Raw genomic sequence first — 230,686 nt, forward strand, 5'->3', positions numbered from 1 at the left:
ATCGGATGGCGATCGCAACTTCTTCGCGGTCAGCGGCTTGGCCGGCTCCCACAGGCCCTTGACCTTGGAGTCGTCGGCATCGAGACCGGGGAAGAATTCATCCCAGCTCTGCACCAGCGCCACCTGGCCCGAGTGCATCATCTCGAATTGGCCGTCCCAGGTCGATGCCGTCGAGTTCGGCGGCGAGACCTTCAAGAGCTCCTGGTACCATTTCAATCCGGCAATGCCCTGCTCGTCATTGCCCGAGAATTTCTTGTTCTTGTTGAAGATCGAGCCGCCATGGCCCCACACCGCCTGGCTCCAGTCGCATTCCAACGAATAGTGCCCGGACTTCGCCTGCAAGCCGGTGCCGAACACGCCGTTGCCCTTCTCGGCCTCGGAGATCTGCCTGGCCGCCGCGAGGAAGTCTTCGTAGGTGGTCGGCACCGCGATCTTGTGCTTCTCGAGGATGTCCTTGCGGTACATCAGCGTAAAGATCGGGATGTCGAACGGAATGCCCATCCATTGCCCCTCGACCTGGGCGACATTCTTGACGAGCGGCTTCGAGAAATCGTCCCAATCGAAATCGGGCATCGCGAGTTCAGGCTTGTCCTTGTAGTAGGCTACCGGGTCGACGCAATCGGGCTGGAACATCGAGATCCACGACTGGTCAAGGTAGTAGAGGTCGTAAGAGCCGAGTTGGCCCTGCACGTCCTGTGTCGCCTTGGCGAGCACCTGCTCGAGCGGCACGATCTCGACCTCGACCTCGATGCCGGTCGGATCGGTAAACTCCTTCTTGATCTGGTTCAGCACCACGGACGGCGGCGTCGATTCGGTCGAGTAGCGGATCTTGGCGCCCTTGAACTTGCTGCCGACTTCCTTCAGCCATTTGGCTTGGTTGTCGGGCAGGCCTTCGGCAAACGCCTCGGTGCCGAGCATGCTTCCTCTGCGCAGCCCGCGCGGATTGCCAAGCATGCCCAAGCTGAAGGCTGAAAAGCCGACGCCGGCCAATCCCATCTTGCGCAGGAATTCGCGCTTGGAGATTTGCCGGTTGGTATAGGCGTTCGCCGTGTCGATGATGAAGGTCTGCTGATCGAACTTTTTGAAACTCATTGCTACTCCTCCCGATGTTTTGTTGACTTGTAGTCCCGGTTCGTATGCCTACTCCTTGAGAGATCCGAGGGTCAGGCCGCGCACAAGCTGCTTCTGGACGAGCAAGATGAATATGAAGCTCGGGATCACGGCCGTCGTGCCAAGGGCAGCGATGAAGCCCCATTCCGATCCTGTCGAGGTGACAAAGGTCGTGATCTTGACCGGCAGCGTTCGGATCGAATTGGTCAGGAACAGCGACAACAAGAATTCCGTCCACGAAAAGATGAAACAAAGCACGGCGGTGGCCGCGACGCCGCCCTTCACCATCGGCAGAACGACGCGCCAGAAGATCTGCAACCGCGAGGCGCCGTCGATCATAGCGGCCTCGTCGACGTCGACGGGAACGTCATCGTAGAACGATTTCATCAAGAGCACGGCGATCGGCAGGTTGATCAGCGTATCCACGAGGATCAGGCCGAGCCGCGTATCGAGCAGCGACATGTAGTGAAACATGAAGACGACAGGCACGATGATCGCGATCGGCGGCATGAAACGCTGCGACAGAATCCAGTTCAGATAGGCCTGCCGCCAGCGGAACCGCATCCGGGACAATGCATAAGACGCGATCACCGCCAGCAGCACCGTCAACGCGGTGGCTCCCACCGCGATGATCAGCGAGTCGATGATGGTTTGGCGGCTGTCATAGGAACTCGCGCCTCCGACGCCGAACGTATTGCCGGATTCGATCGCAAGCTCCGCCCGCGACTTACCGAGCATCGTCACGGCATAATTCACCAACGTCGGTTTGAAGTTGAACCAGACGATTTCGTCCTTGTTGAAGATCGCGGACGTGGGCTTGAACGATGTCAGCGCCCACCAGAACAGCGGAAACATGAATATGCCGACCACGAGCACCGCGGCCACGTCACGCAATCGCTTCTGCCAAAACGTTTCTTGCATCAGAACCGCACCTTGAACAGCTTGATGAAGATGCTTGAGGTGATGATCACCAGCAGCAGCGTGAACAGCGAAATGGTCGAGGCGTAGGGAAAGTCCGCGTTCTTGAAATAGATCGTTCCGGCGTAGGAGGTCAGCGTCTCGGTGGCGGTGCCCGGTCCGCTGTCCGTCATGACCTTCACGTAATCATAGATACGGAACAGATCGACTCCGCGGATCAAAACGGCGAGCGCGATGATCCTGGAGAGCATCGGCAAGGTCAGGCGGAAAAAGGCCTGGCTCGGGGTTGCTCCATCGATCGCCGCAGCCTCGAAGGGCTCCTTCGGCAAGGCGCGCAACCCGGCGAGCATGATCAGCACCATGAAGGGCGTCCACTGCCAGATGTCGGCCAGCAGAATGCCGGCCAGCGCCGAACCGCTGGAGGCGAGGATCGGATACTGCGGCGGCCAAAGTCCGAGCGATACCAGGCCCATGCTCAACACGCCGAAGGACCCGTCCAGCATCAGCAAGAACATCATGCCGGTGACCGCGGGCGGCACCACCAGCGGCAGCGTCATCAGCGCCCGGAGCAATCCGTAACCCTTCCGATCGCTGTCGAGCAGCAGCGCGATGGCGAGACCAAGGCAAAGTTCGATCAGCAGAGCTGTGATCGTGTAAAGATACGTGTGGCCGATCGCACCCCATACCCGTTCATCGGCAATCAACTTCCCCCAATTCCAGCTTGGGTTGAAGACGTTCATGCGGGTGATGGGATTGCGCTTGAAGAACGAAAGCCACAGCGCATACAGAAGCGGATAGACACCGAACGCCAGCAGCAGCGCGGTGATCGGCGCCAGCCACGGGAACGGATGTTCCGAGGTCAGAAACCGCGGCCAGACACTGCGCCGCGGCGTGCCCGGTAACGACACATCGACAGCCAGACTCTGCACATGCTGCGCAACAATTGACGTTTCCTCGCGCATCGCTCTCTCTCGGCGCCGGGCTCTGTCGGCCCGGTTCGCTGTCTCGATTTCAGGGCCGGCGTGATACTCCGGATCGGTGAGACCGGGCCGCGCGCGGCACCAGCGCTTTCGCTGTTGCCACGTCCGTCACCAGTATCGTTGCATAATTATTGTTGAGCGCAGCATAAACCGCATCGATCTTGTCGCTGCCGCCGGCGATGCAGATGCGTTCCGGCACCTTGGCGATCTCGTCGAGGGTGAGGCCGATCATCTGGTTGTCGAGCGCACCCAGGATCGGCTTTCCCTCCCTGTCGATGAAGCGTCCGCTCACCACACCGACGGCGCCGCGCGCCAGATACGGCGCGATCTTCTCCGGCGTCATGTAGCCGCTGCGCATCGCGGTGCCGGCATCGTCGACGCTACCGACACCGAACAGCACCTTGTTGCTCGACTGGATAATCTTGAAGGTCTCAACGAGCGCCGGCTCCTGCATGAACAGACGCTTGATCTGGGCGGTGGAGACGATGCCGGGTGCATGCAGGTTGACGCAGCGCGCGCCAAGCCGGTTGGCAATGTTGGAGGTGCACAGCTCGGGCGAAAACTCCGTGGTTCCGATCGAGCAGCCGGTGATCTGAGCAACGGTCACGCCGGGAAGCTTCATTTCAGGCAACGACGCCGACAACGCCTGCACCGTGCGGCCCCAGGAAACGCCCAAGACATCATCGGGCTGCAGCCGCTCGATCAGGAGCCGCGCGCCCGCCATGCCGATCCGTTCGTGCACCGGCAAACGACCGCCGTCATCAGGCACAACGAGGCAGCTCGTGAGCCCGTACGCATCGGCCAGCTCGCGCGCAAGACCAATGGACTGCAGGTGCCGCGACGAGACCGCAATCGTGACGATGTTGCGGTCGCGCGCCTCTTGCAGGAAGTTCACCACCGAGGCGCGGGAGACGCCGAGCTGATCGGCGACCTCTTCCTGCGTCATGCCCTCTTCGTAATAGAGCCACGCCGCCCACACGACTGGATCGCTGTCGAACTCCGCCGGAATCGACAGCGCCCTGCGCTTGATCCGCGACGGCGTCACTTGGCGTTGCAGCGTTCTGGTCATCAGCGATCCGGCCTCAGCCACGACTTCACAAAATGCATGCCGTGTTGACAATTGTCAATCAGCTCGGCAAATTGTTAATACGATTTGTCAAATGTCACCATCTGGGCGCGACGCCGATGACGCAGCGCGGGATTTGCCGATGCCAAAACACAATTGGACCGCGCTGATCGATGATCTGGTGGCAGGGCGCTGGATCAATCCGCTCACCGGCGCGCCGGTCAAGGTGCCCTACGATTCCATCGTGATCGAAGACAGCCTCGACGGCCGTGAGGCCGAGTTGGTCGCGTCCTTGAAGCTGGGACATCGACCTGCCGTCGTCGCCGACCAGGCAACCTATGAAGCGATGGGCGCTCGCATCGCCAAGGCCCTGCGCGAACTCGGTCCGATCGAAACCATTGTGTTGGATCATCCTCACGCCGACATGGCCGAGGTTCGCAGCCTTGCGGAAAGGCTGCGCGGATTCGACGCCGTCGTCGCCGTCGGATCTGGCACTGTCAACGATCTCTGCAAGTATGTCACGGGTTTGGACGGCCGGCGCTATTGCGTCTTTGCCACCGCAGCCTCGATGAACGGCTACACCTCATCCACGGCTTCGCTGACACTCGACAGCGGCTTGAAGGTGTCCCTGCCCTCGCACACGCCAGCCGGCTTCTTCGTGGACCTCAAGGTGTCCGCCGCGGCGCCGCCCCACCTCGCCGCCTCCGGTTTCGCGGACTGCCTGGCCCGTTCGGTCGCGCAGACCGATTGGTGGATGTCGCATCGGTTGTTGGGAACGGCTTATTTCCAGGAGCCGTACACGATCCAAGCCGCCGATGAGGTGGAGCTCAACAAGCGTGCCGGGAATCTGCCCAAAGGCGACATCGAGGCGATGGGGTATCTCTATCGCGTGCTCACCCTGTGCGGGCTCGGCATTTCCTTCACCGGGGTTTCGCACCATGGCTCGATGGGCGAGCACCAGATTTCGCACTACATCGATTGCTTTGCAGGCGAACGGCATCCGGGCAGCCTGCACGGCCAGCAGGTGGGCATCGCGTCATTGACCATGGCACGGCTGCAGCAGCAGATGCTCGCCGCCGACCGGCCGCTCTCGGTTCGCGCGACGAACATTGATGTCGCCGACATGAAGCGCCGTTTCGGCGACGAGGTCGCTTCCCAATGCGTGGCTGAGTTGAAGCAGAAGGCTTTCGACCATGAGGGAGCCGGCGCATTCAACCACAAGCTCGAGACTACGTGGTCGGAGCTTCGCCGCGAGCTCGCCGCCTTCACGATTCCGGTCGACGAGATGAAGCGGCTGTTGTCGGCCGCGGGCGGCCCCACGACCGCCGCCGAGCTTGGCGTGCCCGTGGATTTCTATCGCGAAGCCATCGTGCATTGTCGGGAGATGCGCAACCGCTTTTCGTTCCTCGACATTGCGGCGGACGCCGGAACGCTGGAGGCATTTGCGCAAGGCGAACTTTGATAGGAGGGCTGTGACATGACTGCGAAACCGTTGGTGGCCGTGACGGGTGCCAGCTCGGGTATTGGAGAAGCGACCGCCCGCGCCTTCTCGGCGGCCGGCCACCCAGTTCTGCTAATGGCTCGCCGGATCGAACGGCTCAATGCCATGCGGCTACCCAATTCGATTTCCCGCCAAGTGGATGTGCGTGATCGCGCTGCGCTAGCCGCGGCCGTGCGGGACGCCGAAGCACAATTCGGCCCGGTCGACATGATGTTCGCCAATGCCGGCGTTGCCCGGCTGGCAGATATCGGCAAGCAGGACCCGGCCGACTGGGATGAAATGATCGCTATCAACATCAATGGCGTCATGAACAGCGTCCATGCCGTGATGTCCGGCATGATGGAGCGTCGTCACGGTACGCTCGTGATGATGAGCTCGATCGCGGGACGCAAGGTCTATCCCGACCACACCGTCTACTGCGGCACCAAATTCTTCGTGCACGGCGTCTCCGAGAGCCTGCGCGAGTACCTCTCCAGTTACGACGTCCGCGTCCTCGTCATCTCGCCCGGCATCATCGAAACCGAAGTACTCGACGGCGTGAAGGATCCCGGCACCCTCGCCAACTACAAGGCAAACAAGGCGGCCATCGGCGGCGGCATCGGGGCCGAGCATGTCGCCAAGCTGATTCTCGATGCCTACAACCTTCCGCAAAATGCGCTGGTGCAGGAGATCTGCATCACGCCGACCCGACAGAAATATTGAGCGCGGCCGACGCCGATTTCCAGGAGCCCATCATGACCGACACCGAACTTCAGTTGCGCGAGGCCATCATTGCGAAATGCCGCTGGATGAATGCCACCGGGCTGAACCAGGGAACGTCCGGCAACATCTCGGCGCGCCATGGCAACACAATGCTGATTTCGCCATCCGCAACGCCTTACGAGTCGCTCACTCCCGACATGATCGCGGCAATGCCGATCGACGGAGAATACGGATCATGGAAGGGCCCGCTCAAGCCCTCCACCGAATGGCGGTTCCATCTCGACATCATGAAGGCACGGCCGGATGTCGGGGGGATCGTCCACACCCACTCGACCTACGCCACCGTGCTGGCGATCGCGCGTAAGGAAATCCCGGCCTGCCACTACATGATGGCGGCGTTCGGCGGCATGAACGTCCGTGTCGCCGGCTATGCGAGGTTTGGCACCAAGGAGCTGTCCGAGTACGCGCTCACCGCACTCGAGGGTCGAACCGCCTGCCTGCTCGCCAATCACGGCATGATCGCCACGGGCGCATCGCTGGACAAGGCGATGTGGCTGGCGGTCGAACTCGAGACGATTGCCCGGCAGTACTATCTCTCGCTGGCGATCGGTGGGCCGGTGCTGCTGAACGAGGCAGAAATCAGCGAGACCGCCGCGGCATTCGGCAGCTACGGCGTGCAGGATCCGCCCGCCGGGAATTCGCGGGCCTAGTACCGATGGGAGCATGACGCGATCGGCTGGATCGGCGCCTCATTGAGATGAGCGGGTAACCGCTTATTTCTTCAATTCGGCATACAGTTGCATCACCCGGTGCGGCAGCACCTCGATCCGCGGTACATGCAGCGCGTAGCGCTCTCCGAAGATCCGATCGAGCTGAGCAAGCCTGCCGCCGCCCATGCCGAACGCGAAGATGTCGATGCCACGCCGCCGCAACTGCTGGGCGGCACGACGGGCGTCTTCTGCAAGATATCGCGGGTCCGGCGCATCGACGTCAGAAGGTTCGCCATCGGTCAGCACCAGCAACACCCTTCGGAATGCGCGGCGCCCCGTAAGATAGCTGCCTGCATGGCGCAGCGCTGGACCGAGTCGCGTTGAATGGCTGCTGCCAAGTCCCGCGAGCCGTGAACGCACTACCGTGTCCATCGGCTCGTCGAAGTCCTTGATATGCAGGTAGCGTACACGTTCACGGCCATCGGAATTAAATCCGTGGACAGCGATCGCGTCATTGGCGGCCTCCACCGCCGCCGTCATGATCGCGGCCGTCTTGCACTCGACGTCGAGAACGGTTCGGCCCGAACGGTCGCGATCGGCGGTGGACTGCGACAGATCCATCAGCAGCAGAACGGCGAGATCGCGCGGGCCCGGTGCATCGCGCTGGTAGACCCTCGGCTCGCTGAGGTAACCGGACCGCCGCTCGACGGTCAGCGCGATCGCGGCATCGATGTCGAGCGCGTCGCCGTCGCGTTGAGCTTTGTGGCGGAGGCGGCGGCCGATCGACGCATCGCGGGTCAACCTCGTGACCCTGCGCATCGCGTCCGTATCCGCAGGGAGATCGAAGGGTTTTGCGGACGCGCCGGCATCCGCTTCGAGAATGGTGGTCCAGTCCGCCCGCTCGATGCCGGCCGCGTAGTCCCACTCCGGATAGGTTGCAACCGGAAGACCGTCGAGTAGCGTCACGGCGCTTGCCCGCGCACGCAGCGTCTCTTCGGGCTTCGCGCTGTCGTCCGCGGAACGGCCACCCGCGTCTTCGCGTCGTTCGATTCGCACGGAATCGACGGCGAGCTCGATCGTCTCGGTCTCGGCATCGGGCAGGTCGCCGAAATCCCACAGGGCCAGATTGTCGTCGCGATAGGCGGGCTCGACGACATAGCTCTTGGGGTTGAACTGCAGCCGCATCTGTCCGATGTCGTTGCCCAGCAGTCCGCCGATCTCGCGGCTGATCGAGGGATCGGTCCAGCGCTCCGACGCCGTGGCAAACAGCGTTCGTCCCTTGACCACCCAGGCGTCGGAATCCTGGTAATCTGGATCGATCAGTGCCCGCGACAGCCGCGTCATCAGGCCCACCGCGGTTGCCTGGTCAGATCGCGCGGCGACGTGAAATGGCAGCCACAGCCGGCGCAAACCAGGCATTTCCCGTAATGCCAGGGCCTCGACCCTGGCATCCTCGATCAGCGAGACCAGCGCGAGTTGCAGCGCCTTCAGCCGCCCGACCGGAAATCGGACCGTGGAATGAACCAGATGGGCGCCGGCATGCGCGACCGCCGCGAGATAGATCGCATCGGCGCGCTCACCCTCGAAGCCGGCAAAGCTTTCCGGCAGCCCGATCAAGCCTGCGGCGAGCGAGGTTCGCTGCGGCGCCGACGTTGTCGCCATCGGCAGCTTGCGGAAACGCGGCCGTCTGCCCCACAGCGCTACCGTCGTTGCCGCGAGGCGCTTTTCCAGCCGCGCAAGATCGTCGCTTGTTCGGCCGAGCGCAAACAGCCGCTTTGACAGCGCATCGTCGAGCGCGAAATAGGCACGCCGCCGCGCGGCGCGACCGCCGCTCGCGCGCAAGCCGGCGGAAACCCAAGCCGCGAAATCCTCGGCACTAGCATGTGCGAGCAATTGCTCCAGCCGGTTGACAGCGAGGCCCACCGATTCCGGCCCCTCCTCGGAAAGTCGGCGGAGAGCATCAAGAACGACCGTCAGCTCTCCAGCGCCTGCGAGCCGCGGCAGAACCTTTGAAAGCTCGACCAACAAGGCGTGAGCGACACGGCTTCCGGTGTTGCAGCCGATGTCACGGACAGCACGTCCGATCGCAATCAGATCTTCGACCGATGGTTGCGCCGGCCATTGCTCCGACAGACGAAGAAAGACGAGGACTACGGCCTCACCGAGATTGGCCTCAAACAGACCATGCACGGTCTCATCCCAGAGCGCGAGACGATTGGGCGGTTCGGAACGGCTCTGCAACGCCATCCGCGCCGCCTGCACGGCTGAGCCCACATCGTCGTGGCCGCGCAACAGCGACGCTAGCCTGCGGCCGGACCGGAAACTCTCAAGCGAACTGATGTGCGCGACCGCCACCCGCCAACTTCCATTCTACGCGCAGGCCGAAATCACGTCCCGCAACGTGTTCCTGGTATCCGTATCATCGGTCAAGGGAACGACGATTGTGGTCTCGCAGGCCTTTTCGAGGCTGATGCCATATCCGATCAGGCGTCCCGCGTTGACCAGCATCCGGGTCGACGCACCCTCGTCGAGGCCTTGGCCTTTCAGGTTGCGGCTGTGCAGCGCGATCTTCACCAGCAGGTCGGCAATCTTCGGATCGATGTCGGCTTCCCGCGAAACCACCTCGACCTCGGCCGAGCGACCCGGATAGCCGAAATCAAGCGCCGCGAAGCGTTGCTTGGTGGATTCCTTGAGGTCCTTGATCGCGCTTTGGTAGCCGGGATTGTAGGAAATCACGAGTTGGAAATCGGAATGGGCGTGGATCAGTTCGCCGCGCTTCTCCAGCGGCAGGACGCGACGATCATCGGTCAGGGGATGGATGACGACTGTCGTGTCCTGGCGCGCCTCGACGATCTCATCCAGATAGCAGATCGCGCCCAACCGCACCGCGGTTGTCAGCGGTCCATCGCTCCACACGGTACCCTGGGCATCAAGCAGCCAACGCCCAACCAGATCAGCCGCGGTCATGTCCTCGTGGCAGGCCACCGTGATGAGCGGACGGCCAAGCCGCCATGCCATGTACTCGATGAAGCGCGTCTTGCCGCAGCCGGTGGGCCCTTTCAGCATCACCGGCATGCGGCTCGCATAGGCCGCGCCGAACAATTCGACCTCGTCCCGGAGGGGCCGGTAATACGGCTCATCCGGAATGCGGTACTGGTCAAGCAGCAAGGCGGGATTGGACAACCTCACGTCCCCCATGTTAGCGCAGCAATCCTTGGCGAGCGATCGACCTCAAGATGCGAGCAGTTCCCTCAGCTTGCCATCGATGAAGGCCACATCGACCGGATTCGTCCCCGGCCCGCCTGCGAAATGCCCCCAGATCGACGGCACCGGCACGAGCTCGGCGTTCGGCATGTTGGCAACCTCGAACTTGCTGTCCTCCGGCGGGAAATAGAGATCGGTCTGCCCCGGCATGACAAAGGCCTTGGCCTTGATCGCGCCAAGCGCCGCCTTGAAATCGCGGTTGTAGATCTCGTTGTCGCTGATGTCGCCATTCTGCCAGGTCCACAGCATGGTCAGCAGGTTGTTGGCATCCTTCGGCAGGAAGAAGCCCTCCCAAAAGGCCACCAGAAAATCCTCCAGCGAGGAATAGCCCAGCGTCTTGATGTCCAGTTGCTCGCGATAGAAGGCCTGCGAGAAACCCCAGCCGGCATAGACGCGCGCGGCAGCGCGCAGGCCGCGAGCCGGCTTGTCGGTGTACCAGCCTTCCTTCCAGGCCGCATCCGCGGTCAGCGCCGCTTTGACGCCTTCAAGAAACACGAAATTGTGGCGCGAGCACTTGGCCGAGCCGCAGAACGGCGCAAGCAGGTCCATCATGTCAGGATAGAGTGCGCCCCAATGGAAGGTCTGCAGCGCCCCCATCGACCACCCGACCACCAGGCGGATGTGCTTGATACCGAACTTCTCGGTCATCAGCCGATGCTGAGCACGCACGTTGTCGTACGCCGTCACTTGCGGAAAGCGCGGGCCGTTATATGGCTCCGGCGTATTGCTCGGCGACGACGACAGGCCGTTGCCGAACATGTTGGGGATGATGATGAAGTATTTTGCGGGATCGAGCGCCCTGCCCGGACCGATCAGCCATTCGTTGTCGTAGTGCTGGCCGGAATACCAGGTCGGGTAGACGATCACGTTATCTTTGGCCGCATTGAGCTGACCGAAGGTCTTGTAGGCAAGCTTGCAATCGCGAATGGTCGCGCCCCGCTGCAAGGTCACGTTTCCGAGGTCGTAGATCTGATAGTCGATGCTCATGGATGCACCTCTTGCTGTTCTTGTTTCGCCACCGGCGGGTGGTCCACCCGTTCGGCGGGGCGTCGGCGCGAAACGCCGCGCCGACGCCGATCGCCAATATCGATCAGCGATGCGCGACCTTCTGGTTCGGAATGCCCTCGATCGGACATTCATCGGTGCCGACGGTCGGACGGGTCATGGCTTCGACCATTTCCCGCGTGCCTTCGGGGTCGGTGATCCAGTTCTTGTAGAAGGTGTAGGGACACACGGCGTGGCCGCGATTGCCGTCCCCGGAGTTGATGAGACCAGTATACCCGCGGTGCATCAGCTTGAAGAGATGGTTCTGCGACTGCATGTTGCGGCGTGCGTCACGGATCAGCGATACCGAGAGCTGCGCATACTGGATGCCATTCTCCTCGGTGCCGCACTCGCCCAGCGTCCGGCCGTCGAAGCCGATGATCGCCGAATGACCGAAATAGGAGTAGACGCCATCGAAACCTGAGGCGTTGGCGACCGCCACGTAGCAGTTGTTCGCCCACGCCATCGACTTCGAAATCTGGATCTGCTGCTCCTTGGCCGGATACATGTAGCCTTGGCAGCGAACGATCAGTTCGGCGCCGCGCATCGCGCAATCCCGCCAGATCTCCGGATAGTTGCCGTCGTCGCAAATGATCAGACTGATCTTCAGACCTTTCGGCCCTTCCGAGACATAAGTGCAATCGCCGGGATACCAACCCTCGATCGGCACCCATGGCATGATCTTGCGATACTTTTGGACGATCTCGCCCTTGTCGTTCATCAAGATCAGCGTGTTATACGGCGCCTTGTTGGGGTGTTCCTCGTGCCGCTCGCCGGTCAGTGAAAATATGCCCCAGACCCGCGCCTTGCGGCAGGCGTCGGCGAAGATCCGCGTCTCCTCTCCCGGCACCGCCGACGCCGTCTCGTACATCTCCTTGGAGTCGTACATGATGCCGTGCGTCGAGTATTCCGGGAAGATCACGAGGTCCATGCCCGGCAGACCGAGCTTCATGCCCTCAACCATCTTGGCGATGTTGCGCGCATTATCCAGCACCTCGGCCTTGGTGTGCAGGCGCGGCATTTTATAGTTGACCACGGCAACGCCGACCGTGTCCTTGCTGCTCGATATGTCTCCATGCAACATGTGCTCGACTCCCTTTCAAGTGGACGATGGTGCCCGCTACACCGCCATGTGTAGCTGGATGAGATCTTCGGTCAGTTCCTCGATCGCGCCTTTGGCAACGACGCGTCCTTTTTCCAGCAGCGCGAAGCGATGGGATGCGCGCCGCGCGAATGCGACGTTCTGCTCGACCAGTACAACGGTGATTCCACGCTCGCGATTGAGCTTGACAATGACGTCCTCGATCTGCTCGACGATGTTCGGCTGGATGCCTTCGGTAGGCTCGTCCAGCAGGATGACCTTGGGCTGAGCGAGCAGCGCACGGGCGATTGCGAGCTGCTGCTGCTGGCCGCCTGAGAGATTGCCGCCGTAGCGACCTAGAAACTCCTTCAGCACCGGAAACAGCTCGAGCACCCACTCCTCGATGCCGTTCGCCGACTTCGCAGCAAACGTGCCGAGCGTCAGATTCTCCCGCACGGTGAAGCGCGGCAGGATACCGCGCCCTTGCGGCACATAGGCGATACCGGCTTTGGCGCGCTGGTGGGTTCGCAAGCTTGAAATGTCGGCGCCGTCGAGCGAAAGCCGTCCGGTCACGCGATCCATGAGGCCGAGGATGCTCCGCATCAGGGTGGTCTTGCCGACGCCGTTGCGGCCAAGCACCGACAGGAATTCGCCGGAGCCGACCATCAGATTGATGCCCTGCAAGGCCCGGCTGTTTCCATAGAAGGCGTCGACGTCGGTCAGCTCAAGCATTGCTGATGCCTCCCGATCCGAGATAGGCCCGCCGCACGTCCGGATGCGCCTCGACTTCCGCCGCGGTCCCTTCCGCCAACATCTGCCCCATATGCATCACCGAAATGATGTCCCCGATGGCCTTCACGAAGCCCATATCGTGCTCGACCACGATCAGCGTGTGCTTGCCCTTCAATCGCGCGAACATCTCCGCGGTCTTGCGGGTTTCCTGGGCGGTCATGCCGGCCGTGGGCTCGTCCATCAGGATCAGCTCGGCATCCTGCGCGACCAGCATCCCGATTTCCAACCATTGGGTCTGACCATGCGACAGATAGGCGGCTGGCCGGTCGAGCCGCTCGGTGAGCCCGACCAGCTCCGCGAGACGTTCGACGTGCTCGCGCCCCGTGTTGCGGACGTCCCACCGCAGATTGTCAAACACGCCGGTGCGCCTGGCCCGCGCCACCTCAAGGTTCTCTCTGACCGTGAGATCGCGGAATACGCTCGGAACCTGGAACTTGCGGCCGACACCGGCGCGGGCGATCTCGTATTCCTCGAGATCCTGCAGCGCAGTGCCGGCAAACGTCACCGTGCCGGCGCTCGGCTTGATCTTGCCGCAGATGATATCCAGCGCCGTGGTCTTGCCCGCGCCGTTGGGTCCGATCAGACAGCGCAGCTCACCCTTGCGCACGCTCATGTTGAGCGCATTGAGCGCCTTGAAGCCGTTGAAGCTGACGGAGACGTCGCGAAGATCGAGATGGGAGGTCATGTGCTGCCCTCCGTCTGGCTGACGCCCTGTGGCACGTCCCGCTCCGCGACTTGCCGACGCTGAACGATCCAGCGCCAGACGTTCTGGGCGAGACCAGCGAGTCCCTTCGGCAGGAACAACACCACCAGCACGAACAGCGCGCCCATCACCAGCGTCCAGGTTTCCAGGAACGCTGCGGATTCCGAAAGCGCTCCCTGCATGCCCGCCACCAGTACGGCACCGAGAAACGCGCCAACCAGACTTTGCCGCCCACCGACCGCGCACCACACGACAACCGACAGCGAGAGCTGCACGCCGAGGAACGTCGGCGAAGCAAATTCCATCACCACCGTGTAGAGCATGCCCGCGAGCCCGGCGATCGCCGCCGACAGCGCGAACACGAAAATCTGGTAGAGCGCAACGTCGTAGCCGAAATAACGCACCCTGCTCTCGTGGTCGCGGATCGCCTGCACGATCAGGCCAGCCCTCGACTTCGTGAAGGCAAAGGCCACTAGCAAACTGAGCATCACGCTTCCCGCGACGAGATAGTAAGTCGCACGGCCATAGGCATCGAAGGCGACGCCGAAGATTTCGAGCTGGGCCAGATCGGTGATGCCGTTGAAGCCACCGGTGTAGCTCTGCTGATCGATGATCACGAGATTGATGACCACCATTGTCGCAAGCGTGACGATCGAGACATAGACGCCGGTCACGCGGCCTCGGAACATGAACCAGCCGAGCGCCGCCGCCACCAGCGCTGGCACGATCAGACCCGCGGCGATCGCGAAGGTCAGCGATCGAAACGGCTCCCAGAACCAGGGCAACTGCTGGACGTTGTTCCAGACCATGAAGTCCGGCAGGCCGCCCGCGCCCGTGTGCACCGGGACGGTCTTGAGCTTCAAGGCCATTGCCATGGCGTACGAGCCGAGGCCAAAGCTCATGGCCTGGCCGAGGTTGAGTATCCCGCCGAATCCCCAGGACAATCCCAGCGACACCGTGAGGATGCCGAGCACCAGGTAGCGCGCGACCTTGTTGAGCAGGAAATCATTGTTGAGCAGCACCGGCAGCGCGAACACCAGCGCGCAGACGACAAGCAGCGGCGCAAGTTGCACCGTGAGGCGCTGCAATCCGTTGGACGTGGAAGGGTTCAATGACATCGATAGGCAATCTGTCTCAAGTTCGCACACGCGCGGTGAAAAGCCCTTCGGGGCGGAAGCGGATCAGCACGACGATCGCGAGCAGCACCATCGCTTTGGCAACCGTATCGTTCTGAAGGAAGGCGATGGCGCCGGAGAGCTCACCGAGGATGAAGGCGCTCGCCACGGTCCCAGCAAGGCTCTGCACGCCGCCGAGCACGACCACCATGAAGGCGTCGACCACGTAACCGGTGCCCATGTCGGGCGACACGCTCTTGAGCGGTGACACCAGCGCGCCGGCGAGCCCCGCCAGCCCTGCGCCATAGGCGAAAGTCAGGGCATAGACGCGCTTGGCGTTGATGCCGAACGAGGCCGCGACCGAACGGTCCTGGATGATGGCGCGCAGCTTCATACCGACAGGAGTCCGGTTCATGAGCAACCAGGTCGCCGCGAACAGCGCGATCGCCACCACGAACAGGAAGACCCGATAGGACGACACCGACAGGCCAAACACATTCATGCTGTCGGACAACGCCGGCGGAAGCTGCACGTAGCGCAACTCGCTGCCCACCGTCAGCCGCACCGCCTGCTGCAACATGATGCCGACGCCCCACGTCGCGAGGATCGTATCGAGCGGACGGTTGTTGAGCAGGCTCAGGATGTAGCGTTCGATGACCCAGCCGAACGCCGCGACCACGAGGAAGATCGGAACGAGGCTCGCCAGCAGGCCGAGCCCGAGATAGGTGTGCAATACCCAGGCCGCGTAAGCACCGAGCATCACGAACTCGCCGTGCGCAAGGTTGATGATGCCCATCGAGCCGTAGATGATCGATAGGCCCATCGCGACGAGCAGCAGGATCGATCCGATGCTGAGGCCTGTGATGATCTGTTCGATTAGTTGGTCCACGCCAGGATCCGCTTTTCTAAAGTTCATTTCTCGCCGCAACGTCCGCGCAGCGCCGCCCGGGAGCCGCGCTCGTTTGCTCGAGGCTGGAGGCCAGCCGCCGGCGCGAACGCCGACGGCCAGCAGCAGCCCCCGTGGTGTCAACTCTTCTCGACCAGGCCCTTGTCGGTGCAGACCTGACCGGGATAGGCGGCGTAAGGCAGCGGCTTCAGCCACTCCTTCGCTTCGACAAGAATCTCGAACTGACCGTTGGACCTCGCCTGAGCGATCTTTGGCCACAGCCAGGTATGCAAGTTCTCCGGCTCGATCTGCACCTTGCCCTGCGGTGCGATCGTTTCCTGCCCCTTGACTGCATCGCGGATGTTCGGTGGCGTGAGATCGCTGGTCGCCAGCTTCTCCACCGCTTGCCTGAACAGGTGGACCTGGAAGTAGCAGGCCTCCGACACGAAATGCGTGACCTTGTCGGCGCCCCATCGCTTCTTGTAGGCCTCGACGAACTTCTCGTTCTCCGGCGACTTGTGGACCATGAAGTATGGTGCCGAGGTGAAGTGACCAGCGGCGGCATCGCCGCCCATCGCCGCCACCTCGTTCTCCGAGGTCGTCAAACTCGCCATCGGCATCTTCTCCGGATCGAGCCCGGCAGCGCGATACTGGCGATGCAGCGCGACCACGGAATCCCCGACCACGGTCGAGAAGATCACGTTTGGCTGCGTCGAGCGGATCTTGTTGATGACGGAGGAGAACTCGGAATGGCCGAGGGGAACGTATTCTTCAGCGACGACCTCGCCGCCGTGCTTCTCCAACAGCTTCTTGCAGTAGTTATTCTCTTCCTTCGGATAGATGTAGTTGGAGCCGATCAGGTAGAACTTCTTGCCGAACTTCTTGATCAGCCAGGGCACGAATTCGTCCTGCTGCTGGTTCGGCACCGCGCCGGTGTAGATCACGTTCTTGGAGCACTCGCGGCCCTCATAGAGGGTCGGATACCAGTAGAGATTGTTCTGCCGCTCGAAGACCGGCAGAACCGCCTTGCGGCTCGCGGACGTATAGGAGCCGAATACGCTGACGCACTTGTCGCCGACGACGAGCTTGCGCGCCTTTTCGGAGAAGGTGGCTGGATCGGAGGCAGGGTCCTCGACGATCGGCACGACCTTGCTGCCCTTGATGCCGCCGGTGGCGTTGATCTCCTCGATTGCAAGCAGTGTCGCCTTATTGAGCGATTCCTCGATGATCGCAGTCGTTCCCGTCAGCGAGAACAGCACGCCGACCTTGATCTCGCCACCAGCGGCATTGGCGAGATCGGCGTTCTTGATCCAGATGTGCGGAAATCCGGCGCCGGCGAAAGCGCCCAAAGCCGCAGTATTCCTCAGCAAAGTCCGCCTTGAAATGCTCATCCCTAGCTCCCTTCAGGACACTGAAAAAACAAAAAGCCCTCCCGATGCGCGCTCACGCGAGCATTGGGAGGGCTTTGTTGCCGGTTGTGTCGATGGCGGCGCTGTCGCCGCCGGCCCCGCTATTGGGGCTTACTGTTGATGATCGTAGCCAAGCAGTTCGAACGAGTCAACAATCGCCGCGGCGACGGCGCTCGCTGACACCCGACGATCCATCGCCTGCCGCCGGATGAAGCCATAAGCTTCGGTTTCCGGCATCTGCCGCGTCGCCATCAGGATCGCCTTGGCGCGCTCGACCGTGCGCATCGAGCGCAGATTATCATCAAGCTTCTCGATCTTGCTGCGTAGGCGCCGTTCGTAGCCGAACTGGCTACGGGCGAGCACAAGGCTGGACAACACTGCGTTCGGCGTGAATGGCCGGGGCAGGATCGCGTTGGGGGTCGCATGACAGAGCGCGTCGGCGTGAATGGCTTCCGTCGCCGGTAGGATGACGACCAGCGCCGACCGTGCATCGCCGGGAATCCACGGCAAGCGACGCGCCAGATCCGGCGCGTATTCGCAGTACACGACGTCGGCGTCCGCCGGAACGCTCTCCGGCATCGGCCACACCTGTCGGACTCGCATCCTGAAGCGCTGCAATTCGCGCAGCAGCATACCGACCTGATCATCGACCGGGGCGACCACCACCGCCGACAAATCCGCAAGCTCCTGCACCATGGTCCTGCGGCCGGCCATGTCCCGGCTGACCGACGGCTTACGCGACATTTCGTTCATTGGACGCTTCCTGTTTGCGTTGCGCGACCGTATCCGATCAGGAACGGATCCGCATGCACCGGCTCTTTTGACTGAGTGAGAACGTCGAACTGGCCCTGGCGGTTGGCCCGCCCGATGCGAGTCCACAGATCGGTATGCCCCGACATCGGGTTGACGGTGACCGCGCCTTGCGGCGCGTCGAAGCTGGTGCCGAACACCATCGAGCGGAGCACTTCGGTATCCAGCGTGTTCACCTGCTCGAGTGCCTTCGCAAACAGATGGAGCTGAAAGTAGGACGCTTCGGCACACATGTTGGTCGAGATATCCCCACCGAAACGCTTCTTGAAGCGCTGCACAAACACATTGTTGGCGCTGCCCTCGACGCCCTGAAAGTAGGATGCCGCCGTGATGTGCCCCTGGCCGACGTCGAATCCCATCGCCGCGATCTCGGCTTCCGTGGTGGTCAGGCTGGCGATCGGCATCTGCTTCGGATCAAGCCCGACATTCGCGTAGGCTTGATAGAGGAACACCGTGCCCTCGCCCACGACGGTCGAAAAGATCACATCGGGCCGGACCCGCTTGATATCCTGAATGATCGGCAGGAAATCCTGCCAGCGCGCGCGAACATTGACGTAGCGTTCCCCGACCACCGAGCCGCCATTGGCCTTGAGCAATTCGCGCATCACACGGTTGGACTCGCGCGGATAGATGTAATCCGAGCCGACGAAGTAGAACCGCGTCCCGAACGTATCCATTAGGTAACGGCACAGCGCGAGGCTGTTCTGGTTGGGCGACGCGCCGGTGTAAATGACGTTGGGCGAGGCCTCGAAGCCTTCGTAGAGCGTCGGGTACCACAGCAAGCCGTTCAACCGTTCGACGACCGGCAGCACGGCCTTGCGGCTTGACGAAGTGTAGCAGCCGAAGATCGTGCTGACCTGGTCCTCGACCATCAGCCGCTTCGCGTAGTGACCATAGGCCGCCGAATCCGAACCGGGGTCATAGGCGACCGGCACCAGCTCTCGGCCGCAGACCCCGCCAGCGTCATTCACCTCCTCGATCGCGAGCTGCGTCCCCTGGAATTGGGTCTCCTCGATCACCGACATGAAGCCGGTTCGCGAGAACAACACACCAATCCGCCACGGAGCGGACGTCGTTTGCGAAAGGTTCGACATGATCAAGCCCTCGACTTAGCGGGAGGGACGAGAGTGATTGTTGTTCTTGTTGCTCTCGAACAGGATTGCCGGCCGCGGACAATTGCATGTCATCTTCCGCCAGACAAGGACCCAAACAACTAATGTTGCCAACGAAACCGACGCGCAATGGGGACCGAACGAAAAATAGGCAACGACAACATTGTTGCCGCATCGCGTGACGAACGAACTATCGCAAGTAGACGCGCGAGTGATTACCCGCGCCGATAGCATATCGCGACCGCAAAACAGACTTTATACGGCAAGCCGCAGATGCCGCTCGCCTTCGGCGCTGCGGGCTGCACGACCTCTTGCGCGGTGCGTCCGGCGCGAGCGGAAGCCTGCCCAAGTGCAAGTCATGCGAGCAGCCCATTTGCTGCAATACTGTTCATTTCCGAACCTGCTGCCAGGCTTCCTTCAACGGGCCGCGCGCGAGCCGGCCAGTGCCCAGCCGCGCCTCAGGCAGACTTCGCCTTCGCGAGCACGGCGTTCAGGATCGGACTTCCCGCCTCCGTGAATTCGTTCAGGATATCGAAATGCCCCCATCGCGGCAGGGTGTGGACCTCGGGCGTCAGACCGCTTCGATGAAGATGGTGCGAGTAGCGGTAGGTCTGCTCGATCCAATGCCATGGCTCGAGACCGCCGACGAAGAGCGTTGACGGGCATTTGACAAAGACCTGCCGACGTTCGACATCGCGCCGCACCGCGATCTCCTCGGTCAAACGAACCTCGGCATTGACGCTGGTCCCCATCACTGGACGCGGATCGTAGATGCCGCTGATCATGACGGCGCCGATCAGGAAGGCTGGATCCGCGTCAGCCTCCACCCAATTATGGGCCAGGCACTCGGCGACGAGATGGGCGCCGGCCGAGTGCCCGGACAGGCTGATCCGGCGCGGGTCACCGCCGAAATGACCTGCTTCACGCCGGGTCCAGTCGACGGCCGCGATAGCCGACTCCGCCACGCCGTCGAGGGTCGAGGCTGGGCAGAGCTCGTAGTTGACGATGACCGTGGTGATGCCGGCCGCCACCAGCGGCGCGGCGACAAACGCAAAGTTCTCCTTGTCCTGGGTACGCCAATAGCCGCCATGGATGAAGACGTGAACAGGAGCAGGTTTGCCACTGCGCGCGGCTGGATAGACATCCACCTTGCGCAACGGGTGATCGCCATAGGCCTGATCCGCGAGGCGCACCAGGCCCGTCAATGCCTTGGTATTGATTGCCGTCCGGCCCGCCTGAGCATCCCCAAAATTGGGAAATGCGGCCTGCGGATTGTACTGAAATTCGTGCTCGGCCGGCGTGAGTGACGACCAGAATGGCTGTCTAGCGGACATAGGACCCTTTGCTGCTCGGTAGCGATATCGCCCCTTCAATTCAATCGGAACACCGATCTGCGGTGTCAGCGACACCTGCTCGCCGTCTACGTCGTGCCCTCACACATTTGCAAGGGCAATTCCAGTCTGGACGCGCTGGCCCCTCCCCGCAAAATCTTCAGAAGCGGCGGACGCCCATGCGGCACCTGTCCGCAATGATCATCGTCGGCGCCGGCGATCGACAGGCGAATGCGGCTTCCGGCAGAAAAGCGCCACGCGACAGGCAACAGCGGAATACGGATGCGTTCGATGACGCCGGGATCAAGCGGCGCGGCATCGGCGCGCGTGAAGCTCCGGAACGGCCAAGTGGTGCGATAGGTCTCGGGCGCGCCCCGCTCCTTCCGATGCAGCGCTCGTAGCAAGCCCTCGGTGACGTAGCGCTCGCTGCCGTCGGCCTCGACTTCGGTCAGATAGACGAACAACGCGGCGTCGCGCTCGCTTGAGGAGAGCCAGAGATCGACGAGACCATGACCGGCAAGTTCGCCAGCCGTCTCAAGCGGCTCCGACGTGTAGCTCAGCATCTTCTCGGTACGGCCCTGCCAATCCGCGTAATACTGGCGGCTGTCAATGCCGGCGATGCGCTCATAACGGGTTTCGGTGCCGGTGCCCAGGGTGAAGTCGACCTGGTAGCGATCCTCGCCTGCCGAGGATGCGATCTTTGCAAGGCGACCGTCGGACGCAAGGAAGAAACTCTGCTGTGCCGTGATCGGCGGCCAACTCTCCGCCACGCGCCATTGTTCTGCGTGAACTGCGAAGTAGTGGATAGGAGCTTCTTCGTGTAGTCCGGTGTCGAGCCCCATCAGATAGGTATCGAAGAAGCGCAGCAGCTCTCCGAGCAACGGAAAGTCCGGTTCGATAGCCCGCCGCCACGGTGAGACGTCGATGCGCGCGCCGTGGTCCCACGGACCGAGCAGGAGATGGCGAGGATTGTCCTTCTTGGTCAGGTAGCGCGAGATCGCGCCGTTCATGTAGCCCGCGCCATCGAGCCAGCCGGACACCGAGAGAATGGCAACATCGGGATGCATCTCATGCGCGACGGAATAGGGGCTGATCGAGGCCGAGGTGAATTCGGGGTCGTATGGCAGCCCCTCCTCGCGAAATCGAAATTCCGCCATGAAGTCGGTTTGCCTGAAATTGTTGAGGTGCTCCTTGATCGCCGCGGTCACGAGCGCGCCTTCCGGGTCTCCGTCGACGGGTTGCGGACCTTCGAAATCCGGATTGCTGAAGTACGAGAACTGCTTGAGGATATCGCGCCGGTCGTGGTCGAGCCCGATCATCAGTTCGTCATAGATCCTGGTCAGCGACTTGAGCTGAATGCCGCCGGGAAAGTAATTGTCGGCATAGGTATCCCAGACCGAGGAAATCGGCGCGATCGCCTTCACGGCGCGATGGCCGGTGGAGGCCAGAAAGTCGGCCGCCGCGCCGAGATAGGAAATGCCGGTCGCGCCGATCGTCCCGTCGGACCAGGGCTGCGCCACGATCCAGTCGGCGATCTCGCGGCTGTCGTCGCGCTCCCGCGGCGAACGGAAAGCATCGCGCGTGCCGAAACTGGCGCCGGTGCCGCGCACGTCAACGACTACGACCGCGTAGCCGCGCGGCACGAAGAAGTCGCGAAATTTTCCAGTGTTCGGGTTCGCCTCGCCTACGCCACCCGGCCGCAGCTTGAATCGCCGATAGTAGGGCGTGAAGAAGACAAGGGTCGGAAAGGTGTTCTCGACCGCTGTGGTGGCAGACTGCGGGATATAGACATCGACCGCCAGCCGACAACCGCCGCGCATCGTGACATATTGCGAGTACGGCGCTGCGAGTTGAAAGCTCACCTGGCGTTGCGCCAAATAGGTTGCGGGCGACACATGCCAGGCGCGATCACGATTTGCGCCGACACTCATGGACTACGCGACCCACTCGGCCTTGAGCATACGGCGCCCGGAAGGGCCGTTCCGCTCCGGCGCCTTCCAGGATGAAAATTCAAAGAGCCCGACCGGCGCGACCTGGTGCAGGTCGGCCTCGTCCACGTCGCGCGCGATGATGACGAGCCCGGAAAACGGCGCAGCATCCATCTGGAATACGCGCGGCGGCGAGAACGTCGTACCCACGCACTCGATCAGGAGCGGTCGTTGGCTTTCGACGACCTGCACCAGCCCCTTGATCCGCAACAGGCGTTCACCAAGCGCGCCGGCAAGGTTGTCGAGCCAGGCTGCGACATCAGGATAAGCCACCTCGCCCGTCGGATTGGCGAGGCAGACAGCGACCCGTGGATGCGCGTTGCCCTTGACCGGCGCGATCTCGAGTCGGGGCGGCGCGGTCAATGGAGCAAACGCCGTCAGCACCGAACTCCCTCGGTCTGCCGTCGCAATGACCTCCGCGAGCGGGTTGAACTCGGCGATGATCGATGGCGCGTCGGCGAGATCGGCGGGCGCGACGAGGTCGGCCTTGGTCGCCACAATGCGATGCGACGCCGCCCATTGTGCTACAGCTTCTTCATACGTCGCCACGTCGCTGCCGCACGTAAGATCGAAGGTGCCGATCACGGCCACCCGCATCCGATGTTCGGCCAGCGTCGCGAGCGTGCGCAGCACAGGCCCCGGCATCGAAAGTCCGCTGGTCTCCAGGACAATGCGCCGCAGCGGACCGGCCCCGGCTGGCCGCGGTGCCATGATGAGGCGATCGATCGTGAAGGCGAGATCGCTGCCAACCTGGCAGCAGACACAGCCGTTAGCCAGCGTCGCGATCGGAAGGTCACCGCTGCTCTCGCGCAGCACGATGCCATCGAGCCCGATCTCTCCCGCCTCATTGACAATCACAGCGGTATCGGCCGCTTCGGGACGCCCGAGGAAGTCACGCAGCAGCGTGGTCTTTCCTGATCCCAGGAATCCCGTCAGCACGAAGAAATCAAGCGCGCCGTTGCTCATTCGGCGGCGACCCGCGATGCGTATTTCTCCGGGATATCGCTCTCCCAGCTCGCCTTCACGAGCTCGCGGACGTCAGCCAGCAGTTCCTCGGTATCGTAGATGATGCCGTCCTTGATGGTATATTTCAGGCCGTGATGCCATTCGACGGCGTTGGTCGCATCGTTGAACCGCATCGCACCGGTGCCGTAGAGCAGCTTGAAGTCTGTGAGCGGGTTGTGATCGTGGACCAGCATGTCGGCGCGCATGCCGATGTCGATGGTGCCGACCTCATCCTGAATGCCGCATAGCGCGGCGCCTTGCGAGGTCGCGGCGCGGATCACCTCGAGCGGATGGAAGCCGGCTTCCTGCAGCAACTCCAGCTCGCGGATGTAGCCGAACCCGAAGATCTGATAGATGAAGCCGGAGTCGCTGCCGGCGCAGACCCGCCCTCCTCGGTTCTTGTATTCGTTGATGAACGCCATCCAGAGCCGGTAGTTTTCCTTCCATTCGATCTCGTTCTGCGTCGACCAGCGATACCAGTAGGAGCCGTGGCCGCCACGCTGTGGCGTGAAGTAGTCCCACATCGACTTCCAGGTGTAGTCCTTGTGCCAATAGGCCTGGCGGGCGCGCATCAGGTCGCGATTGGCATCGTAGATGGTGAAGGTCGGAACGAAGGTGAAGCCGATCTCGAGAAACTTCTCCAGCGTCTCCTCCCATTTGGGCGTGCCGGGCCTGGCGGCTTGGCCGAACATCTGTCCCGAGACCGAGAAGCGGAAGTATTCGTCGGTGTAATTGTAATCGAGTGGGAAGTTCTGCACGAGGCGATCCTCGTACAGCGCTTCGGGCAATCCATAGTAGTGCTCGGCGCTCGTGAGACCCCAGCCGGCCGTGGTCAGCGCATTCATGCGCGTCACCGCCATCTGCGCGTGATGACAGCCGGACCGCAGACTGAGCTTCCTGCACTCATCGAGTGCCGCTTCCATGATGGCCGGCGGCGCGCCGAAGAACTTGATGCCATCGGCTCCGCGCTCCTTGACCTTGCGCAGCCACTCCCGGCCCTGCTCCGGTGTGTAGATGGTCTTGACCATGTCATTGACCGCCGGGAAATAGGCATAAGCGAGCAGCCTGGGCGCCGCGATGGTGTTCTGCCTGGACCGCTCGCGCTGATCGATTACCCAGCCGAGGCCGTTCATCGAGCCCATTTCGCGCACGGTGGTCACGCCGTGGGCGAGCCAGAGCTTGTAGACGTAATCGACCGGAGGCACCCAACCATTGGCAGAGTGAAAGGCAACGCCGGCATGGGCGTGGCAGTCGACAAAGCCCGGCGTGACCCATTTGCCGCGGCAATCGATCTCGTGGTCCGCCGGCTCGCTCGGCCCCGCGCCATAGCCCGTGACCTTCTTCAGGCTGACGATACGTCCGTCTTCCACAACGACGTCGACCGGCCCGATCGGCGGCGCGCCGGTCCCGTCGATCACGGTTGCGCTGCGCAGGGCGAGGCGCTTGAACGGCCCGATGCCGCGATCGCGCGAGGTCGCCTTCGCGACGACCGGAACCTCACCCTTGTTGCGGATACGCGCAAGCTCATCGCCCGGGGATATCTCCGACTTCGCCTGATCAGCCATGAGCGCATTTCCTTCTCGTTGAGCGGGTCTTTTTGTTCGTTATGCGGCTATCTCACTCGGTAGTGCCGTGCAAAGGCGATGCTGCCGAAAATCGTGAAGCTCATCGTGACCGCGAGCAGCATGAAGGCCAGCGTGGCGCCCATCGGCCAGTTGTTGCCGCGCACAAACTGGTCAAAGATCGCCGGTGCCATCATCTTGAAACGAGGGCCGCCGAGAAGCACCGCGGTTGCATAGGTGTTCATGCACAAAACGAAGACCAGGATCGAGCCCGCGGCGACGCCTGGCGCGGACAGCGGCAGGATCACCCGCCAGAATTGCTGGAATGCCGAGGCTCCGAGATTGGCGGCCGCTTCCTCCAGATTGCGCGGGATGCTCTCGATCACCGCGGCAATGGTCAGGATCATGTAGGGCAGCACCACAGCGATGATGCCGAACACCACCGCCTTCGGCGTGTACATCAATGTCAGCGGCTCGCCGATCGCGTGCGCCTTCAGGAGCACCGTGTTGATCAAGCCCTCGCGTGTGAACAGCGCCATCCAGCCCGCCGATCGGACCACGTTGCCGACCAGGAGCGGAAACAATGTCGCGATGACCACGAGACTTTTCCAGCGGCTCTCCAGACGCCCGAGCCAGTAGGCTGCCGGAAAGGCAATGACGAGAGTAAGCGCCGTGCAGAGCAGCGCCATCCCCAGCGTTGTCAGGATGACCTCCTGATAATAAGGGTCCGCGGCAGCCTGCACATAGTTGTTGAAAGTGAAGGCCTCGATCATCAACTGCGTCGGGCTGAACTTGTTGAGCGAGATCCTGAACATCAGGGCCATCGGGCTGATCAGTAGCCCCAGCACCAGGAGACAGGCGGGCACGACCAGCAACGCCATCCTGGGAGAAGCCAGTCTCACATTCTCCCCGACTTTCCCGCGATGCCGGTCACCGAACGTCAATCCACCGCTCCCACAGGTCGCAACAATCTACCTCCGGCCTCTCAACTCCAACGCATGCGACAACGGGTCGATAGCGTTGCGAAGGAGGAAGCCGGATCCATCAACCCTTGAACTGCTTGTTCCAGAAATCGAGCGTGCGTTGCGAGCGCTCGGTTTGATACTTGTAGTCCGGCTTGAGGAGCTTGGCACGGTCGGCCTCGCTCAGGCTGACGTGCTTGGCGAGATCCTCCGGCAAAACGGCGTCCGAGACCGTTGGCACGTATCCCATCTTGTCGGCGAAGGCGATCTGCGCCTTGGGATCGAGCATCGCATCGAGATAGGCAAAGCCGCCTTCCTTGTTGCGCGCATTGCGCGGCACACTGGCTTCGAACACGATCGACACCGCACCTTCCTTCGGCACGACGTGGGACAGCGGGATGCCCGCCTTCTTCCACATGAAACCCCGCGCCAGCCACATGCTCGTGAGCCAGACCTCCTCGGATTTGAGCCCTGCCGCGAGCGCCTCGTTGGACGGATAGATCTTCACATCGAGCGACCGCAACTCCATCAGCTTCTTTTCGGCGGGATCGTAGTTCGAGACACTGCCGCCGCCGGCGAGCGCCGCAGCGAGAGTATTCGCGGGATAAAGGATATCGGCGAGACCGACACGGCCGCGCCATTTGGGGTCCCAGAGGTCGGCCCAGGACGTCGGCGGCGTCTTCACAAGGTTCTCGTTGTAGAGGATCACCTGCGCCGAATAGATGTGAGGAATGGCGGTATCGGTGCGAAGCTCGGGAAACACCTTGTCGAGCCGCGAGACCTTGCTGGCATCGACGGTATCGAACACGTTGGTGGTGGCGACGATATAGTGGTCGCTATCGGACAGACAGGCCACGTCCATCGATCCGCGCCGGCTCTGTCGCTCCGCCAGCAGCTTGGTCTTTCTCGGATCGGCGTTGGCGACATCCTGCAGCACCTCGATGCCCTTCGGCGCCAGCAGCGGTTTGTCGATCAGGTCGCTGAGCAACTGGCCATAGTCGCCGCCCCACGTGCCGACTACAACCTGGCCTGATGCCGCGTGCGCAACGCGCGCTCCGGAAGCCAGCACGGTCGCGGCTCCGGCGCCCGCAGACAGAAAATGACGTCGCGATATCATGACGATCCTTCCTCAGACGGATGTTTGCGGCACCAGCCGCGGAGCCCTGCTGTCCCATTGCAGGGAAACCTGGTCATCGGGCTTGAGCGCGGCGAGCGGCTCGCTTGCATCAGGGGTTTGCCGTATCACCACGAAGACCTCCTTGCCGATGCGCACATGGTATTCGGTCTGCGATCCCAGATACGTCACGGCCTGAACCGAACCCTGGAGATCGCCCTTCGCGCCCGGATGGATCGAAATCCGTTCCGGTCGCAGCGCAAAGGCGTTCGCATTCTTGCTCTCGCTAGGCGCGATGTCGACCGATAAGACGAGCCCATTCGCGGTCCGGAATTGGGTCTCGTTCTCGCGCTGGCCGAGGAGGATGTTGCAGCGGCCGACGAAATCCGCGACGAACGCGTCTTGCGGTGCGTCATAGAGGTCGCGTGGTGAGCCGACCTGGCGCACCCGCCCGCTTTCCATCACGACTAGGCGATCGGCCATCGTCAGCGCCTCCTCGCGATCATGGGTCACCAAGAGCGTGGTCAGGCCGAGCCGTTGCTGCAGCGCCCGGATCTCGATCCGCACCTCGGCGCGCAGCTTGGCGTCGAGATTTGAGAGCGGCTCATCGAGCAAGAAGAGCTTCGGATTGATCACCAGCGCACGAGCCAGCGCGACGCGCTGCTGTTGTCCACCGGACAACTCCCGGGGGAAGCGAGTGGCAAGATGCGACAGCCGGACCAGCTTCAACGCCTCTTCGACCTTGGTCTCTCGCTCCACCCGGCCGAGCCCGCGCATCTCCAGCCCGAAGCCGACATTCTGCGCGGCGGTCATGTGCGGAAACAGCGCATAGGACTGGAACACCATGCCGGTTGAGCGCCTGTGCGCGGGCAAACGGGTCACATCCTCCTTGTCGAACAGCACGCGTCCGCCGGTCGGCGGCAGAAATCCTGCAACCATGCGTAAGGTCGTGGTCTTTCCGCAACCGGAAGGTCCCAGCAGCGCCACCAGCTCGCCTTCCTGCACCGTGAGATCGAGGCCGTCGACCGCGACTGAGGCACCGAACCGCTTGCTAAGATTTTCGATCGACAGACTTGCCATCAGACGACCCGCGACAACTTGACGAAGCGATCGGTCACGACCATCAGCACTCCGACGATCAGGATTTGCACCGTAGCGACCGCGGCCAGCGTCGGGTCGATCCGAAACTCCAGATAATTGAGCATCGCGACGGGCAGCGTGATGCGGCCGGGTCCGACCAGCAGCAACGACAGGTCGAGATTTTCGAAGCTCTGGATGAAGGAGAACATCGCAGCGGCCACGATCCCTGGCCGCATCATCGGCAACGTGATGCGGCGAAACACCGTGAAGGGATTCGCACCGAGATTGGCCGCGGCCTCCTCGGCCGCGCGATCAAGGCCCTGCAAGCTTGCGACCACCAGCCGCACCGTCCACGGAATGGTGAGGAGCACGTGAGCGGCGACCAGGCCCTCCGTCGTCGCCTTGATATCGCGGTCGAGCGCGTTCTCCGCGAGCACATAGAACATATAGAGTCCCGAGCCTGCCACGACCCCGGGCACCGCCAGGGGCGCGAGCAGGAGCGCGCTGATCGCCTGCTTGCCCCAAAACTGGCCGCGCACGATGGCGAGCGCGGCTGCGGTGCCGATCGGCACGCCGATGGTGGCGGCGAGCAATGCGACCTGAAGGCTGGCAATCAGGCCGCGCAGGAATTCGGGCTTGTCCCAAGCGTTGACGTACCAGTGCCAGGTCAGTGCCGGCGGCGGGAAGCTGACGATCTCCTGGGCAAAGAAGCTGGTCGCGACAATCATCGCGACCGGCGCGAAGATGATGACATAAGCAATCACCACCAACGTCCGCATCAGGGCGCGGCTGAAGGACGGCCGTTCCGTCAAGTTGGCAAGCAGTGACGCCGGCATCCTTCGCGATTTGTCCCCGGAAGCGATCAGTCTGCGCCTATCGTAAGCCGATTGCGCTCCGGTCGCCAAGCCCGCATGTGGCGAGAAGATACGCCCGCGCCGCCAGCGTCGCGTCAGGCTGGCTTGGCCCAGTTCTGATACATCGCCAGCAATGCGACGATGTCCTGGCCGCGGAACCCCTCAGCCAGCGCGAGCGCGTAGAGCTCGCGAGTAGCCGACGCCGACGGCGTCGGCATCCGGGTCATCCGTCCCAGTTCGACGCCGAGCGCCAGATCCTTCTCGCCGAGCTCCATCTTGAAGCCCGGCGAAAAATCACCCTTCAGTGCGTTCGGGAAGCGCTTGGTGAAATGGTGCGAGCGGCCGCCGCTCACCGACAGCACGTCGTAGAGCTTCTCCGGCTCAACGCCGGCGGCGACACCGAGCGCGAAGGCTTCCGCGGCAACCAGCACGTTGCCCATCGACATCATGTTGTTGACGATCTTGACCACCTTTGCCGTGCCGACGGCACCGGTGTACTTCCAGTCGGTGCCGAGCAGCTTGAGGATCGGTTCGGCCCGCTTCACGTCGGCCTCTTCGCCGCCCGCGATCAGGATCAGCTTGCCGGCGCGCGCCTCCTTGGGGCTGCCGCTAACAGGACAATCGACGACAGCGATGCCCCGCGCGGCGGCGGCGCCGGCGGCCTGGCGCATCGTCTGCGGATCGATGGTGCTGAGCTCGATGCACAGCGTGCCTTTGGCGGCGTGAGCGACGATCCCGTCGGCGCCGAGCCAGGCCTCGGTCACGGCCTTGGGATCGGGCAGGCTCGTCAACACCAGCGCCCGGCCCTCCAGCGCTTCCGCAACGCTTGACGCCATCCGGAAGCCATCCTTGGCGAGGCGAGCGCGCTGGTCGGCACTGATGTCGTAGCCTACGACGTCGAAGCCGGATTCTTTCAGGCGTCCTGCCATCCCGGATCCCATCTGTCCCATTCCGATAACAGCGACCTTCTCCGACATGGGCATTTCCTGCTTTTGTTTGCTGAGTTGGGTTACCATTGGCACGCCAATTAGTCGCCATCGGACTTGCGGGCGGGCCAACACCCATCGCGGGCCATCTGGCACAATCTCATCGCCCGCAGCCAGTCCCGGGGCGCAAGGGCGGCCGCTTCAACCGCATACCGCAGGGAACACCGATACGGCGCCAGAGCGCTTTTTCGAGACAGCACACATTCTTGTGCCATGAATCCTGTTGCAACCCGTACCGCATTGCGGCACGAAGCGCCGACACGCCGATCAGCAAGATCGGGTTTCACATCGAGCGCTCCGGTGTCAAAGGCGCAGCATGACGATCACGTCGCCGGTCAACACGCCCAAGAACCCAGCCGCAGCGGTTTATCTGTTGCCCGCCGCGTTGCGCAATTATGTCCGCAACCGGGAAACTGGACTGGTCGCGGTCGCCATCGTGATCGGGCTGCTGTCCGGACTGCTCGTCGCAACGATCTCCTATCTGAGCCAAGCCACACATTCCTTCCTGTTCGACATTCCGCTGGACGCACATCTCAGCGCAACCGGCGTCATATCCTGGCAGCGCACACTGCTGATTCCGACCATCGGCGGCGTCGTGCTGGCCGTGATTGCCGTCTTCTTTGCCAAGCGCGTCAAGGGGCAGCAGCTCGCCGACGCGATCGAGGCCAATGCCCTATATGGTGGACGCCTCTCGTTCAGGGGCAGCCTGCTGATCTCCCTGCAAACCCTGCTGTCGAACGGATTTGGCGGCTCGGTCGGCCTGGAGGCCGGCTATACCCAGATCTGCTCGATGTTCGGCTCGCACATCGGGCAACGGTTGGCGGCCCGCCGCAACGACATGCGACTGCTGGTGGCCTGCGGCGCGTCCGGTGCGATCAGCGCCGCGTTCTCGGCTCCACTCGCTGGCGCATTCTACGCGTTCGAGGTCGTGCTGGGCGCCTATACTTCCGCGGGGCTCGTCCCGGTCATCGCCAGCGCGGTCACGTCCTGGCTCGTCGCGCGCCATCTGACCCATCAATCCTTCCTGATGGTCCCGGGCTTTCCGTCACCGGTGTCAGTCGAGATGGTCGGGCAAAGCGTCATCATCGGCATCCTTTGCGCCTTCGCCAGCATTCTGATGATGCTGGGGGTCGCCTCCTCCGAGCGCTGTTTCCAGCGTCTCTCGATTTTCCGGGGCGCATTGCGGCCGGTGCTTGGTGGCGCGCTGCTCGGCAGCCTCGCTTTGCTCACACCGACCGTGCTTGGCGCTGGCCACGGCGCCATGCAGATCCTGCTCGTCAGCAACCCCACATGGCTGCTGTTGACGACGACGATCCTGTTCAAGATGGCGGCTTCCGCGGTCTCGCTCGGCTCCGGATTTCGCGGCGGACTGTTCTTCGCATCGCTTTTGCTGGGCGCGCTGCTGGGCCAGCTTTACAGCATCGTAGCCACCGGCTTCCTGCCGGGAATCGCCCTGCAGCCGGGAACCGCGGCCATCGCCGCGCTCGCCGCATTCGGGACCGGCGTTCTCGGCGCCCCCTTCAGCATGGTCTGTCTCGCGCTCGAGATCACCGGCGACTTCTCGGTCACGGTCGGTGCCGTGGTCGCTTCGTCGGTTTGCGCGCTGATCGTCCGCGAGCTGTTCGGCTACAGCTTCGCGACCTGGCGCTTCCATCTGCGCGGCGAAGTGATCCGCGGGCCGCAGGACGTCGGCTGGGTTCGGCAACTCAGCGCGGCATCGCTGATGCGCACTGATTTCGAAAGCGCGCTCACCACGATGCCGATCGCGGAAGCGCAAAAGACCTTCTCGCCGGCGCAAGTCCGGCAGATCGTGCTGCGCGATCCCAAGGGTTCCTATGCCGGCATCGTCACCTCGGCCGACCTCTATTCGACCGCAGCGCAGGACGAGACACTCGCGGACCTGGCGCGTCAGACCGACGAATTCCTGCTGCCCGGCGCCTCGATCCGCGACATCATGAAGATGTTCGCACGCAGCGAAGCCGATGCGCTCGCGGTGATCGACCGCAGCGATCACCGCGCCGCAATCGGGATCGTCAGCGAGTCGCACGTGCTGCGCACCTATGGCGAAGAGCTCGAGCGCCGTAACGAGGAGCTGTTCTTCCGCTAGACCGGAGCGGATGCTGCGTCACACTCAGCGAAACACCGGCGCTATGGCCGCAGGTCCATATCGATCCGCACGAAGTCGCCTCGATACGTCACCTCACCGAGATAGATCACGGTCTGGTCCGCGCTCGAGAACACCCGGCGGACCTCAGCGACGGGCGAATTCAGCGGCACCTTGAGCAGACGCGCGACCTCGAGATCGGCTGTTCCAATTGTCAGCGTCTGTCGCGCACGTGCGATCTCGGGATCGCGGAGGTCGCTCAGGATCGGGATCACCGTCTCGTTGCGGAAACGCCTCGGATGGCGACGAAAGATCCTCTCGTCCAGGTAGATCGAGATGACGCAATACGGCTCCTTCTGACGCGAATGGACGCGTCGCATGAAGACGTATTTCGAGGCCGGCTTGCCGTCCTCCGGTAGCAGCGGCGCATCGGTGCGGCTCTCGGAGATATTGATGATCTCGGGTGACGTATCGCGATACATCTCGGCGAGATCCGAGAGCGTCGTCTCGACCCTCAGCCAGCGGTCCTGCTTCACCGTGCCCGTGACGAAGGTGCCGCGCCCCTGCTGGGCTTCGATGACTCCCTCGCGCGACAGCAGTTCAACGGCCTGGCGAATGGTCACCCGCGAGACACCGAATTCGGCGGCGAGCTCCTCGTTGGCCGGCAACCGCAAGCCCTTGGCCCAGATGCCGCGCGCGACGCGCTGCCGGAAGATGTCGGCGATCTGCGCGTATTTTGGAACGTGACTCTCGGAATTCAATTCCATCGCGCGCTCCCGCGTCAGGATGTCTGTTCAGGACAGAACGAGGGCCGCGCCCCGTTCGCCGATCATCAGGCTCGTCGCATTGGTATTGGCGGAGGTGATCTGCGGCATGACAGACGCATCGATGACGCGCAGCCCTTCGACGCCGCGCACCCGCAACTGCGGATCGACCACGGACCGATCGTCGCTCCCCATCCGGCACGTGCCGACGCAATGGAACACCGTGCCGCCGGTGTTGCGCGCAAACTCCCAAAGCCCGGCGTCATCCCGCGCCGCTTCGCCTGGGACCATCTCGGTATCCCACAGCGGACGAAAGGCCTTCTGCCGGTAGATGTCGCGCAGGATCCTGAGCCCGGCAACGATGGTCTTGCGGTCGATCTCTTCCGCGAAGTAGTTGGGCTCGATGCGCGGCTGATCGAACGGATCGGCCGATCGGATCGCAAGCCGTCCTCGCGACCGACCGTGGCATTGCCAGACCGAGGCCGTGAAGCCGGAGTAGTTGTGGAGGGGATCGCCGGGCTTGTCGACCGACAGCGGCATGACGTTGAACTGCACATCGGGTCGCCCGCCGACAGCATGTTCGGTGCAGGCCGCACCGCCGACCTGCCCGGCCCCGACCGTGAGCGGGCCGCGACCTGCAAACAGCCATTGCAATCCCATTGATGCGAGCGCGATGGGGTTGCGGACCTGATCATTCAGCGAGATAGGGTCCTTCAGCCGCACAATCAGCCGCGCTTGATAATGATCCTGCAGGTTGTCGCCGACGCTGGCGAGATCGGCCACGACAGGGATGCCGTGCCGACGAAGCAGATCGGCTGGACCGACACCGGATAGTTGCAGGAGCTGCGGCGACTGCAACGCACCAGCGGACAGGATCACCTCGCGATCGGCGGATGCGGCAGCAATCTGCTTGTCCTTGATCCACTGCACGCCGATTGCCTTCTGGCCACGAAAAAGAACCTTACTGACCTGTGCTGCTGTCACGACCGTAAGATTGGAACGCGCGGAGATCGGGTGCAGGAATGCCGATGCCGAGCTGCTGCGCCAGTGCCGACCGATGCCGAGCTGGTAGCTACCGACGCCAAATGTCGTCTCGCCGTTGAAGTCGGGATTGCGCGGCAGGCCGTATTCGACGCCCGCCTCCACCCACGCCGCCGAGGCCGGATTGTCGTTGCGCAGCTCCGACACCTCGAACTCGCCGAAGCCGCCGTGATATTGGCTGTCGCCGCCGCGATAGCGCTCGTGGCGCCGGAAGTAGGGCAGCAGTTCGCGATAACTCCATCCGGTCGCGCCAAGGCGCTCCCAATCGTCGAAATCCTCATGCTGGCCGCGGATGAAGATCAAGCCGTTGATCGAGGAGGACCCGCCGATCACGCGACCGCGCGGCCACGTGATCGACCGGCCGCCGCTGCCTTCGCTCGGCTCCGTCTTGAACAGGCGCGAGAAGCGCTCATTGTAGATCGTGCGATAGTACCCGACCGGAAGCTTCAGCCAGAAATTCCGGTCAGATCCTCCGGCTTCCAGGAGCAGCACGCGGCACGACGGGTCGGCCGACAGGCGATTTGCGACGATGCAGCCTGCCGAACCGGCGCCGACGATGATGTAGTCGTAACCTTGCGTGCTCATGCTAGGCGGTCCGATACTGTTCGATCGCGGCCAGATCTGGCTCGACGCCAAGGCCCGGTTCATCGCCCAGCATGATCATGCCGTCGCGCACATCCCTGACCGGACCGCACAGTCGGTCGCGCAGCGGATTGTCGTTGGCATCGACTTCCAGAAGTCCATCGCCGCCCACGCCGGCCAAAAGATGCGCCGAGGCCAGCAGGCCGATGCCGGCGCCGAGATAATGCGGGCAGAACGTCTTGCCGGCCTTGATGATGTCGCGCGCGATGCCCGCGCAAGCAGATAGCCCGCCCCACTTTGCAATATCCGGCTGCACGACGGACAGCACATCGCCCGTGAGCGCCTGTTCGAAACCGGCACGGCTCGCGATGTTCTCTCCTGCCGCAAGCGGAATACCTGCGCTGGCGGCAAGCGTCATCCACTCCCGCCAGGGCCGATCGGCGCGGATCGGCTCCTCCAGCCAGGCGAGATCGAACTCCCGCAAGCGCGTCGCCGTCGCCAGCGCCTGCTCGATCGACCATGCCTGGTTGGCGTCAGCAGCCAGCAATCCGTCACCGACCAGGTCGCGCAATGCGGACAGATTGGCGCGGTCGGTTTCGGGCGCAAAACCGATCTTCAGCTTCAGCGCACGATGTCCCCGCGCCAACGCCGCCTCCGCCATCGCGCGTGAGCCCGTGGGATTGATCCCGCTCGCATACACCTTGATTCTGCTTCGCGCGCCGCCGAGCACCTTCCACAAGGCGGTCTTGCGGCGCCGCGCGTAGAGATCCCAGATCGCAAGGTCGATGCCTGCAATCGATTGTGCGAACGGGCCGGCCTCGCCGGATTGCAGCGCAAGAACGGATGTACCCGACGTCAATCTCTCGAACAGTTCTGCCGGCTGATCGATAGTGACGCCGATTGCAGCAGGCGCCAGCACCTCGTTGACGAGGCGCACGCGATGCTCGGCTCCTGGCGAGGGAAAGTTGCACCAGACCTCACCCCATCCGACCATACCGTCCGCGTCCTCGACGCGCACAAGCACCGCGGGCCTACTCAACATTCTGCCGAATGACGTGACGACAGGTGTCGACAGCGGATGGCGGTAGCAAAGCGCCTGGATGGTTTTGATCGTGAAGGCCTGTGACGTCATGCCTGAAACCCGCGCATCGTGCGCGGCGAGAATACTCTTGTATGGTCATCCTATTTATAATATGAGTTCGCCGACATCAACCAGAATTGTACGGTGGGAAGCGCTGAATGAATGGACAGGTCGTGAGACGCCTGTTGCTCGGACTCGCGCCTTGGGTCGGCGCCATCCTGCTGTGGTACGGCGTCCGGTGGAGCGGGTTCGTCAACGCTTCGCTGATCCCGGCGCCGCATCAGGTCGCAGCCAAGTTCTATGAACTTCTGACGCGCGAGAATCTGCTGCTCGACATCTACGTGTCCTCGCGTCGCGTGCTGCTCGGCGTGATCCTCGGAATCCTGGCCGCCGTTCCAGTCGGCTTCCTGCTCGGCTGGTATCGTCCGGCACGCACCTTCGCCGATCCCATGATCAACTTCTTCCGCGCGCTGCCGCCGATCGCGCTGATCCCGCTCGTGATCGTCTATTTCGGGGTGGACGAACTCGCCAAACTTGTCATCCTGTTCTACGCCGCGTTCTTCTCCGGCGTGATCGTCATGTATGAGGGCGTCTCGCAGATCACGCCGCTCTACATCAGGGTCGCGAAGACGCTCGGCGCCAACGAATTCGAAATCTTCCGCAAGGTCATCATTCCCCTCACGGTGCCGCACATTCTGACCGCGCTGCGCGTGGCGCTCGGCGTCGCCTGGGCGACCCTGGTCGCTTCTGAGCTGATCGCCGCCCAGCGCGGACTTGGCGCCATGATCCAGAACGCATCGACCTACTTCCTGCTCGACGTCATCTATGTCGGCATCATCTGCATCGGCATCATCGCCCTCATCATGGACCTGATCCTGCGCAAGATCAGCGCCCGCCTTTTGGTCTGGCAGGAACGGGCGATATCATGAAGAAGCGCGCGCAGTTCGATCACGTCTCGCTTGCCTTCGAGACGCCCAAAGGCCGGCTCAATGTCGTCGAGGATGTCTCGTACGACATCAACGACGGCGACTTCATTGCCGTGATCGGCCCGTCCGGATGCGGCAAGACCACGATGATGAGCATGCTTGCGGGCTTCCAGAAGCCGACGACCGGAAAGGTCCTGTTTGACGGCGCCCCGGTGACCGGTCCCGGTCCCGAGCGTGGCGTCATCTTTCAGGAGTATGGCGTCTTCCCATGGTTGACTGTGAAGCAGAACATCGCCTTCGGGCTGAAGCTCAAGGCCAACCGCGTTCCGGATGCGGAGCGCGACGCGATCTGCGACCATTACCTCAGCCTGATGGGCCTGGCCGATTTCGCCAACTCCTACCCGAAGCATCTCTCGGGCGGCATGCGCCAGCGCCTCGCCATCGCCCGCGCCTACGCGGTCAAGCCTCAGTTCCTCCTGATGGATGAGCCGTTCGGCGCGCTCGATGCCCAAACCCGCGCCAACATGCAGAATCTGCTGCTTAAGGTGCTTGCCGCCGAAGGCAAGACCGTCATGTTGATCACCCACTCCGTCGAGGAGGCGATTTACCTGGCTTCGCGCATCGTCGTCGTGACCGCGCGGCCGGCGAAGATCAAGGAGATCATCGAGGTGCCCTTCCCCTACCCGCGCGACGAGTCGATCCAGGAGCGTCCCGAGTTCGGCGAGCTCCGTAGCTACATCAGGCAACTCGTGATGGACGAGTATCGCGCGCAGCAGGCGCAGATGCGCCCGGTATCGTTCTCGGAATAGTTAAGGACATTGAGGAGGAACACCATGGATCGCCGACAATTCCTGACCACCACCGCCGCATTTGCCCTCGGCACATTCACGGCGGCGGCACCCGCGATCGCGCAGGCCCGCACTAAGCTTCGCGTCGGCTATCTGCACACAGTCGCGGTCGATGGCCAGATCTGGACCGGCATGGACCGGGGCAGTTTCGAGAAGCAAGGCCTCGATCTGGAGCTGCGCCAATTCAACACCGGGCTCGAAATCTTCCAGGCGCTGATCGGCGGCAGCCTCGACGTTCTCGCAACCGGCGCCGTGCTCTCGAACTTCCCGGCCCGAGGACAGGGCAAGGTGTTCCTGATCAACGACATCGAGGTCGCGACCGCCCAATTGTGGGTGCGCTCCGATCAAGGGATCAAATCCTTTGCCGACCTCAAGGGCAAGCGCATCGCGACCGCGACCGGCACCACCGCTCATGTCTTCCTCGACAAAGCGCTGCGCGCCAACAAGATCGACCCGAAGGACGTCGAGCTCGTGAACCAGACCATGCCGGCGGCCGTGACGGCCTTCGTCTCGGGCGCGGTGCCGGCCGTCGCGCTCTGGGTCCCGTTCAACGTGACGGTTCGCGACAAGGTGCCGGGCGCCGTCAAGCTTGCCGACGCTTCGGCCTATTACCCCCAGGCTGCCATCATCGGCGGCTGGGCCGCGGCCAATGACTATTACGAGCCGAACAAGGAGACTCTCGCCAAGCTGATCCGAGGTTGGGCCGACGCCAACGACTACATCGTCGCGAACAGCACCGAAGCCATGGAGAAGCTGCAGAAGGGCCATTACAGCCAGACCCCGCTCAGCGACATCAACGAGTCCTTCAAGGCCCAGAAGATGTTTACGTCGCGGGACTGGAAGCGCCTCTATTCGGACGGCACCGTCACGAACTGGCTGCAGCAGTCGACCGACTTCTTCATGGCCAATGCGGGCGTCAAGGATTTCACTCCGGCAAGCAAATATTTCGACCCCAGCCTGTATCTGAAGACGATCGCGTAACCGCCTCGACCTGCTCCCTTGGGACAGCGAGCGATTCGCTCGCTGTCCCGGCACGGGAACGCCGCGGTTGACCCAATCAACAAACATCGCCAATAATCGACTGGATCACATCGCCAACGTGGAAGAGACGGCGGTTTCTATTGGAGTCCAGCAGCCGCCAGCGCAACGCGTCAAAGGGCAACGCGCCTTCGAGGTCGCGTGCGCTGAAGACCGATGCCGCAAAGCAGGCCCCAGGTCTTGTCTCGAAGCCCCTTGCCTCGAAGCCTCTTCCGACGAAGTCTGAGAAATCCCGCAACCTGATTCTGCAATCGGCGGCCAGGCTGTTTCACGAACAGGGCTTCTCTGCGACGACGCTCCGCCAGATCGCGGCCGCCGCCCGGATCGAGGCCGGCAGCATCTATTATTATTTCGGTTCCAAGGAAGCCATCCTGGACGAAGTGCTCGATCGTGGCCTGCGCCACGTCTTCGAGTCGGTGAAGGTTGCGGTGAACGGCGCTGCTCGGGCGTCGCACCGCAAGCGCATCGAACTGGCGATCGAAGCCCACCTTGTTGCGCTGTTGGAATCCAGCGACTTCACATCAGCCAATATCCGAATCTACGGCCAGTTGCCGGAGCATCTGAAGAAACCTCATCGGCCGCTGCGGCGCGCTTACGCGCGCTACTGGGACAAGCTGTTTCTCGATGCACGCAAGGCCGGCGAGATCCGCGCCGATATCGAGATCGTGCCACTGCGCATCTTCGTGATCGGCGCGCTGAACTGGACCGTCGAGTGGTTCAGGCTGAACAGCAAGGACGATGTCCTCAAGCTTGCGCGGCGAACCCAGATGATGGTGTTCGACGGCATCAAAAAATAGCGGCCTGCGTCCGGGGGAGCCGCGCCCTCGCCCTTCGGATCCTACCCTAGCGCCCCTGCCAGTTCGGCTTCCGCTTCTCGGCGAATGCCCGCGGCCCCTCGATCGCATCCTGGCTCGCGTAAACCTCGACATGCAGGCGATCGCCTTCGATGGCGCCTCGTTCGTAGCCGAGATCCATCGCCGCCAGCACGGTTGCCTTGGCGGCCTTCACAGACAGCGGCGCGCCCTCGGCGATCGCGCGCGCCAATTGCAAGGCGCGGTCGCGCACCGCATCCGGCGTCGGTTCGAGATAGTTGAGAAAGCCATGCGCGGCCAGGCGCTCGATCGGCATCGTCTCGCCGGTGAGCACCAGCTCCATCATCAATGGTTGCGGCAGCATCCAGAGCATCGGCACCGACCACGGCGTTCCCCGTCCCATCTTGACCTCGGTGATCCCGGCACGGCTGCCGCTCAAGCCGACCCGAAGATCGGATTTGAGCGCAAGCATCATGCCCCCGGCCATCAACGATCCCGTCATGGCCGCGATGATCGGCTTCGTCACCTTGCGCATCGCGGTCTGCATGGGGTCCCGCATCAGCGTCAGGATGTCGACACCGTCCCGTGCCCTGATCTCAGCCGCCTGCTTGAGGTCGAGGCCGGCGCAGAACACGCCGCAATCGGCGGAGGTCAAGATGATCGCGCGCACCGCGGCATCGGCCTCCGCGCGTGCCCAAGCCTCGGTCAGGCCATTCATCGCTTCGACTGATAGCGCGTTCTTGCGCTCCGGCCGATTGATCGTCACGGTCGCGATGCCTTCGGTGATGTCGTAGCGCACGGGTTCCTGGTCGGACATTGTTCGCTTCCGTCTTTTCTAACATCTGTTAGAATACATCGACGCCGGTCAAACACAACGGACACGTTGTCGACGATGCCATATCTCTGGACGCCACCGCCGGAACTGGTGGAACAAAGCAACCTCACCGCCTTCCTGCGCGCGACCGGACAACCGGACTACGACGCCTTGGCGGCCAAGGCGGACAGGGACCCGGCGTGGCTGATGGCGGAGGTGTTCCGGTTCTGTAATATCAGGCTCTACCAACAATACGATGAGATGCTCGACGTGTCGCGCGGCCAGCCCTGGGCGCGCTGGTGCGTCGGCGGCACCACCAATATTGTGTTGAACTGCCTCGACAAGCACCGTGACACGCCGGTCTGGGATCAGACGTTCCTGGTGTGGGAAGGCGAAGACAGTAACGAGCAACGGACCCTGACCTACGCGGCATTTGCAGCCGAGGTCGACCGTCTGGCAAGCGCGCTGCGCGAGCTCGGCTTCGGCCGCGGCGACGTGGTGGCGATCTATATGCCCAACCTGCCGGAGACCTTCATCGCGTTCTTCGCCATCCTTAAGATCGGCGCGATCGTGATGCCGCTGTTCTCCGGCTTCGGCCCGAGCCCGATCCAGGCGCGCTTGAACCACGGCGAAGCCAGGGCGGTGATATCTGCGAGCGGGACCTGGCGCAGGGGCGCCGCCGCTCCGCTCAAATCGGTGCTTGATGATGCGCTGCAAGGCGTTTCCAGCGTCCGCCACGTGATCGTGGTCGAACACCAGGGGCTGAATATCGAAACACCGATGCAGCCCGGCCGCGATCTCTGGTGGCACGAGATCGTGCCTGCGGCCGAGGGCGATATCGCAACTGTAGAGATGCAGGCCGAGGATCCCGCGATCCTGCTCTATACCTCGGGCACCACGGGCGAGCCGAAGGGCTGCGTGTGGACCCATATCGGATTCATCGGCACGATGGTGATGCGCGACATCATCATCTGCGGAGACTTCAAGGCATCCGACCGTTTTTTCTTCCTCAGCGATATGGGATGGATGGTCGGCGCGATGTGCGCCTGCATTCCGAGCTTTGCCGGCGGCAGCCTGCTGATCGCGGAGGGTACGCCCGACTATCCCGACACCGGGCGCTTCTGGCGCCTGATCGCTGATCACCGGGTGACTTATCTCGGCGTATCGCCCACGATTGTGCGCAGCCTGATGCGCTACGGCGACGAGGTCGACACATATGATCTCTCCAGCCTGCGGATCACGGCCTCGGGCGGCGAGGCGTGGACAGAAACGCCGTGGATTTGGTTCTTCGAGCACGTCTGCAAGAAGGCCATTCCGATCATCAATATTTCCGGAGGCACCGAGATCGGCGGCTGCATTTTCACCGGCACGACCAATCATCCGATGAACCCGTGCTCATTTTCGCGGCCGGCGCTCGGCATGGGCGCCGACATCGTCGACATCTCGGGAAAGCGCGTGGCTGACGGCGAAGTCGGCGAACTGGTGCTCCGCCACGCCTCGATCGGACTGACCAAGAGCCTGTGGAAGGCCGACGCGCGCTACATCGAAAGCTATTGGAGCACGATTCCGGGCCTCTGGGTGCATGGCGACTTCGCCATGCGCGGCCATGATGGCCTCTATTACATCCTCGGCCGGTCCGACGACACCATCAAGATCTCAGGCAAGCGCACCGGTCCTGCGGAGCTCGAAGGCATCCTGATCGGGACTGGCAAACTCGCGGAGGCGGCGGTGTTCGGTATTCCGCACTCCGTCAAGGGCTCGGCCATCGTCTGCGCCTGCGTGCCGATGCCGACGATTGGCAGCACAAATGGATTAGCCGAAGAGCTGTCGGCCGCGCTGGTGCGCGGCATGGGCGCATCCTATCGCCCCGAAAAGATCATCCTGGTCGACGATCTGCCGCGCACCCGCAACATGAAGATCATGCGCCGGGTGCTGCGCGCCATGTTCGAGAACAAGGATCCCGGCGACCTGTCGGCACTCGCCAATCCCGAGGCGATCGCACATATCCGCGAGCGGCTGGCGACCGGATAGACGTCAGATCGGGCAGTCCGGCGGGAACGACGGCTTGCGCTTCTCGAGATGCGAGGCCAGCCCTTCCCGCGCTTCCGCGCCGCTGAAGCCGAGGATTTCGAGCGCGGTCGAGGTATCGAACAATGGGCCGTTGACACGAAGCCAGTTGTTGAGCGCGTATTTGGTCCAGCGGATCGCGCTCTGCGCGCCGCTCGCCAGATCCAGCGCGGTTTCGAGCGCAATCTTCTGCAGCTCGGCGTCCTCGACGCAGAGCGACACCAGCCCGATGCGTTCGGCCTCCTCTCCCGACAACGGCTTGCAAGTCAAAAGATAATATTTGGCCTTGGCGAGGCCGCACAGCAGCGGCCAGATGATGCAGGCGACGTCGCCGGCCGCCACGCCCAGCCGGGTGTGACCATCGACGATCCGAGCCGATTTTCCGCAAATCGACACGTCGGCGAGAATGCCGACCACGAGACCAGCGCCGACCGCGACGCCGTTGATCGCCGAAATAATCGGCTTGTTGCAGTTGATGACGTTGTAGACGAGATCCTTCGCTTCGCGCCAGGTCGCCATCCGCGCGACCGGATTGTCGAGCAGGCTCTTGATCAGCTCGAAGTCGCCGCCGGCCGAGAACGCCTTACCCGCACCCGTGACGATGACAGCGTTGATGCCGGGATCGTCGTTGATGTCGCGCCAGATGTTGGTGAGCTGGGTGTGGGTCTCGGCATCGACCGAGTTATAGGTCTCGGGCCGGTCGAAGGTCAGCCGCAGGATCCGATCGGCGGGATAATCGATCTTGAGGCGGGTGTAGGCTTTGTAACGATTCGACATCGGCATTTCCTCGTGGTTCCCTCACCGCGCGAGGCGCGTTCGGCCTATCAATTCTTTCTAACAGATGTTAGAATTTAAGACCGATCGACGGGCGTCGCAAGCTCGGAGTTTGGACCAAGATTGTCGACAAAGACAGCGCGTCCTTTGAGGAAACATGATGACCGGCCAGGATAGCCTTCCCGCTCAGGCGGGCTCGATTGCAACCGTCGGCGCGCTGTTCAGTGCGTGCGCTGCGCTGAATGGAGCATCGATCGCCATCGAATACCGCGATCGGCGCATTAACTACGGCGAACTGCTCGACCGCGTCCGGCGCGCCAGCGCCATGCTGGCGGCACACGGGTTACGGCGCGGCGATCGGGTTGCCCTGCTCTCCCGCAACCGCCCGGAATATTTCGAGATCGAGCTCGCCGCCGCCCATCTCGGCGTCATCACCGCATGCCTGAACTGGCGCCTGTCGCCGCGCGAGCTCGCCTACTGCGTCGAGCTAGTCTCGCCCAAATTGCTGATCGTCGAGCCCGACCTGGCTGCTTCGCTGGGATCCGGCCCCTCCTGTCCGCAGATCGAGCTGGGCACGCAATATGATCGCCTTCTCGCGCAGCAGGACGGTCGCGGCGTGCCCGTGACGGCGCGGCCCGAGGACGGTCTCGTCATCCTCTACACCAGCGGGACCACCGGCCTGCCCAAGGGAGCGGTGATCTCGCATCGTGCGATGATCATGCGCGCCCTGGTCTTCACGTCCGAACTCGGGATCACGACATCCGAGAGCTTCGTTTCCTGGGCGCCGCTGTTCCACATGGCCTCCACCGACCACGGCCTCGCAACGCTGCTGCGCGGCGGAACGGTCGTGATCATCGACGGCTTCCAGACCGAGCCGCTGCTGAACGCGATCAGTTCACATCGCATCGGTTGGCTCGTGCTGATCCCGGGCATGGTGGAGGCGCTGGTCGAAGGCATGCGTGCGGAGCGGACGATCGCCAAGGGCGTGCGCGTCTGTGGTGCAATGGCCGACCTTGTCCCGCCGCATGCGATCGCGGCTGCGACCGAGTTGATCAAGGCGCCGTATCTCAACAGTTTTGGTTCGACCGAGACCGGCCTGCCGCCCGCCTCCCGCGATCTGATCCCGATCGGCGTCGCGCCGACCCGGCTGTCGAAGCGCCAGAACGCCTTCTGCGAGGTCAAGCTGGTCGATCCCGACGACAACGAGGTGCCGCTCGGCAGCCCCGGCGAGCTTGCCATTCGCGGCGGCACAGTGTTCTCGGGTTACTGGCAAGCGGATGAAGTCAATGCGCGCGATTTCCGCGGCGGCTGGTTCCACATGGGCGACGTATTCCGCCGCAACGACGACGGCATGCTCGATTTCGTCGACCGCGCCAAATACATGATCAAGTCGGGCGGCGAGAACGTCTACCCCGCCGAGATCGAGCGCGTCCTGTTGACCGACAAGCGCATCACTGAAGTTGCCGTGGTGCGGGCGCGCGATGCCAAATGGGGCGAGGTGCCCGTCGCATTCGTCGCATGCCGGGACGATAGCCTGACGGAGGCCGAGCTCGTCGCGCTCTGCCGGCGTGACCTGGCCGGCTACAAGCGCCCCCGGCAGTTTCACTTCATCGATTTTGCCGATTTCCCGCGCTCGACCAGCGGCAAGGTGCAACGCCACGAGCTCGAAAGCCGCATCAGCAAGGTCGCGCCATGAGCCGCGACAATCTCCGCGGCAAGGTCGCCATTATCGGGATCGGGCAGTCGCCGGTCGGCAAGGTTCCCGGCCGCAGTCCGCTGTGGCTCGCGGCCGATGCGGCAAGGAAGGCGGTCGCCGACGCCGGCATCGACAAAAGCCAAATCGACGGCGTGCTGTCGAGCCACGCCATGGCTTCGCCCTTCCATCGCTTCAGTGTGGCGTTCAGCGAGTATTTCGGCATCCAGCCGACCTTTTCCAACAATCTCCAGGTTTCGGGCGCGACAGCCGCCACGATGTTCAACATCGGCGCTGCGGCGATCTGCGGCGGACTGGCGGAGGTCGTGCTCGTGGTGGCCGCGGACAGCCTGATGACCGGGCTCACGCCGGACCTTGCGCTGCGCTCGCTGACGGAAAGCCGCGACCAGCAATACGAGATGCCGTTCGGCATTCCCGTCGCCAACACCTTCGCCATGACGGCGCACAGGCACATGAAGGAATTCGGCACCACGCCCGAACAGCTCGCCAAGGTCGCGGTCACCCAGCGCCACCACGCCTCGCGCACCCCGGGCGCGCAGCAGACCGCACCGATCACGGTCGACGACGTCCTCAACTCCGGCATGGTGACGACGCCGTATCACAAGCTCGATTGCTCGTTGATCTCGGACGGCGGCGCCGCGTTCATCCTGACCTCGGCCGAACGCGCCAAGGCACTTGGCGTCAAAAAGCCCGTCTATATCCTCGGCGGCGGCGAGTGCTACACGCATGAGCACATCTTTCTGATGCCGTCGCTGACCGTCACGGGTGCGGTCGAATCCAGCCGGCGCGCCTATAAGATGGCAGGCTATGGCCCGGACGACATGCACGTCGCCGGCGTCTACGACTGCTTCACTGGCACCGTCATCATGATGCTGGAAGACCTTGGCTTCTGCCCGAAGGGCGAAGGCGGACGCTTCGTCGCCGACGGCCAGATGACCTACGGCGGCAAAATCCCATCCAACACCCATGGCGGTCTGCTCTCGTTCGCCCATTCCGGCATCCCTGGATCGTTGTTTCACTTCCACGAAGTCGTTGCGCAGTTGCGGGGCGATTGCGGTCCGCGTCAGGTCGCGGACGCAAAGCTTGGCCTGGTCCACAGCCTTGGCGCCGGATTTGCCACCAACGCCACCACGGTGCTCGGAACGGAGGACACGCTGTGATCTCAGCCGAAGACGCCGCGCGCAAGCCGCTGCCGACCCCGGACGCCGATACGGCCGCCTTCTGGCGCGGCCTGCGCGACGGCCAATTGCTCCTCCAGCACTGCTTGGCCTGCGGACATGTCCAGTATTATCAGCAGGCGACGTGCCGGGCCTGCGGACACGAGGAGCTCGAGCATCGTCCCGCCAGCGGGCGCGGCAAGGTACACTCCTTCAGCGTCGTTCACCGCGCGCCGGGACCGGCGTTCAAGGCCGACGTGCCCTACGCCGTCTTGCTGGTCGAGCTGGAGGAAGGCCCCCGAATGATCAGCACCTATACCGGCGGCCCGCCGGACGACGTCACCTTCGACATGCCAGTTATGCTCGCCTTCGAAAAGATCACGGACGAGGTGACCTTGCCGCGGTTCCGCAAGGCCTGATCGGCAAGCGCGCGTTTTCTAACAAACGTTAGATTTAGCCGTTGAACTCGACGGCGCTCCCGCCTAAGAATGGTCGTGCCGATCAGCCTATCGACGTGCCGTCTAGGGAGGACGCATGGATTTCGATCTCACGCAGGAGCAGCGGCAGATCCTCGAATATGGCGACACCATCGCCCGGAGATTCGATCGCAAATACTGGATGGACTGCGCCGACAAGCGCGTGTTTCCGGAGGCCCTGTATCGGCAGGTCGCTGAAGACGGCTTTGTCGGGACCATGGTGCCCGAAGACTATGGCGGGGCCGGTCAGGGCATGGTCGAGATGCATCTGTTCCTCGAAGGTCTTTCCAACAACGGCATCCCGCTGTTGAACCTTGTCGTCGGTGCCGCGATGAGCCTCGGCTTCATCGCCAAACACGGCACCGAAACCCAGAAGAGGCGCTATCTGCCTGATGCGTGCCGGGGCAACACCCGCTTCTGCTTCGCCATCACCGAGCCTGATGCGGGCACCAACACCATCCGTACCGCAACGATCGCAAAGCGGCGCGGCGATCGCTTCGCGCTGAGCGGTCAGAAGACCTTCATCACCGATGCCGACGGTTCGGATTTCGCGCTGGTGGTGGCGCGCACCACGCCGCATACCGAGGTGCAGCGCAAGACGGAAGGCTTCACGCTCTTCATCGTCGACCTGAAGGCCAAGGGTGTGCAGAAGCAGTACATTCCGGTCAGCATCCCCGCTCCCGAGACGCAGTGGCAATTGTTCTTCGACGAGGTCGAGCTCGGCCCGGACGATGTCGTCGGCGAGATCGATAGGGGCTTTGGCATCCTGTTCAAGAGCCTCAACCCGGAGCGCATCCTGGTCGGCTCCATCTGCTGCGGCCTCGGCCGCTATGCGCTGAACCGCGCGGTCGCCTATAGCCGCGAACGCAAGGTCTTCAACAATGTGCCGATCGGTGCCTATCAGGGCCTGCAACATCCTTTGGCGAGCGCGCGCACTGATATCGAGCTCGCCTCGCTGATGACGCTGAAGGCGGCGTGGATCTTCGACCAGGGACGCGAAGCCGGCGAGTTCGCCAATATGGCCAAGCTCGCGGCGGCCGATGCCGGCATCAAGGCCGTCGACACCGCAATCCAGTGTCACGGCGGCAACGGCTTCACCAAGGAATACGGAATCTTCGATCTCTATCCGTTCGTGCGCCTGCTCAAGACCGCGCCGCTGAACAGGGAGATGATCCTCAACTACATCGGCGAGCACGTCATGGGCTTGCCGCGCAGCTACTAGGATCAGGCCATGGCAGTGATGAAGTCAGACGTTGCGGTCGGCAGCGAGGAATATCGTCGCAATCGACAAGCCTATGAGGCGCGCATCGCCGATCTGCGCCGGCGCCGCTCAGAAGCCGCACTCGGTGGCCCCGAGCGCGCGCGGCGTCTGCACAAGGAGCGCAATCAGTTGCTGCCGCGTGAGCGGATCGCCGCGCTGATCGATCCGGGATCGCCGTTCCTGGAATTCTGCCAGCTTGCGGGCGAAGGCATGTACGAGGGCGTGCCGCCCGGCGGCGGCATCATCACCGGCGTCGGCGTCATCAAGGGGCGCCCATGCATGGTCATCGCCAACGAGCCGACCGTGAAAGGCGGCACCTATTACGGCATCACGTGCAAGAAGCATGTCCGCGCCCAGCGCTTTGCCTGGCAGCATCGCCTGCCCTGCATCACCATGGTGCAATCGGGCGGCGCCAACCTTCCCGACCAGCCCAACATCTTCCCCGACGAGGGCCAGTTCGGCTCGATCTTCTACAACCAGATCCGGATGTCCGGCGAAGGCATCCCGCAGATCGCGATCGTTCATGGTCCCTCGACGGCAGGCGGCGCCTATATGCCGGCGCTGTGCGACGAAACGGTGATCGTGCGCAATCAAGGCGCGATGTTTCTCGGCGGGCCGCAGCTCGTCTATGCCGCGACCCGCGAGGAGGTCGGCATCGAGGAGCTCGGCGGCGGCGAGATGCACAGCCGCATCAGCGGCGTCACCGATCACCTCGCCGAGAACGACGGCCACGCCATCGCGATCACCCGCGACATCGTCGCCAATCTGGGCGAGATTCCCGCACAGCGCTGGACGGTGGCGCCGACACGCGAGCCCGTGTTCGATCCGAACGAGATCTACGGGTTGATCAGCTCGGATCCCCGTATCCCCACCAACAATCGCGACATCGTTGCGCGCCTGGTCGACGGCAGCGAATTCCACGAGTTCAAGCCGCTCTACGGCGACACATTGATCACGGGCTTTGCCAGGATCATGGGCTTCGAGGTTGGTCTCCTCTGCAACAACGGCGTGCTGTTCTCGGAGAGCGCACTGAAGGCGACCCACTTCATCGACCTCTGCTGCAAGCGGAACATTCCCCTGCTGTTCATTGCCGATGTCACCGGCTTCATGGTCGGCCGCGAGGCGGAGGAAGGCGGCATCTCCAAGGATGGCGCCAAAATGATCACGGCGATGGCGAGCGCGAACGTGCCGAAATACACGCTGATCATCGGCAACGCCTATGGGGCCGGATATCTTGCAATGTGCGGCCGCGCCTTCAAGCCCAATGCGATGATGATGTGGCCGAACGGCCGCTCGGCGATCATGGGTCCGGATCAGGCCGCCACCACGCTCGCGATGGTTCGCGACGAGGCCCACAAGCGCGAAGGCACCAGTTGGACCGATGTGGAGCGCGAAGCCTACATGGCGCCGACCCGCAAGACCTTCGAGGAGTTCGCCAACGCCTACAATTTCGCGCGCAACACCTGGTGCGACATGGTGATCGACCCGCTGGAAACGCGCCACGTGATGGGCCTGCTCCTCGACCTCGCCGGCCGCCTGCCGCCCCAGCCGACGAATTTCGGCGTGCTCCGTATGTGACCGATGGAGACCTGCTTCCGTGTTTAACAAGATCCTGATCGCCAATCGCGGCGAGATCGCATGCCGGATCGCCCGCACCTGCCGACGGCTCGGCATTGCCGTCGCAGGAGTCCATTCCTCGGTCGATGCCGGCTCCCTCGCCGTCAAGCTGATCGGCGAATCCGTCGAGATCGGCGGCGCCCCGGCGGCCGAAAGCTACCTCAACATTGACGCCGTGATCGCTGCCGCCCAAGCCACCGGGGCCGAGGCCATCCACCCGGGCTTTGGCTTCCTCGCCGAGAACGCCGGCTTTGCCCGCGCGGTGGAGGCTTCGGGCCTCGTCTTCATCGGCCCGACGCCGGCGACGATCGAGCGACTTGGTGACAAGGCCTTCGCCAAGGCGGAAGCGGCGGCCGCTGACGTGCCGACCGTTCCGGGCAGCACGACGCCGAGCGAAGATCCAGGCGAGATTGCGCGGATCGTCAGCGAATTCGGCCTTCCCGTCATACTCAAGGCCGCGGCCGGCGGTGGCGGCAAGGGGATGCGGGCGATCACGACGCTGGACCGCCTCGCCGATGAGATCGAATCCGCGATGCGCGAGGCCAGGAATGCATTTGGCCACGCCGGCCTCATCGTCGAAGAGCTGATCGCGCGCGGCCGCCACATCGAGGTGCAGATTGCCGGTGACGGCAAAGGCAATGTGGTTCACCTGTTCGAGCGCGAATGCTCGCTGCAGCGGCGCCACCAGAAGCTGATCGAGGAAGCTCCGGCGGCCAACCTTCCCGATTCGCTGCGTAAGCGTATCCTTGCCGATGCGGTTCGCCTGGGTCAGCGCCTGGAATATCGCGGCGTCGGCACTGTCGAATTCATCGTCAGCGGCAGCAGCCACTACTTCCTCGAGGTCAACCCGCGGCTCCAGGTGGAGCATCCCGTCACCGAGATGGTGACGGGCCTCGACATCGTCGAGCTCATGCTGAGGATCGCGGCTGGTGAGGGATTGCCGTTAACGCAAGACCAGGCACGTCTTCATGGTCATGCCGTCGAGGCCCGCCTTTGCGCCGAAGATCCGGATCACGGCTTCATGCCGTCGACCGGCGCGCTTGCTCACGTGCAGTTCCCCGAAGGCAACATTCGGGTCGAGACCGGCATCGAGACCGGCTCCGTGGTCACGCCGCACTACGATTCCATGTTGGCCAAGCTGATTTCGCATGCCGACACGCGCGATGCAGCGCTGGACCGGCTGGCAACCGCCTTGGACGAAACATCGATCCTGGGCCCGACGACAAACCAGGATTTCCTCAAGCGCCTGATCGCGCTGCCCGCCACGCGGAACGCCACGTTCCACACCCGCCTGATCGATGACGATATTGTCTCTCTCACCGCGGTGAACCGGGCGCTGGATATCGAGGCGCTGGCGATGGCGGCCTGTTTCTGGCTGCTGCAAAGCCGGCCGGCCGCGTCGACCAATCCCTGGCAGACGCGGCAACTCACGGGATGGCAGACGGCGGCCGACGACGAGGGACTGTCCTCGATCCCGATCCTGCACCTGGAGAGTGGAGATGCCAGCGCGGAGATCTGCTTTGGGCCTCTGGCCGCCGACGGCTCGATGCTGGTCGGCATCGATGACGCGCGCATCCGCGTCAAATTGACCAGCCTTGGCGACCACCTGTTCGCGGCGGTGACCGGGTCGCAACATCGAACCGTCCGCATCCAGCAACAGGATCAAACGATCTTCGTTCAGGATCGGCGGAAACGCCACGCGCTGACGGCGATGCCGTATCTCGGCTACATCAGCGCGGCGACCGAGGTCAACGGCGAGGTGCGGGCACCGATGACCGGCGTCGTGCTGAAGAGCGATGCCGCAGTCGGTGATCGCGTCAAGGCAGGCGACACCGTGGTCGTGATGGAATCCATGAAGATGGAATTGCGCCTCGCCAGCAAGGTCGACGGCATCGTGAGCGCGGTGCATTTCCGCGCCGGCGAGACCGTCGAGCGCAACGCAGTGGTCGCGATTGTGGATGTCGAGCAGGTTACGTCGGCATCAAGCCACGCCGCCGAAGGCAGATCATAGGCCTGGCTCGCCGGCCGGCATGACCCAAAGTTCGCACGATCGAATCAGGCCGCCGCGATCGCCTGCCCCGACGCGCGGTCGAACAAGTGCGCGCGTTGGAGATCGAGGTTGACGTCGAACGGACGGTCCGGCTCAGCCGCGACGCCGACGTGCATCTGCGCCGTGAAGGGAAACGCACCGACGCTACCGATCACCAGCGTATGCGGGCCGAGCGGCTCGACGTCCTTCACGATCATACGGATGGAGGTCTCAGCCGGCGTTCCCTGATGCAGGACATGATCGGGCCGCACGCCCAGCACCACCGGCTTGCCGACGCTGCCGGCATAGGCCGCCTGGCGGGACCTCGGCAGCCTCAATACAGTGCCGGATGGCTCGGCAAAACACAATCCGCCGTCGCGGGCAACGATCTCGCCGTGGATGAAATTCATGCTGGGCGCGCCGATGAAGCCGGCGACAAACAGGTTGCTCGGCCTCTCATAGATCGTGATCGGATCGGCCGCCTGCTCGATCCGGCCGCGGTTCATCACCACGACGCGGTCGGCCATCGTCATGGCTTCGACCTGGTCGTGAGTCACATAGACGATGGTCTTGGCGAGCCGACGGTGCAGTGCCTTGATCTCGGTTCGCATCTCGATCCGCAGCTTGGCATCGAGATTGGACAGCGGCTCGTCGAACAGGAACACGTCGGGGCTGCGCACGATGGCGCGGCCGATCGCCACGCGCTGGCGCTGACCGCCCGAGAGCTGCTTGGGACGGCGATCGAGATATTGCTCGAGGTCGAGGATCCGCGCCACGTCCTTGACCGATTTCTCGATGCTGGCCCGGGACTCGCCACGCACCTTCATGCCATAGCCGATGTTCTCGCCGACGGTCATGTGCGGATAGAGCGCGTAGTTCTGGAACACCATCGCGCAATTGCGCAGGCCCGGGCGCAATTGCGTTACGTCGCGATTGCCGATCCGGATCGTGCCGCTGGTGACGGTCTCGAGCCCCGCGATCATCCGCAATGTCGTCGTCTTGCCGCAGCCGGACGGGCCGACCAGCACGACAAACTCCTCGTCGGCAACGTTGAGATCGAGCCCTTCGATGATCTTGTAGGGCCCGTATGCCTTGCTGACGTTCTCGATCTCGACGTGCGCCATGGAATCTTTTCTGTCTCTCGCAGATAGTCGTTGAGGTCCCGGACAACGTCACGCGTCGCCCGGGACCTCATGAGCATGCTAGTTCTTGGGCGGCAGGCCCATCGCTGCACGGTAGGCGGCGAGTTGCTTGGCGCGGCCAAACTCGTCGGTCAGACGATTCCATTCCTTCGCCATCGCGTCGAGGGCCGCCTGCGGCGTGGTCTGGCCGGCAAGCGCCTTGCCGAGCTCGATCTCCACGACTTCAGTGTAGGAGAAATAGCCGGGCAGACGCATGTCGAGGGCCACGTTCTTGGCGTTGATCGAGTCCGACTGCGCGCCAAGATATTCCTTGGCCTCTTCAGGCGTGAAGATCTTGCTCCAGAGCTGGAGATTGGCCGTGTGCGACTTGCGATAGGGATTGACGCCGCTGCCGCCGGTGATCGCCGCCTGGCCGGACACTTCCGGGCTGGTCAGCGTCTTGACGAAGTCCCACGCCGCCTGCTGGTTCTTGCCGGCCTTCGGCACGGCAATCTGCCAGCCGCCGAACGCCATGAACGGGCCCGGCAGCACCGACGGGAACTTGTCCCACTTCTTGGTCTTGGCGTTCCAGATCTCGTCCGAGCCGGGCAGCATCGCCGAGCCCACCTTGCCTGAGATCTTCGACTGCTTCGGATCGGCCGCGATGACACCGGTGTCGCCCCATCCGATCGATTCCGCCACCTGACCGCCGGCCACCGCCGCGTTCACCTCGCCGAAGGAGAAGTTGAGCGCGTTGGGCGGCCCGAGCTTCGAGGCGCGGATGTATTCCTCCAGCCCTCTCACCCAGCCCGGATTGTTGATCTGGGCGTCCATCGTCTCAGGGTCGAAGAACATCGCACCCGGATAGTTCGGGTTGTTGGTATAGGCCGCCGCGTGGCTGAAGAAGAACCAGAACTGCTGGCCGCCGCGACGGAACGCTTCCGCCGTGCCCCACAGTCCCTTGTCCGGACGCTGGAAGAACTCGGCGATGTCGAGATACTGCTTCCAGGTCTTCGGCGGCGCCAGGTCGTAGCCGTATTTGGCCTTGAAGGCGTCCTTCTCCTTGGGATCGCTGAACAAGTCGGTGCGGTAGGTGTAGGTGTGCACGTCGCCGTCCATCGACTGCGAATAGATCTTGCCTTCCCACACCATCAGACGTTCGCGATAGGCGGGCTCGATATCATCCCAATCCTTGCCCGACTGCATCTCCTTCGGCATCTCGCTGAGATAAGGAACGAAGTCCGGCAGCCAGGCCGGCGCAAAGCTGACGAGATCGAAGGTCGCATCCGACGACGCCAGCGACGTCGCGATCTTCGGATACAGTTCCGACCACGGAAACTCGACGACATTGACCTTGCCGCAGGTCTTCTTCGTCCATTCGTCCGCGCCGAGCTTGAGCGCGGAGGCGATATACGGTCCGGTCTGCGACGCCACCGTCAAAGTGACGCCGGAATAATCCGGACTGCAGGCGGCGTTCGCCTGGGCCGTGATACAGGCCGTAGCGAGCGAGGTGGCAAGCATCAGGAACGTTCGTCGCAACATGGTTAGTCCTCCCTACCTAAGTCTTCTTACTTGATGGCACCGAGCAGCAGGCCCGACCGCATCATGCGGCTCAGCAGGCCCGCCATGATCATCATCGGAATGATGGCAACCAGCGCCGCCGCCGAGATCGCCCACCATTCATCGCCGCGCTGGCTGTTCTGTCCCGCCACCAGAATGGGAAGCGTCTGCCATCTGGAATTGGTCAGGAACAGCGCGAACAGAAACTCGTTCCAGACAAAGGCCAGCGTGATCATGAAGGTTGCCAACAGACCGTTCATCGACATCGGCACCACGATGCCGAAGAAGATGCGCCAGTTCGGCACGTTGTCGACCATCGCGGCTTCCTCGACCTCGATCGGCACGGCCTCGAAGAAGTCCCGCATCAGCCAGACGACGATCGGCAGCGAGAACGCGACGTAGCACAGCGTCAGACCGATATAGCTGTCGATGAGCTGGAAGCCGAGCCGGCCGATCTCGCTGTACAGCAGGTACAGCGCGAACGCCGCCACGATCGGCGGGAACATGCGCTGGCTGACGAACCAGAACAGGATATCCTCATTGCCGAGGATCGGTCCGGGCAAGGGAAGCCGGTTGGCGATAACCGCGACCACAAGTGCGATCGGGAAGGCCAGCAGCAGCGCCTGCGGCCGCGTGAAGCCAAGCGTGTTGTTGAAGACGAGATAGCCGCCGAGCGCGAGCAGGAGGAAGGCGAGACCCGCGCCGAGGCGGACCTTGAACTCGAACCGCACCAGCGCATAGGCCGCCATCGCACCGATCGTGGTGGCGATCGCCGCAGCCGAGAGGCCCACGATGGTCGAGTTCAGGAAGGTCCGGAAGAACTCACCGCGGATGCCATGGTAGAGGTCGATGAAGGCCTGCAAGGTCGGCGTGAAGTCGACGAACGGCAGGTAGGTCGGGCCACCGACCACGCCCGGCGGCGTCTTGAACGCCGTCACCACCACCCAATAAAGCGGAAACACCGTGATCAAGCACCAGACGAGCACGCCGGCAGCGACCAGGCGGCGGCTCCAGGGGGCAAGTCCGGTCAGGTCGCGGCCGCTCATCGGCGCTTCTCCAGATGCGGCCGCAGCAGCGCCAGATAGGTGACGCCGATGATCGTGATCGCGATCAGGAACAGGAAGCTCAGCGCAGATGTATAGCCGAGATTGAACTTCTTGAACCCTTCCTGGTAGGCGAACAGGGTCAGCGTCTCGGTCTCCACCCCCGGCCCGCCGCCCGTCATCACGAACACGGTGTCCATGATCTTGTAGCTCTCGATCAGCCGGATAAAGACGACCGCGGCCGAGATCGGCAGCATCATCGGAAAGGTGATGCCCCAGAACTGTTGCCAGGCGCTGGCATTCTCGAGCTCGGCCGCCTCGTAGACATCCTGCGGCAGCGTCTGCAGTCCGGCCAGCATCATCAGGATCACGAACGGCGTCCACTGCCAGATCTCGACCGCGATGATGCAGGCGAGCGCCCAATGTCCGTTGGTGAGGAATGGCAGGTTGACCAGGCCGAACTGGCTGAGGAACTGGTTGAGCGGCCCCATGGTTGGGTTGAACATCATGCGCGCCACCAGCGCGACAGCCACTGGCGCGAGCAGCATAGGCAGCAGCAAAGCGACACGAAACAGCCGCTCGCCCGGCACACGCGCGTTGAGCGCCAGCGCCACGCCGAAGCCGATTGCGTATTGCAGCCCGACCGCGATGAAGGCGATCAACGTCGTGGTGAAGATTGCATTCCAGAACCGCGGCTCCTGCAGCAGCGACGCATAATTGCCGAGCCAGACCACCCGAGGCGGGATCGGCGGAATGAGGCGATAGCTGAGGAAGCTCGTGGTCAGCGAATAGATCAGCGGAAAGATCGAGATCGCCAGCACGACGAGCACCGCCGGCCAGATGAAGATATGCTTGATCGGATCATTCCGCATCATGGAGTCGATCACTCCCCCAAGAGAGCTTCGATCTCCGCGCGCCGCGGCATCGAAGGTGCCGTCCCGGCTCGCGTCACCGAAATCCCGGCCGTCGCCGAACCGAAGCGCGCAGCGGCGAGCGGATCCGCGCCGTCCGCGAGCGCCGCCGCAAAGCCGCCGACGAAGGCGTCGCCCGCACCGGTCGTTTCGATCACCTTGCCGGCAGCAAACGGCGGCACATGCAGCGAGCGATCGCGGCCATGGAACAGCGCGCCGCGCTCCCCGAGCGTAATCAGCGCCGTCCCGGCCCCCTTGTCCAGCAGCGCGTCGCCGGCACGTCGCGCACCGGCAAGGTCGCCGACGGCGATCCCGGTCAACGCTTCGGCCTCGGTCTCGTTGGGTACGACGTAGTCGCATAGCGTGAACAGGCTGCTATCGAACTTGATCGCCGGCGCAGGGTTGAGCACCGTGATGCAGCCCGCCGCGCGCGCGAGTTCAAGCCCGCGCCGCGCCGCATCGACAGGCTGCTCGAGTTGCGTCACGAACACCCGGCTGTCGCGGATGGCATCGGCCGCCGCGTCGACATCGGCCGGGCAGAGACCCCCGGCCGCCCCGGCCACCACGATGATCGCGTTGTCGCCGCGCGTCTCGTGCACGTAGATGAACGCCGCGCCGGTCGGCGTGTCGGCGGTCTTGGCGACGCGCGGCCGGATGCCCTCGGCCTCCCAGGTCTTGATCGCGAGTTCGCCAAAGGCATCGCTGCCGATCCGGGAGATGAAGGTCACGCCGGCGCCCGCGCGCGCGGCAGCGACCGCCTGATTGGATCCCTTGCCGCCGGGACCCATCGCAAAGCCCGATCCGGCAATGGTCTCGCCGATCGCCGGCATGTTGCTGGCGCGGAAGGCCAGATCGACAACGAAGACGCCGAGGATGGCGACGCCGCTCCTGCTCATGGTCATCACTCTCCGTCCGGTCCGATGACGCCCTTGCTGAACAGGAAGCAGCCGTAGAAGCGGCGCTCGCCCGTTGCGATCACGCAGTAAGCCGTCTTGGCCTTTTCGTAGAAGGCGTGGCGCTCAACGCCGACAAGCGGCCAAGACCGCCCCTCGGCGTGGTCGATCGCCGATTGCACCTCGCGCTGCACCGGCGGCACTTCCTTGGGCTGGCCGACGATCTCCATCCGGATCGCCGCATCGTCGACGAAGGTGTCGAGCGGGAGCACCGAGAGAATAGCTTCGACGGCCTTGGCGGCCCTCACATTGTCGATGCGCAGCAGCCGGCCAAGCGCCGTCTGGCGCGCGATCGAGTCCGCCGGAAAATTGGTGTCGCAGACGACCAGCCGATCCCCATGCCCCATGGCGCGCAGCGCATAGAGCACGTCGGCGTTCAGCAGTGGATTGATGCCCTTGAGCATATTGCCTCCTCCCTTGCTCAAAATCGTCCGGACTCTGACGGCCCGGATCCTCCGCTCGCCTCACGGCGAGACAGCCTCTCTAGTCTCCATAGGGAATCCAGATGTTCTTCACCTGCACCGCATGGCGGAGCAGGATCGGGCCTTCGGATGCCACCCCGTCATACCAGTCAAGCATCAGGCCGTAGTCAACCAGCGTGCGCTTGAGATTGCCGACCGACAGCCGCTCCGCCGCCGCCGAGGCTTCCTGCGAACCGAACACCCAGAGTGCGTCGACATCGTCATGCTCGGCCAGCACTTTCGCGAGCCCGTCACGGCTGCCGGTGACGATATTGACGACACCTGCCGGGACATCCGACGTCTCCAGCACCTGATAGAAATCGGTCCCGGCGAGCGGATGCCGCTCGCTCGGCACGGCGACGACACGGTTGCCCATCGCAATCAACGGCGCCACCAGGCTGACAAAGGCAAGCAACGGCGCCTCGTCCGGGCAGGCGACACCAACCACGCCGATCGGCTCGTGCATCGCCAGCGCAACGCCGCGCAACGGCGGCGCATGGATGCTCCCCTCGAATTTGTCGGCCCAGGCCCCATAGCTGAACAAGCGCGCGATACTGGCATCGACCTCCGCGCGCGCCTTCGCGCCCGATACACCGGTCATGTCGGCAATGCGCCGGGCGAACTCGTCCCCGCGCGCGGAGAGATTTTCGGCAAGGTAGTAAAGGATTTGGGCGCGATTATGCGCGGTGGCCTTCGCCCACGCCTCGGCCGCACGTGCCGCGGCCACGGCATTGCGGATGTCCTTGCGGTTACCCTCGCCCACCTCACCCAGATTCCGCCCTTTCGCTGACAGCACGGCACGCGAGTAATTGCCGTCGGGGCGCACCTGCTTGCCGCCGACAAACAGCTTGGCGGTCCGGTCCATCGGCGGCACGCCGAAGCCGGCATTCGAGCCAGCCGGAGCCGGCTGCGGAGGCGCCACCGGGCGTGGCTTACGCCCGCTCCAGGCCTTCGGCTTGAGATATTCGTGCATGCCTTCGCGGCCGCCCTCGCGACCGAACCCGGACTCGCGATAGCCGCCAAAGCCGACACTGGCATCGAACAGATTGGTCGCGTTGACCCAGACCACACCAGCGAGCAGCTTCGGCGCGATGTCCAGCGCCAGCCCGATCGTCTCGCTCCACACGCTGGCGGCAAGCCCGTAGCGTGTGTTGTTGGCAAGCATGACCGCCTCATCGGGCGTGCGGAACGTCATCGCCACCAGCACCGGCCCGAAAATCTCCTCGACCGCGACGGTCGAGGACGGCTGCACGTTCCAGAGCAGGGTCGGTGGATAGAAGCACCCCTCTGCCGGGATCGCGCCGGGCGCCTGGTATTTTTCTGCGCCCTCCCTCACCCCGATCTCGACCAGCGCCTTGATCCGCTCGAGCTGTACCGGCGCCACCACCGCACCCATGTCGATCGCCTTGTCGAGCGGCATGCCGACACGCAACGTTTCCATGCGGCGGATGAGGCGCCTGCGGAAGGTCTCGGCGATTCCCTCCTGGAGCAACAAGCGCGAACCGGCGCAGCAGACCTGGCCCTGGTTGAACCAGATGGCGTCGACCACGCCTTCCACGGCGCCGTCGATGTCGGCATCATCGAACACGATGAAGGGCGACTTGCCGCCGAGCTCGAGCGTCAGCGACTTGCCGCTCCCGGCGGTCGATTGCCGGATCAGCCGCCCGACCTCGGTCGATCCGGTGAACGCGATCTTGTCGACGCCGGGGCTCTCGACGAGCAGCGCGCCGGTCGCGCCATCGCCCGTCACCACATTCAGCACGCCCGGCGGCAGACCGGCGTCCGCCGCAAGTTCTGCGAACAGCAAAGCGGTCAGCGAGGTGAACTCCGCCGGCTTCAGCACCACCGTATTGCCCGCGGCCAGCGCGGGCGCGATCTTCCATGCCAGCATCAGCAGCGGGAAGTTCCACGGGATGATCTGCCCGATCACGCCGACCGGCACCTGATCGGCGAACTCGCGCTCCTGCAATTGCGCCCAGCCGGCGTGATACAGGAAATGGCGCGCGGCGAGCGGCACGTCGAGATCACGCGTCTCGCGGATCGGCTTGCCGTTGTCGATCGCTTCCAGCACAGCAAACAAGCGCGCATGACGCTGCAGCATGCGCGCCAGCGCGTAGAGATGGCGTGCGCGGCCGTGACCGCCGAGCTTGGCCCATAGCGGCTGCGCTTTGCGCGCGGCGCGCACCGCGGCCTCGACGTCAGCGGCGGAGCCTTCGGCGATTTTGGCCAGCGTCTTGCCGGTGGCAGGCTCGATCGTCGTGAGGTGCTTGCCGGAATGCGGCGCGACGAACTTGCCGTCGATAAAGTGCCCGAACACGGCTCCGTGCTGCTTCAGCCACGCGCGCGCTTCGCCGTCCGCCTCTGGCGCGGGACCATACTCCATGGTCTCGTAATAATGTGCGACGCTCATCGCCGGAGTCTCATCCCACGGGGTGGCGGTTGAAGGCCGAGTAGCGGCCGGTGACGTGATGCTCGAGCTGGCGCTCGATATCGGCAAGCAGGCTCGAGGCGCCGATCCGGAACAGATCCGGCTCGAGCCAGTCGCGGCCCAATTCCTCCTTCATCAGGAACTGATAGTTGAGCACGTCCTTGGCCGTCGAGATTCCGCCGGCCGGCTTGAAGCCGATCTTGTAGCCGGTGCGCTCCTGGTACACGCGGATCATCCGCAACATCGCGAGCGTAACCGGCAGCGTCGCATTCACGCCCTCCTTGCCGGTCGAGGTCTTGATGAAATCAGCGCCGGCCATCATGCAGACCATCGAGGCCTTGGCGACGTTGCGCAACGTTTTGAGATCGCCGGTCGCCAGAATGGTCTTCAGATGCGCATCGCCGCAGGCGGCGCGGAATTCCTTCACCTCGGCATAGAGCCCGCGCCAGTCTCCGGTCAGCACGTGTTCGCGGGTGATGACGATGTCGATCTCCTGCGCGCCGTCGCGGACCGAGGCCTCGATCTCCTTGAGCTTCAGGTCATGCGGCACGAGACCGGCCGGAAATCCGGTCGAGACCGCGGCGACCGGAATATCGGATCCGTCGAGCGCTTCGACTGCCGTTGCAACAAAGCGGTGATAGACACACACCGCCCCGGTGTGCAGCTCACGGCTGGCGAAGCCGAGCGCCTCGAGAATGTCGCTTCGCACCGGGGCCTTAGCCTTGGCGCAGAGGCGTTTCACCCGCTCCGCGGTATCGTCGCCGTTGAGGGTCGTCAGATCGATGCAGGTGATCGCCTTCAGAAGCCAAGCGGCCTGCGCGTCCTTCTTGACGGTGCGCCGGCCGGGCAGGCTCGCGACGCGTCGCTCGGCGGCGGACAGGTTGATCCTGATCTCGTCGATCCAATCCATCTCGAGCGTGTGACCACTGTTGCGCGAGACCGCAAGCGCGCGCTGCTCGCCCCGAACATCAGGCTGCACCGGCACTGCGGATGGATTTTTGATGAAGACGCTCTGCGTCATCTAAACCGCGATCCTAGCGAATCGACTGAAACGCCAGATAGATTGAATGTCCCGATCGCAACATGTGATCCTCCCGTTCACTGGAGCTCATCGCCTGCCGGACGCACGACATGGCCGGACCCTGGATGAGTTCACTTAGCCCTAATGTTATTATTGTAACATATAGCCGTTGATAAACTCACAACATTGTAAGATCATTGTCAACGGGATAAGCAAAGCTCGGTGACCAAAATGACTGAAACACCGACACGACCAAGCGAGACGCGCGTGCAGCGCCTGCAACGGCTGCGCCGCGCCGTCGAGAGCAGCGGCGCGCTGCACCTGAAGGATGCCGCCGAACTGCTCAAGGTGTCCGAAATGACCGTGCGACGCGACCTCGCCGGTCCGGAGGCCGCACTTGCGCTGCTCGGCGGTTACGTCGTCAACGCCGCATCACCGACCGGGATCAAGTACACCTTCGAGCAGGAGATCGACCAGCACACCCAGGACAAGCTGCTCGCCTGCCGGTCTGCCGCCGCCTCGATCAGGGAAGGTGACACGATCTTCATCGACTGCGGCACCACGATGCAATCGCTGGCGGACTGCCTGCCCGAGGATCTGCCGCTCTCGGTGATCTGCTATTCGATGAACGTGGCGACGATCGTCACGCGGCGTCCGGCCACCCAGGTGATGCTGATGGGAGGGCTCTACCATCCTTCGTCGCAGTCATTTTCATCCGACGATGGCTTGGCCTACCTGCGGCGGCTCGGGATCAACAAGGCCTTCATCTCCGCGGGCGGCGTGCACTGGACCCGCGGCGCGAGCTGCTCGAACTTTCACGAAGTCGCCATCAAGCAGGCCGTCATTGCCACCGCGATGGAAAGTATCCTGGTGGTCGATGCGAGCAAGCTCGGCAGCCTCAAGCCGGCGTTCTTCTCCGACGTCGAGGCGTATTCGCGGATCATCGTCGGGGGTGCGGCCTCAGCGGAGATGCGCAAGCACTTCCGCAGCCTGCCCGTCGAATATGTGACCAACGCAACCTGACCCGGGCGGGGGCTGGCTCGCCCGGATCAGGCCGGTCAGCGGTTGCACGCCGTTGCGACACCGTGCAACCGTGAGCGAAGAGCTCAGTTGCAGGCCGGCTTCGCCTTGTTGCAGGCGTCGGTCAGCTCGGGCGGAGGCTCCTTCTTGAACACCGTCTTGTAGGACTCCAGCACGTTCGACTGCGTCACCGGCAGCGACTGCACGCCGATCCAGGCCGGCGTTTCCTTGCCCAGCAGCGCGTTCATCATCGCCATCGCCTCCGCAACGCCCTGGTCGTAAGGACGCTGCGAGCCGGTCGCCTTCAGCGGACCGCCCTTGGCGATCTCGATCGCCGACTGCAGGCCGAGGTCGACCGTGGTGACGGGAATATCGATGCTCTGCGCCCGCATCGAGCTCAGCGTATCCAGCGCCGGCTGGTCCCAGACCGCGAACAGTCCCTTGATATCCGGATTGCCGGTGAGGAAGTCACCGGCGATCTGCGAGACCTTCGGCGGATCGGTGAAATCGACCTGTTTCATCCTGATGTCCGGCCGGTTCTTCTTCATCCACTCGCGGACGCCCTTGGTGCGCTCGTTGGTGCTGAAATAGTCGACACCGAAGTTGACGAGGCCGATGGTGCCGCCCTGCGCCACGCAGGACGCCAGGATCTGCGCCGCGATCTGCCCGTTGCCCTGGCTGTCCGCCGAGACCATCGCGGCGTATTCGTCGGGATGCTTCAGCCCGGTCGGGATGCTGTCCATCAGGACCAACTTGATGCCGGCTTTGGCGATCTTCTTGTAGGTCGGCGCTGTCGCGGTGAAATCGACGGGGATCGAGATGATGCCATCCGGATGCTGCTGGATGGTGTTCTCGATGTCGGCGATCTGCTTGTCGACCTGATATTCGGCCGACGCAACTCCGGTGACGGTCACGCCGTATTTTTTCAGCGTATCGGTGATGCCCTGGATCTGGAGCTGCGACCAGTCGAGATTGACCGTCTGCATGGAAATGCCGACCTTGAAATGGCGCTCTTTGATCTTGGCGACATCGGCCTCCGACAGCGCGAGCACCTCGGGCGACGCAGCCTTCTCGCCATGCGGCCCCTGGCCGACGATCGATTTCGGTCCGAGCGTCGCGAGGTCGACGCCCTTGACGCAGGTTGCCGGCACCTCGGCGCGCGCTGCGGGAGCGATTGAAATTGCTGTCGCCGCAATCAGCGCGGTCAGCGGCACGGTTTGTCGCAAGATTGGCTTCATGGTTTCCTCCCATTTTGGTCGCCGATTGACCGGAGGGCCAGCGACCTTGCCCCTACCCGCGCAGCGCAATGAATCTGTGCGTCATGCGATGCGCCTGACCCCGCCTAGCGTTTCGTGAAAGCCACCGCGGCAACGATGATCGCGCCCTTGATCACGAGCTGCATCGGCGAGCTGACGCCGAGCAGCACGAGACCGTTGTTGAGCGTTCCGATGATCAGGCTGCCGAACAGTGTCCCCAGGATGTAGCCGCGCCCGCCGAACAGGCTGCAGCCACCGAGAATGACGGCAGCAATGACGTCGAGCTCCATACCCTGCACGACATCTGGCCGCGCCGCGTGCGAGCGCGCCGACAGCACCAGCGCCGCAAGACCGGCCAGCGTGCCGGTGAGGACGAAGGCTGCCGTCGTCACCCATTTGGTGTTGATGCCGGAATAGAGCGCCGCCGTCGGGTTGCCGCCGACGGCATAGATCCGCCGGCCGAACACGTTGTAGTGCAGCAGCAGGATGCCGGCGATCATGGCTGCCAGCGTCCAGGCGATCGGCACGGGGATCCCCAGGAATGAGCCCTCGCCGAAGATCGAAAAATACGCCTCGTTGGTGATGATCACCGGCTTGGTGTTGGTGACCATCATTGCGAGCCCGCGCGCCATGCTCAACGTGCCGAGCGTCACAAGAAACGATGGAATCGAGAGCTGCGTGGTCAGGATGCCGTTGAGCAGCCCGACCAGCGCACCGGTGCCGAGCCCGGCCACCGCGCCGACGATCCAACTATTGTCGATCCGGCTCATTGCCAGCGCCGCCGCCATGCCCGACAGCGCCAGCGTCGATGCGACCGAAAGATCGATCTGTCGCGCGATGATGACGAAGGTCATGCCGACGGCGATGATCGAAACCAGCGTGGTCTGCCGGCCAATGTTCAGGAAGTTCTCGACCGACAGGAACCAGGGCGAGGACAGGCTGAACACGACGAGCAAGATGACGAAGGCGATGTAGAGCATGTACGGCCGCTCGCCGCGCAGCAGGTTTTGCAACAGCTTGCGCCGGCGATCGGACGGTGTCGGCGAAGCGACGATATTGGGCGCGGTCAATTCGGTCATGCTGGCAGCTCTTGCGATACGCCTCTGTCAAATGCGCTTTGGCCGGAGGCCTGAAACGCCTGGAGGAGATGATGAAGCTCCTCGGCATCGTCAATCTCGCCGCGCACCAGGGTTCGGGCGACGCGGCCGTCGACGATCACGGAGATGCGGTCACAGAGCTCGATCAGCTCGACCAGGTCGGAGGAGACGACGAGAACGCCGGTACCATCGCGGACGGCATGCCGGATCACGCCGTAGATTTCCTCGCGCGCGCCGACATCGACGCCGACGGTGGGCTCGTCGAGAAGCAGCACGCGCGGCCGCGGATCGTTCCATTTGCCGAACACGACCTTCTGCTGGTTGCCGCCGGAGAGCGTCCTGACCAGGCTCGCCGCGCCCTGCGCCTTCACCGCGACCTTGCCGATCGCATTCTCCGCGCGCCGCAGCGCCGCGCGGTGCTGCATCCAGCCCCAGCGCGAGAAATAGGGCAGCCGCGACAGCGTGACGTTGCGCTCGATCGAATGATCCAGCACCAGGCCCTGCACGTGACGATCCTCGGGCACCAGCGCGATGCCGCGGTCGATCGCATCGGCCGGGCGCTTCGGCAGCCATCGACGGCCGTCGATTTCGAACGTGCCGCTTTCGACCGGCCGCAGACCGAAGATGGTTTCCAGGATCTCGGTGCGGCCGCTGCCGATCAATCCGGCCAGGCCATGGATCTCGCCTTGCCGGACCGACAGGTCCACCGCACGGAGGCTGTCATTGGATACGTTCGATAGAGATAGAACGAGCGGCGCCTCGACGGAACGCGTGGCTGGCGGTTTAGCGCGAGATGCAGACGGCGTCGCGCGATCGCTTCCGACGATCGCGTTGACCAGCCGCTTCAGGTCGGTCTCCGCGGTGACGAACGTGCCGGCATTGGCGCCGTCGCGCAGCACCGTGACGCGCTGCGAGATCTCGAACACTTCGTTCAGCCGATGGGTCACATAGATCACACCGACCCCGCGGCGCGTCACCTTCCCGATCGCGTCAAAGAGGATGCGGACCTCGTCTGACGTCAGCGACGACGTCGGCTCATCGAGGATCAGCAACCGCACCTCGCCCATCAGCGCTTTCGCGATCTCCGTCATCTGGCGATAGGCGAATGGCAGCGAGCCCACGGTCGCCTTGATATCGAGGGGAATGCCGAGCTGCGCCAGGAATGCGTCTGCCTGCGCCATCAATGCGCGCTTGCGGACAAAGCCGAAGCGGGCGAGCGGCTCGCGGCCGAGCAACAGATTGTCGGCGACGCTGAGCGATTCAACGAGGCTGAGATCCTGGTAGACGACGGCGATGCCCGCCTCGCGCGATTTCGCCGGACTGTCGAACGCCACCGGCTGGCCGGCGATCTCGATCGTGCCACTGTCGAAGGCATGCACGCCGCTGAGAATCTTGATCAGCGTCGATTTTCCGGCGCCGTTCTCGCCGAGCAGCGCATGCACCTCGCCGGCCCGGACCTCGAGGTTCACATCGCGCAACGCGCGCACGCCGCCGAAGTGCTTGTTGATGCCGTTGACCATCACGAGCGGCGTCGGCGATCGGGGCTGTGCTGCAACCGAACCAGACGGCTCCACCTTCTCCTCCCGCTCAGCCCATCACTGCTACGATAGTGACATTTTGTTATTATTGCAACTTACTATGTTATAATTCTATCATATCGACCAACCTGTCAATGGGAGATCGAACCAGCGAGCGGCGAACAACCTGACGAGAGGCCAAATGGGCGGGCGCATACAGATCCAGGCGGTCGGCACGCCAGGAAGGCGGCTTCGTCCACGGGTGGCGCGTGATGTCGAACAACAGTCCAAGGCCAGGACCAAGCCGGCCGCGTATCTGGAGCGCGCGCCGTTACACTGCGCGGTTCTGCGTCGGCGCCCGGCCGCCGCCGTCGGCAACCAGCACGGCGCCTGTCACGAAGGATGCTTCGTCGGACACGAGGAACAGGCAGCAGGCGGCGATCTCCGCAGGGTTCGCCATCCGTCCCAGTGCAATCCGCCGCTCCACGGCCTGGCATTCCGCCTCGGGCGTGGTGCCGTTCTGCTCGGCGAGCAATCGCATTTCATAGTCACTCATCGGCGTGCGCACCCAGCCGGGCGCCACGGCGTTGGCGCGGACGCCGTCGGCACCATGCGCATAGGCCAGCGACCGCGTGTAGGCGACGACGGCCGCCTTGCTGGCTGCGTAGCTCGCGCTGTCCGGACTGGCGTTGAAGGCGGCAACGGAGGCGATGTTCACGATAGCGCCACCGCGCTGCCTGAGCAGCGGCAAGGCCGCGCGACAGACACGCATCGTTCCGGTGAGGTTGACGTCGAGGGTTTTGGCCCAGACCTCGTCGGAGACGTTTGCGGGTTGATCGGGAACGATCAGACCGGCCGCATTGACGACGATGTCGAGCCGCGCGCCGCAGGCCGCGATGGCCTTCGCGATAGCAGCTACTCGCGTGACATCGCCAGGGATCGCCTGTCCGCCGGATTCGGCCGCAGCCGCCGCGAGCTCGGCGTCGCCAAGTCCAAACAGCACGACATCAGCGCCATTCCGCGCCAGCAGCAGCGCCGTCGCCCGACCGATCCCGGTCGCAGCGCCGGTGACCAGCGCAGTCTTTCCGTCAAGCCGCGCCATCTACAGCCCCCATTGCCGTTCGACGGCAAATCCAGTCTCCGGCAACGTTGAACCGCCGTCGACGACGATGGTTTGCCCGGTGACATACTTGGCCTCAGCCGACGCCAGATAGAGCATCGCGCAGGCGATATCGTCGGCGCTGCCCATGTGCCCGACCGGGATGAATCGCTCGAGCCGTGCCCTGTTCTCAGGCTTGCTCATGGTGCCGCGGCCGGGCTTCTCGATGAAGCCGGCCTCGACACCGTTGACGGTGATGCCGTCTCGCGCCAGCTCGAGGGCGGCGCCGCGAATGAAGGCGTTGACGCCCGCTTTCGCGGCCGAGTAATGCGCACCGCCGCCCATCGCGACGCGCGCGGAGACAGAGGATGTCACGAGAATCCGCCCGAAGCTGATAGCACGCATATGCGGGATCGCGGCCTGCGCCAGCCAGAAACTGGCATTGAGGTTCAACGCCAGCGTCTCCTCCAGTGTCATCTCGTCGAGCTCTTCAAGTGACGACCATGGACAGCCGCCGGCATTGTGCACGACGATGTCGAGGCGGCCGTGCTGGCTGGCGACGCCGTCGATCATCAGGCGCAGGCTCGCCCGGTCGAGCCTCTCGAACGGCAGGTATCGCACCGCCAAGCCGTCGGCGGTGAGCTCGCGCACCAGCGCCTCGGCGACGTCCTGCGTCCGATTGGCGATCACGACGGTGGCGCCGGCTTGCGCCAGCCGCGTGACGATGGCGGCGCCGATGCCCCTGCCCCCGCCGGTCACGACTGCAACCCGTCCCGCAAGATTGAACGGAGACTCTTGCATCAGACCACTCCCGCCCCGCGCAACAGATCGATGAACTGCGCGAAGATCGTAGTGTGTCGTGCGGCGTCCTCCGCCGAGGTCGTCGGGCACATCAGGAACATCGTGTGGAACGGCGTCACCAGGATGCCTTCGTTCATATAGAACGCGTGCAGCAGGGTCTCGAGATCGGGCTGGCGCCCAGCGATGACATCGGCGCCGCTGTGCGGCGGCCGCGGCATGAACATGATCTCGGCGCGCGCGCCGACCTGCGTGACGTGCCAGGGCAGCTTGTTGGACTCGATCAGTTCGCGGGCCTCGCTCGCAAGCTGCGTTGCGGTGGCGATCATGTGCCGGTAGTTCACCGGCGTCAGCACCTGCTCCAGCACCGCGCGCATGGCCGCAACCGTCAACGCATTACCGGCAAGGGTGCCACCGAATCCGAGATGCGCTGACTGCCGCTCGCGCGGATTGACGTGCGGAACGACGGCCCAGAGCCGCTCGGCCATCTCACGGCTCAGGCCGAAGATGCCAGCAGGAATGCCGCCGGCGATCGCCTTGCCGGCAACCAGGATATCGGACTCGAGCCCATTCGCCTGGCTGTAGCCACCCGGTCCGCAGGACAGCGTATGCGTCTCGTCGATGATCAGCACCGCTCCGGCGCGGCGTGTCAGATCGCGCAACGCCCGATGAAAGCCTGGATCGACCGGAATCATGCCGAAATTCGTCATCAGCGGCTCGGTCAGCACGCAGGCGACGTCGCCATGCGCGAGCGCTGCTTCCAGCCCGGCAATATCGTTGAACTCGACGACCCGGCTCACGGCATCATGATCGACGCCGTTGGGATGGATCATGTTGCGCAGGCCGACGCGACCGTCTCGAATTTCAACATGCGCCTCCTCAACGCCGCCATGGTAGCAGCCGGAGAACACCAGCACCTTGCGGCGGCCGGTGATCATGCGCGAGATGCGGATCGCGGCGCGGTTGGCATCGGTCGCCGACGTCGTCAATGTCCAATACTTCGGGCCGAAGCGGCGCGACAGCTCGGCGCCGACCCACAGACTGTCCTCGGTCGGCAGCATCATCGTGGCGCCACGCTTCAGTTGGCGCGTTGCAGCCTCCGTCACCGCCGCCGGCGCATGGCCGCACATGCCGCCGGTGTCGCCGAGGCAGAAATCGATGTAGTCGCGTCCGTCGATATCCCTGATATGCGCGCCGTCGGCGTCCGCGACATAAACCGGGAAGCCGCCGGCCCAGCGCCGCATCCAGTGCGACGGGCCACCGTAGAGGAAATGCTGCTTGCCGTCCTGCCAGGCCGCCACCGAGCGCGGATGCAGCGCGCGAAAGCGCTCTTGCTCGGCATCCAACAGCCGGTTCACGATGGCGTTGCGCTCGTCGGCTGCGACGGTCATAGCGCGATCCATGCGGTCTTGAGGTCGGTATAGGCATCGAACGCATGCAGCGATTTGTCCCGGCCGAAGCCGGACTGCCTGAAGCCGCCGAGTGGCACGGTGATGTCGGCGCCGCCATAGGTGTTGACATGCACGACGCCGGCCTTGATGGCGCGCACCATGCGATGCGCGGTCGACAGCCGGCCGGTCCATATGGCCGACGCGAGCCCGTAGGGCGTCGCGTTGGCGAGTGCGATCGCCTCCTCCTCCTCAGTGTCGAACCGCGTGACGGCGAGCACAGGACCGAACACCTCCTCGCGCCACAGCTCCATCGCGGGCGTGACGTCGGCGAGAACCGTGGGCGCCATGAAGTTGCCGCCGCTCTCAATGCGAATCTGCTCGCCACCGACCAGGCGCGTCGCGCCCTGCTCCTCGGCCCGCGCGACGGCGTCGAGATTCTTGCGCAACTGCGTCTGGCTCGAGATTGCGCCGATGTCGGACGCCAGCTCCAGCGGATCGCCGACCCGGAGCTTTGCCGTCGCCTGCAGCAGTTCGTCCATGAAGCGGTCGTAGATCGAAGACTGCACCAGCAGCCGCGAGCCGGCGACGCAGACTTGGCCGGAATTGCGGAAGATGCCGTTCGCCGACACCTTCGCCGCCTGCTTGATGTCAGGTACATCGGCGAACACGATGTTCGGCGACTTGCCTCCGAGCTCGAGATGGACGCGTTTCAGGTTCGTCCGGGCCGAGCATTCCAACAGACGACGGCCGACCGTGCCGGAGCCGGTGAAGGCCAGCACGTCGACATCCGTATGCAGCGCGAGCGCCTCGCCGGCCGATGCCCCGCGGCCGGTAACGACATTGAGCACCCCGTCCGGCAATCCCGCTTCGCTCGCCAGCTCGGCGAGCCGCAGCAGCGTCAGCGAGGCCAGCTCCGGCGGCTTCACCACGACCGAATTGCCGGCGGCAAGCGCCGGACCGATCTTCCAGGCGCCGATCATCAGCGGGAAATTCCACGGCACGATCACGCCGACGACGCCGAGCGGCTCCCGATGGACGAGGCCGAGGACATCGCCTGAAGTCGGCGCGATCTCGCCATAGACCTTGTCTATCGCCTCGGCGTAGTAGCGGATGCTCCCGGCGGCCGACAGCGGCTCGGCCTTGTAGGCCATGGCGATCTCGGTGCCGTTGTCGCGTACGCCGAGCACCGCGATCTCGAACGCATGCTGCTCGATCAGTTCGGCGAACCGCAGCAGCACCTTCTTGCGCTGCGCCGGTGCCGCGCGCGACCAGCCGCCCTGCTCGAATGCTTGGCGCGCACGGCTCACCGCGAGGTCGATATCGGACGCATCGCCGTCGGCAATCGTGGTCAGCACCCGGCCGTCGATCGGCGACACGACATCGAGCCGCGCATCGCGCGCGGCGGGCACTGACCGGCCACCAACGAAGAGCTGTTGGGCCGGAATCGCCGCCGACCTCCATCGATCGATCTGGGCTTGCTGCATCTGATACTGTGGCTATCGCAAATGCGCGCTCGCGCGGCGGAGCGCTGAAGTGGCGCAATCCTCGCCAATTCAAGGCTTTGGCAGCAATCAACCGATAGGTGGATGTCATCGCGTCCATCGTCCCCATAGCGTGATCTCACGATAGCCGAACGCCCTGCCCGCTCGGTGCAAACACGTCGCTCCTCTATCCCCTCACGCCTGCCGCCGAGCACTGACAAGGTCATGCCAGAGATCACGCAGCCCCACATCCTCCTGATCGGAACGGGAGATACCAAGGCCGACGAACTGCTGTTCATGAGCGATTGCATCACCCGGGCCGGCGGCACCACGATCATGATGGATATCAGCGTGCTCGGCGATCCGCCCTACCAGCCCGCGCATGACAAGCACGCGGTGGCCGCCGCCGCTCAAACCACGATCGCCGAAATCGCATCCAGCGGCGACGAGAATTCGGCAATGTCGCTGATGGCGGTCGGCGCGGCCAATCTGGCGCGTGATCTGGCCGAGCGCGACGCCATCGATGCGGTGATCGCCATTGGCGGCACGATGGGGACCGACCTCGCGCTCGACGTCGCACAGGCGCTGCCGCTCGGCCTGCCGAAACTGATCGTCTCGACGGTCGCGTTCTCGCATCTGATCCCGCCGGAACGCGTCGCGGCCGATCTGATGATGATTCTGTGGGCGGGCGGCCTCTACGGCCTCAACGGCACCTGCACCGCGGTGCTGTCGCAGGCTTGCGGCGCGATCGTCGGCGCCGCGAAGAGCGCGATCCGTCCGCAGAACAAGCGGCCGGTGGTCGCGATTACCTCGCTCGGCAAGAGCTGCCTGCGCTACATGGTCGAACTCAAACCGCAGCTCGAGAAGCGCGGCTACGAGGTCGTGATCTTCCACACCACCGGCATGGGCGGCCGGGCGATGGAATCGATCGCCGCACAGGGCGGCTTCGCCGCGGTGCTCGACCTCAGCCTTCAGGAGGTCGCCAACCAGTTCACGGGATCGATGGTGAATTCGGGCTCGGACCGGCTGGAGAATGCCGGCCGCGCGGGCATTCCGCAGATCGTCGCTCCCGGCGCCGTCGACATGGTGGATTTTCCAGCGTGGCTGCCGGTCCCGAAGGATCTTGCCGACCGTCCCTTCCATGCGCACAACCGGCTGCTCGCATCGGCGACATCGAAGTCCGCCGACCGCCGCCGGATCGCACGCGCGATCGCCGAGAAACTGGCTCACGCCAAGGCGCCGGTCGCCTTCGTGCTGCCCACCGGCGGCATCCAGCAATGGGACCGCGCCGGCGAACCGCTGCATGATCCCGAGGCCCTCTCCGCCTTTGTCGATGCGATGCGCGCGGCCATCGCGGCGCCAATCGAGCTGCACGAGATCGAGGACCATATCAACAGCGCCCTCTTCAACGAGACGGTGCTCGGCATCTTCGACCGCTGGGTCGAGGCCGGCATCGTGCCGGCCGGCCTCACCACGGTTGCCGCGTGAGCCGGCCGATCGCCAAAGCCTTGGTGCTGGATTTCGGCGGGGTCATCTCGAAGACGCTGTTCGAGACCCACGACCTGACGGAGCGAACCCTTGGTCTCGCCAAGGGCACGCTGACCTGGCGCGGTCCGTTCGCCCCCGACAGCGATCCGCTCTGGGCCGCGATGCAGCGCGGCGAAATCTCCGAGCGCGACTACTGGCTGACGCGCAGCCGCGAGGTCGGGCGCATGCGGGGCGAGGACTGGCCCGACATGGAGACCTTCGTCAAGCGCGCGCGCGGCGCTGACCCCGAAACCGTGATCCGCCCCGAAGCCGAGCGCGCGATCCGGATCGTGGCCGACGCCGGCTTCAGGCTCGCCATCCTATCGAACGAGCTCGACCTATTCTATGGTGCGGATTTCCGCGCGCACGTTCCGATATTGGGGCGCTTCGATGCGATCGTGGATGCGACACATACCGGAATCCTGAAGCCCGATCCGCGCGCTTATCAGAGCGCGCTGGACGCGCTGTCGCTTAACGCGGATGATTGCGTTTTCGTCGACGACCAGCGCCGCAACATCGCGGGCGCGGAGGCGTGCCGCATGCGCACGGTGCTGTTCGACGTGAAGAACCCTGCTGCGTCGTACCGTGAAGCGCTGCGTCATTTCGAACTGCAATTCGACTGAGCCGGACGGGAACCACCATGCGCGACAGAAACTTTTTGGTCGAGAACAACGCCAAGCCGATCTGGCACCCGATGGCCCATCCGGCCGAGATGCGGGCGCAGCCGCCGCGGATCGTGATGCAGGCCGAGGGCGTGCACGTCACCGACATCGACGGCAAGACCGTGCTGGATGCGGTCGGCGGCCTCTGGAACGTCAATCTCGGCTATAGCTGCGATCCCATCAAGCAGGCGATCGCCGATCAGCTCAACGCGCTGCCCTACTATTCGGGTTTCCGCGGCACCTCGACCGGCCCGTCGATCGAGCTCGCCTATGAGCTCACCGACTGGTTCAAGCCGGAAGGCATGGTGCGCGCCTTCTTCACCTCGGGTGGATCCGACTCGGTCGAGACCGCGCTGCGGCTCGCGCGGCAGTACTGGAAGATCAAGGGCCAAGCCGACCGGACCAAGTTCCTGGCACTGAAGAAGGGCTATCACGGCACGCATTTCGGCGGCGCCTCGGTCAACGGCAACGCCAACTTCCGCCGCAACTACGAGCCGCTGCTGCCGGGCGTGTTTCACATCCCCGCGCCCTCGACCTACCGCAACCCCTTCAACGAGACCGATCCCGCAAAGCTCGCGCAACTCTGCGCGGCGGCGATGGAGGACGAGATCGCGTTCCAGGGCGCCGACACCATCGCCGCCTTCATCATGGAGCCGGTGCTCGGCGCCGGCGGCGTGATCGTGCCGCCGGAGAACTTCATGACGCTAGCGCGCGGGATCTGCGACCGCCACGGCATCCTGATGATCGCGGACGAGGTCGTCACCGGCTTCGGCCGCACCGGCGCATGGTCCGGCTCGCGACTGTGGGATGTGAAGCCCGACATGATGACGATGGCGAAGGCGATCACCTCGGGCTATTTCCCGCTCGGCGCGGCGCTGATCGGTGAAGCCGTCGCGGAGATCTTCGAAGCCGACACAAGCTCATTCGGCTCGATCGGGCACGGCTACACCTATTCGGGCCATCCGGTCGGTTGCGCCGCCGGCCTTGCGGCGCTTGCCGAGACACGGCGCCTGAAGCTCGATGAGAATGCCGCCGCCAGGGGCACGGAGCTCGCGGCCGCGCTCGCAAGGCTCAAGGCCAAACATCCGCTCGTCGGTGACGTCAGGGGCAAGGGCCTGATGGCCGCGCTCGAGCTTGTCGCCGATCGCGACAGCAAGCAGGCCGCTGACAAGAAGACGATGGCCAGGGTCGCCGATGCCGCCTACGAGGCCGGCGTGATGCTGCGCGTCTCCGGCAACACCATCATCCTGTCGCCGCCCCTGATCCTCACCGCCACAGACGTGAGCAGGATCGCCGAAGGGATCGACGCCGGCCTCTCAGCGGCCGGCTGATGCGTTATGAAGCTTCATCGTCATTGCGAGGAGCGAAACGACGACTTGTCCGCCGAAGCCTTTGGCGAAGGCGGAAGCAATCCATTTCCGCGTATGCGTTGGCCATGGATTGCTTCGCGGAGCCTGTCATCGGGCGCGCGTTCGCGCGACCCGTTGGCTCGCAATGACGGGGATGGGGCCACACTCAGAATTCATCTCGCGGTCACGCAGGCGATGGCACGCTCGAACAGCGCGCCATCGGTCTTGTCGCGGTCGAGGCAATCGGCCAGCGAGGCCGGCGACATGGTCTGGTCAGTGCAGAAAATCCGTATGAAGTCCGCTGCGAGCGCGATCCTGCGCGGCGCCGGCTGCTTCTCCCAGTCGCTGCCGCTCAGATAGAGCAAGGACGTGTCCTCGCCCATCGCGTCGGGCGAGATCGTCGCGCCACGCGCCGCTTGCGTCGCGACGAACGGCAGCAGCAGGACACAGGCCACCGCAGAGAGACGATGCAGGTGGCCGCTCATTTTGCGGCCTTAACGTCGACGGCCGCAGGCGGCACGTCGAGCGCCGGATTGCGATCGAAGAAGTTGAACGGGCGCAGCCGGAAACCGTGCCACAGCCCCGGCATGACCGGCCAGTCCTCGGCGCGCGGCACGTGGCGGAAGCCGACGGTGTACCACAGCACGAGGTCGCGATCCTCGATCGATCGCTTGGCAGCAGTCCATTTCGGCAGGCCGTCCACCTCGGCGTTTTCGTTCGGATAGAGACCGGCCGCGTATCTCTCGTCCTTGGCGTAAGCCGACGCCCACAGCGTGTAGCCGCTGAAGCCGGCGCGCAACTGGATCGGCTCGTCCTTGGCGAGCAACGAGACATCGGAATGGCCGGGCATCAACTGATAGCTGGTGTGATAACCCTGTTTGTTAGTCTTGCCCGTGCTCTCGACCCTGAACTGGGCTGCATTGAGCGGCAGCGTGATCGGCCCCTCGGTCGCAACCGGCTTGGTATCGACCTGCCAGAGGCTCTTGCGCGCGCCCTGCTCCAGCTTGCGAACGCTGAAGCGGTCCTCGACCAGCCGGTTGCCGGTGCCGTCGACATCCATGTCGATCCGGAACGTCATGTAGTGATCGTGGTTGACCGCAAGCAGCCGCTCGTCGACCAGCGTGCCGTACGCCGTGTCCTGCGCGGCCGTCGGGTCGCTCAAGGTGCGGCTCGCGACGCCCTTGGTGGCGTCGATGCCGTAGGCGCCGAGCCGCACGTCGATATTGCCGGCACGATCGAACACATAGTCGACCAGATAATCGTAATTGCCTACGACCGGCGCCATCCGCACCACGAGCTCGTTGTTCGGCCGTACCTCGGCGGTGTTGTTGAGCAGTTCGCTGTGACGCCAGATCGGATCACCGGTGGGGCGCTCGAAGATGCAGACCGCGCCCTTGGAAACGACCGGCATGCCCTTGGTGTCCGAGATCATCAGGTCGAGGAAGTGCGAGCTGTCAGGGCAATCCTCGCCGGGACGCAGTTCGCTGGCGAGCACCCCGAAGCCATATTCGCCGATATCCATATAGGCGCGGAACGACCAGGTCTGGTCCGGATCCATGTAGGGCACGAACATCTCGCTCGCCGAGATTTGGTAGGCGATGTCGCGCCATGAGCCGTGGTCGTCGTAGCGGATCAGCGACAGCACCGCACCGACGCGCGGGTCGAGACGAACATGGAACGACCAATTGTCCCAGCGGACCTGGCCGCCCTCCACCATCACGTTGCTGCCCTCCGGGGTCGCGATGTCGACCGGTTTCGGCGCTTTGCGATATCTCCCGGAGTCGGCATAGGCGTGCGACGGCGTCGAGGAAGGCGCCGGCACGACGCCGAGATCAGTCACGGACAGCACCGACCTGGTCGTGAGATCGACCTGGGCGAGCACGTTCTCGATCGGCTTGCCCCACAGATTGTTGCCCGCCCCCGACCGGTCTAGGCAGGGAACGTTGAGCAGGCGGTGCCCGCGCAACGCGGGATCGGTTACCGGGCCGACCGTCAGCGGCAGGCACAGCACGTTGCTGAAGTCGGTGATGCCGCGCTTGGCCATCGCGGCGACCCACCGCGGATCCTGTTTCGGCAGGTCGCCGGCGGAGATCAGCTCGTCGATCGTGAGCGCAGCCTGCTTGTCCTTAATCTCGTCCCAGCCGGTCAGGCTGCGCGCGGCGAGATCGACCCGCGCCTCATAGAGGTGCCCTTCACCGAGCAGCGTCGCCACGGCGCGCCGCGCGAACGGCTGTCCGGGCCGCCATGCCCGCACTTCGTCCTTGGGATCCTCCTCCAGCGCCATCGAGACGACCCGCGTGGCATCATTGAGCTTGCCGGCGCCGCGGAGCACATTGGGCACGGACTGAATTTCGTCCGCGGTGAGCCCGTCCATCGGGTGCGTTGCCGCGACCTCCGGCCACATCCTGCTCTCGGCCTGCAACGGCGTCGGCGCGGCCAGCGCCGCAACGATCGCCGCGATCCATGCCCAAGCGCCACGACGGGACATCACAGCCATTCCGCCTCCCCATTTTAAATCCGCTGTCGCCAGCATACAGGCAAAGGCGGCAGCATGAAGCCCCGCGCTCATCCCGCCGTCTGTTCCGACACGCCTGGCAGCACCGCGGTTGCGGCCGGTCGCGGTGCGGCGCGCTGCACGTCCAGGAGGCGTAGACCAATGCGGTCGCGCAGCACCGGCCAGATCCCGCGTGGCGCCACCATCATGACGATAACCGCGATAACGCCGAGCCCGACGAGATACCAGCCGCCGGTCAGCCCGAGCGGCCCGGTCATCACTTCGCGCAGGCCGAAGAAGATGATGACGCCGATGATCGGACCTTCCAGCGTCCCGATCCCGCCGATGATGACGATGAACATCATGTAGACGGACCAGTTGACGTCGAACGCCGCCAGCGGCGCGATGAAGAGATTGCCCATGAAGCTGAGCGCACCGGCGAGGCCACATCCCGCCGCCGACAGCACGAAGGCAACGAAGCGGTTGTGCTGGACGTCGACGCCGACGCTCATCGCGGCCAGATCATTGTCGCGCACGCTCATTAGCCCCAGCCCGAAGCTCGAGGTCATCAGGCGGTACAGCGCCGCGATGGTGACCAGCGTCAAGCCTCCCGCGAGCCAGAACATGATCGGCTCGAACCAGTCGAAATCGATCAGCCTGCTGGTGGCGAGCGGCATCCCCGATGTGCCGCCGATCGCCTGCGACTTCATCGTGAACGCGCCGATGATCTCGGCAAACACCCACATCGCGATCGAGAAATAGGCATCGCGCAGCCGGAACAGCGGAAAGGCGATGACGGCGGCAACGGCGGCGGCCACGAGCGGAGCCACCGGCAGCACCCAGACCGGATTGATCTCGAGCCAGCCTGAGGTCAGGAACAGCGCGTAGGCGCCAAAGGCGATGAAGACCTGATGACCGAGCGACACCAGCCCGGCATAGCCGGCGAGCAGGTTCCACATCTGCGCCATCGTCAGCAACAGCAGGCACTCCGTCGCGAGTCGCAGGAAGCCCTCGTTGACCACGAATGGCGCGCCCGCGATCACCGCGACCAGAACGACGGCACAGGCTGCAAGGATTGTCCGCATCGGCATCGGCGTCACACCTTGCTCGCCACAAGGCCGGACGGCCGGATCAGCAGCATGATAAAGAACAGCAAGTGGGCGTACAGCAGCCCGGCGTTCGGATCGATCTTCAGCCCGATCAGTTGCGCTATGCCGAGCGCGATGCCGCCGAGCAGCGCGCCCCAGAACGAGCCGAGCCCACCGAGCACGACGACCTCGAAGGCAATCAGGAGCCGCTCCGCGCCGGAGAACGGCGTAAAGCTCGAGCGCACCGCCAGCAGCACGCCGCCGATGGCGCCGAGCGCCAGCGACAGGCCCATCACGTAGTTGTAGACACGGTCGGGCTTGACCCCGGACAGCCGGACGATGTCACGCCGGTCGGCGGTGGCGCGCACGATCCGCCCGAACTCGGTGTGGCGCAGGATCAATTGCAGCGCCATGAACAGCAGCGCGGCCAGCACCAGCGTCAGCAGCGGCATGATGCCGATGGTCAAACCGCCGATCTCCAGGCTCGCGCGCGAGAGTTCGCCGACCTGAAGACTGCGCACATCGGCACCGAACACCTCGACCATCACGTTGCGCAAGATCACCGACACGCCGAAGGTCAGCAGCAGCGGCGAGAGCGGATCGGGCGACGTCACCACCCGGTTGACAATGACGGCCTGGTAGATCCATCCGACCGCAAACGACACGCCGATCACCGGGATCAGCATCAACAGCGGCGGCACCGAGGGAAACAGATTGGCGAGCAGCACCGCGCAGAACGCGCTCAGCACCATGAACTCGCCATGCGCAATGTTGACCACGCGCATCACGCCGAACACCAGCGCCAGCCCGATGCCGAGCAGGCCGTAAAGGCCGCCGAGCAAGGCTCCGTTGATCAACGTCTCAACCCAGATCATGTCTCACCGCTCGGTTTGTGAATGGTCGGCGCTATGAAAGTCCGCGCGCCCACTGATCACCTCTCCCCGACGGGGAGAGGTGGCGCACCTCCCACGCGGCACTGACTCGATCCGACCTCATCATGCTCAATTGCCAAAATACGCGTGTGTCAGTTGCTCAGGCTGCAACCCCTGTGCCGGCCCGGTCAGCGAGACCCGCCCCTTCAGGAGGCAATAGATCCGCTCCGATGTCGCGAGTGCGCGCTTGACGTCCTGCTCGACCAGCACGACGGCGGTGCCCTCACCGCGGATATCCGCAAACGAGCGATAGATCTGCTCCACCACAACGGGCGCGAGCCCGAGCGATATCTCGTCGCACAACAATAGCCGCGGATTCGACATCAGCGCGCGGCCGATCGCCGCCATCTGCTGTTGGCCGCCGGAGAGCTGCCCCGGATACATCCGCCGCCGTTCCTCCAGAATCGGAAACAGATCAAATACCCGGCGCAACGTCCAGCTTCCAGACCGCCGATTCACCGTGCCCATCAGCAGGTTTTCCTCGACGGTCAGCGAGTCGAACAGCAGCCGCCCCTCCGGCACCATGATGAGGCCGAGCCGTGACACCTCCTCCGCCGGCATGCGGGAGATGTCGGCGCCGTCGAAATGGATCGCGCCCGAGCGCTCCTCGTTCAGCCCGACCAGTGCCTTCAGGAAGGTCGATTTGCCTGCGCCGTTGGCGCCGACCAGCGCCACCGCCTCGCCATCCGCAACGGTGAAGTTCATGTCGAACACCGCCTGGAGATCGCCATAGAAGATTTGCAGGCCATTCACGTCAAGCAACGCCATCGGCCTTCAGTCCCATGTAGATTTCGCGCACCACGGCGCTGTCCATGACTTCCGCCGGCGGCCCTTCCAGCACTTTGCGGCCGAAATCAAGCACCAGAATCCGATCCGACACCGCACGCAGCGCGTGCGGAATGTGCTCGATCCAGATGATCGCATGATCGGCCTTGACCGCGTTGATGATCGCAACGAGACGCTCGACCTCCGGCTCGGTCAGCCCTGCGGCGATTTCGTCGAGCAGGATCAGCGCGGGCCTCGAGGCGAGCGCCTTGGCGAACTCCAGCCGCTTGCGGTCGATCAGCGGCAAGGCGCCCGCGAGCTTGTCCGCCTTGGCCTCAAGCCCGGTGCGTTGCAGCACCTCCATGGTCCAGGCGGAGGCGGCCTCGCCGTGCAGGCCCGCACCGTAGGATGCCGCCACCAGCGCATTCTCATAGACCGACAAATGCGGAAACGGTTGCGGAATCTGGAAGGCGCGCCCGAGACCCATGCGCGCGCGGCGATGCGGCGGCAATCCGGTGATCTCCTCGCCGTCAAGCATGATCGAGCCGCCGTCGGCCGTGAGCAGGCCGACGATCAGGTTCAACAGCGAGCTCTTGCCGGCACCGTTGGGGCCGATCACGCCGAGGCACTCTCCACGCGCCAGCTCGAAGCTGACGTCGTCGGCGACGACAATTTCGCCGAAGCGCTTGGACAGGCCGCTGACGCGCAGAAGCGGTGCCATCTCAGGCCAGCTTGGAGAGCAGTGCGAGGTCGGCCTGCTTCGGAATGAACGGCGCCGTTCCGTTGTGCACGATCAGCAGCTCGTATTTCGATTTGCCGCCCTTGGTCTTGCGCCATTGTCCGCCCGACAGCGAGGTCACGGCAACGCTCTTGATCGGGCTGTCCTTGAACTTCACCTGCCCGACGACCGTCTCCATGTCGAGACCCGCGATCGCGTTGCGCAGCGAGTTCCTGTCCTTGGGATCGCTGTTCTGCAAAGCTGCAAGTGCGACCTCCCACAGGGCATGAGCGTAGCCGATCGGCTGGGTCCATTGCTTGCCGGTGGTCTTCTCCCATTCCGCGGCGAGCTCCCCGGCGCTCTGCCCGGTCAACGACGACTTGAACGGATAGGCCGGCGTCCACCATACCTCGGTCGACATCCCATCGCCGCGATCGCCGAGCGCATTCACCGCGCTCGGAAACAGGAACGCCGCCGCCACGGTGCAGATCTGCGGCCGGAAGCCGGCCTGCGCCGCCTGGTTCCACAGCGTCACCCAGTGATTGCCATAGGTGAAGCCGGAGACGATATCGACGCCGTTGTTCTTGAACGCAGAGACCTGGTTGGTGAAGTCATCGGTCGCGATCTGGAACTTGCCAGCCGAGAACTCCTGGTAGCCGGCCTTGGTGATGCCGCCGGGCAGACCGACCTTGGGATCGGAGAAGGCCTGCCCCGCCGGATTGTCGATGTACAGCGTGCCGACCTTCTTGTTGGTGTCGACCGACTGCCACATGCCGAGGAAATTCTTCACGACGTCGTCGGCGCCCCAGAAGAAATGGAAGCTGTAGGGGAAGCCCTTGTCCGGCGTGCCCTTGCGCGGGAACATCCAGCCCTGCCACGGCACCATGGTCGAGATCGAGGGAATGCCGCGCGCGTCGGAGAGCTCCTGCACCGGCGCCTGCGCGTCGCCGTCCTCGATCAGGATCAGGTCGCATTTCTCGCGCAGCACCAGCTCGCTCGCCACGACCGACGAGCGGTTCGGATCGGATTGATTGTCCTTGAAGACGAACTCGACCTGATAGGTCTTGCCGCCGATCTTGAGGCCGTCCTTGAGGCGGGCCTTGATACGCTCGTGGATCCAGGTATCAGGCTCTGCGAACGGCGCGCGGACACCAGAGAGGCAGCCGACCCAGCCGATCTTGATGGTGTTGCTGGCGGCGCGGGCAATGTTGACCAGCGGCACGTTCATCGCGGATGCAAGGCCCGTCGCACCGACCGCCTTCAGCAGGGTGCGGCGGTTGAGCCGGCCGGCGGATAGCGATTTCGTTCTCGACCCTTCAGTCATGTCCCTCTCCCTGACCAATCATTGAAATATTCGCCGCCTCAAGCTGCTGATCGCTGGATGGCCGTGCGGCTGACGGCCGCGAATTTGCACAATGTGTTCTCGATGATCCGGCGCGGGATGCTGCGCACGATGAAGACCAGCCGCGAGCGCCGGTCCGCCGACGGCCAGCCGCCAAGCGTGATCGGCGGATGGAAGACGTGCTGGACGCCGTGCACGACGACAGGCGCATCCGGCTGCTCGGCGACGTTGACGATCGCCTTGAAGCGCAGCAAATCCTCGCCCTTAAGCGCCGCGACATAGTCGAGCCAGCGCGCGAACGCATCGCGGCGGATCGGCTCGTCGATGATCAGGCTGTAGGACGACATACCCTGATCGTGCGCCTGATGGCTGTGATGCCCGCAGTGCTCGCCTTCGCAATCATGATGCGCGTGATGGTGAGGTTGGTTCGCCGCCTGCGACGCCGCCTCGAACCAGCGCACCACATCGGCGGACCGTGCGGCCGGGTCGAACAGGCCGGCATCGAGCACCTTGGCCGGATCGACGATCCCGTTCCGGACGTGATGGCGAACCGTGACCGGATTGATTGCCGCAAGCCGCGCGTCGAGCCGCGACAGCGCATCGCTGGAAGCGAGATCGGTCTTGGTGACCAGCAGCCGATCGGCGACCGCGACCTGCCTGGCCGCCTCCGGATGGGTGCGAAGCGTGTGTGCGCCGTTGACGGCGTCGACGGTGGCGACCACGCCGTCGATCCGGTAACGGGCAACGATGCCGGGCGCGGTCATCAGCGTGTGCAGCACCGGCACCGGATCGGCGAGCCCGGTGGTCTCGATCAGCACGCGGTGAAACGGCGGGATCGTCCCTGCGGCGCGGCGGGAGGCCAGATCGGCGAGCGTCTCGATCAGGTCCTCGCGCACCGAGCAGCAGATGCAGCCATTGTCGAGCAGGGCGAGTCGATCCTCGCTGCTCTCGACCAGCAGATGATCCAACGCCACCTCGCCGAATTCGTTGATGATCGCGACCACGCCGTTGAGCTCGGCCTGGCGCAGCAGATGGTTCAGCACCGTGGTCTTGCCGCTGCCGAGGAAGCCGGTGAGAACCGTGACCGGGATTTGATCCGCGCCCATCACTTGCCCCGTTCGTACACCTTGCGGCCCTCGAAGAAGGTCATCTCGACACGCGTATCCGCGAGCTGGTCCGGCGGGATGTCGAAGATCATCTGGTCGAGCACGATCAGGTCAGCCGATTTCCCTGCTTCGATCGAGCCGATGGTCTGGCCGAGGCCGGCGGCGCGTGCGGCATCGATGGTGTAGATATCGATCACGGTCTTGAGGTCGAGCGCCTGCTCAGCCCAGAGCGACTTGCCGGGAAAATCGCCGGTCGGGTTCTGCCGCGTCACCATGCCCTCGATGCCCTGCCAGGGATCGGGGATCGGGATCACCGGCCAGTCCGAGCCGCCGGCCATCAGCGCGCCGGCGGTCTTCAGGTCCTTGTTCGGCCAGAATCGCTGCGCCCTCTCGTCGCCCATCGCCGCCTTGTGCGCCTCGAGGAAGATGGTCGGATACCAGATGATCGGCGACAGGTCTGCCGCCACGCCGAGCTCGGCGAAGCGCGGCACGTCCTCCGGCGCGATGTAGCTCGCATGCGCGATATGGTGGACCAGATGGGTCGGGCCGTTGAAGCTGCGCACGACGTCGATCGCATCGAGCGCCTGCGTCACCGCGGCGTCACCGGCGCAATGGATCTTGGCAGCGAGCCCGAGCTTCTCGCAGCGCCCGAGCCAGCGGATCAAGTCCGGCACGGTCAGCATCGTTGAACCGCGGAAGCAGCAGCCACGCACGGGATCGGCGATGTATGGCTCGTGGAATGCGGCCGTCTTGGCGCCGGGCACGCCGTCGAGGAACACTTTCGCATAGTCCGGCTTGACATGGGCGCCGCGATACTGCTCGCGCAGCGCAAACAGCTCCTCGCCGGCCTTGCCGAACATGAAGCCGGGCTCGACCACCGGCATCGCGCACACCGCCCAGGCGGTGAGCTCGCCGCGATCGTCGAGCCCCTTCAGCGCGGCCATGATCGGCTGCATGCTGGCGGCGTCGATAAAGGCGGTAACACCATAGGCGTTCAGCACCGAGATCGAACGCGCCACCGCGGCGCGGTCCATCTCCGCGGTGTAATGGCCGGACGCCGCGAGCGCCCGCTCCACCAGTCCCGACGCCGCCTCGATCATCACGCCGGTGAGCGTGCCGGCCTTAAGGTCGCGGCCGATCTCGCCGTCGGTCGGGTTCGGGGTATCGGCCTTCACGCCGGCAAGCCGCAGCGCGGCCGAGCTAGCCCAACGATTGTGGTAGCTGTCGTCGCGCAGCACGACGGGATGGCCGAGGCAGGCCGCGTCCAAGAGCGCGAAGGACTCCGCAGTGTTGAGCTCGTTCAGGAGATTGTTGCCGAACTGGCCACCGACGATCCAGGCGCCCGGCGCGGCGGAGGACGCCGCCTTGTGCAGGGTCTCGGCGATCCCCGGAATGCTGTCGCTGGAGGCAAAGCGCAGCTCGTAGAGATCGGCCTGCCCGCCCATCATGATGTGGTTGTGGATGTCGACGATACCAGGCATCGCCATCCGCCCGGCGAGATCGATGGTCGCGGTGCCCTCGCCGATCAACGGCGCGACGTCGCGCTCCTCGCCGACCGCAATGAACCGGCCTGCCTTCACCGCAGCGCATGTCGCCCAGGGCTGCTTTTGGTTCGACGTATAGATTCGGCCGTTGCGAAACACCGCGTCGGCGAAGCGATTGTCCATCTGGATCAACTTCCCGGTTGAGATGCGTGTCGGCTGGCGCCGATGGCCACGCAGCAGCGGAGGCCCGCAGATCCGCGGACGGACAGCTCGGCACCCTGAGCAAAAAGGTTCGGCAAGTCGCGCTTTGGAACAATCCACCATCCGGTGGATGCTCGCTCGGCTCCCGCAATGCAGGCAGCCGATCTTGGCTCAAAACCCGAGCGCCAGCCCGTCCTTGCGGTGGTCGGAGGCGCCGAACAGCACGCCGCGCGCGTGGTCGATGCGGATCGCCTGGCAGCCGCCGATCGGCTCCTCGGAGAACCGCGCCTCGTGTCCCCGCGCCCGCAGTTCGTCGCGGATCGCGGGCGGGATCGTCGTCTCCAGCGACAGTACGCCGTCGAAGGCGAACGAACGCGGTGCCTCCGCCGCGGCCTGGATGTCCATCTTCATGTCGAAGATGTTGGACAGCAGATTGGCGTGGCCGGCCGCCTGGTAGTGCCCGCCCATCACGCCGAATGACATCACGGTCTTGCCGTCCTTGCGGACAAGGCCCGGGATGATGGTGTGCATCGGGCGCTTGCGCGGCCCGAGCGAATTGGGATGTCCGGGCCTGGCGCGAAAGCTCCAGCCGCGATTGTGCAGCAGGATCCCCGATTTCGGCGCATAGATCCCGCTGCCGAACGGATAGAACAGCGAGTTGATCAGTGAGACCGCGTTGAGGTCGCGATCGACCACGGTGACGTAGACCGTGTCGCGATGCTCGATGTCGTCCCAGGTCGCGGGCATTGACGCGCGCGCCATGTCGATCCGGCTCCGGATATCGGCAATGTAATCTTCGGCGAGGAACGTAGCCGGGTCGACGTTACTCGTCGCGGGATCGCAAAAATAGACATCGCGGGCACGGTAGGCCGCCTTGGTCGCCTCTGCCAACAGATGGATGCGATCGGCGTGCGAGAGCGCGCCGACGTCGAAGCCCGCGAGCGTGCGCAGGATCATCAGGGCGGCCAGGCCCTGCCCGTTCGGCGGACATTCGACCACGTCGTGGTCGTGGTAGCGCGCCGAGATCGGGCGTACGCAATCCGAAGTGTGTGCAGCGAAATCGTCGGTCGTGTGCGCGCCGCCGAGCTCGCGGAGAATGCCGACCATCTCGTCGGCCGCCGCGCCTGCATAGAAGGCGTCGCGCCCGTGCCGTGCGATGTTGCGCAAGGTCGCGCCCAGTGCCGGTTGCGTGCGGATATCGCCAGTCGCAGGCGCGGCGCCGCCGGGAAGGAACTGCGCCGCCGCATTAGCATCGATCTCGATCCGCGCGCGAAAGCGCCGCCAGTCCTCGGCGACCCGCGGCGTGACGCAGAAGCCCTGCTCGGCCGCCGATATCGCCGGCCGAAAGATCTCCTCCAGCGACTTGCTGCCGTGATCGGCGACCAGCCGGCACCAGGCATCGATCGCGCCGGGCACGGTGACTGCTTCCGGCGCGGTCGGCGGAATGTCGCGCTGGCCGCTCTCGGCATACTTTCCGACGTCGGTCCCGGCGGGCGTGCGGCCTGAGCCGTTCAGCGCGATCGGCTCGCCGGCCTTCGGAGAGTAGAGCGCAAAGCAGTCGCCGCCGATCCCGGTCATCTGCGGCTCGACCACGCCCTGCACCGCCACCGCCGCAACCGCAGCATCGACGGCGTTGCCACCGGCCTTCAGCATCTCGACCGCAGCGAGCGTCGCCTGCGGGTGCGAGGTCGCGGCCATGCCACGCTCCGCAACCGCAACCGATCGGGCGATGGACATGAAATCGCGCATCTCGTCTCCTTCCACGTAGCAAGCGGCAGCCGCTCGCCAACATTGTCGAAGACGACACCGGTCTCGGGACTCTCAGCCGACCGCGGCGGCGGCGACAATCGACCAAATGGTGGAGTGAAAAGAGCGCGAACGTCACCCCGTCATCGCGAGGAGCGAAGCGACGACTTGTCCGCCGAAGCCTTTGGCGAAAGCGGAAGCAATCCATAGCTCAGCAAGCTGTGGCATGCATTGCTTCGCGGAGCCTGTCATCGGGCGCGCGTTCGCGCGACCCGTTGGCTCGCAATGACGCGGATATCCAACAGGTCCGAGGGGCACACGCGGCGCCCCGCCGCCCTCAGTGCGGCCGCGACATCAACGCGACAACCGCGGACCGCGTCTCGACACCGAGCTTCTCGAAGATATGGATCAGGTGCGTCTTCACGGTCGCGAGCCCAATGCCGAGGCAGTCGCCGATCTCGCGGTTGGTCCGGCCGCAGCACAAGAGCTCGATGACCTCCATCTCGCGCGAGGTCAGGCCATAGCGTGCCGGCTCGTCGGCCGAGGACGAAAGACGGCTGGTCAGGTTGAACTCGAGATAATCGTGAATCTTCTCGGCGATGTTCATGCTGCCGTCCGGAATCTTGCAACCCGGCGCCCACAGCACGCTCATTCCGGCAACGATCCGGTCGTTGCGGCGGAAGAAGAACTCGATCATGTCGGCGACCCCGCATTGGCCGGCGAAGGCGCGATAGGTCGCCGCCTCCGCAGTGGCGCAGCGATCGAGCGCGACGCTCAGGCGGGCAATCGGCTGGTCGCTCGCGGAGCGTGGATGCAAGGGATCGAGCCGGTTCATCCCGGCCAGGTACTGGTCGTGGAAGCTCGGCGGGACGTTGCTCGAGAGCACGAAGCGGTTGAGGTTGAGGTTGCCGTCGACCTCGTAGAACGCCGTCGCGGACCCCTCGAGAATCCCCCTCGCGAAATTGATGGCTTGCGTAGTTGCCGGATCCGGTCGGCCCAGAAGCGCGAACATGACCTTCCCTCCCGATGTTTCCCGATGACGGACGTCTGCGCGTCGCGTGGCCGACCACGCTGGGGCAGACGCGCGGCATAGTCAAGCAAATTGCGGGCCAACCATCGGAGTCTCACGCCTCCGGTTACGTCGGGGTCACTCGCGCTCCCGGCTCCACCATCCGGTGGATTGCCTGCCGCGCAGGGCACGCGGAACCTCGCGGCGTCTCCATGTCATTGCCGGACCAACAATGAATTCGCGTCGCATCATGGCCGCCTTCCCTCCGGCGGCCGAAAATCAAGTCACGCTCGCCAACTGGCGGCAGCATCCATTCAGCGAATGGGCATTCCGCAACGTGCGCGAGCTTCTGCCGACCGCGAACATCGCGCGCTCGCGCGAGCCATCGCCGTTATCCGTTGCGCCGGTCTATCTCGATGACGTCAGCTTCGCGAACCCACAAGGCTCAGCGATCGGCGTCAACGACGCGCTGCGCATCAGCCACACCGACGGCATCGTGGTGTCGCATCGCGGCCGGATCGTCTTCGAGTGGTATGCCCATGGCCTGACGCCGGACAGCCAGCATCTGATCTTCTCGGTCAGCAAGTCGATCGCCGGCACGCTCGGCGGGATTCTTGCCGACAAGGGCAAGCTCGATCCCGACGCGCCCGTCATCAGCTATATCCCGGAGATGGAGGGATCGGTCTATGGCAGCGGCTGCACGGTGCGGCATCTGCTCGACATGAGCGTCGGCATCCGCTTCGACGAGGACTACATGGCGCGCGACGGCGACGTCATGAACTACCGCCGCTCGACCGGATGGGAGCCGCCGGACCCGAGCCTGCCACCGACCAACCTGCGCGACTATCTCAGGACGTTACGGCCGAACGGCACTACGCACGGCCACACTTTCCACTACGTCTCGACCAACACGGACGTGCTCGGGTGGATCTATGAGCGCGCCTGCGGCATCTCCTATGCAAAGATCCTGTCGCAATATCTATGGCAGCCGATGGGCGCCGAGCACGACGCCTACATCACGGTCGATTCCCGCGGCGCAGCCCGCGCTGCCGGCGGCATCTGCGCGACCTTGCGCGACCTCGCGCGCTTCGGTGAGATGATGCGTAACAATGGAGTCAGCAACGCCCGGCAGGTAGTGCCGAGTTGGTGGATCGACGACATCAGGCACAACGGCAACGCCGAGGCCTGGTCGCGCGGCGACCTCACGAAGGTGTTTCCGAACGGTAATTACCGCAGTAAGTGGTACACCATCGACCGCGGCAAGACGCCGTTCGCCGCGGTCGGCATCCACGGCCAGTGGATCTACATCGACCCGGCCAACGAGACCGTGATCGCGCGCGTCTCCTCGCAGCCGCTGCCGATGGACCTCGATCTCGATCACATGTGGCTGCGCGGCTACCGCGCGATCGCTGCGAAGCTTGGCGGCAAGTCCTGAGCGGATCACGATGCCCCACGAGGGGCAGGAATTTTTCCGTCGACACCTGACTGGCGCGCCAAGCACTGAGTTGCCCGACGGCGCAAGCCCCCGCTGCAAAAATATTTCGGTTTTAAAGAATTACAATCCAGTGTATGAATAGCCCCGTCTCACCCGCTTGAGGGGCGCTTCGCGATCGTCACGAGTGCTGGGTCGGGATGCGGTGGACGCCGAGCGTGTGACTGACGAGCATATGCGAGGCGGACGGTGAAGTCGTGCAGGCCTGACGCCCTAGTGGCAGGTGTCCTGTTGCAAGACGCAATTGCGTCTCGCAACGGCGGTGACAACCAAGCCCAGTCTCGCCGGGGCGAGCACGTATAAGCCGTAACCCATCGCGCAGGGAAAGCCGGAGTGTTTCCGGTTACACCTGTGGTCCTACCCCCGAGCTTTTCTACCATTGCTCGGGGCCCATGGGTGCGATCGGCACCCGGCTTTCCCTGCGCCCTCTGTCCAAGAGAGGGCGGAACGAGATGCAAAGCTCGGACAATTCATGTCGCGAGAACGTGGACGCACATCTCGGTCGTCATGGCCCGCGCAGGCGGGCCATCCAGTACGCCGCGGCGTCTCGGCTCAAGCGCTGACGTCTCTGGAATACTGGATCACCCGCCTTCGCGGGTGACGACACCGCACTGGTTGACAGTTGAACCCGAAACCTTCCCGCGTCCTCGCCACAGCACGCGCCCCTCCGCCCTTTGCCTGCCCGACGCCCTGGTCTACAAGCACCGCCATGACCGACTCCTCGAACCCAACTCTCCCATTCGACGAACTGACGCGCGCCATCCAGGCCCGTCGCTCCATCTACGGCGCAATCAGCGGGCTGCGTCTCGAGCGCGCCGCGCCCGGCGAAGCCTGGTCGAGCCTGGCCTATCGCCCGGAGTTCGTCGGCGACACCGAGACTGGCGTCCTGCACGGCGGCGTCGTCACCGCCATGCTCGACGAGAGCTGCGGCATGGCCGTGCAGCTCGCACTCGACGGAACCCGCGCGATCGCCACCCTCGATCTGCGGATCGACTACCAGAAGCCGGCGACGCCGGGGCTCGACATCCGCGCGCACGCGGTCTGCTATCGCGTCACCCGCCTGATCGCCTTCGTGCGCGCCACCGCCTATCAGGAGTCCGAGGATGATCCGGTTGCCACCGCGACCGCCTGCTTCATGATCGATGCCAACCGGAGCAACATGCTGATGGATCGCGCGTCGGCCCTCGCCGCATCGTTGCCGAGCCTCGAAGCGGCGGATGATCCGGATGGGCCGTTCGCCGGCAGCCCGTTCGCGCGATGTCTGGGAATCCGCGCCGGCCATGACGACACGCTGGTGATGCCGTTCTCGCAACAGATCATCGGCAACCCGATCCTGCCCGCGATTCACGGCGGCATCACCGGTGCATTCCTCGAAACGACGGCGATCGTCGGTGTCACGCGCGAGCTCGGCGTCGAGGCGCGGCCGAAGCCGATCGGCCTCACCATCAACTATCTGCGCTCCGGCCGCGCGCTCGACAGCCACGCCCGGGTGTCGATCGTCAAGCAGGGCCGGCGTGTCGTCGCGTTCGAGGCGCAGGCCTGGCAGGACGATCCGACCAAGCCGATCGCATCGGCTTTCGGGCACTTCATGCTGCGGCAGGCGCCCGGCCTCGATGAGGGATAGCGCCGCGAGCGGTCATCCACCCGGCGTCAGGAGCGCCTGCCGCTGTTCAGTAGTCGATTTCGGAGAGATCGCCGACCACCAGCAGGGCCCCCGCGAAATCGTCCTCGCCAAAATAGGCGCTCCGGGTGATGACGGCGGGAATCCCGGCGCGCGATGCGGCCATGAGACCGTTGCCGGAATCCTCGATGGCGATGCAGTCCGCAGGACCGAGCCCGAGCCGGGCCAGCACCTCGAGATAGACATCGGGCGCGGGCTTCTTGCGGGGCACATCGTCGCCGGCGACGATGGTCTCGAACAAGCCGGCCCAGTCAGGTCCGAGCGCGACCGCGAGCAGCGCATCGATGTTGCCGTGCGAGGTCGTCGTCGCGATCGCCAGCCGCTGGCCGCGGCTCCGCGCGCTGCCGAGCCAGGCCCGGACACCCGGCCGGAGCGGACAGCCGCCCGACGCAATCAAGGCGGCGTAGCGCGCGGTCTTGATCCTGTGCAGGTCGGCGATCTCGGCAAAGGTCAGCGACGGTGTGGCACTGCGCTGGTCGAACGCGCGGATGCGCTCCTTGCCGCCGGCAACGCGAAGCAGCCGTCCATAGGTTACCTTGTCCCAGAACCAGTCGAGGCCGGCTGCGGCGAACGCCTCGTTGAAGGCGCGGCGGTGCACTTCCTCGGTCTCAGCCAAGGTGCCGTCAACATCGAAGATCAGCGCGCGAGCGCTAGCGATCACATCACGCATCCCGGCGGTCCGGATCGCTGCGAGCGCCTGGTTCATCGCCGCTCGCCCGCCGTCCCCTTGGTGAACACGCGGCTCGCCAGCACGTCGCCGGCCTCAATCGCCATCACGTCGTCGGCCGTGAGCGTGCGGTCGAGCTTGGCGACGATGCGGTTGGCCTGGCGCAGCCGGATCCGGTCCAGCGCGTTGCGGATCGAGCGCGCGTTGGAGAACAACGGCTGCACCTTGCGGGCAGCGATGTAGCGGATGAAAGCCTCGCGTGCTTCCGGAGAGAAACGATAGTTCTGCTGCTGCAGCATCAACTCGGCGATCCAGAGCAGCTCGGCGTCCGAATAGTCGGGGAAGTCGACATGGTGGGCGATGCGCGAGCGGAAGCCCGGATTGCTCTGAAAGAACTTCTCCATGCGGTCGCCATAGCCGGCCAGGATCACCACCAGGTCCTCGCGCTGCTGCTCCATCACCTGCAGCAGGATCTCGATCGCCTCCTGGCCGTAGTCGCGCTCGTTCTCGGGGCGATAGAGGTAATAGGCTTCGTCGATGAACAGCACGCCGCCCATCGCCTTCTTCAGGATCTCCTTGGTCTTCGGCGCGGTGTGGCCGATATACTGCCCTACCAGATCATCGCGCGTCACGCTGATGACGTGGCCGCGGCGCACGAAGCCGAGCCGGTGCAGGATGCCGGCCATCCTCAGCGCCACCGTGGTCTTGCCGGTGCCGGGATTGCCGGTGAACGACATGTGCAGGGTCGGGAATGTCGTCGCCAGCGCCATCTTCTGCCTGATGCGCTCGACCAGCAGCAGGGATGCGATCTCGCGGATGCGCGTCTTCACCGGCTTGAGCCCAATCAGTTCGGAATCGAGCTGGTCGAGGACTTCGCCGATGCCGAGATCGGCAAATTCATGCCGGAGGTCGACGGTCTCGAGCGGCGTCTGGCGGATTTGTTCTTGCGGTTGCGTCATCGTCCTCTCTTATCGAAAAGCTCCGTCGCCGCGCGGCAGCGACGACGGAGAAGTGCATCCGGACCAGGGCGGCCGAGGGAGCAATCCGCCTGGCTTCGACCGGACGCGGTCACTGGTCGGCGTAGCGCTCCCCCTCGGGGCGCGTGGCGGCATAGGCCTGCGTCGCGTAGCGGATGTTGCGCCCAACGGATTCCTGGCGCTCGAGCCGGAAGCCCGGCTCCTCGCGCGGCCGGTTCACGATGAACGAGATACGAACCGACTCCCAGCCGTGACTGGAATCGAAACCGGAGATCCGGATGTAGCGGTCGCCATAGACCCGCCGGCAGTCGGCGAGCTCCTTCATGATGCCCGCGGCATCCCGCAGGTCGAACATCGGCAGGCCCCACATCTCCCAATAGGTGTTGCGGGGATGCGGATCATCGGTGAACTCGATGTTCACCGCCCAGCCTTTGTCGAGGCAATATTGCACCTGCGCGGCGATCTGGTCGTCGGTGAGATCGGGCAGGAACGAAAAGCAGCCCTGGGTTATGCGCATGAGAAACTCCTCTCAGACCGCCATGCTCGGCGTAGGAACGAAATCGGGAGCATCCGTGGAGTCGTAGTTGAAGGTGACATCCTTCCAGACTTCGAGCGCCTCGCGCAGCGGCGTGCAGGTCTGCGCCGCCTTGGCCAGGATCTCCGGACCTTCGTGGACATAGTCGCGTCCCTCGTTGCGGGCGAGGATCATCGCCTCCAGCGCGACGCGGTTGGCGGTGGCGCCGGCCTGGATACCGCGAGGGTGGCCGATCGTGCCGCCGCCAAACTGCAACACGACGTCCTCGCCGAGCAGATCGAGCAACTGATGCATCTGGCCGGCATGGATGCCGCCGGAGGCCACCGGCATCAGCTTGTTGAGGCTCGCCCAGTGCTGGTCGAAGAACACGCCGTGCTCGAGCTGCATCGGATTGAAATCCTCGCGGCAGATATCGTAGTAGCCGCGCGTCGTGTTGGGATCGCCCTCGAGCTTGCCGACCACCGTGCCGGCGTGGATGTGATCGACACCGGCCAGTCGCATCCACTTGGCGATCACGCGGAACGAGACACCGTGGCTGCGTTGCCTGGTATAGGTCGAGTGGCCGGCGCGGTGCAGATGCAGGATCATGTCGTTCTTGCGCGCCCACTTCGCCATCGACTGGATCGCCGTATAGCCGATCACCAGATCGATCATGACGATGTTGGAGCCGAGCTCGTGCGCGAACTCGGCGCGCTCGTACATATCCTCCATCGTCGCCGCGGTGACGTTGAGATAGGTGCCCTTGATCTCTCCGGTCGCGGCCTGTGCGCGGTTGACCGCCTCCATGCAGTACAGGAAGCGCTCGCGCCAGTGCATGAACGGCTGCGAGTTGATGTTCTCGTCGTCCTTGGTGAAGTCGAGCCCGCCCTTCAATGCCTCGTAGACGACGCGGCCGTAGTTGCGGCCCGACAGGCCGAGCTTCGGCTTGACCGTGGCGCCGAGCAGAGGACGGCCGAACTTGTCGAGCCGCTCACGCTCGACGACGATGCCTGTCGCCGGACCCTGGAAGGTCTTGACGTAGGCGATCGGCAGCCGCATGTCTTCGAGCCGCAGCGCCTTCAGCGGCTTGAAGCCGAACACGTTGCCGATGATCGACGCCGTCAGGTTCGCGATCGAGCCCGGCTCGAACAGGTCGAGATCGTAGGCGATATAGGCAAAGTAGCTGCCCGGCGAGTTCGGCACCGGATCGACGCGATAGCACTTGGCCCGGTATTTCTCCGCGGCGGTCAGCCGGTCGGTCCACACCACGGTCCAGGTCGCGGTCGAGGATTCGCCCGCCACCGCGGCGCAGGCTTCCGTCGGATCGACGCCATCCTGCGGCGTCACGCGGAACAACGCGATGACGTCGGTGTCCTTGGGCTCGTAGTTCGGCTCCCAATAGCCCATGCGCTTGTATTCCATCACGCCGGACTTGTAGCGATCTTTGCCGCGCACCGTGATCGACTGCTGCATATTCATATGGATCTCCTGTCGTTCGCCGCGGCTTCAGGCGGCCTGTGTCATCTTTCCAATCTGCGGATCGAGGGCGCCGGCGCGGTAGCGCTTCGCCATCTCCGGCAGCGGAACCACCTTGATCTTCCCGGCATTGCCGGCCGTGCCGAACTGCTCGAAGCGGTCGCGGCAGAGCTCGCGCAATGCGTCCATCGCCGGCTTGAGGAACTTGCGCGGGTCGAACTCGCTCTTCGATTGGGCGGCGACCTTCCGGAACGCCGCGGCCATCGCAAGGCGGCAATCGGTGTCGATGTTCACCTTGCGGACGCCGTGCTTGATGCCGCGGACGATCTCCTCGACCGGCACGCCCCAGGTCTGCGGCATCTCGCCGCCGAACTGGTTGAACAAGTCCTGCAACGGCTGCGGCACCGAGGACGAGCCGTGCATCACCAGATGTGTATTGGGCAACCGCGTATGGATCTCCTCGACCACGCGCATCGCCAGGATCTCGCCGTCAGGCTTGCGCGTGAACTTGTAGGCGCCGTGCGAGGTGCCCATGGCGATCGCGAGCGCATCGACCTTGGTGGCGCGGACGAAATCGACGGCCTGGTCGGGATCGGTCAGGAGCTGGTCATGACTGATCTGGCCCTCGACGCCATGGCCGTCCTCCTGCTCGCCGCCGCCATGCTCCAGCGAGCCGAGCACGCCGAGTTCGCCCTCGACCGAGGCACCGACCCAATGCGCCATGTCGACGACGCGGCGGGTGATGTCGACGTTATAGTCGTAGTCCGCCGCGGTTTTGGCGTCGGCCTTCAACGAGCCGTCCATCATGACCGAGGTAAAGCCGTAGCGGATCGCGGTGGCGCAGGTCGCCTCCTCGTTGCCGTGATCGAGATGCAGGCAGAGCGGGATCTGCGGATACATCTCTTCCAGTGCGTCGATCATCTTCGCCAGCATGATGTCGTTGGCATAGGCGCGCGCGCCGCGCGAGGCCTGGATGATGACCGGCGCATCGCAGGCCGCCGCCGCCTCCATGATGGCGAGGCCCTGCTCCATGTTGTTGATGTTGAAGGCCGGCACGCCGTAGCCGCGCTCGGCGGCGTGATCCAGCAATTGCCTCAGGGTTATCCGAGCCATGGGGTGGTCCTCCTTTCAATTCGATCGACGGGACACACGCTTTGCCGCAGCAGCGACGGCGGCAGGTGTGATGCCGAATTCACGGTAGAGCACGTCGGCGGGCGCGGAGGCGCCGAAACCGGTCATCCCGACAAATTCGCCGTCCTCGCCGAGCCACCTTGCCCAGTCACCCTCGACAGCGGCTTCGACCCCGACCCGCGGCGCGTCGCCCAGCACCTTTGCGCGATAGTCGCTCGGCTGCTGGCGGAACAGGTCGAAGCACGGCGCCGAAACCACCGCCGCCTTGATCCCTTCTTCCGCCAGCAGCTTTGCGGCTTCGAGCGCGATCGCCACCTCCGAACCCGTCGCAATCAGGGTGACGTCACGCGCGAAGTCGGGCTCGACGAGAACGTAGGCGCCGAGCGCGACCTGGTTGTCTTTGCTGCCGTCGCGAATGGTCGGCAGCGCTTGCCGCGACAAGCACAGGATCGACGGCGAGGTTTCGGCCTTCAATGCACGGTCCCAGGCTTCCGCCGTTTCGATCGCATCGGCCGGGCGAAACACCAGGAGGTTCGGGATGGCGCGCAGCGCAGCCAGATGTTCCACCGGCTGATGCGTCGGCCCATCCTCGCCCAGCCCGATCGAGTCGTGGGTCATCACGTGAATGACCCGGATCCCCATCAGCGCCGCAAGCCGAAGCGCCGGGCGGCTGTAATCGGCGAAGGAGAGGAACGTGCCGCCATAGGGAATGAAGCCGCCGTGCAGGGCGATCCCGTTCATCGCGGCCGCCATGCCGTGCTCGCGGATGCCATAGTGAATGTAGCTGCCGTCGAGCGTTTCCGGCCGCACCGGCACTTGCGTCTTTGCCAGTGTGAGGTTGGAATGCGTGAGATCGGCCGAGCCGCCGAGCAGGTTCGGCAAGGCCTGCGCGATGACGTCGATCACCTGCTGCGACGCCTGCCGTGTCGCGAGCTTCGGCCGTTCCGACGCAAAGCGCGCCGTCAGCGTTGCCATCGCCTCGGTATAGGCGCAGGGCAGTTTCCGGTTCAGCGCATCGTGGAACGGGGAGCGCTCGCCGTTGCAGGCGTGCCGCGACCGCTCGATCCAGGCGCGGCGGGCCTCGCGGCCGCGCGCACCGATCTCGCGCCATTCGGCGAGCACGGTATCCGGCACCTCAAATGCCGGATACGGCCAGCCCAGCGCCGCGCGGGTCTTGCCCACCTCCTCGGCGCCGAGCGGTGCGCCGTGAACCTTCTCGCTGCCCTGCCGGTTCGGGGCACCGAACCCGATGACCGTGCGGCAGGCGATCAGCGACGGACGGTCGCTTGCCTTGGCCTGCCGGATCGCCGCAGCGATCGCCTGCGGATCGTGACCGTCAATGCTGCTGACGTTCCAGCCGCTGGCCTTGAACCGCGCGACCTGGTCGTCCGAGCAGGACAAGGAGGTCGCGCCATCGATCGAAATGCGGTTGTCGTCGAACAGCACGATCAGCCGGTTGAGCCGCAAATGACCAGCGAGCGAGATCGCTTCATGGCTGATGCCCTCCATCAGGCAGCCATCGCCGGCGATCACGTAAGTATAGTGATCGACAAGGTCGTCGCCGAAGCGCGCGTTCATCAGCCGCTCGGCGAGCGCCATGCCGACGGCGGTAGCAATGCCCTGCCCGAGCGGCCCGGTCGTGGTCTCGACACCCGGCGTATGGCCATATTCGGGATGGCCCGGGGTCTTCGATCCCCACTGTCTGAACGCCTTGAGCTGATCGAGCGTCATGCTCTCGTAGCCCGTCAGATAGAGCAGCGCGTAGAGCAGCATCGAGCCGTGACCGGCCGAGAGCACGAAGCGATCGCGGTCCGGCCAGGCCGGATCGGTCGGGTCGAACTTGAGGAAGTCCGAGAACAGGACGGTCGCGACATCGGCCATGCCCATGGGCATGCCGGGGTGGCCGGACTTCGCCTGCTCCACGGCGTCGATGGCGAGAAAGCGGATGGCGTTCGCCATCTCGGCATGGCTGACGTCGGGGCGGCTGGCTACGGACGCAAGTGCGGTCATATCGTTCGCCTCTTTCGTTCGATCAGTTGCAGGATCAGCGGGGTGAGGATGAGCTGCATCGCGAGGTCAAGCTTCGCGCCGTGAACCACGATCGAGTTGGCGCGCGACATGAAGCTGTGCGGGATCATCGACAGCAGGTAGGGAAAATCGATGCCGCGCGGATTCTTCAGCCGGATCACCACCATCGATTCGTCCGGCGTCGGGATCCAGCGTGCGATGAACGGGTTCGAGGTGTCGACCGTCGGCACGCGCTGGAAATTGATGTCGGTCTCGGTGAACTGCGGACAGATGTAGTTCACGTAGTCCGGCATGCGTCGCAGGATGGTGTCGGTCACTGCCTCCGTGGAATAGCCGCGATGGCTGCGGTCGCGATGCAGCTTCTGGATCCATTCGAGGTTGATGACCGGCACGACGCCGATCTTGAGATCGGCATGCTGCGCGACGTTCACCTTGTCAGTGACCACGGCGCCATGCAGACCCTCGTAGAACAGCAGATCGGAGTTCTCCGGCAACGGCTCCCATGCGGTGAAGGTGCCGGGCTTGGCGCCGTAGAGCCGCGCCTCCTCCTCGTCATGCACATAGTGGCGCGTCGTTCCGGTGCCGGTTTCGGCATAATCGCGGAACAGCTTCTCCAACTCTTCGAACAGGTTGGTCTCGGGGCTGAAATGGCTGAAATGCTTGTTGCCCTGCTCGGCCTTCTCCAGCATCTTGCTGCGCATCTCGGCGCGGTCGTAGCGATGAAACGCATCGCCCTCGATATAGGCCGCGACCACGTTCTCCCGGCGGAAGATGTTCTCGAACGTCTTCTTGACCGAGGTGGTGCCAGCGCCAGAGGAGCCGGTGATCGAGATGATGGGATGTCGACGAGACATACGATCCCCCCTCAGCGGAACAGGCCGCGCCGTGCGAACAGCGGGGCATCGCTGCTCTCGAACAACGGCTCGACGGTCAGGTGGATCGCATCGACGTCGCGCACGGCGCGCGTCGATCCCATGATGAGGGGCACGCGCTGATGCGGCGTGCGTGCCGACAATTCGAGGATGCGCGACCGGCCATTCGACGCGGCGCCGCCCGCCCATTCCATGATCAATGCGATCGGATGGGCTTCATACAGCAGGCGCAAGCGGCCTTCACGATAGCCCGGACGCGCGTCCGCCGGATAGAGGAACACGCCGCCGCGCATCAGAATGCGGTAAGCTTCCGCGACCAGCGAACCGATCCAGCGCATATTGAAATCCTGGCCGTGCTCACCGTTGACGCCGGCAAGGCACTGGTCGATGTAACTGCGCACCGCACCGCTCCAGTGCCGCCGGTTCGACGCATTTATGGCGAATTCCGGCGCATCCGGCGGCACCCGCAGATCACGCCCAGTCAGCAGAAACTCGCCCGTGCGCGGATCGAGCGTGAAGCAGTCGACGCACTGGTCGAGCGCCAGTACCAGCACGGTCTGCGGGCCGTAGATGAAGCAGCCGGCGGCACATTGCGCGGTGCCGGGCTCGAAGAAGGTCGAGATGATGTCGTGGGCTTTCGGCCTGATCGAGAAGATCGTGCCGACCGAGATGTTGTTCTCGAGGTTGGCGGATCCGTCCAGCGGATCGATTGCGACGCAGAGCGGCGCATCGGCATCGAGCGTCTCCGGCAGCTCCGCCTCTTCCGACAGCACCGCCGCGACCGGCGCGGTCCGCAGCGCGTCGCGCATCAGGCCGTCGGCAACGATGTCGATGGTCTTCTGGCGATCGCCGTCAGGATTGATGCCTCCGCTATCACCGCCGATCGCGGCAAGCGAGCCGGCGGCAATGGTACGCGCGAGTTCGACCGCGGCGCCGGCGAGCGCCTCGATCACCGCGACCGTCGCCGCGCGCATTGGGTTTTGCTGCGCCGGCCACTCCAGATGGGCATGCAATGAAGGACGAATCTCCACGGGCCTCTCCCTTTGATCGCGCCCACTTGCCGAGGCTTCGACCGGCGACCCACCGGAGTCGCCTCGACGCTATCAACGCGCGAATTGCCGAATTAGGGAAATTTTATTATCTTTGGTACCGCCAAAGTATTCCTTATGGGAGGGCTCACCATGGCCGGCCACTTCAGGCGCGACCTCACCATCCGCCAGCTCCGCGCGCTGTCCGCCGTGCACGAGGCCGGCTCGATCACGTCGGCCGCTAACCGCCTCAACCTGACCCAGCCGGCGGTGACGCTGCAGCTCCGCAACCTGCAGGCGCTCGCCGGGCTGCCCCTGATTCAGCGCACCGGCGATGGCATGGCCTTGACGGATGCCGGCGCCCACGTGCTGACACTGGTCGAACGGATCGAGGCGGCGCTGAAGGATTGCGAGCAGTCGCTCGACATGATCGCGGGCCGCAGCGGTGGACGCGTCGCGATGGGCGCCGTCAGCACCGCGAAATACTTCGTCCCGTTCGTGATCGCGGCGTTCTCGCACCGATTTCCGCAGATCGAGGTCACGCTCAAGATCGGCAACCGCGAGGAGATCCGCGACGCACTGCGCGGCTACGACCTCGATATTGCCGTGATGGGGCGGCCGCCGGCCGACGTCGAGGTCGAGATGCGGCCGCTCGGCCGTCATCCGCACTTCATCATCGCCTCGCCGGATCATCGGCTGGCACGACGGCGCCACGTCGCCGTCTCGGAGCTTGCGGACGAGACCTTCATCACCCGTGAGCAGGGATCCGGCACGCGCATGCTGATGGAGCAGTTCCTCCAGCGGGTCGAGCTGACCCCGAAGATCGGCATGGCGATGGACAGCAACGAGACCATCAAGCAGGCCGTGATGGCCGGGCTGGGCATCGCCTTCATCTCCCAGCACACCGTGTTTCACGAGCTGGAAGACGGCCGGCTCGTGGTGCTGAAGGTCAAGGGGCTGCCCATCATCCGGCAGTGGCACGCCGTCCGCCGCACCGACAAGATTCTGCTGCCGCCGGCGCAGGCCATGATGGATTTTCTCGGCAAGGAGGGTTGGCGCTATCTGCCGAACACCCGCTAAGCGCATCAGTCTGTTAGTGGAGCTTGAGCCGCAACCAGGTCCAGGCGATCACCAGCCCCGGCGCGCCGACCGCGAGCCAGGACAGATAACGCCCGACGTCGCCGAGCAGCAGCGCAGCAAGCAGCCCTGCCATTGAGAGGATTCCGAGCACGATCGGCACGCCAAAGACGGCGACCCAGCCCTGCGATCGACCAGGAGAAGACGTCATTGCGCCGGCACCGCGTGCCCCCTCGCCGTGGCACGCGCCCGCTTCCGCCGCCGGGCGAACCAGAGATAAAGGCCGCTGCCGATCACGATGATCGTAAGGATGTCCAACACGGCCCAGATGATCTTCAGCGGCATGCCGCCATAGTCGCCGAAATGCAGCGGCTGCGAAATCAGCAGCGCCTGCAGATAGGCCGGCAGCGCCCTTGTGTCCGAAACTTCGGCGGTCTCGCCATCGAGCAAAACGGGCTTCAGCAGCCGGGAGGTCAACGGCGTGTCGCCGCGCATGAAGGCGGCGTAGTGATGCGACGAGGTGAACGGTGTCCCGGGATACGCGATGAACGCAACGTCCATGCCGGGCGCAGCCTGCTTCGCCCGCGCCACGACCTGATCGAGCGGCGCGAGCTTCGCCGGCGGTGGCTTGCCGGCATAGGGCTTCACCATCTCGGCGAGCTCGTTTGCCTTCCACTGATTCAACATCAGCTCCGCCCAGGTGTTGATCACCCCGGTCAGGCCGACCACCAGCGCCCAGACGATCGTGACCACGCCGATCAGATTGTGCCAGTCGAGCCAGGCCACGCGGCGCGCCGAGCGGTCGCGGATGGTGGCAAAGCGCAGCCGGCGTGTGAACGGCCAATACAGCACCACGCCGGAGATGATCGCGACCGCGAACAGCAGGCCCATCCCGCCGAGGAACAGCTTGCCGGGCTGGCCGGCGAACATATCGGTGTGCAGCTTGAGCACGATCAGCATCGGGCCGACGCCGACCAGCCCGAGCGGTTTCGCCGTCACCGCATCGAACGCACGCACGGTCGCGTCGTCGGGCTTTCCGTCAGGCGCATTGTTGGTGAACGCCATCACGGTCCCGGGCTCGTCCTTGTCCCATGACACATACTGCATCACCCGTCCCGGGTCGGCCGCGAGCGCAGCCTGCACGATCTGTTGCGCGGGCAGCGGCGACCGTCCGGCCGCGGCTTCCGGCTGCGGCGCATAGCCGAGCGCCTCGTCGATCTCGTGGTGGAAGATCAACGGCAGCCCGGTGAGGCAGAGCAACAACAGAAATACGGTTGAGATCAGACTGGTCCAGGTATGAACCAGCGACCAGATCCTGACGGTTCGCGCCCTCAGTCGTTCCTCCCCGTCACCATTTGTAACCCAAGCTCGCGGTGATGCGCCGCCGGTCGCCGTAGAAGCAGGACGTCGTCGACGAGCAACTGGCGACATAGGTGGTGTCGGCGATATTGATGACGTTCAGCGCGGCGCGCCAGCCCTGCCATTCATAGTGGATCGCGGCGTCTCCGAGCACCACCGAGGGAACCTCGAGCGTGTTCGCCTGATCAGCGAACGACGACCCGACATAGCGCACGCCGCCGCCGAAGCCGAAGCCCGTCAACGGGCCCTGCTGGATGGTGTAGTCGGCCCAGAGCGACGCCATCTGCTGCGGCGTGTTGGTCGGAGTCTTGCCGATCAGGGCCGGGTTGAGATCCTTGCTGGTGAAGAGATCGTAGGTCGTGAGAGCGCCGATCAGCTTCAGGCCGGGCAACGGATTTGCGACCGCTTCGACCTCGAAGCCACGCGAGGTGACCTCGCCGGTCTGGTTCTGCAACAGCGGATTGTTCGGATCGGTCGTCAGCGCATTCTGACGCTTCAGATCGAACCAGGCAAAGGTGAAATGGCCGTCGAAGCCCTTCGGTTCGACCTTGACGCCGACCTCGGTCTGCTGGCCGGTCTCCGGCAGCAACAGTTGGTTCGAGGCGTTGAGGCCGATCACCGGATTGTAGCTTGTCGCATAGGATACATAGGGCGCGACGCCGTTGTCGAAATTGTAGATCAGCCCGGCACGGCCGCTGAACTTGCTGTCCTCGCGATTGAATAGCGTGACGCCGCTCGGCCGGTCACCCTGGCTGGTCGAGACCCAGTCGTTGCGGCCACTGAGCACCAGCGTGAAGCGACCAAGCTTCATCTGGTCCTGCAAATAGGTGCCGAGTTGCTCCTGCGTGATCAGGTAATTGCGGAACGGTGCGCTCGTCAACGGCAGGCTTCCGAGGCCGTAGACCGGGTTGAACACGTTGAGCGACGGCGTCGTGCCAAACTGGAAGTTCTGGTAGTCATCGATCCGGTAGTCTCGGAGGTCGAGCCCGAACAGCATCGTGTGCTGCACAGGGCCGGTGCCGAAGCGATATTCGAGTTGGTTGTCGAGATTGGCCTGATTGGCCGTGTCCTTCGCATACCAATTGTAGCGCCCGAGATCGCCCGCTGCGATGTCGGTATAACCGTTGCCGACCAAGCCCCGATAGGTCACATCGACATGCGCGAAGCGGGCATTCTGACGGAACGTGACGTTGTCGGAGAGATTGCGCTCGAACTGATAGCCGAGCATCTCCTGCTCGCGCGTGAATGTGTCGATCGAGGGATCGCCGACGAACAGGCTGGTCGGAATCCGGCCGAACGGCGCGTTAACGACGGTGCCGGCATAGGGCAGGAAGTTGATACCGCGCGTTTCATTACGCGAGGCGGAGGCGAGCACGGTGAAGGTGGTGTCGGCATCCGGCTTGTAGGTCACCGACGGCGCGATGAAGTAGTTGTTGTCGGGCGTGAAGTTGACCTGGGTCGCGCCATTCTGAACCTGGCCCACCACGCGATAGAACAGCTTGCCGTCCTGCTGCGGCGTCGCGACCGGCCCGCCGACATCGAAGCCGAGATAGGCATTGCCGAAATTGTTGACGCCGGTCTCGATGTAGCGGATCGGCTCGGCCGGCGGCATCTTGCTGATCGCGTTGACGATGCCGCTCGGACTGGAGCCGCCATAGAGCACCGCCGAGGGACCGCGCAGCACCTCGACACGCTCGAGATTGAACGGCTGCAACTTCCAGCTCGCATAGGACGTGTAGAAGAGCTGCATTCCGTCGAGGAACAGGCCGACGTCATCGGACTTGAAGCCGCGGATCAGGAACCAGTCATTGCGTGTGTCGGCGCCGAACGTGCCGGCCAGCACGCCGGCCGAATAACGCAGCGTCTCGTCGAACTTGTTGGGCTTCTGGTCGCGGATCTGCTCGCTGCCGATCACGGACACCGACTGCGGTGTCTCCATGATCGGCGTGTTGGTTTTGGTTCCGGACGAGCTGCGGTGAGCGACATAGCCCTGGATCGGACCGAGCGGACTCTCGACCAAGCCGACGTTGCGAACCGGCGGAGGCTTTTGCGCCGCGACCGGTTGCGTAGCGCGCTGGATGCGACGTGGTGCCGCAGTGGTCGTTCGCCGATGCGCTTGGGGAGATGCAACCACGACGGGCGGCAGCGCCTGTGCGCCGGATTGCTGCGTCGACGTCGTCGTCCCCTGCGCCAAGGATGAATGCGGCACCAATGCCAATGCGGTCGCCGACGCGGCGATTCCCAATAACTGTGAGTATTTCAACGCGCCCTGCCCAACTGCAACGGAGTCCCATGGCGCGCGATTTCACGTTCGGCGTGCCACCGCTGCGGCTTACGCGAGGGATGAAGATTTCTCTAATAGAAGAGCTCTTAGAAGCGATCCAAGAGTTCGAGTTTTGCGTGCAGCATGCGGGTCGGCGGACGCACCGCTCGCGCGATGGTTGCCATGGCAAGTAGCGCGGAACGGGCGGCGGTCGATTGCGCCGGGCGTGCGGCAAATGCGTCACAAGCCCGCTGGTCCGACACAAATGCAATCGTCGTCTTAACCTTACCGGCGGTGGGCCGAGCGCGGTTAGTCGAAAAAAGTCAAGGTGGTACCACACCTTGGTCATTGCGCTCGACTGGAGCGCATGCGACATCTTGGCTGCGGAACGCGCACAGCTCCATATCCCTGCGAGGGAGGATGAACCTGCAGACCCCGTCCCCGCCGATGCCTGACTTCAAGGCGTTGTTCGAGGCGGCACCCGGCCTCTATCTGGTGCTGACTCCACCCGACTTTCGTATAGTGGCGGCGAGCGACGCCTATCTACGCGCCACGAAGACCGAGCGCGCTTCGATCCTCGGGCACGAACTGTTCGAGATATTCCCTGATAATCCTGACGATCCGACGGCCGACGGCGTGCGGAACCTGCGGGCGTCGCTTGAGCGTGTGGTCCAGTACAGGCGAGCCGACACCATGTCGGTGCAGAAATACGACATCCGCAAACCCGATTCTGAAGGCGGCGGATTTGAGGAGCGCTTCTGGAGCCCGCGCAACTCGCCGGTGCTCGGACAGGGCGGACAGCTCGCTTACATCATCCACCGGGTCGAGGACGTCACCGAATTCATCCATCTGAAGCGCCGCGGCGCTGAACAGGACAGGATGGCGGATCGGCTGCGCGAGCGCACCGAGCAGATGGAAGCCGAAATCTTCATGCGCGCGCGCGAAGTCGAGGCCGCCAAGGAACAGCTCGAGGCCGAGCAGAAACTGCGCCAGGTGCAGAAGATGGAAGCGGTGGGGCACCTCACCGGCGGCATCGCGCACGACTTCAACAACATCCTGACCGTCATCACCGGCCTGATCGACATCCTTGCCGACGCCGTGGCGCACGATGCCGCGCTGTCGTCGGTCACCAAGATGATCAGCGATGCGGCCTCGCGCGGCGCGGAAGTAACCAAGCACCTCCTCGCCTTCTCGCGACAGCAGCCGCTGCAACCGAGGGAAGCGGACCTCAATACATTGGTGCAGGACACCGCGCGATTGCTGCGTCCCTCGCTCGGCGAGCAGATCGAGATCGAGACGTCGCTCGAACCCGACGCCTGGACGGCCTTCATCGACCCCAACCACATGGCGACCGCGCTGCTCAATCTCGCGGTCAACGCACGCGATGCGATGCCCGAGGGCGGCAAGCTGATGATCGAGACCGGCAATGTCGTGCTCGATGAGACCTATGCCGCCGCCAATCCGGAGGTGACACCGGGCGAATATGTGATGGTCGCCGTCAGCGACACCGGCGATGGGATTCCCGAGACGATCCGCGAGAAGGTGTTCGAGCCGTTCTTCACCACCAAAGACACCGGCAAGGGCACCGGCCTTGGCCTCAGCATGGTCTATGGGTTCATCAAGCAGTCCAACGGTCACCTCAAGATCTATTCCGAAGAGGGCCATGGCACCTCGATCAAGCTCTATCTTCCGCGCAGCAGCGGAGACGTGGTCGAGGCCGAGCCGCCTGCCGTGGTCGACGGGCGGGGCGGCAGCGAATCCATCCTCGTGGTCGAGGACGATCCTCTGGTCCGCAATTACGTCAGCGCCCAGCTCGAGCAACTCGGCTACCGCACCGTGGTCACCGCCAACGGCCCGGAAGCATTGGCCGCGATCGACAAGGGATTCGTCTGCGACTTACTCTTCACCGACGTCATCATGTCCGGCGGCATGAACGGCCGGCAGGTCGCCGATGCCGTCATCGCCAGGCTGCCGTCGGTGCGAGTGCTCTTCACGTCCGGTTACACCGAGGACGCGATCTTTCATCACGGCCGCCTCGACCCCGACGTGACGCTGCTGCCCAAGCCCTATCGCAAATCCGATCTCGCGCGCATGATCCGGCAGGTCCTGGCGCAACCGCCTGCGTCAGCGGCTGGCAAATAGCGCAGCCTCTTAGGCCCAAAGCTCGAACGGCTTTGGATCTTGCAGGCGCTTCCAAGCAGGCCGTAGAGGGAATAGACGCCGCGGCATCATGCCTCCCCACTCTTCTTGCCAGCCCCGTCGGTACGCGTGGCGCATCCCGACAGGAACAGCGTCGCACAGGCCTTGGCACGCGCTTCGATCTCGCTGTGTGGCGGCACCGGCTTATGTCCGAACATCACGTCGCGCTGCGGCTGGAAGATGAACATGCCGAGCAGCATGCCTGCGGCGGCCTGAACATCATCGAGAACGACCCGTCCTCGCTTCTGCTGGACACCAAGCCACGAAGCCAGCACGCCAACCGTGCGCTGCATGGCCTTTTCGTAGAACATCCCGGCGAGGTCCGGAAACTTGTCGCCCTCGGCGAGAATGATGCGCTGGATCGCAATGACCTCGGCCGCCAGCACGAGATCGGCGCAGGTCAGGAGCGCGGTCTCCAATGCCGAGTGAATATCTCGACCATCACACGCGCCAAGATTCACGATGGAGACGAACCGGTCCATCCGATCCGTCACCATGCCCTCGAACAGCGCCAGCTTGGTCGGGATCAGACGATACAGCGTCTTCGTGGATACGCCGGCGCGGCAAGCCACGTCGGCAATATTCGTCGCGGCGAACCCGCGCTCAGCGAATTCGTGACGTGCAGCCTCATAGATCACGGCGCGTGTTTCATCGTCGGAGCGAAGCTGCGGCCGCCCGCGGCCGCGCCGCTCCGGCGCGCTTCCCTCTGCCTGACCTTTATCTTTCACGCTCATCCGCCGATCCGAGCCATGCTTTTAGATGATGTCTGTCATTCCATTGACAGTCCCAATATGGGCTCTATTTTGGAAAACATCAAGTTTCCTAATTAACCCAATGGCCGGTCACGAGAAATATTGAGACTTTCCAAAGGGATATAACGATCACGAGCACCTGCCATGAGTCAGCATGAAACGTCATTCAAGGCCGAGAGCCAGGTTCCGGCCGAGACTGCCAAGCAGTTGATCGCAAATCCTGAGCCGACGACGCCCGCCGCCCCGAAGGGTAAGCTGCGCCGCCTGCTTCTTGCGGGAGCGGCGGCCGCTGTGCTTGCGGGCGCAGCCTGGTACGCCTGGGACTACTGGACCGTCGGCCGCTTTCTGGTCTCCACCGACGATGCCTACGTGAAGGCTGACAATACCGCGATCGCGCCGAAGGTCTCCGGCTATCTCAGCAACGTGCTGGTCGGCGACAACGAGCATGTGCATGCCGGCCAGGTGCTGGCACGGATCGACGACCGCGACTTCAAGGTCGCGCTCGATCAGGCCAAGGCCGATGTCGCCGCCGCGGAAGCCGCCGTCACCAGCAAGCACGCCCAGCTCGACGTGCAACAGTCCGTGATCGAAGCGGCCCGCGCCACGCTTGCGGTCGACACCGCCGCGCAAACCTTCGCCGCGCAGGAGAACAAGCGCTACACCGACCTCGCCGGCACCGGCTTCGGCAGCGTGCAGAATGCGCAGCAGGCGCAGTCGCGTTATGCCAGCGCGCAGGCCGCCATTGCCCGCGATACGGCCAACCTCGCCTCCGCACTGCGTCAGGTGGAGCTGCTCAAGGCCGAGATCGCGCAGGCGATCGCGGCGCAGGAACGAGCGAGCGCGCTCCAGCATCAGGCCGAGCTCAATCTCGGCTACACCACGATCGTCGCGCCGATCGACGGCGTCGTCGGCAACCGCACGCTGCGCACCGGCCAGTTCGTCCAGGCCGGCACGCAATTGATGTCGCTGGTCCCCGCCACCGGCGCCTATGTAATCGCGAACTTCAAGGAGACGCAGCTCACCGATGTCCGCAAGGGCCAGGCGGTGGAGATCGCCGTCGACATGTTCCCCGGGCGGGTCGTGCGCGGTCACGTCGACAGTCTCGCGCCTGCGAGCGGTCAGGAGTTCGCCCTGCTACCGCCGGACAACGCGACCGGCAACTTCACCAAGGTGGTGCAGCGCATTCCCGTCAAGATAGCGCTCGACGCCACCTCCGTCGAATTACGGCCCGGCATGTCGGTGATCCCGACCATCGCGACGCTGTCGCGTCCGGCCCCCGCCTCGCACGCGAACTCAACTCCGAAAGCCGCTGTCGCCTCCTTCAAATAGGTGATGCCATGTCCGATCTCGCGCTCTCGTCGCCGGCGGCCTCCCAACGCGCCACAGCCGTAGCGGTCGATCCCGACCGCGCCAGCGCGGCGGTGTGGATTTCCGTGTTCGCGGCGATGATCGGCGCCTTCATGGCGATCCTGAACATCCAGATCACCAACGCCTCGCTGCTCAACATCGAGGGCGGCATCGGCACCGGCGTCGACAACGGCTCCTGGATCTCGACGTCGTACCTGATCGGCGAGATCGTGGTGATCCCGCTCACCGACTATCTCAGCCGCGTGTTCTCCTTCCGCAACATCATGATCGGCCACGCCACGCTGTTCGCGGTGTTCTCGGTCGCCTGCGCCTTCACCCACGATCTGCCGTCGATGATCGCGATGCGCGGCCTGCAGGGCTTCTTCGGCGGCGTGCTGATCCCGATGGCTTTCACGCTCGTCTTCACCAAGTTGCCGAAGCCCCAGCAACCGATCGGGCTTGCGATGTTCTCGCTCGCCGTAACCTTTGCGCCGGCGATCGGCCCGACCATCGGCGGCTATCTCACCGAGAATTACGGCTGGCAGACCATCTTCTTCGTCAACGTGATCCCGACCGCAGTGATGGTCATCATCCTCTATTTCACGCTAGAAAGGCAGCCGATGCAGCTCAAGCTGCTGCGCGAAGGCGACTGGCTCGGCATCGTGACGATGGCGATCGGCTTCTCGGCGCTGCAGGCGGTGCTGGAGGAAGGCAACAAGGATGACTGGTTCGGCTCACCCTTCATCGTCCGCCTCGCGGTGATTGCTGCCATCTCCCTCAGCCTGTTCGTCTGGATCGAGCTCGTCGTGGAGAAGCCGCTGATCCGGCTGCGGCTCTTGACCCAGCGCAGCTTCGGCTTCGGCACCATCTCGGCGGTGTTCGTCGGCTTCGCGCTGTTCGGCTCGGTCTACCTGCTGCCCGCCTATCTCGGCCAGGTGCAGCGCTATAACGCCGAGCAGATCGGCCAGGTGCTGGCCTGGACCGGATTGCCGCAGCTCATCCTGATCCCGCTGGTCCCGATCCTGATGAAGCGCTACGATGCCCGCTTCATCGCCTTCACCGGCATGATGCTGTTTGCGGTGAGCTCTTTCATGAACATCTCGATGTCGCTCGATTACTCCGGCGACCAGTTCTTCGTTCCGAACATCGTCCGCGCCGTCGGCCAGGCAATCATGCTGGCGCCTCTCTCCGCCGTCAGCCTCGGCAGCGTTGCGCCGCAGGACGCCGCCGCAGCCTCCGGCATCTCCAACATGATGCGCAACCTCGGCGGCGCGATCGGCACCGCCCTGCTCGCCACCATCGTGACCAAGCGCGAGCAGTTCCACTCCAACATCATCGGCCAATCCGTCGACCTCGGCCGCGAGGAAGTGCGCTCGAGGATCGCCGAGGTCACGAACTATTTCCTCGGCCACGGCGTCACCGACCCCGCCACCGCGCATCAGCAGGCGATCATCGCGCTCGGCAATATCGTGAAGCGCCAGGCGCTGGTGCTCGGCTTCAGCGATACCTTCGCCGTGATCGGCATCGTGCTGGTGCTCGCCGCGATCGCTATTCTGCTGACCGGCAGGCCGAAGGGCGCGGCCGGAGGCGGCGCGGCGCATTGACCTTCCAGAGTGACGGCCGCCTCGCGCCGTCGTCCTTCTCTCAAACCGCCTCGCGCAGCTTGAAGCGCTGGATCTTCCCGGTCTGCGTCTTCGGCAGCGCTTCGACGAAGGAGATCGCACGGGGATATTTGTAGGGCGCGATCGTCGCCTTCACGTGATCCTGCAACAGCTTGATCTCGAGATCGTCGTCCCGCGCGCCGGGTTTCAACACCACGAAGGCCGAGACAATCTGGCCGCGCTCAGCATCCGGCGCGCCGATCACCGCGCACTCCGCGACGTCGGGATGTCCGAGCAGCGCCGCCTCGACCTCAGGACCGGCAATGTTGTAGCCCGCCGAGATGATCATGTCGTCGGCGCGCGCCACGAACGACAGCCGGCCATTCTCGTCGCTGACGAAGGCGTCGCCGGTGACGTTCCAGCCGTCGCGGACATAGTTGGTCTGCCTTTCGTCGGCGAGATAACGACAGCCCGTCGGCCCGCGAACCGCGAGCTTGCCGACCGTCCCCGGCGGCACTTCGTTCATAATCTCGTCGACGATCTTGGCCTCATAGCCGGTGACCGGATGGCCGGTCGTCCCTCCCACCGCGCTGCCGACGCGGTTGGTGATGAAAATGTGCAACAATTCTGTGCTGCCGATGCCGTCGAGGATCGGCTTTCCGGTCTTCCTCGTCCAGTTCTCGAACACCGGCGCCGGCAGCGTTTCGCCCGCCGAGACTGCGAGCCGCAGCGACGACAGGTCGGCGCCCTTGTCCATCGCGGCCATCATGGCGCGATAGGCCGTCGGCGCCGTGAAGCAGATCGTCGCCTTGAAATTTTCGATGATCTTGATCATCTCGCCCGGCGCCGCATTCTCCAGCAGCGTCGCGGTGGCGCCGAAGCGCAGCGGGAAGATGGCGAGGCCGCCGAGGCCAAAGGTGAAGGCGAGCGGCGGCGAGCCGACGAACACATCGTCCGGCGTCACCTCGAGTACTTCCTTCGCATAGCCATCCGCGACGATCAGGAGATCGCGATGGAAATGCATCGTCGCCTTCGGCTCGCCCGTTGTGCCCGACGTGAATCCGAGCAGCGCCACATCGTCGCGGCCGGTCTTCACCGCATCGAACTTCACCGGCTTGTTCAGCGCGATCCGGTCGAGCTCGGCGTCATGGTTCTGCGTGCCGTCGAAGTTGACGACCTGCTTCAGGAATTTGCTGGTCTTGGCGCAGGCGACCAGCTCATCCGCGATACGGCTGTCGGTCAGCGCCAGCGAGATCTCGGCCTTGTCGACGATCTTGGTCAGCTCACCCGCGCGCAGCATCGGCATCGTGTTGACGACGACCGCGCCGGCCTTGGTCGCGGCAAGCCAGGCCGCCACCAGCGCCGGATTGTTACCCGAGCGGATCAGGACGCGATTGCCCGGCTTGACGCCGTAATTCTCCACCAGCGCATGTGCCAGGCGGTTCGACCAGTCGGTCAACTCCTTGTAGGTGCGCTGGCGGCCGTTGCCGATCAGCGCGATGCGATCGCCCATGCCCTGCTCGACGATGCGGTCGGTCAATTCGACCGCGGCGTTGAGATAGTCGGGATACGTGAACTCAGGCCGATCGAGCAGCAGCTTCGGCCATTGGTGGAACGGCGGCAGGTTGCGCCGTGCGAAATCGTCAACGTGCCCCGACGGGCCAAGTCCGGGAATTTCACCTGACATTCGATTGCCCCTTGCTTTCCATCCAGAAAGACCAAGACCAACATCGAGAAGATCAATATCGAGGACGCCCGGCAGCGTTCCAGCGCGAGTTATTTTATACTTAAAATAATTCGACGCAAGAGTGGAATCGACGCACCCCCGCGGCCTCAGATCAGTGTGAGCTCCTTCAGCCGCAGCACCATCCGGGAATCCGGATCGGCAAGTGGTGCTATGGCAGTGAAATGATTGGCATCGGGTATAAGGCCAAATTGCGTTGCGACGCCGGCTTTGCCCCAGACGTCAGTGATCATGCGGCTCTGCCGGTGGTACTCGGCGCTCTCATTGCCGCCGACGACCGCGTCAAGCGTCCGCCCTGCCGGCGGCGTCCAGAACAGCGGGCTCGCCGCCTGTGCAGCGGCGCGGTCGAGGCCGAGCGCCTTGTTGACAGAGGTGCCGACCAGCGGTTCGAGCTCGAACAGACCCGAGATCGCGTAAGCAGCCCTGACCAGATTGCGCGGCAGCGACGCGTCATAAGCCGGCCAATCGGTCGCCAGCATGCAGGCGGCAAGGTGTCCGCCCGCCGAATGCCCGCTGACGACGAGCGGTCGGCCGAGCTTCGCCAGCTCCCGCGATGCCGCGCGCATCTGGCCGATGATGTCGCCAACCGTAACATTGGGGCAGAGGTCATAAGTCGGCACCGCGACGCTGACCCCGTGCGCATTCAGTCCCCGCGCGCAGTGGCTCGATGATGAGCCATCGAGCGCTTGCCAGTAGCCGCCATGGATGAAGACGACCAGCGGGCCATCGCGATCGCCTTCGAACAGGTCGATAATGTTGCGACTGCCGGGACCATAGGTGAGCCGTCGCGGCCGGTGCTGCTCGCGATAGGCCGCGGAATCGCGCGCCCAGCCGGCCATCAGTGCCGGGTTCTCCGGTACCCGCGCGCGATTGTTGTATTCCACCTCGTAATCGATCTCGGCCACGGCTAGCTCGTCCTTGCCTTGGCGGCGCGCTGCGCCGAGCCCTTGGCCTTGGCGAGCAGCCGCATCAGCTCGCGCATGTCCTTCGGCGACAGGTCGCCAAAGACATCGGCGATCCATTTCTCGTGCTCGGCGGCCATCTTGCGGAACTCGGCGCGGCCGAGCTTCGTCAGCCGGATGAACTGCACGCGGCGGTCTGTTTCCGAGGTCCGGCGATCGAGATGGCCGGACTCGACCAGGCGCTCGACCAGGCCGGTGACGTTGCCGTTGGAGACCATCATCCGCTTCGACAGGTCCGACAGCGTCATGCCATCCTGTACCTTGTCGAGCTGGGCCATCAGGTCGAAGCGCGGCAGCGTCACGTCGAACCGCTCACGTAAGCGGCTGCGCACCTCGCCTTCGATGAGCGTGGTGCAGGTCAGAAGCCGGAGCCACAGCCGCAGCTCGGTGCCGTGATCGTCTGGCAGTTCGACGGCTTTGGTTTCGGAATCGAGATTCATGCGGCGATCGCGCCTCCGCGGCGGGGTCCGGATCGGACTGATTGTTTTGAGCTTCAAGCAATTCGCGGCGGGCCGCAAGGACAATTGCGAATCGACGCGATCTGGTCGGCTCAACCCTGCAATTTCTTTAGACTTCAAGCAATTGGCGCGACCCTTGCATGCTGCGTGACCGTCCGGACGCAATGCCACATCGCTTGCAGCGATCGCGCTCGGCAGAATAAGCTGACGCCCAAGCAAGGCGGCAACGATTGGGGGAGCGACATGAAACGGCTGACGAGGTTGGCGGGACTGGCAGCGATACTGGGACTCGCGATCGCTCCGGCGGCGGCGCAAGACAGCAGCCAGGGCAAGATCAAGATCGGCGTGCTGGTGACGACCTCGGGCCCGGCGGCTGCGCTCGGTCAACAGGTGCGCGACGGCTTTGCACTCGCCATCAAGGACCTAGGCGGCAAGATGGCGGGCCGCGACATCGAGGTCATCAACGCCGACGACGAGCTGAAGCCGGATGCCGCGGTAACGAAGGTGCGTGGCCTGCTCGAGCGCGACAAGGTCGACTTCGTGGTCGGCCCGATCTTCTCCAACATCCTGCTGGCGATCCATCGCCCGGTCACCGACAGCAAGACCTTCCTGATCAGCCCGAATGCCGGCCCATCGAGCTATGCCGGCAAGGAGTGCAATCCGTTCTTCTATGTGACGTCGTATCAGAATGACCAGGTGCACGAGGTTCTCGGCAAGGTCGCGCAGGATCGCGGCTACAAGCGCGTCTATCTGCTGGTGCCGAACTATCAGGCCGGCCGCGACTCCGTGGCCGGTTTCAAGCTCGACTACAAGGGTGAGATCGTCGAGGAATCCTACACGCCGCTGAACACGCTGGATTTCCAGCCCGAACTCTCCAAGATTGCCTCGCTGAAGCCGGATGCACTGTTCACCTTTATGCCGGGTGGCATGGGCGTGAACCTGGTCAAGCAATACAAGCAGGCCGGCGCCACCGTGCCCGTGCTCTCCGCCTTCACGGTCGACGAATCCACCCTGCCCGCCCAGCAGGACGCCGCAGTCGGCATGTTCGGCGGCGCGAACTGGGCGCCTGATCTCGACAATCCGCAGAGCAAGAAGTTCGTTGCGGCCTATGAGGCGGCCTATAACGGCGTGCCCGGCACCTATGCCATGCAGGCCTATGACGCTGCGATGCTGATCGACAGCGCGGTCAAGGCGGTGAAGGGCAACCTCTCCAACAAGGAGGCGGTCGCGGCCGCGCTGAAGAAGGCCGACTTCACCTCGCTGCGCGGTAACTTCAAATTCAACAACAACGGCTATCCGATCCAGGATTTCTACCTCACCAAGGTGGCGAAGCGTCCGGACGGCAAATTCCAGACCGAGATCGTCGAAAAGGTGTTCTCGAACTACGGCGACCGCTACGCCAAGGACTGCGCGGCCAAGTAAATCGCAGGAGCATGCATGACCATGAAAGACGAGATCGCCGGCATCACCCGCGCCAACGAGGGGATCCAGGGTATCTCCTGGAGCATCCTCGGCCAGACTTACGTGCCGAAGAGCCGCTCCGAGCATTCATTCTCCTGGCATGCGACCTTCCCGCCCGGCACCTTCGTTCCGCCGCATATCCATCCCGATCAGGACGAGTACCTCTACATCCTCGAGGGCAAGCTCGATTTCATGCTCGACGGCGCCGACGAGTCCGCAACGCCTGGTGATCTCGTGCGCCTGCCGATGGGTAAGCCGCACGGCATCTTCAACAAGTCGCAGCAGCCGGCCAAGACGCTGTTCTGGGTGTCGCCGACGAAGCGGCTCTACGACCTGTTCTGGGCGATCCACAACATGAGGGAGCAGAATCCGGATGACGTGGTGCGGCTCGCCGCCGAATACAACATCCACTTCCTGCCGCCGCCTCCGGCGGCGTAGCATCCGTCCCCCACTCTCTCCCCTCATCCTGAGGAGCGCGGAACGCGCGTCTCGAAGGATGAGGCCCCCAGTGGGGCCACATGGTTCGAGACGGCGCTTGTGCGCCTCCTCACCATGAGGGGCAATGGTCTCGACTCGGGTCGGACGTATCCTCCTTTTCAGCAGCGACTCCTATTGCCGCGCCACCACGCGCGCGGCGAAGCCGGCCTTCGCGGCATAGCCGCGCACGATCGCTTCGCGCGCCTCATAGCTGAGGATGGTGTCGACGTCGGTGAAGCCCTGCGGCGCAAGCTGTTCGACCGCGTCGATCACGCCCTCCGGCCCGCCGCGGCGGTTGGAGGCGACGACATCGGCGGTCATCGGCAGGCGCTGCCGCTCATAGGCGACCAGCGCCTGGCGCGGATGCTCCGCCCGCGCCAGCGTGTCGGCGAGGCAGCGCGCATCGAGGATGGCCTGCGACGCGCCGTTCGAGCCGACCGGATACATCGGATGCGCGGCATCGCCGAGCAGCGTGACCCGGCCGCTGGACCAATAGGGCAGCGGATCGCGGTCGCAGCACGGATACTCCCAGAACTCCGGCGTCGCGTTGATCAAGCCGGTGAAATCGACCTGCGGGATCGTGAAGCTCGTGACATAGGGCATCATCTCCTCGCGCCGGCCGAGGTTGGACCAGCCCTCGCGGCGCGGCGGCGGCGAGGAGCCGTCGCCGATCCGCACCAGTACCGCCCAGTTGGTCAGCCGGCTTGCCGGGCTCGAGCCCGGCGCGATCGGATAGATCACGGCCTTGGCGTTCAACCCGCCGGCGATGATCATCGAGCGTCCGGTCAGGAAGGCTGGCCAATCGGTGGCGCCCCGCCACAGCATGAGGCCGTTCCAGCAGGGGCCGCCTTCACCCGGAAACAGCGTCTCCCGTACCTTGGAATGAATGCCGTCGGCGCCGATCAGGATGTCGCCGCGCGCGGTGTGGACATGGCAGCCAGTACGATCGAAGAAGTGGGCCGAGACGCCGCCTTCATCCTGCGTGAACGAACCGAGCCGGCACCCGGTGTGGATCGCATCCGCACCGAGGCGTTCGATCACCGCCTGATGGATCACGCCCTGCAGCCGGCCGCGATGGATCGAGAATTGCGGCACGTCGTGGCCGGCATCGAGCCCGCGCTTCTCGTGCCAGACCTGCTGGCCATGCCGCGTCAGATAGAACAGCTCAAAGGTGCGGATCGCAACCTCGTCGAGTCGATCCAGCAGGCCGAGCCCGGCCAGCTCGCGGATCGCATGCGGCAGCGTGTTGATGCCGACGCCGAGCTCGCGGATGGTGTCAGACTGTTCGTAGAGCTCGCATTGGATGCCGCGTGAACGCAGCATCAGCGCGGTGGTGAGGCCTCCAATTCCGCCTCCGACGATTATCGCCTTCATCGTCCCTTACTCCACTCGAACACAGGACGTCTTACATTTGTCCTCAGGGTCGCACGCCGCACTATCCAGCCGCAAGCGGCTTTGTTGCCTCAACCTCTGACCCGCTGGCGCTGTTTTGGCTTAGGATTAACATTGTCGCAGCACGCTATCCCCGTCATGCTGAGGAGGCCGCGGAGCGGCCGTCTCGAAGCACAACGGCCACCGGTCGGGCCGCTCACCCTTCGAGACGCGCGTCCCGCACTCCTTCAGGGTGACCGGGTTGGCTCGATCGTGCGTCCTTTAATCCGGCACCACTGCGATTGCCTGGATTTCCACCTTGGCGCGGTCCTCGATCAGGCCGGCGACCTGGATCGCCGTCATCGCCGGAAAGCGCCGGCCCATGACGTCGCGATAGACCACGCCGATCTCCTTCAGCCGCGCGGAATACTCCTTGCGGTCGAGCAGGAACCAGGTCATCGACACAATGTGCTCCGGCCCGGCCCCGCCGGCGGCGGCGATTGCGACGATATTGCGCAAGGTCTGGCCGATCTGCGCGACCAGGTCGTCGCTCTCGAACACGCATTGCCCGTTCCAGCCGATCTGGCCGGCGATGAAGATCTGTTTGCCGCGCGCGGCCATGCCATTGGCGTAGCCGACCGGCTTTGCCCATCCGTCCGGTTGCAGGATCTCGCTCATCTCAATTGCCCTCGAAGGCCGGCTTCTGCTTGGCGGCGAATGCGTCGAAGGCGCGGCGGAAGTCGCCGGTCACCATGCAGATCGCCTGCGCTTGCGCTTCCGACTCGATCATCTCGTCGACGCCCATCGCCCATTCCTGGTTGAACATGGTCTTGGTCACGCCATGCGCGAACCACGGCCCATCCGCGAGCGAGCGCGCCAGCTCGTGCGCGGCGGCGGAAAGCTCGGCGGCCGGCACCAGACGGTTGTGGAAGCCCCAGGCGAGTCCCTCTTCCGCGCTCATCGCGCGTCCCGTGTAGAGCAGATCGGCGGCGCGGCCCTGCCCGATCACGCGCGGCAGCAGTCCGCAGGCGCCCATATCGGCGCCGGCGAGGCCGACCCGGGTGAACAGGAACGCGGTCTTGGCCTGCGGCGTCGTCAGGCGGAGGTCGGAGGCGAGCGCCAGCATCGCACCGGCGCCCGCGCAGATGCCGTCGATTGCAGCAACGACGATTTGTGGGCATTTGCGCATCGCCCGCACCACCTCGCCGGTCATCCGCGTGAAGGCGAGCAAATCCGGCATCGCCATTCGCGTCAGCGGCTCGATGATCTCGAACACGTCGCCGCCGGAGCAGAAATTGCCTTCGGCCCCCGTCAGCACAATCGCGCGCACGTCGGAGGCATATTTGAGATCGGTGAAGAGGTCGCGCAGCTCCTCGTAGGACTCGAACGTCAGCGGATTCTTCTTGTCGGGGCGGTTCAGCGTAATCGTCGCGACGCGGCCGGTCGCATCCGTCGACCAGCGGAAGTGCTTCGCCGGGTAATCCTTGAACGGACGGAGCTTTGCTTTCATCTCGGACATGACGTGTTCCTTTTACCCGGTAAGGACTTCGCCGCCGGCCACCGCGACGGCTTGTCCGTTGATCGACGATGCACCTTCGGAGGCGAGCCAGAGAATGGCATCGGCCACCTCCTCCGGCGTCACCAGCCGCTGCATTGGGTTAACCTTCGCCAGCGCCGCGCGCGCCTCCCGCTCGCTGCGCCCGGTCTTGGCGACGATGTTGGCGGCGGCATCCGCCACCAACGGCGTGTCCGTATAGCCAGGGCAGACCGCGTTCACGGTGACGCCGCGCCGCGCATACTCCAGCGCCAAAGCACGCGTCAGGCCGACGACGCCGTGCTTGGCGGCGACATAGGCCGAGACATAGGCGTAACCGGTGAGGCCGGCGGTCGAGGCGACGTTGATCACGCGCCCGCGCCCGCGCTGCGCCATGCCAGGCAGCACAGCGTGCGTCACCAGGAACACGCTGGAGAGATTACTCGCCAGCATGTCCGACCATAGCGCCGTATCGGTCTTGTCGAACGGCGCGCTGGAGGCCCTGCCGGCGTTGTTGACGAGGATGTCGATCGGCCCCGCCTCGGCTTCGATCTGCGCGACACCTTTGGTCACGGCGGCCGCGTCGGTGACATCGATCGCAACGACCGCGCCGGCACGATCGCCGAGCAAGGCCGCGGTCGCCTTCAGCGCCTCCATCCGGCGTCCGGCGACGCTGACGCGCACGCCGGCCTTGGCGAGCGCTATTGCCGTGGCGGCGCCGATGCCGGAACCGGCGCCGGTGATAAACGCGTGGGCGTTGGGCCAGACCCGCGTCATGCTTTCGCTCCCGCGGCCGCGCGTTCGAGATTGGCCTCATATTGCGACCTGCCCGACAGATACTGCTTCGGCCAGGGAACCGACTTCACCCCGATCTTCGCGGCCTCGTGCAACGTCCAGGCCGGATCGGCCAGATGCGGCCGCGCGATGGCGCAGAGATCGGCGCGGCCGGCGGCGATGATCGAGTTGGCGTGGTCGGCTTCCGAGATCGCGCCGACCGCAATGGTGGCGATACCGACCTCGTTGCGGATCTTGTCGGCGAACGGCGTCTGGTAAAGCCGGCCGTAGACCGGATGGTCGTCAGCCCAGACCTGGCCCGACGAGCAATCGATCAGGTCCGCGCCTGCGTCCTTGAACAGCTTTGCGAATTCCAGCGCATCCTCCGGCGTGTTGCCACCCTCGGCCCAGTCGTGACAAGACAGTCGGACCGACATCGGCTTGTCCTCGGGCCACACGTCGCGGATGGCGCGGAACACCTCGAGCGGATAACGCGCGCGATTTGCGATCGATCCGCCATATGCGTCGGTACGGCGATTGGTCAGCGGCGACAGGAAGCTCGACAGCAGATAGCCGTGGGCGCAGTGCAGCTCCAGGATATCGAAGCCGACCTTGGCGGCACGTCTGGCGGCGGCGACGAATTGTTCGCGCACCTCGTCCATCTCGACACGCGTCATCGGCTCGGGCACCTGGCCGTCGGGCAGATAGGGAACTGACGAGGCCGACACCACCGGCCAGTTGTGATCGGGCAGCGGCTCGTCCATCCCTTCCCACGCGACGCGGGTCGAGCCCTTGCGGCCGGCATGGCCGAGCTGGATGCCGATCTTGGCTTGCGAATTGCGGTGCACGAAATCAACAATGCGCTTGTAGGCTAGCGCCTGCGCGTCGTTCCACAGCCCGCAGCATCCGGGCGTGATCCGCGCCTCCGGCGAGACGCAGGTCATCTCGGTGAACATGAGGCCGGCGCCGCCGAGCGCGCGGGAGCCGAAATGCACCAGATGGAAGTCGTTGGGCACGCCCTCTTCCGCCGAGTACATCGCCATCGGCGAGACGATGATGCGATTGCTGAGCGACAGCCCGCGGATGCGGAACGGCGTCAGCATCGGCGGCGTGACGCGGTCGTTGGTCGCGGGTAGTCCGCTGCGCTCGGCGAACCAGCGCTCATAGCCTTCGAGCCATACCTTGTCGCGCAGGCGCAGATTCTCGTGGCTGATGCGCTGCGAGCGGGTCAGCAGCGAATACATAAACTGCTCCGGCTCCAGCGTGTCGGCATAGCGCGAGCCGACCACCTCGAACCATTCCATCGCGTTGCGTGCGGCGTTCTGGATCCGCGCCACGTCGACCCGGCGCAGTGCCTCATAGCCAGCCAGCACCGCGGGAATGTTCTCCTTCACAGCGCCGTGTGTCTTGAACTGGTTGGTCAGCTCGATCGCATCCTCCAGCGCGAGCTTGGTGCCCGAGCCGATCGCGAAATGCGCAGTGTGCGCGGCATCGCCCATCAGCACGACATGGCTGTTGCCGTTGAAGCCGGTCCACTTGCCGCAGATCAGCCGCGGGAACGACAGCCAGGCTGAGCCGCGCAAATGGCGTGCGTTGGAGATCAGGTGATGCCCCTCGAGGATTTCGGCGAACACGTTCTCGCAGAATGCGATCGAGGCATCCTGGTCCATCTTGTCGAGGCCGTGGGCGAGATACGCCTCCTCGGTGGTCTCGACGATGAAGGTCGCCGCGCCCTCCTCGAATTTGTAGATATGCGCCTGGAACCAGCCATGCTCGGTCTTGCGAAAGTCGAAGGTGAAGGCGTCGAACGGCCTGTTGGTGCCGAGCCAGATATAGCGGTTCGGCCGCATCAGCATGTCCGGCTGGAAGGTCTCGGCATACTTGGTGCGGATCTTCGAGTTCACGCCGTCGCAGGCGACGATCAGATCGGCGTCGGGGAACTCGAGATCGGAATTGACCTCGCGCTCGAAGATCAGTTCGACGCCGAGTCGCTCGGCCCGCGCCTGCAGGATGTTGAGCAGGTGCTTGCGCCCGATGCCGACGAAGCCGTGGCCTGTCGTCCGCATGCGCCGGCCCTTGATCAGGACCTCGATGTCATCCCAGTGATTGAAGGCCTGCTCGATCGTGTCAGCGGTGACCGGATCCCACTTGCGCATGTTGTCCATGGTGGCGTCGGAGAACACCACGCCGAATCCGAACGTGTCGTAGGGCCGGTTGCGCTCGACCACGGAAATGACGTGCGCGGGATCCAGCATCTTCATCAGGATGCCGAAATACAGCCCGGCCGGCCCGCCTCCAATGCAAACGATCCGCATGGCGATCTCCCGTTGGCTTCGGCGGGCCGGGGCAACGTCTTCCGGCGAGCCGAAGTCGGATATTATTTTATACTTAAAATAATTGTCAAGGGCGGTTGCCGCCACGCTCGCCGCTTGTCGTCACCCGCGAAGGCGGGCGACCCAGTATTCCGGAGAACCGGTGTTGGGCCGAGAGGCCACGGCGTACTGGATGCCCGCCTGCGCGGGCATGACAATGGAGAAGTGTTGAGTCGAGATGCGGTGGAGGCCGGGTTCGCTGCTCCGCCCCCGGAATGACGTCCTCAATGCACCGCGGCGTACAGGATCTTGTCCTGGGTCGCCTCGGCGGCGTCGAATTCGGCGACGATGCGGCCGGTGCGCGCGACCAGAATGCGGTCGGAAACAGCGAGGATCTCCGGCAGGTACGACGAGATCACAACCACCGCCTTGCCCTCGTCGGCGAGACGGCGGATTTCGCTGTGAATATGCGGAATGGTACCGACGTCGACGCCGCGGGTCGGTTCGTCGAAGATGATGATCGAGGGGTCCTGCACCAGCGTCTTCGCCAGCACCACCTTCTGCTGGTTGCCGCCGGACAATTCGATGATCTTCGCCTTCCGTTGCAGGGCGCTGATCTTCAACCGCTCGACCCAGTAGTTGGCAAGCCTGCCGCGGCGGGCGCGCGACAGCAGGAAGCTCCAGCCCTTGCGGGTGGCGAGGCCGCCGATATAGACGTTGTCGTCGACCACCATGGTCTCGAAGAAGCCGTTGGCCTTGCGGTCCTCGGTGATGTAGGCGATGCCGTCATTGATCGCCTGCCGCGGCACGCGATAGCGGATCGGTTTGCCGCGCAGCCGGATCGTGCCGCCATTGACGAGGTTGCGCTTCAGCGCGCCGTAGATGATCTTGGCGATCTCGGTGCGGCCCGAGCCGATCAGGCCGGCAATGCCGACCACCTCGCCGGCATAGACCGAGAACGACATGTTCTTGACCGCCATCCCCATCGTGACGTTCTCGACCGTCAGCACCTTCTCGCGCCGCTGATGGGTCTTTTCCTTGCGGCCGTAGACGGCCTGCGCCACCTCGCGGCCCACCATGTGCTGCACCAAGGCATCGCGCGTAAGCTGCTTTGCGGGTGCTGTTATCACCAGCTTGCCGTCGCGCAGCACGGTGATGCGGTCGGCGATCTGCAGGGATTCTTCCAGCGCGTGCGAGATGTAGATGATCGAGACGCCGCGCCCGCGCAGATCGCGTACCAGATGGAAGAAGTGGACGATCTCCTCCGGCGTCAGGCTTGCGGTCGGCTCGTCGAAGATGATGATCCGCGCCTTGTTGTAGATCGCGCGCGCGATCTCGACCATCTGCTTCTTGGCGGTGCCGAGCAGCGCGACCGGTGTCGCCGGGTCGACATGGAAGTTGAGCGACTGCAGGAGTTGCTGGGCCTGGATGTTCAGGGTGCGGAAGCGCGTCAGCAGCTTTTCGTTGCCGAGCTCGATGTTCTGCGCCGCGGTCATGGTCGGCACCAGGCTGGTTTCCTGATAGACCATGCAGATGCCGTCATTGAGCGCATCGCGCGGCTGTTCGAAATCGACCAGCTTGCCGTCGAGTAGATAATCGCCCGAAGTGAGTTGGATCGCGCCCGCGATCGCCTTGCACAGCGTCGACTTGCCGGCGCCGTTCTCGCCGACCAGCGCATGCACCTCGCCGGGATAGAGATCGAAGTTGACGCCCTCGATGGCGTGGACGCCGCCATAGATCTTGGATCCGTTGCTGATCCGCAGCACCGGCTCGCGGGCCGCAGTCCGGGTCTCAGTCACCGCCTGCATCACGCCGTCGTTCATCGCAGGTCTCCCGTGTAGAGCAGCAGGCGTCCGGCGCCGCGCGCCGCGATCACGATGCCGCTGGCCGTCGCGCAGGCGGCGGTGATGCCATGGAAGCGGCCGCCGGCGCGGCTGTGCAGGCTGTCCGACGCATCGCCATCGGCGTCGAGATGCACCAGCAGGCCATAGGAGCGCGGCGGCGCCCATGGCTTCTGGATGCCGAGCGCCTTGACGCCGCCGATCTGCATAGGCTCCAGGCAGTCGCTGCCGCCGACCAGCGCCGGCGCCACCCAGTAATCCGGCGGCATCGTCGCCATCATCTCCTCGCGGAAGTCGTCTTCCTTGAGCACGAACTCGATCAGATGCGTGCGACGCGCGAAGATGCCGAGCAGGAAGCCGCCATGACCATCCGAATGCAACCGCGCCGGATAGCCCGGCATGTTGCCAGCGACGATCTCGCGCGGACCGAGGCCGTTGCCGCCGAGCGCAAACCGGCTCAGCCGATGCGCCCAGCTCTCGGTGAGCCACAGGCTATTGCCGTCGGCGGAGACTGCAATGCCATAAGGATAAGGCAGGTCGCGCAGCAGCACTTGCGGATTGTCCAAGCCGGCGCCGCAGGTGACGAGCCGACCGCCTGCGCGCTTCTCCATCAGGTCGTGGCGCCACTGATCGGGGCGCCGGCCGGTGCTGCCTTCGACCATATAGATGCGGCCATCCGGCGCCGCGGTGACCGACAACAGTCCCGCGAGCGGGCTGCCATCGGCGGCCTCCAGCCAGCGTGGAACGGGTTTCGCAGGGTCGATCGCGGCGAGGCCCCTGCCCGCCACGCAGACGAGCAAGCAACCGTCCGGGTGCAGCGCGAGCCCACCGGCGTCGTCCTCGAACTCGGCGACGACCGTGCGTGCCGAGAAATCATCGCCGGCGAGTTTCAATACACGCCGTCCGGCGCAGACATAGACCGCGCCGTCGCCGGCGGCGATAACGTCGTCGACGCCGGGCAGCGGTTCGCCGATCGCAACCGCGGTGTCGAGCCGGTCGTTGGGGCTGAGCGCGCCGTCGAGCGGCGGGATCGCGTTCTGACCGCCGTCGCGATCGATCACGCTTCTGATGTCGCGCAACAGATGATCGAACAGTCCCATTATGTGGTCACCCTGCTCTTGCTGCCCCAATAGGCGTCGTAGCCGGTCCAGCTTTCATCGACGCCGTCGAGCTTGATGCGGCCGATCCGGTTGTTCTCGAGCCCGCCGAGATAGAGATAGCCCCTGTGCTCGCGCATCGAGGTCAGGGTCGAATGCGAGATGCCGGTCGGATCCCACCAGGATTCCAGCGCCTCGCCCTGCTCGTTGAACTTCAGCACGCAGCCATGGTTGAGCGCGGGCGCCAGCCACTCGTCGGTCGGCACCTGCTTGACCATGCGCAGCCGGAAGCCGGGCTTGCGCGCGGCAAGATCGAAGGTCGGCGTGCGGATGCCAACCAGCGCCAGCCAGTAGGTGCCGTCGGAGGCGCGGTTGATGTTGTCGGGGTTGCCCGGCAGTTCATCGATCAGGATCTCGGTGCGGCCCTTCTTCGGTCCGTCGATCCAGTGGCGGAACACTTTGCACAGCGAGGTGCTCGCAATCAGGATCGACTTGCCGTCGTGGGAGACGCAGATCCCGTTCGGGAAGTAGAAGTGGTTGATCACCGTGCGCGTGGACTTAGTTGCGGGATCGTAGCACACCACACGGCCGTTCGGCCGACCCTCGAGGATGTCGAGGGTGTTGGTCGTCATCTCGTAGCGGGTGGTACAGTCGCTGAAATAGATCTTGCCGTCAGGTGCGATGTCGAGGTCGTCGGCCATGCGCAGGCGGGAATCGTCGTTCAGCTTGTACCAGGTGCGGTTGGTCTCGTCGGTGACCTTGAAGACGCGGCCGTCGGGCGCGACCCCGTAGACGCCCATGCCGGCGACCGCGACGATCAGGTTTTCGTCGCGATCGAACTGCATGCCGAGCGGCCGGCCGCCGATATGGGCGAACACCTCGCGCGTTTCGAAATTCGGCCCGGAGAAGCGGATCACGTTGCCGTCGCGGGTCGAGCCGTAGACCCGGCCCTGGCGGTCGAGGATGACATCCTCCGGACCTTCGACCTGATCGAGGCCGATCGCCTGCGCCTGGATCAGCCGGTCGTTCTGCGCGTAGGGCGACACGGCGCCCGGCTGTACCGACGGCGCCGAGGCCAGCGGCACGAAGGCCGGGTTGACGTAGATCTTCTGGATCGCCTTGCCGCGGTTCTTCGACCATTTGACGTCGATGCCGACGGCGGCGAGCAGGATCATGCCTGTCACCGCGGAGGTGACGTAACCGGGGATACCCATGCGCACGAGGCCGTTGATCAACAGGAAGATGATCAGCGCGCCGATCATCGCCCGCCACACCGTGCCCTTGCCGCCGGCGAGCGAAACGCCGCCGAGCACGACCGCGGTGAGCGCCTGGAACTCCCAGCCGACCCCGGTGGTGGAATCCGTCGAGGCCTGCCGCGCGGCGTAGAAGATGCCGCTCGCCGCGCACAGCGTGCCCGACAGCACATAGGTCATGAACAACATCAGGCGAACGCGGATGCCGGCATGGCGCGCCGCCTTGCGGCTGGCGCCGATCGCGGTGAGATGCCAGCCATAGCGCGAGCGCGACAGGAAGATGTGGCAGATCAAGAGCACCACGAATAGCGTCGCCGCATTGACGGGAATCCCGAGCACGCTACCGCCGCCGATGAAATCCCAGGCGTCGCTGTCGACCGAGTTGGTGGCGAACACCTGCGCATAGGAGGTGTTGAGCAGGTTGACCGACGCGCGCAGGATGATCAGCGTCACCAGCGTGGTTAGGAACGGCCGCGTCTTCAGGAAGCCGATCAGGAAACCGTTGATGCTGCCGAGCAGCGCGCCAACCACCAGCGTCGCCGGCACCGCGAGGCCAACCGGCCACTCGCGCACCAGCAGGAAATACAGCGCCGCGAAATTGCACAGCGCGAAGATCGCGCCGACCGAGAGATCGATGCCGCCGGTGACGAGGCAGAAGCCCATCGCCAGCGCAACGAAGCCGAATTCGGCGAACAGCCGCAGCAGCGACACCGAGTTCTGCACCGAGGCGTAGTCGGGAATCGTCAGCGCGAAATAGGCCCACAGCCCGATCATCACGGTGAAGGGAACGACCGGCTCGAACCATTGCTTGAGCAGCAGCTCCGAGAGCAGGAGCCGGGGTGAAAACCGCCGCACCGATGCGGCCAAGGAATCGACAGCCATCGACATCGCCAAAAGCACTCCCTCGATCCGGCTTCCGTGTCCCGGATCATGCTCGTTGATACGGCCGGCGCGGGAATGCCCCCCGCGCCGGCCGCCCGCGCCCTTGTTAGTTCTTCTTGGGTAGCGCGAAGCAGTTGGCGCCCGAGGCGTTCGACTTATCGAGCCAGATCGGCCGCGTATAATAGGCAAGGTTGCGGGTGCCGGGCTTCTCGCCGGACATCAGCAGGGTTTCGGCTGCAAACATCAGGTCGTGGCCCTGCTCGGTCGCCTTGTAGCTCAGGAACTTGGCGAAATTACCCGAATTGACCTGATCGCAATCGAGCTGCGAGCCCTCGCCCGAGGCGAACACCTTCACGTCGTTGATCTTGCCGGCATTGCGGATCGCCTGGGCCGCGCCCGACTCCATGATGCCCCAGAAGCCGATCGAGGCGCAGAGATCGGGATGCTGCTGGATCACGGTGGCGGTGATGTTGAGCGCGGTGTTGGCATCCCAGTTCGCGGCCTGGTTCGACACCACCTTGATATTCGGATCCTTGTTCAGCACGTCCATGATCGCACCGACCTGGTCGACACTGGCGGCCGCCGTCAGCTCACCTTGCACGATCTGCACCTTGCCCGACTTGCCCGAACCGGTGCCGCAGGCCTTGACCGTTTCGTTGGCGAGCATCCTGCCGATCTCGCGCCAGTCGACGCCGACAAAGGCGCCGGACTTGTAGTTGGAGGCCATGTTGACCTGAATCACATGCGTGCCCTGGCTCTCGGCGCGCTTCAGGTCCTTCATCAGGAGCGTCACGCTCGGGTTTTGCACGATCAGGACGTCGGGCTTCTGGTCGACCAGCGCGGTCAGCGCCTGCTGCATCGCCGACGGATTGTTGTTGGGATCGCGGACGATGTATTTCATGCCGCGCCATTCGGCCTCTTCCTGCACCACCCGGCCCCATTCGTCTGATAACGGGACGCCGAGCGCGATCGGCAAATACGCGATCGTCTTGCCCTGCAGCGCCTTGTCGTAGGAGGCGCGCAGCTCGCGCCCGGCCTTGGTGCCTTCCTCCTGCGCACTGGCCACCAACGGCAACGCGGCCAGCGTCGCCCCGGCGAGCAGCATCGTCCAGAACTTCGTCGTCTTCATCGTCTCCTCCACACAGATATTCTTTTGATTGCTTGTCTGATTGTTGTCATGGCGGCGCCCCGCAGCCTGCGTCAGTCGCCCTGCCGCGCGGTCTCCTCATCACGCGGGTGCAGCCAGTTATCGAGCACGATCGCGGCCAGCAGCACCACGCCCTTGATGATGTTCTGCACCTCGCTGTTGACGTCCATGATGGTGAAGGCGTTGAGCAGCGTGCCGATCAGGATGCAGCCGACCACGACGCTGAACACGCTGCCGCGGCCGCCGACCAGACTGATGCCGCCGATCACCACGACGAGCACGACGTCGAAGATCATGGTGCCCTGCGTGATCGCCATCTGCATGCTGCCGGTGGTGCCGACCCAGACCAGGCCTGCAATCCAGGCGAGTAATGCAACCAGCACGTGCTCCAGCACGATCAGCGGCCGCAGCGCGACGCCGGTGAGCCGCGCGGCCTCCGGATTGTCGCCCTGCGCATAGATGAAGCGACCGATCGAGGTGCGCGACAGGAACAGGTGCATCGCGATCGCGGCGACGGCGAACACCAGGATTGGAAGCGGGACGCCGAACAGCCGGCCGGCACCGAGATACATCAGCCCCGGCGCATCCTTCGGGGCATAGACCACCCAGGCCGGCGCGATCCAGAATGCGAGGCCATAGATCACGAAGCCGGCGGCCAACGTCACGAACAGCGCCGGCGCCTCGACGAAGGCGACCATCACGCCGTTGACGACACCGATCAGCACCGCGATCGCCAGCGCCAGCAACACCGCCGTGGACACCGGCATGCCGTTCTGCATCTCGATCAGCGCGATCGCCCAGGAGCCCGCCATGATCGCGACCTCGGACAGATCGATGCCGCGGCTGATCACGATCAGCCCCATGCCGAGCCCGAGCACGCCGAGGATGGAAATGCTGCGCAACAAATTCAGCAGATTGGAAACGGTGGCAAAACCGTTCAGCGTCAGGCCGAACACGATCACCAGCGCGATCGTGATCAGGAGCACGATCTGCTCCTGGCTCGGCTTGACGAAGATCGAGCCCGAGCGGGATGGCGCCGCCGGGACAGCGACGCCGCGCGATGGCGATTGCACGCTCATCGTTTCCTCCAGGTATTATTTTGCTTGAGACTTTAAGAGCGCCGCTTAGTATTCGTCAAATGCATTCGACGGATAGGGATTGATCAAATCCATGCATGTGCGCGACATCGATCTGAACCTGTTCGTCGTGTTCGATGCGATCTATTCCGAGGGCGGCGTCAGCCGCGCCTGCTTCCGTCTCAATCTGACCCAGCCCGCGGTGAGCCATGCGCTGGGCCGCTTGCGCGCGATGTTCAACGATCCGCTGTTCGTGCGTCGCCATCACGTGATGACGCCGACGCCGCTGGCGCGTCAGATCATCACCACCGTGCGCCAGGCGCTGAACGGGCTGGAGACGACGCTGACCCACACCAATCGCTTCGATCCGGCGAAGACGCCGAAGCGGTTCGTGATCGGGTTGCGCAACAATCTCGAGGCGCCGATGCTGAGTGCACTGGTGAATCGGATCAGCGCGGTCGCGCCGCTGGTCGAGATCGCGACCGTGCGCTGCGAGCGCAACAATCTGGAGCGCGAGCTTGCCGCCGGCACGCTCGATGTCGCGATCGATACGCTGCTGCCGCAATCGGCGGAGGTGCGACGCGAGCAGATCCTGACCGAGCATATCGCGGTGTTCGCCCGCCGCGACCATCCCGACCTCCGCTCGCGGCTCGACAAGAAGACCTATCTGCGCCTGGAGCATGTCTGCGTGACGTCGCGGCGCAGCGGGTTGTCGTTCGAGGATTTCCAGTTCCAGCGGCTCGGCATCAAGCGCACCGTGCGCCTGCAATGCCAGAATTTCGCGACCGCCTGTCACGTCGTCAGTCGCAGCAACATGCTGCTGACGGCATCCGAAAGCGCGGCCTCGGTGCTGGAGCAGCCGGGGCTGTTGCAATGCTTCCCCTGCCCGTTCCCGATCAGCCCGCACGTCAATTATCTCTACTGGCACGCCACCGCCGAAGGCGACACCACCAATCAATGGCTGCGCGAGCAGCTAAAGGCCGCGGCGAAATTGCTGGCGGGCAGTCAGTTCGGTCGAAAGAACGGGCGGGCCGCGAAGGCCAAACCGAAAGCGGGATATCCGGCGCCGACCAGCATCGCCGCCGAATAGTCGCGACGCCCCACCTCGCAAGGTGACTTTGCTCAGATCGAGCAGCGGGAGAGGTGAAGCGGCCGCGCGGACAGACCAATCCCCGCCGCCCGCTGGCTGAATAAATCACCTCCGGCGGCGACCGAAGACCGAGATCAAATACCGGGGTTCAGCCATGCGGTTCCGTGCTTGAATCGGCTGACACGGACGGGCATAAGGACGCGTCTCCCTTAAAAAATGCCCTCAGCCCAAGGATTTGACATGCCCGCCTATCGCTCCCGCACAACCACCCACGGCCGCAACATGGCGGGTGCGCGCGGCCTCTGGCGCGCCACGGGCATGAAGAACGAGGATTTCGGCAAGCCGATCATCGCGGTGGTCAATTCCTTCACGCAATTTGTGCCCGGCCATGTGCATCTGCAGAATCTCGGCCAGCTCGTCGCCCGCGAAATCGAGAAGGCTGGCGGCGTCGCCAAGGAATTCAACACCATCGCGGTCGACGACGGCATCGCGATGGGCCATGACGGGATGCTCTACAGCCTGCCCTCGCGCGAACTGATCGCCGACAGCGTCGAATATATGGTCAATGCGCACTGCGCCGACGCGATGGTCTGCATCTCCAACTGCGACAAGATCACCCCCGGCATGCTGATGGCGACGCTACGTCTCAACATCCCGACCGTGTTCGTCTCGGGCGGACCGATGGAGTCCGGCAAGATCGTGCTCAAGGGCAAGAAGCGCGCGGTCGACCTGATCGATGCCATGGTGGCTGCGGCCGATTCCAACGTGACAGACGAAGAGGTCGCGGTGGTCGAACGCTCGGCCTGCCCGACCTGTGGCTCCTGCTCCGGCATGTTCACGGCGAACTCGATGAACTGCCTGACCGAGGCGCTGGGCCTGGCGCTGCCTGGCAACGGCTCGGTGCTGGCGACCCATGCCGACCGCAAGAGCCTGTTCGTCGAGGCCGGACATTTGATCGTCGACCTCGCCCGCCGCTACTACGAGCAGGACGATGCCAAGGTGCTGCCGCGCTCGATCGCGAGCTTCAAGTCGTTCGAGAACGCGATGACGCTCGACATCGCGATGGGCGGCTCGACCAACACCGTGCTGCATCTGCTCGCCGCTGCCCGCGAGGGAGAGGTGCCGTTCACGATGGCCGACATCGACCGGCTCTCACGCAAGGTTCCTGTGCTCTGCAAGGTCGCGCCCTCGGTGCAGGACGTGCACATGGAGGACGTGCATCATGCCGGCGGCATCATGGCGATCCTCGGCGAACTCGACCGCGCCAAGCTGATCACGACCGACGGACCGACCGTGCACAGCCCGACCCTGGATGAGGCGCTCAACCGCTGGGACGTGGTGCGCACCACGAGCGAGAAGGTACGCAACTTCTACCGCGCCGCGCCGGGCGGCGTGCCGACCCAGGAAGCCTTCAGCCAGGATCGGCGCTTCGACGAGGTCGATCTCGACCGTGCCAAGGGCTGCATCCGCAACGCGGCGCACGCGTATTCCAAGGACGGCGGCCTCGCCGTGCTGTTCGGCAACCTCGCCGAAGACGGCTGCATCGTGAAGACCGCCGGCGTCGACGAGAGCATTCTGAAGTTCTCCGGCCCCGCCCGCATCTTCGAGAGCCAGGACGCGGCGGTCGAAGGCATTCTGGGCAACAAGGTGAAGGCCGGCGACGTCGTGCTGATCCGCTATGAGGGTCCGCGCGGCGGCCCCGGCATGCAGGAGATGCTCTATCCGACCAGCTATCTGAAGTCGAAGGGGCTCGGCAAGGCCTGCGCGCTGATCACCGACGGCCGCTTCTCGGGCGGATCGTCGGGCCTGTCGATCGGCCATGTCTCGCCTGAAGCGGCCGAAGGGGGCCTGATCGGTCTCGTCGAGGAAGGCGACATCATCGAGTTCGACATCCCGGGCCGCAAGGTCCATCTCGCGGTGGACGATGCCGAGCTGAAGCGCCGCCGCGCCGCGATGGTCGCGAAGGGCAAGGCCGCGTGGAAGCCGGCCGCGCCGCGCAAGCGCGCGGTCTCGACTGCATTGAAGGCCTACGCCGCGTTCGCAAGCAGCGCCGCGAAGGGCGCGGTTCGCATCGTGCCCGAAGGGTAATCGACGAGCTTAGCCACGGATTCGATCGCGCGGCAGACTTGCTGCACCTCTCCCGCTTGCGGGGGGGAGAGCGCAGCACGGATGCGGATGCTACTCGAACGTCACCTGATGTGGAGATCCGCCGCTTCGATCCGGATGCGGTCGGCATGGAGCGACCAGTCGCAGAGCGACTGTTGCTGACAGAACTTGAGCTTGGCCATTTCGGTGGCCTGGCCTTCAGTTGACGCGTCGATCTCGAGCGCCCCTTGGCAAACCTCGCGCTCGCGACCGTTGTCGCCGAGCACGTCCTTCATAAATTGAACGACAAAACGTGACATGGAACCCTCCCTGCTGCGGCGGCAGCGCGCCCGGGAGATCACATGCTAGCACTGGTGCGGGATCAGGTTGAGTTAATTCAGCGCTGCGGCGTGCGGCGGTTCGCAGCGGGCAAAGACTACGCGCCGGCCTGAGGCAGGCTGGCTGCGGCGATGGCGACGATCTGCGCAAAGCGGCGGCGGATCTTGGCCGGAGCGGTGCGGAGCAATGTCTGGACCTGTCGCATCATTCATTCCCTTCACCCGGAACAGTCGGGCACGGAGGGAACATGGCGACATCGGGCCAGGCGGTCGATATCCCGGGGAAAATAACAACGGACGCTTCGCGAGGCGGTCCACCGGCAGTGGATTTATTGCTGCAATCGAGGCCGCGACGACGAAGATTTTCTCCGATGTTTTGGGTTGCGCTTGGGCCGCATCGCGCACTGCACCTCTCCCGCTTGCGGGGGAGGTCGATCGCATCGACAGATGCGATCCGGGTGGGGGCTTTCTCCACGCAAAGGCTCTCGCTCGCGGAGACACCCCCACCCCACCCTCCCCCGCAAGCGGGAGAGGGAGCCAACAGTCCGTGTGCGTGGCGCTTCGCGGATCGCCCTACCCCGGCATGAAGCCGAACGCCCTTTCGAACCGTCGGGCGTAGGCCGGCCAGACCTCGGGATTGATGACGCGCGGCGGGCGCTTGCCGTCGAGCGCGTCGAGGATCTGCTCGGCGGCGATCCGGCCCATGTTGATGCGCGCCTCGCGGGTGACGCCCGCGGTGTGCGGGCTCGCCAGCACATTGTCGAATTGCAGCAGCGGATGATCCGGCGGCGGCGGTTCCTTGGCCCAGACGTCGAGGCCGGCGCCCGCGATGCGCTTTTCGCGCAGCGCCGCCTCCAGCGCCGTCTCGTCGTGGATGAAGCCGCGCGCGGTGGTGACGAAATAAGCGTGCGGCTGCATCAGCGCGAATTCGCGCGCGCCGATCATGCCCCTGCTCTTGCTGTCGAGCGGGCACGAGATCGAGACGAAATCCGCACGGCGCAAGAGATCGTCGAGCTCCACCTTTTCCCCGCCCCGCTTCGCCATCTCATCCGCCGACAGATACGGATCGTAAGCGATCACCTTCATGTGCAGAAGGCCCTTGCACAGCTCGGCGATGCGGCGGCCGACATTGCCGAGACCGACGATGCCGACCGTCTTCTCCTTCAATTCGTTGCCGATCAGGTCGTTGCGGTTGACATTGGCTTCGCGCCGCAGCCGGCGATCGGACTGGATGATCCGCTTGGACAGCGTCAACAACATGCCGAGCGCGTGCTCGGCGACCGAATTGGCATTGCCGCCGGACTGGTTGACGACCAGCACGCCCGCCTTCGTGCAGGCGTCGACGTCGACGGGATCGAAGCCCGCGCCGTTCGAGGATACAATCAGCAGGTTCGGCGCACGCTTCAACAGGTCCGCATGGGCATGGAAGTGCGGCGCCAATTCGTCGCGCGCCGCGCCGATCTGATAGGCATGGGCCTCGGCCAGGATCGGCGCGAACTGCGCCTCCGGCGTCTCGTTCTCGAGCCGGTCGAGCCGCACGTCCGGCCGCTTCTTCAGGATGTCGACGTAGATGTCGTGGGCGAGATATTTGACGTAGAACACACGCTTGTTGTTGACGGTCATGTCTTCGAGCAGCTCTCAGTTTGGGAAGCCATAGAGTTTTGCGGGATTGTCGACCAAGATGCGGTGCCGTGTCGCCGCATCAGGCGTCCATTCGTGGAACAGGTCGAGCAGACGGCCGGCGTCAGGCATCTCGCCCTCGACCCGCGGATGCGGCCAGTCCCCGCCCCACACCAACCGCTCGGAATTCGCTGCGACCAGCGCCTCGTGGAACGGCCGCGCGTCGGGATAGTCAGGCGCCTGAAGGCTCAGGCGATGCGCGCCGGACAGTTTGGCCCAGCACCAGCCCTCCTCTACCGCGCGCAGCAGGCTCTGGAAACCCTCGGTGTTGATGCCAGCGCGGGCGTCGGTACGGCCCATGTGATCGACCACGACCGACAGACCCAGCTTCTTCAGCGTCGGGATCGTCGCGGGCAGATCCTTCACATCGATCCAGAGCTGCAGGTGCCAGCCTAGTTCGGCCATCACCGCGGCGTGCGTCGCGGCGACATCAAGGGGAATGCCGCCGCGGTAATGCAGTTGCCCGCCGCGGAAGAAATGATTGAAGCGCAAGGCGCGCACACCCAGCACATGCCATTGCCGCAACGTGCCCGGCGACACATCGGCGTCAGCTACCGCGACACCGCGCAGGCGCGCGGGTTCGCGCTGCAGCGCATCCAGCATCGCCGAATTGTCGCGGCCATGGGCGCTGCCCTGCACCAGAACGCCGCGGGCAAAGCCGAGCACATCGAGCATGCCGAGATATTTTTGCAGTGGTGCGTCCGGCGGCGTGTAGCTGCGATCCGCCGCATAGGGAAAGCGCATCGCTGGGCCGAACACATGCGCATGCGTGTCGCAGGCCTTTGCCGGCAGCTTCTGCTTCGGCGGCGTCACCGGACGCGGCGGCAGGCAGGCGGGAATGTCTGACGCGGCCATCGCCTCACTCCGCCGTCATGCCGGCGGCCTTGATGATCGGCCCCCATTTGTCATAGTCGGCGTGAATCTTCGCGTCGAATTTTTCCGGCGTGCTGCCGATCGGCATCGCGCCGAGCTTGCCGAGACGCTCCTGCACCGATTCCGTGTTCAGCGCCGCGACGAAATCATGCGAGATCCTCGCGACGAGATCGGCGGGCATGCCACCGGGTCCGAGCAGGCCCCACCACACCTCGGTATCGTAACCCGGCACGGTTTCCGACATGCTCGGCACGTCGGGCAGGAACGGCGCGCGTGTCGCGGTCGTCACCGCAAGTGCGCGAACCGTGCCCGCCTGCAACTGTCCAACGGATTCCGGACCATTGTTGAACGACATCGGGATCTGGCCACCGAGCAGATCGTTGATAGCGGGCGCACCGCCCTTGTAGGGGATCGCGCTCAGATCGATCTTGGCGAGACTGTTCAACAGCTCGCCGGCCAGATGCGTCGAGGTTCCGTTACCCGCATGGGCAAAGGACAGGCTGCCGGGCTTGGCTCTCGCCGCGGCGATGATGTCGCTGACCGACTTGAACGGAGAATCGGCGCGCACCAGCAGCACATTCGGTGACGAGGCGAGCAGCGAGACCGGCGAAAAATCCTTGAAGGTGTCGTAGGGCAGCTTCCGATACAGGAAGGGATTGGTGGCATGCCCGCTCGCCACCATGATCAGGCTGTAGCCGTCGGGCGCCGAGGTCGCGATCGCCTGCGAGGCGATCACGCCGCCGGCGCCGGGCCGGTTCTCGACCACGATCGATTGCCCCCAGCTCTTCGACACGCTGTCGGCGAGCGTGCGCGTCAGCACGTCGACGCCGCCGCCGGGCGGATAAGGCACCAGGATATGCACGGACTTGGTGGGGAACGGCTCGGCCGAGGCGATGCCAGCGGCAATCATCGCCGCTGCCGCAATGGCCATTCGCCAGACCCACCGGGCCATGCACGCCCTCCCGTCATTATTGTTGGCGTTTCTACCGCACGCTGGATCGGTGCCGGTATCGCCGAATTCCGCAGATCGCGTTGCGGCCGGGGCATGTTGACAATCCCGCGCACCGCGTCAAGTTTTCAGCTCCGCAAGCGGCCACAAGTGTCGCGCGATCAGGGAGACCGGGATGGCCGCAGCAGCGGAACAGAGCTCAGCCCAGAAGCCGGCGCCGGCCGCGACGACCTGGCACGGCATCGTGCTGGAGACGTTGAAGCGCAACGAGATCCGCCTGGTCCCCTATGTGCCTGACCGGGTGCTCACCACGCTGATCAAGAACCTGCATGCCGATCCCTATTTCACGACGTTTCCGACCGCGCGCGAGGAAGAGGCCGTCGGCATCGTCTCCGGCGCCTGGATGGCCGGGATGCGCGGCGCGGTGCTGATGCAGACCTCGGGCTTTGCCACGCTCGCCAATGTGCTGGCCTCGCTCGCGGTGCCCTACCAGATCCCGCTCATCATGTTCGTCTCCGAGCGCGGCACGCTAGGCGAGTTCAACTACGGCCAGGCGCTAGTCTGCCGCACCATGCGTCCGGTGCTGGATTCGCTGGCCGTAGAGCATCACACCATCACCCGGCTCGACGAGCTCGAATTTATCGCCGACCGCTCGATCAAGCAGGCCGTCACCACGCAAGCGCCGGTGGCGCTGATCCTCTCGCCGCTGCTCACTGGCGGCAAAGTGTTCGACAAGTGAGATCAGCCATGGCCGCAACACCAGCGCGCAACACCAAGGTGATGAACCGCTTCGATCTCACGCAGCGGCTCGTCGCCAAGCTGAAGGACGAGGCCGTGATCGGCGGCATCGGCAACACCAATTTCGACCTCTGGGCGGCCGGCCATCGCCCGCAGAACTTCTACATGCTGGGCAGCATGGGGCTCGCCTTCCCGATCGCGCTCGGCGTCGCGCTGGCGCAGCCGAAGCGGCGGGTGTTCGCGCTCGAAGGCGACGGCTCGCTGCTGATGCAGCTCGGCTGTCTCGCGACGATCGCGGCGCAGGCGCCGAAGAACCTCACCATGGTGGTGATGGACAACGGCATCTATCAGATCACCGGCAGCCAGCCGACCCCGGCTGCAGGCCATACCGATATCGTCGCGATCGCGCTGGCAAGCGGCCTTGCCAACAGTTCCTGGGCCGCCGATGAAGACGATTTCGAACGGTTGATCGAGCAATCGATGACGGCGGCGGCGCCGATGCTGATCGGCGTCCGCATCGACGACAAGCCCGGCACCGGCACGACACGCCGCGATCCCGTGCAAATTCGCGAGCGTTTCATGCATGGGATGGGGGTACGGCAGCCGTTGTAGGCAATCAGCCGCAGTAGCTCCACCCGTCATTGCGAGCGAAGCGACTTGTCCGCCGAAGCCTTTGGCGAAGGCGGAAGCAATCCATCCATTCGCATGCGCGGCAGATGGATTGCTTCGTCGCGATCGCTCCTCGCAATGACGGCGCTAGATACTTGGCTTAGCTCAATTCATCCGCAGCTCGGTGATGTGCCGCGGATCGGGACTGAGCTCACCGCGCTCGACACGCTTGACGATGTCGGTCAGCGCGGCATTGGCGTGGCAGGCAAGGCCGAGCTTCTCGCCCTCGCGGACCACGAAGCCGTTGAGGAATTCGATCTCGGTGCGCCGGCCCTTCTGCATGTCCTGGCCCATCGAGGGACGCTGCGCTGACGAAGTGCGCTTGGCGTCCTTGAAGCGCTGCTCGTCGCAGGCGCGCAGCGCCGCCTCGTCGCCTTCGCCGGCCCGCGCGATCGTCTCGGGCGGCAGATGCAGGATCTCCTCGAGCTGATAGCCGTAGGCCTGGCCGACGCGGATCGCCTCGCTGCCGAGTCGCGTCGAGAAGCGGCGCAGCGGCTCGCTTTGCAGCACCTCGCCGCCCGGCAGGCCGGTGCAGGCCGAAAGTCCGTTGCCCATCACGTTGGCGACCAGCTTCGACCAGCGCTCGCCCCAGAGGTTGCTGGTCACCTTCGCGCTGTCGGAATAGCCGACCAGGCGGCAGACCTCCTCCGCGCGCGACGTGACGCGGCCGTGCACCTCGCCGGCGCGAAACACGGTGTGCGCCGCCCCGCCCTTGCCGGCGCCGCGGTGGATGTGGCCGGGCTCGGGCAGGTTGACGGTGATGCTGCTCGCGATGCACCCGAGCGTCTTGCCCCAGCCGACGACGCCTGCGATCGTCTCCTCGTTCATGCAGTTCTGCAACGACACGACATAGCCGTCCGGCGCCAGATATTGCCGGATCAGCATGGTCGCCCACGCCGTGTCGTACGACTTCATGCACACGAAGGCGATGTCGACCGGCTTCTCTTTCGCCAGTTGCTGCGCATCGGTGACGTGGAGCGCGCGTACCGGCACCGAGAATTCCGCAACATCCATCGCGTGCGTCACGCGCAGGCCGTGCGTCCTCATATGCTCGACATGCGCGGGCCATGGATCGATGAAGGTGACGTCCTCACCTGCCTGCACCATATGCGCACCGGCATAGCCGCCGACGGCACCAGCTCCGACGATCGCGATCTTCCGACCCATGCGTCCATCCCCTGTCTGTTTCTTGATCGTGGCGGAGCAGTGTAGGGGATTGCGCGGCGACGCCAATCAGCCGCTTCATGCCAAAAGCGGGGCCGAGCCATGCGGAGACCTCACGTGCAAAATCCAGTCCCGCCGAAGTTCGAGCACACATGAAAATGCCGCTTCGAACGAGGTTCGAAGCGGCATCTATTGCTGGTTCAGAGTCGGATCAGATCAGAGCAAGCCCGCGCCGCGCGCCCATTTGTACTTGGCGCCGAGCACCTCGACCGGCAGCTCGGTCGAATAGGCGTAGGCCGGGATGCCGTTCTGGTAGAGATACTCGGCAGCCTCCTCGACCTCGACGTCGCCGGCCAGCGAAGCAACGATCGGCTTCACGAAGCCCTTGGCCTCCATCTCCTTCTTCACCTCGACCATGTTGCGTGCGAACACCATCGGCGGTGTCACGATCGTGTGCCAGTAGCCGAGGATCAGCGCGTGGATGCGATCGTCCGACAGGCCGAGCTTCACGGTGTTGACATAGGTGATCGGCGGCTCGCCGCCGGTGATATCCACAGGATTGCCGGCCGCACCGAACGGCGGAATGAACTTGCGGAACGCAGCATCGAGATCCGGCGGCATCTGCATCAGCGACAGGCCGTTGTCGACGACGGAGTCGGAGAGCAGCACGCCCGAGCCGCCGGCACCGGTGATGATCAGCACGTTCTCGCCCTTCGGCGTCGGCAGCACCGGCACGCCACGGGCGAATTCGAGCAATTGCCGCAGGCTGCGGGCGCGGATCACGCCGGACTGCTTGAAGACGTCCTCGTAGATCTTGTCGTTGCCGGCGAGCGCGCCGGTGTGCGACGAAGCGGCCTTGGCGCCGGCCGAGGTGCGGCCGGCCTTGAGCACGACCACCGGCTTCTTCTTGGCAACCCGCTTGGCGGCTTCCGCAAACGCGCGGCCGTCCTTCAAATCCTCGCAGTGCTGCGCGATCAGGTTGGTGTTCGGGTCCTGTTCGAAGAAGGCGAGCAGATCGTCCTCGTCGATGTCGGACTTGTTGCCGAGGCCGACGATCGCCGACACGCCCATCTTCGCCGAGCGCGAGAAGCCGATGATCGCCATGCCGATGCCGCCGGACTGCGACGACAGTGCCGCGTGGCCCTTGACGTCATAGGCGGTGCAGAAGGTCGCGCACAGATTGGCCGGCGTATAGTAGAAGCCGTAGATGTTCGGCCCCATCAGGCGGATGTTGTACTTCTTGCCGACCTCGACGATCTCGGCCTGCAACTCAGGTGCGCCGGCCTCCGCGAAGCCCGAGGGGATCAGCACCGCGCCGGGGATTTTCTTTTCGCCGCATTCGGCGAGCGCACCGGCGACGAACTTCGCGGGGATCGCGAACACCGCCGTGTCGATCACGCCGGGCACGTCCTTGACGCTCTTGTAAGCCTTGTAGCCGAGGATCTCGTCGGCCTTGGGGTGGATCGGATAGATCTCGCCCTTATAACCGCCGTTGATGAGGTTCTTCATCACGGAGTTGCCGATCTTGCCGTCCTCGGCGGACGCGCCGATCACCGCAACGCCCTTCGGCTGCATGATGCGGTTCATCGCTGCGACGATCTCTTCGGTCGGACGCGGCGCCGGACGTGGCTTGTAGTTGAAGTCGACGACGATGCGGACGTCGGCCGCGATCGCGTTCTTGCTGGTGGCGAAGACGGGGTTGAGGTCGAGCTCGACAATCTCGGGGAAATCGCTGACGAGCTGCGAGACCTTGACGATAACGTCGGCCAGCGCCTCGCGATTGACGGGATCGCCGCCGCGCACGCCCTTCAGCATCTCGTGCGCCTGGATGCCGTCGAGCATTGACAGCGCATCCTCCTTGGTCGCGGGCGCGAGGCGGAACGTGATGTCCTTGAGCACCTCGACCAGCACGCCGCCGAGCCCGAAGGCAACCAGCTTGCCGAACGAGCCGTCGGTGATGGACCCGACGATGACCTCGGTGCCGCCGCCGAGCATCTGCTGCACCTGGATGCCTTCGATCCTGGCGTCGGCCTTGTACTTCTTGGCATTGGCGAGAATCGCAGCGTAGCTCTTCTCGGCCTCCTCGGCGCTCTTGACGCCGACCACGACGCCGCCGGCTTCCGTCTTGTGGAGGATGTCGGGTGAGACGATCTTCATCACGACCGGGAACCCCATGTCGGAGGCGATCCGCGCGGCATCCGCCGCGGACTTGGCGACCCCCTCCTTCGGCACCGATATACCGTAGGCGTCGCACACCACCTTGCCCTCGGGCGCGGTGAGGCTCGTGCGCTTCTCAGCCCTGACCGCATCGAGAACTTTGCGGACCGCATCCTTTGAGTTTGACATCGGCTTCCTCCTGGGACAAATTTTATGGCATTTGGTATGCCAGAGGGGGAATTGTCAAGATCACTGAATGCCCAAAAGCGCCGAAAATAAAGGTATCTTGACATTCTGGTATTTGGCATGCCAAAAAACTAAGGTAATTTCTTCTGCTAAGAAGACGTCTCCAAAAGGAGGAGACGAGTCGTGGCCGAACCAAAACAGACCAAGGCGTCGCCTATCATGGCAGACACGGATATCGCCATCGTCCGGATCGCGCCGGAGACGAGCTTCAAGAACAAGGCCTATGAGGCCTTGAAGGAAGCGATTCTGAAGATGGACATCTACGCGACGCCCGAACCGGTAATGCTCGACGAGCGCGCCCTGTCCGAACGGCTCGGCGTCAGCCGCACGCCGATCCGCGAGGCGATCGCGATGCTCGAGCAGGACGGCTTCGTGAAGACCGTGCCGCGCCGCGGCATCGTCGTGGTCCGCCGCAGCAAGGCGGAGATCGTCGACATGATCCGCGCGTGGGCGGCGCTGGAAAGCATGGCCGCACGGCTGATCACGACCACCGCGCGCAAGAAGGACATCACGGCGCTGCGCGACTTCTTCAGGGATTTCGGCCCCGATCGTCTGCCTGAAGATCACGTCGAGGAATATTCCAAGGCCAACATCGCATTCCATCAGGCGCTGATCTCGCTGTCGGAATCGCCCGTGCTGGTCGACCTCACCAACGACCTGCTGCTGCACGTGCGCGGCTATCGCCAGCTCACGATCGGCCGCAAGGACCGCACCGCGACCTCCCTGCCCGAGCATCTCGGGATCATCGAGGCGCTGGAAGCGCGCGACACCGAGCTCGCCGAGAAGCGCGCGCGCGATCACACGCTTGGGCTGGCCGCCTATGTCGAGGCACACGGCCAGGAACTATTTACGTAGCACTCAAAGTCCACACGCTTCAGACGACCATCAGATCGTCCGAAACAAAGAACGATCAGGGAGACGATGCCGATGCTGAATACCGCTGCGAAGTCCGAGGCACCGGGCACCGAGCAGGAATTGACCGATGGCTTCCACCTCGTCATCGATGCACTCAAGCTCAACGGCATCAACACCATCTACGGTGTGCCGGGTATCCCGATCACGGACCTGGGCCGCATGGCCCAGGCGGCGGGCATTCGCGTGCTGTCGTTCCGCCACGAGCAGAACGCCGGCTATGCCGCGTCGATCGCGGGCTTCCTGACCAAGCGCCCCGGCGTCTGCCTCACGGTGTCGGCGCCCGGCTTCCTCAACGGCCTCACCGCGCTCGCCCACGCCACCACCAACTGCTTCCCGATGATCCTGATCTCGGGCTCCTCCGAGCGCGAGATCGTCGACCTGCAGCAGGGCGACTATGAGGAGATGGATCAGCTCGCGATTGCCAAGCCGCTGTGCAAGGCCGCGTTCCGGGTGCTGCACGCCCAGGATATCGGCATCGGACTTGCGCGCGCGATCCGCGCCGCGGTGTCCGGCCGTCCGGGCGGCGTCTATCTCGACCTGCCGGCAAAGCTGTTCTCCCAGGTGATGAATGCCGATGCCGGCCAGAAGTCGCTAGTCAAGGTGATCGACGCGGCGCCCGAGCAGATCCCCTCGCCTGCGGCGGTGAAGCGCGCGCTCGACGTGCTCAAGAGCGCGAAGCGGCCGCTGATCATTCTCGGCAAGGGCGCGGCCTACGCGCAGGCCGACGAGCAGATCAAGGCCCTGGTCGAGAAGAGCGGCGTGCCGTTCCTGCCGATGAGCATGGCCAAGGGTCTGCTGCCCGACCTGCATCCGCAATGCGCGGGCGCCGCGCGCTCGACCGTGCTGAAGGAGGCCGACGTCGTGATGCTGATCGGCGCCCGCCTCAACTGGCTATTGTCGCACGGCAAGGGCAAGACCTGGGGCGATGCTCCGAAGAAGTTCATCCAGATCGACATCGAGCCGAAGGAGATGGACTCCAACATCGAGATCGCGGCCCCCGTGGTGGGCGATATCGGTTCCTGCGTCACGGCGCTGCTCGAGGGAATGGGTGCGAACTGGCCGGCAGCGCCGGCCGAGTGGGTCAGCAAGATCACGACCAAGCGCGACGAGAACGTCGCCAAGATGGCACCGAAGCTGATGAGCAACGCCTCGCCGATGGACTATCACGGCGCGCTCGGCGCACTGCGCGCCATCATCAAGGAGCGGCCGGACACCATCTTCGTCAATGAAGGCGCCAACACGCTCGACCTCGCCCGCGGCGTGGTCGACATGCACAAGCCGCGCAAGCGGCTCGACGTCGGCACCTGGGGCGTGATGGGCATCGGTATGGGCTATTCGATTGCGGCTGCGATCGAGACCGGCCACCCCGTGCTCGCCGTCGAGGGCGACAGCGCCTTCGGCTTCTCTGGCATGGAGGTCGAGACCATCTGCCGCTACAAGCTGCCGATCTGCGTCGTGATCTTCAACAATGACGGCATCTATCGCGGCACCGACGTCAACAGCGCAAACGCCGATCCGGCGACCACCGTGTTCGTCAAGGGTTCGCGCTACGACAAGATGATGGAAGCCTTCGGCGGCGTCGGCGTCAACGCGACCTCGCCTGACGAACTGAAGCGCGCAGTCAACGCGGCGCTGGATTCCGGCAAGCCGACACTGATCAACGCGGTGATCGATCCGGCTGCCGGCTCGGAGAGCGGCCGCATCGGCAACCTCAATCCGCAGAGCGTTCTGAAGAAGAAGTGAACCGTTTAACCCACCGGTGTCATTCCCCGCGCAGGTGGGGAATCCAGTAAGCGCCGAACCATCGTGTGACGAAGGTTCTGCCCGACTGACCAACGGTGATTACTGGATGCCCGCCTTCGCGGGCAATGACGACAACAGGTAGCAGAAGGAGCAGACATTATGACCAAGGCGCTCACGGGCGTTCGCATTCTCGATTTCACCCACGTCCAGTCGGGCCCGACCTGCACGCAGTTGCTGGCCTGGTTCGGCGCCGACGTGATCAAGGTCGAGCGCCCCGGCGTCGGCGACATCACGCGCGGCCAGCTTCAGGACATCCCGAACGTGGACAGCCTGTATTTCACCATGCTGAACCACAACAAGCGCTCGATCACGCTCGACACCAAGAACCCCAAGGGCAAGGAAGTGCTGACCGCGCTGATCAAGAAGTGCGACGTGCTGGTCGAGAATTTCGGCCCCGGCGTGCTCGACCGCATGGGCTTCTCCTGGGAGAAGATCCAGAGCATCAACCCGAAGATGATCGTCGCCTCGATCAAGGGTTTTGGCCCCGGCCCGTATGAGGACTGCAAGGTCTACGAGAACGTCGCGCAGTGCACCGGCGGCGCCGCCTCCACCACCGGCTTCCGCGACGGCCTGCCGCTCGTGACCGGCGCGCAGATCGGTGACAGCGGTACCGGCTTGCATCTCGCGCTCGGCATCGTCACTGCGCTCTATCACCGCACGCACTCCGGCAAGGGCCAGCGCGTCACCGCGGCGATGCAGGACGGTGTCTTGAACCTCTCGCGTGTCAAGCTGCGCGACCAGCAGCGCCTCGCCCACGGCCCGCTCAAGGAATACAGCCAGTTCGGCGAAGGCATCCCGTTCGGTGACGCCGTGCCACGTGCCGGCAACGATTCCGGCGGCGGCCAGCCGGGCCGCATCCTGAAGTGCAAGGGCTGGGAGACCGATCCGAACGCCTACATCTACTTCATCACCCAGGCCCCGGTCTGGGAGAAGATCTGCGACGTGATCGGCGAGCCGACCTGGAAGACCGATCCGAACTACGCCAAGCCGGCCGCCCGCCTGCCGCGGCTGAACGAGATCTTCGCCCGCATCGAGCAGTGGACGATGACCAAGACCAAGTTCGAGGCGATGGAGATCCTCAACAAGGACGACATCCCCTGCGGTCCGATCCTGTCGATGAAGGAACTGGCGGAAGATCAGTCGCTGCGCGCGACCGGCACCGTGGTCGAGGTCGACCATCCGACCCGCGGCAAGTATCTCTCGGTCGGCAACCCGATCAAGCTGTCGGACTCACCAAGCGACGTGAAGCGCTCGCCGCTGCTCGGCGAGCATACCGACGAGATCCTGCGCGAGGTGCTCGGCTTCTCCGATCACCAGGTCGCCGAGATCCACGATTCCGGCGCGCTCGATCCGCCCCAGAAGCAGGCGGCGGAGTAGGCCTCGCACCCAAGCAACACTACGGATGGCCGCGGGCAACCGCGGCCATTTTTGTTTGGAGCAAGAAGCTCCATCGGTTCGGCGGCGGCTCCACCTTTTCGAGCTAAAGCGCGATGAGATCGGGTCGAATCCCCATCGCGCTTTGGCTCTTTGTTTGAGCATGATCTGTTCGGAAAACCGCTCCACACTTTTGCGGATGATGCTCTCACGTTTGCAATTTGCGCACGGACCTTCCGTGACGGGTGCGCAGAAGTCCAGGAAACCGATCGGCAGCGGTCTCATCATCGTGATCGACGGCAAGATGTGGAGAATCTCACATCAGGCAGTGGCATCAGAGCGTATTCTTCCGGATGCGATTGAAAGTTCGGTTATTGACGGGAGGATACCATGAAGAAGGTCATTCTTGTTTCGATCGCAGTTGCGTCTCTCTCTACGGCGGCACTCGCCGATGCACGCACAGCAGGACACCAGGTGCACCATCGCCATCTCGTGATGAGCACCGGCGTCAATCCTGTTCTGCTCAACGCCAATGCCAGCCTTAACGGCGATGGCAGTGACCACGCGATGCATATGCGGAACCTTCGCGATTCCGGCTACAACCCGAAGAACGACTTTGACTCTGATGGCAACGTGTCGGTTGCCAACTAACCGGGCACGGGAGGGCATGGGGAGCCCTCCCTCAAACCAAGCTCGAACTTGCTCATGCCCGCACAAGGTCAGAAGGTGATATCGTTCAGCCTCACGGCGATGTCCGCCTTCAACTCTTTGCGGTGAACGTCATCGACGAATTGATGTAAGTACCCGGCGCCTGAGCCGTCGAGGCCGAGCTTCCACAGCGGCGGCAGCGCGGCGAAGGTCGGCCCACAGCTTCTAATTCGAACCACGCCGCCTGCACTTCCGCCTCGCGTCCCCGAATGCCAACATCCGCGGGCGAGCTGGCGCCGGAGTCCCGTGATGCTCGCCGGGCCGTGAGCTGGTGGCTCTTGCCGAGGCGAGGTGGTAGCGTGTGGCCGCATCCAAGATGACCCGCTGCCGGCGGGTTTTTCTTTTGCCCAGCGAGGAGGCAATGTGACGGCCGAGCCCAACTCATCTCCCGCGCCGGCCCGGATCCCTGCGGGAGTCTGGGCGCTGGGCTTCGTATCGATGCTGATGGACATCTCCTCGGAGATGATCCACGCGCTGCTGCCGGTCTATCTCGTCACCGTGCTCGGCACCTCGATGGTGACGGTCGGCTTCATCGAAGGCGTCGCCGAAGCGACCGCCTCGATCACGAAGATATTCTCAGGCGCGTTGTCCGACTGGCTCGGCAAACGCAAGCTCCTTGCGGCAATCGGCTACGGAATTGCCGCCTTCACCAAGCCGGTGTTTCCGCTGGCGCCGACCGTCGGCTGGCTGATTGGCGCCCGCTTCATCGATCGCGTCGGCAAGGGCATCCGCGGCGCGCCACGCGACGCGCTCGTTGCCGATATCGCGCCCGCCGCATTGCGCGGCGCGAGCTTTGGGCTTCGGCAATCGCTCGACACGATCGGCGCCTTCGTCGGCCCCCTGCTCGCCATCTGGCTGATGTGGGCCAGCGCGGATAACTTCCGCGCGGTGTTCTGGCTTGCCGTCATTCCGGCCTTCCTCTCACTCGCCTTGATCGTGCTGGCCGTCGAAGAGCCGAAGCGTCACGCCGACGAAAGACATGCAAAAAATCCGCTCAGCCTCGCCGCCGTGAAGCATCTCGGCAAACCCTATTGGCGCGTGGTCGGGATCGGCGTCGTATTCACGCTCGCCCGCTTCAGCGAAGCGTTCCTGATCCTGCGCGCACAAAATGTCGGACTCGGCGCGATGTGGGTCCCCGCGGTGCTGGTGCTGATGAACATCGTCTATGCGCTCTCGGCCTATCCCGCCGGTGTGCTGTCCGACCGGATCAATCGCACGGGCCTGCTCGCAATCGGGCTCGTATGCCTCGCCGCGGCCGATCTCGCGCTGGCCACCCTCGCGAATCTCGGCGGGCTGGCACTTGGCGTCGTCTTTTGGGGTCTGCACATGGGGCTGACACAAGGCCTGTTCGCAACGCTGATCGCTGATACCTCGCCGGCCCCGCTGCGTGGCACCGCCTACGGCTATTTCAACCTGTTGTGCGGCATCGCAATGCTGTGCTCGAGCGTCATCGCGGGCGCGCTCTGGGACTCATTCGGGCCCGCGGCCACGTTCCTTAGCGGCCTTGTCTTTGCCCTGTTGTCGCTCGCTGGACTGCTTGCCATCGATACCATCGTCAAGCCGGCGAACGGCCGGGAACGTTGAGGCGGCGCCACGCGCCCGGAGCCCCTCCCGGGGCATCGCAGCCAGGTTCCCATGGTGACGGACAATCTGGGATGCCAATCGGGTCATTTTTGCTGCAATGCACAGTGGCGTATGCTGCTATGCAAACAAGCCCGTTGTGTCTGGCATCTGGCATACCTAGATTGCCCCCAGATGATGAGCCGGCACGTTGCTGGACTCCAGACAAAGGGGACATCAATGTCCAAGACCACCGCTATCGCGCTCACGCCGTCCACAACCCTGTTCGGCCGCCTGTTGGCCACGATCGACCGCCTCCTGATGAAGAGCGCGGAGATCTCCAACCGGAACGGCGATCTGCCGCGCTTCGGCCTGTAAGGCGCAGAGGCTCCAGCGTCCGCGATCGAAACGGCTTTCGTCGCGAGACCCGAGCCGACAGCGAAGAATTCCTGCAATGGCCCCGATCTCCGGGGCCATTTTTGTTGCGCTGAGCCAATCCATCCACTGCGACCACGCGCAACGCTGCGGCATAAGCGCACGCTGCCGCTGCGACCGCTTGAACGTTGGCATATCGAATACCAAGATGCTCGCGGCGCGCCGAGAGCACAATCACGACAAGCGCGTTGGGAGGATCAATGTCGGAAATGGCTCAGGCAACTGCGGCCCCAGCGGCCGCGCGCGTCAGCGACACCTATCGGTGGACACAACTTGCGATCGGCGTCGCCGCAATGGTGATGATCGCAAACTATCAGTACGGGTGGACGTTCTTCGTCCCCGATATCCAGAAGAAATTCGGATGGGATCGTGCCTCGATCCAGTGGGCCTTCACCCTGTTCGTGCTGTTCGAGACCTGGCTGGTGCCGGTTGAAGGCTGGTTCGTCGACAAATACGGTCCGCGCATCGTCGTGCTCGTCGGCGGCATATTGTGCGCGCTCGGCTGGGCGATCAACGCGCAGGCGACCACGCTCAACGGCTACTACCTCGGCATGATCATTGCGGGCATCGGCGCCGGCGGCGTCTATGGCACCTGCGTCGGCAATGCGCTGAAATGGTTTCCGGACAAGCGGGGCCTGGCGGCCGGCATCACCGCGGCAGGCTTCGGCGCCGGTTCGGCGCTGACGGTCGCGCCGATCCAGGCGATGATCAAGGACTCCGGCTTTCAGACCACCTTCCTCTATTTCGGTCTCGGCCAGGGCATCATCATCGTGCTGCTCGCCTTCTTCCTGCTCGCGCCCAAGGCCGGACAGGTGCCGCAGGTGGTGCAGAACGCCAATCTGGTGCAGACCCGCCGCAACTATCAGCCGACCGAAGTGCTGCGGCAGCCGATCTTCTGGCTGATGTACTTCATGTTCGTGATCGTCGGCGCCGGCGGCCTGATGGTGACGGCGAACCTGAAGCCGATCGCGGTGGACTGGAAGGTCGACAACATTCCGGTGACCCTGGTCGGCATGACCATGACGGCCGTGACCTTCGCAGCCACCATCGACCGAATCCTCAACGGCCTGACGCGCCCGTTCTTCGGCTGGATCTCCGACATGATCGGTCGCGAGAACACGATGTTCCTCGCCTTCGGCATGGAAGGCATCGGCATCTGGATGCTTTACCTCTGGGGACATGACCCGGTCTGGTTCGTGCTGCTCTCCGGCTTCGTGTTCTTCGCCTGGGGCGAGATCTACTCGCTGTTCCCCTCGACCTGCACCGACACGTTCGGGGCGAAGTTCGCCACCACCAATGCGGGCCTGCTCTACACGGCAAAGGGCACTGCGGCGCTGCTGGTCCCGATCGCCAACTACATGCAGCAGTCGTCGGGCCATTGGGACAACGTGTTCGTCATCGCGGCCGGCGCCAACATTCTCGCATCCATCCTTGCGATCGCGGTGCTCAAGCCCTGGCGCAAGCTCGTGGTGGCGAAGTCGACCGCGTAAGCATCAGGCGCATCTCCAACTCCGCGAAACGCCCGGCCCGACGCCGGGCGTTTCCATTTGCGGAGGGGTCAGCAGGCGCGGCGATCAGGCCCGCTTTACATGCTAATTTTGCTGCGGTGCAAACGAAGGATAAGCTTGCTTTCTGGGATATAGTATACCAACATCACCCGATGCCTTGTGACAATAAGCCACAAGGATTGCGACACTCGGTCACAAGAACTAGAGCGCGCTCGGGAGGACTTGATGGTTTCCAGCAATACGGCTGTCACGCAAGCACAACCTTCGTCCAGTGGCTTCCGCTGGCTGCAACTCGTCATGGGCATCGTCTGCATGGCGATGATCGCGAACCTGCAGTACGGCTGGACGCTGTTCGTCGATCCGATCGACGGCGCCCATCACTGGGGCCGCGCGTCGATCCAGCTCGCCTTCACCATCTTCGTGGTGACCGAGACATGGCTGGTGCCGATCGAGGCCTGGTTCGTCGATAAATACGGCCCGCGTCTCGTCATCATGTTCGGCGGCATCATGATCGCGTCGGCCTGGGTGCTCAATTCCTACGCCAATTCGCTCACCCTGCTCTACGTCGCCGCCGTGTTCGGCGGCATCGGCGCAGGCTCGGTTTACGGCACCTGCGTCGGCAACGCGCTGAAGTGGTTTCCGGATCGCCGCGGCCTCGCCGCGGGCGCGACGGCCGCCGGCTTCGGCGCGGGCGCCGCGCTCACCGTGGTGCCGATCGCCAAGATGATTGCCGCCAGCGGCTACCAGTCCGCGTTCTTCAATTTCGGCATTGGGCAAGGCCTGATCGTGTTCGTGCTGGCCTTCTTCATCCGCCCGCCTTCCGTCGCGATCCCGCCGAAGAAGAAGCAACTCAATCTGCCGCAGACCAAGATCGACTTTACGCCGCCGCAGGTGCTGCGCAGCCCGATCTTCTGGATCATGTATCTGGTGTTCGTGATGGTCGCCGCCGGCGGCCTGATGGCGGCGGCACAGATCGCGCCGATCGCGCACGACTACAAGATCGCCACCACGCCGGTCACCCTCGCCGGCTTCCAGATGGCGGCGTTGACCTTCGCGATCTCGCTCGACCGCATCTTCGACGGCTTCGGACGTCCGTTCTTCGGCTGGGTCTCCGACACCATCGGCCGCGAGCACACGATGTTCATCGCCTTCGGCACCGGCGCGCTGATGCTACTGACGCTCTCGACCTGGGGCCATCATCCGCTGGTGTTCGTGCTGGCGACCGCGGTTTACTTCGGCGTGTTCGGCGAGATCTACTCGCTGTTTCCGGCGACCTGCGGCGACACCTTCGGCGCGAAGTTCGCAACCACCAACAACGGCATGCTCTACACGGCGAAAGGCACGGCGTCGCTGCTGGTGCCGGCCGCCAGCATCGTCGCCACCAACTTTGGCTGGCATGCGGTGTTCGTGATTGCGGTCGCGCTGAATGCCACCGCCGCGCTGATGGCCGTGTTCGTCATCAAGCCGCTGCGGCGCGCCTTCATCCATGGCAACGAGGCTGCCGCCGAGGCCGCGACGGCGGCCACCGCCAAGACGGCCTGATCTCGCATTGCTGGCTCAGTGGTTGGAGGCGCACTTCGGTGCGCCTCTTATTTTTGCCTGGAGCTTCAGGCATACCAGATACAAGACGTCAGTCCGACGTGCCGTTTGCCCGTGAGTTGGCCATGACGACCATCGATAAACGTCAGAAAACCTGCCTAATCCTTGCGAATCTTCGTCGTGGAATCCTGTAGACCTTGTTGACAATTGGCATTATGTATACCAGACTCGCGCCGTTGATGACCCCCAAGGAGGTTGCCATGCAAGTCGGAGATATCCTGCGCAAGAAAACCGCCCGCGTTGCAACGGTTCGCATGAACGAGACCGTGGCGATCGCCGCGCAACTGATGCGGGCCAGCAATATCAGTGCGCTCGTGGTGAAGGATGTCGTCCGCACCGAGGGCAACACCGCCGTCGGCATGTTTACCGAGCGCGACGTGGTGCGCGCGATCGCCACCCACGGCGCAGCGGGCGCCGGCATGCGCGTGTCGCAATTCGTCGCCGTGCAGCAGCTCGTGTCGTGCAACTCGACGGACACGCTCGATCATGTCCGTCATCTCATGAACAAGCACCACATCCGCCACGTGCCGGTGATCGACAATTACAGCCTGATCGGCGTCGTCAGCATGCGCGACATCTCGGCCGCGTTCGACGAGCAAGCGACCACCTCGGTGCGTCAAGCCGTGCCGGCCTGAGATCATCACGTTCAGCGCACGTAACGTTGAACGCAGCATGATTGCGATTGATTGATCGCTCGCGCTGGCGGAGATGCATCGACAGCGAACGCTTGCGCGAGCCTTCCATTTCCGCATGGGCGCGCCGCCCCTGCCAGGTAGACATTTGCCTGATACGACTGCATCCTGCCGCTCGACATCCATAACAACCGTGCGCGGCCGTCCGCGCCACGGAAAATTCCAGTGGAAACGAGGGCAGAATGATCACGACACGCTTCACCGAGATGTTCGGCGTCGAGCACCCGATCGTGCAGGGCGGCATGCAGTGGGTCGGGCGCGCGGAGCTGGTGGCGGCCGTCGCCAATGCCGGCGCGCTCGGCATGATCACGGCGCTGACCCAGCCGACGCCGGACGACCTGCGCAAGGAAATCGCGCGCTGCCGCGAGATGACCGACAAGCCGTTCGGCGTGAACCTCACCATCCTCCCCGCGATCAAGCCGCCGCCTTACGCCGAATACCGCCAGGCTATCATCGAGAGCGGTATCAAGATCGTCGAGACTGCCGGCAACAAACCGCAGGAGCATGTCGACGAATTCAAGAAGCACGGCGTCAAGGTGCTGCACAAATGCACCAGCGTCCGCCACGCGCTGTCCGCCGAGCGCATGGGCGTCGATGCAATCTCGATCGACGGCTTCGAATGCGCCGGCCATCCTGGCGAGGACGATACCCCCGGCCTGATCCTGATCCCGGCCGCCGCCGACAAGGTGAAGATTCCGATGATCGCCTCGGGCGGTTTCGGCGACGCCCGCGGCCTAGTCGCAGCTCTCGCGCTCGGCGCCGACGGCATCAACATGGGCACGCGCTTCATGTGCACCAAGGAAAGCCCGATCCATCAGCTCGTGAAGGAGCGCATCGTCGCCAATGACGAGCGCGAGACCGAGCTGATCTTCCGCACCATGCGCAACACCTCGCGCGTTGCCAAGAATGCGATCTCGACCAAGGTCGTGCAGATGGAGAAGGAAGGCGCCAAGTTCGAGGACGTCCGCGAGCTCGTCGCCGGCGCCCGCGGCAAGATGGTCTACGCCACAGGCGATGCCGACGAGGGCATCTGGTCGGCCGGCCAGGTGCAGGGCCTGATCCACGACATCCCGTCCTGCGCCGAGCTCATCTCACGCATCGTGCGCGAGGCGGAGGCGATCATTGCTGAAAGGCTCGAGGCCATGATGTCCGGAGGCAAGCGCCAGGCCGCGGAGTAGGGAAATAGAAAGGGTGATGCTCGGCCCCTGTGATCCGTCACCCTGAGAGGCGTAAATTTATGTGGCCGTCATTGCGAGGAGCGATAGCGACGAAGCAATCCATGCTTCCGCGTATGCCGTACGCTGGATTGCTTCGCTTCGCTCGCAATGACGGCGTGGAGCAGTGCGCCCGTTCACCCTGAGGAAGCCGCGAAGCGGTCGTCTCGAAGGGCGAACGGCCACCAGCCGGGCCACCACCCTTCGAGGCTCGCCCAGCAGCGCAAGTGCGCCGCAAGGCTCGCACCTCAGCATGACGGAGCGGCTATTCGCGTCAGACGACACAAACGAGAGCAAGCCCATGAAAGCCTATGTGTACGGTGCCAACGGCCCCGAAATCACCGACGTCGCCAAGCCCACACCGAAGGGCACGCAGGTGCTGGTCAAGGTCCACGCCTGTGGTCTTAACCGCGCCGATCTCGGCATGACCAAGGGCCACGCCCATGGCGCGGCCGGCGGCGTCGGCACCGTGCTCGGCATGGAATGGGCCGGCGAGGTTGCCGAGCTCGGTCCCGATGCGAAGGGCGTCAAAGTCGGCGACAGGATCATGGGCTCTGGCGGCGCGGCGTTTGCCGAGTACACGCTGGCCGATCACGGCCGGCTGTTCCGCGCGCCGTCGAACATGAACTTCGACGAGGCCGCCACCCTCCCCGTCGCCCTCGCCACCATGCACAACGCCGTCGTCACCAACGGCGCGCTGCAACCGGGTCAGACCGTGCTGATCCAGGGCGCGAGCTCCGGTGTCGGGCTGATGGCGATGCAGATCGCCAAGCTGAAGGGCGCCAAGCTCGTGGTGGGATCATCGACCGATGCAATGCGCCGCGGGCGGCTGAAGGAGTTCGGCGCCGATCTCGCAGTAGACTCCAAGGATCCCGGCTGGGTCGATCAGGTGTTGCAGGCCACCGGCGGCGAAGGCGTCGATTTGATCGTCGATCAGGTCTCCGGGCCGGTCGCGAACCAGAATCTCAAGGCGACCAAGGTCAAGGGCCGCATCGTCAATGTCGGCCGGCTCGGCGGCACCCACGCCGACTTCAACTTCGACCTGCATGCGGCGCGCCGCATCCACTATATCGGCGTCACCTTCCGCACCCGCACCATCGAGGAGATCCGCGATATCTTCGACGAGGTCAGGAAGGACATCTGGCCTGCGGTGGAGCAACGCAAGCTGCAACTTCCGATCGACAAGGTCTACAAGTTCGCCGACATCGGCAACGCGTTCGCGCACATGGAAGCGAACAAGCACCTCGGCAAGATCGTGGTGACGCTATAGCGGCGTTGCGCGGATGAGCATGCCGGGCGGATCATGCTGCGATCATCCGCCCTGAGCGCGAGCCAGGAGGGCTGCGCTCTCGCTCTTTCGGCGGCGACGTTCAGCCGACCGGTCCGGGAGTCCAATAGTCTCCCGAAAGCGGAATAACTCTTACGTCCTTAATGACCCCGAGCTGCAGACTTGGATCGAAATGGCGCATCGTCCGCTCATTGAGGTCAATGATGCGCCCAGGCGTGAGTGGCCCCACGTCATTGATCTTGACGATGACCTTCTTGCCCACAGCCTCAACGAGGGCAAATTTCGGCTTCGCGCCAAATTGCACCCCACCGAATTTCTGACGCAAGCTCGTCTTGATGGCGGCCGCCCAGCCAGAGGGATCATAGCGCTCGCCCGAGGCCGTGCTCGGACCGCCCTCCCGCCATCCGGGCCGGAACGGATTGTACATGGATGCCGCGCCGACAATCGCATTCCCGGAAGCGGCAATGACGGCTGCGGCTGAATGAACCGTACTGGTTTCACTTCGCGCAACTGTAACAGACATGGCAAGCGCAATCACGGCGCCGCAAATTGCGGCGCTCGAGCCGAATAGCATCAGGACTCCTTGACCGATTTCTTTGATCGTTCGGTTCCCGATGCCGCAAAGGCATGGTCAAACGAACGCGGAGGCGTTTTAGGAACTCGTTTCAATCTTCTTGCAGACTCGTTCCCAGCGATGGAACTATTGTGGGAACCGGGGAGGTTTCTCACGCAGTGTTTTAGTTGTCACCGACTAAGACAGAGATTGCGTCAGCAACATGACTGAACACGGTTCCTTCGACTGCGGGTGAGGAGGAGCACGCGCTCATCGGCGCGGCGATCGCGCACATGCAAGCGAACAAGCAACCCGGCAAGATGTGGTGACGCTGTAGCGGACACCGCGTCGCGCAGCGGGCAATCGACGCAGTGCGTAGGATGGGTAGAGCAAAGCGAACAAGCATCATGCAGACAACAAGCGCAGTTGTGTCCGCCTCGAACAATGATCAGCGCGTCTCGCCGGAAAAGGCCTGCCGCAAGACCGACAGCCTGTCGAGCGCAACTTGCGGCAGCGGGCCTTTCTGAACTGCCGCGAGAGCCGCCTCGAATTGTTGCGGCGTCGCCATGCCAACCAGGATCGTGCCCATGGCCGGATGCGACAGCGCGAACCGCGTAGCGGCTTCGGTCAGGCTTGCAGCAAAACCGTCCTCGACCAGCGGCAGCAGTCGACGCGCGCGATCGATGTCGGCATCGTAGCTCATCGCCGAACCGATCGGCTCGGGTGCCGGGCCCGCAATCGGATGACGTTCGGCTGACGCAGACAACGCGCCACCGGCGAGCACGCGGATGCCCACGACGCCGACGCCGGCAGACTTGGTATGGTCGAACAATCGGCGATAATCCTGTGCCGGATAGCTCGGCGGCAGATCCTCCCCGGCCGACGGATTGAGCATGTTGTAGACGACCTGCGCGCTGTCGAGGACGCGGGCATCGATCACCTGCTGCAGTGCCACAGTCTCGCCGACGGCCGTCATCCCGAGGAAACGAACCTTCCCCTGATCACGCAGGCGCGCGAACGCCGGCACCACCTCGTCCAGCACCTGCCGAGTGTTGAGCGTCGCGCCGCCACCTGCTTCGGTGATCGGATTGTGCAGATGAAAGATGTCGACCTGATCGAGGCCGAGACGAGCCAGGCTGCCTTCGAGCGAAAGCCTGACGGCATCGACAACGCGGCCATACTCCCCTGGCTGCAACCGGACCTTGGTGCCGACGACCACATTGGACGGCCTGAGTTGCCGCAAGGCGCGGCCAAGGTTCTGCTCCGACGCGCCATTGCCGTACTGCACCGCGGTGTCGAAATAATTGACGCCGGCGGCGATCGCCCGCGCAACCGTACGCTCCTGGTCGGCAGCATCACCACGCACCATCAATCCACCCACGGCACCGCAGCCGAAGCCCAGGACCGAGAGCTGCATTCCTGTACGCCCAAAGACCCGCAATTGCATCGCCGTTCCTCAACTTTGGAATTTGCCGCCGTGGCTCAGCATCCGCAGACGCGAGAAGTGCCAAGGAATCTATCGATTGATCAGCCAAAGGACCACGCTCAGGACAATGCTGATGATGAGCGACGTCATGAGCGGAAAGTAGAACGAAAAATTCGGCCGCTGGATCACGATGTCACCGGGCAACCGCCCCAGACCCAGCCTGCCGATCAAAGGCCAGCAGATTCCCATCACGACCAGGACAACTCCGAGGACAATAAGCGTGCGCGACATCTTCCGCCCTCCCTATACCTCGCATCCGTGGCGTAGCTGCGCCATCGAAGCGGCACCGAACATGGGGACGAGCAAAGCCAAAGTGCTGAGTGATCTAACCCTCGCATCGATCGTAGAGCGGGAGCTGAGTCAATTGCATAGGAAAGGCAAGCAGACGCGTCAAAAAAAGGTGTCATCGCCCGGCTTGCCGCCTCCGCAAGATGCTTCGGCGCGCCTGATACCCGAGCCCCGTCGAAGACTTGGCGTAGACGGGACCAGGCGATCCGGTACGCTGCGGCTTCTCGATTCAATCGCAATCGCCTCTGGCATGCTGGATCCCCGCATTCGCGGGGATGACATGTGGCTCGCGGCTCGCCCGTGACGCCTACGCCGGAGGCTGAAAGCGCGTAGCGCGTAGGATGGGTAGAGCGAAGCGAAACCCATCGTCTCACCGCGCCGACGAAACTTCATGGGTTTCGCGTCGCTCGACTGAGCCGGCCGGTTCAGCCTGTCACTGGTATCCGCTCTGATCTGAAAAGCGACCCAGTTGTTGCACACACGCGAAACGACGCGAAGAGCCAACAGGCGACACTCTCCGAAACGATGGAGACGTCCAAATCAGAGAAGGAACTTTATTCGAACCAAGATCGCGGTGCCACGGCTTGCCCGAAGGCATCAACTTCTACATCCACGACAAACTGTAGGATCGCGAGGCCATGCGGGAGCACATGGACCGCTATCACCCAATGCAGCACTATTGCCGCACCGACGGCCACGTGCCGCGCCGGCAGGCGCGGCTGGCCGCGCCCGCGTTGTAGCGCAGCCCTGTGTCCCCGTATTCCGGGGCGCCTGTCCGAACGCTAATGGCGCGGTGGCCGCTTCTCCGGCTCTCCGCTCTTGTTGCCGGGCAATCCCTTGATGCGGGCGGAGTCCTGCTCCTGGGTCGTGATATTGCCCTGTTTGGTTGTCGACGTCGAACCAACCGTTCCCTTTTGCGCGGGAGGCCCATTTTTGTTACCGGGCTGGCCTGGAATTCCAGCACCAGAGTTCTGCCCGCTGGGAGCGGTGGCCGGCGGATAGTTCGATTGCGCCGAGGCCGTCACGCCTGACAGAACCAACGCGCATGCAAGTACGCCAATGGTGCTTAACTTCATGGCGTTCATCTCCGATTGTGGCTTCGTTGAGGTTCGAACGTTCACCGCGGGCGCGCGTTCCTGTTTTCGCCCATTTTTAAGCGGTCATATTGAAAGCGGTCACAAGGTCACCCAGCAGCGTGTAGAGCGAAGCGAAACCCATCGTCTCACCGCGCGGACAAGACTTGATGGGTTTCGCTTCGCTCGACCCATCCTACGAGGCAGATCGTGATGGCAACGGGTGTTGCCCATTGGACACGACGGGCAACTCAGCAAAACGCGTCAATCCCTCGCCTCAAAAATATTTCGCTTTATCAGAAATAGAACTCGTATATGATCCGCCCGTCTCACCCTATCGAGGGGCGCTTCGCGATCGTCACGGGTGTTGCGGTGAGATGCGGTGGACGCTGATTGCACGACTGACGAGCGCGCATGAGGCGGACGGTGAAATCGTGTGGTCCTGACGCCCCAGTGGCTGGTGTCCTCTTGCAAGGCGCCACGCGTCTTGCAAGGGCGGTGACAACAAAGCCCGGTCTCGCCGGGGAGAGCACGTATAAGCCGTAAAACCATCGCGCAGGGAATGCCGGAGTGTCTCCCGCTGAACCTGTATGCTCGTGTGCGTTTCCTTATCCACTTTTGCACACGAGACCGCGGGTGCAGCGCGCACCCGGCATTCCCTGCGCCCTCTTGCTTGGAGGGCGAATGACTTTGCAAGCCTCGGGCGATAACGCGCCGCGAGAACGTGAATTCGCACCTGAAGTGGGTCAATGAATCTTGAGCAGGTCGGTTTCTGAATTCGGACTCATTCGCAATATCTCTGCTGTTGCAAGTGAGTGGCGATTGCGCGTCGCGAGTAACACTTGATGTTCACCTCCGCCCTGCTAAACCGCCGGCCATGACAGTCCACGCACCCAGCACCAAGACATCGGTCGCCGCGATTTCGGTCCTCGCCAGTGGCGGCATGGCCGCGGCGAAATTCGTGGTTGGCGTCGCGATCGGATCGCTCGCGCTGATCTCCGAGGCGCTGCACTCGACGATCGACCTGGTGGCGACCATCATCACCTGGGCCGTGGTGCGGGTGTCGGACCAGCCGGCGGATGCCGAGCATCATTACGGGCACGGCAAGTTCGAGAGCGTCTCCGCACTCGGCATCATCGCCCTGCTCTACGTGCTGGCCGGCGGCATCCTGGTCCAGGCCTACAGTCACCTGCGCGAGGGAACGCCGCCGCCCACCATCTCGACCATTCCGTTCATCGTTCTCGTGCTCGACATCGCTGTGAACGTGTGGCGCGCCCGCGCGCTGCACCGCGCGGCGCGCGACACCCGAAGCCAGGCGCTTGCCGCCGATGCGCTGCATTTTGCCTCCGACGTGATGGGCTCGACGGCCGTCATCATCGGCCTCGTTCTGGCGGGGCTCGGCTACTGGTGGGGCGATGCCGCTGCCGCGATCGCGGTTGCGGTCATGATCGCCCTGCTGGGCCTCCGGATGGCACGCGAGACGGTCGAGACCCTGCTCGACCGCGCGCCCGAAGGTGCGCTGGAGCAGGCCACCGCCGCGATCAAGGCGGTGCCCGGCGTCGTCGATGTCGACCGGCTGCGCGTTCGCATGGTCGGGGCGACCCACTTCATCGATGCGATCGCCAAGGTGCCGCGCACCTATCCGATCGATCGCGTCGAGGAGATCAAGCGCCGGGCCCAGGAAGCGGTGGCCAAGACGTTCGGCGACGCCGACCTGACCTTCACCGCGGTCCCGGTCGCACGCGACAATGAGAGCGTGCGCGAGCGCATCATGGTGATCGCGCGCAATTCCGGCCTCGCCATCCACCACGTCACCGTGCACGATCTCGGCGGCAGGCTGATCGTCGGCATCGACCTCGAGGTCGACGGCGAGATGGAGCTGACCGCGGCGCACGCGATCGCCCACGACCTCGAACGCGCGATCCGCGAGGACTTCGGCGAAGACGTCGAGGTCGATACCCATATCGAGCCGCTCGAGCCGGAACTGCCATGGGGCACCGACGCGGCTCCCGAACGCGTCGAGACCATCAAAGCCGCGCTGACCCGCTTTGCCACCGATGGCGGCGCGATCCATGACATCCACAATGTGCGGGTCCGCGACACCGACGCCGGCGAGATCGTCAACTTCCATTGCCGGGCCGCTCCCTCGATGAGCGTGACCAAGGTGCACGACAGCGTCGACGAGATCGAGCGCGCGCTGCGCCGCGCGTTCCCGACTATCAAGCGCGTGATCAGTCATGCCGAGCCGCCGCGCGAATAGTTCTACGGACCCGTTCCCGTTTCGGACTCGTTTTGCGGCCGATGATTCTCCCTTGGACAAGAATTATTTCGCATTAACGAATCGTTGACTCTCGACAGCTCCGAAAAACTGGATTCAAATCGTCTTGATTCGGATGCGACGTGGGGAGCATCCGAACCGGGTAAACACCAGCTTGGCGTGGGGGTCTAGGGCATGGCGCGCGCGCATGCAGCGAACGCGTGCGTCCAATCCGATTCGATCAAAGGATTGGCGCAGTCGATCGCAAAACCGGCATATCACAGGCTTCTCACCGCCGAGCCTGCACTGCGCCGCGCTGTCCCTACTCTCATTATCGCCTTCCTGATCACCATCTGCCTCGGCGCCTTCGTCCAGGTGATCGACCAGAACCGCCAGAAGCGCGGGGCGATGAAGCGCGATCTTGCCGCGCTCTCCGACATCCTGGCCGAACGTCTCGACCGCCTGACCTCGGCGCACCGCGACCGGCTGAACAACATCGAGCGCCTTCAGGAACTGCTGCCCGACCTGATTCCGTCCTGGGGCATCGCCTTCGGTCGCCACGTCATCATCACCGGCGCCGATCATCGCGTGCTGGCGCGCGTGCCGATCGACGGCCTCGGCGAGAGCGACCGCATCCTCGACGTCATCTCCACCGCGCAGTTGATGGCCGCGCCAGGCCAGCAGGGCGTCGTCAACGACATGACGCTGCCCAACGGCAGCGGTGCACTGGCAATCTCGCGGCTGGTCAAGTCGCTGCCGGGCCAGATCGTGGTGATCCAGGAAATGAACGAGCCGATCTGGGGATCGGACGCGGCGCTTTCGGTGACGCTGTCGGCGACCACGAGCTTCGTGGTGCTGATCCTCGGCTTCGCCTTCCATTGGCAGTCGACCCGCGCCCGCGAGGGCGACCTGATCAACGACGCCGTGCGCGGCCGGATCGACACCGCGCTCAATCGCGGCCGCTGCGGGCTGTGGGACTGGGACCTATCGCGGGGCCGGATCTTCTGGTCCCAGTCGATGTTCACCCTGCTCGGGCTCGACTCCCGCAACGACCTGCTCACCTTCGGCGAGGTCAACGCGCTGGTGAAGTCCGACGACATCAATCTGTTCGACATCGCCGATCAGCTCATCTCGGGCGAGATCGACCATATCGACCAGAGCTTCCGCATGCAGCACGTCGGCGGCCACTGGATCTGGCTGCGCGTGCGTTGCGAGCTCAGCCAGGCCGCAGCCGACGGCGGCCTGCACCTGATCGGCATTGCCGTCGACATCACCGAACAGAAGAGCCTCGCCGAGAAGAGCGTCGAGGCCGACCTGCGGCTGCGCGATGCGATCGAGACCATCCCGGAGGCCTTCGTGCTGTGGGACGCCGATGATCGCCTGGTGCTCTGCAACTCGCATTTCCAGCGGCTGCACAAGCTGCCGGACTCCGCCGTCATCCCCGGCACCTCCTACGAGACGGTGATCGAGGTCGGCAGCATGCCGGAGGTGCGCAGCCGCCTGCACGAGAGCGGCACGCCGGCGCCCGGCGCGCGCACCTTCGAGGCCCAGCTCGACGACGGCAGTTGGCTGCATATCAGCGAACGGCGCACCAAGGACGGCGGCTACGTCTCAGTCGGCACCGACATCACCCGCATCAAGGCACACGAGCAGAAGCTGGTCGACAACGATCTGCGCCTGCGCGCCACCGTGGCCGACCTCAAGCGCTCGCAGTCCGAATTGGAACGGCAGGCCGTCGAGCTCGCCGACCTCGCCGAGAAATACTCGCAGGAAAAGACCCGCGCCGAGGACGCCAACGCCGCGAAGTCGAAATTCCTCGCCAATATGAGCCACGAGCTGCGCACGCCGCTCAACGCCATCATCGGCTTCTCCGAGATCATGGGCAGCGGCCTGTTCGGCGCGCTCGGCTCGGACAAGTATCAGGAATATTGCCACGACATCCTGACATCAGGGAAATATCTGCTCGAGGTCATCAACGACATCCTCGACATGTCGAGGATCGAGGCCGGCCGCATGAAGTTCGACATGGAGCCGCTCGACATCTCCGGCATCCTCGCGGAGTCGCTGCGGGTCGTCTCCGGCCGCGCTGAGGACAAAGGGCTGTCCCTGGAATCGAACATCGAGAGCACGATCTCGGTGGTCGCCGACCGCCGCGCGGTCAAGCAGATCATCGTCAACCTGCTCTCCAACGCGGTGAAGTTCACGCCCGACAACGGCCGCGTGCTGGTGCGCGGCCAGATGCTGAACGACTCGATCGTGCTGTTGATCGCCGACAGCGGCATCGGGATTGCGCCGGACTCGCTGCGCCGGCTCGGCAAGCCGTTCGAGCAGGTCGAAAGCCAGCTCACCAAGAGCTATCAGGGCTCTGGCCTCGGGCTCGCGATCGCACGCTCCCTCACCAACCTGCACGGCGGCTCGATGCGGCTACGCTCCAAGCTCGGCGTCGGCACCGTGGTCCGCGTCACGCTGCCGCGCAACCCGCGGACGCTGCCGGCAAAGCTGCCGGAAGCGGCCTAGACTGCGGGTGACTTCGCCAGCACTCCCGCCAGCAGTGCAGGATCGCCGAGGACTGCGAGCGTCTCGCGGGGGGTGAGATGGCGCGCTGCCTCGTCAAAACTTTCGCTGGCTTCGATCCGCGCCCGCGCCACCGCAAGGTCGAGATCGATCTCGCCTGGTCCGCCGCGCCTCGCCGGCGGAAGCGAGGAGAGATGACGATGCAGCAATCCGGACTCCTGCCGCAACACCACGAGCGCCGGGGCGGATGCGGGCGCCGGCTGCGAGGCCAGCTCGTTGGCGCGAACCAGCACACGAGGCGGCGCGATCTCCTCCGGCGTGACGAACAATGCCCGCATCTCCGGCTTCGCCGTCCAGGCGCCGATCGGGATCGCAAACAGGAGGCCGACGATCACCGGCGACATCCACAGCAGCAGCGGAAACGATACGGCATAGGCACTCGCCGCCATCGCGATACCGCATGCGGTCGGGATGCCATATTTCCGATAGAGCTCGCGCCGCTCGACCTCGCCGTCGTCGCGCCGCTGCGTCTGCCAGCCCGCATCGCGCCCGAGCAGGATTTCGACGACGGCAATCGACTGGAAGACCATCATGACGGGTGCGATCATCGCCGATATCATCAGCTCGGCAATCACGCCTGAGAATGCTCGAAAGCCGCCGCCGAACTGCCGGCGCGCGTCCCGCCTTATCAGCAACAGGGTGAAGCCGAGCAACTTCGGTATCACCAGAAGCGTCATGGTGAGGCCAAACACCCACGCGGCGAGCACGGGATCCTGGGCCGGCCAGTTCGGGAACAGCGAAAAGCCCTTCGGAAAATACTCCGGGCGAACGAAACGCGCCTGCAACGAGATCAGGATTCCGAGCAGCAGGAACAAAAGCCAGAGCGGCGCGGTGATGTAGGAGCCGATCCCGGTCATGAAGTGCAAACGCGAAATCCAGTGCAGCCGGTGCGTGGTCAGCAAAGCGAGGTGCTGGAGATTGCCCTGGCACCAGCGCCGGTCGCGCGCGGCAAAATCCAGCAGCGACGGCGGCACCTCCTCGAAGCTGCCGCCGAGCGTCGGCGCCATGTAGATGCCCCAGCCGGCGCGCCGCATCAGCGCCGCCTCGACGAAATCGTGGCTCAGGATATGCCCGCCGAACGGCTTTGGTCCGGACAGTTCGGGCAGCCCCGCCTGCTCCGCAAATGCCTGAATCCTGATGATGGCATTGTGTCCCCAATAGTTGCCCTCGGAGCCATGCCACCACGCGACGCCGGCGGCGATCATCGGCCCGTACAGCCGGCCGGCAAACTGCTGCAGGCGGCTGAACAGGCTGCGCGCATTGACGATCACCGGCAGCGTCTGGACCAGCGCTGCCCGTGGATGGCTCTCCATGGCATGAACCATCCGCACCATGGTGTCGCCCGACATCAGGCTGTCGGCGTCGAGCACGATCATGAACTGATAGGCGCCGCCGAACCGCGTGATCCACTCGCCGATATTGCCCGACTTCCGCGCCGTGTTGTCGGCCCGATGCCGGTAGTAGAGCCGTCCCGCGCCGCAGGCGTCGCAGAGTTCGAGGAACGCCCGCTCCTCGGCGATCCAGATATCGGGATCGCGGGTGTCGCTCAGCACGAACCAGTCGAAGCTTGCGGCCTGTCCGGCCGCCTCGATGGACTCGTAGATGGCGCGCAAGCGCGCCATCAATTGATGTGGATTCTCGTTGTAGGTCGGCAGCAGCACCGCGGTCCGGCTCGCGATCGGCGGCAACGGACCATCGCCGCGGATCGGCAAGGCGTTGCCCTTGCGTCGAAGCAGAACCCAAAAGCCTGCGAGCGCCGAGGCAAACGAAAAGGCGATCCAGGCGAGCAGTGCGACGAACAGCACCAGCACCATGCCTTCCATGATCGTCACGCCGCCGACCTCGACCACCCTGTACATCTCGTAGGCGCCCGCGCCGGTCAGCGCCGCCGTCAGCACCAGCACGAAGGCGCGGCGCACGACCATGCCCGCGCCAACTGACACCGGCTTCGCCGCCCCGCGCGGCGGCTCGCCAAGATCGGCGGCGAACATCGCAAGCGGACTCTCCTGTGGAAGGAACCCGCGGGCCGCTGTGGCGACGTCGGGATCAGGCGACGTGACTATGGCGCCCATCGATAGACCCAGATCTCCGAAAGCGGCTTGTCATCCGGTGCGGCAAGAAAGGCTCGAAGCTCCACCGGATCCTTCTTGACGGCGCATTGGAAGCTGAGCCGCCATCCGCCGGTGTTCGGGTTCGGCTGGGTGACGATGTTTGTCACTTCGGACTTCTCGGCCGTCACCACGCCCTTGACGCTGTTGGGATCGATCCCCTTCAGATTGTCCCCGATCAGGTCGAGCACGAACAGCTTGCTGTTCTCGCCGTGGGCGCCGACGCCACTGCGCGTGAAGCGCGCAAGCGAATGGGGCTTCGGCGCGTCGGGCCCCCAATGCAGGCGATAGGTGAGATTGTTCTCGCTCTTGGCCTTGAGCGGCGCTTTCGGCCGCCAGAAGGCCGCGATATTGTCGTGGATCTCCTCCTTGGTCGGAATCTCGATCAGGATGACCGCGCCCTCGCCCCAGTCGCCGATCGGCTCGACCCACAGGCTTGGACGTTTCTCGAAGCCGGATTCGATGTCCTGATAGGCGAAGAAATTCTTCTCCCGCTGCATCAGCCCGAACCCGTGCGGATTGACGTCCTGGAACGTGCTGATCTGCAGGTCGCGCGGATTGCTCAGAGGACGCCAGAGGCTCTCGCCCTTGCCGTTGTAGATCGCAAGCCCATCGGAATCGTGCACCGACGGCCGAAAATCGTCGACCTCGTTGCGATCGTTGGGCCCGAAGAAGAACATGCTGGTCATCGGCGCGAGGCCGGCATGCTCGAGATCGGCGCGCGGATAGAGCGATGCCTCGACATCGAACACCGTCGTCTTCCCGGGCCTGATCGTGAAGCGATAGCTCGCCGCGCAGCTCTTGCTGTCGAGCAAGGCATGAATCACGAGCGACGTCGCATTGGGCACGGGTCGCTCGAGCCAGAACGCCTTGAAGTACGGAAACTCCTCGCCCTTTGCCTCGCCGGTGTCGATCGACAGACCGCGCGCCGACAGGCCGTAGGTCTCATCCTTGGCGACGGCCCGGAAATAGCTTGCCCCCAGGAAGACACAGACCTCGTCGTAGTAGTCCGGCTTGTTGATCGGCGCGTGGATGCGAAATCCGGCAAAGCCGAGGTCTGTCTCGGTGAAGGCAGGCACCTTCTCACCGAATGAGAAATCGTCCTTCGTGTAGCGGATCTCGCTAACCTTGCCGTCGGCGACTTCGAAGATGGTGACCTTGTTCTTGTAGAAGAATCCGCGATGGAAGAACTGCGCCTGGAACGGCAGCTTCGCGCCGCGCCACAGTGCACGCTCGGGCAAGAAGCGGATCGACCGGTATTGGTCGTAGGTCAGGTCATTGAGACCGCCGGGTAACTTCTCGTCGGGCGCCTCGAACGACTTGCTGGCGAGATTGCGGGCAAGGTCTCGCACCATGGAGGGGTTGAAGGGCGTGTCTGACGTGTTCCCAGCGGCTGCGGCCTCTCGCCGTGGCAAGAGCATCAGTGTCGGCAACATGGCCGATCCATGGAGTAGTTGGCGGCGATTCAAGGCATCTCCTGCTCGCTGATCGGAACGCCGCAATGAAACCGCCGAGCGGTCCCGGAGTTCCATCGCTGCTGCGTGCACGAGCAGATTGCTTGGGGACAACGCGGTTGCAGCGTTCTTCAAGCAAGCAGACAACCGTAACAGCTTCGAGACCGGGCCGGCGGTTGTCTCACTCGGGAACCGTAGCCGAAGCGCCTCGGCTGTTTGCCGAGAGCTACTGCGTCTCGAGCGTCGGCGCGACCTCACGCGCGACTTGCACCAAGGCCGCGATCAGCGGCGTCATCGGATCACGCTGCGGGATCACCATGCCGATGCTGTAATCCACAACCGGATCGACGATCGGGATACTGCGGACCGCGTCGGCCAGCCCGAGTGTCTCGGCAAGCTTCGCCGGCATCACACTCGCCCAACGACCGGTTTTCACATGGGTGTAGAGCACGAGCAGCGAATTCGAGGTGAGCGTCGGCGTCGCCTCGCCGCCGACCGTGGTCAGCGCGCGATCGATGATGCGGCGGTTCTGCATGTCGGGCGTCAGCAGGCAGAGCGGCACAGTGCCCACTTCCTTCCACGTCACCTGCTTGCGGTCACCGAACATGGCGTCGGGCGCCGTCAGCAGGCGATAGCTCTCGTTGTAGAGCGGGATGGTGCGGACCTTGCCGATCGGCTCGTTCTCGATGTAGGTGAGCCCGGCATCGACCTCGAGATTTTCGAGCAGGCCGAGCACGTCCGCCGAAGTGCAGGACTGAATGCGGAAGCGCACGTCGGGATGGCGTGCGCGGAACGGCGTCGTCAGCGACGCCACCATACCGAGCACCGTCGGGATCGCGGCGATCCGAATCTCGCCCGACAGCTTGTCCTTGAGGCCGTTGATCTCCTGCTTCATCGCCCGCGCATCGCCGACGATGCGCCGCGCCCAGTCGAGCGTGCGCTCGCCTTCCGGCGTGAAACCCTGAAAGCGGGAGCCGCGCTGCACCAGCATGACGCCGAGGATTTCCTCGAGCTGCTTGAGGCTGGTCGACATGGTCGGCTGGGTGACGCCGCAGGCCTCCGCGGCTCGCCCGAAATGCCGCTCTTTGGCCAGCGCCAGCAGAAGTTCCAGCTTGTCGATCAAGGATCAACCCCCATCGCGAAAACAGTGTCCCAACACAGTCACAAGTAGCACGGCCGCGGCGCGATCCTAACCCCAAAAGCGCGCCGGAAGTTCGTGATTCTCGGACATTATTGCGATTCCAAATCACCCCATAGCGCCACACTATTAATCGCGTTTCGCAATCGCCGCATGAGACGGCTTTATTGATGTTTCGAAGGATTCCAACTCTCATACGCACAGTCGAAGAACTGATCGTGAGAGCGCGGATGACGTCGGAATACGAACCCTGGGACGAGGCGCGCGGCGCCGAGATCATCGCCGAACATGCCAAGCTCGAAGGCGCCACGCTGGTCATCCTGCACGCGCTGCAGGAGGCATTCGGCTACGTGCCGGAGCCGGCGATCCCGATGGTCGCGCAGGCGCTCAACCTGTCCCGCGCCGAGGTGCACGGCGTGTTCACCTTCTATCACGACTTCCGCAAACAACCGTCCGGGCGCCATGTCCTGAAACTGTGCCGCGCCGAGGCCTGCCAGGCTGCCGGCGGCGACGCGCTGGCGGCGCGAGCGGAGGCCAGGCTCGGCGTTTCCCTCGGCCACACCACGGCGGATCAGCGCGTGACGCTGGAGCCGATCTACTGCCTTGGCCTCTGCGCCACCGCGCCGTCAGGGATGCTCGATGGCCGCGTGGTCGGGCGGCTCGACGAGGCGCGGCTCGACGCGCTGGTCACGGAGGCGCAGCGATGACGATGCGGATATTCATTCCCCGCGATGCCGGTGCAGTCGCGGTCGGCGCCGATGAGGTGGCCCTGGCGTTCGCGCAAGCCGCGGCCGCACGGAGCGTCACACTCGAGATTGTCAGGACCGGCTCGCGCGGGCTCTACTGGCTGGAGCCGATGGTCGAGCTTGCGACCGCGCAGGGCCGCGTCGCGTTTGGTCCAGTCACGCCGGCCGATGCCCCTGCCCTGCTCGATGCGATGGCCCGCAACGGGCAGCATCCCCGGCGGCTTGGTGCCACGGACGAGATTCCCTGGCTGAAGCGGCAGACCCGCCTGACCTTCGCGCGCTGTGGCGTGGTCGATCCGCGCTCGGTCGACGACTATCGCGCCCATGGCGGCTACAAGGGCCTGGAGCGGGCGCTGACGCTGACAGCGGACCAGATCCTTGCCGACGTCACCACATCGGGCCTACGAGGCCGCGGCGGCGCCGGCTTCCCGACCGGCATCAAGTGGAAGACGGTGGCGCAGGCGAATGCCGACCGCAAATACATCGTCTGCAACGCCGATGAAGGTGACAGCGGCACCTTCGCCGACCGCATGATCATGGAAGGCGACCCCTTCGTCGTGATCGAAGGGATGACGATTGCCGGCATCACGGTCGGCGCCACCAAGGGCTACATCTACATCCGCTCGGAATATCCGCACGCGGTCGAGGCCATGAACGCGGCGATTGCCGCCGCCCGGCGCGCCGGTTTGCTCGGCGATCGCGTCGGCGGCTCCGCGCACAACTTCGACCTCGAGGTGCGCGTCGGTGCCGGCGCCTATGTCTGCGGCGAGGAGACCTCGCTGCTGGAAAGTCTCGAGGGCCGCCGCGGCATCGTGCGCGCCAAGCCGCCGCTGCCGGCGCACAAGGGCCTGTTCGGCCGTCCCAGCGTGATCAACAACGTGCTGTCGTTCGCGGCGATCCCCTTCATCCTCGACAACGGCGCCAGGGCCTATGCCGATTTCGGCATGGGGCGGTCGCGCGGCACCATGCCGATCCAGCTCGCCGGCAACGTCAAATATGGCGGGCTGTTCGAGACCGCGTTCGGCGTCACGCTCGGCGAGCTGGTCGACGACATCGGCGGCGGCACCTTCACGGGACGTCCCGTGCGCGCGGTTCAGGTCGGCGGTCCGCTCGGAGCCTATTTCCCGCGCGCGCTGTTCGACACGCCGTTCGACTATGAGGCATTCGCCGCGCGCGACGGCCTGATCGGCCACGGCGGCCTGGTGGTGTTCGACGACAGCGTTGATATGGCGAAGCAGGCGCGGTTCGCGATGGAGTTCTGTGCGATCGAGTCCTGCGGCAAGTGCACGCCGTGCCGCATCGGCTCGACCCGCGGCGTCGAGACCATCAGCAAGATCATCAATGGCGAGCGCGTCGCCGAGAACCTCGCGGTGGTCGAGGACCTCTGCAACACCATGAAGTTCGGCTCGCTCTGCGCGCTCGGCGGCTTCACGCCCTACCCCGTGATGAGCGCGCTGAAACACTTCCGGGAAGATTTCGGCCCGGCACCGGCCCGGCTGCAGGCCGCGGAATAACAGGAGATCACGATGTCGCTGATCCACGAAACCGATTTCGGCACGCCACAATCGAAGTCCGAGACGATGGTCACGCTGACCATCGACGGGCGCAGCATCACGGTGCCCGAGGGTACCTCGATCATGCGCGCCGCGATGGAGGCCGGCACCCAGATCCCGAAGCTGTGCGCCACCGACATGGTCGACGCGTTCGGCTCGTGCCGGCTCTGTCTGGTCGAGATCGAGGGGCGCGCCGGCACGCCCGCCTCCTGCACCACGCCCGTGATGCCGGGCCTCGTCGTGCACACGCAGACCGAGCGGCTCAAGAAGCTGCGCAAGGGCGTGATGGAGCTCTACATCTCCGACCATCCGCTCGACTGCCTGACTTGTGCGGCGAACGGCGACTGCGAATTGCAGGACATGGCCGGCGCGGTCGGCCTGCGCGACGTGCGCTACGGCTATGAGGGCGAGAACCACGTGTTCGCCAAGTCCAATGGCACGGCCAATCCGGCCTGGATGCCAAAGGACGAGTCCAATCCCTATTTCACCTATGATCCCTCGAAATGCATCGTCTGCTCGCGCTGCGTCCGCGCCTGCGAGGAGGTGCAAGGCACCTTCGCGCTGACGATCGCCGGCCGCGGCTTCGACAGCCGCGTTTCACCCGGCATGAGCGAGAGCTTCCTCGGCTCCGAATGCGTCTCCTGCGGCGCCTGCGTGCAAGCCTGCCCGACCGCGACGCTGACCGAAAAATCGGTCATCGAGATCGGCCAGCCCGAGCATTCCGTCGTCACCACCTGCGCCTATTGCGGCGTCGGCTGCGCCTTCAAGGCCGAGATGCGCGGCGAGGAAGTGGTGCGCATGGTGCCGTATAAGGACGGCAAGGCCAATCGCGGCCATTCCTGCGTCAAGGGCCGCTTCGCCTGGGGCTACACAACTCACAAGGAGCGCATCCTGAAGCCGATGATCCGCGAGCGGATCGAGGATCCCTGGCGCGAAGTGTCTTGGGACGAGGCGCTCGGCTTCGCCGCCGCCAAGTTCAAGGCCATCCAGCAGAAATATGGCCGCGACGCCGTCGGCGGCATCACCTCGTCCCGCTGCACCAACGAAGAAACCTATCTGGTGCAGAAGTTGATCCGCGCCGGCTTCGGCAACAACAATGTCGACACCTGCGCCCGCGTCTGCCATTCGCCGACCGGCTACGGCCTGTCGCAGACCTTCGGCACGTCGGCAGGTACGCAGGATTTCGATTCGGTTGAGCATTCCGATGTCGTCATGATCATCGGCGCCAACCCGGCCTCAGCTCACCCTGTGTTCGCCTCACGGCTGAAGAAGCGGCTGCGCCAGGGCGCGCGGCTGATCGTGATCGATCCCCGTCGCACCGAGATGGTCGAATCGCCGCACGTGAAGGCGCTGCACCTGCCGCTGATGCCAGGCACCAACGTCGCCGTGCTCACGGCGCTCGCCCATGTGGTCGTCACGGAAGGGCTGGTCAACGAGGCCTTCGTGCGCGAGCGCTGCGACTGGAGCGAGTTCGAGGATTGGGCGGCATTCGTCGCGCAGCCGAGCAACAGCCCGGAAGCGACCGCGATCATGACCGGTGTCGATCCGAAGGATCTGCGCGAGGCGGCGCGAGTCTACGCCACGGGCGGCAACGCTGCGATCTACTATGGACTTGGCGTCACCGAGCACAGCCAGGGCTCGACCACCGTGATCGCGATCGCCAACCTCGCGATGGCGACCGGCAATGTCGGCCGGCCCGGCGTCGGGGTGAATCCGCTGCGCGGCCAGAACAACGTGCAAGGCTCCTGCGACATGGGCTCGTTCCCGCACGAGCTGACCGGTTATCGCCATATCTCCGGCGACGCCGTGCGCGAGCAGTTCGAGGCGATGTGGAACGTCAAGCTCAACAAGGAGCCGGGCCTGCGCATCCCCAACATGTTCGACGCCGCGATCGAAGGCACCTTCATGGGACTCTATGTGCAGGGCGAGGACATCCTGCAGTCCGATCCCAACACCAAGCATGTGGTGGCCGCGCTATCGGCGATGGAATGCGTGATCGTCCATGACCTCTTCCTGAACGAGACCGCGAACTACGCCCATGTCTTCCTGCCCGGCTCGACCTTCCTGGAAAAGGACGGCACCTTCACCAACGCCGAGCGCCGGATCCAGCTCGTGCGCAAGGTGATGTCGCCGAGGAACGGATACGCGGACTGGGAGGTTACCATCCTGCTCGCCAAGGCGATGGGTTTCGAGATGCACTACAACCATCCGTCCGAGATCATGGACGAAATCGCGGCTCTGACGCCGACCTTCGCCGGCGTCTCCTACGCCAAGCTGGAGGAACTCGGCTCGGTGCAGTGGCCCTGCAACGAGAAGGCGCCCGAGGGCACGCCGGTGATGCATATCGGCGGCTTCGTGCGCGGCAAGGGCAAGTTCATCATCACCGAATATATCGCGACCGACGAGCGCACCGGCCCGCGCTACCCGCTGCTGCTCACCACCGGCCGCATCCTCAGCCAGTACAATGTCGGCGCGCAAACCCGCCGCACCGAGAACGTGGTGTGGCACGCCGAGGACCGGCTGGAGATCCATCCCCACGACGCCGAGCAGCGCGGCGTGCGTGACGGCGACTGGGTTCGGCTGGCGAGCCGTGCCGGCGAAACCACGCTGCGCGCGCTGATCACCGACCGCGTCGCCCCCGGCGTGGTCTACACCACGTTCCACCACCCTGACACCCAGGCCAACGTGATCACGACCGACTTCTCCGACTGGGCCACCAACTGTCCGGAGTACAAAGTCACCGCCGTCCAGATCTCGCCATCGAACGGTCCGACCGACTGGCAGAAGGCCTATGACGAACAGGCGCGGCACTCCCGCCGCATCGCGCCGGTCGTGGAAGCCGCGGAGTAGCGATGCGCGAGCCCGTGCACAAGGCGAACCGGAAAGTCTGGCGCAACGGCGCGTTCAGCGAAGGGACACGCCTGATCCCGGACGAGACGCCGCTGGCGCTGACCTACAACGGCGGCACATACGCCGTGATGATGGGCTCTCCCGAGGACCTCGGCGATTTCGCCATCGGCTTCAGCCTCAGCGAAGGCATCGTGCAATCGGCCGACGAAATCGAGACGCTCGACATCGTCGAGCTCGACGATGGCATCGAGCTCAGGATGTGGCTGAAGCCGGCGAAGGCCGCGCTGATCGCCGAGCGCCGCCGGCACATTGCGGGACCGACCGGGTGCGGCATCTGCGGCGTCGATTCCATCACTGAAGCGGTTCGCCCGGCCGCGGTCGTAGCTGCCAGGCGATCGTTCGCGCCGCGCGAGGTGATGACCGCAATGGCGGCCATCACGCCGCTGCAGGAGATCAATCACCAAACCCGCGCCGTGCACGCCGCCGCGTTCTGGACGCCCGGACGCGGCATCGTGGCGCTGCGGGAGGATGTCGGCCGGCACAATGCGCTCGACAAGCTCGCAGGAGCGTTGGCGCGAGAGCAGACCGCGACGAGCGAGGGCATGGTGTTGTTGACCAGCCGCGTCTCGGTCGAGATGGTGCAGAAGACCGCGGCGATCGGCGCGCCGTTGATGGTCGCGATGTCCGCCCCGACCGCGCTTGCGGTGCAGATGGCTGATGCCGCCGGCGTCACGCTCGTCGCCATCGCGCGGTCGGACGGATTTGAAATCTTTACGCATCCGGAACGCGTCATTGGCGCGGTGGCCGGCAAGGAGTCCGCTTATGTCGTCGTCGCCTGACAAGCTCGTCTATATGGCGAACCAGATCGGAAAGTTCTTCCAGAGCCAGGGGCGCGACCGCGCGGTGCAGGGCATTTCCGAGCACATCTGGAAATTCTGGGATCCGCGGATGCGCAAGCAGATCTTCGCCCATCTCGACGCCGGTGGCGCCGGCCTTGATCCCGACGTTCGCGACGCCCTGCAAAGGCTGAAACAGGCGTAGAGCTGGACGAAATTGTGGTGCGTGCAAAGACACGCTTGCAGCTACGCTGCGCAATAATGACATCGAGCTCGCGCACGTCCTGCAGGGCGTGATGGCGGATATCCGCGATCAGCTTCGTGGCATGCAACAAAGGCCCGAACGGCCGCTTCGGATTCCGTCAAGGCATCGGCAGTGCTCTTCCCGCGCCAGCATTCTCGTGGCTCCGCTGACGTCGCGATTGAGTCGCCAGATGCGTGGCAGACTAGCGGCGATTAGGTGTCCGGTGCCGACACGATTATTACGCATTGGCCGCTTAGACACCGATGAAGGAGAAAGAGCAGCGAGAGCACAAACCTAATGAGTCAGAACACTGCCGGCGGCGCAACGCCGTTTCCTCTCGGCGTTTTTGTCGGGAACCCGAACTATTACGATTCAAGCGAGGAAGCGAGTTTCGAAGCGAACTTCAACGCTTTCTCAACCTTGATGAAAACCACGCCGCAGTTCCTCGACCAGTATGGCGACCAACGCCTGCCCATCTCGGATTGGGTTGGTCAATCGAGCTGGAATGCAGCATCGATGGCGCAATCGCCGGTGCTCAAGGGGGTCACGCCGGTGATCGGACTGCCGATGACCTCGACCGCATCGGGCTCGGAATCCCCGGATCAGTTCTACAAGGATTTTACGGCCGGCCAGTACGATTCGGTGCTGACGAACATGGTCAAGGCCTGGGCCGACAATGGCTTCACGACCCAGATCTGGCGGCCCGGCTGGGAGATGAACATCAACACCATGCCCTCCTATGCCGGCGACGACGCCGCGACGCGCGCCGATTGGGTCAAGGCGTTCCAGCACATCTACACCGTGTTGCATGCCGCAGGTGCAGCCGAGGGTGTGAACATCGAGGTGGCATGGAACCCGGCCGTGACGAACTACAGCCACGCCGGCAACGTCATCCAGAGTGCATATCCCGGAGACCAGTACGTCGATATCATCGCCGCCGACGTCTACGGCGACGTCTATCCCTACGGCTCGTCGACCCACCTCTATGACTGGGACAAGAGCGGGCAAGTCCTCGATTCGTCGCAGCCCGTCTACGACTCCAGTGTTCAGCAATGGGCGTCAGACCCGGTCAACCTTCAGCACTATTACACCTACCCGGCGTCCAACCAATGGTCGCTCGATGGCAGTGACGGACATGCGACCACGCTTCAACAACTGATCGATCTCGCCAAATCGGCAGGGAAGCCGTTTGCTATTGCCGAGACCGGTGCAGGCAATACACATGACGGCGCGGGCCTCACCGACAATCCGACATTCGTGAAGTGGCTCTCGGATACGCTGCATCAATCCGGGGTGAACGTCAGCTTCGTGAACATCTGGGATTCGAATTCCGGCGGATCGTATGGCTTCACCGGTTCCACCGACAACAAGCCGCTCGAGGCTGCGGCATGGGCGCAGCACTTTGGCGATCCACCCGCGACGGCATCCGACTCGACGTCGACGGCGTCGTCGACCGCCTCAGGCAGCTCTGCGGTGAGCGAGGCCGCGAGCGTCAGCCAACCGGCCGCGCCTGACGCCGCGGCGGCCCAAGGCACCATGGCCGTCGAGACGGCAAAGGACGGCTTTCATTTCAATTCCGCACCCACCGAAACCAATCATCCAGGCACCACAGCGCCTGCAGTCGGAGTCATTGGCAATAACGCCTTTGCCTTCCAGGAGCATGCTGACGCAAATTCCGGAAGCCGGGACAGTTTCGTGGCGGGCGGTGATGCTGCCCATGGCAACTTGGCCGCGCTCGTGAACGAAGCCCACACGGCCGCCACTGGGCACGACGCAGTGATCGACCATTCGGTCGTCAACGCGGATTCAGCGAGTGCTCATCAGGTGGCGTTGCACAGCAACTTCTTCTCTCTCTAGTTCTGCAAGCCCGCCACCGGTAGCAGCGCCCCGTCAGGACGAGTGTGGCTGAACAGACCATCGAGCGCGCGCAAGCGCGCTCGATAAACGATCGCGCCTAAACGTGTCGCCATCGGCGCTCCGCCTGTGTGCTCATCTTCAGAATTGGGCAGGTCACCGTGCCGAGTATCCAGCCGGATATCAAACGCTCGCAGGCTCGGTGGCCGGTTCGGATGTTAGCCAGGAACATCGTGCGGTCCGCGCCATTGACCGGTCCCCGGAGAGGTATCGCTGGGCCGCTTCTTGGCGCCGACGGTGGTATAAATGCGGATCGCCCTTGGCGTTAAGGCTGTTCTAACCCTTTTGAAGTTGGCCAGAGCCGCTCCGCCTGCTGGACGCCCCGAAGCGGCTGAACGAGGCCGTACTTTACCGGGATTGAAGACTTTGGCAGGATGTTGGCATCTACCGGCGGATATCCTGACAGCGGCGGTCGCCGCAAGTCAGCCGGGGACGCCGCGGCGTCCGCAGGGATCATGGAGGAGGCGTTATGTTGGAGATCGTTCTGGCGAGCGGCATCTGCGGGTTGCTGCTGGGACGCTACTTCAGGGTCTACGTCTGCCTCTTCGCGATGCTCTTCGTTATTCCGGCTGCCTATTTCGTCGGGCACACCGACGGTTTGACGATGGGAGTTGTCGCCTTCATTTCCAGCGTCGTTGCAATGCAGGGCTGCTTCCTGATCGGTGCGATGGTCCGCATCTTCATCGAAAACTTCGAGCCGCAACGGGCGCCGTCGGAAGATTTCATCTGACCGTTCGCCGGCAAGATCGCAGCGGCGAGTTTGCCTTCGCACCCGTTCTAACCGCCGCCCACGATCGCGTTGAACACGCGGCGCACCTCGCTCTGCGTCTCGCGCAGGCGCGCTTCCAGCGCGGAAAAATCCGGCGTGTCGCCGGCCCGCGCCATCACGCGCAGCAGGTCTTCACCGGCGGTCTCCGGGTTGAATTTGCCGATCACGCAGAGCCGCAGAATTTGCGTCAGGTCGTGATACAGCCGCGCCGCCGAGCGCAGGATCTCGGCTTCGGAGTGCCCGAGCAGCCCGAGCTTGGCGGCATTATCGAGCACCTGCATCGTCGAGACGCTGAGGATCTCGGGCTTTGCCGCCGCATGCGCTAGCTGCAGGTATTGCGCGATGAAGTCGATGTCGACCAGCCCGCCCGCCGCGAGCTTGAGGTCCCAGACATCGTCCTCGCCCTTCTCCAGCGCAATCGCGCGCCGCATGTCGGCGACATCGGCGGCGGTGCTCGCCGCATCCCGCGGCCGCGTCAGCACACCGCGAATGATCGCCTCGATCCGCTCGCGGAAGTGCGGCGCCGCCGAGATCACCCGCGCGCGCGTCAGCGCCATGTGTTCCCAGGTCCAGGCCTCGCGTTCCTGATAATCGGCGAAAGAATCGATCCGCGAGGCGACGGGGCCGGCACGCCCGGACGGACGCAGCCGCATGTCGACCTCATAGAGCACGCCGTAATTGGTGCGTGTGGTGAACGCGCTGATCAGCCGCTGTGTAAAGCGGGCAAAATACTGCGCGCCATGCAATGAGCGCTGGCCGTCGGAATCCGGCGCCTCATGGTCGTAGTCGTAGAGCAGGATCAGGTCGAGGTCGGAGGACGCCGTCATTTCGCGGCTGCCGAGCCGGCCCATTGCGATGATCGCGGTCTCCTGCCCCTTGATCCGGCCATATTGCGCCGCGAACTGGTCGGTGACGAGACCGTGCACGGTGTGCACGATGCCCTCGGCGACATCGGCAAACGCGACGCTGGCGTGCTGCGCCGAGACCGTGCCGGACAAGATCCGCGTGCCGATCAGAAACAGGCTCTCCTGGCCGAACAGCCGCAGGCGATCGAGGAAGTCCTCATAGGACGACGCATCCTGCAAGGTGGTGGCGAGCCGTTCGGACAGTTCCTTCTTGTCCGGCATCGCGCCGAAGAACCGCGGGTCGATCAGGCCGTCCATGATCTGCGGCTGCCGCGCCAGCATGTCGCCGAGCCGCGGCGCGGCACCCAGGATCAGCGCCACCAGCGCGACGAGGTCGCGGTTCTGGCTGAGCAGCGAGATCAGCCGTCCGCCGCGCTGCAATGCGCCCAGGAAGCGATCGAACGCCGCCACTGCATCATCGGGCTCTTCGGCATGTGCGAGACCGTCGATCAGCCCCGGAATGAATTCGAGGAACGCCGCGCGCGTCGCCTCGACGCGCAGTGCGCGATAGTCACCCGTGATCCACTGCTGCACGGCCCCGGCAACGGCGACCGGTTTCCTGAATCCGACATTGGCGAGATGCTCGATCAGGCGGGCATCGTCGGGCCCGGCCCCATAGTCGATCTGCGGCAGCTTCGCGGTGCCGGTCGGATCGTCGCCCTCGAACAGCTTGCCGTAGTGGCTCTGGACGATCTTGAGGTGGCCGAGCAGGTCCTTCGCGAAGGCCTCGCGGTTCTCGTAACCAAAGAAATGCGCGAAGCGCTCGACTGCTTCGGCCTGCTCCGGGAGCGAATGGGTCTGCTCATCGGCGATCATCTGCAGCCGGTGCTCGACCCGGCGCAGAAATTCATAGGCCGTGGTCAGCTCGTCGCGCGCTTCGTAGGTGATCCAGTTGCTGTTGGCGAGAACGTTCAGCGCCTCCAGCGTCGGCCGCACGCGCAATTCCGGATGCCGGCCGCCGGCGATCAGTTGCTGGGTCTGGGCGAAGAATTCGATCTCGCGGATACCGCCGCGGCCGACCTTGACATTGTGGCCTTCGACCGAGATCTCGCTCTGGCCGCGATAGGTCTGCATCTGCCGCTTCATGTCGTGCACATCGGCGAGCGCCGCGAAATCCAGGTGCTTGCGCCAGACGAACGGTGCGAGTTCGGCAAGCAGCGCATCTCCCGCGGCGGGATCGCCGGCGCAGGGCCGCGCCTTGATCATCGCGGCGCGCTCCCAGGTGCGTCCCTCGCGCTCGTAGTAGTGCAGCGCGGCGTCGGTGGAGATCGCGACCTGTGTCGAGGCCGGATCCGGGCGCAGCCGGAGATCGACCCGGAACACGTATCCCTCGCCCGAACGCTGTTGCAGCATCCGCGCCATCGCCTGGGTGACGCGCACGAAGAACGGCTGCGGCTCGATATCTTCGGCGAGCGAGGTGGCCGAGCGATCGAAGAACACGATCAGGTCGATGTCGCTGGAATAGTTCAGTTCGCCGGCACCCATCTTGCCCATCGCCAGCACGATCAGGCCCGAGCCGATCTCGGGGTGTTCGGGGTCATCAGCCGTCATCCGGCCCCGGGCGACCTCCTGCCGGAGCAGGTAGCGCAGCGCCGATTGCACCGAGGCGACGGCGACATCGGTGAGCGCCGCCGTGACCCGCATCACCGGCCAGACGCCGCCGATGTCGCACAACGCGATCAGGAGCGCGGCCTCCGCCTTCAAGCGGCGGAGCAGATGCATCACGTCGGCCTCGCCGCCGGCAGCGAGCACCTCGCGCGAGGTTCTTTCGATCAGTGCGGCAAGGTGCGACTCCGGGTCGCATGACAGGATCCGGACCAGCCGTGCGACGTCGGTGCGCGCGAGCTCGAACAGATATGGCGAGAACTCGGCGATGCCGCGCAGGATGTCCCTTGCGAAGGGATGTCCGAGCAACGCGTTGAGTGCGTCCGCTTGTGCCGGCTCGAGCTCGGCGAACCAGTCGGTCAGGCGCTGTTCAGCGGATTGCGGCGCGGCGACACGTGGCCCGTCCGCAAATCGCGCGGCCAGCCCCTGTCGATCCGCGTTTCCCGGCGCGGCGGCATTCATGCCGCCTTCTGTGGCACATCCTGCGTTTGAGCCGCAAGCCTGTCACTGCCGGCCACCCGCGCGGGCAGGACCAGGGTCGCGACCAGGCCCGGATGCGAGTCGCCGAGCCGAAGCTCGCCGCCATGGAGCGTTGCGACGGCCGAGGCCAGGCTGAGGCCGAGACCGGACCCGGGTAAGGTGCGGCTCGCTTCGAGCCGGACGAATCGCTCCACCGCATGCTTGCGATCGCCCTCGGGAATGCCAGGACCGTGGTCGGTGACGCTGAGCAGCACCTGATTGCCCTCGCGCCGCGCCTCGATCAGGATCTCGTTTTTCGCCGCGCTCGACGACCCTGTGGCGGTTTCGGGCTTGCCATATTTGATCGCATTCTCGACCAGGTTGGCGAGCGCCTGGCTGATCAATTCACGGTTGCCGTGGATCGGCGCGGGCGTCGTCTTCACCAGCAGCGTCATGCCGTCGTCCTCGGCCAGCGGCTCGTACAGCTCGTGGATACCGTTGGCGACGTCGGCGCCGTCGAAATCGTCCATGTTGCCGCGCGCCTGGCCGGATTCGGCGCGGGCGATCATCAACAGGGCATTGAAGGTGCGGATCAGGCCGTCCGATTCCTCGATCGTCCGCTCCAGCGCGGCGCGATAGTCGGCCTCGCAGCCGGACTTCGCCAATGCTTCCTCGGCGCGGTTGCGCAGCCGCGTCAGCGGCGTCTTGAGATCGTGGGCGATGTTGTCGGAGACCTCCTTGAGGCCCGTCATCAGCGCCTCGATACGCTCCAGCATGGCGTTGAGATTTTCCGCCAGGCGGTCGAGCTCATCGCCGCTGCGGCCGACCGGCAGCCGGCCGGACAGATCGCCGGCCATGATGGTCTTCGTGGTGCCGGTCATGGCGTCGATCCGGTGCAGCACGCGGCGCGCGACGAAAATGCCGCCGCCGATGCCGAGCACGACGACGACGAGGATCGACCACTGCGCGGCCTTGGCGACGATCCCGAACAAACGCCGCCGTTCCTCGAGATCGCGCCCGACGAGCAGGCGGAAGCCGTTGTCCATCTCGGTGACCCGCACCAGCGCGCGGTGATCGGTCTTGTCCTGGTCGTCGAGCCGCCGATAGGCCGTCTCCGACCAGCCCTGCGTGCCCATCACGCCCGGCGCCAGCGAGCCGACATTGCCGGCGAGCGCCTGCCCGTTCGGCGCCGTCACGAGATAAAGGTTGGCGCCCGGCCGCAGCGCGCGGTTGCCCATCGTAATCAGCAGACCATGCAAGCCGCGGCGGTTATAGATGTCGGTGATCTCCCCGATCTCTGCATTCACCGTCGTGGCGATCTGCTCGGTGATCAGACGCCGCGTGTTCCAGGCGAAATAAGCCAGCAGCGAGGCAGCAAACAGCGCAAACAGAAACAGATAGACCAGCGTCAGCCGAAACGCCGTGGTTCGGATCAGTTTACCGAATGCCGTCACGGATCATGTACCCCGCGCCGCGGATCGTGTGCAGCAGCGGGCGCTCGAAGCCCTTGTCGATCTTGGAGCGCAGCCGCGAGATGTGCACATCGATGACATTGGTCTGCGGATCGAAATGATAATCCCAGACGTTCTCCAGAAGCATGGTGCGCGTCACCACCTGGCCTGCATGCTTCATCAGATATTCGAGCAGCCGGAACTCGCGCGGCTGCAGCGTCAGCTCATCCTTGCCGCGGGCGACTCGATGCGAGAGGCGATCGAGCTCGAGGTCGCCGACCCGGTAGGTGGTCTCCTCGGCCGGGCCGACATTGCGGCGCGACAGCACCTCGACGCGAGCAAGCAACTCGGCGAACGAATAGGGCTTTGGCAGATAGTCGTCGCCGCCGGCGCGCAAGCCCTTGATGCGGTCGTCGACCTGGCCGAGCGCGGAGAGGATCAGGACCGGCGTGCGGTTGCCCTTGTCGCGCAGGCTCCCGATCAATGACAGGCCGTCGCGCTTCGGTAGCATCCGATCGACGACGAGCACGTCGTAATCGCCGGTTTCGGCCATCGACAGGCCCTCCTCGCCGTCGGATGCGAGATCGGCGACATAGCCGACTTCCCGGAATGCCTTCACCAGATAGTCGGCGGACTCGCGGTCATCTTCGATGATCAGAATGCGCATTTGTGGAGCGGTTGCGGTCACGGGAATTGGCCTTCTCTCACCATGGCGCGGCCGGCCTGCACATGCAAGGCGACCGCGCATGTTCTCGAAATGTAGCCGTCACATGATCGGGCCGGAAAGCCGGTTGGTATTCTTCCGGATCGTGCGGGGGTGAAAAAAGTGGGCGGTGAAGCTGGGGGACTTCACCGCCCTGAGCCCTTCCGACGGAGGGGGGCGTATTCCATCGAAAGGCACCGAAGGGAGCGAGCAAGGCGCCCGCCCCCCGGGAAGCGCCGTCGGCGGGGGCGACTGATGCCGGCGACGCCTCCCAACTCATATAGTTAGCCCTTGGCCAGCGGCACAGCCACGAAGCGCGACGAACCGCCGCTCTTCACGCGCATGAGAACACTGTTCTTGTTGTCGTTGCGCGCTGAAGTAATCGCATCGCGCACCTCGCCGGCGGTGCCGACGCTCTTGCCGGCGACCTCGAGGATCACGTCGCCTTCCTTGAAGCCGCGCTCGGCAGCGGCACTCTTCGGATCGACCTCGGTCACGACCACGCCTTCCTTGCCGGCACCGGCCACGCTGTTGGCGGGCGCAACGGTCAGGCCGAGCTTCGGCACGTCGGTGCCGCGGTTGGAGTTGCCGCGATCGTTGTTGTCGTTATCGGCCTTGGCCTCCAGGTTGTTCGGCAACTGGCCGAGCGTGATGTTGACGACCTTGTCCTGGCCCTTGTGCAGCACGTTCAGCTTCACCGAATTGCCGGGAGGCAGGCCGCCGATGGTGCGGGCGAGCTCGCGCGCATCCTTCACCGTCTCGCCGTTGACGGCCGTGATGACGTCACCGGACTCGATGCCGGCCTTGGCCGCGGGGCCGTTGGCCTGCGGTTCGGCAACCAGCGCGCCTTCGGCCTTCTTCATGCCGAGGCTGTCGGCGATGTCAGAGGTCACCGGCTGGATCTGGACGCCGATCCAGCCGCGGCTGACCGAGCCCTTGTCCTTCAACTGGGCGACGACGCTCTTCACGGTCGCGGCCGGGATCGAGAACGCGATGCCGACGCTGCCGCCGGACGGCGAGTAGATCGCGGTGTTGACGCCCATCACCTCGCCCGACATGTCGAATGCCGGACCACCGGAGTTGCCCTTGTTCACGGGCGCGTCGATCTGGATGAAGTCGTCATACGGACCGTTGCCGATGTCGCGGCCGGAGGCGGACACGATGCCCGCGGTCACGGTGCCGCCGAGACCGAAGGGATTGCCGACGGCCAGCACCCAGTCGCCGATCCGCGGCTTGCTGTCGGACAGCTTTGCGAACTGGAAGTTGGAACCGCCCTCGACCTTGATCAGCGCGAGGTCGGTACGCGGATCGGTGCCGATCACCTTGGCAGAATAGGTCTTGCCGTCGTCGGTCGTGACTTCGACCTTGTCGGCACCGTCGACGACGTGGTTGTTGGTCACGGCGTAGCCGTCAGCCGAGATGAAGAAGCCGGAACCCTGGCCGGTCACAACGCCACCACCACGCGGTCCGCCACGCAGACCCGGGGGGAGACCATCCGGACCGCCGAAGCGACGGAAGAAGCGCTCCATCGGCGAACCGGGCTGGAACGGCGAATCTTCATTGCTGTCGTCCTTGGAGAGCTTCTCCCGGATGTTGACCTTCACCGAGATCACCGACGGTTTCACGCGCTCGACAATGTCGGCGAAGCCGACCGGCTGCTGAACCTTGCGGACCTCGTTGTTGACCTGCGCATGCGCCGGGGTCGCAAACAACGAAGCATCGTGCGAGGGGCTGAAGCCATAGACGGCGGCGCCGAGACCGGCGACGACTGACGCCATCAGCGCGAACTTGCGAGCAGACAACAGCGAGCGCTTCGGCTGCTTGTAGGACGGAAAGGACGAGAGGTCGTGACGGTCGGTCATTTCTTGAAATCTCCAAGGCCAGAATCGTGGTGCAGGGGCCGGCACCTGATGCGTCTGAACATGGGGTCATCAGCCTTACGGCGCGCTGGCGGCGGAATTAAACTTTTGTAATTAAGATAAGGCACTCTGCGGCAGAATAACGCAGGCAGGTGAATGACTTAGACGAACTCAAATCGGTTTGTCCGGCGCTGATTCCGCTGCCAGGAACCGCTCCAGGCGTGCCCGCTCATCGGCTGTCAGGGCCGGGTCGGAAAGGCCTGCGGCTTTGGTCGCGTTTGCCCTCCGCCGGCCAAAGCGCCAGATCGCCAAACCACCCAGCAGAAGCGCCAGCGGCGGGGTCAGCCAGAGCAACAGCGTGTGCTCGTTGAAGCGCGGCTTGAGCAGCACGAATTCGCCGTAGCGCGCCACCAGGAAATCGATCACCTGCTGATTGCTGTCGCCGGCCGCGATACGTTCGCGCACCAGAAGACGGAGGTCGCGCGCGAGCGGCGCCTCCGAATCGTCGATCGACTGGTTCTGGCAGACCATGCAGCGAAGCTCCTTGGAGAGCTCGCGCGCCCTCGCCTCCTTCGCCGGGTCCGACATGACCTCGTCTGGCAGCACCGCGTGCGCCGGCATCGCGCCGAGCACCAAGGCGGCGGCGAGCAGGCCGGCAGCGAGACCGCGCGACCGCATCACTCGGCCGCCTGCAATGCGCGCGCCGCCCTGGCCGGCTTCGGGGCACCGACCCGCAAGCGGCGGTCGGACAGCGACAGCAGGCCGCCGAGCGCCATCAGCACCGGTCCCCACCAGATCAAGAGCACCAGCGGTTTGTGATAGATGCGCACCGCGATCGCGCCGTCGGCGCCGGCGTCGCCAAGCGAGATGTAGAGCTGGCTCGCGCCGCGCGTCAGCAGCGCAGCCTCCGTCGTCGATGCACCACGTGTCGTGAAGTTGCGCTTGGACGGCGTCATCAAGGCCACCTGCTCTCCGTCGCGGGTCACGGTGAATTGGGCGACCATCTCGCGGAAGTTCGGTCCCTGGCGCTGCGTCAGGCCGTCGAGCCGCAACTGATAGCCGGCGACCGCGGCGACGTCGTTCGCCTTCATCGCGCCGATATATTCGCTGTTCCAGGTGGTCTCGCAGACGATGCCGATCAGCGCGACGCCGAGGCCGGCATGCGCAAACACAGTGCCCCATGTCGCACGCGGCAGGCCGCGCGCGCGGCGCAGCGAGATCGAGAGCGGGATGCGGAACAACCCAATACGTTCAGCCGGATCGCACAGCGCGCCAACGATCACAAACACCGCAAGCCCGATCGCGAGCGGCGCGAGCGTCGCGCCGCCATAGGTCCACGCCCAGACCAGCGCGATCACAACGAGCGAGACGATGCCGGCCACCGTCAGCCGCTGTGCCGCTCCGAGCAGGTCACCGCGCTTCCACGCAAGCAGCGGCCCGAACGGCACCGCGAGCAGCAGCGGCACGAACAGCGGCGCAAAGGTGAAATTGAAGAACGGCGCACCGACCGAAATCTTCTCGCCGGTCAGCACCTCGAGCGCCAGCGGATACAGCGTCCCAATGAACACGGTTGCGCACGCGGTGGTGAGCAAGAGATTGTTGAGCACCAGCGCGCCCTCGCGCGAGATCGGGGCGAACAATCCTCCCTGTTTCAGGGCGGGCGCACGCCAGGCGTAGAGCGAGAAGCTGCCGCCGATAAAGATAAAGAGGATCAGCAGAATGAAGACGCCTCGCGTCGGATCAGTGGCGAATGCGTGAACCGAGGTGAGGACGCCGGAGCGCACCAGGAAGGTGCCGAGCAACGACAGCGAGAAGGTCAGGATCGACAGCAGGATGGTCCAGACCTTCAATGCATTGCGCTTTTCCATCACTAGCGCCGAATGCAACAGCGCGGTGCCGGCGAGCCACGGCATCAGCGAGGCGTTCTCGACCGGATCCCAGAACCACCAGCCTCCCCAGCCGAGCTCGTAATAGGCCCAGTAGGAGCCCATCGCGATGCCGAGCGTCAGGAAGATCCACGCGGTCAGCGTCCACGGGCGCACCCAGCGCGCCCACGCCGCGTCGATACGGCCCTCGAGCAGGGCCGCCACCGCGAAGGAGAACGAGATCGAGAAGCCGACATAGCCGAGATAGAGCATCGGCGGATGCACCGCGAGGCCGATGTCCTGCAACACCGGATTGAGATCGCGTCCCTCGATCGGCGGATTGGCGATGCGCAGGAACGGGTTCGAGGTGATCAGGATAAAGAGATAGAACGCGCTGGCGATCCAGGCCTGCACCGCCAGCACGTGGGCGCGCAGCGATAGCGGCAGATTGTTGCCGAAGGCCGCGACCAGGCCGCCGAACAGCGCCAGGATCGAGACCCAGAGCAACATCGATCCTTCATGGTTTCCCCACACGCCGGTGATCTTGTAGATCATCGGTTTCAGCGAATGCGAGTTCTCGTAGACGTTGACGACCGAGAAGTCCGAGGTGACGTGCAGCGTCACCAGCGCGATGAACGACGCCGCAACGAACAAGAGCTGGGCCAGCGCGGTTGAGCGCGCGACGTTCATCAGTGCGACGTCGCGCCAGCGCGCACCGAGTAGCGGCACCACGGACTGGATCAACGCCAGCCCGAGCGCGAGCACCAGCGCGTAATGTCCGCTTTCCGCGATCATCGCATCGCTCCCTGCGTCGGTGCCGCCGAAGCGCTCGGCTTGGCGGCGTAGTCGTCCTTCCAGTGGCCCTGCTTCTTCAAGGCGTCGGCGACATCCTTCGGCATGTACCTCTCGTCATGCTTGGCGAGCACGGTGTCGGCACGAAACACGCCGGACGGATCGAGCATCCCCTCGGCAACGACGCCCTGCCCTTCACGGAACAGGTCCGGCAGGATGCCCTTGAAGGCGACCGGCAGGCTTGCGCTGCCGTCGGCGACGGTGAAGGTGACCGCGAGATTGTCGCCGCGCTTGACTGATCCCGGCTGCACCAGACCACCGAGCCGGAAGCGTGAACCTGGGCCGAGATGCTTCTCGGCGACCATCGAGGGCGTCGAGAAGAACACGATGGAGTCACGCAACGCGTTCAGCACCAGTCCCGCGGCGATGGCGAGCACCGCGAGCGCGCAGCCGATCAGAGTCAAACGCCGTTGCTTCCTGGTCATGGTCCATCCTTGCGCATCACGCCCGCCGAAAGCCGCTGCATCCGGTCCGGCGTCATGCGCTATCCATCCAGCCCGAGATTCTTCAGCCCCTCATTGAGCTGACGCAGTCGATCCGCATCCTTCGCCACCGCCTGCCGCGCATCGGCAAGCGCGCTCATCGCCTTGCCGCGCTCTCCCATCACGAGATAGGCGCGGACCAGCCGCAGCCAGCCCTCGACGTCGTCGCCGTTCTGCTTCAGCCGCGTCGCGAGCCGATCGACCATGCCGTGGATCATGGCGTTGCGATCGCCCTCGCTCATGTCCTTGGCCGCGGCCACCGCGCCATCGGGCAGCGTCGGCGCGGCGACGCCGCCAACCCGCACCAGGGCGGCTTGCACCAGCGGCCGCCACGGCGCGTCGGCCGGCGCCTTCGCCAGCATCCCCTTCCAGATCGCCGCGGCCTCTGTCTTGCGGCCGTCCTGTTCGGCCGCGATGCCGAGGAAGTAGTTGGCCTTGGCATTGTCGGCGCTCTGTGCGACCGCGCGCTCGAACTCAGCCTTGGCGTCCGCGGTGACGACGCCGCCCGCCGTCCCCATCAACGCCTCGCCGAGGTCCGCACGGCGATCGGCGCTGTCACCGGCATAAGTGATGGAATTGCGATAGGCGCGGACCGCATCGTCATAGCGGCCAAGGCGCGACAGCACCGGCGCCAGCACCGACCAGCCACGGCCATCGGTCGGATTCTTCTCCAGGTGAGCTTCGACCTGGGCCACCAGATCGGCCAACGGCTGGTTGGCATCGGCGACCCGACTGCGCTCCGCGAGCGGAAAGTCGCCAAGCCGCGGTGACCCCAGCGGAAGGTAGAAGCCTGCGGCAACGACCGGCAGGCCGATCAATGCCAAGGTCGCTGCCACGCGCCGCAGCTTCAGATTGCCTTTGAGCGGCCCCTCTTGCCCGCTCCGATCGGCGGCCGCAAGCAGCCGCCGGCTGATCTCGATCCGCGCGGCCTCCGCCTCGGCGGCGCCGATGTTACCGGATGCCATGTCACGGTCGATTTCGGCGAGCTGGTCGCGGTACACTACGACCTCGCTACCGCCCGTATCCGCCGGCCGGCTGCGACTGAGCGGCCAGAGCACGGCAAAGACCGCGGCAACCGTCATCAGCGCGAACACAAACCACAGCGTCATCAAGCGGTTCCCGGGTGGAACGGCGACGTCGGGACGGTCACCGTCAAGCCGCTTTACACCACCGGCCGCAAGCCCGGCAATTGACAATTGCTGGATCACGGGCGGCAGCGCCCCGCACCTTCGGACAGGGTCCCGGAGGCCCGGCTAGCTCGCGCGGGAGGATTTGCGCTCGCCGGTCACGGCATTCTCCGCCGCCCGGTTCATCAGCGAGGCGTAGTCGTGACCGAACAGCACCTCGCAGAACCGGATCGCGGCCTTGACCTGCTGCTGCCGGAACGCCCGAACCCGGGCGTCGCCGCCCCGCAGCGACTGCACCAGCCCCTCGGTCGACTGCTCGACATAATGTTGCAGATCCGAAAAGGTGCGCAGCGTCACCTCATTGATGGCGAGCTCGCTGGCATAGGTGCGGCACACCGCGACGAAATCGATCAGGGCGGCGGCGTCCTCGACCTCGGACATGTCGATCTTGGCGCCCGCGACGATATCCTTGTCGGCGCGCTGGCGGAGGATCCGGCGGACCCGCCCCGGCACGCTGTCGATCTCCGATTGCAGCGCATTGGAGGTGTCGGCCCGAACCGACGTCAGTTGGCGGCCCCAAGCTGAATCGTTGCGCAGATCGAGCTCGGTGCGTAGCCCGCGCACGCCGTCATGCAGGGTCTTGAGCTGCTCGCCGACATACTCGAAATGGCCGCGCCTGATATCTGTTCGCAGGCAGGCTGCGACGAACGACAGGTCGTGCAACGCGATGGTGACCGCGACGCCGTAAGGCGTGGCGGCAACCCGCAACTCATCGTCGGAGCCGGCCATCTTGATGGCGAGCCGGATGATCTGCCATGGCGCGACCAGCCGCTGCGCAATCAAGGACAGCGCAAATGGCAGCAATTGCGGCGTCTGCAGCGAAGGAACCTTGAGCGCCTCCGCCACGGACACGATCTGGGCATCGGCAAACACCCGGATCTGGCTCGGCAAGCGGCTCCCGACCGTCTCCAGCGCATCGCGCGCCTGCAAGACCAAGCCGATCGGCAGCAGGTCCTCGACAACGCTGGGCGGCCCCACGCGCGACAGCGCGCGCTGCCGGCTATCCGCCTGCACCGGCGTTGCGATCTTGACGATGGCGTCCGCGGCCGCGAGCTGGAACTTGCGGGTCGCGGCCTCCAAGGGGCCACTCTCCAACGCCGCCGCCAGCGCGGCCTCGAACTCACGGGCCGCTTCGACAGCCCCCTCGCGGGCCAGCCACTGCCAGATCGGCAGCAGAGAGGCGCGCCGGATTTGACCCGGGCGCGTCGGGAAATTGGTCTCGGCGAGGAATGGCTCGAGTGGCCGGAACAGAAGCCGCGCCGGGTCGTCGGTGCGCGGCCGCATCTCCTCGTCTTCCTCGGCGCTGCGGACGATCTTGCGAAGCTGCTCCAGCACCAGATTGGCGACCGCGACGTCCTCGCCGCGTTCGACCGCGCGCTCCAGTTCCCGCATCAGCAGCGCCTGCGATTGCGGCGGAAGCTGCGCAAGATAGTCCCTCAGCCGCTCGATCGATCTCTGGCTCATTCGCCTGGCGATGAATGCTTGATGCCCCACGGACCGCAGCAAGCGCGTCCGCTTCCGATCATAGCGGCGCCGGCGTTAAGAAGCCGTTTAGGAATAATGACGGCCCCACGACGGCGGACCGTACCAGGTATGCGCGGCTAAAGCGCGATGAGGTGGGATCGAACCGTCATCGCGCTTTAGCTCTTTGTTTGAGCATGATCTTTTCGGAAAACCGCTTCACACTTTTCCGGATCATGCTCTAGACCGCCGGCAGCACGAGCTCGGCGCGCAAGCCGCCGATCGGCGCGCTCCGGAGCGTGAGATTGCCGCCGTAGAGGCCCGCGAGATCGGTCACGATGGAGAGGCCGAGCCCCGAACCGGGTTTTGACTCGTCGAGCCGCTGGCCGCGCCGCGACACTTGGGCGCGCTCGGCTTCCGAGAGGCCGCGTCCGTCGTCGTCCACCACGATGTGCAGCCTGGGTCCGGCGCCTTGCTCCTTTGGCGCCTGGACGGTCACCTCGATGAACACTTGAGACGCCGCCCACTTGCAGGCGTTGTCGACGAGATTGCCGACCATTTCCTCCAGGTCCTGCCGCTCGCCTCGAAACCGCGCCGCCGGATCCGCTTTCGCCTCGATCGAGATGGCGCGATCGCGGTAGATCTTCTCCATCGTCCGGCGCAACGCCTCGATCGCGGGCGCTACGTCGGTGATGGTGCTGACGATGGTGATGCGGGCGGCAAGGCGCGCGCGCTCCAGATGATGCGCGACCTGGTCCCGCATGATATCGGCCTGCTCCAGCACCTTGCTCGCGAAGGAATCGTCGGCATGGGCGCCTGCTTCGTTGACGATCACCGACAACGGCGTCTTGATCGCATGAGCGAGGTTGCCGACATGCGTGCGCGAACGCTCGACGATCTCCCGGTTGGCGTCAATCAGCGCGTTAGTCTCGCGCGCGAGCGGCGCGATCTCGACCGGAAACCGTCCCTCCAGCCGCTCGGCGCGGCCGGAGCGAATGTCGGCAATCGCCTCGGAAATGCGCTTGAGCGGCGCGAGGCCATAGCGGACCTGGAAGATCGTGGTCAGCAGCAGCACGATGCCGAGGGCCGCGAAAGTGCCGCCGAGATAGTAGTCGAAGCTGCGCGTCTCATCGAAGATTTCGGTGGCGTCGCCGGCCACGCTGACCAGAAACTTGCCGTCCGCGCCGAGATCCACCGGCCGCTCCACCATGCGCAGGCTCTGGCCTTCCGGTCCGTCGACATAGCCGAGGCGGACGCCGGCGGCCGTCAGCTCCGCACCATGTTCCTCGAGCTTCGGCAGCTTCTTGTCCCACAGCGAGCGCGAGGCACGCGTCTCGCCTTTCTCAGTGTCGGTGCGGGTGATCTGCCAGTACCAGCCCGACAGCGGCAGGTCGAACAGCGGCTCGCCGAGCGACTGGAACTGGCGGTCCGCCGGCTCATCAGGGGTCGCCACCTCCGCGATCAGTGTGCGCAAATAGAGATTAAGCCGCCGATCGAAGGCGCGCTCGGTCGCATCGCGATAGACCGACGACAGGATGACACCGGTGATCGCCAGGATCACCACCACCCAGGCGGTTGCCGAGACGAACAGACGGGTGGCAAGGGAGCTGCCACGCATTAGAGCACGGTCTCAAAAATCGTGTCAGCGGGCTTCGACATGGCGAATCCAGTGTTCGGCGCAGATCATGCCGATGCCCGCACGCCGATCAAGCACCCGACGGCGGCGACGCCAGCATGTAGCCCAGGCCCCGCACGGTCTGGATGATGTCGACCTCGAGCTTCTTGCGGATGCGGCCGACGAACACCTCGATGGTATTGGAGTCGCGATCGAAGTCCTGGTCATAGAGGTGCTCGACCAGCTCGGTGCGCGACACCACCCGTCCGGTATGATGCATCAGGTAGTCAAGGAGGTTGTATTCGTGCGAGGTCAGCTTGATCGGATTGCCGTTGACCGTGACCCGCTTGGTACGGGTGTTCAGCGTCACCGGGCCGCAGACCAGTTCGACCTGAGCATGCCCGGTTGCGCGGCGCAGCAGCGCACGGATCCGCGCCAGCACCTCCTCGAGGTGGAACGGCTTTGCGACGTAGTCGTCGGCGCCAGCGTCGAAGCCCTGGACCTTGTCGCTCCAGCGGTCGCGCGCGGTGAGAATCAGGACCGGCATCACCCGCTTGTTCCGCCGCCAGGCCTCCAGCACCGAAATGCCGTCCATCTTGGGCAGGCCAATATCCAGCACGACCGCGTCATAGGGTTCGCTGTCGCCGAGGAAATGCCCCTCCTCGCCATCGAACGCCCGGTCGACCACATAACCGGCATCCGTGAGCGCCGTGGTGAGCTGGCGGTTCAAGTCCGGGTCATCCTCAACGACGAGCAGACGCACGATGGCCTCCGAGAGTGAGCATTGCGATATCCGACATAAAATGAGGCTTTCGGCGGTGAACGGCTTATGAACGGGTCAAGAGGTGGAATGTTACTTTTTAGTCATTTGCCGGCTTGATAACAGATTTTGACCCAGCCGGGCACGCGGATCATGCAGCCCCGGCGTTAACGATATCAGTCGATCGTCCGGCAAAACCGCGCTGGTCACGGGCTTGCGGGTTGCGGCAATGTCCAGCGGCGCCTACCCCCATGTCCATTATGATCCAAAAAATCTGCCGTATTGCGGGGTGGTTGGCTCTCGCGTTGATTGCATTCGTGACGCTCTCGCCGATCTATGACAGGCCGTCCATCGCCAATCCGCACCTCGAGCATTTTGCGGCCTTCGCGCTGCTCGGCCTGGCGCTGATGCTGGGTTATCCGCGGCGCATGCTGCCGATCGCGCTGCTCATTATCGGGAGCGCGTTCACGCTGGAGGCGATTCAATTGCTGACGCCCGATCGCCACGGCCGTGTGCTCGATGCTCTGGTGAAAGTGGTGGGCGGGCTTGGCGGAATTGCCACAGGCCGAATCGTGCTGACGATCATGCAGGATCAGGTCGAACGCTTCAGAAAATTGCGCGGACAGTCCGCCGGTTAACGATGCGACGACGTGCAAGACCAAGCCGCGGCAGCCCATCCTTGTGCGCCTTTGTTGATATGGCACACTCGCTCAGCACCGCATAACCGGGATTCAGGCGGCCGATCGCACGATGCGCCAAAGCTACATTATTGCCGTGACAACTGGCTGCGTGCTGTTGATCGTCTACGCAACCCTGACGTCCCACTCGGGCCGGCCGGTTCTCTTGAGCCTGCACGAGAGCCTCTGGGTCGTGATTTTCGAGCGCTTCGCCGCCTACCTGGTTCTTGGCTTTCTCCTGTCCCGGCTTTTTCCCGGCCACATGATCCGGACCTGCGCGATCGTTGTAGCTATCGCGATTTCGCTCGAATTGCTGCAGGCACTGCAGCCGGATCGCGATCCTGCCGCGACGGATGCACTTCAAAAGGCAACCGGCGGCATCGTCGGCGTCCTTATCTCACGATGGCTTCCGCTCCAACGCCGGAAATGACGCGCCTCACGGCTTGAGATTGCCGCCTGGATTCTCCGTCGTCGACATCGTGACGAATGGCAGCGGCGCGTTCGCGCCGCTGCACGCCATGAAGCCTGCGGACAACCTCGCGCTCACGCGCGCTGATAGTCGTCCTCGATGCGAACGATGTCATCCTCGCCGAAGTAGCTGCCGGTCTGCACCTCGATCAGCTCGAGCTGGATCTTGCCGGGGTTCTCCAGCCGGTGCACCGCGCCGATCGGGATGTAGATCGATTCGTTCTCGTGCACGGTCTTGATCAGCTCGTTGACCGTCACCTGCGCGGTGCCGCGCACCACGATCCAGTGCTCGGAGCGGTGGTGGTGCTTCTGCAGGCTGAGCCGGCCGCCCGGCTTGACGATGATGCGCTTGACCTGGTGGCGGTCGCCGTTGTCGACCGACTGGTAGGAGCCCCACGGACGATGCACCTTGATGTGGCTCTCCGTCACCTCGGGCGCCGTCACCTTCAGCTTGGCGACCAGCCGCTTCAGCCCGTTGGCGTCCTTCTGCCGCGACACCAGCACCGCATCCTGGGTCGCCACCACCACGAGATCGTCGACGCCCTCGAGCGCGACCAGCGCACGGTCGGTCGTGACGTTGCAGTTGCGGGAGTCCTCGAACACCGCAGCTCCCCGCGCCGCATTGCCCTGGCTGTCCTTGGCGGACAGCTCCCAGACCTGGCGCCACGAGCCGATGTCGGACCAGCCGCAGGCCACCGGCACCACCGCCGCGCGCGCCGTCTTCTCCATCACCGCATAGTCGATCGAGATCGCCTTCGCCGCGCCGAACGCCGGCGGGTCGAGCTTGACGAAGCCGAGGTCGCGCGCCGCCGCGGCCACCGACTGCTCGACGGCCGCCACGCTGGCGGCATCGACGGTGCGATACTCGTCGAGCAGCACCGCGGCGCGGAACATGAAGTTGCCGCTGTTCCAGAGATAGCCGGCCTCGATATAGCCGGCGGCACGTTCCGCATCCGGCTTCTCGACGAATTTGCCGACCGCCCGCACCGCGCCGGCGACCACCTCGCCCGGGCTGACATAGCCGTATTCGGTCGCCGGCCGCTCCGGCTGGACGCCGAAGGTCACGATGCGGCCCTGCGCGGCCGCCGCCAGCCCCTCCCGGCACGCCGCGACGAAGGCCTGGGTGTCGCGCACCAGATGGTCGGCGGCGAGCGCCAGCACCACCGCGTCAACGTCCCGGCTGTGCGCAAACGCCGCCCCGGCGGCGATCGCCGGGCCGGAATCGCGCCGCATCGGCTCGAGCAGCACGTCGGCCTCGCGGCCGATCTCGGCGAGCTGCTCCAGCACCATGAAGCGATAGGCCTCATTGGTGATCACGATCGGCCGCTCGAACAGGCTCGCGTCCGCGACCCGCAGCAGGGTGTCCTGGAACGTCGAGCGCGCCCCGAACAGCGACAGGAACTGCTTCGGATGCACCTCGCGCGAGGCCGGCCACAGCCGCGTGCCTGCACCGCCGCACATGATCAGGGGGATAATTCGCCGGTCCATCGATGCCTCACGTGCTGACAAGATCCCGTTATCGCTCAGCAAGAATGGTGCCACCCGACAGCGAAGACATGTTCCGCTGTTTCAGCATCCGAGCTTGCTGCACAGACGACGACGTCATCCCTGTGAAAGTTGGCCGAACAAGGACCATCGCTCCACATTTTGCACGTCATATTTCTGTCTCTTGCGATTGGTTTACGACGTTCGGTGCGGACCGCCTCCAGGCGCAAGATAGCGCAGTCGCTGCTTGGCCATTCCACCCGTCGCATTGCCGTTGTATCCTGCGCGCCGCAAGGGACATTCGCCTTCTCGGTTACACTTTTGGAAAGAACTTTCCTTTGTGATGATGACGGATATCCGACACCGACCGGCGACAAGCCCACATGCAGTCAGTCCATCCAATCCAACAACACAGAGACGCTGAATGATCCTGGTCACTGGAGGTGCCGGCTATATCGGCTCACATGCTTGCGTTGCGCTGCTCGCGGCGGGTGAAGACGTTGTCGTCCTCGACAATTTTTCCAACAGCAGCCCCCTGGCGCTGGAGCGCGTCCAGCAGATCTGCGGCAAGCGGCTGACGGTGGTCGAAGCCGATATCCGCGACCAGGACGCAATCGAGAAGGTCCTCGCACAACACGGATGCACGGCGGTGATGCATTTTGCCGGCCTGAAATCCGTGCAGGACTCGGTCGCCCAACCACTCGAATATTACGACCAGAATGTCATCGGCTCGCACCGGCTGCTCCGCGCCATGCAGAAGACCGGCGTAAAGAAAATCGTGTTCTCTTCCTCAGCGACGGTCTACGGCACGCCGAAATTCCTGCCTTACACTGAGGACCATCCGCTCAACGCAATCAATCCCTATGGACGCACCAAGCTCATGATCGAGGACATGCTCCGCGATCAATATGCGAGCGATCCGACCTGGGCCGTGGCAGTCCTGCGCTACTTCAATCCGGTCGGCGCCCACGAGAGCGGCTTGATCGGCGAGGATCCGAAGGGCGTTCCCAACAATCTGGTGCCGTTCGTGGCGCAGGTCGCGATCGGGCGGCGCGAGCGGCTCAATGTCTGGGGCGGAGACTACGATACGCCTGACGGGACCGGCGTTCGGGATTATATCCATGTCATGGATCTGGCCGATGGCCACGTCTCCGCGCTTTCGTTGCTCAGCAGCCCGAAATGCTTTGCCGTCAATTTGGGCACAGGCGCGGGTAGCAGCGTTATCGAGGTGATCCGCGCCTTCGAAGCGGCAAGCGGAAAGACGATTCCCTACGACATCAAGCCGCGGCGCGCGGGCGATCTTGCCGCCTATTACGCCGCAACCGATTACGCCAGCAGCCTGCTTGGTTGGAAAGCAACCCGATCACTTGAAACGATGTGCGCTGATCACTGGCGATGGCAAAGCACCAATCCAAACGGATATGCCTGATGTCGCTTTGCGTCCAAGTGCTGCCTCTTTCATCACATTCGAACCGCTGAGGACGCGCGGGTCGCGAAATTTGCACGCGGCGGCTTCCTGATCGGTCAGGGTTGACCGGTCACTTGGGAGCGCCGCCCTCGTCTGGCTTGCCGCCATTCGCCACGCATTTGTTGTAATAGTCGATTTGTTCGCGACCCGATCCTTTGGCGCTTCCCGCCGCCGGGTTCCCGGGCAAACGCGGCGGAAATTGTGCCGCAGTCAGGGCATGACACTTTCGGGCGACTTCGGCCGTAATCGCCGAAGCCGAGTTGGAAACCAGGCTCAGCGCCAGGCATACCAGCGCGAGCATTGTGCATCCGAACTTCAAGCTGCCGAACATGGAACCCTCTCCCAGCCAGGCCGCGCTGACAACGCGCCGCCATCGTTGGCACATATTCTAGTCCAAATGTCGCGATTTGGTTCAAGCGAAAAGCTCAGGCAACGGGGATCGGAAGCTGGCTGAGTCTTTAACCACGCAGCAAACGACGCGGCAGGACCCGGCGAGTTCGCGCGACTTGATGCCGCACGATGACGGCCCGTTGGACGACAATTCCAACGGGATTCAGTTTGCGCTTGTCATCGCGCGGATGATCGACACGGTCGAACATAGCCCCGAGCACCTCCGCCAGGCCGTCTACGATCTCGCCCGTTACAAGCTGCGCGAGCAGTTCACTTCCGCGAACGAGAAGGACATCAAGCAGGCGCAACAGGCGCTCGAAGCCGCCATCCGCGGCGTCGAGGACTTTTCGAGGCAGCACATCGCCGTTGCGCGGCCGCAAACTCCGAGACTGGAAGCCGGTTCCGGTGGCGCGCCCCATCTCGACCGGCAACACCGGCCGGCCGTTTCGATCGACCCGACCCCGGCAGCGCGCAGACGGTTCTCGCATCCGTTTTCGCCGCTCGCTGTGCGGACGGTTGCCGTGCTGCTCGTCGTCGGCGGGGCCGCGGGCGTCGTCCAGCAGAGGGAGCGGCTGGCATCCTGGGTGCAACGCTTGTCGCGCCCGCAAGAGCAGCCCGCCGTCCCCGTCCAGGCGCGCGCGCCGATGGCAGCGGTCGCGGCCGCAGTTCCGGCCCCGCCCCCGAAACCCAACCCGCTGCGACCAACGGACTACGGAGTCTACGCGGTCGAAGGCGATTCACTGACCGAGTTGCAACTGCTGCCCGGCCGTCCTCCGGACATCCGTGTCGCCGTGTCGGCCGCGCTGCGAACGCCGAGCCACACGGTGCTGTCGAGCGGGCACCCCAAATTCATCGTATTCCGCCGCGATGCGGCGACCAACATCGCGGACCGCGCGGAGGTCCGCGTGATCGCCAAGGTCGCGCGGGAATTCTCCGCCGAGGTTGCAGGCAAACGACCGGAGGATGGCGATAGCTGGGTGATCCGAAACGTCGCTTTCCCGTTTCGCGTGTCACCACTGCCCGACAGCCCGGAAATGTACGAGCTGCACAGCGAAGACCCCGCGCTGGAGCTGACGCCAGGCCGTTACGCGCTGGTGGTGAAAAACCAGGCCTATGATTTCACCGTGGGCGGCGACGTCGTCGATCCCAAGCAGTGCATCGAGCGAATCGTTGCGACGAACGGCACCTTCTATTCCGATTGCAAGAAGCCTTGAGCCTTTCCGGTCGACAACATAACTGCACCCTCCCCGGCTTTCGACCGGAAGCCGGGGATAGTTGGTCGAAGGTCCGACCCTATTGGTGAAGCATGAAGTTGTGAAACTCCGCGAGGTGCGTATCCGGCGATATCGTAGCGTGGAGGGGCTCAACATGATCGGTCGCCGGCAAGGCCGGCCGCAGGCTATCGGGCTGCGGCATCACTTGGTGATTGACAGGTTCAAGGCTGAACGTGCTCGTGCTCGCCGATGAACCGGCGCGATCAAAGGTAAAGCTGTCGCCCGCCATCCGCACGGCCGTCGGAGCCTCGGGGGCCGATACAGGTTGTGGCGCCGAAACCGAGCCGAAATCGAATCCATCCTTGGGCGGATCGATTACCAGCGTGCCGCCGCTTCCGTCGTTCGAAAGATTGAACGTCGAGTGCGTGTAGTCGCCGACCAGCGAAAGATGTGCGGTGTGGCTTTGAGCATCGGTCACGGTCAGCACGCCACCGGTCGTGTCTCCTGAATAGGATGTAGACGTTCCGGACCCGAACGCGATGTCCTTCAGGTCGATCTGATTCGAATTGGATGCAGTCCCGTCGCCGCTGAGATGGATCAACTTGCCGGTAAACTGCGACGCGTGATCGAGCACCAGCGTGCCGGTTGCGGCATTGAAGGTGATCGATCCCGAAACGGCACCGGTCAGTTCGAGCTTGGCACCGGCCTCGATCATGGCTGGCTGGCTCATATTACCTAAGGTCAGGATGATATTTCCGGAAATGTCGAGGACCGTGGATGGCGTATTGATCACACCATCGCCATTGAGGTCCTGGTGGAAGACGGTTTCGACCGACGCGAGCGATGCGTCGGTTCCGGACACGCTGTTGATGATCTTGGAGACGAAGTTGCCGTTGCTATCGGTGCTCCAGGCTGCGTATTGCCCGCTGACGGAGTCCTTCCAGGCCACGTAGTAGCCGCCTGACGTGGCTTCCGCACCAATCGGCGACCAGGTGCCGAATTGCCCGGCGACGACGGCGGCACCGGCGTATTTCAATGTTGGTCCCTGGCTGCCGCCGATCGCGTCCAGCAAGTAGTCGTTGCCGAGCTGGTCCAGACTGGTTGCACCGGACGCTTCGATCGACGTCGTTGCGATCGGTGTCGAGGTGACCGGCGGGACACCGATGACGCCATCACCATTCAGGTCCTGGTGGAAGACCGGCTCGATCGATTCGAACGATGAGCTGGTGCCCGATACATTGCTCAGGATCTTGGACGCGAAGTTGCCATTGCTGTCGGTGGTCCAAACGGCGTACTGGCCGCTCACGGAATCCTTCCAGGCCACATCATATCCGCTCGACGTCGCTTCCGCCGCCACCGGCGACCATGTACCGAACTGCCCCGCCGTAACGGCAGCGCCGGCATATTTCAGCAGCACTGCCGCATCAGCAACCGACATGTAGTAGTCGTTTCCGACCCTGGTGAATGACGTCGTGCCGACCGCCTCGATCGTGGTGCCGATCACCTCCGCAAGGACATTGGAGGGTTGGCTTTGATTGCCGACCTCGTCGGTCGCGGTTGCGGAGAGCTTGTGCACGCCGGCAGCGAGCACTCCGGTGCTGACGCTCCACGTCCCGTTGGATGCGGCCACCGTGGTGCCCAGCAACGTTGTCCCGTCATACAAGTTGACGGTGCTTCCGGCTTCCGCTGAGCCGGAAGCAGTGATGCTGCCAGATGCAAGCGTGGCCGAGATCAGGTTGGGGGCCACCGGAGGCTGCGTATCGACCGTCACGTTCAGCGCGACAGAGGCAGCGCTGAGATTGCCGATGGCATCCGCGGCCTTGGCCGTGAAGAGGTGGCTGCCGTCCGCCAGCGCTGCCGTCGCGAACGACCAGGCGCCGGTTGCGTCGGCGACTGCGGTCCCGACAAGCGTTGCCTGGTCGAAGACTTCGATCGTGACACCGGCCTGGGCACTTCCGGTCAGGGTCAGGTGATTTGCCGCGGTGAGGCCCGCGGCGGTCACCCCGCTATCGGCTGAGAACGAAGCGGTTGGGGCCGCCAGCCCCGTCATCGTCATCGGCGTGTTCCAGTCGGTGACGAATGCGACGTCCGACGCCGTCAGTTGCGTGACGCCGACGACGTGCAGCGTGTCCGTTCCTCTTGCGTAGTGGACGGTCCAGACGTCGCCGACATTGGTGAGGTAGGCGGAGGCATCGTAACCCTTCAGCGAGAGCTTGTCGTGTTCGGTGGCGCTGTTGGTCACCGAATGGAAATCAGCGATCGTGACATAGCCGCTGCCCGGGGTGTAGACGAAGGTGTCGTTGCCCGCGCCCCCCGAGATCCAGTCATTGCCGCCACCACCGTTGAGGACGTCGTCGCCGCTTGAGCCCACGATGCGGTTGGCAAGCTGATTGCCTGTACCGGTGAGCCCGCCCATCATCATGGTCAGGTTTTCGACGTTGTCGGGCAGCGCATAGGAGGTCCAGGCCTCGACACTGTCGATGCCGCCGCCAGGATTCTCGATGATCTTCTGGTTCGGGTTGTTGACGACATAAGTGTCGTCCCCGGTCCATCCGATCATTGTGTCGTCGTAGTTGAACGCCGTGATCTTGTCGTTGGCCGAGGTGCCGTAGATCGTGTGGCTGCTGGTGCTTCCGTTGATCCACGATGTGATCAGGCCGCCGACCGGGAGCGAACCAGGAAGCTGGAAATCGTCGCTGGTGAACGACGAGATCGTGGTGTTACGCAAGACGAGGGTATCCTGGCTCGTCAGCGCCAGATAGACGTCGTTGCCGACCTGGGTCATCGCCGCCTGAATGTCGCTGAACGAGGTGAAGGCGAACCCGTTGAGCTGGATAACGTCGTGTCCGGCTCCCGAGCCCGGAGTGAAATCGGTGATGATATCCGAACCGTCCCCGGCATTGAAAACGAACGTATCCGCGCCGCCGCCACCGGTCAGGATGTCATTGCCGAGCCCGCCGGTGATGACGTTCGCGGCATCATTGCCGATGATGATGTTGGACTGCGAGTTGCCGGTGGCGTTGATCGCAGCCGAACCGGTAAGCGTCAGGTTCTCGACATAGTCAGAAAGCGTGTAGGTGACCGATGACTTCACGGTATCAATGCCGCCACCATAGCTTTCGACCACCTTCGCGTTCGGGTCGGACACGATATAGGTGTCGTCGCCGGCCCCGCCGCTCATGGTGTCGGCGCCGCCCACTCCGTCGATCAAATCATTGCCCGATGTGCCGGTCAGGGTGTCGGCACCCGCGGTTCCGGTGATAGTGTTGGTCGGCGCTCCGCTGGAGAGCAGCGCATAGTTTGCGAGCGTGTATTCCGGCAGTTGATATGCGGTAATGGAATCGATCGATACACTCGCCGTCGCGTCAGGGGCGGCATTGCCGGCCCAGCTCCCGCCCATGGCAAGGTTGGCGATCATGTACATCGGCGTGTTCATGTCGGAGGGAGTGGCCACCTGCCCCACCTCAGCGCCGTCCACAAAGTAGGTCAGGGTGTAAGGCGTCCATTCGACCGCGAAAGTATGCTGGCCAGCAGTCAGATCGGCCGTATTCGCCCAGTACCCCTGATCAGCCGTGGTCGAAGACCGGAACCCCCAATGCGACTGATCGGGATGCGTGCCCAGCGCTTCGAGCACGTCGAGCTCCGTGGCGAGACCATGCGGATTGGTCGGCAGCATCCAGAAGGCCGGCCATGCACCGGGCGTACCGGATAGCGTCGCCGTCATTTGAAAGTAGCCGTAAGTCTGGGCGAAGCTGTTCTGGCTCGAGATCATCCCCGATGAGAACTCGTGGCCGCCGACATAAGGCGCATCGGCCGCAGGCAGCGGCTGCGCGCTGATGACGAGATGGCCGTCCTGGATCGAGAATGGGTTAAGCCCGAGCGGCGCGGACGCCTGGCTTCCCGGCAGTCCCGAAAAGCTCGGGTCGACATAGATCTCCTGCTCGCCGGAGAGCGAGTAACTCGCCGGCCCGCTCCAGGCATAGCTCGTGCGCCATGTCAGATGGGGGTCCTGCCCCACTGAGAGCGTGTTGAAATCGTCGTTGAAGGTCTGCACCATGTCGGTGCGCGCTTCGACGATATTGATGTTGGCCACGGTGAAATCCCCCACCTTGGCATTATTCATCCTGATGGTTTCGCCGCTGCTGAGCGTGAGGACGGTATCGGTGCCGACCTGCTTCATGGCAGCGGTGACATCGGACAGCGAGTGGAAGCCGGTGCCATTGAGCTGCAGGATGTCGCCGCCCGCGCCGGTCTTGAAGTCGGTAATGACGTCGTTGCCGTTGCCGACCGCGATGACGAAGGTGTCGATGCCGCCACCTCCGTTGAGCACATCGTTACCCTTGCCGCCATCGATGATGTTGTTGCCGGCATTGCCGATGATGATATTGTCGAGATCGTTGCCGGTCGCAGGCGACGAGTAGTTGCCCCCCAAGATCAGGTTCTCGACATTGGGCGCATTGACGAGACTGTAGCCGTCGATCATCCCGTCGTTGATGGTATCGATGCCCTGGCCCGGCTGCTCGACGACCTTGGTGTTGTGATCATACATGAAGTAGGTGTCGTCGCCTGCGCCTCCGATCAGGGTGACGCCGGTTCCGAGCGCCTGCAGGGAGTCGTTCATCGCGCTGCCGGTCAGCGTGCCCCCGGCTTGCACCGTGAGCGCCGCGGTGTTCGGCGCGGCGCTGCCCTGAAGCGGATTGTCGAGCACGACATTGGAAGCGACGAGAGACGAAAGCGCAACGTTCTGCAACGTCAAGGTTTCGGTGCTGGACAGAGTGACGATCGTATCGGCGCCAACCTGCCTGGCAGCGGCAACAAAGCTTGCGAAGGACGAAAATCCGTAGTTCTGCACGCGCAGGACGTCTCCGCCGACGCCGGCCTGAAAATCGCTGATCGTGTCAGAGCCGTACCCCTTCGAAATTGCGAAGATATCGCTACCGGCTCCGCCGGTGAGAAGATCGTTTCCAGTGCCTCCGAACAGGATGTCCGATCCGGAAGTTCCAACGATAATGCTCGCGTAGGTTGAGTTCACGGTCATGATGGCTACTGTGCTCCTTTGCATTCACACCCATCACGAAGGTGTTCAAGCCGGTTTACGAACTTCGAAACAAATTGAAGCATGCGTCTGAAATGCAGGCGCGCACGCGCGATGCAGTGTCGCAAGTTCCTTTGTGGGAACAACACGCCTCAACAGCGGTGCAGATCACGCCACGTCCTGTACCCGAGCTCTCAGCTCTGATCTAACCCGTAGTGCTACGGGTGAGGACACGATCGCGCAGGCATCGATGCGCGCGGTCGCGGATGTCTCGTTCTCATGATCGGCGGAGAACCATGACGGCGAGTTCAGGGCGCGGCCCGCACGGCTCCCAGGCGAAGATTCCTGGAAAAGAGATTGCTGGAATCCGCCAGTAGTTTCGCCGGAGGCCCTTCCGCACAAACCCGGCCGGCCTCGAGGCAGACCACGTGATCCGCATCGAGCACCGATTCCAGGCGATGGGTAATGAGCAGCAAGGTCCGGCCGTTGAGCTGCTGCTGGATCGCGCGCTTGACACTGTCCTCCAGGGAGCGATCGAGAGCACTCATGGCCTCGTCCAGAATCAGAAACTCGGGCTTGCGCACGATGGCGCGGGCGAGGCCAAGGCGCTGGCGCTGCCCGCCCGAGAAGCGCGTGCCGTGCTGTCCGATCCAGGAGTCGTATTTGTCCGGCAACGCTTCGACCATTTCCGAAATACCCGCGACGCGCAGCGCGTCCAAAATCTCTGCCTCCGACGCGTCGTTCTTGGACATGCGCACATTGTCGATCACGGTGCCCTCAACGAGGTCAACGTCCTGACCGGCAATCGCGAGCAGGCCAAGCCATTCCGTTCGGCGGAGATCCTCGATTGGACGACCATCAACAAGGACGCATCCTTCGGTCGCGGAATAAAGACCGAGCAGGAGATTCACGATCGTGGTCTTACCCGCCCCGCTCGCACCGACGAGTGCGGTGATCTTGCCTGCCGGAATGTCAAAGGAGACATCGCGAAGCGCGGGATCGGATCTGGCCTCGTAACGGAAGGTGACATTGCGGAACGAGATCCTATCGGCCAGCCTGTCGATCGCGAGGTGTCCGGGCTTGGGATATTCCTTGTCGTCCTTCGCCAGCATCAGGCGGATGGAACGCAACTGCGGCTCGATCTGCGCCATGTACAACAGGCTGGTTTCCAGCTCACGCAGGTGCGGCTGCAACCGGTAGAGCAAGGCGACCGCCGTAAGGCTGGTCGCGAATCCGACTCCCCATACGTTGGCGGACGCGATGACGAGGCAGAGCACCACGAGATATCCCACTTCGGTCAGCGGAGACACCAGCGCCGAAAGACGCGCGAGCCCCAGAGCGACCTTGCGCGCCTCAGCCGACGCGCCCTCGAAGCGCTCCTGATGCACCTTCTCCTGGCCATACGCACGGATCGTCCGCATGCCCTGAAGGGTCATCAGCATGTGCTCTCCCAGTCTCTGGTGAACCAGCTTCACTCCGCTGCCGAGCTCTTGCATCGGCCGGGAAAGGTGACGCATCCCGACCGATACGGCCATCGAAGCCGCGATAGCCATCACCGTAATCTTCACCGACAGCGCAAGAAGAAACGACAGGAACAGAACAATCGAGCAGGAGCTGACGATGATGCGGGTCAGATTGCTGTAGGCTCCGGAGATCAACCATGTCTCGGTCCCCAGAACCTCCATCAGGTAGGCTTCGTCGTGGCGCTGAAAGAACGAATACGAGGTCGACAGATATTGCAGATGGACGCGGTTGCGCGCGACCTCGTTGATCTGCTCGCCGACATGGGCGCTGATCAGCGTATTGGCAAAGGCCAATGCGCCGCGTATGACGATGAGAAAAAGCACCACCAAAGCGGTTTCAGTCGAGCTATGAAACCAACTGGTCGCGTGCCGAAGCGCATCGCCTAAAATGCCGCTCGTCGACGTCGCGAGCTCGACCTGCCCCATCGCAAGATAGAAGAAGAGCAGCACCAGCGTGATCCCGACCGTCTCCGCCAGGGATGAAGCCAGACCAAGGACGATCAGCAGCAGCGTCGCCCAACGCGGCAATGGAGCCACCTTGAGGAGCCGCCACAGCTCCGCCAGCGCTGCGCGCCGCGCGGCTCTTGGCTTCTTCATATCGTCTGTGTCTTCTGCCATCGGGATAGATTGGAGTCGCCGATCAGGAATGACGGCGATGGCCGCCGGAATTCTCTCTGCCGCAGGTTGCGGAATGCCCACCACGCCGCGGAGGCGATATCCCGCGGCAAGCCCAGCGCGGCGACCTTGACGGCCAGCACGGGATTTCGCCGGAACAGCAGCATAAGGACCGATGCAAAGTAAACCAACTGACCGCCGGTCAACGCTCTCCGAAGCAGCCACCGGGCGTAGTTGCTGATCCCGCGGTCCAGCAACGCGATGCGGTCGGGATGCCGGGCCGCCATCTCATCTGCGACCAGCATCCAGGAGCGGAACATCCGCGTCATGTCGCTCGACATGTTGTTGGGCAAGTAGCGGTAGCCGATCTCGTACTCAGGGACCACCGCGAAGTGATAGCTTTCCGCGACTCGACAATAGAACAGCAGATCTTCGCAGCCCTGAGCGCCCGATGCCCGCAGGCCGCTCTCGAATCCACGCGCCGCAATCAGCGCATTCCTGCGAACCATCGCCGCGCTACCGTTGCCGATGAAGTTGCCCTCGAACAGATATTCGAGCACATCGCCGGCGTGAAACACCGGATCGGATTTCACGCTCACGCGGCTCTTCGCATCGATCCACGCATACCAGCTATAGACCAGGCCCGTCCTGTCTCCTCCGTCGATCATCGCCTGGAGCTGGTTTTCGATCTTGCGCGGCGCCCACAGATCATCAGCGTCGATGAACGCGATGAATTCCGCATGCGCGGCCTGCCACCCCGTGTTGCGAGCGGCCGCCACACCGGCGTTATCCTGCCTGATGATCGTGATACGCGGATCGCGCTTGGCATGGTATTCGGCGACCGCGAGCGTGTCGTCGGTGGATCCATCGTCCACCACGATGATCTCGAGCCGCTCGTGCGATTGCGATCGGACGCTGCGAAGCGTCTCGTCGATCGTCGCCTCGGCGTTGAACGCTGGAACGACAACGCTGACCAGGCACGTACTTGTACTCATTGATACCGCTCCAAGCAGTGCACAAACGTCTCCAGACTTTGGTCGCCCCTCACCTCGATGCGCGGAAGGTCGAGCAAGTCATCTTGCAGTCCGGCAGCCCGATCGACCGTGTTGAATATGGCCTTGTAGCCGCACTCCGCCGCTAGAATTCTGAGCCGCTGGTCGGTGCATCCAAACGGCGCCGCGAGCGATGTGGTCGGCCGCTCCAGCCAGGTCTCGAGCTGAATCCGCGACCGCAGCAATTCTTCGGCGAGTTCTGCGGTCGAAAGCCTGTCGCTGCGGGGATGGCGCGCGAGATGACTTCCGAACATCGCGCCTTCACCGGCAAGCGCGATGATGCTGTCGGCATCCATCAGCGGCGCCGGCATTCCGAACGATGCATCCCACTCCGCCCTTGCGCCGACCAGGTCCGTGACGATGAAGACTTCCGCGGAGAAGTCATTGGCTTTCAGGATCGGCCACGCCTGCTCGGCAAAATCCTGATAGCCGTCGTCGAAGGTGATTAGCAGCGGCCTGCCTTCAAACGGATGATTGTTGGCGACAAACCACGCGAGCTGCTCCGAGTTGATGGTGTGGTAGCCATTTCTCCGCAGCCACGACATCTGCTCGGCAAAGGCATCCGGATCGATGCGGTAGCGCGCAAGCTGATCCGGCCCATCGGTCGCAATTCGATGGTACATCAAGACGGGAACATGCGAGCGTCTTTCCGATTTCAAGACCTCCGATCGCCGCTTGACGGCTCCATTCCGCACGACAAATCGCGCGACCTCCGTATCGATCGGCGCATCAATTCGCGCAATCGTCACCTGCGGCTCGAGCGCAACCTCGCCAGGCGCAAGGCGCCGGTAGCGATCGACGCGATAGAGCTCGGTCTGAATCGATGCCTCGAGCGCGAGCTCGGGCAACTGCGCCATCACTTGGGCTATTGTCTCGGCTCCGTACGGATTTTCCCAATCGAATCCGGTGCGAGAGGCGTCGTCCTTCAAGACGTAGCTGTGCGCCGTGATGAGGTGACCGCCGGGACGCAAGGCGCGCGCAACCCTCTGCGCAACGCGTGCCAGCTCGGCTTCATCGTCCAGATAGTAGAGCACCTCGGAGCAGCAGATCAGATCCATCTCATCGGGAAGACAGTCGGCCGAGAGATCGAGCCTGGCGAACTCCACATTGCGGAGTCCGTCACATCGCAAGCGAGCCCGCGTGAGCGCGGTCGATGAAATATCGGATGCCAGGAGGTGCCCGACCTTCGGCGCCAACTGCCGGCTGAAATGCCCCTCCGCACAAGCCAGCTCGAACGCACGCTGCGGCGGCTCGGCCGGCAACAACTCGAGTTGCCGACGGTACTTCTCCTGCTCATAGGGTGAGCCGTAGTTCCATGGATCCTCTCCCTGAAAGAACCCCTCCCAGAACACTTCACGTCCAATGTCGCGTGGGCCGCCTGCAAGAGTATGGCCCTCGCTGCTGCCGGATGCCTGCGCCCTTGATCCGATTTGCGATCCGGCTTCGCTCGACATGCGCCGCTGCAGCGCATGCAGGCGATGCTGATGGCTGTCCGGCCCGTTCCGCCCAAGTTGGCCGATTCGCTTGATCAACTCGACCGGCCGGCTGAGATGCCGAAGCCGCCCGTCCCTACCCGCCGGAACGGGTAGATAGGAGAGGTGTTCGCGGATCAAAGTCAGCCAGAACTCCGAATCCACCGCTCCGAGCAGGCCGACATCAAGCAAGGCCAGGACCTGCGGTCCATCGCAAATGTAAACGTAGAGCCGGTCGATATGTCGGGGTGGGCGAAACGCCGGAAGCTCCTGAAGATCGACACGGAGACCAAGTGTGAGGTTGAGTTCGCGCGGCGCCGACAGGTCGTCGTAATCGAGCAACATGCGCTCAAACCGGTACTGTATCTTTCGCGCTTCTGCCGGATCATGCCAGGCCTGCCCGATTGCAGTGATCAGTTCGGTCACATGCTCGCCGAACTCGCGCCACCGACCGGCCAATCGCGCCGGCGTTGCGCGGGCCCCCACAGCGACCGAGTCCAGCAGATTGAGCGCAATCTCATCCGCTGCCGTGACGGATTGCGGTATGTCGGCGAGTACCTCTCTTGAAAGGCGACTGCTGTTCCCTCGGGCGCAATCGATGCCGCAACACCAGAGCGCGAAGTAGGCCTGCGCTGCCGCCTGCGGCCTGCCGGAAGCGGCCGATGCCCCGTTCCGGTGAGCCGCTGCTGGATGCTTCACACGCTCGTCGGCAGAAAATCCCCGAGCAATAACCGTATTCCCGTCAGCCAGCATTTGCCGGATGTCGCTTGATAGCGAATGCTCGCTCGACCAATAGTAGCTGAGCAACTCGTCAACATGGGTCCAGGTGCCACCGGTTCGCGCGATCCGCTGCCACAGGTCCCACTCCTCGCAGGTGCGAAGACTGGCGTCGAAACCGCCAACCTCGAGGACTGCACTTCTTTTGACAAGGACACCGTGAACGGCAACCGGACAACTGCGCGCAAACGCTTCGAATGGATTGGCCGCAACCGCTGCATTGCGATAGCGAGGCGTCTGATCACCATCAGGCATCACACGACAATGATCACAGCAGGCCGCAATCGCGGACGGATTTTCGTCCAACGCAGCGTTCATTTTAGTCAGAAATTGCGCATCAATCCAATCGTCGCTGTCAAGGAATAGAAGGCGCTCGCCGCTTGCGCTGGACAGGCCGATATTGCGGGCCGTCGATACGCCCCGCCCGTCGGACTTTAGCAGAACGAAGCGGGCATCCCGCGCGGCATATTCGGCAACGATTGCCGAGGTCGCATCGACCGAACCATCGTCAACGACCAGCGCTTCCCATCCGGGATCGGTTTGGGCCAACAGGCTTTCGAGCGTCCTGGCGATGGTCCTCTCGGCATCGCGCGCGGGGATTACGATCGAGGTAAGCGAACCGAATGTCATTTGCGCTTCCCCTTGCTGTGGTAGAAGCGGAAGCCGGACACGCAGCCGGCGATCTCCTCCCTGAGAAAGCGGTCGTCAATGCGCTTGTGTCCGATGGCTCTGCGGAGCAGCCGATAGGAGTACCAGGTCGGCAGGTACAAATACGCGCGGACTTGATTCTCCCGGAGAGCCGTTCGTTCATATTGCACCAGCAGCGCCGCGATGTGGCCTCGCATGTAGTAGTAGATCTGGCTCGCGAGTCCTTCCATCGTGCGGCGGTGAGAATGGAACGCCACAGAGGACGGCGCGTAGCGGCAAGTGTAGCCGCTGGCGAGCAAGCGGTACCAATATTCGGAATCACCGGAGCAGCCGGCTTGACCGACGTCGAGCCGCTCGTCGAACAGGCCGATCTTTTCGAACACGTCGCGGCGAAATGCCATGCTGGCGCCGGCGCCGACGTCCCACGCCGGGAACGCGTCCCGGCGATGCGACTTGAAGCATGCGCTGTCGAAGTCGCGCTCCCGGTAGCCCTTGCCAAATCCCCAATAGGTTTCGAAGTGCCGCTGCGCCTCGGTTGCGAGTTCGGCCGGAAGGACGAGCCCGGTCACGGCCGCGATCTGCGGCTGATCGAATGCGGCCACCAGCCGCTCCAGCCAATGAGGATGAAGCATGACGTCGTCGTCGGTGAAGGCCACGATGTCGCTGCTTGCACGACGCACGCCGGTATTGCGGGCGATATCGAGCCCTGGCCTGTCCTCGCGTACGTAGACCGCTCCGGCAGCCAACGCGACATCGCGCGTCCGCTGATCCCGTGAGGCGTTATCCACCACGATGATCTCACGCGGCCGAAAGCTTTGCCGCGGCAATGACGCAAGGCAGGCGGTGAGTTCTTCCGGCCGATCCCGCGTGCAGATCACCACGCCTGCCGAGACAGTCGGCTTGGCCTCCCTTTGCAACTCGTCCCCGATCGCCAGAAGAAACTCGGCATCAACGTGATCAATACGCGAACCACTCTGCCGCCCCCGATGCATCAGCACATGACCGATCGGACGGTCGCCGTGCCAGAACACCGTCATGCCCTCGCGCAGTTCCGTTCCGGCGACATCCGCAGCCGACGTCACCCCGACGTGCGTGACACCCTCGCCGAGTGGCAGGGCTGCGATGGAAGAGAGCATGGCCGTTTCGTTGCTGTGTCAGACCGGCGGATGACGGTCCCGCCACTCAAGTGCCGTCTCAATGATGAAGTCGATATCGGATTGCTGCGGCCGCCAGCCGAGCTCTCGCTCGGCCTTGGCGAACGATGCGACGAGCCTGGCGGGATCGCCCAGCCGTCGCGCGCCACGGCGCACGACCGGCTCGTTCCCGGCAACACGCTTCACCGCCGCGATCAATTCGAGCACGCTGGTGCCAACGCCGGTACCAAGGTTGAACACGTGGGTACCACCCTGCTCGAGCAGCATTTCGCCTGCAAGCACGTGGGCTCGCGCCAGATCGTTGACGTGGATGTAGTCCCTGATCGCGCTTCCGTCCGCCGTCGGAAAATCCGTGCCGAGTATCGTGAATGGCCGATCCGTTCGGCGCGCGGCTTCGATCGCAAGCGGAATGACATGCGTTTCCGGGTCATGCCGCTCGCCAATCTCACCGTCAGGATCAGCGCCGGCAGCGTTGAAATAGCGCAAGGACACCGATCCGATTCCGTAGGCCGCACCAAAGTCCTCGAGCATTCGCTCGATAATCATCTTCGACCAGCCATAGGGATTGATCGGCGCCTGCGGATGGCTTTCGTCGATCGGGATGTGCTGGGGGATGCCGTAACTGGCACACGTGCTCGAGAACAGCAGATTGCGGCACCCTGTTGCGCGCATCGCATTCAGCAGCGCAAGCGTGCCCGCGGTGTTGTTCTCGTAGTAGAGCGCCGGGTTCTCGACTGACTCGCCAACATAGGCGAACGCGGCGAAGTGCGCGACCAGGTCCGGCTCATGTGTCTCAAGCGCCCGCCGCACCGCGAGCGGATCGCGAACATCGCATTCCACCAGCGGTCCCCAACGCACCGCCTCGCGCCATCCGCGCGAGAGGTTGTCGAGCGCCACAACATGCCAGCCGGCCCCAGCGAAGGCCTTGCAGCAGTGGGAGCCCACATATCCCGCACCGCCGGTGACCAGTACTGTCCCGGTCATGTTGCCGCTCCGGCGTGGCAACAACTCAACTTGCTGCTGCAACAATCAATCGATCTTGCGAGTGGTCGACGGAGTAGCGCGCACCGCGACCACCCGAGGTCCTCACGCTCGTCGATCACGACGGCTTGGTGCTCGGAAACTGGAGGCCCCCTGAAACTCGACAGCCTGATTTGTCGCGGAAATTTGATTGGTCCCACTCCTCGCGCAATATTCACTTTGAAATTGGCCCAGCAGTATTTCCAAGACGATTGCCAAACCTATCGATTCAAAATGCGGCTTCTTCGCGATGAGGAACAAGCAATGCACGCCACAGTGCGTTGCCCGATGTTTCGTTGCCGATCCATTTTTACACATGCGCGAGGAGACACCGCGCACGCCGTGAGCGGATGCCTGCCGAGGTTCCACCGCATGGCTGTGTAAGAATCGAGCAACGTGCCAGCTCACGGGTCCGACGATGCCCTTAGATGAGCACGATAGTGCCTGCTATTGCGGCAGCGCAGAGGCCGAGTTCCGCCAAGTGGCAATAATGTGGCCACGCAACCTGTCCGCACGTGCGGGGGCGCCGGCTTTCCCACTTAAGGCTGGTGTTCCGCAAGCTCGTCGGATGGATAGTACCGCGCCCGGTGCGCCTCCGACAAAACCTCTCCGGTCGCGGACTTGGCCTGCGCCGTCCATCGATACACGCCCGGATTGCACGGTCCGAACGTTCTGAAGGTTCCAGATGGCAAGATGCCATCCGAGGGGATCGGCACCTCCTCTCCGCCCATCTCCCTGACGCCTTGGGTCAGCGTCAACGACAGGCTCTTGGCGCCCGCCGGAACGTTGTGAAGACGAAATTCCGGATTCGGGAAGAGAGTGACGCAACCCTTGGCTCCGCCCCAGGAAAAATCCAGCGTCATCGGATCGGCAAGGGCTGCGTGGCATGTTGCAAGCCACCCGGCGATGGCGACAACAACGAACCTAGATGACATGGGACCCCCAAAGGATCGGTCTACTCGAACGGCGTACTGCACGCGGCATCCTCTGTCCGGCCATGCGACGAGAGCACGATCAGGCGCGGGCACGAACGCGGGATCAAGGCACCGTCGCGTAGGCACTGCTTATGTGGCCGCTTTGAGGCAAGGACGCATGCCTCGATGACTTTTGAGCACGCCGTGTGGTGGTCGGCCGCCGTTGCTGCCACTTGGCACCGATTTTGAATTCCCACCGACACAAGAATTTCTTACTCGTCGAATAGAAGCCGCGATCATGCCTCACTCCGCTGTTGTCCAATATTCGAGCAGAGTGCCTCCGAAACATGACGCCAACATGCACGCCAAGCTGCGCTGCCTTCAACAAGGTTCGAAATTGAGGATAATGCAAGCCGACGACAGGCAACTCCGATCCACCGGTGCACGACCAACGATCTCGTATCGCGAGCATTTTCCCGACGGCCATGCGCCGTTTGCTGGAGGGGCGGTGCCGCTATGAAGATCTTCGTGCACGACTACGCGGGACATCCGTTCCAGGTCGATCTCAGCCGCGAACTGGCTTCGCGTGGACATGAGGTCAGCCACGCCTACTTCCACGGCGATCTCGGTCCAAAGGGTAAGCTCGAGAAATCGTCCAAGGATCCCGCTCACCTCTCTTTTGCCGGCGTCAAGCTGTCGCGACCTTACGACAAGGCGTCCTTCGTGCGTCGTCGATTCGACGACGTCGCTTACGGCAAAGCAGTTGCGAAGCTGGTGCATTCGGACAAGCCAGACATCGTGATCTCCGGCAATACCCCAACCGAAGCCCAATCGGCTATCGTCAACGCGTGCAAGCAAACCGGCACCAAGTTCGTGTTCTGGGTTCAGGATTTCTACAGCGTTGCGGTGTCGCAGCTACTGCGTAAGAAGCTGGGTCCGCCCGGTGCCGTGGTGGGTGCCTATTATCGGTTTCTCGAGCGGCGCCAGTTTCAAAACTCCGATGCGGTCGTCGTCATCACGAACGCCTTCTCTCCGCTTGCAAGCAAGTGGACCGGCACCGAAGACAACGTCTTTGTGATCGAGAACTGGGGCGCGTTGAACGATATCGCGCCACACCCGAAGGACAATGCGTGGTCACGCCGTCACGGTCTGCATCACTCGTTCAACTTTCTGTATTCGGGTACGCTCGGGTTGAAGCACAATCCCGACCTGCTGGTGCAGCTCGCCAAGATGGTGAAGGGACGCGCCAACGTCGTGACCGTGAGCCAAGGCGTTGGCGTCACCCATCTCGAGCAGGCCAAGGCCGAGCTCGGGCTGGACAATCTGATCCTGTTGCCATTGCAGCCCTTCGCGGATCTCCCGATGGTACTCGCGACCTCCGATGTCGCCGTTGCGACGATCGAACCGGAGGCGGGAATATTCTCGGTACCTTCAAAGGTGCAATCCTATTTCTGCGCCGGACGTCCGGTGCTGCTTGCGGCGCCGAAGGAAAATCTCGCGTCTGATCTGGTTCGCCGCAATGGCGCCGGATTGGTCGTTGATCCCGTCGATCAGGCGGCCTTCCTGAAGGCCGCGCTGCGGCTTCTCGATGACGGAGCCTTGAGGACAAATGCAGCCGCCAAGGCGAGGTCATTTGCGCTCGAAAACTACGACATCAAATCGGTAACGGACCGATTTGAAACAGTATTTGACTATGCAATCGGTTCGAAAACTGCGGAAAGGAAAATCTAATGGCGACGAAGAACATGTCCACCGCACTGGTCTGCGGCGCAGGTGGCTTCATTGGCGGGCACCTGGTCAAGCGACTCAAGCGTGAGGGCTTCTGGGTGCGTGGTGTCGACCTGAAATTTCCGCCATTCGCGGAGACCGAAGCCGATGATTTCGTGGTCGGCGATCTTCGCGACCAGAATTTCTGCAGGCAGATCACCGACCGCAAGTTCGATGAAGTGTATCAGCTCGCCGCCGACATGGGCGGTGCCGGCTACATCTTCACCGGCGAACATGACGCCGACGTGATGCACAATTCGGCGACCATCAATCTGAACATGCTCGATGCCTGTCAGAAGCGGAATGTGCGCGGCATGTTCTATTCGTCGTCGGCCTGCATGTATCCGGAGCATAACCAGAAGGATCCCGACAATCCCAATTGCGCGGAAGATTCGGCCTATCCCGCGGCGCCGGATAGCGAATATGGCTGGGAGAAGCTGTTTTCGGAGAGACTATATCTCGCTTACAACCGCAACTATGGAATGCGGAACCGCGTCGCGCGCTATCACAACATCTTCGGGCCCGAGGGCACCTGGGAAGGTGGCAAGGAGAAGGCGCCCGCCGCGGTGTGCCGCAAGGTCGCCCAGGCTTCCAATCATGGTGAGGTCGAGATCTGGGGCGACGGCACGCAGACGCGCTCGTTCCTCTATATCGATGAGTGTCTTGAGGGCACCATTCGCCTGACCCGGTCGGACTTCGAAGGTCCGGTCAATGTCGGGTCGGAGGAGATGGTCACAATCAACCAGCTTGTCGATCTCGTCTCCGACATCGCCGGCAAGAAGGTGATCAAGAAACACATTCCCGGTCCACTCGGCGTGCGCGGCCGCAACTCGGACAACCGTCTGATCGGCCAGAAGCTCGGCTGGAAGCCATCGGCGACGCTGCGCTCCGGTCTTGAGAAGACCTATGAATGGATCGAGCGCCAGATCCGCAGCAACACCCGGGCCGCCGCCTGACGGGCGGCCCAACCGGCCTGGCTGACGAGAAGGAGAAGGCTCGCGCAAACCAGGCCACGATCATTTGGAAGGCTCGATGGGTAACAACCGGTGGGAGCTTCGCAATGATTGCAGACTTGATTTATGACGTTGGCCTGCACAAGGGCGAGGACGCAGCCTTTTATCTCAAGAAGGGCTTCAAGGTTCTCGGGATCGAGGCCAACCCGGACCTCGTACAACATTGCCGCTCGCGATTTCGCAACGAAGTCGCGAACGGGCGGTTGCGGATTATCGAGGGAGCAATCGCAGCGGAGTCCGAGGGACCTACCATCACCTTCTACAAGAACTCGGACTCCGTCCTCTCCACCATCAACAAGGACAGGGCCGAGCGCACCGAGAAATTGGGTCACAAGAGTGAATGCATAGTCTTGCCGCGCATCGACGTTCTCGATGTCTACCGCTCCTGCGGCGTGCCCTATTTTCTCAAGATCGACGTCGAGGGAGCGGATCATCTGGTGCTGGAGGGACTGAAGAAACAGCCCAACCGCCCTCGCTACATTTCGGTCGAATCCGACAAGGTCGACTTTGATGAGGTCGAGGCCCAGCTCGGCCTCTTGCGCGATCTTGGCTACCGGAAGTTCAAGGCGGTGCAGCAGCAGCGAATTCCGGGATCGCAGGTCAACACCAAGGTGCTGGACGGCTCGCGCGTCGCACATGTCTTCGAAGGCGGCGCTTCCGGTCCGTTTGGCGAAGACCTCGGCAGTGACTGGCTGGACTTTGACGGCATCGTTCGTCGCTACCGATCGATATTCCGCGACTACCGGTATTTCGGCGACGATTCCCTGTTGGCCAAATCTCCCGTTTTGGCACTGCCGTTCAAGGCGGCGTACAAGCTCTGCACGGGTCAACGCGGCTCACTGCCTGGGTGGTACGACACACATGCCGGCCTCTAGCCTCTCCGCCTGATGACATGCGCAGGACCTGATCGTGGATTCTGATTCGACCAGAAATATCGAAGTGTCGATTGTCATCTGCACGCGCAATCGCGCGAGCCGCGTGTCGGGGACATTGGGCGCGATGCGCGCGTTGCGCACCAATCACGCTTACGAGGTGATCTGGGTCGACAACGCGTCAACCGACGATACAGCGGCCGTGCTGCAACGTGCTTTCGGGAGCGACTCGGCCTCACGATACATCTTGTGCGAGCGGATCGGTCTCGGTGCGGCCCGCAATCTCGGTTGGGAAAACGCACGCGGCAGGATCATCGCCTTCACTGACGACGACTGCTATCCTTCGCCCGACTATGTTGATGCGATCTTCGCGGCATTTGCCGATCATCCCGGCGCGGGTGTGATCGGAGGCCGGATCCTCCTCCACAATCCGGACCATACCAGGATCACGATCGAGGAAAGTGAGGCAGCGCGTGTCTATCCGAAGCGGACCTTTGTCAGGGCCGGGACGCTGCAGGGCGCGAATCTCGCGTTCCGACGCGAGGCCCTGCAGGCGATCGGCGGCATAGATCCCGATCTTGGAGCGGGCACGCGCTTTCCCTGCGAGGATATCGATGCGGTGACTGCTGTGCTGTGGGCCGGATTCGACGCCTGCTTCGATCCCCGCCCGACCGTGGCGCACGATCACGGCCGCGTCGACGCGGACGTGCCAGCGCTGCTCAGTTCTTATGATCGCGGCCGCGGCAGCTTTTACGCCAAATACATCCTGCGGCCCGATACCCGCGCGACATTCATCTTGCGCTGGCTCAGCTCGACCTGGCGCCGCCGCGACTGGCAAGGGCTGCGCACACTTCGGACCGAACTGCGCACAGCAAGCCAATACGCGATCGCCAAACGCAGATATGGGGCGCTTGCGCTGGCCGTCCCGTTAGGCCTTGCCGCCCTTGCGGTGCAGTCCATCGTGTCCTTCGGCTTCTCGTCTGGACGTCGCCTTTGGAGCCGGTGAAGCAGAGATGAGGCGCGTAACGCGGAGAGCGGTGCTCAAGGGGGCGGCCGGCCTCGCGTTGACGACCATCGGCCCGCTCACGGTCTTCGACACGCCGGCCGCAGCGGACGGAGCCCTATCATTCGGCGACGCCATCATCACCGTGGAGAATACGACGGTGCGATCGACCGAGCTCTGGGCGGAAGTGCCCGTCAAGCTCAACGTACCGACCGCCTGCACGATCGTGCTGGAATACGAGACGCTCAATGGGGACGGGACGATCGGCGCGTCGCCTGGCGCGGCGACGGCCGACGCCGACTTCGTCGCGGCGCGCGGCTTCGTGATCTTTCAGCCCGGCGAGCGGGTCAAACTGGTGAAGATCCGCCTTGTGCGGCCGCTTGCAGAGGGCAAGTCAATCGTCCTCCAGGTATCGGATTTCGGACACCCACTGTTCGGTCTCGCGCACACCAGCGGCGAGGTGAGATGGGGCCCGCACACCACGATCGCGACCTCCTACGCCAAGGACGACGTGCCGCTACCGCCGCTGCCTTCACACGGCACAGTGATATTTTCGGATCGTCTGCTTGATCGCGAATTCGCCAGCGACGACGGGTTTGCACCCAGCGGCAGACCATGCTGGCAAAGCCGTCTCGCCACCGGACGGCGCCAGGACGGCAACAAGGAACTGGGCTACTATGCCGACCCGGCCCTCAATCCGGAGACGACGGTGTGGGGTATCGATCCGGCATCCGGCTGCCGCTTCATCCAGGCTGAGTATCACGAAGAAGGGTTATCGGATCGACAGGGCGGCAAGCTGGTGCCGGGCTGGCGCAAGGAAACGCCGTTTCGATTTTCCGCAGCGATGGTGACATCGCGAACGCTGTTCAACCGCATCACCATCAACAGTTATGTCGAGTTCAATGTCAGATTGATGAGGGTCCCAGGCAGTTGGCCGGGGCTGTGGCTGTTGCCCATCGCCCCCGGCTGGCCGCCTGAAATCGATGTCATCGAGGCCTACATCACCGGATTGCCGCAGTATCGGGACGACGTCATCTTCTCGAGCATTCACTGGAAAGGCGAAAAGGGGCCCGACGCTCGCGGCGCGGCGATGCCACTCGACCTGGTCGAGGAAGGCGCGAGCCTGTTCTCCCGATTCAACCGCTTCGGCTGCCTGATCGGGAAGCAACAGATCGTCTACTATTTCAACGACAAGCCCTATTGCGCCATGCCGAACCTGGTCGGCGCCGGGCCCTGGTACATGCTGATGGACGTCGCCGTCGGCGGTCCGGCGCGCGAGCCGGAGAATCCCGGCGCCTTTCCCGCCAGAATGCATATCGCCGGCGTCAAGGTCATCCAGTTCTGAAGCTTGTCGAGCGAGGCTGCAGCGCATCTCTCGCTTCAACGATGAAAATCGCGCCGGATTTGATCGGCGGCTTCCTCAAGCTTCGCGACGGCCCTCGCGAGCGCAATATCGGAGCTGAGCACCGGCTCCATCTCGCTCAGTCGCCGCAATCCTCGCGCGGCTGCGTAGGGCAGCGTGTCGTTGGCCGCGGTGACGGCCAATTGAATCAGCCGGTTCTTGCTGGACATCCAGTTGCCGTCCCTGCCCGTCTTGGAAACCCAGAGGTCGTGCAACGTCGCAGGAAAGGTCGGGAACGGCCTGAGATCGATCTTGAGGGCGCCCGCCCAATCCGACCATTTGAATCGGTGCGATCGGTGGAACGGAAGAACCGGCACCCATGGCACCCGTAGCGCATCCGCCACAATGGCGCCGTGCATCGCCTCGGTAATGACCGTGTTCGAGGCCTGGATCATGTCGAGGACCCGATCGACCGGCCACCGCGGATCGATCAGTTCGACGTCGGCCAATTCACAGGCCTTCGGCCAATTGCCGTTCAACAAGCTCTGCCAATGCGGGACGTAGCTGAACTTGAAGCGCTTCGGGACCGCTTTCTTCAGATGACGATTGACCAGGACAGCGGCATCGGCCGCGACCAACCGTTCGTCGAGTCCCAGCGCTTGCGCGGTAAGCGGTCCACGCACGCAGTAGAACTTCCATCGCTCGTCGAGCCGAGGCGCCGCGGTGTACTGCCCGAATCCCGATCCAAACACCACCTTCGTGGCCTGCTGCGGATGATGATCGAACAGGACCGACCCGATCGCGAGGAACAGGGTCAGATCGTCTTCGTCGAAGAAACGCGGGAAAACCTTCGGCATGAGCACATTGTTCAGATCGTCGCCGAAGTTCGGTGCGGTGCTCCGATAGTAGTAGAGTTTCATGATCGCGCCTGACGCAGCATAGTCGAGTAATATTGCACGGCGCCTCCAAATAACGGACCCACCGCGGCGCGCTTCCTGATCTGTCTGCGGATGTCCCGCGCGATCTCCACGACGGTCGCAGGCGCGTGCGCGGTCAAAAGGTGCTTGGCATACACTGCGCCGGCTCCGATGTCGTAGTAGTGCCCACGAACAAACGCCTCATCGTCAAAGCGGCCGTGATCGTGGGCCACGCTCGGCTCCGGGAAATAGCCGCCCGTCCAGCCGGCATATGACGCCCTGACGGCAACTTCCCATTCCTCACCGGCAAACGGAGTGCCGGCCCCAAAGTGGCTGTCGAACATGCCGGCATCGGTCAAGCACTGGCGCCTGAATGCCATGTTCGATCCCTGGACAAAGCCTCGCTGAACAAAGGTAGAGGAGGATAGAATCCGCGTAGTGGTGCTGGTGTTGCAGCCAAGCGGCGACTGCCGCGCGTCATATGGCAAGATTCTTCCGGAGCCAAAGCCCAATCCGGGATCTTGCGCGAAGACCGTTCTCCAGGCCGATGCAAAACCGCGATCAGGATAGCAGTCATCGTCGATGAAGAGGATGACGTCACCGGACGACGCCGCAATCCCGGTATTCCGACCGGCCGAATTGCCCGGTTTGGTCTCCAGAATGGCGCGCCATAGAGCGGGATTGACCTGACAGAACTCCTGCATCGCCGCGAAGGTACCATCGGTCGAACCATTGTCGACGAGCACAACCTCAACGGCATCAGCGCCGTCCATCGACCGGATATGGTCCAGGCATTTTCCGACGGTCCTCATTCCATTTCGAGAGCACAGGACCAACGTGAGTGCAACTTCGCGCATTTCTATCTTGCTCGGGCCTTGGTCAGGGTCGAGAACCGGCGGACACTTAACGCCGTGAACGTCAGGCAACATTATGGTCATTGAGCCAGGTGGTGCAACCGACATATTCAACCGGGCGTAGACGCCACTCCCTGATGCCTCTGCGACTTCGCGCCGATCGATCCAGCAAGCAGCCTCGCGATATCCATCGTCTGATCCCTGGCGATCAACAGCATCGTTGCAAAGTATGACACCGCTCCAACGGCAATGCTGATACTCAACGCAATGACTGGCGGAAGCTCGGGAAGAACATGTCGCGTGGCCGCAATGACCGCGACCATGACCAGGCTGGATCCGGCCGGACCGACGAAAACCCGCAGATACTCCGACACCGGTTCCGACAGGAGCCGCGAGGTCTTGATCATGGCAAACGGCCATCGGGCGATGGTCGCGATCAGAACGGTGGCCAGTAGCGTGGTCACGCCAAACCTCGACATCAGCACGAGAATGGCCAGCGTGACTATTCCGGCGGCAAGCTGATAATAAAACCACCAATGCGCGTGTCCGCGGCTGTTGATGAGGCTGCCTTGAATCACTCCGATGCAGGCCATCAAGCCGAGGCCGCAATACAGCCTGATGGGGTCGACCGTATCGACCCAGCGCGATCCGAATACGACGGGAACGGCGAGATCCGCCACCATCGCAAACCCGATGAAGACCGGAAACGACAACGCCGACGACAGGAATGTCGCAAGCAGGAACCCCTTCCTGACCCGCTCGACATTTTCCTGGATGGACGAGAACATCGGATGGGCCACTGCGCCGATCGGCGTCGCCAGGACGTTGAGGATCATCTGGAACAGGTTCCTGGAAAAGGCATAGATGCCCGCTTGATGCGGACCCAGGTAAAGCCCGACGATTGCCGGATCCGCCTGTGTCGTCAGCGCCTGCATCGCGCGCGTCCCCGACGAAAACGCACCGTAACGCGCGAGCGATTTGAGCGCGGCCAAGCTGATCCGGAATTTCGGTCGCCAACCGGCTCCCCACATCGCGGCCACCGTCGCGGTGACGGACGAGGACAGTTGCGCGATGAGGAGCGCCCATACTCCGTAGCCCGCCACGAGAAGAAGCACCGTCAGCGCCGCCGATACCAGCGTGGCGAGCAATGTCCGACCGGCAATCAACTCAAAGGACATTCGCCGCGTAATGATAGCTTGTGGAACGATGCCCGCGGCGTCGGCGAACAATCTAAGCCCGGCCACGGGCAGCAGTACAGCAACCCATTCCGAGCCGAGCATTCGACTGAACGGTCCGCTGCAGATGGCCAGTACGGCGTATGCGACGAGCGCGCAGATCGTCGCCGCCCAGAAGGTGGAGTCCAGGTGAATATCGTCTACGGATGACCGCTGAACAATTGCCTCGGCGAAACCGGTCGGCAACAGCACCGCAAGCAATGCAACCAGACTGCCGGCAAGGGCGACGACACCAAACTCGGCGGGACCGAGATAGCGCGACGTCACCAGAAAAACGAGAAAGCCCGCGAGCGATGGAATCACAGAATTGACGCTCGACCAGAACACGCCCCGGATTGCGCGAACGGCATGGGTACGATTGCCCGGCTCCGTGCCTACCATTTGCAGTTTTCTTCTTTCTTCCCGCCGGTGATGTTTCCGACAAGCTGCGCGTCGGAAGCGGTAAATGTATGGAACCGTGCACAGACCAGCTCACACGCGGCCGATTGTCTTCGGGGCAGTTCTTGAAGCTCATGCAATTCAACTGCCATCAGATACTCCGCCGAGCCGAGCGCATCCGGCCCGGACCGCCTCACCCGTCGATCGCCAATCAGCCGGGCAGACAATCGGCAAGCTACCTGACTTGCAACAGGCACGCCTGCTCTTCGCGTTTTCCATGCGGGTGACGCATCACCCCTCAACCAGCCCGGAAATGCGACCAAATTGTAGCCGAAGACGCCGCATGCGGCATGCTTGGCTTCCAGCAAATCATGACTGCATACGGCCTCTTCGGGTATCAAAGGCAAGCAATGCGACGGGAACGTGTCACATACGCGCATTCCGTTGCCGGATCATGACCGCGAGTTCCTCGGAGACAGTGGCGTCGGTGACCTTGCGACAAAACAACAGTTCGCCTGAGCCATAGATGCCATCTATCTTCATGCATGGATTGGCACGGAACATCGCGATGTGACGCTCGCCGATCTCCGACGGATTTGCCCCACCCCCGCTCCAGTCCGAATAGGTGATGCTCCGCCGCATCTTCGAACGAAACGGCGAATTCGCGAGAATGGTCTGAAACACCATCTCGTCCGGCACATGAGTGTTTTCATAAAACTTCATGAACTTCGGATGCTCGTCAGCAAACTTCTGGATGTAGGTGCAAGCGTCGCGGGTCAGCGCCCACCACTGGTTGCCGGCGTAAGGCGCGAGCTCGCCGAACCATTTCTTGTAATCGCGCGCCATCGGCACCACGCCGAGCCCACCGAGCAGCTTGCGGCCCTTGCCGATCCACCAGCCAACCGGCCCGGGACGGCCCTTGTACTGTGTCAGGCGCGACAGTGGTTTCGCGGCGGCCTCAGACGGCATCGCCACCGAGTCGATGAATTCAGTGCCGTTGTTCTCACGAAAGAACTCCTCGATCTCGTCCACCGAACGTAGCGGATAATCCGTCCCGCTGATCAAGACGAGATAATCGCAGCGGCGCGGCGCCGCCAACCCCGCCTCCATGAGTAAAAGGGCTGCCCTGATCAAGGAATAGTCACCCCAATGAATTGGAATTCGCTTCGTCGTGAAATGCGCACGAGAACCGACCGCGCGCTGGAATGGAGCGATGTCCGCATGGGCGTCGATATGCACAAAAATCTCCGTCGACGGTGACTGGAGCTCACAAACCAGCCGAGCAAGTTGCTCCGGCTGCCTATGGGCGAGAATGAGGTAAGCAACATTCATCTCTTGATTGTCCTGATGCGGTCACACGATCGCGGTGACGCGCGCTGGGGTTCAGTGACGAAATCAGAATGCTGGTGGGCCGAGCCCGAAAAACTCGTTGGAAAAAATCGTTGTAAGGGTTGCGGATCCCGCGCCCCCGTCTGCCACTAAAGCCTCAACGAAAGCTCACACTTAACGTTACGACGCCCATGAGGATCCCATAGTCCATACTGGGGCTCCGACCGCTGGGACGCCCCGCCCCATGAAACATGCGCAACAATTCGGCAAAAAGCGGACCCCCGCAACAGTTTGCTCAACAAGTAGACAAGGCATCCTTCGCGGACTACTTCCCCGGCTGGGCCACGGTGACCGCAGCGGTCGTCTCCGGTAGTCGCCGGCCGGCACGTTCGCGCTCGACCGCGAAGACCGCAAGAAACCGCGAACGCAGCCAGCGCGTCATCGGGCGCTCGACCTTGAAGTACACCACAAATCCAACCACGAGCGAAGCTGTCGCAGCGAGAATTGCGAATGATGCAAATTGCAGCATCCCTTCCACCGGCAGCCGAAGAAACAGGCGGCGAAACACGAAGAGCGTCAACGCGTGGGTCAGATAGATCGAATAGCTCGCATCTCCAAGCAACCGCAGCCAACCGATATCGCGAATCTTGAATGACCGTTCGGCCGCGACCGCGCCGACCATGATCAACGCTGCACACAATCCGTTGAGCAGGTACGGATGCGGAAGCTGCAACGCATGCACCGCGAACAGCATCACAAATCCCACAGGCAGAAGCAACCAGACGTTGGGGATCCTCCCGTTCAGGAACAACCACCCCAACACGATGCCTGCCGCAAACTCCAGCATAAGGGGGTGAGTATACATCAGCAGCGGGTGCGTGTAGCTGTGAAAGATCGATTCATCGGTCGAGACAACGAGCCCTAACGCAACAAGCAGCGAAATCAGGCCAAGCGAGATCAGCAGCGGTTTGCGGAAGAACAGTCCAATCGTAAAGATCAGGTAGAAGAACATTTCGAAATAAAGGGTCCAGCCCGGATTCAGCACCGGCCAGATAGTGCCGGCAAAGATCGAACTGTGATGCGGAATGAACATCGCGGAAAGCATCACGTCGTTCGCCAGCGCGAAACCAGGCTTAGCCCCGCCAGACATCAGCAGCAGGCTTGCCGCACAGAGCGTCAGAATCCAGTACAAGGGCGCGACGCGAATAAGCCGCAATCCAGCGAAGACGGCAGGCGTTTCAATCCGCGACGAAACGTACATCACCACGCCGCTGATGATGAAAAAGATGTCGACCCCCGCCTCGCCCATGGCGAACCTCTCGAGCGGGTTGTAGAGATTCGGCCAGGGATTTCTGATGTGGTGCAACACCACCATCACCGAGGCGACCCCGCGCAGATATTGGATGGTCAATAGCTGCTTGGAAGATTTTTGATCTGGCGCCGTCGCGGGTGTCATCAGCCGTCACATCAAGAAGAGGAAAATTGCGCTGAGCCGGTCAGCAGCGAGACAATTGTTCCGAAAGCACATACCGGAGCGTCACGGTTCCGCAACGACCCCTTGCACACGCAAGAGGCAGTTCGCTTCACAGCTTTGCCACAAACCTCTCGCTGAACGTTCATGTGAACTTGGTGCTATGCATCTGCCGGGCCAACGGGGCATGTTACCTCGGCCGAGCCATCGCGCGATGCGTAGCATCAGAGCCCACGACGTCCATGCGAGATAATTCATGTTGACCTTCATCATACCGGTTCGCCATCCGGCCAATTCCAAGAACTGGGACGCTCTCAAGGCGCGGCTCGCACAAACCATAGCATCGATCTCGGGTCAGAATAGTGACCGCTGGCAAGCCATTATTGTGGCGAATGACGGGGCCGACCTGCCAGCCTTGCCAAACGGCTTTTCGGTCGAACGCGTCGATTTTGCGCCGAACCCGAAGCATGAACGTGGTGCGACGGACGATGTCGAGGTTTTCCGCGATTTCTTCCGTGTCGACAAAGGACGCCGCGTGCGCGCAGGAATGCTGGCCGCACAAAATGCCACCTATTTTATGATCGTCGACGATGACGATTTCGTCAGTTCGCGGCTCGCCGACTACGTCGCCCGGCATCCCGGCGAAAATGGCTGGTATATCGACCGCGGCTACATGTGGAGCGAAGGCAACATGCTGCTCGGGGCCATTTCAAAATTCTTCATGCTTTGCGGCACATCCCACATCATCAACGCCCGGCTCTATGATCTCGAGAGGCTCAAGGGAAACGACGCGGATGACTACCTGAAGCGCATGCTTGGCAGCCATATCGCAGTCGCCCAGGAACTGTCCGCCGCTGGAACGCCGCTCAAGGCCCTCCCCTTCTTCGGCGCGATCTATCGCGTCGGGCATCCGGGAGCCCACAGCAACTCGTCCGGGCTGATCGCAACCTTCTTCAAGAAGGCTACATTGGCCAATCCGCTCGGCTTCATCAGGACTGCCCTCTCGCTCAGACTGTTGACCCCGAAGCTACGGCGCGAGTTCTTCGGCGCCGAGCGCGCATAGCGAACGAGCCGTGCCGCCAAATGTCGGCCGGTCTTGACGACAGCATGGCGAGGTCCGCCCTGGCCACGGGCAGCATCAATGCGATTGCGTCTGCGCCTGCACGTCCAGGTTCAACAGCTTGCACACTGTCGCTTTGGGGGGCTGGACGACGTCGGTGCTGCATGTCACCGGGCTCGACAGCGTCTGCTTAGCTCCATTGCCGTTGGTCACATCGGAGGCCAGCCGGCCAAACAGAATATAATTTCCGGGGCGCTCAACGGCGGGCAGCGAAGCCACCACGGTGGTCGAGCCGTCGGCCCGCTTCTTGTCGGGTTCGACCTGCAATTTGGTATTGGCTGACGACACGATGGCTCCGGTCGCCTTGTCGTAGACCGTCACCTGAAGCGTCCGGTTGGACGGATAGTCAGCCGGGACCTTGAGCGGTATTTCGACGTTGAGCTTGTCGCTCGTCGTTAGCGCCAGAGCGCCCGCGTTGGGCTGCTTGCCCGCGACCACCTTGCTGACAGGCAAGAACGCGGGCTTCGCCATGTCGTTGAGCGGCGCAGAATAGCCGAACTGCTGCGGATCGGGCGTCAATTGGCTCGGCCCGCATTGCCGGCCTCCGCGCTCGGAGGTCGTGAACTGACACACGCGCACATAGTCGATCTTGAAGCTCTGCGGAAACGCGGCCTCGTCGATGCCGTGCCGTCCGGCCCATTTGCTGCCGCCGACGGCGAAGTTGAGGTCGACATGCGCGGGCGGCCCAAGCTTCCCATCGCTGCGCTGCCATTGGTAGTTGCGCGTGTAGATCAGCTTGCCATCCCAGAACATCGAGATCTTGTCGGGCGCCCATACGAAGCCGGCGGTATGCCACCCCTGGTTGAGATCCTCGCTTCCATACATGTTCTGGAACTTGAGCTCGAAGGAGCGGTCGACGTAGGTGTACTGCCGCGGATCGAACGGCGCCACCACATTGGAATGCAACGAGTTCGCCTTGTCCTCGACGCCGTTCATGACAAACTCGAAGATGTCGATCTCCGGTGGATGCCAGGTCTTGCCGTCGATATCGTAGTCTGCCTCGAGCCAGAACGCCGGCCAGACGCCCTTGGCGTTGGGCAGGAACACACGCGCTTCATAGTATCCATAGTAGAAAGTTCGATGACTGCGGATCATTGCCGATTCGTACAGACTGGGAGATCCTGGCATCTTCTTTGCGATCAGATTGAGAACACCATCGGCGACGACGTGGCCATCGCGATAGCGTTGGTTCTCGTCGTTGAAGTGATCCATCGTCTCATTCGAGTAGAGATAGCGCGTTGCCCATTTGTTGCGATCGAGCTTGTCGCCGTTGAACTCGTCCGAGAACACCAGTTCCCACCCCGCCGACCGCGCCGGCGTTGAAGCCGCTGTCAGAGCCGACGTCAACACCGCCAGCATCGGGAGAACACGTTTCATAATCTCGGCGAGGTTCATTCAGCGAGCCTTCTGACTGATTGTGTGCAATTTCGATGACGAGACTCGAGCCTTCATGGACGAGCAGCCGTCAAGTTGACAGCCCTGCCGCGGTAGGACAGGTTAGTTTCGCACTGCAACGCTCGACCATTCACATCGACGAATTGGACGAAGACGTGGCCTCGGACAAAATACGTCCGGTTTGTCGATGATGTGATCGCGCTGCCGAATTTATGTCCGGAGGATGACGAAATTTACGGCAACATCGCTCGCGTTGTGCAAGCGGTAACATCAAACGTGAGAGGATCGTGGGAACCGACGCTACCATACCGGCCTTCGTCATCAATCTCGATCGGGACATCGCACGGTGGCAGGACATCTCGAGCTCGCTGACGCAGTTCGGGGTCCCCTATGAACGCATCCCCGCGATCGACGCCAAGAACCGGATGACGCTCATACGCCGGGTAATCCGGCGCGAGTTCCACTTTGCGCCAGCGAATCGCCCGATGAAGGCAGGTGAAGTCGGCTGCTATCTCTCGCACATCGCCGCGCTGAAGCGCATTGTGCGCAGGGGTCTGCCGATGGCGATCGTCCTTGAGGACGATGCGGCCTTCGACGAACGCTTTCCGCAATTCTACCGGCGCGACCTGCCGCGCTTTCTGGCGAAAAGCGATATCGTGAAGTTCGAAGGCATCCACTATGCGCACACGTCGAAGTCAGGCGTTTCCCTGATCAAGGGCGAGGCAGCTCGGCTCGTCGTACCCTTGAAGCCCGCACTCGGATCGGCTGCCTATGCCGTCACCCGAAAGGGTGCAATGGGGTTGATCAGAACTCTTTCCGTCACCGACCGGCCGTTGGACCACAAGCTGGTCTATTACGATCGACACGGAATTGATTTTGCCGAGACTCAACCGTTCCTTGTCAGTCAGGCGGCCTATGAAAGCAGCATCGAGCTGCGCAATCTCGATACTCCGCCGCTGCAACCTGCGGAGCGGCTTCGACGAGGCGTTGCCTCCGTCGGTCGCGGCGCGAAGCGGATCGCATATGTCGCAAGGCTGCTGGTCAAACGGCGATTGCTCGGCACAAAATCTCCGTCCGCTGCCTGATCCGGATGGGGGCGTATGCCCTCGGCATCGACATTCTGTACTGCGCGTTCTTTCGAGATCGAGTGATGAAGAAGATTCTCTGGATCGTCGGCCGCATCCCCTCGCCGCTCTTCAGCGGCGATGCACTCTATTCCGCGGGGCTGCTCACGGCGCTGTCGCGAACCGAACAGACCGACGTGACGGTCGTCGGCTCACGGCGCGAGAACGGTCCGGTCGAAGGCCGTCTGCTCGGCTTGCCGCGCACGGTCTTTCCTGAGCCACCGTGGCCGCGACGGCTTGGAATGCTTAGCCTGCTGACATCGTTGCCGAGGGATGCCTATAGCCTTGCACCGCCCTCGATCGGCACAACTCTCGCAGAGCTCCTGAACCAGCACTGGGACTGGATCGTGTTCGATCACGCCCGCTCTGCCGCGTTGCTACCGATGGTATTGCGGCGCCGGAAGCAAGCCTCGATCTGCTATCTCGCACATAACGCCGAGGGAAAGATCAGGCCTACGATCGCGAAGGACTTCGCCAACCCGCTGCGCCGCTCGATCATGCGCTGGGATGCCGAGAAGTATCGACGACTCGAGCAACGTATCGTCGACGCAGCCGACAGTATTCTCTGCATAACAGACGCTGACGCGGCCTATTTCGCGCGATCGGGCAAAGCCACGTTCGTGGTGCCGCCGATCTATCTCGGAGCGGCCGCGCCGAGCGATCGCATCGAACCAACCCGGCCGAAGTCAATCCTGCTGCTCGGCTCGTTCGAATGGGTCGCAAAGCAGCGCAATCTCGAGCACATCGTCAGCGCGCTGCTGCCGGCACTGAAGCGCCAAAACGTTACCCTGGATGTGGTCGGAAACGTTCCAGAGGACATCAAGGCGCGCTACGCCCACGAACGGCCGAACCTGGTCTTCCATGGTCCGGTGGACGATCTCTCGAGTGTACTTGCGAGATCGCGCGGCGGCCTGGTTGCGGAGACGCTCGGCGGCGGGTTCAAACTGAAGCTGTTGGACTACGCTTTCGCACGGCTTCCCATATTCGGCCTTCGCGCCGCGGTCGACGGCACCACGGCCGATGAACAATCGGCGATGTATCTCGCCGACACCATGGACGGCCTGGCACAAACCATCATCGACGGGATCGACGACCTCGCCGCGCTTAATCGGAAGCAGGCCGCGCTGTTCGAACTGATGTCGAACCGCTTCGGACTCGAGCAGGGAACCAAGCGTGTGCATGACATCCTGGTCAAGCAGGTCGGCGCGGCGGCATGACTGGAACCGGATATCGATCGATACCGATTGCCAACTGTGATAGCGTGACCTTGATCCACCCAGGCAAATGTCGCGATGACCTTTGAGATTCAGGCTCCCATGACGGCGCCGGCTGGGGCCGCGCATTCAAAGCTGGCCACGTCGGACACCGAACTCAGCAAGTCGGGACGATTCGCCGTCTGGGCGTCGATTATCTCCGTCCTGTTCCTGTCGCAGATCGCCTACAACATCAATACCTTCCCGGCATCGACCGACCTCATCTGCTACGCCGCCGTGACGGCATATCTGCTCGTCAGCGGCTTCGCTTCGATCGGATTCCTGTCTCTGGCGCTGTTCGTCGTCGCGCTGGTGTTCGCCTGTTTCGGAACGGTGACAGCGACGTCGTCGACGTCGTGGACTTCGCTGATGCTGCTCTTCGTTCTCTATGCCCCGTTCGCCATTCGGCTGAAGGGAGAGCCGGCGGAGGTCCACGACTACATCCTGTCCGCCTACGTTTCGGCGGCAACCTTCATCGCCTGCATCGCGATCGTGCAGATCGTGCTCGTCAACGCCACCAAATCGACGCTGCTGACCAACATCTACTTCAACTTGCCCGAAGCCATCCGCGGTGCCGGACACTACACGTTCCTGCGCGAGGGCGGCGGAATCATCAAGCCAAACGGCTTTTTCCTCCGTGAGTCGGCTGATCTTTCGCTTATCGTTGCGTTAGCCCTCATCATCGAGTTCGGTTCGCAGGCGAGACTGCGCACCATGGGCATTCTCGCGGCAGGCCTGCTTTGTTCGCTATCCGGCACCGGCCTGCTCGCAATCACGGCCGGCTTCTTGCTGCCAAGATCGGTGTTCCGCATCCCGCTGTTCATCGTCTATCTCGTCGGTCTGATCCTGGCGCTATACCTGCTTTACAGCCTGGACGTTCCCGGTCTTGACCTGTGGTTCGACCGCCTCTCGGAATTCCAGACGCCGAATACCAGCGCTTATGCACGCTTCGTCGCGCCAATGGAAATGATCGGACACAGCTTTGACAACGGCCCCATCGCCACCTGGTTCGGCAACGGCGCAGGCAGTTATCTCAGGGACGTCCGGCTCTACCACATGGACTATGAGGTCAACGACCCGACCTGGGCAAAGCTCACCTACGAGTATGGCTTGTTCGGCTTTGTCCTGATCTTTGCCATTCTCGTGCAACGATTGTACTCGAGCCGGCTACGCATCGAGATTTGCAACTTTCTGCTGTTCAGTTGGATCAGTGTCGGACTCGTGCTCAAGCCGAGCTTTGCGCTGATCGTCTGGCTGCTGACATTGGTCGGAACTCCAGCACGCCGATCGGGTCAACGCACAAGATCAGCAGCGGGTTGACGCTCCACCAAAGCGCGACGAACTTGGCGTGATCTTTCGGAAATCCGCTTCATGCTTTTCCGGATCATGGTCCAACACGCGCCTCCAATCATGCATTCTCGCGATGCTCGTTTGATGGTCGCGCCGGCTCAAGCGGAACCTCGTCGCAAAATCAACGCATAGCGTCCACACGAACAACGAAATCTGCAGGGACGATGAAAGTCCCGCGGAAGCACCGGACGCCGTGAGCACCGGCGGTAGCGCTTCACGCCGCCGACACCGACCTGCGACGGACCAATGGCCGCGCATGCCAGGGCGTTGCGCGGGCCGCTCGAGGCGCCTTCAGGCAGTCGCAGTTGCTCCGGGAGACGGCGTTGGCCAGGCTTCTCTCTATCCAATATCTGCGAGCGTTTGCCGCCTTCGGGGTCGTCGCATTTCACGCGCAAGGTCTCACCTATGGCCGGGCGCTCGTGATCGGCAGCGCCGGGGTCGACATATTCTTTGTGGTCAGCGGATTCGTGATGTGGACCGTGAGCGCGCACCGCACGCAGACGCCGGCGGAGTTCATTGCGAACCGCATCGTCCGGATCGTCCCGATGTATTGGTTCGTGACGATTTGCTTCGTCGCCGCGGCAATTGCCTTCCCGGCCCTTTTTCCACGGCTCGTCGTCAGCGCCTCCCACACTCTTGCATCCCTCTTCTTTGTTCCGATGCGGTCGCCGAGCAACGGCGAGATCTGGCCGGTGGTGGTGCCGGGATGGACCCTGAACTGCGAAATGTTCTTCTATGCCATCTTTGCCCTGGCACTCTTCCTCGACAACGTCAGGCGGCTGGTCTTCCTGGCCCTGACGTTCTTCGCGCTGATCCTGGTGGGACGCCTCTACACCGGCGACAATCCCCCCATCACATTCTACACCGATCCGATCATGCTCGAGTTCCCGATGGGAATTCTGCTCGGCAGAGCCTTTGAGCAGGATCGCCTGCCACGGCTCCGCTGGGGCCATGCGGCGCTGGCGGCTGGTCTGCTGCTGTTTGCCGCTTCCGCCTGGCTTGCGATCGATTCCCCGCGCGTGCTGGTCTGGGGCATCCCGGCGTTCCTGCTGGTTGCTGGCGCCGTCATCGTCGAAAAGAATCGCAGCGTCCGGATTGTTCCTGCCCTCGTTCTGCTCGGCGATGCGTCGTATTCAATCTACCTGACGCATACTCTCACCATTTCCGCGATCGGCAAGTTCAAGGCACATTTCAATCCCTCGACATTCTTCGTTGCCAGCCTGACGCTTTCCGCCTTGATCGGCGTTGCCGCATGGCGGCTGATCGAGCGCCCGTTTGCCGAACTTCTGAAGCCGCGTCCCAGGGTTCAGCAGCCGCATTTGGCCGAGTGATCAACCACTGATTTCGTCTTAGGCAGCCGCCGGCGCTTTCTTCACCACCCGGAGCAGGCTAAGCGCCCGCCTCATCCATTGCGGCCGTGCTGTCGGCACATAGCGCCAGCTCACCACGGACCGCCGAATGCCGCGCGGGCCAAACAATGCAAGGATCATCCACAAGAACAGCGACATCCGCTGCGCCTGTGAGAAGCCTTGCGGAAACATCAATGCCTTGAACATGGCGGATGCAATCTGCGCCGCGCTATCGCCCGCAATGGGATGGATGTCCGGTCGCAGCGAGTATGACGCCGCACGCAGGCACAGAAACAGCAAATTCCTGTTCAACGCATTTGCATCCACCGGCATGCCCACGCTGCTTGCCACTTCCGTGAAGAATTTGTGACGCCGGCGCGTGAGATCGACCTCGCGCGCGAAGCGGCTGTCGTCCAGATGCAGATGCGCGCCATGGTTTAGTCCATGAACCCGATAATCCACCAGCGGCTTCGCGATCGTGATGACGTCGCCATAGACGGGTGCCGCCGCGATCAAATAGCTATCTGGCGCACGATCGACGAAATCAGATTCAAAGTCGAAGATTCGCTCGACCACCAACCGCGGATAGGCGCTGCCCGATCCCGGCGGCGTCGGATAGAGACCTGTCGTCGTAACCCAGGTGCGAATCTCCTGAGGGGTGGGACGTGAGTAATATTGAGGCAGGATGCTGCCCGTCGGATTTCCCTTCGCATCGACGACGCGCATCTGAAACTGGAACTTGCTCGCAGTGTCGGACCATGCTGCCGCAATTTCAGTCATGACGTCCGGATGAAGGGCATCGTCGGAATCGAGAAATATCACGACATCGCCGGTGCAGCGGCGGAACCCATTGACGCAAGACGGCATCTGGCCGGCGTTTGCCTGGCTGATGATGGTGACCTTGTCGGCGTAGGGTTTGATCACTTCGAGCGAGTTGTCCGTCGATCCGTCATCAACAACGATCACCTCGACGTGCGGCCAGCGAATGTCGAGCGCGCTCCTGACCGCGGTGCCTACATAATCGGCGTAATTGTGATTGGGAATTACGACTGACAGGACGAGATCATTCGCCACTTCGGGTTCCTCACGCGCCATGGTCGCCGAGTTCTATTGCGCATTTGTGCGATATGACAACAGATTATCGCGACACTCGCTTGCGTTGCATCACCGATAACGTCGAAACCGTGTCACCGCTTCCGCATATGTGGCTACATCTTCACTCGCCATGAAACTGTCGAATTATGGAT

At 63.7% G+C, this 230,686-nt stretch carries 188 protein-coding genes and 1 pseudogene (1 of these 189 only partly in view); 66 read left to right on the plus strand and 123 right to left on the minus strand.

The window, feature by feature from the left end:
* The 4 genes in view from P6U25_RS23565 to P6U25_RS23580 are tightly spaced (at most 49 nt apart) and all read right to left on the minus strand, a layout consistent with a single transcriptional unit that may run on beyond the window.
* A protein-coding gene (locus P6U25_RS23565; protein WP_407147157.1) for an ABC transporter substrate-binding protein crosses the window boundary here: on the minus strand, positions 1-1,092 show its 5' portion. 435 nt of this gene lie to the left of the window's left edge; 1,092 of the gene's 1,527 nt are visible here — the first part of the coding sequence; the start codon lies at positions 1,090-1,092; its stop codon lies beyond the left edge, outside the window.
* A 48-nt stretch (positions 1,093-1,140) separates the two neighbouring features.
* Positions 1,141-2,031 carry a carbohydrate ABC transporter permease gene (locus tag P6U25_RS23570; protein WP_407147158.1) on the minus strand — a complete coding sequence of 297 codons (891 nt, stop codon included), beginning with the start codon at positions 2,029-2,031 and terminating at the stop codon, positions 1,141-1,143.
* Positions 2,031-2,990, minus strand: coding sequence for a carbohydrate ABC transporter permease (locus P6U25_RS23575; protein ID WP_407147159.1), 960 nt, complete (start codon positions 2,988-2,990; stop codon positions 2,031-2,033). Before P6U25_RS23575 ends, P6U25_RS23570 begins: the two co-directional genes overlap by 1 nt.
* Positions 2,991-3,039: 49 nt before the next feature.
* Positions 3,040-4,077 (minus strand): sugar-binding transcriptional regulator, encoded by a 1,038-nt coding sequence (locus tag P6U25_RS23580; RefSeq protein WP_407147160.1) that lies wholly within the window; start codon positions 4,075-4,077, stop codon positions 3,040-3,042.
* Between the two features lie 139 nt (positions 4,078-4,216).
* Between P6U25_RS23580 and P6U25_RS23585 the strand changes: the two genes are divergently transcribed.
* From P6U25_RS23585 to P6U25_RS23595, 3 genes are read left to right on the plus strand one after another with little or no spacing between them, the layout of a single operon-like run.
* Positions 4,217-5,536, plus strand: a complete 1,320-nt coding sequence (locus P6U25_RS23585; protein ID WP_407152590.1) for a sn-glycerol-1-phosphate dehydrogenase — start codon at positions 4,217-4,219, stop codon at positions 5,534-5,536.
* Between the two features lie 15 nt (positions 5,537-5,551).
* Positions 5,552-6,277, plus strand: coding sequence for an SDR family oxidoreductase (locus tag P6U25_RS23590; RefSeq protein WP_407147161.1), 726 nt, complete (start codon positions 5,552-5,554; stop codon positions 6,275-6,277).
* Between the two features lie 32 nt (positions 6,278-6,309).
* Entirely contained in the window at positions 6,310-6,987 is a 678-nt protein-coding gene (locus P6U25_RS23595) for a class II aldolase/adducin family protein (RefSeq protein ID WP_407147162.1), read from the plus strand.
* Positions 6,988-7,050: 63 nt separating this feature from the next.
* On the opposite strand, the gene P6U25_RS23600 is transcribed toward P6U25_RS23595, so the two are convergent.
* The 20 genes from P6U25_RS23600 to P6U25_RS23695 all read right to left on the minus strand — a co-directional run bounded on the left by P6U25_RS23600 (position 7,051) and on the right by P6U25_RS23695 (position 30,076).
* Positions 7,051-9,342, minus strand: a complete 2,292-nt coding sequence (locus P6U25_RS23600) for a nitric oxide reductase activation protein NorD (protein WP_407147163.1) — start codon at positions 9,340-9,342, stop codon at positions 7,051-7,053.
* A gap of 15 nt (positions 9,343-9,357) precedes the next feature.
* Positions 9,358-10,170 carry a CbbQ/NirQ/NorQ/GpvN family protein gene (locus tag P6U25_RS23605; protein WP_407147164.1) on the minus strand — a complete coding sequence of 271 codons (813 nt, stop codon included), beginning with the start codon at positions 10,168-10,170 and terminating at the stop codon, positions 9,358-9,360.
* 48 nt (positions 10,171-10,218) lie between these two features.
* A complete protein-coding gene (locus P6U25_RS23610; RefSeq protein WP_407147165.1) occupies positions 10,219-11,238 on the minus strand; it encodes an alpha/beta fold hydrolase in 1,020 nt (339 codons plus the stop codon).
* Positions 11,239-11,341: 103 nt separating this feature from the next.
* Positions 11,342-12,379 carry an aliphatic amidase gene (locus tag P6U25_RS23615; protein WP_407147166.1) on the minus strand — a complete coding sequence of 346 codons (1,038 nt, stop codon included), beginning with the start codon at positions 12,377-12,379 and terminating at the stop codon, positions 11,342-11,344.
* A 36-nt stretch (positions 12,380-12,415) separates the two neighbouring features.
* Positions 12,416-13,108 carry an urea ABC transporter ATP-binding subunit UrtE gene (urtE, locus tag P6U25_RS23620; RefSeq protein ID WP_407147167.1) on the minus strand — a complete coding sequence of 231 codons (693 nt, stop codon included), beginning with the start codon at positions 13,106-13,108 and terminating at the stop codon, positions 12,416-12,418.
* The gene (urtD, locus tag P6U25_RS23625) at positions 13,101-13,853 is read right to left on the minus strand and encodes an urea ABC transporter ATP-binding protein UrtD (RefSeq protein ID WP_407147168.1); all 753 of its coding nucleotides are present in this window, start codon (positions 13,851-13,853) and stop codon (positions 13,101-13,103) included. The genes urtE and urtD overlap by 8 nt, the downstream gene beginning before the upstream one ends.
* Positions 13,850-14,989 (minus strand): urea ABC transporter permease subunit UrtC, encoded by a 1,140-nt coding sequence (urtC, locus tag P6U25_RS23630; RefSeq protein ID WP_407147169.1) that lies wholly within the window; start codon positions 14,987-14,989, stop codon positions 13,850-13,852. Before urtC ends, urtD begins: the two co-directional genes overlap by 4 nt.
* Positions 14,990-15,005: 16 nt before the next feature.
* Complete coding sequence (urtB, locus tag P6U25_RS23635; RefSeq protein WP_407147170.1) at positions 15,006-15,875, minus strand: urea ABC transporter permease subunit UrtB; 870 nt, start codon at positions 15,873-15,875, stop codon at positions 15,006-15,008.
* A 137-nt stretch (positions 15,876-16,012) separates the two neighbouring features.
* Positions 16,013-17,221 carry a transporter substrate-binding domain-containing protein gene (locus tag P6U25_RS23640; RefSeq protein ID WP_407147171.1) on the minus strand — a complete coding sequence of 403 codons (1,209 nt, stop codon included), beginning with the start codon at positions 17,219-17,221 and terminating at the stop codon, positions 16,013-16,015.
* A gap of 171 nt (positions 17,222-17,392) precedes the next feature.
* Positions 17,393-18,034: an ANTAR domain-containing response regulator gene (locus tag P6U25_RS23645; RefSeq protein WP_407147172.1), complete on the minus strand. Its 642-nt coding sequence runs from the start codon at positions 18,032-18,034 to the stop codon at positions 17,393-17,395.
* The gene (locus tag P6U25_RS23650) at positions 18,031-19,185 is read right to left on the minus strand and encodes a transporter substrate-binding domain-containing protein (protein WP_407147173.1); all 1,155 of its coding nucleotides are present in this window, start codon (positions 19,183-19,185) and stop codon (positions 18,031-18,033) included. Before P6U25_RS23650 ends, P6U25_RS23645 begins: the two co-directional genes overlap by 4 nt.
* Positions 19,186-19,661: 476 nt before the next feature.
* Entirely contained in the window at positions 19,662-20,612 is a 951-nt protein-coding gene (locus P6U25_RS23655) for an alpha/beta hydrolase (RefSeq protein WP_407147174.1), read from the minus strand.
* An 11-nt stretch (positions 20,613-20,623) separates the two neighbouring features.
* Positions 20,624-22,396: a CocE/NonD family hydrolase gene (locus P6U25_RS23660; RefSeq protein ID WP_407147175.1), complete on the minus strand. Its 1,773-nt coding sequence runs from the start codon at positions 22,394-22,396 to the stop codon at positions 20,624-20,626.
* A gap of 72 nt (positions 22,397-22,468) precedes the next feature.
* A complete protein-coding gene (locus P6U25_RS23665; protein WP_407147176.1) occupies positions 22,469-23,488 on the minus strand; it encodes a CobW family GTP-binding protein in 1,020 nt (339 codons plus the stop codon).
* Positions 23,485-25,092, minus strand: coding sequence for an amidohydrolase family protein (locus tag P6U25_RS23670; protein ID WP_407147177.1), 1,608 nt, complete (start codon positions 25,090-25,092; stop codon positions 23,485-23,487). Before P6U25_RS23670 ends, P6U25_RS23665 begins: the two co-directional genes overlap by 4 nt.
* Positions 25,093-25,139: 47 nt before the next feature.
* A complete protein-coding gene (locus tag P6U25_RS23675) occupies positions 25,140-25,970 on the minus strand; it encodes an ABC transporter permease (RefSeq protein ID WP_407147178.1) in 831 nt (276 codons plus the stop codon).
* Positions 25,971-26,133: 163 nt separating this feature from the next.
* Positions 26,134-27,168: an ABC transporter substrate-binding protein gene (locus tag P6U25_RS23680; protein ID WP_407147179.1), complete on the minus strand. Its 1,035-nt coding sequence runs from the start codon at positions 27,166-27,168 to the stop codon at positions 26,134-26,136.
* A 12-nt stretch (positions 27,169-27,180) separates the two neighbouring features.
* Positions 27,181-28,245, minus strand: a complete 1,065-nt coding sequence (locus P6U25_RS23685; RefSeq protein WP_407147180.1) for an ABC transporter ATP-binding protein — start codon at positions 28,243-28,245, stop codon at positions 27,181-27,183.
* On the minus strand, positions 28,245-29,081 hold the full coding sequence (locus P6U25_RS23690; protein WP_407147181.1) for an ABC transporter permease: 837 nt from the start codon (positions 29,079-29,081) through the stop codon (positions 28,245-28,247). The genes P6U25_RS23685 and P6U25_RS23690 overlap by 1 nt, the downstream gene beginning before the upstream one ends.
* 113 nt (positions 29,082-29,194) lie before the next feature.
* On the minus strand, positions 29,195-30,076 hold the full coding sequence (locus P6U25_RS23695) for an NAD(P)-dependent oxidoreductase (RefSeq protein WP_407147182.1): 882 nt from the start codon (positions 30,074-30,076) through the stop codon (positions 29,195-29,197).
* A 325-nt stretch (positions 30,077-30,401) separates the two neighbouring features.
* Here P6U25_RS23695 and P6U25_RS23700 point away from each other — a divergent pair, with 325 nt between their 5' ends.
* Positions 30,402-32,192 (plus strand): chloride channel protein, encoded by a 1,791-nt coding sequence (locus P6U25_RS23700; protein WP_407147183.1) that lies wholly within the window; start codon positions 30,402-30,404, stop codon positions 32,190-32,192.
* Positions 32,193-32,233: 41 nt separating this feature from the next.
* On the opposite strand, the gene P6U25_RS23705 is transcribed toward P6U25_RS23700, so the two are convergent.
* Genes P6U25_RS23705 through P6U25_RS23715 form a run of 3 tightly spaced genes read right to left on the minus strand, consistent with a single transcriptional unit; the run spans position 32,234 to position 35,708 of the window.
* A complete protein-coding gene (locus P6U25_RS23705; protein WP_407147184.1) occupies positions 32,234-32,956 on the minus strand; it encodes a GntR family transcriptional regulator in 723 nt (240 codons plus the stop codon).
* A gap of 27 nt (positions 32,957-32,983) precedes the next feature.
* Positions 32,984-34,579 carry a GMC family oxidoreductase gene (locus tag P6U25_RS23710; protein WP_407147185.1) on the minus strand — a complete coding sequence of 532 codons (1,596 nt, stop codon included), beginning with the start codon at positions 34,577-34,579 and terminating at the stop codon, positions 32,984-32,986.
* Between the two features lies 1 nt (position 34,580).
* A complete protein-coding gene (locus tag P6U25_RS23715) occupies positions 34,581-35,708 on the minus strand; it encodes a mandelate racemase/muconate lactonizing enzyme family protein (RefSeq protein ID WP_407147186.1) in 1,128 nt (375 codons plus the stop codon).
* Between the two features lie 107 nt (positions 35,709-35,815).
* Here P6U25_RS23715 and P6U25_RS23720 point away from each other — a divergent pair, with 107 nt between their 5' ends.
* The 4 genes from P6U25_RS23720 (at position 35,816) to P6U25_RS23735 (ending at position 39,266) form a co-directional block, all read left to right on the plus strand.
* Complete coding sequence (locus P6U25_RS23720; protein ID WP_407147187.1) at positions 35,816-36,586, plus strand: ABC transporter permease; 771 nt, start codon at positions 35,816-35,818, stop codon at positions 36,584-36,586.
* Positions 36,583-37,392 carry an ABC transporter ATP-binding protein gene (locus tag P6U25_RS23725; protein WP_407147188.1) on the plus strand — a complete coding sequence of 270 codons (810 nt, stop codon included), beginning with the start codon at positions 36,583-36,585 and terminating at the stop codon, positions 37,390-37,392. The genes P6U25_RS23720 and P6U25_RS23725 overlap by 4 nt, the downstream gene beginning before the upstream one ends.
* Positions 37,393-37,416: 24 nt before the next feature.
* On the plus strand, positions 37,417-38,412 hold the full coding sequence (locus P6U25_RS23730; RefSeq protein ID WP_407147189.1) for an ABC transporter substrate-binding protein: 996 nt from the start codon (positions 37,417-37,419) through the stop codon (positions 38,410-38,412).
* A gap of 140 nt (positions 38,413-38,552) precedes the next feature.
* Positions 38,553-39,266: a TetR/AcrR family transcriptional regulator gene (locus P6U25_RS23735; protein WP_407147190.1), complete on the plus strand. Its 714-nt coding sequence runs from the start codon at positions 38,553-38,555 to the stop codon at positions 39,264-39,266.
* 46 nt (positions 39,267-39,312) lie between these two features.
* Here the strand turns inward: P6U25_RS23735 and P6U25_RS23740 are convergent, their stop codons facing one another.
* The gene (locus P6U25_RS23740; RefSeq protein WP_407147191.1) at positions 39,313-40,098 is read right to left on the minus strand and encodes an enoyl-CoA hydratase/isomerase family protein; all 786 of its coding nucleotides are present in this window, start codon (positions 40,096-40,098) and stop codon (positions 39,313-39,315) included.
* Positions 40,099-40,173: 75 nt separating this feature from the next.
* Here P6U25_RS23740 and P6U25_RS23745 point away from each other — a divergent pair, with 75 nt between their 5' ends.
* A complete protein-coding gene (locus P6U25_RS23745; protein ID WP_407147192.1) occupies positions 40,174-42,126 on the plus strand; it encodes an AMP-binding protein in 1,953 nt (650 codons plus the stop codon).
* 3 nt (positions 42,127-42,129) lie between these two features.
* On the opposite strand, the gene P6U25_RS23750 is transcribed toward P6U25_RS23745, so the two are convergent.
* Complete coding sequence (locus tag P6U25_RS23750; protein WP_407147193.1) at positions 42,130-42,939, minus strand: enoyl-CoA hydratase/isomerase family protein; 810 nt, start codon at positions 42,937-42,939, stop codon at positions 42,130-42,132.
* Positions 42,940-43,096: 157 nt separating this feature from the next.
* On the opposite strand from P6U25_RS23750, the gene P6U25_RS23755 reads away from it, so the two are divergent.
* The 6 genes from P6U25_RS23755 (at position 43,097) to P6U25_RS23780 (ending at position 51,172) form a co-directional block, all read left to right on the plus strand.
* Positions 43,097-44,632, plus strand: a complete 1,536-nt coding sequence (locus P6U25_RS23755) for a class I adenylate-forming enzyme family protein (RefSeq protein ID WP_407147194.1) — start codon at positions 43,097-43,099, stop codon at positions 44,630-44,632.
* Positions 44,629-45,810, plus strand: coding sequence for a thiolase C-terminal domain-containing protein (locus P6U25_RS23760; RefSeq protein WP_407147195.1), 1,182 nt, complete (start codon positions 44,629-44,631; stop codon positions 45,808-45,810). Before P6U25_RS23755 ends, P6U25_RS23760 begins: the two co-directional genes overlap by 4 nt.
* Complete coding sequence (locus P6U25_RS23765; protein WP_407147196.1) at positions 45,807-46,226, plus strand: Zn-ribbon domain-containing OB-fold protein; 420 nt, start codon at positions 45,807-45,809, stop codon at positions 46,224-46,226. Before P6U25_RS23760 ends, P6U25_RS23765 begins: the two co-directional genes overlap by 4 nt.
* Positions 46,227-46,341: 115 nt before the next feature.
* On the plus strand, positions 46,342-47,505 hold the full coding sequence (locus tag P6U25_RS23770) for an acyl-CoA dehydrogenase family protein (RefSeq protein WP_407147197.1): 1,164 nt from the start codon (positions 46,342-46,344) through the stop codon (positions 47,503-47,505).
* Between the two features lie 9 nt (positions 47,506-47,514).
* Positions 47,515-49,122 (plus strand): carboxyl transferase domain-containing protein, encoded by a 1,608-nt coding sequence (locus tag P6U25_RS23775; RefSeq protein WP_407147198.1) that lies wholly within the window; start codon positions 47,515-47,517, stop codon positions 49,120-49,122.
* Between the two features lie 19 nt (positions 49,123-49,141).
* Complete coding sequence (locus tag P6U25_RS23780) at positions 49,142-51,172, plus strand: acetyl/propionyl/methylcrotonyl-CoA carboxylase subunit alpha (RefSeq protein WP_407147199.1); 2,031 nt, start codon at positions 49,142-49,144, stop codon at positions 51,170-51,172.
* A gap of 44 nt (positions 51,173-51,216) precedes the next feature.
* On the opposite strand, the gene P6U25_RS23785 is transcribed toward P6U25_RS23780, so the two are convergent.
* From P6U25_RS23785 to deoC, 8 genes are all read right to left on the minus strand, one after another.
* Entirely contained in the window at positions 51,217-52,314 is a 1,098-nt protein-coding gene (locus P6U25_RS23785; RefSeq protein WP_407147200.1) for an ABC transporter ATP-binding protein, read from the minus strand.
* 78 nt (positions 52,315-52,392) lie between these two features.
* Positions 52,393-53,832: an extracellular solute-binding protein gene (locus tag P6U25_RS23790; protein WP_407152591.1), complete on the minus strand. Its 1,440-nt coding sequence runs from the start codon at positions 53,830-53,832 to the stop codon at positions 52,393-52,395.
* Between the two features lie 47 nt (positions 53,833-53,879).
* Positions 53,880-54,917, minus strand: coding sequence for a carbohydrate ABC transporter permease (locus P6U25_RS23795; protein ID WP_407147201.1), 1,038 nt, complete (start codon positions 54,915-54,917; stop codon positions 53,880-53,882).
* Entirely contained in the window at positions 54,914-55,789 is an 876-nt protein-coding gene (locus P6U25_RS23800; protein ID WP_407147202.1) for a carbohydrate ABC transporter permease, read from the minus strand. The genes P6U25_RS23795 and P6U25_RS23800 overlap by 4 nt, the downstream gene beginning before the upstream one ends.
* An 8-nt stretch (positions 55,790-55,797) precedes the next feature.
* Complete coding sequence (gene rbsK, locus P6U25_RS23805; RefSeq protein ID WP_407147203.1) at positions 55,798-56,721, minus strand: ribokinase; 924 nt, start codon at positions 56,719-56,721, stop codon at positions 55,798-55,800.
* Between the two features lie 5 nt (positions 56,722-56,726).
* Positions 56,727-57,182, minus strand: coding sequence for an RbsD/FucU family protein (locus tag P6U25_RS23810; protein WP_407147204.1), 456 nt, complete (start codon positions 57,180-57,182; stop codon positions 56,727-56,729).
* A gap of 79 nt (positions 57,183-57,261) precedes the next feature.
* Positions 57,262-59,649: an aldehyde dehydrogenase family protein gene (locus tag P6U25_RS23815; RefSeq protein ID WP_407147205.1), complete on the minus strand. Its 2,388-nt coding sequence runs from the start codon at positions 59,647-59,649 to the stop codon at positions 57,262-57,264.
* Between the two features lie 10 nt (positions 59,650-59,659).
* Positions 59,660-60,577, minus strand: coding sequence for a deoxyribose-phosphate aldolase (gene deoC, locus P6U25_RS23820; protein ID WP_407152592.1), 918 nt, complete (start codon positions 60,575-60,577; stop codon positions 59,660-59,662).
* Between the two features lie 342 nt (positions 60,578-60,919).
* Between deoC and P6U25_RS23825 the strand changes: the two genes are divergently transcribed.
* Positions 60,920-61,711, plus strand: a complete 792-nt coding sequence (locus tag P6U25_RS23825; RefSeq protein ID WP_407147206.1) for a DeoR/GlpR family DNA-binding transcription regulator — start codon at positions 60,920-60,922, stop codon at positions 61,709-61,711.
* Between the two features lie 83 nt (positions 61,712-61,794).
* Here P6U25_RS23825 and P6U25_RS23830 read toward each other — a convergent pair whose 3' ends face one another.
* From P6U25_RS23830 to P6U25_RS23860, 7 genes are all read right to left on the minus strand, one after another.
* Positions 61,795-62,946 carry a substrate-binding domain-containing protein gene (locus P6U25_RS23830; protein ID WP_407147207.1) on the minus strand — a complete coding sequence of 384 codons (1,152 nt, stop codon included), beginning with the start codon at positions 62,944-62,946 and terminating at the stop codon, positions 61,795-61,797.
* 104 nt (positions 62,947-63,050) lie between these two features.
* Complete coding sequence (locus P6U25_RS23835) at positions 63,051-64,043, minus strand: ABC transporter permease (protein WP_407147208.1); 993 nt, start codon at positions 64,041-64,043, stop codon at positions 63,051-63,053.
* The gene (locus tag P6U25_RS23840) at positions 64,040-65,635 is read right to left on the minus strand and encodes a sugar ABC transporter ATP-binding protein (protein ID WP_407147209.1); all 1,596 of its coding nucleotides are present in this window, start codon (positions 65,633-65,635) and stop codon (positions 64,040-64,042) included. Before P6U25_RS23840 ends, P6U25_RS23835 begins: the two co-directional genes overlap by 4 nt.
* Before the next feature lie 274 nt (positions 65,636-65,909).
* Complete coding sequence (locus tag P6U25_RS23845) at positions 65,910-66,680, minus strand: SDR family NAD(P)-dependent oxidoreductase (protein WP_407147210.1); 771 nt, start codon at positions 66,678-66,680, stop codon at positions 65,910-65,912.
* A complete protein-coding gene (locus tag P6U25_RS23850) occupies positions 66,681-67,478 on the minus strand; it encodes an SDR family oxidoreductase (protein ID WP_407147211.1) in 798 nt (265 codons plus the stop codon).
* Positions 67,478-68,866 carry a transaminase gene (locus P6U25_RS23855; RefSeq protein WP_407147212.1) on the minus strand — a complete coding sequence of 463 codons (1,389 nt, stop codon included), beginning with the start codon at positions 68,864-68,866 and terminating at the stop codon, positions 67,478-67,480. Before P6U25_RS23855 ends, P6U25_RS23850 begins: the two co-directional genes overlap by 1 nt.
* The gene (locus P6U25_RS23860; RefSeq protein WP_407147213.1) at positions 68,863-70,350 is read right to left on the minus strand and encodes an aldehyde dehydrogenase; all 1,488 of its coding nucleotides are present in this window, start codon (positions 70,348-70,350) and stop codon (positions 68,863-68,865) included. The genes P6U25_RS23855 and P6U25_RS23860 overlap by 4 nt, the downstream gene beginning before the upstream one ends.
* Positions 70,351-70,572: 222 nt before the next feature.
* Here P6U25_RS23860 and P6U25_RS23865 point away from each other — a divergent pair, with 222 nt between their 5' ends.
* From P6U25_RS23865 to P6U25_RS23875, 3 genes are read left to right on the plus strand one after another with little or no spacing between them, the layout of a single operon-like run.
* Positions 70,573-71,835: a Tm-1-like ATP-binding domain-containing protein gene (locus tag P6U25_RS23865; RefSeq protein ID WP_407147214.1), complete on the plus strand. Its 1,263-nt coding sequence runs from the start codon at positions 70,573-70,575 to the stop codon at positions 71,833-71,835.
* An 8-nt stretch (positions 71,836-71,843) separates the two neighbouring features.
* A complete protein-coding gene (locus tag P6U25_RS23870) occupies positions 71,844-72,497 on the plus strand; it encodes an HAD-IA family hydrolase (protein ID WP_407152593.1) in 654 nt (217 codons plus the stop codon).
* A 17-nt stretch (positions 72,498-72,514) separates the two neighbouring features.
* Positions 72,515-73,867 (plus strand): aminotransferase class III-fold pyridoxal phosphate-dependent enzyme, encoded by a 1,353-nt coding sequence (locus P6U25_RS23875; RefSeq protein ID WP_407147215.1) that lies wholly within the window; start codon positions 72,515-72,517, stop codon positions 73,865-73,867.
* Between the two features lie 191 nt (positions 73,868-74,058).
* Here P6U25_RS23875 and P6U25_RS23880 read toward each other — a convergent pair whose 3' ends face one another.
* From P6U25_RS23880 to P6U25_RS23930, 11 genes are all read right to left on the minus strand, one after another.
* On the minus strand, positions 74,059-74,370 hold the full coding sequence (locus tag P6U25_RS23880) for a hypothetical protein (RefSeq protein WP_407147216.1): 312 nt from the start codon (positions 74,368-74,370) through the stop codon (positions 74,059-74,061).
* Positions 74,367-76,382, minus strand: coding sequence for a tyramine oxidase (locus P6U25_RS23885; RefSeq protein WP_407147217.1), 2,016 nt, complete (start codon positions 76,380-76,382; stop codon positions 74,367-74,369). The genes P6U25_RS23880 and P6U25_RS23885 overlap by 4 nt, the downstream gene beginning before the upstream one ends.
* 68 nt (positions 76,383-76,450) lie before the next feature.
* Positions 76,451-77,470, minus strand: coding sequence for a branched-chain amino acid ABC transporter permease (locus tag P6U25_RS23890; RefSeq protein WP_407147218.1), 1,020 nt, complete (start codon positions 77,468-77,470; stop codon positions 76,451-76,453).
* A gap of 5 nt (positions 77,471-77,475) precedes the next feature.
* Positions 77,476-78,342, minus strand: a complete 867-nt coding sequence (locus P6U25_RS23895) for a branched-chain amino acid ABC transporter permease (RefSeq protein ID WP_407147219.1) — start codon at positions 78,340-78,342, stop codon at positions 77,476-77,478.
* A 126-nt stretch (positions 78,343-78,468) separates the two neighbouring features.
* On the minus strand, positions 78,469-79,167 hold the full coding sequence (locus P6U25_RS23900) for an ABC transporter ATP-binding protein (protein ID WP_407147220.1): 699 nt from the start codon (positions 79,165-79,167) through the stop codon (positions 78,469-78,471).
* Positions 79,154-79,885 carry an ABC transporter ATP-binding protein gene (locus P6U25_RS23905; RefSeq protein ID WP_407147221.1) on the minus strand — a complete coding sequence of 244 codons (732 nt, stop codon included), beginning with the start codon at positions 79,883-79,885 and terminating at the stop codon, positions 79,154-79,156. The genes P6U25_RS23900 and P6U25_RS23905 overlap by 14 nt, the downstream gene beginning before the upstream one ends.
* Position 79,886: 1 nt before the next feature.
* Complete coding sequence (locus P6U25_RS23910; protein ID WP_407147222.1) at positions 79,887-81,206, minus strand: ABC transporter substrate-binding protein; 1,320 nt, start codon at positions 81,204-81,206, stop codon at positions 79,887-79,889.
* Positions 81,207-81,244: 38 nt separating this feature from the next.
* Complete coding sequence (locus P6U25_RS23915) at positions 81,245-82,330, minus strand: CobW family GTP-binding protein (protein ID WP_407147223.1); 1,086 nt, start codon at positions 82,328-82,330, stop codon at positions 81,245-81,247.
* Positions 82,330-83,997: an amidohydrolase gene (locus tag P6U25_RS23920; protein WP_407147224.1), complete on the minus strand. Its 1,668-nt coding sequence runs from the start codon at positions 83,995-83,997 to the stop codon at positions 82,330-82,332. The genes P6U25_RS23915 and P6U25_RS23920 overlap by 1 nt, the downstream gene beginning before the upstream one ends.
* A 189-nt stretch (positions 83,998-84,186) precedes the next feature.
* Positions 84,187-85,764 (minus strand): gamma-glutamyltransferase family protein, encoded by a 1,578-nt coding sequence (locus P6U25_RS23925; RefSeq protein ID WP_407147225.1) that lies wholly within the window; start codon positions 85,762-85,764, stop codon positions 84,187-84,189.
* A 334-nt stretch (positions 85,765-86,098) separates the two neighbouring features.
* Positions 86,099-86,773: a response regulator transcription factor gene (locus P6U25_RS23930; RefSeq protein ID WP_407147226.1), complete on the minus strand. Its 675-nt coding sequence runs from the start codon at positions 86,771-86,773 to the stop codon at positions 86,099-86,101.
* Between the two features lie 229 nt (positions 86,774-87,002).
* Here P6U25_RS23930 and P6U25_RS23935 point away from each other — a divergent pair, with 229 nt between their 5' ends.
* A complete protein-coding gene (locus P6U25_RS23935) occupies positions 87,003-88,205 on the plus strand; it encodes a serine hydrolase domain-containing protein (protein WP_407147227.1) in 1,203 nt (400 codons plus the stop codon).
* Positions 88,206-88,971: 766 nt separating this feature from the next.
* Positions 88,972-89,886 (plus strand): PaaI family thioesterase, encoded by a 915-nt coding sequence (locus tag P6U25_RS23940; protein ID WP_407147228.1) that lies wholly within the window; start codon positions 88,972-88,974, stop codon positions 89,884-89,886.
* A 46-nt stretch (positions 89,887-89,932) separates the two neighbouring features.
* Here the strand turns inward: P6U25_RS23940 and P6U25_RS23945 are convergent, their stop codons facing one another.
* The 8 genes from P6U25_RS23945 to P6U25_RS23980 form a co-directional block, all read right to left on the minus strand.
* A complete protein-coding gene (locus P6U25_RS23945; protein WP_407147229.1) occupies positions 89,933-90,649 on the minus strand; it encodes an HAD family hydrolase in 717 nt (238 codons plus the stop codon).
* Positions 90,646-91,569, minus strand: a complete 924-nt coding sequence (gene cbbX / locus P6U25_RS23950; RefSeq protein ID WP_407147230.1) for a CbbX protein — start codon at positions 91,567-91,569, stop codon at positions 90,646-90,648. Before cbbX ends, P6U25_RS23945 begins: the two co-directional genes overlap by 4 nt.
* A gap of 109 nt (positions 91,570-91,678) precedes the next feature.
* The gene (locus tag P6U25_RS23955) at positions 91,679-92,104 is read right to left on the minus strand and encodes a ribulose bisphosphate carboxylase small subunit (RefSeq protein ID WP_407147231.1); all 426 of its coding nucleotides are present in this window, start codon (positions 92,102-92,104) and stop codon (positions 91,679-91,681) included.
* Between the two features lie 12 nt (positions 92,105-92,116).
* Positions 92,117-93,574, minus strand: coding sequence for a form I ribulose bisphosphate carboxylase large subunit (locus P6U25_RS23960; protein WP_407152594.1), 1,458 nt, complete (start codon positions 93,572-93,574; stop codon positions 92,117-92,119).
* Positions 93,575-93,607: 33 nt separating this feature from the next.
* Positions 93,608-94,690: a class II fructose-bisphosphate aldolase gene (gene fba / locus P6U25_RS23965; protein ID WP_407147232.1), complete on the minus strand. Its 1,083-nt coding sequence runs from the start codon at positions 94,688-94,690 to the stop codon at positions 93,608-93,610.
* A gap of 15 nt (positions 94,691-94,705) precedes the next feature.
* On the minus strand, positions 94,706-96,718 hold the full coding sequence (gene tkt / locus P6U25_RS23970; RefSeq protein ID WP_407147233.1) for a transketolase: 2,013 nt from the start codon (positions 96,716-96,718) through the stop codon (positions 94,706-94,708).
* The gene (locus P6U25_RS23975; protein ID WP_407147234.1) at positions 96,715-97,590 is read right to left on the minus strand and encodes a phosphoribulokinase; all 876 of its coding nucleotides are present in this window, start codon (positions 97,588-97,590) and stop codon (positions 96,715-96,717) included. The genes tkt and P6U25_RS23975 overlap by 4 nt, the downstream gene beginning before the upstream one ends.
* A gap of 11 nt (positions 97,591-97,601) precedes the next feature.
* The gene (locus tag P6U25_RS23980; protein WP_407152595.1) at positions 97,602-98,582 is read right to left on the minus strand and encodes a class 1 fructose-bisphosphatase; all 981 of its coding nucleotides are present in this window, start codon (positions 98,580-98,582) and stop codon (positions 97,602-97,604) included.
* A gap of 207 nt (positions 98,583-98,789) precedes the next feature.
* Between P6U25_RS23980 and P6U25_RS23985 the strand changes: the two genes are divergently transcribed.
* A complete protein-coding gene (locus P6U25_RS23985) occupies positions 98,790-99,716 on the plus strand; it encodes a LysR family transcriptional regulator (RefSeq protein ID WP_407147235.1) in 927 nt (308 codons plus the stop codon).
* A 13-nt stretch (positions 99,717-99,729) separates the two neighbouring features.
* Here P6U25_RS23985 and P6U25_RS23990 read toward each other — a convergent pair whose 3' ends face one another.
* The 3 genes from P6U25_RS23990 to P6U25_RS24000 form a co-directional block, all read right to left on the minus strand.
* On the minus strand, positions 99,730-99,924 hold the full coding sequence (locus P6U25_RS23990) for a hypothetical protein (RefSeq protein ID WP_407147236.1): 195 nt from the start codon (positions 99,922-99,924) through the stop codon (positions 99,730-99,732).
* Positions 99,921-100,976: a PepSY-associated TM helix domain-containing protein gene (locus tag P6U25_RS23995; protein WP_407147237.1), complete on the minus strand. Its 1,056-nt coding sequence runs from the start codon at positions 100,974-100,976 to the stop codon at positions 99,921-99,923. Before P6U25_RS23995 ends, P6U25_RS23990 begins: the two co-directional genes overlap by 4 nt.
* An 85-nt stretch (positions 100,977-101,061) precedes the next feature.
* Positions 101,062-103,317, minus strand: coding sequence for a TonB-dependent siderophore receptor (locus P6U25_RS24000; RefSeq protein ID WP_407152596.1), 2,256 nt, complete (start codon positions 103,315-103,317; stop codon positions 101,062-101,064).
* Positions 103,318-103,755: 438 nt separating this feature from the next.
* Here P6U25_RS24000 and P6U25_RS24005 point away from each other — a divergent pair, with 438 nt between their 5' ends.
* Positions 103,756-105,477 (plus strand): ATP-binding protein, encoded by a 1,722-nt coding sequence (locus P6U25_RS24005; RefSeq protein WP_407147238.1) that lies wholly within the window; start codon positions 103,756-103,758, stop codon positions 105,475-105,477.
* Between the two features lie 86 nt (positions 105,478-105,563).
* Here P6U25_RS24005 and P6U25_RS24010 read toward each other — a convergent pair whose 3' ends face one another.
* Positions 105,564-106,268: a TetR/AcrR family transcriptional regulator gene (locus tag P6U25_RS24010; protein ID WP_407147239.1), complete on the minus strand. Its 705-nt coding sequence runs from the start codon at positions 106,266-106,268 to the stop codon at positions 105,564-105,566.
* Between the two features lie 162 nt (positions 106,269-106,430).
* Here P6U25_RS24010 and P6U25_RS24015 point away from each other — a divergent pair, with 162 nt between their 5' ends.
* Complete coding sequence (locus P6U25_RS24015) at positions 106,431-107,615, plus strand: HlyD family secretion protein (RefSeq protein WP_407147240.1); 1,185 nt, start codon at positions 106,431-106,433, stop codon at positions 107,613-107,615.
* 8 nt (positions 107,616-107,623) lie between these two features.
* On the plus strand, positions 107,624-109,237 hold the full coding sequence (locus P6U25_RS24020; RefSeq protein WP_407147241.1) for a DHA2 family efflux MFS transporter permease subunit: 1,614 nt from the start codon (positions 107,624-107,626) through the stop codon (positions 109,235-109,237).
* Between the two features lie 40 nt (positions 109,238-109,277).
* Here the strand turns inward: P6U25_RS24020 and P6U25_RS24025 are convergent, their stop codons facing one another.
* The 3 genes from P6U25_RS24025 to P6U25_RS24035 form a co-directional block, all read right to left on the minus strand.
* On the minus strand, positions 109,278-110,921 hold the full coding sequence (locus tag P6U25_RS24025) for an AMP-binding protein (RefSeq protein WP_407147242.1): 1,644 nt from the start codon (positions 110,919-110,921) through the stop codon (positions 109,278-109,280).
* Positions 110,922-111,067: 146 nt separating this feature from the next.
* Complete coding sequence (locus P6U25_RS24030; RefSeq protein ID WP_407147243.1) at positions 111,068-111,883, minus strand: alpha/beta hydrolase; 816 nt, start codon at positions 111,881-111,883, stop codon at positions 111,068-111,070.
* 2 nt (positions 111,884-111,885) lie between these two features.
* Positions 111,886-112,380: a MarR family winged helix-turn-helix transcriptional regulator gene (locus P6U25_RS24035; protein WP_407147244.1), complete on the minus strand. Its 495-nt coding sequence runs from the start codon at positions 112,378-112,380 to the stop codon at positions 111,886-111,888.
* Positions 112,381-112,641: 261 nt separating this feature from the next.
* Here P6U25_RS24035 and P6U25_RS24040 point away from each other — a divergent pair, with 261 nt between their 5' ends.
* Together P6U25_RS24040 and P6U25_RS24045 are read left to right on the plus strand one after the other, a co-directional pair.
* Entirely contained in the window at positions 112,642-113,820 is a 1,179-nt protein-coding gene (locus P6U25_RS24040; protein WP_407147245.1) for an ABC transporter substrate-binding protein, read from the plus strand.
* 21 nt (positions 113,821-113,841) lie between these two features.
* Positions 113,842-114,297, plus strand: a complete 456-nt coding sequence (locus P6U25_RS24045) for a cupin domain-containing protein (RefSeq protein WP_407152597.1) — start codon at positions 113,842-113,844, stop codon at positions 114,295-114,297.
* 171 nt (positions 114,298-114,468) lie between these two features.
* Here the strand turns inward: P6U25_RS24045 and P6U25_RS24050 are convergent, their stop codons facing one another.
* The 10 genes from P6U25_RS24050 to P6U25_RS24095 all read right to left on the minus strand — a co-directional run bounded on the left by P6U25_RS24050 (position 114,469) and on the right by P6U25_RS24095 (position 127,626).
* Positions 114,469-115,710 carry a flavin-dependent oxidoreductase gene (locus tag P6U25_RS24050; protein WP_407147246.1) on the minus strand — a complete coding sequence of 414 codons (1,242 nt, stop codon included), beginning with the start codon at positions 115,708-115,710 and terminating at the stop codon, positions 114,469-114,471.
* A gap of 279 nt (positions 115,711-115,989) precedes the next feature.
* The gene (locus P6U25_RS24055; protein ID WP_407147247.1) at positions 115,990-116,385 is read right to left on the minus strand and encodes a RidA family protein; all 396 of its coding nucleotides are present in this window, start codon (positions 116,383-116,385) and stop codon (positions 115,990-115,992) included.
* Between the two features lies 1 nt (position 116,386).
* A complete protein-coding gene (locus tag P6U25_RS24060) occupies positions 116,387-117,226 on the minus strand; it encodes an enoyl-CoA hydratase family protein (protein WP_407147248.1) in 840 nt (279 codons plus the stop codon).
* 12 nt (positions 117,227-117,238) lie between these two features.
* Positions 117,239-118,018: an SDR family NAD(P)-dependent oxidoreductase gene (locus P6U25_RS24065; protein ID WP_407147249.1), complete on the minus strand. Its 780-nt coding sequence runs from the start codon at positions 118,016-118,018 to the stop codon at positions 117,239-117,241.
* Positions 118,015-120,330 carry a bifunctional salicylyl-CoA 5-hydroxylase/oxidoreductase gene (locus tag P6U25_RS24070; RefSeq protein WP_407147250.1) on the minus strand — a complete coding sequence of 772 codons (2,316 nt, stop codon included), beginning with the start codon at positions 120,328-120,330 and terminating at the stop codon, positions 118,015-118,017. Before P6U25_RS24070 ends, P6U25_RS24065 begins: the two co-directional genes overlap by 4 nt.
* A gap of 281 nt (positions 120,331-120,611) precedes the next feature.
* Entirely contained in the window at positions 120,612-122,150 is a 1,539-nt protein-coding gene (locus P6U25_RS24075; RefSeq protein ID WP_407147251.1) for a sugar ABC transporter ATP-binding protein, read from the minus strand.
* Positions 122,147-123,268: an SMP-30/gluconolactonase/LRE family protein gene (locus P6U25_RS24080; protein WP_407147252.1), complete on the minus strand. Its 1,122-nt coding sequence runs from the start codon at positions 123,266-123,268 to the stop codon at positions 122,147-122,149. The genes P6U25_RS24075 and P6U25_RS24080 overlap by 4 nt, the downstream gene beginning before the upstream one ends.
* Positions 123,268-125,406, minus strand: a complete 2,139-nt coding sequence (locus P6U25_RS24085; RefSeq protein WP_407147253.1) for an ABC transporter permease — start codon at positions 125,404-125,406, stop codon at positions 123,268-123,270. The genes P6U25_RS24080 and P6U25_RS24085 overlap by 1 nt, the downstream gene beginning before the upstream one ends.
* A 100-nt stretch (positions 125,407-125,506) precedes the next feature.
* On the minus strand, positions 125,507-126,529 hold the full coding sequence (locus P6U25_RS24090) for a sugar ABC transporter substrate-binding protein (protein WP_407147254.1): 1,023 nt from the start codon (positions 126,527-126,529) through the stop codon (positions 125,507-125,509).
* A 71-nt stretch (positions 126,530-126,600) separates the two neighbouring features.
* Positions 126,601-127,626 (minus strand): ABC transporter permease, encoded by a 1,026-nt coding sequence (locus P6U25_RS24095; RefSeq protein WP_407147255.1) that lies wholly within the window; start codon positions 127,624-127,626, stop codon positions 126,601-126,603.
* A gap of 79 nt (positions 127,627-127,705) precedes the next feature.
* Here P6U25_RS24095 and P6U25_RS24100 point away from each other — a divergent pair, with 79 nt between their 5' ends.
* A complete protein-coding gene (locus P6U25_RS24100; RefSeq protein ID WP_407147256.1) occupies positions 127,706-128,713 on the plus strand; it encodes a LysR family transcriptional regulator in 1,008 nt (335 codons plus the stop codon).
* Positions 128,714-128,953: 240 nt separating this feature from the next.
* Entirely contained in the window at positions 128,954-130,801 is a 1,848-nt protein-coding gene (gene ilvD, locus P6U25_RS24105; RefSeq protein ID WP_407147257.1) for a dihydroxy-acid dehydratase, read from the plus strand.
* 101 nt (positions 130,802-130,902) lie between these two features.
* Here the strand turns inward: ilvD and P6U25_RS24110 are convergent, their stop codons facing one another.
* From P6U25_RS24110 to P6U25_RS24125, 4 genes are all read right to left on the minus strand, one after another.
* Complete coding sequence (locus tag P6U25_RS24110) at positions 130,903-131,118, minus strand: hypothetical protein (protein ID WP_407147258.1); 216 nt, start codon at positions 131,116-131,118, stop codon at positions 130,903-130,905.
* Between the two features lie 591 nt (positions 131,119-131,709).
* Positions 131,710-132,759, minus strand: coding sequence for a hydroxyacid dehydrogenase (locus P6U25_RS24115; protein ID WP_407147259.1), 1,050 nt, complete (start codon positions 132,757-132,759; stop codon positions 131,710-131,712).
* A gap of 15 nt (positions 132,760-132,774) precedes the next feature.
* Entirely contained in the window at positions 132,775-133,671 is an 897-nt protein-coding gene (locus P6U25_RS24120; RefSeq protein WP_407147260.1) for an amidohydrolase family protein, read from the minus strand.
* A gap of 4 nt (positions 133,672-133,675) precedes the next feature.
* Positions 133,676-134,641: a tripartite tricarboxylate transporter substrate binding protein gene (locus P6U25_RS24125; RefSeq protein ID WP_407147261.1), complete on the minus strand. Its 966-nt coding sequence runs from the start codon at positions 134,639-134,641 to the stop codon at positions 133,676-133,678.
* Between the two features lie 172 nt (positions 134,642-134,813).
* On the opposite strand from P6U25_RS24125, the gene P6U25_RS24130 reads away from it, so the two are divergent.
* Together P6U25_RS24130 and P6U25_RS24135 are read left to right on the plus strand one after the other, a co-directional pair.
* Entirely contained in the window at positions 134,814-135,377 is a 564-nt protein-coding gene (locus P6U25_RS24130; RefSeq protein ID WP_407147262.1) for a decarboxylase, read from the plus strand.
* Positions 135,378-135,385: 8 nt separating this feature from the next.
* The gene (locus tag P6U25_RS24135) at positions 135,386-135,988 is read left to right on the plus strand and encodes a thiamine pyrophosphate-dependent enzyme (RefSeq protein WP_407147263.1); all 603 of its coding nucleotides are present in this window, start codon (positions 135,386-135,388) and stop codon (positions 135,986-135,988) included.
* 162 nt (positions 135,989-136,150) lie between these two features.
* On the opposite strand, the gene P6U25_RS24140 is transcribed toward P6U25_RS24135, so the two are convergent.
* Together P6U25_RS24140 and P6U25_RS24145 are read right to left on the minus strand one after the other, a co-directional pair.
* Positions 136,151-137,212: a ketopantoate reductase family protein gene (locus P6U25_RS24140; protein WP_407147264.1), complete on the minus strand. Its 1,062-nt coding sequence runs from the start codon at positions 137,210-137,212 to the stop codon at positions 136,151-136,153.
* A 213-nt stretch (positions 137,213-137,425) separates the two neighbouring features.
* Entirely contained in the window at positions 137,426-139,555 is a 2,130-nt protein-coding gene (locus P6U25_RS24145) for an acetate--CoA ligase family protein (protein ID WP_407147265.1), read from the minus strand.
* Positions 139,556-139,771: 216 nt separating this feature from the next.
* Here P6U25_RS24145 and P6U25_RS24150 point away from each other — a divergent pair, with 216 nt between their 5' ends.
* From P6U25_RS24150 to P6U25_RS24170, 5 genes are all read left to right on the plus strand, one after another.
* Positions 139,772-140,467, plus strand: coding sequence for a GntR family transcriptional regulator (locus P6U25_RS24150; RefSeq protein ID WP_407152598.1), 696 nt, complete (start codon positions 139,772-139,774; stop codon positions 140,465-140,467).
* Between the two features lie 72 nt (positions 140,468-140,539).
* Complete coding sequence (oxc, locus tag P6U25_RS24155; protein ID WP_407147266.1) at positions 140,540-142,270, plus strand: oxalyl-CoA decarboxylase; 1,731 nt, start codon at positions 140,540-140,542, stop codon at positions 142,268-142,270.
* Positions 142,271-142,429: 159 nt separating this feature from the next.
* On the plus strand, positions 142,430-143,707 hold the full coding sequence (gene frc / locus P6U25_RS24160) for a formyl-CoA transferase (protein ID WP_407147267.1): 1,278 nt from the start codon (positions 142,430-142,432) through the stop codon (positions 143,705-143,707).
* 25 nt (positions 143,708-143,732) lie between these two features.
* Positions 143,733-144,098: a hypothetical protein gene (locus tag P6U25_RS24165; RefSeq protein WP_407147268.1), complete on the plus strand. Its 366-nt coding sequence runs from the start codon at positions 143,733-143,735 to the stop codon at positions 144,096-144,098.
* Complete coding sequence (locus P6U25_RS24170; protein ID WP_407147269.1) at positions 144,095-144,355, plus strand: hypothetical protein; 261 nt, start codon at positions 144,095-144,097, stop codon at positions 144,353-144,355. Before P6U25_RS24165 ends, P6U25_RS24170 begins: the two co-directional genes overlap by 4 nt.
* 68 nt (positions 144,356-144,423) lie before the next feature.
* On the opposite strand, the gene P6U25_RS24175 is transcribed toward P6U25_RS24170, so the two are convergent.
* Positions 144,424-144,591 carry a hypothetical protein gene (locus tag P6U25_RS24175; RefSeq protein ID WP_407147270.1) on the minus strand — a complete coding sequence of 56 codons (168 nt, stop codon included), beginning with the start codon at positions 144,589-144,591 and terminating at the stop codon, positions 144,424-144,426.
* 259 nt (positions 144,592-144,850) lie between these two features.
* Here P6U25_RS24175 and P6U25_RS24180 point away from each other — a divergent pair, with 259 nt between their 5' ends.
* The 7 genes from P6U25_RS24180 to P6U25_RS24210 all read left to right on the plus strand — a co-directional run bounded on the left by P6U25_RS24180 (position 144,851) and on the right by P6U25_RS24210 (position 152,690).
* Positions 144,851-145,996 (plus strand): MFS transporter, encoded by a 1,146-nt coding sequence (locus P6U25_RS24180; RefSeq protein ID WP_407152599.1) that lies wholly within the window; start codon positions 144,851-144,853, stop codon positions 145,994-145,996.
* 216 nt (positions 145,997-146,212) lie between these two features.
* The gene (locus P6U25_RS24185) at positions 146,213-146,350 is read left to right on the plus strand and encodes a hypothetical protein (protein ID WP_407147271.1); all 138 of its coding nucleotides are present in this window, start codon (positions 146,213-146,215) and stop codon (positions 146,348-146,350) included.
* A 257-nt stretch (positions 146,351-146,607) separates the two neighbouring features.
* On the plus strand, positions 146,608-147,897 hold the full coding sequence (gene oxlT / locus P6U25_RS24190) for an oxalate/formate MFS antiporter (protein ID WP_407147272.1): 1,290 nt from the start codon (positions 146,608-146,610) through the stop codon (positions 147,895-147,897).
* Positions 147,898-148,140: 243 nt separating this feature from the next.
* On the plus strand, positions 148,141-149,457 hold the full coding sequence (gene oxlT, locus P6U25_RS24195; RefSeq protein WP_407147273.1) for an oxalate/formate MFS antiporter: 1,317 nt from the start codon (positions 148,141-148,143) through the stop codon (positions 149,455-149,457).
* Between the two features lie 257 nt (positions 149,458-149,714).
* Positions 149,715-150,149: a CBS domain-containing protein gene (locus P6U25_RS24200; RefSeq protein WP_407147274.1), complete on the plus strand. Its 435-nt coding sequence runs from the start codon at positions 149,715-149,717 to the stop codon at positions 150,147-150,149.
* A 239-nt stretch (positions 150,150-150,388) separates the two neighbouring features.
* A complete protein-coding gene (locus tag P6U25_RS24205; protein ID WP_407147275.1) occupies positions 150,389-151,384 on the plus strand; it encodes an NAD(P)H-dependent flavin oxidoreductase in 996 nt (331 codons plus the stop codon).
* A 337-nt stretch (positions 151,385-151,721) separates the two neighbouring features.
* Complete coding sequence (locus P6U25_RS24210) at positions 151,722-152,690, plus strand: zinc-binding dehydrogenase (RefSeq protein ID WP_407147276.1); 969 nt, start codon at positions 151,722-151,724, stop codon at positions 152,688-152,690.
* A gap of 100 nt (positions 152,691-152,790) precedes the next feature.
* Here P6U25_RS24210 and P6U25_RS24215 read toward each other — a convergent pair whose 3' ends face one another.
* From P6U25_RS24215 to P6U25_RS24230, 4 genes are all read right to left on the minus strand, one after another.
* A complete protein-coding gene (locus tag P6U25_RS24215) occupies positions 152,791-153,282 on the minus strand; it encodes a septal ring lytic transglycosylase RlpA family protein (protein ID WP_407147277.1) in 492 nt (163 codons plus the stop codon).
* Between the two features lie 427 nt (positions 153,283-153,709).
* Positions 153,710-154,678, minus strand: coding sequence for an aldo/keto reductase (locus P6U25_RS24220; RefSeq protein ID WP_407147278.1), 969 nt, complete (start codon positions 154,676-154,678; stop codon positions 153,710-153,712).
* A 99-nt stretch (positions 154,679-154,777) separates the two neighbouring features.
* Positions 154,778-154,978, minus strand: a complete 201-nt coding sequence (locus tag P6U25_RS24225; protein ID WP_407147279.1) for a DUF2905 domain-containing protein — start codon at positions 154,976-154,978, stop codon at positions 154,778-154,780.
* 839 nt (positions 154,979-155,817) lie between these two features.
* Complete coding sequence (locus P6U25_RS24230) at positions 155,818-156,111, minus strand: hypothetical protein (RefSeq protein WP_407147280.1); 294 nt, start codon at positions 156,109-156,111, stop codon at positions 155,818-155,820.
* A gap of 874 nt (positions 156,112-156,985) precedes the next feature.
* On the opposite strand from P6U25_RS24230, the gene P6U25_RS24235 reads away from it, so the two are divergent.
* Positions 156,986-158,368, plus strand: a complete 1,383-nt coding sequence (locus tag P6U25_RS24235) for a cation diffusion facilitator family transporter (protein ID WP_407147281.1) — start codon at positions 156,986-156,988, stop codon at positions 158,366-158,368.
* Positions 158,369-158,560: 192 nt separating this feature from the next.
* Positions 158,561-160,882, plus strand: coding sequence for a PAS domain-containing sensor histidine kinase (locus P6U25_RS24240; RefSeq protein WP_407147282.1), 2,322 nt, complete (start codon positions 158,561-158,563; stop codon positions 160,880-160,882).
* On the opposite strand, the gene mdoH is transcribed toward P6U25_RS24240, so the two are convergent.
* From mdoH to P6U25_RS24255, 3 genes are all read right to left on the minus strand, one after another.
* Positions 160,879-163,011: a glucans biosynthesis glucosyltransferase MdoH gene (gene mdoH, locus P6U25_RS24245; protein ID WP_407147283.1), complete on the minus strand. Its 2,133-nt coding sequence runs from the start codon at positions 163,009-163,011 to the stop codon at positions 160,879-160,881. The genes P6U25_RS24240 and mdoH overlap by 4 nt on opposite strands.
* Positions 162,999-164,468, minus strand: coding sequence for a glucan biosynthesis protein G (locus P6U25_RS24250; protein ID WP_407152600.1), 1,470 nt, complete (start codon positions 164,466-164,468; stop codon positions 162,999-163,001). Before P6U25_RS24250 ends, mdoH begins: the two co-directional genes overlap by 13 nt.
* A 259-nt stretch (positions 164,469-164,727) precedes the next feature.
* The gene (locus P6U25_RS24255) at positions 164,728-165,624 is read right to left on the minus strand and encodes a LysR family transcriptional regulator (protein WP_407147284.1); all 897 of its coding nucleotides are present in this window, start codon (positions 165,622-165,624) and stop codon (positions 164,728-164,730) included.
* Between the two features lie 245 nt (positions 165,625-165,869).
* Between P6U25_RS24255 and P6U25_RS24260 the strand changes: the two genes are divergently transcribed.
* The 7 genes from P6U25_RS24260 (at position 165,870) to P6U25_RS24290 (ending at position 174,512) form a co-directional block, all read left to right on the plus strand.
* Positions 165,870-166,346, plus strand: a complete 477-nt coding sequence (locus tag P6U25_RS24260; RefSeq protein ID WP_407147285.1) for a formate dehydrogenase subunit gamma — start codon at positions 165,870-165,872, stop codon at positions 166,344-166,346.
* Positions 166,343-167,899, plus strand: coding sequence for a formate dehydrogenase beta subunit (locus P6U25_RS24265; RefSeq protein WP_407147286.1), 1,557 nt, complete (start codon positions 166,343-166,345; stop codon positions 167,897-167,899). The genes P6U25_RS24260 and P6U25_RS24265 overlap by 4 nt, the downstream gene beginning before the upstream one ends.
* Positions 167,900-167,911: 12 nt before the next feature.
* On the plus strand, positions 167,912-170,788 hold the full coding sequence (fdhF, locus tag P6U25_RS24270; RefSeq protein WP_407147287.1) for a formate dehydrogenase subunit alpha: 2,877 nt from the start codon (positions 167,912-167,914) through the stop codon (positions 170,786-170,788).
* Positions 170,789-170,790: 2 nt separating this feature from the next.
* Entirely contained in the window at positions 170,791-171,627 is an 837-nt protein-coding gene (fdhD, locus tag P6U25_RS24275) for a formate dehydrogenase accessory sulfurtransferase FdhD (RefSeq protein WP_407147288.1), read from the plus strand.
* A complete protein-coding gene (locus P6U25_RS24280; protein WP_407147289.1) occupies positions 171,611-171,829 on the plus strand; it encodes a formate dehydrogenase subunit delta in 219 nt (72 codons plus the stop codon). The genes fdhD and P6U25_RS24280 overlap by 17 nt, the downstream gene beginning before the upstream one ends.
* Positions 171,830-172,384: 555 nt before the next feature.
* Positions 172,385-173,725, plus strand: coding sequence for a hypothetical protein (locus P6U25_RS24285; protein WP_407147290.1), 1,341 nt, complete (start codon positions 172,385-172,387; stop codon positions 173,723-173,725).
* Between the two features lie 526 nt (positions 173,726-174,251).
* Complete coding sequence (locus tag P6U25_RS24290; protein ID WP_407147291.1) at positions 174,252-174,512, plus strand: hypothetical protein; 261 nt, start codon at positions 174,252-174,254, stop codon at positions 174,510-174,512.
* 47 nt (positions 174,513-174,559) lie between these two features.
* Here the strand turns inward: P6U25_RS24290 and P6U25_RS24295 are convergent, their stop codons facing one another.
* The 11 genes from P6U25_RS24295 to P6U25_RS24345 all read right to left on the minus strand — a co-directional run bounded on the left by P6U25_RS24295 (position 174,560) and on the right by P6U25_RS24345 (position 189,758).
* Positions 174,560-177,523, minus strand: a complete 2,964-nt coding sequence (locus P6U25_RS24295; protein WP_407147292.1) for a bifunctional [glutamine synthetase] adenylyltransferase/[glutamine synthetase]-adenylyl-L-tyrosine phosphorylase — start codon at positions 177,521-177,523, stop codon at positions 174,560-174,562.
* Positions 177,520-178,974 (minus strand): ATP-binding protein, encoded by a 1,455-nt coding sequence (locus tag P6U25_RS24300; RefSeq protein ID WP_407147293.1) that lies wholly within the window; start codon positions 178,972-178,974, stop codon positions 177,520-177,522. Before P6U25_RS24300 ends, P6U25_RS24295 begins: the two co-directional genes overlap by 4 nt.
* The gene (locus P6U25_RS24305; protein WP_066503271.1) at positions 178,958-179,638 is read right to left on the minus strand and encodes a response regulator transcription factor; all 681 of its coding nucleotides are present in this window, start codon (positions 179,636-179,638) and stop codon (positions 178,958-178,960) included. Before P6U25_RS24305 ends, P6U25_RS24300 begins: the two co-directional genes overlap by 17 nt.
* A gap of 320 nt (positions 179,639-179,958) precedes the next feature.
* On the minus strand, positions 179,959-181,536 hold the full coding sequence (locus P6U25_RS24310) for a Do family serine endopeptidase (protein WP_407147294.1): 1,578 nt from the start codon (positions 181,534-181,536) through the stop codon (positions 179,959-179,961).
* Between the two features lie 168 nt (positions 181,537-181,704).
* The gene (locus tag P6U25_RS24315; protein WP_407147295.1) at positions 181,705-182,211 is read right to left on the minus strand and encodes a cytochrome c-type biogenesis protein; all 507 of its coding nucleotides are present in this window, start codon (positions 182,209-182,211) and stop codon (positions 181,705-181,707) included.
* Positions 182,211-184,193: a heme lyase CcmF/NrfE family subunit gene (locus tag P6U25_RS24320; RefSeq protein ID WP_407147296.1), complete on the minus strand. Its 1,983-nt coding sequence runs from the start codon at positions 184,191-184,193 to the stop codon at positions 182,211-182,213. The genes P6U25_RS24315 and P6U25_RS24320 overlap by 1 nt, the downstream gene beginning before the upstream one ends.
* The gene (gene ccmE, locus P6U25_RS24325) at positions 184,190-184,675 is read right to left on the minus strand and encodes a cytochrome c maturation protein CcmE (RefSeq protein ID WP_407147297.1); all 486 of its coding nucleotides are present in this window, start codon (positions 184,673-184,675) and stop codon (positions 184,190-184,192) included. The genes P6U25_RS24320 and ccmE overlap by 4 nt, the downstream gene beginning before the upstream one ends.
* Positions 184,676-184,734: 59 nt before the next feature.
* Complete coding sequence (gene ccmI, locus P6U25_RS24330) at positions 184,735-185,841, minus strand: c-type cytochrome biogenesis protein CcmI (protein WP_407147298.1); 1,107 nt, start codon at positions 185,839-185,841, stop codon at positions 184,735-184,737.
* A 144-nt stretch (positions 185,842-185,985) separates the two neighbouring features.
* Positions 185,986-187,383 carry a hypothetical protein gene (locus tag P6U25_RS24335; RefSeq protein WP_407147299.1) on the minus strand — a complete coding sequence of 466 codons (1,398 nt, stop codon included), beginning with the start codon at positions 187,381-187,383 and terminating at the stop codon, positions 185,986-185,988.
* A gap of 238 nt (positions 187,384-187,621) precedes the next feature.
* A complete protein-coding gene (locus tag P6U25_RS24340; RefSeq protein ID WP_407147300.1) occupies positions 187,622-188,998 on the minus strand; it encodes an ATP-binding protein in 1,377 nt (458 codons plus the stop codon).
* An 88-nt stretch (positions 188,999-189,086) separates the two neighbouring features.
* On the minus strand, positions 189,087-189,758 hold the full coding sequence (locus P6U25_RS24345; protein ID WP_407147301.1) for a response regulator transcription factor: 672 nt from the start codon (positions 189,756-189,758) through the stop codon (positions 189,087-189,089).
* A 248-nt stretch (positions 189,759-190,006) separates the two neighbouring features.
* On the opposite strand from P6U25_RS24345, the gene P6U25_RS24350 reads away from it, so the two are divergent.
* Together P6U25_RS24350 and P6U25_RS24355 are read left to right on the plus strand one after the other, a co-directional pair.
* On the plus strand, positions 190,007-190,393 hold the full coding sequence (locus tag P6U25_RS24350) for a VanZ family protein (protein ID WP_407147302.1): 387 nt from the start codon (positions 190,007-190,009) through the stop codon (positions 190,391-190,393).
* Positions 190,394-190,544: 151 nt separating this feature from the next.
* Complete coding sequence (locus P6U25_RS24355) at positions 190,545-190,862, plus strand: VanZ family protein (RefSeq protein ID WP_407147303.1); 318 nt, start codon at positions 190,545-190,547, stop codon at positions 190,860-190,862.
* A gap of 113 nt (positions 190,863-190,975) precedes the next feature.
* Here the strand turns inward: P6U25_RS24355 and P6U25_RS24360 are convergent, their stop codons facing one another.
* Positions 190,976-192,388 (minus strand): mannose-1-phosphate guanylyltransferase/mannose-6-phosphate isomerase, encoded by a 1,413-nt coding sequence (locus tag P6U25_RS24360; protein ID WP_407147304.1) that lies wholly within the window; start codon positions 192,386-192,388, stop codon positions 190,976-190,978.
* 421 nt (positions 192,389-192,809) lie between these two features.
* On the opposite strand from P6U25_RS24360, the gene galE (P6U25_RS24365) reads away from it, so the two are divergent.
* On the plus strand, positions 192,810-193,814 hold the full coding sequence (galE, locus tag P6U25_RS24365; RefSeq protein ID WP_407147305.1) for a UDP-glucose 4-epimerase GalE: 1,005 nt from the start codon (positions 192,810-192,812) through the stop codon (positions 193,812-193,814).
* A gap of 109 nt (positions 193,815-193,923) precedes the next feature.
* On the opposite strand, the gene P6U25_RS24370 is transcribed toward galE (P6U25_RS24365), so the two are convergent.
* Complete coding sequence (locus tag P6U25_RS24370) at positions 193,924-194,184, minus strand: hypothetical protein (RefSeq protein WP_407147306.1); 261 nt, start codon at positions 194,182-194,184, stop codon at positions 193,924-193,926.
* Positions 194,185-194,431: 247 nt separating this feature from the next.
* Here P6U25_RS24370 and P6U25_RS24375 point away from each other — a divergent pair, with 247 nt between their 5' ends.
* A complete protein-coding gene (locus tag P6U25_RS24375) occupies positions 194,432-195,457 on the plus strand; it encodes a hypothetical protein (protein WP_407147307.1) in 1,026 nt (341 codons plus the stop codon).
* Between the two features lie 79 nt (positions 195,458-195,536).
* Here P6U25_RS24375 and P6U25_RS24380 read toward each other — a convergent pair whose 3' ends face one another.
* The 8 genes and pseudogenes from P6U25_RS24380 to P6U25_RS24415 all read right to left on the minus strand — a co-directional run bounded on the left by P6U25_RS24380 (position 195,537) and on the right by P6U25_RS24415 (position 209,616).
* Positions 195,537-200,495 (minus strand): Ig-like domain-containing protein, encoded by a 4,959-nt coding sequence (locus tag P6U25_RS24380; protein ID WP_407147308.1) that lies wholly within the window; start codon positions 200,493-200,495, stop codon positions 195,537-195,539.
* A 305-nt stretch (positions 200,496-200,800) separates the two neighbouring features.
* Positions 200,801-202,717, minus strand: coding sequence for an ABC transporter ATP-binding protein (locus tag P6U25_RS24385; protein ID WP_407147309.1), 1,917 nt, complete (start codon positions 202,715-202,717; stop codon positions 200,801-200,803).
* Positions 202,609-203,625 (minus strand): glycosyltransferase, encoded by a 1,017-nt coding sequence (locus P6U25_RS24390; RefSeq protein ID WP_407147310.1) that lies wholly within the window; start codon positions 203,623-203,625, stop codon positions 202,609-202,611. The genes P6U25_RS24385 and P6U25_RS24390 overlap by 109 nt, the downstream gene beginning before the upstream one ends.
* Positions 203,622-205,580, minus strand: a complete 1,959-nt coding sequence (locus tag P6U25_RS24395; protein WP_407152601.1) for a polysaccharide deacetylase family protein — start codon at positions 205,578-205,580, stop codon at positions 203,622-203,624. The genes P6U25_RS24390 and P6U25_RS24395 overlap by 4 nt, the downstream gene beginning before the upstream one ends.
* Before the next feature lie 381 nt (positions 205,581-205,961).
* Positions 205,962-206,561: pseudogene (locus P6U25_RS24400) on the minus strand (glycosyltransferase family 2 protein); the annotation flags it as partial.
* On the minus strand, positions 206,558-207,715 hold the full coding sequence (locus P6U25_RS24405; protein ID WP_407147311.1) for a glycosyltransferase family 2 protein: 1,158 nt from the start codon (positions 207,713-207,715) through the stop codon (positions 206,558-206,560). The gene P6U25_RS24405 and the pseudogene P6U25_RS24400, both read right to left, overlap by 4 nt.
* A gap of 18 nt (positions 207,716-207,733) precedes the next feature.
* Positions 207,734-208,717, minus strand: coding sequence for a UDP-glucose 4-epimerase GalE (gene galE, locus P6U25_RS24410; protein WP_407147312.1), 984 nt, complete (start codon positions 208,715-208,717; stop codon positions 207,734-207,736).
* Between the two features lie 575 nt (positions 208,718-209,292).
* Positions 209,293-209,616 (minus strand): hypothetical protein, encoded by a 324-nt coding sequence (locus P6U25_RS24415; protein WP_407147313.1) that lies wholly within the window; start codon positions 209,614-209,616, stop codon positions 209,293-209,295.
* Between the two features lie 567 nt (positions 209,617-210,183).
* On the opposite strand from P6U25_RS24415, the gene P6U25_RS24420 reads away from it, so the two are divergent.
* Genes P6U25_RS24420 through P6U25_RS24440 form a run of 5 tightly spaced genes read left to right on the plus strand, consistent with a single transcriptional unit; the run spans position 210,184 to position 215,667 of the window.
* Complete coding sequence (locus P6U25_RS24420; protein WP_407147314.1) at positions 210,184-211,398, plus strand: glycosyltransferase family 4 protein; 1,215 nt, start codon at positions 210,184-210,186, stop codon at positions 211,396-211,398.
* Positions 211,398-212,390, plus strand: coding sequence for an NAD-dependent epimerase/dehydratase family protein (locus P6U25_RS24425; RefSeq protein ID WP_407147315.1), 993 nt, complete (start codon positions 211,398-211,400; stop codon positions 212,388-212,390). Before P6U25_RS24420 ends, P6U25_RS24425 begins: the two co-directional genes overlap by 1 nt.
* The gene (locus P6U25_RS24430) at positions 212,345-213,322 is read left to right on the plus strand and encodes an FkbM family methyltransferase (RefSeq protein ID WP_407147316.1); all 978 of its coding nucleotides are present in this window, start codon (positions 212,345-212,347) and stop codon (positions 213,320-213,322) included. The genes P6U25_RS24425 and P6U25_RS24430 overlap by 46 nt, the downstream gene beginning before the upstream one ends.
* Before the next feature lie 34 nt (positions 213,323-213,356).
* Positions 213,357-214,325, plus strand: coding sequence for a glycosyltransferase (locus P6U25_RS24435; RefSeq protein ID WP_407147317.1), 969 nt, complete (start codon positions 213,357-213,359; stop codon positions 214,323-214,325).
* 7 nt (positions 214,326-214,332) lie between these two features.
* Positions 214,333-215,667, plus strand: coding sequence for a hypothetical protein (locus P6U25_RS24440; RefSeq protein WP_407147318.1), 1,335 nt, complete (start codon positions 214,333-214,335; stop codon positions 215,665-215,667).
* A 35-nt stretch (positions 215,668-215,702) separates the two neighbouring features.
* Here the strand turns inward: P6U25_RS24440 and P6U25_RS24445 are convergent, their stop codons facing one another.
* The 6 genes from P6U25_RS24445 to P6U25_RS24470 all read right to left on the minus strand — a co-directional run bounded on the left by P6U25_RS24445 (position 215,703) and on the right by P6U25_RS24470 (position 221,833).
* Positions 215,703-216,584: a polysaccharide pyruvyl transferase family protein gene (locus P6U25_RS24445; RefSeq protein ID WP_407147319.1), complete on the minus strand. Its 882-nt coding sequence runs from the start codon at positions 216,582-216,584 to the stop codon at positions 215,703-215,705.
* The gene (locus tag P6U25_RS24450) at positions 216,581-217,393 is read right to left on the minus strand and encodes a glycosyltransferase family 2 protein (protein ID WP_407147320.1); all 813 of its coding nucleotides are present in this window, start codon (positions 217,391-217,393) and stop codon (positions 216,581-216,583) included. The genes P6U25_RS24445 and P6U25_RS24450 overlap by 4 nt, the downstream gene beginning before the upstream one ends.
* A gap of 152 nt (positions 217,394-217,545) precedes the next feature.
* Positions 217,546-219,051, minus strand: coding sequence for a lipopolysaccharide biosynthesis protein (locus tag P6U25_RS24455; RefSeq protein WP_407147321.1), 1,506 nt, complete (start codon positions 219,049-219,051; stop codon positions 217,546-217,548).
* A complete protein-coding gene (locus tag P6U25_RS24460; protein ID WP_407147322.1) occupies positions 219,045-219,416 on the minus strand; it encodes a hypothetical protein in 372 nt (123 codons plus the stop codon). The genes P6U25_RS24455 and P6U25_RS24460 overlap by 7 nt, the downstream gene beginning before the upstream one ends.
* 58 nt (positions 219,417-219,474) lie before the next feature.
* Entirely contained in the window at positions 219,475-220,380 is a 906-nt protein-coding gene (locus P6U25_RS24465) for a beta-1,6-N-acetylglucosaminyltransferase (RefSeq protein ID WP_407147323.1), read from the minus strand.
* Between the two features lie 322 nt (positions 220,381-220,702).
* Entirely contained in the window at positions 220,703-221,833 is a 1,131-nt protein-coding gene (locus P6U25_RS24470; RefSeq protein ID WP_407147324.1) for an acyltransferase family protein, read from the minus strand.
* A gap of 271 nt (positions 221,834-222,104) precedes the next feature.
* Here P6U25_RS24470 and P6U25_RS24475 point away from each other — a divergent pair, with 271 nt between their 5' ends.
* Entirely contained in the window at positions 222,105-222,911 is an 807-nt protein-coding gene (locus P6U25_RS24475; RefSeq protein ID WP_407147325.1) for a galactosyl transferase, read from the plus strand.
* 75 nt (positions 222,912-222,986) lie between these two features.
* Here the strand turns inward: P6U25_RS24475 and P6U25_RS24480 are convergent, their stop codons facing one another.
* Entirely contained in the window at positions 222,987-224,345 is a 1,359-nt protein-coding gene (locus P6U25_RS24480; protein ID WP_407147326.1) for a family 16 glycosylhydrolase, read from the minus strand.
* Between the two features lie 305 nt (positions 224,346-224,650).
* On the opposite strand from P6U25_RS24480, the gene P6U25_RS24485 reads away from it, so the two are divergent.
* From P6U25_RS24485 to P6U25_RS24500, 4 genes are all read left to right on the plus strand, one after another.
* Positions 224,651-225,448: a glycosyltransferase family 25 protein gene (locus P6U25_RS24485; RefSeq protein WP_407147327.1), complete on the plus strand. Its 798-nt coding sequence runs from the start codon at positions 224,651-224,653 to the stop codon at positions 225,446-225,448.
* Between the two features lie 65 nt (positions 225,449-225,513).
* On the plus strand, positions 225,514-226,704 hold the full coding sequence (locus P6U25_RS24490) for a glycosyltransferase (protein ID WP_407147328.1): 1,191 nt from the start codon (positions 225,514-225,516) through the stop codon (positions 226,702-226,704).
* A 75-nt stretch (positions 226,705-226,779) separates the two neighbouring features.
* Positions 226,780-228,060, plus strand: coding sequence for a hypothetical protein (locus tag P6U25_RS24495; protein WP_407147329.1), 1,281 nt, complete (start codon positions 226,780-226,782; stop codon positions 228,058-228,060).
* A gap of 353 nt (positions 228,061-228,413) precedes the next feature.
* Positions 228,414-229,421, plus strand: coding sequence for an acyltransferase family protein (locus tag P6U25_RS24500; protein WP_407147330.1), 1,008 nt, complete (start codon positions 228,414-228,416; stop codon positions 229,419-229,421).
* 18 nt (positions 229,422-229,439) lie between these two features.
* Here the strand turns inward: P6U25_RS24500 and P6U25_RS24505 are convergent, their stop codons facing one another.
* Entirely contained in the window at positions 229,440-230,513 is a 1,074-nt protein-coding gene (locus P6U25_RS24505) for a glycosyltransferase family 2 protein (protein WP_407147331.1), read from the minus strand.
* Positions 230,514-230,686 lie beyond the last annotated feature (173 nt).

It is taken from the genome of Bradyrhizobium sp. ORS 86 (assembly GCF_045571475.1).
GTDB lineage: Bacteria > Pseudomonadota > Alphaproteobacteria > Rhizobiales > Xanthobacteraceae > Bradyrhizobium.

What these genes read in the sequence shown, in the direction of transcription:
- P6U25_RS24350 (WP_407147302.1), top strand. Translation starts at nt 190,007, where the DNA reads ATGTCCATTATGATCCAAAAAATCTGCCGTATTGCGGGGTGGTTGGCT.
- P6U25_RS23855 (WP_407147212.1), bottom strand. Translation starts at nt 68,866, where the DNA reads ATGACCGTCGCAGCCGACGAGCGCAACGCCATCGTGAACCGGCTGTTG.
- P6U25_RS23825 (WP_407147206.1), top strand. Translation starts at nt 60,920, where the DNA reads ATGACTGAAACACCGACACGACCAAGCGAGACGCGCGTGCAGCGCCTG.
- P6U25_RS23615 (WP_407147166.1), bottom strand. Translation starts at nt 12,379, where the DNA reads ATGTTGCATGGAGACATATCGAGCAGCAAGGACACGGTCGGCGTTGCC.
- P6U25_RS24015 (WP_407147240.1), top strand. Translation starts at nt 106,431, where the DNA reads ATGAGTCAGCATGAAACGTCATTCAAGGCCGAGAGCCAGGTTCCGGCC.
- ilvD (WP_407147257.1), top strand. Translation starts at nt 128,954, where the DNA reads ATGCCCGCCTATCGCTCCCGCACAACCACCCACGGCCGCAACATGGCG.
- P6U25_RS23895 (WP_407147219.1), bottom strand. Translation starts at nt 78,342, where the DNA reads ATGATCTGGGTTGAGACGTTGATCAACGGAGCCTTGCTCGGCGGCCTT.
- P6U25_RS24095 (WP_407147255.1), bottom strand. Translation starts at nt 127,626, where the DNA reads ATGAGCGTGCAATCGCCATCGCGCGGCGTCGCTGTCCCGGCGGCGCCA.
- P6U25_RS23890 (WP_407147218.1), bottom strand. Translation starts at nt 77,470, where the DNA reads ATGCCGATGCGGACAATCCTTGCAGCCTGTGCCGTCGTTCTGGTCGCG.
- urtE (WP_407147167.1), bottom strand. Translation starts at nt 13,108, where the DNA reads ATGCTTGAGCTGACCGACGTCGACGCCTTCTATGGAAACAGCCGGGCC.
- P6U25_RS24250 (WP_407152600.1), bottom strand. Translation starts at nt 164,468, where the DNA reads ATGCTCTTGCCACGGCGAGAGGCCGCAGCCGCTGGGAACACGTCAGAC.
- P6U25_RS23755 (WP_407147194.1), top strand. Translation starts at nt 43,097, where the DNA reads ATGACCGGCCAGGATAGCCTTCCCGCTCAGGCGGGCTCGATTGCAACC.
- P6U25_RS24390 (WP_407147310.1), bottom strand. Translation starts at nt 203,625, where the DNA reads ATGAGTACAAGTACGTGCCTGGTCAGCGTTGTCGTTCCAGCGTTCAAC.
- P6U25_RS24470 (WP_407147324.1), bottom strand. Translation starts at nt 221,833, where the DNA reads ATGACACCCGCGACGGCGCCAGATCAAAAATCTTCCAAGCAGCTATTG.
- P6U25_RS24055 (WP_407147247.1), bottom strand. Translation starts at nt 116,385, where the DNA reads ATGAGCGAGATCCTGCAACCGGACGGATGGGCAAAGCCGGTCGGCTAC.
- P6U25_RS24070 (WP_407147250.1), bottom strand. Translation starts at nt 120,330, where the DNA reads ATGCGGATCGTTTGCATTGGAGGCGGGCCGGCCGGGCTGTATTTCGGC.
- P6U25_RS24090 (WP_407147254.1), bottom strand. Translation starts at nt 126,529, where the DNA reads ATGAAGACGACGAAGTTCTGGACGATGCTGCTCGCCGGGGCGACGCTG.
- P6U25_RS24115 (WP_407147259.1), bottom strand. Translation starts at nt 132,759, where the DNA reads ATGACCGTCAACAACAAGCGTGTGTTCTACGTCAAATATCTCGCCCAC.
- P6U25_RS23690 (WP_407147181.1), bottom strand. Translation starts at nt 29,081, where the DNA reads ATGCCGGCGTCACTGCTTGCCAACTTGACGGAACGGCCGTCCTTCAGC.
- P6U25_RS24140 (WP_407147264.1), bottom strand. Translation starts at nt 137,212, where the DNA reads ATGGGTCGGAAGATCGCGATCGTCGGAGCTGGTGCCGTCGGCGGCTAT.
- P6U25_RS24425 (WP_407147315.1), top strand. Translation starts at nt 211,398, where the DNA reads ATGGCGACGAAGAACATGTCCACCGCACTGGTCTGCGGCGCAGGTGGC.
- P6U25_RS23885 (WP_407147217.1), bottom strand. Translation starts at nt 76,382, where the DNA reads ATGGCTGTGATGTCCCGTCGTGGCGCTTGGGCATGGATCGCGGCGATC.
- P6U25_RS23785 (WP_407147200.1), bottom strand. Translation starts at nt 52,314, where the DNA reads ATGGCGCACGTCGAGATCGAGAACGTCAGCAAGGCATACGGGCCCTAC.
- P6U25_RS23955 (WP_407147231.1), bottom strand. Translation starts at nt 92,104, where the DNA reads ATGCGCATAACCCAGGGCTGCTTTTCGTTCCTGCCCGATCTCACCGAC.
- P6U25_RS23745 (WP_407147192.1), top strand. Translation starts at nt 40,174, where the DNA reads ATGCCATATCTCTGGACGCCACCGCCGGAACTGGTGGAACAAAGCAAC.
- P6U25_RS23685 (WP_407147180.1), bottom strand. Translation starts at nt 28,245, where the DNA reads ATGGCAAGTCTGTCGATCGAAAATCTTAGCAAGCGGTTCGGTGCCTCA.
- P6U25_RS24120 (WP_407147260.1), bottom strand. Translation starts at nt 133,671, where the DNA reads ATGGCCGCGTCAGACATTCCCGCCTGCCTGCCGCCGCGTCCGGTGACG.
- fba (WP_407147232.1), bottom strand. Translation starts at nt 94,690, where the DNA reads ATGGCTCGGATAACCCTGAGGCAATTGCTGGATCACGCCGCCGAGCGC.
- frc (WP_407147267.1), top strand. Translation starts at nt 142,430, where the DNA reads ATGACCAAGGCGCTCACGGGCGTTCGCATTCTCGATTTCACCCACGTC.
- P6U25_RS24075 (WP_407147251.1), bottom strand. Translation starts at nt 122,150, where the DNA reads ATGAACGACGGCGTGATGCAGGCGGTGACTGAGACCCGGACTGCGGCC.
- P6U25_RS24375 (WP_407147307.1), top strand. Translation starts at nt 194,432, where the DNA reads ATGATCGACACGGTCGAACATAGCCCCGAGCACCTCCGCCAGGCCGTC.
- P6U25_RS23845 (WP_407147210.1), bottom strand. Translation starts at nt 66,680, where the DNA reads ATGGCGCGGCTTGACGGAAAGACTGCGCTGGTCACCGGCGCTGCGACC.
- P6U25_RS24305 (WP_066503271.1), bottom strand. Translation starts at nt 179,638, where the DNA reads ATGCGCATTCTGATCATCGAAGATGACCGCGAGTCCGCCGACTATCTG.
- P6U25_RS24150 (WP_407152598.1), top strand. Translation starts at nt 139,772, where the DNA reads ATGGCAGACACGGATATCGCCATCGTCCGGATCGCGCCGGAGACGAGC.
- P6U25_RS24035 (WP_407147244.1), bottom strand. Translation starts at nt 112,380, where the DNA reads ATGAATCTCGATTCCGAAACCAAAGCCGTCGAACTGCCAGACGATCAC.
- P6U25_RS24340 (WP_407147300.1), bottom strand. Translation starts at nt 188,998, where the DNA reads ATGCGTGGCAGCTCCCTTGCCACCCGTCTGTTCGTCTCGGCAACCGCC.
- ccmE (WP_407147297.1), bottom strand. Translation starts at nt 184,675, where the DNA reads ATGACCAGGAAGCAACGGCGTTTGACTCTGATCGGCTGCGCGCTCGCG.
- urtD (WP_407147168.1), bottom strand. Translation starts at nt 13,853, where the DNA reads ATGACCTCCCATCTCGATCTTCGCGACGTCTCCGTCAGCTTCAACGGC.
- P6U25_RS24240 (WP_407147282.1), top strand. Translation starts at nt 158,561, where the DNA reads ATGGCGCGCGCGCATGCAGCGAACGCGTGCGTCCAATCCGATTCGATC.
- P6U25_RS24475 (WP_407147325.1), top strand. Translation starts at nt 222,105, where the DNA reads ATGTTGACCTTCATCATACCGGTTCGCCATCCGGCCAATTCCAAGAAC.
- tkt (WP_407147233.1), bottom strand. Translation starts at nt 96,718, where the DNA reads ATGACCGCACTTGCGTCCGTAGCCAGCCGCCCCGACGTCAGCCATGCC.
- P6U25_RS23835 (WP_407147208.1), bottom strand. Translation starts at nt 64,043, where the DNA reads ATGACCGAATTGACCGCGCCCAATATCGTCGCTTCGCCGACACCGTCC.
- P6U25_RS23715 (WP_407147186.1), bottom strand. Translation starts at nt 35,708, where the DNA reads ATGACGTCACAGGCCTTCACGATCAAAACCATCCAGGCGCTTTGCTAC.
- urtC (WP_407147169.1), bottom strand. Translation starts at nt 14,989, where the DNA reads ATGTCATTGAACCCTTCCACGTCCAACGGATTGCAGCGCCTCACGGTG.
- P6U25_RS24370 (WP_407147306.1), bottom strand. Translation starts at nt 194,184, where the DNA reads ATGTTCGGCAGCTTGAAGTTCGGATGCACAATGCTCGCGCTGGTATGC.
- P6U25_RS24220 (WP_407147278.1), bottom strand. Translation starts at nt 154,678, where the DNA reads ATGCAGCTCTCGGTCCTGGGCTTCGGCTGCGGTGCCGTGGGTGGATTG.
- P6U25_RS23900 (WP_407147220.1), bottom strand. Translation starts at nt 79,167, where the DNA reads ATGGCGTTGCTTGACGTGAATGGCCTGCAAATCTTCTATGGCGATCTC.
- P6U25_RS24040 (WP_407147245.1), top strand. Translation starts at nt 112,642, where the DNA reads ATGAAACGGCTGACGAGGTTGGCGGGACTGGCAGCGATACTGGGACTC.
- oxlT (WP_407147273.1), top strand. Translation starts at nt 148,141, where the DNA reads ATGGTTTCCAGCAATACGGCTGTCACGCAAGCACAACCTTCGTCCAGT.
- fdhF (WP_407147287.1), top strand. Translation starts at nt 167,912, where the DNA reads ATGTCGCTGATCCACGAAACCGATTTCGGCACGCCACAATCGAAGTCC.
- P6U25_RS24145 (WP_407147265.1), bottom strand. Translation starts at nt 139,555, where the DNA reads ATGTCAAACTCAAAGGATGCGGTCCGCAAAGTTCTCGATGCGGTCAGG.
- P6U25_RS24230 (WP_407147280.1), bottom strand. Translation starts at nt 156,111, where the DNA reads ATGAAGTTAAGCACCATTGGCGTACTTGCATGCGCGTTGGTTCTGTCA.
- P6U25_RS24430 (WP_407147316.1), top strand. Translation starts at nt 212,345, where the DNA reads ATGGATCGAGCGCCAGATCCGCAGCAACACCCGGGCCGCCGCCTGACG.
- P6U25_RS23925 (WP_407147225.1), bottom strand. Translation starts at nt 85,764, where the DNA reads ATGCGCGATTTCATGTCCATCGCCCGATCGGTTGCGGTTGCGGAGCGT.
- ccmI (WP_407147298.1), bottom strand. Translation starts at nt 185,841, where the DNA reads ATGACGCTGTGGTTTGTGTTCGCGCTGATGACGGTTGCCGCGGTCTTT.
- mdoH (WP_407147283.1), bottom strand. Translation starts at nt 163,011, where the DNA reads ATGGGCGCCATAGTCACGTCGCCTGATCCCGACGTCGCCACAGCGGCC.
- P6U25_RS23800 (WP_407147202.1), bottom strand. Translation starts at nt 55,789, where the DNA reads ATGATGCGGAATGATCCGATCAAGCATATCTTCATCTGGCCGGCGGTG.
- P6U25_RS24215 (WP_407147277.1), bottom strand. Translation starts at nt 153,282, where the DNA reads ATGCTATTCGGCTCGAGCGCCGCAATTTGCGGCGCCGTGATTGCGCTT.
- P6U25_RS24310 (WP_407147294.1), bottom strand. Translation starts at nt 181,536, where the DNA reads ATGACCGACCGTCACGACCTCTCGTCCTTTCCGTCCTACAAGCAGCCG.
- P6U25_RS23585 (WP_407152590.1), top strand. Translation starts at nt 4,217, where the DNA reads ATGCCAAAACACAATTGGACCGCGCTGATCGATGATCTGGTGGCAGGG.
- oxc (WP_407147266.1), top strand. Translation starts at nt 140,540, where the DNA reads ATGCTGAATACCGCTGCGAAGTCCGAGGCACCGGGCACCGAGCAGGAA.
- P6U25_RS23610 (WP_407147165.1), bottom strand. Translation starts at nt 11,238, where the DNA reads ATGAGCATCGACTATCAGATCTACGACCTCGGAAACGTGACCTTGCAG.
- P6U25_RS24125 (WP_407147261.1), bottom strand. Translation starts at nt 134,641, where the DNA reads ATGGCCCGGTGGGTCTGGCGAATGGCCATTGCGGCAGCGGCGATGATT.
- P6U25_RS24010 (WP_407147239.1), bottom strand. Translation starts at nt 106,268, where the DNA reads ATGAGCGTGAAAGATAAAGGTCAGGCAGAGGGAAGCGCGCCGGAGCGG.
- P6U25_RS24200 (WP_407147274.1), top strand. Translation starts at nt 149,715, where the DNA reads ATGCAAGTCGGAGATATCCTGCGCAAGAAAACCGCCCGCGTTGCAACG.
- P6U25_RS24280 (WP_407147289.1), top strand. Translation starts at nt 171,611, where the DNA reads ATGTCGTCGTCGCCTGACAAGCTCGTCTATATGGCGAACCAGATCGGA.
- P6U25_RS24315 (WP_407147295.1), bottom strand. Translation starts at nt 182,211, where the DNA reads ATGCGGTCGCGCGGTCTCGCTGCCGGCCTGCTCGCCGCCGCCTTGGTG.
- P6U25_RS23985 (WP_407147235.1), top strand. Translation starts at nt 98,790, where the DNA reads ATGGCCGGCCACTTCAGGCGCGACCTCACCATCCGCCAGCTCCGCGCG.
- P6U25_RS24060 (WP_407147248.1), bottom strand. Translation starts at nt 117,226, where the DNA reads ATGTCCGAGATGAAAGCAAAGCTCCGTCCGTTCAAGGATTACCCGGCG.
- P6U25_RS24445 (WP_407147319.1), bottom strand. Translation starts at nt 216,584, where the DNA reads ATGAAACTCTACTACTATCGGAGCACCGCACCGAACTTCGGCGACGAT.
- P6U25_RS23830 (WP_407147207.1), bottom strand. Translation starts at nt 62,946, where the DNA reads ATGAAGCCAATCTTGCGACAAACCGTGCCGCTGACCGCGCTGATTGCG.
- P6U25_RS23815 (WP_407147205.1), bottom strand. Translation starts at nt 59,649, where the DNA reads ATGAGCGTCGCACATTATTACGAGACCATGGAGTATGGTCCCGCGCCA.
- P6U25_RS24405 (WP_407147311.1), bottom strand. Translation starts at nt 207,715, where the DNA reads ATGCTCTCTTCCATCGCAGCCCTGCCACTCGGCGAGGGTGTCACGCAC.
- P6U25_RS24320 (WP_407147296.1), bottom strand. Translation starts at nt 184,193, where the DNA reads ATGATCGCGGAAAGCGGACATTACGCGCTGGTGCTCGCGCTCGGGCTG.
- P6U25_RS24170 (WP_407147269.1), top strand. Translation starts at nt 144,095, where the DNA reads ATGAAGAAGGTCATTCTTGTTTCGATCGCAGTTGCGTCTCTCTCTACG.
- P6U25_RS23880 (WP_407147216.1), bottom strand. Translation starts at nt 74,370, where the DNA reads ATGAGCGGCCACCTGCATCGTCTCTCTGCGGTGGCCTGTGTCCTGCTG.
- P6U25_RS24165 (WP_407147268.1), top strand. Translation starts at nt 143,733, where the DNA reads ATGGCCGCGGGCAACCGCGGCCATTTTTGTTTGGAGCAAGAAGCTCCA.
- P6U25_RS23725 (WP_407147188.1), top strand. Translation starts at nt 36,583, where the DNA reads ATGAAGAAGCGCGCGCAGTTCGATCACGTCTCGCTTGCCTTCGAGACG.
- P6U25_RS24130 (WP_407147262.1), top strand. Translation starts at nt 134,814, where the DNA reads ATGGCCGCAGCAGCGGAACAGAGCTCAGCCCAGAAGCCGGCGCCGGCC.
- P6U25_RS23760 (WP_407147195.1), top strand. Translation starts at nt 44,629, where the DNA reads ATGAGCCGCGACAATCTCCGCGGCAAGGTCGCCATTATCGGGATCGGG.
- P6U25_RS23875 (WP_407147215.1), top strand. Translation starts at nt 72,515, where the DNA reads ATGCGCGACAGAAACTTTTTGGTCGAGAACAACGCCAAGCCGATCTGG.
- P6U25_RS23905 (WP_407147221.1), bottom strand. Translation starts at nt 79,885, where the DNA reads ATGGCACCGCTTCTGCGCGTCAGCGGCCTGTCCAAGCGCTTCGGCGAA.
- P6U25_RS23930 (WP_407147226.1), bottom strand. Translation starts at nt 86,773, where the DNA reads ATGTTCGCGCTTCTGGGCCGACCGGATCCGGCAACTACGCAAGCCATC.
- P6U25_RS24020 (WP_407147241.1), top strand. Translation starts at nt 107,624, where the DNA reads ATGTCCGATCTCGCGCTCTCGTCGCCGGCGGCCTCCCAACGCGCCACA.
- P6U25_RS23670 (WP_407147177.1), bottom strand. Translation starts at nt 25,092, where the DNA reads ATGGCTGATCAGGCGAAGTCGGAGATATCCCCGGGCGATGAGCTTGCG.
- P6U25_RS23680 (WP_407147179.1), bottom strand. Translation starts at nt 27,168, where the DNA reads ATGATATCGCGACGTCATTTTCTGTCTGCGGGCGCCGGAGCCGCGACC.
- P6U25_RS24295 (WP_407147292.1), bottom strand. Translation starts at nt 177,523, where the DNA reads ATGAATGCCGCCGCGCCGGGAAACGCGGATCGACAGGGGCTGGCCGCG.
- P6U25_RS23650 (WP_407147173.1), bottom strand. Translation starts at nt 19,185, where the DNA reads ATGTCGAACCTTTCGCAAACGACGTCCGCTCCGTGGCGGATTGGTGTG.
- P6U25_RS24335 (WP_407147299.1), bottom strand. Translation starts at nt 187,383, where the DNA reads ATGAGCCAGAGATCGATCGAGCGGCTGAGGGACTATCTTGCGCAGCTT.
- P6U25_RS23590 (WP_407147161.1), top strand. Translation starts at nt 5,552, where the DNA reads ATGACTGCGAAACCGTTGGTGGCCGTGACGGGTGCCAGCTCGGGTATT.
- deoC (WP_407152592.1), bottom strand. Translation starts at nt 60,577, where the DNA reads ATGGATTGGATCGACGAGATCAGGATCAACCTGTCCGCCGCCGAGCGA.
- P6U25_RS24450 (WP_407147320.1), bottom strand. Translation starts at nt 217,393, where the DNA reads ATGAGGACCGTCGGAAAATGCCTGGACCATATCCGGTCGATGGACGGC.
- P6U25_RS23990 (WP_407147236.1), bottom strand. Translation starts at nt 99,924, where the DNA reads ATGACGTCTTCTCCTGGTCGATCGCAGGGCTGGGTCGCCGTCTTTGGC.
- P6U25_RS23975 (WP_407147234.1), bottom strand. Translation starts at nt 97,590, where the DNA reads ATGTCTCGTCGACATCCCATCATCTCGATCACCGGCTCCTCTGGCGCT.
- P6U25_RS23675 (WP_407147178.1), bottom strand. Translation starts at nt 25,970, where the DNA reads ATGGCGTTGCTGGTCGTGCCCGCCTGTCTCCTGGTGCTGGGGCTACTG.
- P6U25_RS24085 (WP_407147253.1), bottom strand. Translation starts at nt 125,406, where the DNA reads ATGTCGATGGCTGTCGATTCCTTGGCCGCATCGGTGCGGCGGTTTTCA.
- P6U25_RS24285 (WP_407147290.1), top strand. Translation starts at nt 172,385, where the DNA reads ATGGCGCAATCGCCGGTGCTCAAGGGGGTCACGCCGGTGATCGGACTG.
- P6U25_RS23810 (WP_407147204.1), bottom strand. Translation starts at nt 57,182, where the DNA reads ATGCTCAAGGGCATCAATCCACTGCTGAACGCCGACGTGCTCTATGCG.
- P6U25_RS23960 (WP_407152594.1), bottom strand. Translation starts at nt 93,574, where the DNA reads ATGCAGCAGTCGATCACGGTGCGCGGCAAAGATCGCTACAAGTCCGGC.
- P6U25_RS24185 (WP_407147271.1), top strand. Translation starts at nt 146,213, where the DNA reads ATGTCCAAGACCACCGCTATCGCGCTCACGCCGTCCACAACCCTGTTC.
- P6U25_RS23940 (WP_407147228.1), top strand. Translation starts at nt 88,972, where the DNA reads ATGACCGACTCCTCGAACCCAACTCTCCCATTCGACGAACTGACGCGC.
- P6U25_RS23710 (WP_407147185.1), bottom strand. Translation starts at nt 34,579, where the DNA reads ATGAGCACGCAAGGTTACGACTACATCATCGTCGGCGCCGGTTCGGCA.
- P6U25_RS24415 (WP_407147313.1), bottom strand. Translation starts at nt 209,616, where the DNA reads ATGACGCTGGATTTTTCCTGGGGCGGAGCCAAGGGTTGCGTCACTCTC.
- P6U25_RS23910 (WP_407147222.1), bottom strand. Translation starts at nt 81,206, where the DNA reads ATGACTGAAGGGTCGAGAACGAAATCGCTATCCGCCGGCCGGCTCAAC.
- P6U25_RS23795 (WP_407147201.1), bottom strand. Translation starts at nt 54,917, where the DNA reads ATGAGCGGCCGCGACCTGACCGGACTTGCCCCCTGGAGCCGCCGCCTG.
- P6U25_RS23750 (WP_407147193.1), bottom strand. Translation starts at nt 42,939, where the DNA reads ATGTCGAATCGTTACAAAGCCTACACCCGCCTCAAGATCGATTATCCC.
- P6U25_RS24290 (WP_407147291.1), top strand. Translation starts at nt 174,252, where the DNA reads ATGTTGGAGATCGTTCTGGCGAGCGGCATCTGCGGGTTGCTGCTGGGA.
- P6U25_RS23915 (WP_407147223.1), bottom strand. Translation starts at nt 82,330, where the DNA reads ATGGGCGCGGATCAAATCCCGGTCACGGTTCTCACCGGCTTCCTCGGC.
- P6U25_RS23980 (WP_407152595.1), bottom strand. Translation starts at nt 98,582, where the DNA reads ATGCGCGCGGCGACGGTCGCGGTGATCGAGGCGCTCGCCGGCGCCGCG.
- P6U25_RS23945 (WP_407147229.1), bottom strand. Translation starts at nt 90,649, where the DNA reads ATGAACCAGGCGCTCGCAGCGATCCGGACCGCCGGGATGCGTGATGTG.
- P6U25_RS24045 (WP_407152597.1), top strand. Translation starts at nt 113,842, where the DNA reads ATGAAAGACGAGATCGCCGGCATCACCCGCGCCAACGAGGGGATCCAG.
- P6U25_RS24440 (WP_407147318.1), top strand. Translation starts at nt 214,333, where the DNA reads ATGAGGCGCGTAACGCGGAGAGCGGTGCTCAAGGGGGCGGCCGGCCTC.
- P6U25_RS24080 (WP_407147252.1), bottom strand. Translation starts at nt 123,268, where the DNA reads ATGGGACTGTTCGATCATCTGTTGCGCGACATCAGAAGCGTGATCGAT.
- P6U25_RS24495 (WP_407147329.1), top strand. Translation starts at nt 226,780, where the DNA reads ATGACCTTTGAGATTCAGGCTCCCATGACGGCGCCGGCTGGGGCCGCG.
- P6U25_RS24235 (WP_407147281.1), top strand. Translation starts at nt 156,986, where the DNA reads ATGACAGTCCACGCACCCAGCACCAAGACATCGGTCGCCGCGATTTCG.
- P6U25_RS23665 (WP_407147176.1), bottom strand. Translation starts at nt 23,488, where the DNA reads ATGAGCAACGGCGCGCTTGATTTCTTCGTGCTGACGGGATTCCTGGGA.
- P6U25_RS24005 (WP_407147238.1), top strand. Translation starts at nt 103,756, where the DNA reads ATGAACCTGCAGACCCCGTCCCCGCCGATGCCTGACTTCAAGGCGTTG.
- P6U25_RS24135 (WP_407147263.1), top strand. Translation starts at nt 135,386, where the DNA reads ATGGCCGCAACACCAGCGCGCAACACCAAGGTGATGAACCGCTTCGAT.
- P6U25_RS23790 (WP_407152591.1), bottom strand. Translation starts at nt 53,832, where the DNA reads ATGCTTGCCACCTCGCTCGCTACGGCCTGTATCACGGCCCAGGCGAAC.
- P6U25_RS23860 (WP_407147213.1), bottom strand. Translation starts at nt 70,350, where the DNA reads ATGCAGCAAGCCCAGATCGATCGATGGAGGTCGGCGGCGATTCCGGCC.
- galE (WP_407147312.1), bottom strand. Translation starts at nt 208,717, where the DNA reads ATGACCGGGACAGTACTGGTCACCGGCGGTGCGGGATATGTGGGCTCC.
- P6U25_RS23580 (WP_407147160.1), bottom strand. Translation starts at nt 4,077, where the DNA reads ATGACCAGAACGCTGCAACGCCAAGTGACGCCGTCGCGGATCAAGCGC.
- P6U25_RS24380 (WP_407147308.1), bottom strand. Translation starts at nt 200,495, where the DNA reads ATGACCGTGAACTCAACCTACGCGAGCATTATCGTTGGAACTTCCGGA.
- P6U25_RS23705 (WP_407147184.1), bottom strand. Translation starts at nt 32,956, where the DNA reads ATGGAATTGAATTCCGAGAGTCACGTTCCAAAATACGCGCAGATCGCC.
- P6U25_RS23740 (WP_407147191.1), bottom strand. Translation starts at nt 40,098, where the DNA reads ATGTCCGACCAGGAACCCGTGCGCTACGACATCACCGAAGGCATCGCG.
- galE (WP_407147305.1), top strand. Translation starts at nt 192,810, where the DNA reads ATGATCCTGGTCACTGGAGGTGCCGGCTATATCGGCTCACATGCTTGC.
- P6U25_RS23645 (WP_407147172.1), bottom strand. Translation starts at nt 18,034, where the DNA reads ATGAACGAAATGTCGCGTAAGCCGTCGGTCAGCCGGGACATGGCCGGC.
- fdhD (WP_407147288.1), top strand. Translation starts at nt 170,791, where the DNA reads ATGCGCGAGCCCGTGCACAAGGCGAACCGGAAAGTCTGGCGCAACGGC.
- P6U25_RS23865 (WP_407147214.1), top strand. Translation starts at nt 70,573, where the DNA reads ATGCCAGAGATCACGCAGCCCCACATCCTCCTGATCGGAACGGGAGAT.
- P6U25_RS23770 (WP_407147197.1), top strand. Translation starts at nt 46,342, where the DNA reads ATGGATTTCGATCTCACGCAGGAGCAGCGGCAGATCCTCGAATATGGC.
- P6U25_RS24110 (WP_407147258.1), bottom strand. Translation starts at nt 131,118, where the DNA reads ATGTCACGTTTTGTCGTTCAATTTATGAAGGACGTGCTCGGCGACAAC.
- cbbX (WP_407147230.1), bottom strand. Translation starts at nt 91,569, where the DNA reads ATGACGCAACCGCAAGAACAAATCCGCCAGACGCCGCTCGAGACCGTC.
- P6U25_RS23850 (WP_407147211.1), bottom strand. Translation starts at nt 67,478, where the DNA reads ATGCAAGAGTCTCCGTTCAATCTTGCGGGACGGGTTGCAGTCGTGACC.
- P6U25_RS24050 (WP_407147246.1), bottom strand. Translation starts at nt 115,710, where the DNA reads ATGAAGGCGATAATCGTCGGAGGCGGAATTGGAGGCCTCACCACCGCG.
- rbsK (WP_407147203.1), bottom strand. Translation starts at nt 56,721, where the DNA reads ATGAGCAGGAGCGGCGTCGCCATCCTCGGCGTCTTCGTTGTCGATCTG.
- P6U25_RS23730 (WP_407147189.1), top strand. Translation starts at nt 37,417, where the DNA reads ATGGATCGCCGACAATTCCTGACCACCACCGCCGCATTTGCCCTCGGC.
- P6U25_RS24025 (WP_407147242.1), bottom strand. Translation starts at nt 110,921, where the DNA reads ATGTCAGGTGAAATTCCCGGACTTGGCCCGTCGGGGCACGTTGACGAT.
- P6U25_RS23775 (WP_407147198.1), top strand. Translation starts at nt 47,515, where the DNA reads ATGGCAGTGATGAAGTCAGACGTTGCGGTCGGCAGCGAGGAATATCGT.
- P6U25_RS23935 (WP_407147227.1), top strand. Translation starts at nt 87,003, where the DNA reads ATGAATTCGCGTCGCATCATGGCCGCCTTCCCTCCGGCGGCCGAAAAT.
- P6U25_RS24480 (WP_407147326.1), bottom strand. Translation starts at nt 224,345, where the DNA reads ATGAAACGTGTTCTCCCGATGCTGGCGGTGTTGACGTCGGCTCTGACA.
- P6U25_RS24210 (WP_407147276.1), top strand. Translation starts at nt 151,722, where the DNA reads ATGAAAGCCTATGTGTACGGTGCCAACGGCCCCGAAATCACCGACGTC.
- P6U25_RS24180 (WP_407152599.1), top strand. Translation starts at nt 144,851, where the DNA reads ATGCTGATGGACATCTCCTCGGAGATGATCCACGCGCTGCTGCCGGTC.
- P6U25_RS24260 (WP_407147285.1), top strand. Translation starts at nt 165,870, where the DNA reads ATGACGTCGGAATACGAACCCTGGGACGAGGCGCGCGGCGCCGAGATC.
- P6U25_RS23575 (WP_407147159.1), bottom strand. Translation starts at nt 2,990, where the DNA reads ATGCGCGAGGAAACGTCAATTGTTGCGCAGCATGTGCAGAGTCTGGCT.
- P6U25_RS24225 (WP_407147279.1), bottom strand. Translation starts at nt 154,978, where the DNA reads ATGTCGCGCACGCTTATTGTCCTCGGAGTTGTCCTGGTCGTGATGGGA.
- P6U25_RS24465 (WP_407147323.1), bottom strand. Translation starts at nt 220,380, where the DNA reads ATGAATGTTGCTTACCTCATTCTCGCCCATAGGCAGCCGGAGCAACTT.
- P6U25_RS24360 (WP_407147304.1), bottom strand. Translation starts at nt 192,388, where the DNA reads ATGGACCGGCGAATTATCCCCCTGATCATGTGCGGCGGTGCAGGCACG.
- P6U25_RS23570 (WP_407147158.1), bottom strand. Translation starts at nt 2,031, where the DNA reads ATGCAAGAAACGTTTTGGCAGAAGCGATTGCGTGACGTGGCCGCGGTG.
- P6U25_RS23920 (WP_407147224.1), bottom strand. Translation starts at nt 83,997, where the DNA reads ATGGACAATCGCTTCGCCGACGCGGTGTTTCGCAACGGCCGAATCTAT.
- P6U25_RS23695 (WP_407147182.1), bottom strand. Translation starts at nt 30,076, where the DNA reads ATGTCGGAGAAGGTCGCTGTTATCGGAATGGGACAGATGGGATCCGGG.
- P6U25_RS23595 (WP_407147162.1), top strand. Translation starts at nt 6,310, where the DNA reads ATGACCGACACCGAACTTCAGTTGCGCGAGGCCATCATTGCGAAATGC.
- P6U25_RS24490 (WP_407147328.1), top strand. Translation starts at nt 225,514, where the DNA reads ATGAAGAAGATTCTCTGGATCGTCGGCCGCATCCCCTCGCCGCTCTTC.
- P6U25_RS24065 (WP_407147249.1), bottom strand. Translation starts at nt 118,018, where the DNA reads ATGACGCGGGTCTGGCCCAACGCCCACGCGTTTATCACCGGCGCCGGT.
- P6U25_RS23700 (WP_407147183.1), top strand. Translation starts at nt 30,402, where the DNA reads ATGACGATCACGTCGCCGGTCAACACGCCCAAGAACCCAGCCGCAGCG.
- P6U25_RS23720 (WP_407147187.1), top strand. Translation starts at nt 35,816, where the DNA reads ATGAATGGACAGGTCGTGAGACGCCTGTTGCTCGGACTCGCGCCTTGG.
- P6U25_RS24205 (WP_407147275.1), top strand. Translation starts at nt 150,389, where the DNA reads ATGATCACGACACGCTTCACCGAGATGTTCGGCGTCGAGCACCCGATC.
- P6U25_RS24420 (WP_407147314.1), top strand. Translation starts at nt 210,184, where the DNA reads ATGAAGATCTTCGTGCACGACTACGCGGGACATCCGTTCCAGGTCGAT.
- P6U25_RS24265 (WP_407147286.1), top strand. Translation starts at nt 166,343, where the DNA reads ATGACGATGCGGATATTCATTCCCCGCGATGCCGGTGCAGTCGCGGTC.
- P6U25_RS24455 (WP_407147321.1), bottom strand. Translation starts at nt 219,051, where the DNA reads ATGGTAGGCACGGAGCCGGGCAATCGTACCCATGCCGTTCGCGCAATC.
- oxlT (WP_407147272.1), top strand. Translation starts at nt 146,608, where the DNA reads ATGTCGGAAATGGCTCAGGCAACTGCGGCCCCAGCGGCCGCGCGCGTC.